Annotated in this window: 195 protein-coding genes, 2 pseudogenes and 1 riboswitch (2 of these 198 cut by a window edge); of the genes and pseudogenes, 71 read left to right on the top strand and 126 right to left on the bottom strand. The window is 63.5% G+C overall.

Annotated features, from left to right (window positions below; all coding sequences use genetic code 11):
• Positions 1-40, bottom strand: partial view of an MFS transporter gene (locus ACMGGG_RS11570; protein ID WP_054890702.1) — the 5' end (the start) only. Its footprint begins 1,283 nt before the window's first position; the window shows 40 of its 1,323 coding nt (coding positions 1-40); it begins with the start codon at positions 38-40; the stop codon falls past the left edge of the window.
• Positions 41-209: 169 nt separating this feature from the next.
• Positions 210-893 carry a FadR/GntR family transcriptional regulator gene (locus ACMGGG_RS11565; protein ID WP_054890701.1) on the bottom strand — a complete coding sequence of 228 codons (684 nt, stop codon included), beginning with the start codon at positions 891-893 and terminating at the stop codon, positions 210-212.
• 278 nt (positions 894-1,171) lie between these two features.
• On the opposite strand from ACMGGG_RS11565, the gene ACMGGG_RS11560 reads away from it, so the two are divergent.
• Genes ACMGGG_RS11560 through ACMGGG_RS11545 form a run of 4 tightly spaced genes read left to right on the top strand, consistent with a single transcriptional unit; the run spans position 1,172 to position 4,011 of the window.
• The gene (locus ACMGGG_RS11560) at positions 1,172-1,954 is read left to right on the top strand and encodes a transporter substrate-binding domain-containing protein (RefSeq protein ID WP_063544998.1); all 783 of its coding nucleotides are present in this window, start codon (positions 1,172-1,174) and stop codon (positions 1,952-1,954) included.
• Positions 1,955-1,976: 22 nt separating this feature from the next.
• Complete coding sequence (locus tag ACMGGG_RS11555; RefSeq protein ID WP_054890699.1) at positions 1,977-2,642, top strand: amino acid ABC transporter permease; 666 nt, start codon at positions 1,977-1,979, stop codon at positions 2,640-2,642.
• On the top strand, positions 2,643-3,290 hold the full coding sequence (locus ACMGGG_RS11550) for an amino acid ABC transporter permease (protein WP_054890698.1): 648 nt from the start codon (positions 2,643-2,645) through the stop codon (positions 3,288-3,290).
• Complete coding sequence (locus ACMGGG_RS11545; RefSeq protein WP_112898343.1) at positions 3,277-4,011, top strand: amino acid ABC transporter ATP-binding protein; 735 nt, start codon at positions 3,277-3,279, stop codon at positions 4,009-4,011. Before ACMGGG_RS11550 ends, ACMGGG_RS11545 begins: the two co-directional genes overlap by 14 nt.
• A gap of 22 nt (positions 4,012-4,033) precedes the next feature.
• On the opposite strand, the gene ACMGGG_RS11540 is transcribed toward ACMGGG_RS11545, so the two are convergent.
• From ACMGGG_RS11540 to ACMGGG_RS11530, 3 genes are all read right to left on the bottom strand, one after another.
• A complete protein-coding gene (locus ACMGGG_RS11540) occupies positions 4,034-4,810 on the bottom strand; it encodes a hypothetical protein (RefSeq protein WP_151924613.1) in 777 nt (258 codons plus the stop codon).
• Positions 4,811-4,984: 174 nt separating this feature from the next.
• Positions 4,985-5,875 (bottom strand): dihydrodipicolinate synthase family protein, encoded by an 891-nt coding sequence (locus ACMGGG_RS11535; protein ID WP_414155518.1) that lies wholly within the window; start codon positions 5,873-5,875, stop codon positions 4,985-4,987.
• Positions 5,876-5,908: 33 nt separating this feature from the next.
• Entirely contained in the window at positions 5,909-6,691 is a 783-nt protein-coding gene (locus ACMGGG_RS11530; protein WP_414155517.1) for an aldolase, read from the bottom strand.
• A gap of 151 nt (positions 6,692-6,842) precedes the next feature.
• On the opposite strand from ACMGGG_RS11530, the gene ACMGGG_RS11525 reads away from it, so the two are divergent.
• Both ACMGGG_RS11525 and ACMGGG_RS11520 read left to right on the top strand, forming a co-directional pair.
• Positions 6,843-7,385 (top strand): helix-turn-helix domain-containing protein, encoded by a 543-nt coding sequence (locus tag ACMGGG_RS11525; protein ID WP_054890693.1) that lies wholly within the window; start codon positions 6,843-6,845, stop codon positions 7,383-7,385.
• A gap of 10 nt (positions 7,386-7,395) precedes the next feature.
• Positions 7,396-8,175 (top strand): AraC family transcriptional regulator, encoded by a 780-nt coding sequence (locus ACMGGG_RS11520; RefSeq protein ID WP_112898341.1) that lies wholly within the window; start codon positions 7,396-7,398, stop codon positions 8,173-8,175.
• A gap of 5 nt (positions 8,176-8,180) precedes the next feature.
• Here the strand turns inward: ACMGGG_RS11520 and ACMGGG_RS11515 are convergent, their stop codons facing one another.
• Complete coding sequence (locus tag ACMGGG_RS11515; protein WP_063544995.1) at positions 8,181-8,765, bottom strand: LysE family translocator; 585 nt, start codon at positions 8,763-8,765, stop codon at positions 8,181-8,183.
• A 262-nt stretch (positions 8,766-9,027) separates the two neighbouring features.
• On the opposite strand from ACMGGG_RS11515, the gene ACMGGG_RS11510 reads away from it, so the two are divergent.
• Positions 9,028-10,599 (top strand): TerC family protein, encoded by a 1,572-nt coding sequence (locus ACMGGG_RS11510; RefSeq protein WP_112898340.1) that lies wholly within the window; start codon positions 9,028-9,030, stop codon positions 10,597-10,599.
• Here the strand turns inward: ACMGGG_RS11510 and rarD are convergent.
• Together rarD and ACMGGG_RS11500 are read right to left on the bottom strand one after the other, a co-directional pair.
• Positions 10,562-11,449 (bottom strand): EamA family transporter RarD, encoded by an 888-nt coding sequence (gene rarD / locus ACMGGG_RS11505; protein ID WP_054890689.1) that lies wholly within the window; start codon positions 11,447-11,449, stop codon positions 10,562-10,564. The two genes, ACMGGG_RS11510 and rarD, sit on opposite strands and share 38 nt — an antisense overlap.
• A 33-nt stretch (positions 11,450-11,482) precedes the next feature.
• Positions 11,483-13,069 (bottom strand): EAL domain-containing protein, encoded by a 1,587-nt coding sequence (locus ACMGGG_RS11500; protein WP_414155516.1) that lies wholly within the window; start codon positions 13,067-13,069, stop codon positions 11,483-11,485.
• 308 nt (positions 13,070-13,377) lie between these two features.
• Here ACMGGG_RS11500 and hppD point away from each other — a divergent pair, with 308 nt between their 5' ends.
• Positions 13,378-14,454 (top strand): 4-hydroxyphenylpyruvate dioxygenase, encoded by a 1,077-nt coding sequence (hppD, locus tag ACMGGG_RS11495; RefSeq protein ID WP_063544992.1) that lies wholly within the window; start codon positions 13,378-13,380, stop codon positions 14,452-14,454.
• Positions 14,455-14,470: 16 nt separating this feature from the next.
• Here the strand turns inward: hppD and ACMGGG_RS11490 are convergent, their stop codons facing one another.
• Positions 14,471-15,277 (bottom strand): CSS-motif domain-containing protein, encoded by an 807-nt coding sequence (locus ACMGGG_RS11490; protein WP_162714401.1) that lies wholly within the window; start codon positions 15,275-15,277, stop codon positions 14,471-14,473.
• A gap of 342 nt (positions 15,278-15,619) precedes the next feature.
• Between ACMGGG_RS11490 and ACMGGG_RS11485 the strand changes: the two genes are divergently transcribed.
• Entirely contained in the window at positions 15,620-17,689 is a 2,070-nt protein-coding gene (locus ACMGGG_RS11485) for a PAS domain-containing sensor histidine kinase (RefSeq protein WP_063544991.1), read from the top strand.
• Between the two features lie 6 nt (positions 17,690-17,695).
• Here the strand turns inward: ACMGGG_RS11485 and ACMGGG_RS11480 are convergent, their stop codons facing one another.
• A complete protein-coding gene (locus ACMGGG_RS11480) occupies positions 17,696-19,288 on the bottom strand; it encodes a response regulator (protein WP_414155515.1) in 1,593 nt (530 codons plus the stop codon).
• A gap of 100 nt (positions 19,289-19,388) precedes the next feature.
• Positions 19,389-20,444 (bottom strand): HEAT repeat domain-containing protein, encoded by a 1,056-nt coding sequence (locus tag ACMGGG_RS11475; protein ID WP_054890683.1) that lies wholly within the window; start codon positions 20,442-20,444, stop codon positions 19,389-19,391.
• Positions 20,445-20,639: 195 nt separating this feature from the next.
• On the opposite strand from ACMGGG_RS11475, the gene ACMGGG_RS11470 reads away from it, so the two are divergent.
• The gene (locus tag ACMGGG_RS11470; RefSeq protein WP_414155514.1) at positions 20,640-21,509 is read left to right on the top strand and encodes a pirin family protein; all 870 of its coding nucleotides are present in this window, start codon (positions 20,640-20,642) and stop codon (positions 21,507-21,509) included.
• Positions 21,510-21,551: 42 nt separating this feature from the next.
• Here ACMGGG_RS11470 and ACMGGG_RS11465 read toward each other — a convergent pair whose 3' ends face one another.
• Positions 21,552-21,779, bottom strand: coding sequence for a DUF6555 family protein (locus ACMGGG_RS11465; RefSeq protein WP_054890681.1), 228 nt, complete (start codon positions 21,777-21,779; stop codon positions 21,552-21,554).
• 322 nt (positions 21,780-22,101) lie between these two features.
• Here ACMGGG_RS11465 and ACMGGG_RS11460 point away from each other — a divergent pair, with 322 nt between their 5' ends.
• Complete coding sequence (locus ACMGGG_RS11460; protein WP_054890680.1) at positions 22,102-22,380, top strand: DUF1652 domain-containing protein; 279 nt, start codon at positions 22,102-22,104, stop codon at positions 22,378-22,380.
• A 24-nt stretch (positions 22,381-22,404) separates the two neighbouring features.
• Here ACMGGG_RS11460 and ACMGGG_RS11455 read toward each other — a convergent pair whose 3' ends face one another.
• The 10 genes from ACMGGG_RS11455 to ACMGGG_RS11410 form a co-directional block, all read right to left on the bottom strand.
• Entirely contained in the window at positions 22,405-22,692 is a 288-nt protein-coding gene (locus tag ACMGGG_RS11455; protein ID WP_063544989.1) for a hypothetical protein, read from the bottom strand.
• Positions 22,693-22,817: 125 nt separating this feature from the next.
• Complete coding sequence (locus tag ACMGGG_RS11450) at positions 22,818-23,654, bottom strand: ABC transporter permease (RefSeq protein WP_414155513.1); 837 nt, start codon at positions 23,652-23,654, stop codon at positions 22,818-22,820.
• A gap of 1 nt (position 23,655) precedes the next feature.
• Positions 23,656-24,441 carry an ABC transporter ATP-binding protein gene (locus tag ACMGGG_RS11445; RefSeq protein ID WP_204360736.1) on the bottom strand — a complete coding sequence of 262 codons (786 nt, stop codon included), beginning with the start codon at positions 24,439-24,441 and terminating at the stop codon, positions 23,656-23,658.
• Positions 24,438-25,448 (bottom strand): ABC transporter substrate-binding protein, encoded by a 1,011-nt coding sequence (locus ACMGGG_RS11440; protein WP_414155512.1) that lies wholly within the window; start codon positions 25,446-25,448, stop codon positions 24,438-24,440. The genes ACMGGG_RS11445 and ACMGGG_RS11440 overlap by 4 nt, the downstream gene beginning before the upstream one ends.
• Positions 25,449-25,559: 111 nt before the next feature.
• The gene (locus ACMGGG_RS11435) at positions 25,560-26,177 is read right to left on the bottom strand and encodes an START domain-containing protein (RefSeq protein ID WP_112898335.1); all 618 of its coding nucleotides are present in this window, start codon (positions 26,175-26,177) and stop codon (positions 25,560-25,562) included.
• 121 nt (positions 26,178-26,298) lie between these two features.
• Positions 26,299-27,135 carry a bifunctional allantoicase/(S)-ureidoglycine aminohydrolase gene (locus tag ACMGGG_RS11430; protein WP_054890674.1) on the bottom strand — a complete coding sequence of 279 codons (837 nt, stop codon included), beginning with the start codon at positions 27,133-27,135 and terminating at the stop codon, positions 26,299-26,301.
• A 159-nt stretch (positions 27,136-27,294) separates the two neighbouring features.
• A complete protein-coding gene (locus tag ACMGGG_RS11425) occupies positions 27,295-27,990 on the bottom strand; it encodes a hypothetical protein (RefSeq protein ID WP_054890886.1) in 696 nt (231 codons plus the stop codon).
• A 158-nt stretch (positions 27,991-28,148) separates the two neighbouring features.
• Positions 28,149-29,240, bottom strand: coding sequence for a hypothetical protein (locus ACMGGG_RS11420; protein WP_063544983.1), 1,092 nt, complete (start codon positions 29,238-29,240; stop codon positions 28,149-28,151).
• 25 nt (positions 29,241-29,265) lie between these two features.
• On the bottom strand, positions 29,266-29,904 hold the full coding sequence (locus tag ACMGGG_RS11415; RefSeq protein WP_112898333.1) for a LysE family translocator: 639 nt from the start codon (positions 29,902-29,904) through the stop codon (positions 29,266-29,268).
• 2 nt (positions 29,905-29,906) lie between these two features.
• Entirely contained in the window at positions 29,907-30,683 is a 777-nt protein-coding gene (locus ACMGGG_RS11410) for a YqcI/YcgG family protein (RefSeq protein WP_063544981.1), read from the bottom strand.
• A 163-nt stretch (positions 30,684-30,846) separates the two neighbouring features.
• On the opposite strand from ACMGGG_RS11410, the gene ACMGGG_RS11405 reads away from it, so the two are divergent.
• Positions 30,847-31,767: a LysR substrate-binding domain-containing protein gene (locus ACMGGG_RS11405; protein WP_063544980.1), complete on the top strand. Its 921-nt coding sequence runs from the start codon at positions 30,847-30,849 to the stop codon at positions 31,765-31,767.
• Between the two features lie 62 nt (positions 31,768-31,829).
• On the opposite strand, the gene ACMGGG_RS11400 is transcribed toward ACMGGG_RS11405, so the two are convergent.
• The 14 genes from ACMGGG_RS11400 to msuE all read right to left on the bottom strand — a co-directional run bounded on the left by ACMGGG_RS11400 (position 31,830) and on the right by msuE (position 48,263).
• Positions 31,830-32,294, bottom strand: coding sequence for a DUF1348 family protein (locus ACMGGG_RS11400; RefSeq protein ID WP_063544979.1), 465 nt, complete (start codon positions 32,292-32,294; stop codon positions 31,830-31,832).
• 273 nt (positions 32,295-32,567) lie between these two features.
• Complete coding sequence (locus tag ACMGGG_RS11395) at positions 32,568-33,299, bottom strand: zeta toxin family protein (protein ID WP_125929967.1); 732 nt, start codon at positions 33,297-33,299, stop codon at positions 32,568-32,570.
• The gene (locus ACMGGG_RS11390; protein ID WP_414155511.1) at positions 33,286-33,564 is read right to left on the bottom strand and encodes a hypothetical protein; all 279 of its coding nucleotides are present in this window, start codon (positions 33,562-33,564) and stop codon (positions 33,286-33,288) included. Before ACMGGG_RS11390 ends, ACMGGG_RS11395 begins: the two co-directional genes overlap by 14 nt.
• A gap of 190 nt (positions 33,565-33,754) precedes the next feature.
• Positions 33,755-34,936, bottom strand: coding sequence for an MFS transporter (locus ACMGGG_RS11385; protein ID WP_112898331.1), 1,182 nt, complete (start codon positions 34,934-34,936; stop codon positions 33,755-33,757).
• A 79-nt stretch (positions 34,937-35,015) separates the two neighbouring features.
• Complete coding sequence (gene dkgB / locus ACMGGG_RS11380; protein ID WP_151924634.1) at positions 35,016-35,819, bottom strand: 2,5-didehydrogluconate reductase DkgB; 804 nt, start codon at positions 35,817-35,819, stop codon at positions 35,016-35,018.
• A gap of 235 nt (positions 35,820-36,054) precedes the next feature.
• Positions 36,055-38,412, bottom strand: coding sequence for a TonB-dependent siderophore receptor (locus tag ACMGGG_RS11375; RefSeq protein ID WP_231100243.1), 2,358 nt, complete (start codon positions 38,410-38,412; stop codon positions 36,055-36,057).
• A 166-nt stretch (positions 38,413-38,578) separates the two neighbouring features.
• Positions 38,579-40,228 carry a cyclic peptide export ABC transporter gene (locus ACMGGG_RS11370; protein WP_054890665.1) on the bottom strand — a complete coding sequence of 550 codons (1,650 nt, stop codon included), beginning with the start codon at positions 40,226-40,228 and terminating at the stop codon, positions 38,579-38,581.
• Positions 40,229-40,244: 16 nt separating this feature from the next.
• Positions 40,245-41,579 (bottom strand): lysine N(6)-hydroxylase/L-ornithine N(5)-oxygenase family protein, encoded by a 1,335-nt coding sequence (locus tag ACMGGG_RS11365; protein ID WP_054890664.1) that lies wholly within the window; start codon positions 41,577-41,579, stop codon positions 40,245-40,247.
• A gap of 115 nt (positions 41,580-41,694) precedes the next feature.
• On the bottom strand, positions 41,695-42,555 hold the full coding sequence (locus tag ACMGGG_RS11360) for a formylglycine-generating enzyme family protein (protein ID WP_112898328.1): 861 nt from the start codon (positions 42,553-42,555) through the stop codon (positions 41,695-41,697).
• Between the two features lie 14 nt (positions 42,556-42,569).
• The gene (locus ACMGGG_RS11355) at positions 42,570-43,847 is read right to left on the bottom strand and encodes an aminotransferase class V-fold PLP-dependent enzyme (protein ID WP_112898327.1); all 1,278 of its coding nucleotides are present in this window, start codon (positions 43,845-43,847) and stop codon (positions 42,570-42,572) included.
• A gap of 15 nt (positions 43,848-43,862) precedes the next feature.
• Complete coding sequence (gene pvdM, locus ACMGGG_RS11350) at positions 43,863-45,215, bottom strand: pyoverdine-tailoring dipeptidase-like protein PvdM (RefSeq protein ID WP_414155510.1); 1,353 nt, start codon at positions 45,213-45,215, stop codon at positions 43,863-43,865.
• A gap of 164 nt (positions 45,216-45,379) precedes the next feature.
• On the bottom strand, positions 45,380-46,495 hold the full coding sequence (locus ACMGGG_RS11345; protein WP_054890660.1) for a sigma-54 interaction domain-containing protein: 1,116 nt from the start codon (positions 46,493-46,495) through the stop codon (positions 45,380-45,382).
• Positions 46,496-46,505: 10 nt separating this feature from the next.
• Positions 46,506-47,693 (bottom strand): acyl-CoA dehydrogenase family protein, encoded by a 1,188-nt coding sequence (locus ACMGGG_RS11340; RefSeq protein ID WP_054890883.1) that lies wholly within the window; start codon positions 47,691-47,693, stop codon positions 46,506-46,508.
• A gap of 9 nt (positions 47,694-47,702) precedes the next feature.
• Positions 47,703-48,263, bottom strand: a complete 561-nt coding sequence (msuE, locus tag ACMGGG_RS11335; protein WP_054890659.1) for an FMN reductase — start codon at positions 48,261-48,263, stop codon at positions 47,703-47,705.
• A gap of 350 nt (positions 48,264-48,613) precedes the next feature.
• Between msuE and ACMGGG_RS11330 the strand changes: the two genes are divergently transcribed.
• The 4 genes from ACMGGG_RS11330 to ACMGGG_RS11315 all read left to right on the top strand — a co-directional run bounded on the left by ACMGGG_RS11330 (position 48,614) and on the right by ACMGGG_RS11315 (position 76,230).
• On the top strand, positions 48,614-61,516 hold the full coding sequence (locus ACMGGG_RS11330) for an amino acid adenylation domain-containing protein (RefSeq protein ID WP_414155508.1): 12,903 nt from the start codon (positions 48,614-48,616) through the stop codon (positions 61,514-61,516).
• A complete protein-coding gene (locus ACMGGG_RS11325) occupies positions 61,513-72,915 on the top strand; it encodes an amino acid adenylation domain-containing protein (protein WP_414155507.1) in 11,403 nt (3,800 codons plus the stop codon). Before ACMGGG_RS11330 ends, ACMGGG_RS11325 begins: the two co-directional genes overlap by 4 nt.
• Before the next feature lie 148 nt (positions 72,916-73,063).
• Positions 73,064-74,221, top strand: coding sequence for a macrolide transporter subunit MacA (gene macA / locus ACMGGG_RS11320; protein WP_063544969.1), 1,158 nt, complete (start codon positions 73,064-73,066; stop codon positions 74,219-74,221).
• 2 nt (positions 74,222-74,223) lie between these two features.
• Entirely contained in the window at positions 74,224-76,230 is a 2,007-nt protein-coding gene (locus ACMGGG_RS11315) for a MacB family efflux pump subunit (RefSeq protein WP_063544968.1), read from the top strand.
• 58 nt (positions 76,231-76,288) lie between these two features.
• On the opposite strand, the gene ACMGGG_RS11310 is transcribed toward ACMGGG_RS11315, so the two are convergent.
• The 3 genes from ACMGGG_RS11310 to ACMGGG_RS11300 all read right to left on the bottom strand — a co-directional run bounded on the left by ACMGGG_RS11310 (position 76,289) and on the right by ACMGGG_RS11300 (position 79,801).
• Entirely contained in the window at positions 76,289-77,590 is a 1,302-nt protein-coding gene (locus tag ACMGGG_RS11310; RefSeq protein ID WP_414155505.1) for a hypothetical protein, read from the bottom strand.
• 88 nt (positions 77,591-77,678) lie between these two features.
• Positions 77,679-79,010 (bottom strand): hypothetical protein, encoded by a 1,332-nt coding sequence (locus tag ACMGGG_RS11305; RefSeq protein ID WP_414155504.1) that lies wholly within the window; start codon positions 79,008-79,010, stop codon positions 77,679-77,681.
• A gap of 131 nt (positions 79,011-79,141) precedes the next feature.
• Positions 79,142-79,801, bottom strand: coding sequence for a helix-turn-helix transcriptional regulator (locus ACMGGG_RS11300; RefSeq protein ID WP_063544965.1), 660 nt, complete (start codon positions 79,799-79,801; stop codon positions 79,142-79,144).
• 206 nt (positions 79,802-80,007) lie between these two features.
• On the opposite strand from ACMGGG_RS11300, the gene hisN reads away from it, so the two are divergent.
• Complete coding sequence (gene hisN, locus ACMGGG_RS11295; RefSeq protein ID WP_054890651.1) at positions 80,008-80,799, top strand: histidinol-phosphatase; 792 nt, start codon at positions 80,008-80,010, stop codon at positions 80,797-80,799.
• 3 nt (positions 80,800-80,802) lie between these two features.
• Here hisN and ACMGGG_RS11290 read toward each other — a convergent pair whose 3' ends face one another.
• The 11 genes from ACMGGG_RS11290 to ACMGGG_RS11240 all read right to left on the bottom strand — a co-directional run bounded on the left by ACMGGG_RS11290 (position 80,803) and on the right by ACMGGG_RS11240 (position 93,901).
• Complete coding sequence (locus tag ACMGGG_RS11290; RefSeq protein ID WP_054890650.1) at positions 80,803-81,078, bottom strand: peptidylprolyl isomerase; 276 nt, start codon at positions 81,076-81,078, stop codon at positions 80,803-80,805.
• Positions 81,079-81,112: 34 nt separating this feature from the next.
• Positions 81,113-83,071 carry an acetoacetate--CoA ligase gene (locus tag ACMGGG_RS11285; RefSeq protein ID WP_414155503.1) on the bottom strand — a complete coding sequence of 653 codons (1,959 nt, stop codon included), beginning with the start codon at positions 83,069-83,071 and terminating at the stop codon, positions 81,113-81,115.
• 92 nt (positions 83,072-83,163) lie between these two features.
• Positions 83,164-83,934 carry a 3-hydroxybutyrate dehydrogenase gene (hbdH, locus tag ACMGGG_RS11280; protein WP_414155502.1) on the bottom strand — a complete coding sequence of 257 codons (771 nt, stop codon included), beginning with the start codon at positions 83,932-83,934 and terminating at the stop codon, positions 83,164-83,166.
• A 66-nt stretch (positions 83,935-84,000) separates the two neighbouring features.
• Positions 84,001-85,017, bottom strand: coding sequence for an ABC transporter permease (locus ACMGGG_RS11275; protein ID WP_063544963.1), 1,017 nt, complete (start codon positions 85,015-85,017; stop codon positions 84,001-84,003).
• A complete protein-coding gene (locus tag ACMGGG_RS11270) occupies positions 85,017-86,075 on the bottom strand; it encodes a microcin C ABC transporter permease YejB (RefSeq protein ID WP_414155501.1) in 1,059 nt (352 codons plus the stop codon). Before ACMGGG_RS11270 ends, ACMGGG_RS11275 begins: the two co-directional genes overlap by 1 nt.
• Positions 86,072-87,988, bottom strand: a complete 1,917-nt coding sequence (locus ACMGGG_RS11265; protein WP_414155500.1) for an extracellular solute-binding protein — start codon at positions 87,986-87,988, stop codon at positions 86,072-86,074. Before ACMGGG_RS11265 ends, ACMGGG_RS11270 begins: the two co-directional genes overlap by 4 nt.
• A gap of 46 nt (positions 87,989-88,034) precedes the next feature.
• Complete coding sequence (locus tag ACMGGG_RS11260; protein WP_054890645.1) at positions 88,035-88,316, bottom strand: peptidylprolyl isomerase; 282 nt, start codon at positions 88,314-88,316, stop codon at positions 88,035-88,037.
• 79 nt (positions 88,317-88,395) lie between these two features.
• Positions 88,396-89,457 (bottom strand): 3-deoxy-7-phosphoheptulonate synthase, encoded by a 1,062-nt coding sequence (locus ACMGGG_RS11255; protein ID WP_112898315.1) that lies wholly within the window; start codon positions 89,455-89,457, stop codon positions 88,396-88,398.
• Positions 89,458-90,021: 564 nt separating this feature from the next.
• The gene (locus ACMGGG_RS11250; RefSeq protein WP_151924650.1) at positions 90,022-91,173 is read right to left on the bottom strand and encodes an acyl-CoA dehydrogenase family protein; all 1,152 of its coding nucleotides are present in this window, start codon (positions 91,171-91,173) and stop codon (positions 90,022-90,024) included.
• A gap of 17 nt (positions 91,174-91,190) precedes the next feature.
• Complete coding sequence (locus tag ACMGGG_RS11245) at positions 91,191-92,261, bottom strand: enoyl-CoA hydratase/isomerase family protein (protein WP_054890642.1); 1,071 nt, start codon at positions 92,259-92,261, stop codon at positions 91,191-91,193.
• Positions 92,262-92,515: 254 nt separating this feature from the next.
• Complete coding sequence (locus ACMGGG_RS11240) at positions 92,516-93,901, bottom strand: aldehyde dehydrogenase family protein (RefSeq protein WP_414155857.1); 1,386 nt, start codon at positions 93,899-93,901, stop codon at positions 92,516-92,518.
• Between the two features lie 118 nt (positions 93,902-94,019).
• Here ACMGGG_RS11240 and ptrR point away from each other — a divergent pair, with 118 nt between their 5' ends.
• A complete protein-coding gene (gene ptrR, locus ACMGGG_RS11235) occupies positions 94,020-94,916 on the top strand; it encodes a putrescine utilization regulator PtrR (protein ID WP_063544959.1) in 897 nt (298 codons plus the stop codon).
• A gap of 195 nt (positions 94,917-95,111) precedes the next feature.
• A complete protein-coding gene (locus ACMGGG_RS11230) occupies positions 95,112-95,633 on the top strand; it encodes an acyloxyacyl hydrolase (protein ID WP_054890639.1) in 522 nt (173 codons plus the stop codon).
• 132 nt (positions 95,634-95,765) lie between these two features.
• On the opposite strand, the gene ACMGGG_RS11225 is transcribed toward ACMGGG_RS11230, so the two are convergent.
• From ACMGGG_RS11225 to paaF, 18 genes and pseudogenes are all read right to left on the bottom strand, one after another.
• The gene (locus tag ACMGGG_RS11225; RefSeq protein WP_414155499.1) at positions 95,766-96,788 is read right to left on the bottom strand and encodes a FecCD family ABC transporter permease; all 1,023 of its coding nucleotides are present in this window, start codon (positions 96,786-96,788) and stop codon (positions 95,766-95,768) included.
• Positions 96,788-97,756: an ABC transporter substrate-binding protein gene (locus tag ACMGGG_RS11220; RefSeq protein ID WP_372822819.1), complete on the bottom strand. Its 969-nt coding sequence runs from the start codon at positions 97,754-97,756 to the stop codon at positions 96,788-96,790. The genes ACMGGG_RS11225 and ACMGGG_RS11220 overlap by 1 nt, the downstream gene beginning before the upstream one ends.
• Positions 97,753-98,529 carry an ABC transporter ATP-binding protein gene (locus ACMGGG_RS11215; RefSeq protein WP_414155498.1) on the bottom strand — a complete coding sequence of 259 codons (777 nt, stop codon included), beginning with the start codon at positions 98,527-98,529 and terminating at the stop codon, positions 97,753-97,755. The genes ACMGGG_RS11220 and ACMGGG_RS11215 overlap by 4 nt, the downstream gene beginning before the upstream one ends.
• 111 nt (positions 98,530-98,640) lie before the next feature.
• Positions 98,641-98,847, bottom strand: a riboswitch (cobalamin riboswitch).
• Between the two features lie 86 nt (positions 98,848-98,933).
• The gene (paaZ, locus tag ACMGGG_RS11210) at positions 98,934-100,985 is read right to left on the bottom strand and encodes a phenylacetic acid degradation bifunctional protein PaaZ (RefSeq protein ID WP_414155497.1); all 2,052 of its coding nucleotides are present in this window, start codon (positions 100,983-100,985) and stop codon (positions 98,934-98,936) included.
• A 24-nt stretch (positions 100,986-101,009) separates the two neighbouring features.
• A complete protein-coding gene (locus tag ACMGGG_RS11205; protein ID WP_414155496.1) occupies positions 101,010-102,242 on the bottom strand; it encodes an OprD family porin in 1,233 nt (410 codons plus the stop codon).
• 33 nt (positions 102,243-102,275) lie between these two features.
• Positions 102,276-103,844, bottom strand: a pseudogene (locus tag ACMGGG_RS11200) (cation acetate symporter); the annotation flags it as partial.
• Entirely contained in the window at positions 103,835-104,143 is a 309-nt protein-coding gene (locus ACMGGG_RS11195) for a DUF485 domain-containing protein (RefSeq protein ID WP_063544952.1), read from the bottom strand. The pseudogene ACMGGG_RS11200 and the gene ACMGGG_RS11195, both read right to left, overlap by 10 nt.
• A gap of 246 nt (positions 104,144-104,389) precedes the next feature.
• Complete coding sequence (gene paaE / locus ACMGGG_RS11190; protein ID WP_414155495.1) at positions 104,390-105,466, bottom strand: 1,2-phenylacetyl-CoA epoxidase subunit PaaE; 1,077 nt, start codon at positions 105,464-105,466, stop codon at positions 104,390-104,392.
• Positions 105,467-105,481: 15 nt separating this feature from the next.
• Entirely contained in the window at positions 105,482-106,015 is a 534-nt protein-coding gene (gene paaD / locus ACMGGG_RS11185) for a 1,2-phenylacetyl-CoA epoxidase subunit PaaD (RefSeq protein WP_054893411.1), read from the bottom strand.
• On the bottom strand, positions 106,002-106,760 hold the full coding sequence (paaC, locus tag ACMGGG_RS11180) for a 1,2-phenylacetyl-CoA epoxidase subunit PaaC (RefSeq protein ID WP_112898307.1): 759 nt from the start codon (positions 106,758-106,760) through the stop codon (positions 106,002-106,004). The genes paaD and paaC overlap by 14 nt, the downstream gene beginning before the upstream one ends.
• 8 nt (positions 106,761-106,768) lie before the next feature.
• A complete protein-coding gene (gene paaB, locus ACMGGG_RS11175) occupies positions 106,769-107,050 on the bottom strand; it encodes a 1,2-phenylacetyl-CoA epoxidase subunit PaaB (RefSeq protein WP_004374528.1) in 282 nt (93 codons plus the stop codon).
• Positions 107,051-107,076: 26 nt separating this feature from the next.
• Positions 107,077-108,066, bottom strand: coding sequence for a 1,2-phenylacetyl-CoA epoxidase subunit PaaA (gene paaA, locus ACMGGG_RS11170; RefSeq protein ID WP_414155494.1), 990 nt, complete (start codon positions 108,064-108,066; stop codon positions 107,077-107,079).
• Between the two features lie 261 nt (positions 108,067-108,327).
• Positions 108,328-109,647 (bottom strand): phenylacetate--CoA ligase PaaK, encoded by a 1,320-nt coding sequence (gene paaK / locus ACMGGG_RS11165; protein ID WP_063544948.1) that lies wholly within the window; start codon positions 109,645-109,647, stop codon positions 108,328-108,330.
• A 111-nt stretch (positions 109,648-109,758) separates the two neighbouring features.
• Positions 109,759-110,979: a 3-oxoadipyl-CoA thiolase gene (gene pcaF, locus ACMGGG_RS11160; RefSeq protein WP_414155493.1), complete on the bottom strand. Its 1,221-nt coding sequence runs from the start codon at positions 110,977-110,979 to the stop codon at positions 109,759-109,761.
• Positions 110,972-111,427 (bottom strand): hydroxyphenylacetyl-CoA thioesterase PaaI, encoded by a 456-nt coding sequence (paaI, locus tag ACMGGG_RS11155; protein ID WP_414155492.1) that lies wholly within the window; start codon positions 111,425-111,427, stop codon positions 110,972-110,974. Before paaI ends, pcaF begins: the two co-directional genes overlap by 8 nt.
• Positions 111,420-112,937, bottom strand: coding sequence for a 3-hydroxyacyl-CoA dehydrogenase PaaH (gene paaH, locus ACMGGG_RS11150; protein ID WP_414155491.1), 1,518 nt, complete (start codon positions 112,935-112,937; stop codon positions 111,420-111,422). Before paaH ends, paaI begins: the two co-directional genes overlap by 8 nt.
• A 1-nt stretch (position 112,938) precedes the next feature.
• A complete protein-coding gene (gene paaG, locus ACMGGG_RS11145) occupies positions 112,939-113,730 on the bottom strand; it encodes a 2-(1,2-epoxy-1,2-dihydrophenyl)acetyl-CoA isomerase PaaG (RefSeq protein WP_414155490.1) in 792 nt (263 codons plus the stop codon).
• A gap of 37 nt (positions 113,731-113,767) precedes the next feature.
• Positions 113,768-114,541: a 2,3-dehydroadipyl-CoA hydratase PaaF gene (gene paaF / locus ACMGGG_RS11140; protein ID WP_112898301.1), complete on the bottom strand. Its 774-nt coding sequence runs from the start codon at positions 114,539-114,541 to the stop codon at positions 113,768-113,770.
• A 304-nt stretch (positions 114,542-114,845) separates the two neighbouring features.
• Between paaF and paaY the strand changes: the two genes are divergently transcribed.
• Positions 114,846-115,445, top strand: coding sequence for a phenylacetic acid degradation protein PaaY (gene paaY, locus ACMGGG_RS11135; RefSeq protein WP_414155489.1), 600 nt, complete (start codon positions 114,846-114,848; stop codon positions 115,443-115,445).
• Between the two features lie 77 nt (positions 115,446-115,522).
• Positions 115,523-116,446, top strand: coding sequence for a phenylacetic acid degradation operon negative regulatory protein PaaX (paaX, locus tag ACMGGG_RS11130; RefSeq protein WP_196759862.1), 924 nt, complete (start codon positions 115,523-115,525; stop codon positions 116,444-116,446).
• Between the two features lie 113 nt (positions 116,447-116,559).
• Here the strand turns inward: paaX and ACMGGG_RS11125 are convergent, their stop codons facing one another.
• On the bottom strand, positions 116,560-117,414 hold the full coding sequence (locus ACMGGG_RS11125) for an NmrA family NAD(P)-binding protein (protein WP_414155488.1): 855 nt from the start codon (positions 117,412-117,414) through the stop codon (positions 116,560-116,562).
• A 119-nt stretch (positions 117,415-117,533) separates the two neighbouring features.
• Between ACMGGG_RS11125 and ACMGGG_RS11120 the strand changes: the two genes are divergently transcribed.
• Positions 117,534-118,445 (top strand): LysR family transcriptional regulator, encoded by a 912-nt coding sequence (locus ACMGGG_RS11120; RefSeq protein WP_414155487.1) that lies wholly within the window; start codon positions 117,534-117,536, stop codon positions 118,443-118,445.
• A 136-nt stretch (positions 118,446-118,581) separates the two neighbouring features.
• On the opposite strand, the gene ACMGGG_RS11115 is transcribed toward ACMGGG_RS11120, so the two are convergent.
• From ACMGGG_RS11115 to ACMGGG_RS11080, 8 genes and pseudogenes are all read right to left on the bottom strand, one after another.
• Positions 118,582-119,196: a class I SAM-dependent methyltransferase gene (locus ACMGGG_RS11115; RefSeq protein ID WP_414155486.1), complete on the bottom strand. Its 615-nt coding sequence runs from the start codon at positions 119,194-119,196 to the stop codon at positions 118,582-118,584.
• A 485-nt stretch (positions 119,197-119,681) separates the two neighbouring features.
• A complete protein-coding gene (locus tag ACMGGG_RS11110) occupies positions 119,682-120,377 on the bottom strand; it encodes an IclR family transcriptional regulator (protein ID WP_414155485.1) in 696 nt (231 codons plus the stop codon).
• A 190-nt stretch (positions 120,378-120,567) separates the two neighbouring features.
• Positions 120,568-120,714, bottom strand: a pseudogene (locus ACMGGG_RS11105) (hypothetical protein); the annotation flags it as partial.
• 51 nt (positions 120,715-120,765) lie between these two features.
• Positions 120,766-121,797 carry an amidohydrolase family protein gene (locus ACMGGG_RS11100; protein WP_414155484.1) on the bottom strand — a complete coding sequence of 344 codons (1,032 nt, stop codon included), beginning with the start codon at positions 121,795-121,797 and terminating at the stop codon, positions 120,766-120,768.
• Positions 121,798-121,817: 20 nt separating this feature from the next.
• Positions 121,818-123,134, bottom strand: a complete 1,317-nt coding sequence (locus ACMGGG_RS11095; protein ID WP_414155483.1) for an OprD family porin — start codon at positions 123,132-123,134, stop codon at positions 121,818-121,820.
• Between the two features lie 64 nt (positions 123,135-123,198).
• Complete coding sequence (locus tag ACMGGG_RS11090) at positions 123,199-124,071, bottom strand: ABC transporter permease (protein WP_112898273.1); 873 nt, start codon at positions 124,069-124,071, stop codon at positions 123,199-123,201.
• The gene (locus ACMGGG_RS11085; protein ID WP_414155482.1) at positions 124,064-124,879 is read right to left on the bottom strand and encodes an ABC transporter ATP-binding protein; all 816 of its coding nucleotides are present in this window, start codon (positions 124,877-124,879) and stop codon (positions 124,064-124,066) included. Before ACMGGG_RS11085 ends, ACMGGG_RS11090 begins: the two co-directional genes overlap by 8 nt.
• Entirely contained in the window at positions 124,879-125,910 is a 1,032-nt protein-coding gene (locus tag ACMGGG_RS11080) for an ABC transporter substrate-binding protein (RefSeq protein WP_414155481.1), read from the bottom strand. The genes ACMGGG_RS11085 and ACMGGG_RS11080 overlap by 1 nt, the downstream gene beginning before the upstream one ends.
• Before the next feature lie 203 nt (positions 125,911-126,113).
• Between ACMGGG_RS11080 and ACMGGG_RS11075 the strand changes: the two genes are divergently transcribed.
• Positions 126,114-127,034 (top strand): SMP-30/gluconolactonase/LRE family protein, encoded by a 921-nt coding sequence (locus tag ACMGGG_RS11075; protein ID WP_414155480.1) that lies wholly within the window; start codon positions 126,114-126,116, stop codon positions 127,032-127,034.
• Positions 127,035-127,079: 45 nt separating this feature from the next.
• Positions 127,080-128,411 carry an MFS transporter gene (locus ACMGGG_RS11070; RefSeq protein WP_414155479.1) on the top strand — a complete coding sequence of 444 codons (1,332 nt, stop codon included), beginning with the start codon at positions 127,080-127,082 and terminating at the stop codon, positions 128,409-128,411.
• Between the two features lie 4 nt (positions 128,412-128,415).
• Here ACMGGG_RS11070 and ACMGGG_RS11065 read toward each other — a convergent pair whose 3' ends face one another.
• Both ACMGGG_RS11065 and ACMGGG_RS11060 read right to left on the bottom strand, forming a co-directional pair.
• Positions 128,416-129,642: an MFS transporter gene (locus ACMGGG_RS11065; protein WP_112898269.1), complete on the bottom strand. Its 1,227-nt coding sequence runs from the start codon at positions 129,640-129,642 to the stop codon at positions 128,416-128,418.
• Positions 129,643-129,724: 82 nt separating this feature from the next.
• Entirely contained in the window at positions 129,725-130,402 is a 678-nt protein-coding gene (locus ACMGGG_RS11060) for an RraA family protein (protein ID WP_112898268.1), read from the bottom strand.
• A gap of 222 nt (positions 130,403-130,624) precedes the next feature.
• On the opposite strand from ACMGGG_RS11060, the gene ACMGGG_RS11055 reads away from it, so the two are divergent.
• The 3 genes from ACMGGG_RS11055 (at position 130,625) to ACMGGG_RS11045 (ending at position 134,015) form a co-directional block, all read left to right on the top strand.
• Entirely contained in the window at positions 130,625-131,602 is a 978-nt protein-coding gene (locus tag ACMGGG_RS11055; protein ID WP_063544921.1) for a hydroxyacid dehydrogenase, read from the top strand.
• A gap of 81 nt (positions 131,603-131,683) precedes the next feature.
• On the top strand, positions 131,684-133,012 hold the full coding sequence (locus ACMGGG_RS11050; protein WP_063544920.1) for an MFS transporter: 1,329 nt from the start codon (positions 131,684-131,686) through the stop codon (positions 133,010-133,012).
• A gap of 85 nt (positions 133,013-133,097) precedes the next feature.
• Positions 133,098-134,015, top strand: coding sequence for an amidohydrolase family protein (locus ACMGGG_RS11045; protein ID WP_414155478.1), 918 nt, complete (start codon positions 133,098-133,100; stop codon positions 134,013-134,015).
• Positions 134,016-134,354: 339 nt separating this feature from the next.
• On the opposite strand, the gene ACMGGG_RS11040 is transcribed toward ACMGGG_RS11045, so the two are convergent.
• The 4 genes from ACMGGG_RS11040 to ACMGGG_RS11025 all read right to left on the bottom strand — a co-directional run bounded on the left by ACMGGG_RS11040 (position 134,355) and on the right by ACMGGG_RS11025 (position 138,383).
• Positions 134,355-135,374, bottom strand: coding sequence for a transketolase family protein (locus ACMGGG_RS11040; RefSeq protein WP_063544918.1), 1,020 nt, complete (start codon positions 135,372-135,374; stop codon positions 134,355-134,357).
• Positions 135,374-136,219 carry a transketolase gene (locus ACMGGG_RS11035; protein WP_063544917.1) on the bottom strand — a complete coding sequence of 282 codons (846 nt, stop codon included), beginning with the start codon at positions 136,217-136,219 and terminating at the stop codon, positions 135,374-135,376. Before ACMGGG_RS11035 ends, ACMGGG_RS11040 begins: the two co-directional genes overlap by 1 nt.
• A 17-nt stretch (positions 136,220-136,236) precedes the next feature.
• Entirely contained in the window at positions 136,237-137,535 is a 1,299-nt protein-coding gene (locus ACMGGG_RS11030) for an MFS transporter (RefSeq protein WP_063544916.1), read from the bottom strand.
• A gap of 98 nt (positions 137,536-137,633) precedes the next feature.
• Positions 137,634-138,383, bottom strand: coding sequence for an SDR family NAD(P)-dependent oxidoreductase (locus ACMGGG_RS11025; RefSeq protein ID WP_414155477.1), 750 nt, complete (start codon positions 138,381-138,383; stop codon positions 137,634-137,636).
• 173 nt (positions 138,384-138,556) lie between these two features.
• Between ACMGGG_RS11025 and ACMGGG_RS11020 the strand changes: the two genes are divergently transcribed.
• The 4 genes from ACMGGG_RS11020 to ACMGGG_RS11005 all read left to right on the top strand — a co-directional run bounded on the left by ACMGGG_RS11020 (position 138,557) and on the right by ACMGGG_RS11005 (position 143,526).
• On the top strand, positions 138,557-139,474 hold the full coding sequence (locus ACMGGG_RS11020) for a LysR substrate-binding domain-containing protein (protein WP_112898264.1): 918 nt from the start codon (positions 138,557-138,559) through the stop codon (positions 139,472-139,474).
• A 331-nt stretch (positions 139,475-139,805) separates the two neighbouring features.
• On the top strand, positions 139,806-140,333 hold the full coding sequence (locus ACMGGG_RS11015) for a (2Fe-2S)-binding protein (RefSeq protein ID WP_414155476.1): 528 nt from the start codon (positions 139,806-139,808) through the stop codon (positions 140,331-140,333).
• Positions 140,330-141,331, top strand: a complete 1,002-nt coding sequence (locus tag ACMGGG_RS11010) for an FAD binding domain-containing protein (RefSeq protein WP_414155475.1) — start codon at positions 140,330-140,332, stop codon at positions 141,329-141,331. The genes ACMGGG_RS11015 and ACMGGG_RS11010 overlap by 4 nt, the downstream gene beginning before the upstream one ends.
• The gene (locus ACMGGG_RS11005) at positions 141,328-143,526 is read left to right on the top strand and encodes a xanthine dehydrogenase family protein molybdopterin-binding subunit (protein ID WP_414155474.1); all 2,199 of its coding nucleotides are present in this window, start codon (positions 141,328-141,330) and stop codon (positions 143,524-143,526) included. The genes ACMGGG_RS11010 and ACMGGG_RS11005 overlap by 4 nt, the downstream gene beginning before the upstream one ends.
• Before the next feature lie 359 nt (positions 143,527-143,885).
• Here ACMGGG_RS11005 and ACMGGG_RS11000 read toward each other — a convergent pair whose 3' ends face one another.
• Positions 143,886-145,169: an MFS transporter gene (locus ACMGGG_RS11000; RefSeq protein WP_414155859.1), complete on the bottom strand. Its 1,284-nt coding sequence runs from the start codon at positions 145,167-145,169 to the stop codon at positions 143,886-143,888.
• A gap of 68 nt (positions 145,170-145,237) precedes the next feature.
• Between ACMGGG_RS11000 and ACMGGG_RS10995 the strand changes: the two genes are divergently transcribed.
• Positions 145,238-145,651, top strand: coding sequence for a helix-turn-helix domain-containing protein (locus ACMGGG_RS10995; RefSeq protein ID WP_054893463.1), 414 nt, complete (start codon positions 145,238-145,240; stop codon positions 145,649-145,651).
• A 13-nt stretch (positions 145,652-145,664) separates the two neighbouring features.
• Here ACMGGG_RS10995 and ACMGGG_RS10990 read toward each other — a convergent pair whose 3' ends face one another.
• Positions 145,665-146,171 (bottom strand): peroxiredoxin, encoded by a 507-nt coding sequence (locus tag ACMGGG_RS10990; RefSeq protein WP_063544909.1) that lies wholly within the window; start codon positions 146,169-146,171, stop codon positions 145,665-145,667.
• A 206-nt stretch (positions 146,172-146,377) separates the two neighbouring features.
• Between ACMGGG_RS10990 and ACMGGG_RS10985 the strand changes: the two genes are divergently transcribed.
• Positions 146,378-147,748: a gluconate:H+ symporter gene (locus ACMGGG_RS10985; RefSeq protein ID WP_054893465.1), complete on the top strand. Its 1,371-nt coding sequence runs from the start codon at positions 146,378-146,380 to the stop codon at positions 147,746-147,748.
• Positions 147,749-147,796: 48 nt separating this feature from the next.
• On the opposite strand, the gene ACMGGG_RS10980 is transcribed toward ACMGGG_RS10985, so the two are convergent.
• The 3 genes from ACMGGG_RS10980 to ACMGGG_RS10970 all read right to left on the bottom strand — a co-directional run bounded on the left by ACMGGG_RS10980 (position 147,797) and on the right by ACMGGG_RS10970 (position 149,602).
• Complete coding sequence (locus tag ACMGGG_RS10980; protein WP_414155472.1) at positions 147,797-148,300, bottom strand: hypothetical protein; 504 nt, start codon at positions 148,298-148,300, stop codon at positions 147,797-147,799.
• Positions 148,301-148,408: 108 nt separating this feature from the next.
• The gene (locus ACMGGG_RS10975) at positions 148,409-148,999 is read right to left on the bottom strand and encodes an HD domain-containing protein (protein WP_112898256.1); all 591 of its coding nucleotides are present in this window, start codon (positions 148,997-148,999) and stop codon (positions 148,409-148,411) included.
• Positions 149,000-149,002: 3 nt separating this feature from the next.
• Positions 149,003-149,602: a TetR/AcrR family transcriptional regulator gene (locus ACMGGG_RS10970; RefSeq protein ID WP_414155471.1), complete on the bottom strand. Its 600-nt coding sequence runs from the start codon at positions 149,600-149,602 to the stop codon at positions 149,003-149,005.
• Positions 149,603-149,845: 243 nt separating this feature from the next.
• Here ACMGGG_RS10970 and efeU point away from each other — a divergent pair, with 243 nt between their 5' ends.
• The 5 genes from efeU to cprA all read left to right on the top strand — a co-directional run bounded on the left by efeU (position 149,846) and on the right by cprA (position 155,668).
• On the top strand, positions 149,846-150,688 hold the full coding sequence (gene efeU, locus ACMGGG_RS10965; RefSeq protein ID WP_414160019.1) for an iron uptake transporter permease EfeU: 843 nt from the start codon (positions 149,846-149,848) through the stop codon (positions 150,686-150,688).
• A gap of 2 nt (positions 150,689-150,690) precedes the next feature.
• Entirely contained in the window at positions 150,691-151,899 is a 1,209-nt protein-coding gene (gene efeO, locus ACMGGG_RS10960; protein ID WP_414155470.1) for an iron uptake system protein EfeO, read from the top strand.
• 17 nt (positions 151,900-151,916) lie between these two features.
• Positions 151,917-153,215, top strand: a complete 1,299-nt coding sequence (gene efeB / locus ACMGGG_RS10955) for an iron uptake transporter deferrochelatase/peroxidase subunit (protein WP_414155469.1) — start codon at positions 151,917-151,919, stop codon at positions 153,213-153,215.
• A 30-nt stretch (positions 153,216-153,245) separates the two neighbouring features.
• Positions 153,246-154,058, top strand: a complete 813-nt coding sequence (efeO, locus tag ACMGGG_RS10950) for an iron uptake system protein EfeO (protein WP_372822782.1) — start codon at positions 153,246-153,248, stop codon at positions 154,056-154,058.
• A 461-nt stretch (positions 154,059-154,519) separates the two neighbouring features.
• Positions 154,520-155,668 (top strand): cationic peptide resistance protein CprA, encoded by a 1,149-nt coding sequence (cprA, locus tag ACMGGG_RS10945; protein WP_414155468.1) that lies wholly within the window; start codon positions 154,520-154,522, stop codon positions 155,666-155,668.
• A 184-nt stretch (positions 155,669-155,852) separates the two neighbouring features.
• Here the strand turns inward: cprA and ACMGGG_RS10940 are convergent, their stop codons facing one another.
• From ACMGGG_RS10940 to ACMGGG_RS10925, 4 genes are all read right to left on the bottom strand, one after another.
• Positions 155,853-156,485: a response regulator gene (locus ACMGGG_RS10940; protein WP_063544901.1), complete on the bottom strand. Its 633-nt coding sequence runs from the start codon at positions 156,483-156,485 to the stop codon at positions 155,853-155,855.
• Positions 156,482-157,837, bottom strand: coding sequence for a cache domain-containing protein (locus tag ACMGGG_RS10935; RefSeq protein ID WP_197889708.1), 1,356 nt, complete (start codon positions 157,835-157,837; stop codon positions 156,482-156,484). The genes ACMGGG_RS10940 and ACMGGG_RS10935 overlap by 4 nt, the downstream gene beginning before the upstream one ends.
• Positions 157,838-157,943: 106 nt before the next feature.
• Complete coding sequence (locus ACMGGG_RS10930) at positions 157,944-158,147, bottom strand: YbdD/YjiX family protein (RefSeq protein ID WP_372822781.1); 204 nt, start codon at positions 158,145-158,147, stop codon at positions 157,944-157,946.
• 11 nt (positions 158,148-158,158) lie between these two features.
• Complete coding sequence (locus ACMGGG_RS10925; protein ID WP_065862908.1) at positions 158,159-160,216, bottom strand: carbon starvation CstA family protein; 2,058 nt, start codon at positions 160,214-160,216, stop codon at positions 158,159-158,161.
• A 396-nt stretch (positions 160,217-160,612) separates the two neighbouring features.
• Between ACMGGG_RS10925 and ACMGGG_RS10920 the strand changes: the two genes are divergently transcribed.
• Genes ACMGGG_RS10920 through ACMGGG_RS10905 form a run of 4 tightly spaced genes read left to right on the top strand, consistent with a single transcriptional unit; the run spans position 160,613 to position 164,503 of the window.
• Positions 160,613-161,443 carry an ABC transporter substrate-binding protein gene (locus ACMGGG_RS10920; RefSeq protein WP_414155467.1) on the top strand — a complete coding sequence of 277 codons (831 nt, stop codon included), beginning with the start codon at positions 160,613-160,615 and terminating at the stop codon, positions 161,441-161,443.
• A 15-nt stretch (positions 161,444-161,458) separates the two neighbouring features.
• Positions 161,459-162,964, top strand: coding sequence for an amino acid ABC transporter permease/ATP-binding protein (locus ACMGGG_RS10915; RefSeq protein WP_414155466.1), 1,506 nt, complete (start codon positions 161,459-161,461; stop codon positions 162,962-162,964).
• Complete coding sequence (locus ACMGGG_RS10910) at positions 162,961-163,638, top strand: GntR family transcriptional regulator (RefSeq protein WP_063544895.1); 678 nt, start codon at positions 162,961-162,963, stop codon at positions 163,636-163,638. The genes ACMGGG_RS10915 and ACMGGG_RS10910 overlap by 4 nt, the downstream gene beginning before the upstream one ends.
• A 16-nt stretch (positions 163,639-163,654) precedes the next feature.
• Positions 163,655-164,503: an urea carboxylase-associated family protein gene (locus ACMGGG_RS10905; protein WP_414155465.1), complete on the top strand. Its 849-nt coding sequence runs from the start codon at positions 163,655-163,657 to the stop codon at positions 164,501-164,503.
• Between the two features lie 176 nt (positions 164,504-164,679).
• Here ACMGGG_RS10905 and ACMGGG_RS10900 read toward each other — a convergent pair whose 3' ends face one another.
• The 5 genes from ACMGGG_RS10900 to ACMGGG_RS10880 form a co-directional block, all read right to left on the bottom strand.
• Complete coding sequence (locus tag ACMGGG_RS10900) at positions 164,680-164,997, bottom strand: putative quinol monooxygenase (RefSeq protein ID WP_414155464.1); 318 nt, start codon at positions 164,995-164,997, stop codon at positions 164,680-164,682.
• A 105-nt stretch (positions 164,998-165,102) separates the two neighbouring features.
• Positions 165,103-165,873 carry an IclR family transcriptional regulator gene (locus ACMGGG_RS10895; RefSeq protein ID WP_414155463.1) on the bottom strand — a complete coding sequence of 257 codons (771 nt, stop codon included), beginning with the start codon at positions 165,871-165,873 and terminating at the stop codon, positions 165,103-165,105.
• Between the two features lie 68 nt (positions 165,874-165,941).
• On the bottom strand, positions 165,942-167,399 hold the full coding sequence (locus ACMGGG_RS10890) for an amidase (protein ID WP_414155462.1): 1,458 nt from the start codon (positions 167,397-167,399) through the stop codon (positions 165,942-165,944).
• The gene (locus ACMGGG_RS10885) at positions 167,396-168,706 is read right to left on the bottom strand and encodes a citrate-proton symporter (RefSeq protein WP_414155461.1); all 1,311 of its coding nucleotides are present in this window, start codon (positions 168,704-168,706) and stop codon (positions 167,396-167,398) included. Before ACMGGG_RS10885 ends, ACMGGG_RS10890 begins: the two co-directional genes overlap by 4 nt.
• A 76-nt stretch (positions 168,707-168,782) precedes the next feature.
• The gene (locus tag ACMGGG_RS10880) at positions 168,783-169,964 is read right to left on the bottom strand and encodes a M20 aminoacylase family protein (protein ID WP_414155460.1); all 1,182 of its coding nucleotides are present in this window, start codon (positions 169,962-169,964) and stop codon (positions 168,783-168,785) included.
• 270 nt (positions 169,965-170,234) lie between these two features.
• Between ACMGGG_RS10880 and ACMGGG_RS10875 the strand changes: the two genes are divergently transcribed.
• Entirely contained in the window at positions 170,235-170,906 is a 672-nt protein-coding gene (locus ACMGGG_RS10875) for a TetR family transcriptional regulator C-terminal domain-containing protein (RefSeq protein ID WP_414155459.1), read from the top strand.
• A gap of 8 nt (positions 170,907-170,914) precedes the next feature.
• On the opposite strand, the gene ACMGGG_RS10870 is transcribed toward ACMGGG_RS10875, so the two are convergent.
• Positions 170,915-172,474 carry a DUF2357 domain-containing protein gene (locus tag ACMGGG_RS10870; RefSeq protein ID WP_414155458.1) on the bottom strand — a complete coding sequence of 520 codons (1,560 nt, stop codon included), beginning with the start codon at positions 172,472-172,474 and terminating at the stop codon, positions 170,915-170,917.
• Positions 172,471-174,744, bottom strand: a complete 2,274-nt coding sequence (locus tag ACMGGG_RS10865) for an McrB family protein (protein ID WP_414155457.1) — start codon at positions 174,742-174,744, stop codon at positions 172,471-172,473. Before ACMGGG_RS10865 ends, ACMGGG_RS10870 begins: the two co-directional genes overlap by 4 nt.
• A 135-nt stretch (positions 174,745-174,879) precedes the next feature.
• On the opposite strand from ACMGGG_RS10865, the gene ahr reads away from it, so the two are divergent.
• The 9 genes from ahr to ACMGGG_RS10820 all read left to right on the top strand — a co-directional run bounded on the left by ahr (position 174,880) and on the right by ACMGGG_RS10820 (position 183,844).
• Complete coding sequence (gene ahr, locus ACMGGG_RS10860; protein ID WP_414155456.1) at positions 174,880-175,911, top strand: NADPH-dependent aldehyde reductase Ahr; 1,032 nt, start codon at positions 174,880-174,882, stop codon at positions 175,909-175,911.
• A 97-nt stretch (positions 175,912-176,008) separates the two neighbouring features.
• The gene (locus ACMGGG_RS10855; RefSeq protein ID WP_063544887.1) at positions 176,009-176,791 is read left to right on the top strand and encodes a hypothetical protein; all 783 of its coding nucleotides are present in this window, start codon (positions 176,009-176,011) and stop codon (positions 176,789-176,791) included.
• 12 nt (positions 176,792-176,803) lie between these two features.
• The gene (locus tag ACMGGG_RS10850) at positions 176,804-177,721 is read left to right on the top strand and encodes a LysR family transcriptional regulator (protein ID WP_054891411.1); all 918 of its coding nucleotides are present in this window, start codon (positions 176,804-176,806) and stop codon (positions 177,719-177,721) included.
• A gap of 118 nt (positions 177,722-177,839) precedes the next feature.
• On the top strand, positions 177,840-179,033 hold the full coding sequence (locus ACMGGG_RS10845) for a CaiB/BaiF CoA transferase family protein (protein WP_112898244.1): 1,194 nt from the start codon (positions 177,840-177,842) through the stop codon (positions 179,031-179,033).
• Entirely contained in the window at positions 179,030-179,968 is a 939-nt protein-coding gene (locus ACMGGG_RS10840; RefSeq protein ID WP_063544885.1) for a hydroxymethylglutaryl-CoA lyase, read from the top strand. The genes ACMGGG_RS10845 and ACMGGG_RS10840 overlap by 4 nt, the downstream gene beginning before the upstream one ends.
• Before the next feature lie 87 nt (positions 179,969-180,055).
• Complete coding sequence (locus tag ACMGGG_RS10835; RefSeq protein ID WP_063544884.1) at positions 180,056-181,387, top strand: MFS transporter; 1,332 nt, start codon at positions 180,056-180,058, stop codon at positions 181,385-181,387.
• A gap of 187 nt (positions 181,388-181,574) precedes the next feature.
• Complete coding sequence (locus ACMGGG_RS10830) at positions 181,575-181,802, top strand: hypothetical protein (protein ID WP_414155455.1); 228 nt, start codon at positions 181,575-181,577, stop codon at positions 181,800-181,802.
• A 322-nt stretch (positions 181,803-182,124) separates the two neighbouring features.
• The gene (locus tag ACMGGG_RS10825; RefSeq protein ID WP_063544883.1) at positions 182,125-183,429 is read left to right on the top strand and encodes an MFS transporter; all 1,305 of its coding nucleotides are present in this window, start codon (positions 182,125-182,127) and stop codon (positions 183,427-183,429) included.
• A 115-nt stretch (positions 183,430-183,544) separates the two neighbouring features.
• A complete protein-coding gene (locus ACMGGG_RS10820; RefSeq protein ID WP_112898242.1) occupies positions 183,545-183,844 on the top strand; it encodes a hypothetical protein in 300 nt (99 codons plus the stop codon).
• Between the two features lie 3 nt (positions 183,845-183,847).
• On the opposite strand, the gene ACMGGG_RS10815 is transcribed toward ACMGGG_RS10820, so the two are convergent.
• A complete protein-coding gene (locus tag ACMGGG_RS10815; RefSeq protein WP_414155454.1) occupies positions 183,848-184,780 on the bottom strand; it encodes a LysR family transcriptional regulator in 933 nt (310 codons plus the stop codon).
• 115 nt (positions 184,781-184,895) lie between these two features.
• On the opposite strand from ACMGGG_RS10815, the gene ACMGGG_RS10810 reads away from it, so the two are divergent.
• Positions 184,896-185,159 (top strand): DUF2790 domain-containing protein, encoded by a 264-nt coding sequence (locus tag ACMGGG_RS10810; protein ID WP_414155453.1) that lies wholly within the window; start codon positions 184,896-184,898, stop codon positions 185,157-185,159.
• 3 nt (positions 185,160-185,162) lie between these two features.
• Here the strand turns inward: ACMGGG_RS10810 and ACMGGG_RS10805 are convergent, their stop codons facing one another.
• A complete protein-coding gene (locus ACMGGG_RS10805; RefSeq protein WP_112898240.1) occupies positions 185,163-185,855 on the bottom strand; it encodes a tRNA (adenine(22)-N(1))-methyltransferase in 693 nt (230 codons plus the stop codon).
• A 128-nt stretch (positions 185,856-185,983) separates the two neighbouring features.
• Here ACMGGG_RS10805 and ACMGGG_RS10800 point away from each other — a divergent pair, with 128 nt between their 5' ends.
• Complete coding sequence (locus ACMGGG_RS10800) at positions 185,984-186,364, top strand: RidA family protein (RefSeq protein ID WP_054891401.1); 381 nt, start codon at positions 185,984-185,986, stop codon at positions 186,362-186,364.
• Between the two features lie 8 nt (positions 186,365-186,372).
• On the opposite strand, the gene ACMGGG_RS10795 is transcribed toward ACMGGG_RS10800, so the two are convergent.
• The 3 genes from ACMGGG_RS10795 to ACMGGG_RS10785 are packed head-to-tail and all read right to left on the bottom strand — an operon-like array spanning position 186,373 to position 189,406.
• Entirely contained in the window at positions 186,373-186,687 is a 315-nt protein-coding gene (locus tag ACMGGG_RS10795; protein ID WP_054891400.1) for a hypothetical protein, read from the bottom strand.
• On the bottom strand, positions 186,684-188,030 hold the full coding sequence (locus ACMGGG_RS10790) for an acyclic terpene utilization AtuA family protein (protein WP_414155452.1): 1,347 nt from the start codon (positions 188,028-188,030) through the stop codon (positions 186,684-186,686). Before ACMGGG_RS10790 ends, ACMGGG_RS10795 begins: the two co-directional genes overlap by 4 nt.
• A gap of 2 nt (positions 188,031-188,032) precedes the next feature.
• Positions 188,033-189,406 carry a CitMHS family transporter gene (locus tag ACMGGG_RS10785; protein WP_112898238.1) on the bottom strand — a complete coding sequence of 458 codons (1,374 nt, stop codon included), beginning with the start codon at positions 189,404-189,406 and terminating at the stop codon, positions 188,033-188,035.
• A 19-nt stretch (positions 189,407-189,425) separates the two neighbouring features.
• On the opposite strand from ACMGGG_RS10785, the gene ACMGGG_RS10780 reads away from it, so the two are divergent.
• From ACMGGG_RS10780 to ACMGGG_RS10765, 4 genes are all read left to right on the top strand, one after another.
• Positions 189,426-190,313 carry a LysR family transcriptional regulator gene (locus ACMGGG_RS10780; RefSeq protein ID WP_112899564.1) on the top strand — a complete coding sequence of 296 codons (888 nt, stop codon included), beginning with the start codon at positions 189,426-189,428 and terminating at the stop codon, positions 190,311-190,313.
• A 124-nt stretch (positions 190,314-190,437) separates the two neighbouring features.
• The gene (locus ACMGGG_RS10775) at positions 190,438-192,336 is read left to right on the top strand and encodes a Hint domain-containing protein (RefSeq protein WP_414155451.1); all 1,899 of its coding nucleotides are present in this window, start codon (positions 190,438-190,440) and stop codon (positions 192,334-192,336) included.
• Positions 192,323-193,753, top strand: a complete 1,431-nt coding sequence (locus tag ACMGGG_RS10770) for a hypothetical protein (RefSeq protein WP_112898236.1) — start codon at positions 192,323-192,325, stop codon at positions 193,751-193,753. The genes ACMGGG_RS10775 and ACMGGG_RS10770 overlap by 14 nt, the downstream gene beginning before the upstream one ends.
• A gap of 143 nt (positions 193,754-193,896) precedes the next feature.
• Positions 193,897-195,897: a peptidase U32 family protein gene (locus ACMGGG_RS10765; protein WP_063544874.1), complete on the top strand. Its 2,001-nt coding sequence runs from the start codon at positions 193,897-193,899 to the stop codon at positions 195,895-195,897.
• Positions 195,898-196,078: 181 nt separating this feature from the next.
• On the opposite strand, the gene ACMGGG_RS10760 is transcribed toward ACMGGG_RS10765, so the two are convergent.
• The 4 genes from ACMGGG_RS10760 to ACMGGG_RS10745 form a co-directional block, all read right to left on the bottom strand.
• A complete protein-coding gene (locus tag ACMGGG_RS10760) occupies positions 196,079-196,243 on the bottom strand; it encodes a general stress protein (protein WP_054891392.1) in 165 nt (54 codons plus the stop codon).
• A gap of 155 nt (positions 196,244-196,398) precedes the next feature.
• Positions 196,399-197,676 (bottom strand): NTP/NDP exchange transporter, encoded by a 1,278-nt coding sequence (locus ACMGGG_RS10755; RefSeq protein ID WP_414155803.1) that lies wholly within the window; start codon positions 197,674-197,676, stop codon positions 196,399-196,401.
• A 4-nt stretch (positions 197,677-197,680) separates the two neighbouring features.
• Positions 197,681-198,589, bottom strand: coding sequence for an aldo/keto reductase (locus tag ACMGGG_RS10750; protein WP_112898234.1), 909 nt, complete (start codon positions 198,587-198,589; stop codon positions 197,681-197,683).
• 83 nt (positions 198,590-198,672) lie between these two features.
• Positions 198,673-199,551 (bottom strand): Dyp-type peroxidase, encoded by an 879-nt coding sequence (locus ACMGGG_RS10745; protein ID WP_063544871.1) that lies wholly within the window; start codon positions 199,549-199,551, stop codon positions 198,673-198,675.
• 185 nt (positions 199,552-199,736) lie between these two features.
• Between ACMGGG_RS10745 and ACMGGG_RS10740 the strand changes: the two genes are divergently transcribed.
• Positions 199,737-200,630, top strand: coding sequence for a bile acid:sodium symporter family protein (locus ACMGGG_RS10740; protein WP_414155450.1), 894 nt, complete (start codon positions 199,737-199,739; stop codon positions 200,628-200,630).
• A 12-nt stretch (positions 200,631-200,642) separates the two neighbouring features.
• On the opposite strand, the gene ACMGGG_RS10735 is transcribed toward ACMGGG_RS10740, so the two are convergent.
• The gene (locus ACMGGG_RS10735) at positions 200,643-201,107 is read right to left on the bottom strand and encodes a sterol desaturase family protein (protein ID WP_054891387.1); all 465 of its coding nucleotides are present in this window, start codon (positions 201,105-201,107) and stop codon (positions 200,643-200,645) included.
• A 424-nt stretch (positions 201,108-201,531) separates the two neighbouring features.
• Here ACMGGG_RS10735 and ACMGGG_RS10730 point away from each other — a divergent pair, with 424 nt between their 5' ends.
• On the top strand, positions 201,532-202,245 hold the full coding sequence (locus ACMGGG_RS10730) for an MgtC/SapB family protein (protein WP_414155449.1): 714 nt from the start codon (positions 201,532-201,534) through the stop codon (positions 202,243-202,245).
• Here ACMGGG_RS10730 and dksA read toward each other — a convergent pair.
• Genes dksA through ACMGGG_RS10715 form a run of 3 tightly spaced genes read right to left on the bottom strand, consistent with a single transcriptional unit; the run spans position 202,242 to position 204,574 of the window.
• A complete protein-coding gene (dksA, locus tag ACMGGG_RS10725; protein WP_054891385.1) occupies positions 202,242-202,649 on the bottom strand; it encodes an RNA polymerase-binding protein DksA in 408 nt (135 codons plus the stop codon). The genes ACMGGG_RS10730 and dksA overlap by 4 nt on opposite strands.
• Positions 202,650-202,673: 24 nt before the next feature.
• Positions 202,674-204,011, bottom strand: a complete 1,338-nt coding sequence (locus tag ACMGGG_RS10720; protein ID WP_414155448.1) for a dihydroorotase — start codon at positions 204,009-204,011, stop codon at positions 202,674-202,676.
• 2 nt (positions 204,012-204,013) lie between these two features.
• A complete protein-coding gene (locus ACMGGG_RS10715; protein WP_054891383.1) occupies positions 204,014-204,574 on the bottom strand; it encodes a carbonate dehydratase in 561 nt (186 codons plus the stop codon).
• Positions 204,575-204,749: 175 nt separating this feature from the next.
• On the opposite strand from ACMGGG_RS10715, the gene ACMGGG_RS10710 reads away from it, so the two are divergent.
• Positions 204,750-205,250: a DUF4142 domain-containing protein gene (locus ACMGGG_RS10710; RefSeq protein WP_063544865.1), complete on the top strand. Its 501-nt coding sequence runs from the start codon at positions 204,750-204,752 to the stop codon at positions 205,248-205,250.
• A 26-nt stretch (positions 205,251-205,276) separates the two neighbouring features.
• Positions 205,277-205,528, top strand: coding sequence for a hypothetical protein (locus ACMGGG_RS10705; protein WP_054891381.1), 252 nt, complete (start codon positions 205,277-205,279; stop codon positions 205,526-205,528).
• A 62-nt stretch (positions 205,529-205,590) separates the two neighbouring features.
• On the opposite strand, the gene ACMGGG_RS10700 is transcribed toward ACMGGG_RS10705, so the two are convergent.
• Together ACMGGG_RS10700 and ACMGGG_RS10695 are read right to left on the bottom strand one after the other, a co-directional pair.
• Positions 205,591-205,761 (bottom strand): DUF6021 family protein, encoded by a 171-nt coding sequence (locus tag ACMGGG_RS10700; protein ID WP_226938307.1) that lies wholly within the window; start codon positions 205,759-205,761, stop codon positions 205,591-205,593.
• Between the two features lie 61 nt (positions 205,762-205,822).
• A complete protein-coding gene (locus tag ACMGGG_RS10695; protein WP_414155447.1) occupies positions 205,823-206,698 on the bottom strand; it encodes a DNA-binding protein in 876 nt (291 codons plus the stop codon).
• A gap of 127 nt (positions 206,699-206,825) precedes the next feature.
• Here ACMGGG_RS10695 and ACMGGG_RS10690 point away from each other — a divergent pair, with 127 nt between their 5' ends.
• Entirely contained in the window at positions 206,826-209,681 is a 2,856-nt protein-coding gene (locus ACMGGG_RS10690; protein ID WP_414155446.1) for an RHS repeat-associated core domain-containing protein, read from the top strand.
• 7 nt (positions 209,682-209,688) lie between these two features.
• Here ACMGGG_RS10690 and ACMGGG_RS10685 read toward each other — a convergent pair whose 3' ends face one another.
• The 4 genes from ACMGGG_RS10685 to ACMGGG_RS10670 all read right to left on the bottom strand — a co-directional run bounded on the left by ACMGGG_RS10685 (position 209,689) and on the right by ACMGGG_RS10670 (position 213,920).
• Positions 209,689-210,510 carry a LuxR C-terminal-related transcriptional regulator gene (locus tag ACMGGG_RS10685; RefSeq protein ID WP_414155445.1) on the bottom strand — a complete coding sequence of 274 codons (822 nt, stop codon included), beginning with the start codon at positions 210,508-210,510 and terminating at the stop codon, positions 209,689-209,691.
• Positions 210,511-210,563: 53 nt separating this feature from the next.
• Complete coding sequence (locus tag ACMGGG_RS10680) at positions 210,564-211,976, bottom strand: aminotransferase (RefSeq protein ID WP_414155444.1); 1,413 nt, start codon at positions 211,974-211,976, stop codon at positions 210,564-210,566.
• Positions 211,977-212,010: 34 nt separating this feature from the next.
• Positions 212,011-213,117, bottom strand: a complete 1,107-nt coding sequence (locus ACMGGG_RS10675; protein WP_063544861.1) for a polyamine ABC transporter substrate-binding protein — start codon at positions 213,115-213,117, stop codon at positions 212,011-212,013.
• A 119-nt stretch (positions 213,118-213,236) separates the two neighbouring features.
• On the bottom strand, positions 213,237-213,920 hold the full coding sequence (locus ACMGGG_RS10670) for a metallophosphoesterase (protein ID WP_414155443.1): 684 nt from the start codon (positions 213,918-213,920) through the stop codon (positions 213,237-213,239).
• 78 nt (positions 213,921-213,998) lie between these two features.
• Between ACMGGG_RS10670 and ACMGGG_RS10665 the strand changes: the two genes are divergently transcribed.
• Together ACMGGG_RS10665 and ACMGGG_RS10660 are read left to right on the top strand one after the other, a co-directional pair.
• Positions 213,999-214,511 carry a DUF3016 domain-containing protein gene (locus ACMGGG_RS10665; RefSeq protein WP_414155442.1) on the top strand — a complete coding sequence of 171 codons (513 nt, stop codon included), beginning with the start codon at positions 213,999-214,001 and terminating at the stop codon, positions 214,509-214,511.
• A gap of 68 nt (positions 214,512-214,579) precedes the next feature.
• Complete coding sequence (locus ACMGGG_RS10660; RefSeq protein ID WP_063544858.1) at positions 214,580-214,822, top strand: hypothetical protein; 243 nt, start codon at positions 214,580-214,582, stop codon at positions 214,820-214,822.
• A 4-nt stretch (positions 214,823-214,826) separates the two neighbouring features.
• Here the strand turns inward: ACMGGG_RS10660 and ACMGGG_RS10655 are convergent, their stop codons facing one another.
• Both ACMGGG_RS10655 and ACMGGG_RS10650 read right to left on the bottom strand, forming a co-directional pair.
• Positions 214,827-215,324, bottom strand: coding sequence for a methylated-DNA--[protein]-cysteine S-methyltransferase (locus tag ACMGGG_RS10655; RefSeq protein WP_200602487.1), 498 nt, complete (start codon positions 215,322-215,324; stop codon positions 214,827-214,829).
• 84 nt (positions 215,325-215,408) lie between these two features.
• Positions 215,409-216,215 (bottom strand): lipopolysaccharide biosynthesis protein, encoded by an 807-nt coding sequence (locus ACMGGG_RS10650; RefSeq protein ID WP_414155441.1) that lies wholly within the window; start codon positions 216,213-216,215, stop codon positions 215,409-215,411.
• Positions 216,216-216,529: 314 nt separating this feature from the next.
• On the opposite strand from ACMGGG_RS10650, the gene ACMGGG_RS10645 reads away from it, so the two are divergent.
• Genes ACMGGG_RS10645 through ACMGGG_RS10630 form a run of 4 tightly spaced genes read left to right on the top strand, consistent with a single transcriptional unit; the run spans position 216,530 to position 220,412 of the window.
• A complete protein-coding gene (locus tag ACMGGG_RS10645; RefSeq protein ID WP_063544855.1) occupies positions 216,530-217,753 on the top strand; it encodes an SfnB family sulfur acquisition oxidoreductase in 1,224 nt (407 codons plus the stop codon).
• A gap of 9 nt (positions 217,754-217,762) precedes the next feature.
• On the top strand, positions 217,763-218,953 hold the full coding sequence (locus ACMGGG_RS10640) for an LLM class flavin-dependent oxidoreductase (protein ID WP_414155440.1): 1,191 nt from the start codon (positions 217,763-217,765) through the stop codon (positions 218,951-218,953).
• Positions 218,950-219,615 carry a methionine ABC transporter permease gene (locus ACMGGG_RS10635; protein WP_414155439.1) on the top strand — a complete coding sequence of 222 codons (666 nt, stop codon included), beginning with the start codon at positions 218,950-218,952 and terminating at the stop codon, positions 219,613-219,615. Before ACMGGG_RS10640 ends, ACMGGG_RS10635 begins: the two co-directional genes overlap by 4 nt.
• A 26-nt stretch (positions 219,616-219,641) precedes the next feature.
• The gene (locus tag ACMGGG_RS10630; RefSeq protein WP_414155438.1) at positions 219,642-220,412 is read left to right on the top strand and encodes a MetQ/NlpA family ABC transporter substrate-binding protein; all 771 of its coding nucleotides are present in this window, start codon (positions 219,642-219,644) and stop codon (positions 220,410-220,412) included.
• Positions 220,413-220,468: 56 nt separating this feature from the next.
• Here the strand turns inward: ACMGGG_RS10630 and ACMGGG_RS10625 are convergent, their stop codons facing one another.
• Positions 220,469-220,966, bottom strand: a complete 498-nt coding sequence (locus ACMGGG_RS10625) for a hypothetical protein (protein WP_112898217.1) — start codon at positions 220,964-220,966, stop codon at positions 220,469-220,471.
• Positions 220,967-221,335: 369 nt separating this feature from the next.
• Here ACMGGG_RS10625 and ACMGGG_RS10620 point away from each other — a divergent pair, with 369 nt between their 5' ends.
• The gene (locus tag ACMGGG_RS10620) at positions 221,336-222,169 is read left to right on the top strand and encodes an oxidoreductase (protein WP_414155437.1); all 834 of its coding nucleotides are present in this window, start codon (positions 221,336-221,338) and stop codon (positions 222,167-222,169) included.
• A gap of 52 nt (positions 222,170-222,221) precedes the next feature.
• Complete coding sequence (locus ACMGGG_RS10615) at positions 222,222-223,130, top strand: AraC family transcriptional regulator N-terminal domain-containing protein (RefSeq protein ID WP_414155802.1); 909 nt, start codon at positions 222,222-222,224, stop codon at positions 223,128-223,130.
• Positions 223,131-223,293: 163 nt separating this feature from the next.
• Here ACMGGG_RS10615 and ACMGGG_RS10610 read toward each other — a convergent pair whose 3' ends face one another.
• From ACMGGG_RS10610 to doeA, 5 genes are all read right to left on the bottom strand, one after another.
• Entirely contained in the window at positions 223,294-224,679 is a 1,386-nt protein-coding gene (locus ACMGGG_RS10610; protein WP_414155436.1) for an aspartate aminotransferase family protein, read from the bottom strand.
• Positions 224,680-224,701: 22 nt separating this feature from the next.
• The gene (locus ACMGGG_RS10605; protein WP_414155435.1) at positions 224,702-226,174 is read right to left on the bottom strand and encodes an NAD-dependent succinate-semialdehyde dehydrogenase; all 1,473 of its coding nucleotides are present in this window, start codon (positions 226,172-226,174) and stop codon (positions 224,702-224,704) included.
• Between the two features lie 189 nt (positions 226,175-226,363).
• Positions 226,364-226,843 carry an Lrp/AsnC family transcriptional regulator gene (locus ACMGGG_RS10600; protein ID WP_414155434.1) on the bottom strand — a complete coding sequence of 160 codons (480 nt, stop codon included), beginning with the start codon at positions 226,841-226,843 and terminating at the stop codon, positions 226,364-226,366.
• Positions 226,844-226,928: 85 nt separating this feature from the next.
• The gene (gene doeB / locus ACMGGG_RS10595; RefSeq protein ID WP_414155433.1) at positions 226,929-227,930 is read right to left on the bottom strand and encodes a N(2)-acetyl-L-2,4-diaminobutanoate deacetylase DoeB; all 1,002 of its coding nucleotides are present in this window, start codon (positions 227,928-227,930) and stop codon (positions 226,929-226,931) included.
• A gap of 4 nt (positions 227,931-227,934) precedes the next feature.
• Positions 227,935-228,383, bottom strand: partial view of an ectoine hydrolase DoeA gene (doeA, locus tag ACMGGG_RS10590; protein WP_414155432.1) — the 3' end only. 742 nt of this gene lie beyond the right edge of the window; the window shows 449 of its 1,191 coding nt (coding positions 743-1,191); its start codon lies beyond the right edge, outside the window — the gene reads right to left on this strand; it ends in the stop codon at positions 227,935-227,937.

Below are 228,383 nucleotides of genomic sequence, written 5' to 3'. Positions count from 1 at the left end.
GACGCAGGGTGGCGGGGGATACTTCATGGGATACAGACATGCGAATGCTCTCCGGTTGTCATAGGCAGCCTGGCGGGGGTGGACACGGTCGAGCCGTGTCGTCTCATTGTCAGGGCCAGTAGAGCGGAGGGCGGGGGTCGGTGCATCCTTGAGGGCGACACCGGGATATCTGTTTCAACCGGTAATCCGTCGCGCACGGCAGTCCTCGCTCAGACGGCGAATACCACCCCGGTACGCGAGGCAGCGTTGCGGATATGCTCCTGCATCGCTCGCTGCGCCCCGGCTTGCGACCTGCGCTCGAGGGCCTTGAGGATCTTGCGATGTTCCTGCCAGGTCTCCATGGCCCGCTCAGGGCGAATGAACGGCAGCTTCTGGCTCTCCAGGAAAATTTCCTGGCTGGTGGTGATCACCTGCAGCATCGCCTGGTTGCCACAGGCCTGCAGCAGCAACTGATGGAACTCGAAATCGAGCCGCGCCGCCTGCTCGAAGCGCCCGTTGCGCAGCTCCTGGCGCATGGCCTCGACGTTGGCCTGGAGCCTGTCGATGTGATCGGCGGTCAGTGCCAGCGCAGCCTGCCCGGCGGCGAAACCCTCCAGCGCATAGCGCAGTTGGAAGGTATCAGCCGCCGACACCTGTTCGGCATAGGGCCAGGAAAATCCGCTGGGTGTCGGGCTCTGCACGAAGACGCCTTTGCCCGGCTGCACGCTCACCAGCCCCAGTGCACTGAGCGACGACAGCGCCTCGCGCAGTGAGGCGCGGCTGACACCAAGCCGTTCGGCCAGGTCGCGTTGCGAGGGCAGGGCATCACCCGGCTGGTAACCGCCTTCATCGATAAGCTTGCGGATGGCCTGCAGTGCCAGTTCCGGGACGGCGCGGGGGAGGGTGTCGAGCATGCTGTTCAGACCAGTCAGAGGGCTATGACGCTGACGTTTTACGGTGAACGGACCGTGCTGGCAAGCGTTGCGCCAACCTGGCGCAGCCCCTCAGGGCCCTGCACGAAAGCGGGGCGCATTGCGGGGCAGAGGATGACCATGCGCTGCAACTGTTCAGACCAGTAAGACCTTGCAGTCACGGGCCTGGCAGCGTTTCGCAACGGGGTTGAGCGCAGACTGGCATGCCCCCTGCAATGGCCAGGTCAGTCCCATCACCCGAGTTCCTGCGAGGCCTACCCATGACGTTCCGCTCCCTGCTCCTGGCAACCCTGTTCTGTGGCACCTCCCTGGCCCTGCCGTTGGCTCAGGCCGACGCGCTGGCCGATATCAGTGCCCGTGGCGTGCTCAAGGTGGCCGTGCCCCAGGACTTCCCGCCGTTCGGTTCGGTCGGCCCGGACATGAAGCCCCGTGGCCTGGATATCGATACCGCGCAACTGCTGGCCGACAAGCTCGGTGTGAAGCTGGCCCTGACCCCGGTCAACAGCACCAACCGCATCCCTTTCCTGACCACGGGCAAGGTCGACCTGGTGATCTCGAGCCTGGGCAAGAACCCTGAGCGTGAGGCCGTGATCGACTTCTCGCAGCCCTACGCGCCGTTCTACCTGGCCGTGTTCGGTCCGGCCGAGACGAAGATCGATGACATCGGCGCGGTGGCCGGCAAGACCATCAGCGTCACCCGCGGCTCGATCGAAGACATGGCCCTGACCGCCGTGGCACCCAAGGATGCGGTGATCAAGCGCTTCGAAGACAACAACTCGACCATCGCCGCCTACCTTTCCGGGCAGGTCCAGTTGATTGCCAGCGGCAGCGTGGTGATGTCGGCCATCGCCGAGAAGAACCCGGCCAAGGTGCCGGTGGTGAAGGTCAAGCTGAAGGACTCGCCGGTTTACGTGGGTGTGGCCAAGAACGAGGCGGCGCTGCTGGAGAAGGTCAATAGCAGCCTGGCCGCAGCGAAGGCCGACGGTAGCCTGAACCGCAATGCCGAGAAATGGCTCAAGCAACCTCTCCCTGCCGATCTTTGAGCGGCTGCGGACACCTCTAGCCATGGCTTATCAATTCGACTTCGCCCCCGTGCTCGCCCAGGGTGACCTGCTGCTCAAGGGGGCCCTGTTCACCCTGCAGCTGACCGCCATCGGCACCGTGCTCGGCCTTGCCATCGGCGTGATCGGCGCCGGTGTGCGGGCCTGGCGCCTGCGCCCGTTCGACCTGCTGTTCGGCCTGTACGTGGAACTGATCCGCAACACGCCGTTCATCGTGCAGCTGTTCTTCATCTTCTTCGGCCTGCCCGCGCTGGGCGTGCGCCTGAGCGAATGGGAGGCGGCAGTGCTGGCGATGGTGATCAACCTGGGGGCCTATTCCACCGAGATCATTCGCGCCGGTATCCAGGCGATTCCCCGGGGGCAACTGGAAGCCGCAGCGGCCCTGGCCATGAGCCGGTTCGAGGCGTTCCGCCACGTGGTCCTGCGGCCTGCGCTGGCCAAGGTCTGGCCGGCGCTGACCAGCCAGATCGTGATCGTCATGCTCGGCTCCGCAGTGTGCTCGCAGATTGCCACCGAGGAACTGTCGTTCGCCGCCAACTTCATCCAGTCGCGCAACTTCCGTGCGTTCGAGACCTACCTGCTGACCACCGTCCTGTACCTGCTGATGGCCATCCTCGTGCGCCAGTTGCTGAGCTGGATCGGGCAGCGCCTGCTGATGGGGAAACGCTGAATGGACTTCACCTTCTGGGACATCCTGCGCAACCTGCTGACGGGCCTTCAATGGACACTGGCCTTGTCGCTGGTGGCATTCGCCTGTGGCGGCCTGGCCGGGTTGCTGGTACTGATCGGGCGCATTTCCGAGCGGGCACTGCCAAGGCGCCTGGCCCGTGGCTACATCGAGCTGTTTCAGGGCACACCGCTATTGATGCAGTTGTTCATGGTGTTCTTTGGCATTGCGCTGTTCGGCATCGACGTCTCGGCATGGATGGCGGCGGCGATCTCCCTGACCTTGTTCACCAGTGCGTTTCTCGCCGAGATCTGGCGGGGTTGCGTGGAGTCGATTCCACGTGGCCAGTGGGAGGCCTCCGGCAGCCTGGCGCTCAGCCGTATGGAGCAGTTGCGCCACGTCATCCTGCCCCAGGCACTGCGCATCGCCATCGCGCCGACCGTGGGCTTTTCGGTGCAGGTGGTCAAGGGCACGGCGGTGACCTCGATCATCGGCTTCACCGAACTGACCAAGACCGGCGGCATGATCGCCAACGCCACCTTCGAACCCTTCATGGTCTATGGCCTGGTCGCGCTGGGCTATTTCATCCTCTGTTATCCGCTCTCGCTGAGCGCCCGTTATCTGGAAAGGAGGCTGCATGCCCCTGCTTAGAGTGTCCGCGCTGCACAAGTACTACGGCGACAATCACGTGCTCAAGGGCGTCGACCTGAGCATCGAAGAGGGCGAAGTGGTCGCGATCATCGGCCGCAGTGGCTCGGGCAAGAGTACCTTCCTGCGCACGCTGAACGGCCTTGAGTCGATCAGCGACGGGGTGATCGAGGTGGACGGTGAATACCTCGACGCCAGCCGTGCCGACTTGCGCGCCTTGCGGCAGAAGGTCGGGATGGTGTTCCAGCAGTTCAATCTGTTCCCGCACCTGACCGTGGGCGAGAACGTGATGCTGGCGCCGCAAGTGGTGAAGAACACCGGCAAGGCGCAGGCGCGTGAGTTGGCCGAGCGCATGCTGGCCAGGGTGGGGCTGGCGGAGAAGTTCGACGCCTACCCGGATCGCCTCTCGGGCGGGCAGCAGCAGCGGGTGGCGATCGCCCGCGCGCTGGCGATGTCGCCCAAGGTCTTGCTGTGCGACGAGATCACCTCGGCGCTGGATCCGGAGCTGGTCAACGAGGTGCTGGGTGTGGTGCGGCAACTGGCCAGCGAAGGCATGACCCTGATCATGGTCACCCACGAGATGCGCTTTGCCCGTGAGGTGGGCGACAAGCTAGTGTTCATGCACCAGGGCAAGGTGCATGAGGTGGGCGATCCCGGCGAGCTGTTCGCCGCTCCGCGTACCGCGGAGCTGGCGAACTTCATTGGCATGACGGTACCGACCTGAAGGCCTCGGAACCAGACACAGCCTAATCACGGCCGACTTTCCAGGGCGCGTACTCGAGCAACCCGTTACCGGCGAAATTGCCATGCGCGTCTGGCGCGAACCCTGGCATCTGCCCCAGGTCGAGGTTCAGGCACTGCCGGTTGAGCCGGGCCTGGAGGGCTCCGTCCATGCGAAACGCGTCCTTGCGCACCGGGTGCGGGGCAAGCTCAACCAGGCAGCCTGTTACCCGGCCTGCGGCATCTGCTTGGTAGCGGATCAGGGCCAGGCCTACGCTGTCGACTGGTTCATCGCGCATCAGCGTCCGCCACAGAAACTGATTATCGGCATGCTGCTGGCGTCGTTGCTGCTCACGTTCCGACACATAGGGCGGCCTGAGCAGGACCAACGGCGCGACCAGTTGCACCTCTCCCTTGTCACCCTGCATCCCGGCGGGCACTTTGGGGTAGACAGTTTTCCAGCACTGGCTCTGGACGGTACTGGCCAAGAGTTTGCGGTCGGTGGCGGTCATGTCTTGAGGGAACTGCACGGCCAGGCTCGCCTTGGCACGATGGGTACTGCAGGCGATCGGGCGGCTGTCGCGATCCAGGGTGACTTCCAGGTTGAGCACTCCAGCCATCTGGCCGCCGGTGGCAGCCAGCATGTCGTGGTGCAGCATGCCCATGGTCTGCTCGATGAAGGCCTGGCGAGCCTTGGGGTCGACAGGTGGCGCAGCGTCGGCCTTGGGCCCGCTCTGGCAGCCACCGAGCAGCAGGATAGTGGCAAGGCCGAGCAATGCAAGGGACAAGCGTGGATCTGGCACGAACACATCCTTGATAGCAGGACGGAACCGTCATGGTCCGTTTTGGAGGGGCAGCATATCGAACGGACGAGCTGAGGCAAAATTCAGGGTTGGCGAAGATTTTTCAGGGTGTTGCGGGCCCTTCCGAGCCCGCAGCCACGAGAGTCATGGCACAACCATCAATCTTTCGGGCTTTCAACGATCCTGCAAGTCGTGCAGCAGATCCTTCAGCACGCCACGACCCTGCTCATCCAGCCCGAACACTGGCCGCCGCGGCTCGCCCACTGCCAGCCCGGTCATGCCCAGGCCGGCCTTGATGGTGGCCGGCAGACCGCCTTTGAGAATGAAGTCAAGCAGCGGCAACTGACGATAGAACAAGGCTTTCGCCTGCTCGAGATCGGCATTGCGCACGGCTTGGTAAAGTTGCTGGTTCAATCCTGGAATCAGGTTGGCCGCAGCGGTGCACCAGCCCTTGGCTCCGGCCACGAAGGCCTCCAGCGCCAGCGGATTGCAGCCGTTGTAGAACGGCACCTGGCCTTCACCGAGCAGTTGCAGCCTGTGCATGCGCTGGATGTCGCCAGTACTCTCCTTGACCATGGTGACGTTGTCCACCTCGCGGACAATGCGCAGGATCAGTTCCACCGGCATATCAGTGCCGCTGGTGGCGGGGTTGTTGTAGAGCATGATCGGCAGGTCGACCGCAGCGCCGATGCTGCGGTAATGCGTGAGGATCTCGGCTGCACTGAGCTTCCAGTAGGCCGACGGCAGCACCATCACCGCATCGGCACCGTGCTGCTGGGCGAAGCGGGCGCGGCGGATCGCGCCAGCGGTGGTCAGGTCGGAGACGCTGACGATGCTGGGCACGCGCTTGGCAATGCGTTCGAGGCTGTATTGGGCGACTTGATGCCATTCGCTGTCGCTCAGGTAGGCGCCTTCACCGGTGCTGCCCAGTGGAGCGATTGCGTGCACGCCGCTGTCGATGAGGCGATCGATGGACTGGCCCAGGGCAGGCAGGTCGAGCTGTTCGCCGTCCTGGCTGAACGGGGTGATGGTGTAGCCGATGATGCCGTGGAATTCTGTGGTCATGATGGGTGGCTCCGCAAGCAAGGCATTCAGGGGTCAGTCAAGGCAGTTGGCGTGTTTGCGCAGGCTCTGCCGGGCGAAGTAGTTGAACGAGGCGCCGTGGCGCTTGGGGCGGTCGATCCAGTCGTGGGCTTCACGACCAAGCTGCGGGTCGATGGGTTTGATGCTGTCGGCGGACATCGCCAGCAACTGAAGGCGCGCGGCGCGTTCGATCAATTGGGCATAGACGCAAGCCTGCTCGATACTGGTGCCGGTGGACAGCTGGCCGTGGTGCGAAAGCAGGATGGCGCGCTTGTCACCCAGGGCCTGGCTGATGATCTCGCCTTCTTCGTTGCCCACCGGTACGCCAGGCCAGGCGCCGAGGAACGCGCAATCGTCGTACAGCGGGCACAGGTCCATGTGCGAGACCTGCAGCGGCACCTCCAGCATCGACAGGGCGGCAACGTGGGTGGGGTGGGTGTGGATGATGCAGTTCACATCTGGCCGGGCGCGGTACACCCAGCTGTGAAAGCGGTTGGCGGGGTTGGGCATGCCTTGGCCTTCGAGCACCTCCAGGTCTTCGTTGACCAGCAGCAGGTTGCTGGCACTGATCTCGTCGAAGCCCAGGCCCAGTTGCTGGGTGTAGAACGTGCCGGGTTGCGGGCCTCGGGCGCTGATCTGCCCGGCCAGGCCCGAGTCATGGCCATGGTCGAAGAGAATTCGACAGGTCAGGGCCAGCTTTTCGCGTACAGTCCACGTATTATCGGCGAGTGAGCCTTGCATCTGTGCCAGCGCTTTGTGCACCAGTTGCTCTTTGCCGAGTGTCAGGGTGTTGGCCATGGGGATATCCTCTGTGGCGTGCTGATGATGCCAGTGCTTGCCCGCCCCGCTGCTTTGATCGGGAGAGGGGCGGTCAATCACATGACACAAAACAATCTACATGACACAAAGTGTCATTAGCAAGGCCGTTCACACGGGAAAACCGCGCCGCATGTCTATCCGCTTGAAACTGCTGAGAAAGAAACTGGGCATTACCCTGGAGGTGCTGGCTGAGAAATCCGGCATGACCAAGAGCTACTTGTCGAAGGTCGAGCGTGGGTTGAACACCCCTTCGATCGCGGCGGCGTTGAAGCTGGCCAGGGCATTGAACGTCAATGTCGAAGAATTGTTTGCCGAAGATCACACTCTCCAGGCGCGCTACAGCCTGGTGCGCAGCGGTGAGCGCCAGGCCCTGGTAGGTGATGGTGCAGGCCCGGGTTATACGGTGCTGACGTCACAGATCGGGCAGCGCAGCCTGTTACCCTTTCTTGTTCAGCCACCCCGAGATTTCAGTGATCCCACGTTCAAGGAGCACCAGGGCGAGGAATTTCTGTTCGTCCATGCGGGCCAGGTCGAGGTCGATTTCATGTCTGAGCGGGTCTTGCTGGAGCAGGGCGATGCCCTGCATTTCAACGCGCAGACACCGCATCGGCTGCGCTCGGTCGGTGAGTGCCAGGCGCAGTTGCTGGTCGTGGTACAAGGCGGTGAGGCATGAGGCGCGGACGATGATCGAAGTGTCGCGGTTCTGGCGCGATCCAGCGTTGCCCTTCGTCGAGGCGCGGCGGGTGGGAGATGGGCGCCAGGTCTGCTATGGCCCGCATTCGCATGAAGGCTTTTCCGTGGGTGTGGTGACGGGCGGGCGCAGCAGCTACCTGTCCGGCGATACCTGGCGCGAGCTTTCGGCCGGCGCCACGGTGTTGATGAACCCCGGTGTGGTACATGCGTGCAATCCGATCGAGGGTGAAGTCTGGTCGTACCTGATGTTGTACGTCGACCTGCCCTGGCTTGAGGCGCAGGGCTTCGTCCTGCCCCAGGCAACCTACAGCGAGTCGCCAGCGCTCTATGCGCGTCTGTTGCAGCTCTTCGCCGGGCTGTTCGATGGCGATACCGACGCCCGTGAAACGATGCTGAAGGCGTTCTTCAAGGCACTGCCGGGATACCTCGAGGCAGCGCCCGGCGCGCATTCGCAGGCACATCCGCGTCTGGAAGCGGCAGCGGCCTTCATTCGTGCCCATCGCCTCGACCCTTTGAGCCTTGACGATATCTGCGCCGCCGCGGGGTTGTCGCGGGCGTATCTGATTCGCGCGTTCCGCCGACGCTTTGGCTTGACGCCCCATGGGTATCTGGTCGACCAGCGGGTACAGCACGCCCGGGCGCAATTGCGTCGCGGACGCGGGATCGCCGAGGTGGCGCTGGAGGCGGGCTTCGCCGATCAGGCGCATCTGCAGCGGGCCTTCAAGCAGCATCTGGCCGCCACGCCAGGGCATTACCGCAGCGGCGGTTGAGCGCGTTAGCCCAGTACCAGGTACACCGCGCTGGCGACCAGCAGTACCGCCAAACCGCGATTGAACAGACGCATGTGACGCGGGTTTCCCAGGTACTGACTGATCACGCTGCCAGCCCACGCCCAGCTGGCCACTGAGACGAAGCAGATGGGTGCATACAGCCAGGTGAACAGCCACAGCAGTTGCTGATCGCCGCCGGTGTAGGCGCCGATTCCGGCCACTGAAGCCAGCCAGGCCTTGGGGTTGAGCCATTGCATCACAGCACCGTGCCAGAACGACGGCGCCTGCGTCTGATGGCTGGCGTTCAGCTGGCCGTTGTCGCTGGACAGCTTCCAGGCCATGTACAACAGGAACAACACCCCACCCCAATGCAGCAGGCGGCCTATCACTGGCCAGCGCAGCAGCACTTCATGCAGCCCCAGGCCGATCAGTACCAGCAGCAGGCAGAACCCCAGGCTGGCGCCTGCAGCATGGCCCAGGCTGGCACGCAGCCCATGACGTGCACCACTGCCGAGGGCGACTATATTCACAGGGCCAGGAGAAATCGAGGCCGCCAAGGCGAAGGCGGCCATGGACAGTGACAGGCTCATGAAGGGCTTCCTTGATGTTGAATGAGGTCACGCATCCTGGCTCACCGTTGAGGCCCTGGTATTGAATGAAAGTGCTCAATTGGAGCTGTTACAGCTTTTGTAATAGTTTCACACTGTCAGGAAAACCTGCTTCGATTGTAGGATCACCTTCCCAAATTTCTATCAAGGTATTTATGAGCACCTTCGCGGAGCCCCCCAGTCTTCGGCCGTCCTGGCCATCCTTTCCGCGTCTTCGTGACGTTTCTCCCGAGAGTACCCGCTAATGGAATGGCTAGCTGACCCCACGGCCTGGCTAGGCCTGTTGACGCTTATCGTCCTCGAGCTGGTACTGGGTATCGACAACCTGGTCTTCATCGCCATCCTCGCCGACAAGTTGCCGCCGCATCAGCGCGACCGTGCCCGGGTGATCGGTTTGACCTTGGCATTGCTGATGCGCCTGGGCCTGTTGGCCTCCATCTCGTGGATGGTGACCCTGACCGCGCCGTTGTTCGAGGTCTGGGGCAAGAGCTTCTCTGGCCGTGACCTGATCATGCTGTTCGGTGGTGTGTTCCTGTTGTTCAAGGCCACCATGGAGTTGCACGAGCGCCTGGAAGGGCATGTGGCCCAGAGCACCGGCGCTGTGCGTCACGCTGCCTTCTGGCCCATCGTCGCGCAGATCGTCGTACTCGATGCGGTGTTCTCGCTGGATGCGGTGATCACGGCCGTTGGCATGGTCGAGCAGCTCTCGGTGATGATGATCGCAGTGATCTTCTCCATCGGTATCATGATCGTTGCCAGCAAGCCGCTGACCCGTTTCGTCAACGCTCACCCGACCGTGATCATGCTGTGCCTGGGCTTCCTGATGATGATCGGTTTCAGCCTGACTGCCGAAGGCCTGGGCTTCCATATCCCTAAAGGCTATCTGTATGCGGCGATCGGTTTCTCGATCCTGATCGAGCTGTTCAACCAGGTGGCTCGGGCCCGCCGCAAACGCAGCCTGCAGCAGCACAAGCCGCTGCGCGAGCGCACGGCGCATGCTGTACTGCGCTTGCTGGGGGGGCGACGTATCGAGGCCGATGAAGTGGGCGAGGAGATCGCCGACCTGGTCGAAGGGGGGGAAGAGCATGTGCTGTTCGACCGCCGCGAGCGGGTGATGATCAGCGGTGTGCTGAACCTGGCCGAGCGACCGATACGCACCGTGATGACTGTGCGTGCCGAGGTGGATGCCATTGATCTGGCGCTGTCGGATGAAGCCATTACGCAGGTCCTGGTCAACTCGCCCTACTCGCGACTGCCGTTGATTCGTGACGGTCGTATCGACGAGCCACTGGGCTTCGTGCACAAGAAGGAGTTGCTCAAGGAGTTGCTCTCGGGCAATCAGCCAGACCTTGAAAGCATGGTGCGTACACCGCTGAACCTGCTGGAGAGTTTCAGTATTCTCAACGCGCTGGAGCAGATGCGTGGTCAGTCCACCCACATTGCCTTCGTGGTCAACGAATTTGGTGACTTCACCGGCGTACTGACCATGACCGACATCCTCGAGTCCATCGCTGGCGAATTGCCGGACGCCAGTGAGGTGGAAGGGCCGGGGATCGTCGAGGAGTCGGGCGGTTTCGTGGTCAGTGGTGCCCTGAACCTGAGCCAGGTTCAGGCGCGTACCGGCTTCGTCGCCCGCGCCACCGAGGATTACCAGACCCTGGCGGGCTTGGTGATGAGCCTGCTGGATCGCCTGCCGGTGGTAGGCGATCGACTGGCCTGGAACGGCTGGACCATGACGGTGGTGGCGGTGGAGGAGAGGCGGGTGCGGCAGGTGCGTCTTACACCGAGCGACGACGCTGACGCAGCAGGTGCTTGATGCCTTCGAGCACCAGCACCAGCACCGCAGCCCAGATCGGCAGGTAGGTCAGCCACTGGTCAGGCGCGATGCTCTCGCCCAGTAGCAGGGCTACGCCGACCAGCAGCACCGGTTCGACGTAGCTGAGCAGGCCGAACAGACCGAACGGCAGCAGGCGACTGGCGAGCACGTAGACGATCAGCGCCGAAGCGCTGATCGCTCCCAGCAGTGGGATCAGGGCGTACAGGCCTGGATGTGCAGCCAGGTCGGCACTCGACAGCGGGCCTTGGATCACGAAGTACAAGGCCCATGGCAGCAACAGGCACATGTCGCACCACAAGCCGCCCAGGTGGTCGGTGCGGCAGCGTCGGCGCAGCACGAAATAGATCGGGTAGCCGATCACAACCACCAGCGTCTCCCAGGCGAAACTGCCATGCTGGTACAGCTCGTGACCAACGCCAAGCGCGGCGCAGCCTACCGCCAGCTTCTGCAAGCGTGACAGGCGCTCGCCATAGGCCACTCTGCCGGTCAGGACCATGGCCAGCGGCAGCAGGAAATATCCCATCGACACCTCAAGGCTCCGCCCGTGCAGCGGCGCCCAGAGGAACAGCCATAGCTGGATACCCAGCAGCCATGACGTGCCGACCATGCCCAGTAACAGGCGAGGGGTCTGGCGAACGCGCGCCAGCAGCTCGCCGACATGCTTCCAGTCCTTGCTAAGCAGCATGAACAGGGTGAGGCACGGGAGGGTCAGCAGGGTGCGCCAGCCGAAGATCTCCTCGCCGTCGAGCGGCGCGAGCATGGAGGTATAGAAGTACATCACGGCGAACAGACAGGATGCCATGACAGACGAGATGATGCCTTTTGACACGAAAGCCTCGGTTGCAGAAAGTAAACGGACGAATCAGCCGGGCATGATCTCAGGGGGGACGCCCTGGGGCAACCGCAAGCTGGCGGGCTGTGCAGCGAGCGCCTGAAGGAATTCTTCAAGCGGCATTGGCCGCGCGTACAGGTAGCCTTGCTGGAAATCCACCTGTTGTCGCGCAAGGTAATCACGCTGAACGTCGGTTTCCACGCCCTCGGCGACAATGCCCAGCTCCAGCTTGGTCGACAGGTCGATGATGGTGTCGAGGATGTGCTGTGACAGTGCATCGCTGCCGATCATGGCGACGAAACTCTGGTCGATCTTCAGGTAGTCGATCTTGAACTGCCGCAGGTAGTTGAGGCTGGACTGGCCGGTGCCGAAGTCGTCCAGGGCAATCATCACGCCCATCTGGTGAAGCTTTTCGAACAGCTCCAGGGTGATCGGCGTCGCTTCGATCAGTTTGCGTTCGGTCAACTCCAGGGTCAGGATCACCCTGCCAGGTGGAAAGTGCTGGAGAAAGGTGCGGCAATCGTCAAGCAGTCCCAGGTCGCGGCAGTGGTCGGCGGTGATGTTGATGCCGATGTGGAAGCCGTCCTCCATCAGCGCCGAATAGGGCGCCAGGCCTTGGGCGGTAAGTAGCATCAGGGCACGGGTCATGGGCACGATCTGCCCACTGTGCTCGGCGTAGGGGATGAACAGGTCGGGGCGCACCAATCCCTCGTGCGGGTGTTGCCAGCGCATCAGTACCTCGGCGCCGGCCCAGCGGTAGTCACCCTTGCGCACCACCGGCTGAAAGTATGGGATGAACTCGTTCGCCTCCAGCGCTCGGTTCAACTCGGCCCTTGACGACGAGGCACGTCGCAGTTGCCAACGACAGGCCAGACCGATCAACGCGCCAATGACCAATAGAAGGCCCAACAGCGCCGGGTACTGGCTGCGCAGCACTTCCATCGGTTTGTCCGGACCATAGCCACCGTGGACGCTGAACGGGTAGCGTGCCGAGTATTGGGAGACGTGTGCGCTGGCGGCTGTCGGAGGGGTGCCGGTATGCACGAGGCCGTCGGCACCCAACCAGTGCCTGCCGATCTGAATCCCCAGCGTTTCGTCATCGGCAATCAAGCGCAGGGCCGTGAGCAGATGGTCGCCATCGACCGTGGCGATGGCTCCGCGGCCCTCCTGACCGGTGCGATACACCAATAGGGGATGGCCGGGCGTGATCGAATTGCCATCCATCAGCCACAGCTGACCTTCGGTGTAGTCGAGGGGGTTGACCGGTTCGTCGTAATCGCCCAACAGCGAGGAGCAATACAGGGTGTCGTGGTTGAACAGGTTGGTGGAGCGTACGAACGCATTGCGCGTCACCTGCTCGCGCAAAGCCAGTGTGACTTCGCTACACGGGCGTCCGGCCAGAGACAACAGCGCTTGCGCCGCCGTGGAGACACCATCCAGGATACGCTCCACGTGGTTGACGACCTGCTGGACGGTGGCCTGGCTGTTGTCTCGCAGATCGCGTTCGATCTGCCAGTGCATGATCGCCAGGCCGCACAGTATTGGCAGTGTGCCGACCGCCCAGGGCAGCAGGCGGCGCCAGCTCCAGCGAGCAGGGCGTTTAACCGTAAGAGGCATGCGGGTCTAGACTTGTATGACTGGTGGTTGCACAAGGATAGCTCGGACCTTCGGCGGAGTACCGAACTAATGCGCGACAAAGGAAATTACGCACTGTAGAATCAGTTTACGAATACAAGAATAAGGTCTTTCCCTTCTGGAAAGCCGACCCAGCCGAGACCAGGTTCATATGGCATACCACGGGTTCAAGCTTCTCTATGGCGATTTCCTCTCCCGCAGCGTGAGGGGTATTCCCTGCTCACCACCTCGTCTGTCCGACATCCCAAGCGTTTGACACCGTTTTTTTTGCTGTAGATGAGGACACGAACATGGCTGATATCTTCGACAACCCGATGGGCCTGATGGGCTTTGAGTTCATCGAGTTCGCTTCGCCCACTCCTGGCGTGCTGGAACCGGTATTCCAGGCATTGGGCTTCACCAAGGTGGCCACTCACCGCTCCAAGGATGTCCACCTTTATCGCCAGGGTGGCATCAACCTGATCCTGAACAACGAGCCCAAGAGCATCGCTTCCTACTTTGCTGCCGAGCATGGTCCGTCCGTTTGCGGTATGGCATTCCGCGTGCGCAATGCGCATGAAGCCTATGCCCGCGCATTGGAGCTGGGGGCTCAGCCGGTGGAAATCGAAACGGGCCCGATGGAGCTGCGGCTGCCAGCGATCAAGGGCATCGGCGGTGCGCCGCTGTACCTGATTGATCGTTTCGAGGAAGGCAGCTCAATCTATGACATCGACTTCAACTTTATCGAAGGCGTTGACCGCAATCCGGCAGGCGCGGGGCTGAAGATCATCGATCACCTCACGCACAATGTCTACCGTGGGCGAATGAGCTATTGGGCAGGCTTTTACGAGAAGTTGTTCAACTTCCGCGAGATCCGCTATTTCGACATCAAGGGCGAGTACACCGGGCTGACCTCGCGCGCCATGACTGCGCCGGACGGCATGATCCGTATTCCGCTGAACGAGGAATCGTCCAAGGGCTCGGGCCAGATCGAAGAGTTCCTGATGCAGTTCAATGGAGAAGGTATTCAGCACGTGGCCTTTCTGACCGACGACCTGCTCAAGACCTGGGATGCTCTCAAGGCCATCGGCACGCGTTTCATGACCCCGCCGCCACAGACCTACTACGAGATGCTCGAAGAGCGTCTGCCGGGGCATGGCGAGCCCGTCGATCAGCTACAGGCTCGGGGTATTCTGCTCGATGGTGCGTCCGCGCCTGGCGACAAGCGCCTGTTGCTGCAGATCTTCTCGGAAACCCTGCTGGGGCCGGTATTCTTCGAGTTCATCCAGCGCAAGGGCGATGATGGCTTTGGCGAAGGTAATTTCAAGGCTCTGTTCGAGTCCATTGAGCGCGACCAGGTTCGGCGCGGCGTGCTTAACGTCGACTAGCCTTGTGAACAGGGTGTTACCGGTCAATGACCGGCAACACCCCTTTGACAGGGTATTGTTTACGCAAGAGGCTCCAAAGTACGAGCACCGAGGTGAACAGGCCGATGAGTACGAGGGAGGGCATGATATTTGTCCTGATATATTGTGACTCGCGCGCCGTAAAACCATCAGGATAACCCGCTCTGACGAGGTAACCGTATTTTTCCGATACGCCGCTCTGCGAGAACTCCGACAGCGAGGGGCGTACTTCGTTACGGCTGTCACCGTTGGCCGAGATGTAAAGGCCGCCAAACTCTAGTTCCAACACGACCCCGTCCTTGAAGCCGCGCAGTTCGTTGCGTAGCTCGAGCCCGTAGGTGCTGGCGATAACTGAATGGTTATTGGCGACCAGACGGTACTCCACGAGAATACCGTTGGGGATGGTCGGTGAATTCATGTTGAGTTGCAGGTATTCGCCCTTTGCGAAGTGAGGCGTGTACAAAGGCTTTGTGCCCAGGCTACTGCAAAATCCGATGTCGTTGCGGGTCAACACCAACGAGTGAATCCGCGGGTTACGCCTGGCCTGGTTCTCGAGTTCTTGTTGAACTTCACTGCATGGCTGGGTACTCAGTGGCTGCGCCTGCAGTGCCGCGCCATGTAGGCTATCGAGTACACGATCGATAGCGAACACGGCTTCTTCGATGGAGACCTTCGATTTTTTCTCAAGTTGTCTGTGCATTTGGTAGTCCATGACCACCAATCCCGAGATCACGGGGGTTGTGCCGATCAATACGGAGAGCATGAGATTGGTCACGCGGTGGTTCAGATACCTGGAAATGCTCATTGACTTCTCCCTATCGTTTTGATGAATGAAGAAGCTTGCTCTTGCGTATCGAGTGACGCTGTAAGTCATGTCGTGAATGGGTGGAGACAAACCACCCCTTGCCTGTGCGATTGATTACGGTTGATGGAGTCGCTAGATCACTTGCTCCTTGACCAGTGCCTTGAAAAAAGCCTGCTGGGCGATACAGGTGCAGGCTGATCAGCGCAATCGTCCTCGGGCTGTTCTCTATAGCGATGTGCTAGCCTTCAGGTATTTCATGATCTTCAGGAGTTGCCATGGATTCGGAAACCCTGCCAGCCAACGTGCTCATGCCACTTGGTGCCTTTGCCGGGAGCATTGTTCGTGGCTGCCGATGAACAGGCGCGAAAGGGCGCCACACAAGTCATACACCTGGTTTCGCCATCACCCTCGGTCGAGGTGCGCGCTGAACATCTTCTCCACTTCGATTGGGGCAGCACTCCGTTGGGCCCATTGTCGCAGTGGCCTCCCTCGCTACGTATCGCGGTGGATATCATGCTTTTGTCGCCCTTTCCCTGCGCACTGGCCTGGGGCAAGGAGCTGACTCTGATTCCCAGCCAGAGCTACCTGGCGTTGCTGGCTGACGACCAGCGCCAGGTAGGGAAAAGTTTTGATCAGCTGTGGCATGTTGAATGGGAGCGAATGGGCCCACGGGTCTTCCAGGCGCTGGAGGGGAGGGCCAGTTTTGTCGACGAGTCGCCCATCCAGGTGCGTTATCGTGAGAGCGGTGAACATGCCTGGTTCGCGTTCGGTTACGCCCCCGTGCGCGATGAGGAAGGTACGGTTGCCGGTTTTTTGCACACCGCGATCGATACCACTGCCAGCTTGGAGCAAATCCGCCAGTGGCGTGAACTGGCGCGGAGCTTCGAGCAGCAGATCGGGTGTCATCTACCCAACAGTGATCCTCTCTGGCGCCTGTCACGGGATGCGATGATCATCGTCAGCCGCGATCTCGAACTGCTGGCCGCGAACGACGCATGGCATCGGGTGCTGGGATGGGAACAGCAGTCACTGAACGCGATTGCGCTCGTCGATCTTGTGCATCCCGCTGATCGTGCGGAGGTTCGCCTGGCGATCAATGATCTGCTGATGGGCAAGGTGATCGAACAGGTGGAGTCGCGGCTCAGGCACAAGGATGGGTACTACCGTTGGATGAGTTGGAGTGCGCGGCCCGAGGGCGACGTGCTGATTGCAGTAGGGCGGGATATTACCGAGGAGCGCACCACGATCTTGCGCGAGGCCCAAAGCCTGCTGCGTGATAGCCAGCGAATGGAAACCGTTGGCCAATTGGCGGGCGGCATGGCGCATGAGATGAACAATCTATTGGCGGGCATTGGCGGTAGCCTCGAGTTGCTCCAGCGTCGCTTGGGCCAGGGACGCTTGGAGCGCATCGACGAGTACGTGCATGTGGCGCGCGAGTCGGTACAGCGTGCGATGGCGCTGACCCATCGGCTGCTGGCATTTTCCAGCAGCCAACCATTGCAACCGCGACTACTCGATGTGAACGGCCTGTTGCAAGATCTTGAGCCATTGATCCATCAGGCTCTCGGGCCAGAATTCGCATTGAACTGGCAACTGGACGTAGCGCCCTGGCCAGTGCAGGTCGATCCTGGGCAGTTGGAGGTTGCGATTCTCAACCTGTGTAGCAATGCCCAGGATGCGATGGTTGAAAGGGGCTGCTTGACTATTCGGACGGCCAACGAACGATTTGTGAACGGGGTGGAGCACGATGAAAGCATCCCTGCCGGGGATTATGTCGCCATTCACGTCCAGGATGATGGGCAGGGCATGCCGGCAGACGCGGTGAGCCGTGCTTTCGAGCCGTTCTTCACCACCAAGCCCAAAGGTCGTGGCGCCGGGCTTGGTCTGCCGATGATCTACGGATTTGCTCGCCAGTCTGGGGGTTATGTGTGGATCGAGTCGACGCCAGGGAAGGGTACTCAGGTCACACTCCTGTTCCCGCGCCACCCAGGCGAGCTGCCGAAAGTCAGTGAAGAGGGAGAGGTGCCTGCGTTGAAGCAGGGCCGGAGTGAGCGAATACTGTTGGTCGACGACGAGGGCAATTTGCGGTCATTGATGAAGGAGGTGTTGGTAGAGCATGGCTTTGACGTCATCGAAGCCAGTGATTCCGGTATGGCGCTGGAGCACTATCGTGAGAGTGGTGTATTCGACCTGGTGATCACCGATATCGGTTTGCCAGGTGGTATGAGCGGACGCCAGGTGGGCAAGACGATTCGCCAGGCCAAACCCCTTCAGAAAATCCTGTTCATTACCGGATATACCGCGCAGCCTCTCGAACGCAGCCTTCTCGACCAGCCAGGCACCGCACTCATGCTCAAGCCGTTCTCGCTGCAAAGCCTCACAGTCCAGGTTCAGCGGATGCTCGAGCCCTGACTGCGATCATGCTTCCCCGAGCATCTGTGCCACGCGCTGGCTCAACTGGTTCAGCTCGAAGGGTTTGCAGATCAGTTGCATGCCAGGGGCGAGGAAGCCTTCGCGGGACATTGCCGTTTCCGCGTAACCGGTAATGAACAGGACAGGCAGGTTCGGTCGTAGTGTGCGAGCAATCTCGGCGAGCTGTCGACCATTCATGCCTGGCAGTCCGACATCGCTGATAAGCAGTGCGATGGGCTGTGGGGAACGCAGAAGGTGCAGCGCCTGCGTAGCGTTGCAGGCGCTTTGGCAGGGGAAGCCGTCATCACACAACGCCTGGCAGAGCAGCTCGCGCACTTCGCGATCGTCCTCGACGATCAACACCTCGCGGCAGTTCCCCGCCGTCGGCGTACTTGCAGCCTCCAAGGCCTGCGGCGGGATGCCCAGGCAGCGCGGCAGGTAGAGATCCACCCGCGTGCCCCGGCCAATCTGGCTGTCCACCGTTACGTGGCCGTGGGACTGTTTGCTGAACCCATAGACCATCGACAAGCCCAGGCCTATGCCTTGGCCAACGGGCTTGGTACTGAAAAAGGGTTCGAAGGCATGTTCCAGGGTGCCTTGCGACATGCCCTGGCCAGTGTCGCTGATGGTCAGTTGCAGGTAGTCGCCGCTGCTCAAGCCAGCGTCCTGGAACTGTGCAGCGTCGATGTGCTGGTTGCTGGCTTCGATAGACAGCCGCCCCCCGCTGGGCATGGCTTCCCGGGCGTTGAGCAGCAGGTTGTTCAACGATTCGCGTAACTGTTTGTCGTCTGCCTCGACTGGCCAGAGTTCATCCGACACGCGCAAGGACAGTTTCACCGAGCTGCCCAATATAGCCTGCAACCGCGCGGGCTGGAGCAGGGCATGCAGGTCCACCGCCTGACTCTGCAGCGATTGACGGGAAGAAAAGGCCAGCAGCCTGTGAGTCAGCGTCGCCCCGCGGGCTACGGCGTCTTGCCCCATGCGCAGGACTTTGTCGAGCCCTTCGGTGCGTCCTTGCTGCAGACGCCTGTCGATCAATTCGAAGCTACCGCCGATGCTGGTCAGCAGATTGTTGAAGTCATGGGCAACGCCGCCGGCCAAATGGCCGATAGCTTCCATCTTGCGAGTCTGGTGTCGGGCCTGGTCGCCAGTCTGTAGGCTTTCCAGGCGCTGGTGCAGCGCGCTCAACGCGTTGCGCGCCATGTACTGTCGACGCCGAGCGCGCAGAGCTTGGTTCGTCGTGCCCAGAAGTTGCTGTTCGTCGAAGGGGTAACTCAGGTACGAAAGATTACCCAACCCTTGCAACATCGACGCATTAACGGTCGTCGCATGGGTGTTGAGCAGCAATACCGGTAGGTCGGACCATTCGGGTTGACTATCGATGAACAGGTGCAGGGGTGACTGCGGGTCGTCGGTCAACGCCTGCGAGTCGACGATTACCACGGCGACACCCTCTGCCAGCCATAGGCCAAAGCGCTGCTTGTCGCTTGTACACAGGCATTCAATACCGCTGCCAGACAACAGTTTGGCGACGGTCGCTGCAACCTGCTCGGGTGCGAGGATCAGGGTGCGTTCGTCCAACGACAGCGAACCGGACAAGACGAATCTCCCAGGGCAGTGGCCTGGCCGGAAATGGCCGTGCGTTCAGCGTGCTACTACTCACTGGACCACCAGCGTTTTGTCGGGGTTCAAACGGGTTCTACAAACCTTGTTGCAAATAGGGATCGTCTGGGTTCTGTCGCTCTAGTTCGGCGAGCAAGACTTGTACATTCTGCAGCTGCCCGGTTTCCTTCCAGTAGCGAATCAGCAGTACCCGAGCTCGACGATTGGCAGGCTGGCGGTCGAGCAGGGTTTCCAGCTGTTTTTGTGCTGCTTCGACCTGTTCAAGGTCATGCAGGGTGACGGCCAACGTGTATCGGTAGTCGGCATTGTCCGGTTCCAGTTCCACGGCACGGGAAAAAGCCAGCAAGGCGTATTCCTGTTGATCATGGCGGGTGAGCCACAGGCCCAGTTCATATTGCAGAAACGCAGAGTCCGGGCGCAGCGCCAGGGCTTTGCCCAGCACCTCGCGGGAGGCGTCGTGCTGGCCTTGGCGCTCCAGCAGGCGTACCCGCGTTGCCAGCGCTTGCAGATCCTGCGGTGCCAGAGCAAGGCTGCGCTGAAGCGCCGCTTCGGCCTGCGGATAATCCTGCTCGTGAAGGTACAGGCGCGCCAGGTGGACTTGTGCCTCGGCATCGTCGGGTCGCTGTTCGAGTGCTTGTTGGTATTGCTCCAGGGCGGCCTGCAGCGGTCGGAAATACAGGCCGATGGCATCGGGGTCCAGACCCAGCAATGCATCCACCACGGCGAACCGTACGTTCTGGTCGTCATCCTCGAGCAGAGGGCCGAGGACCAGACTGCGTTGGGCTGGTGGCAGCAGGCGCCGGATGCTGGTGATCGCCGCACGGCGTACAAGGGGATCGCCGTGGTCGAGGTCCTGCTGGGCCAGTTTCAGCGCCTGGGGGGAGGGGTAGTGAGGGAGTTCGGCGTAGAGCGCAGCGCGCCGGATCGGCGGCAGGTCATTGCGTTGCAACTGTTGGTAGAGCACCCGGGCTGCCCCCGGAAGACCTTCGTGGGCCTGGCGCAGTGCCTTGGCATAGCTCTGCGGCGGCAGGCTGGAGGGCACCGGTTTCGGCGCGCGCCACAAATAACCGATCACCCCTGGGATCGCCAGGATGAGCAGCAGTGCGATCAGGTAGCGGCTACGTTTGGGCATTAGTGGTACCGGGGTCAGGAAGGGCTGAGCTTGGGGCAGCCGGCGGCTAAATGCAACGGGGCCGGGCAAGCCTTCGGATTGGAAGGTGCAAGGAAGGATTGTCCTGCATATGAGACAAATAAAGCTATTTTGCCCGCCTAATCCATCATTGTGTTCATCGGTAGAATACTTGCCAGCCAAGAGAGGAGATATCTCGTGAAAAAGATTCTGGGTATTCACCGTAGCCCTCACGCCCATTGGGTTGGGGATGGTTTCCCCGTGCGCAGCCTGTTCACTTACGATCAACTGGCACGCCATATCAGCCCGTTCCTGATGCTGGACTACGCTGGCCCTCACACGTTCCCGCCGACCAACGCCCGTCGCGGAGTCGGCCAGCATCCGCATCGCGGCTTCGAGACCGTGACCATTGTCTACCAGGGAGAACTCGAACACCGAGACTCCACCGGCGCCGGCGGCTTGATCGGCCCTGGCGACGTGCAGTGGATGACCGCGGCCAATGGCATCATCCATGAAGAATTCCATTCGCCGGCCTTTGCCCGCAGCGGTGGCGTGCTTGAGATGGTGCAGCTGTGGGTCAACTTGCCTGCCCGCGACAAACTGACTCCGGCGGGTTACCAGACGCTACTGGATGCTGAGATTCCCCGGGTAGCGCTAGGCGAGGGTATCGGCAGCCTGCGGATGATAGCAGGCGATTACCGTGGACATCGGGGACCTGCCCGGACGTTCACGTCCATGGATGTGTGGGACGTGCGTTTACAGGCTGGGGCAACGCTGCATTTGCCGCTTGCGCAGGGGCGTAATGCCGCGCTGGTTGCACTGCGTGGGTCGATAAGGGTTAACGACCAGCAGGACGTCAGCCCGGCCAGCCTGGTGTTGCTGGAGCGCGATGGCGAACATGCCAGCGTGACTGCACTGGAAGACGCCACCGTGTTGTTGCTCAGTGGCGAACCGATCGATGAGCCGATCGTTGGTTATGGCCCGTTCGTGATGAACTCCCAGGCTCAAATCGCCGAAGCATTCGACGATTACCACGCAGGGCGTTTTGGGCAGATGGTGAAATCCTGAACGCACGTCATGCGGGGTATCTGGCGCTGCCACAAGCCAATTTCAGCCAGAGGCGCGCCAGCTCACCTCGCTGATGCCATAGCGCTCGGCCATGGGTCTGCTGACTTTCTTGATCTTTTCTCGGCCATAGCGGCCGATTTTGCCGACACCGGCATCGCAACTTGCCCAATGCCAGGCCTCGGCATTATCCATACGTTCGGCGCGAATGATGAACGACTTGTGCTCGCCGTGCAGCGCATAGTCGATCACGAACAGTTTTGCATCAATCATCGCTACCCGATTCCTCAGCGCAACGCGCAATCCGACGGTCCATGGCTTGATGCTGTGAAATCGAGCCGGACGATAAAGTTTGCAACATCTTCGTCGCACACGACGAACGGTACTTTGCTGCCGTTTGTCGCATTGCCGAGGCAACCGATCGAACGAGCCATCGCGCCATGGTTCCACTCACTAGAGTGGATAAGGCTTTTGCGCGTTGGGCATTGCCTGGATGAATGGGCTGCCGCCGGGGACATGAGCACTATCAATTGGCGCTACACCTGCACAGTGTGTAGTCACATCAGAGGCAATCCGTTGAAGAGAGGGTCATGACATGTCGTTGATCGGCGTTTCGATGCTGGAAATGCGTCAGTTGATCGAGCAGGCCTGTCTGCCCGATCGTTGCGAAGTGAGTAGCCCCGATGGCGTCAGCCTGACCATTCGCCTGGGGCGTGGTGAGAGCCTGGAGGATGGCTACACCCTGACAGGCGTACCGCTCGATAGCCTTAACAGTTGTCGTGACCTGGTCGGTTTGGTCGGGCAATTGCGTGGCGCGCAACGAGTGGGGCATGCGCCTGACCTCAAGGTGACTGCCCAGAAGGCTTTCATATAGCCTGGTCCCGGGCGGCCGATCGCTTCACTGCAGCTCAAGCAGTAGATTCAAACCACCGTCGCCGCATTTGCCGCAGTCGCGCACTACCCCCCGATAACGGCGTCCCTGCCAGACGAAGGCAACGCTATGGGCACGTTCAACCTTGTCCGGAAGTGGCGGATGGATGTGCAAACGCAGTGCAGGATGCCCTTGCAAATTAAGCGCGGCCAGTTGGGCATGGCATTCGACACTCTGCGCCACTGGGCCGAACAGTGTGTCGCGAACATAGTCGAGCTGCAGGCAGGAGCTGGGCGCGCGGCCGGGCATCTTCATGGCTGTTGCCAGAACGGCGGGTGATCCCGGTGATCGTGGGTACTCAAGGGCAATGACATGGCTAAGTCTCCGAAGGACGTAGGCATGTTGAGGGCGCCAGCCGGACTATGTTCCATTGGAATTTTCTACCAACGTCGAGGTTCATCATCCGACTGCTGGCGCCAGGCTGACAGACGCCGCTCCAGCCTGGCGAGCAGGGCATCGAAGAGCAGGGCGCAGCAGGTCAGAACGATGATGCCCGCCAGCACGGTGTTGACGTCGAAGGTGGCCTCGGCTTGCAGGATGAGGTAGCCGATTCCGCGTGTCGATCCCAGGTATTCACCGACCACGACCCCGACGAATGCCAGGCCGATGACAGTGTTCAGGCTGGAAAACACCCAACCCAGGGCGGCAGGCAGATAGACGATACGAATGAGTTGCCAGCGGTTGGCGCCAAGCAATCTTACGTTGGCCAACAGCGCAGGACTTACCTCGCGCACGCCCTGGTAGACGTTGAAGAAGACCGCAAAGAATACCAATGTGATGCCCAGCGCGACTTTCGAGGCGATGCCCAGCCCCAGCCACATCACCAACAAGGGCGCCAGCACCACCCTGGGGACCGCATTGGCAGCCTTGATGAACGGCGACAATACCCGCGCCAGCGTGGGCGTGAGCCCTAACCAGAGACCGAATGCCAGGCCTGAGGTGAGCCCTAGCAAAAAGGCCAGGAGCGTTTCGGTCAGTGTGACCAGCAAGTGAGGGTAGAGCGTGCCGGGGAAGTTCAGCGTAGTCAGCAGATGATCCTGCCAATACAGCTCCAGCGAACCGTTGCCCGTGCTCAGCCAGCGCCAGAGTTGCTGCAAGACTGCGTGTGGGTGACCGACAAAGAACGCCAGCTCTTCGTCGGCAGCCAGCCATGACCAGAAGGAGAACAGTGCGAGCAGGAGGGCGGCGCGTAGTAGCCAGAGGGTGGTCCACGACATGTCAGTCTCGGGTGATTGTAGTGGCGGGAGGCAGGTGCCCCAGCGTGTGCCATAGACGCTGGTACAGAGCTGCGGACTCGGGATTCTTGCGTAGTGACATCGTGTCGCGTGGGCGTGGCAGGGGTATTCGAATGTCTTCGATGCACCGGGATGCAGGGCCGGCGTTGAAAACCAGTACGCGGTCGGCGAGGGTGATGGCTTCGTCGAGGTCGTGGGTGACGAACAAGACCGACTTGCGTTGTTCGCCCCACAATTCGAGCAGCAATTGCTGCATGGCTTGACGTGTTTGGGCATCCAGTGCAGCGAAGGGCTCATCCATGAGCAGCAGCGAAGTGTCGTGGATCAGCGCCTGGGCAAGGGCGACACGTTTGCGCATGCCGCCAGACAATTGGTGAGGGTAGCGATCGGGAACGTCGGTCAGCCCGACTCGCCTCAACCAACACACGGCTTGTTGGTTGGCATGTTGCTTGTTCACACCACGCAGTTGCAGGGGAAGGCTGACATTGTCGAGCGCTGTGCGCCACGGCAACAGCGCATCGTGTTGAAACATGTAGGATGCGTGGCGGTTCAACCCGACCAAGGGCTTGCCATGGCAGCGGATCTGCCCGCTGTAGGCCGGTTTGAGGCCTGCGGCGAGGTCGAGCAGGGTCGACTTGCCGCAGCCGGTAGGGCCCAATACGCAGACGAATTCACCTTCACGTACAGTCAGGTCGACCCGTGCCAATGCCAGCAAGCGATCGTGACGCGCTTCCACGTCGAGCATTTCCAGAGCGAGTGTGGAGGTCATGGTTGCGTGGCTTGGTCAACGAACTGATTGGTCCATGTCGCCTGGAGGTTGATCTGGCGTTGGGCCATGACCGGGTCGAAACTCTGCAGCGCCTGCAAAGCGTTGCGCGCCCCCTCTGCAGGGAAGCGACCGTCCACGCTGAGGGATGGTTGGATGTTGCGAAACGCCTGGCGATAAAGCTCTGCGTCACCCATCAGGTAGGGTGTCGGCACTAGGTCGGCGACTTCCGCATCCGTGGCGTCGTGCAGCCAGGTCAGGGCCTTGAGCATGGCATTGGTCAGGGCTTGAACGGTCTGTGGGTTGTTCTGGATGTAGGTGCTTTTGGCATAGAGGGTGTTAGCCGGCATGGGGCCGCCGAACAGCGCCGCGGTGCCGGCGGGAGTGCGCGCATCTGCGATCAGGCGTATCGCCTGTTGTTGCTCCAGCAGGCTGATCAAGGGTTCGGCGTTGACCAGCGCATCGATCTTGCCGCTCAGCATCGCCTGTACTGCTGTCGCACCGGTGCCGACGGTGGCAAAGGCAACGTCCTCGGTGCTTAGCCCTCCCTTTGCCAGCACGCGGTTGGCGAGCATCTGGGTCGAGGAGCCGGGCGCGCTGATGCCGATGGTCTTGCCTCGCAAGTCTGCGATCGACCTGTAGTTCGCCAGGGTTCTGGAGGAGACGCCCATGGCGAGCTGCGGGCTCTCGCTTGCCAGCACGAAGGCCTGAAGTACCTGGCCGCGAGCCTGCAGGCGCAAGGTGTGCTCGTAGGCGCCACTGACCACCTGCACGGCATCGGCCACCAGCGCTTGTGCCGCCTTGCCGCCACCAGTGAAGTCGATGACCTTCACATCGAGACCTTCATCGCGGAAATAGCCCTGTTCCAGTGCGACGGTCAGCGGCAGGTTGTAGATGACGGCCTGGCCACCGACGCCCAGGTGGACAGGGGTCAGATCAGGGGGTTGCTCTTTGGCCGTGGCAGGGGCTGCAACCAGCAGCATGAAGCAACTGAGAACAAACGCGCGCATGGCACCTCCTTGTTGGCAAGGTCCACAGGGTAGGGCATCAAGGGTAGGTGAGGGGCGCAGACGCTCCGAAGTGCGTGTAGGAACGCTCCTAAACCGCTTTGGCCAGGAGCGTCAGGGTTGGCGCTCGGCCACCGCTCTGAGTGTTTTCAGCGTGACCATTGGCGCATCGACCACAAAACGATTGGCCAGCCAGCCCGGTACATCACCGGCAGGATCGGCCTGCAGCCGATAGGTGACCTCGGTATCACGTTCGGCCAGCGGGTGCATGATCCACTCACCTTGCAATTGGCGCACGCGAATGAAGCCGGGGGCCTCCGGCACCTTGTCCGGGTCAGCGCCGAGCCTGCGGATCAGTGAGCCGTCGTCGAGCCGCTCGGTACGTACGCGCAGGACCATGTCCCGGGGTTGCGCCGGCCAGGGCAGCTCGGTGGTGAGGTAGACCCAGGTGCTGTCGCCATCCACTTCCAGCAGGCGCATCTGTGCGCAGGCGTACAACCACTTGCAGGCGACACGCAGGTTTTCCTGAAGATCGCTCAGGGTGCGGACACTGGCCTTGATCCGGACAACGCCGCGAAATTGCTGGTAGGGCGATCCCTGGACGTCGCCAAGATAAATGTCGATGCCGCTTTCCTGGTGCGTGAGGCGCCAGTTGTCGGCAGACAACGCAAGCGTCGGCAGGACAAGTGCGCAGAGCATGGCGAGGCGAATTCGGGACAGGAGCTGCGGCATGTTCAGGCTCCACGCAGAGGGTCACCCTAGTATGCGCGGGAACAGGCAGAACGATCATGAAGATGATGTTGCGCCGATCAGGGCCGTGGCCGACCCCGATCGGTTGATGCAGGTGGGCGCCTCAGCGCTGCGGATTGAGCGTCAGGTGCACGTGACGGTTCACGTCCTTGTACAGCAGGTAGCTGAACGGCCCTGGACCACCCGAGTAGCAGGCTTGTGGGCAGAACGCACGCAGCCACATGAAGTCACCGGCTTCCACTTCCACCCAGTCCTGGTTGAGGCGATATACCGCCTTGCCTTCGAGCACGTACAAGCCGTGTTCCATGACGTGGGTTTCAGCAAACGGAATCACGCCGCCTGGCTGGAAGGTCACGATGTTGACGTGCATGTCGTGACGCATGTCGGCCATGTCGACGAAGCGAGTGGTGACCCAGCGCCCTTCGGTGCCCGGCATCTCGATGACCGTGGCGTTATCGCGGTGCGTGACGAACGATTCGGGAACCGCCAGGCCTTCGACTTTCTGGTAGTGCTTGCGCAGCCAGTGGAAAGTGACGTTGGCCTTGCTGTTGTTGCGCAGGCTCCACTCGGCCCCTGGTGCGAGGAAGGCGTAGCCACCGGGCACCAAGGTGTGGTGCTTGCCTTCGACGGTGATGTCGATCTCGCCTTCGACGACGAACACCACGGCTTCGGCATTCGGGTCCAGCTCAGGGCGTTCGCTGCCGCCTTCAGGGGCGACTTCGACGATGTACTGCGAGAAGGTTTCGGCAAAACCAGTCAGTGGGCGGGCGATGACCCACATGCGCATCTTGTCCCAGAACGGCAAGTGGCTGGTGACGATGTCACGCATCACGCCCTTGGGAATGACGGCATAGGCCTCGGTGAACATGGCACGGTCAGTCAGCAGCTCGGTTTGAGCCGGGTGCCCACCGTGGGGGGCGAAGTAGGAGTGATTCGACATGGACAGTCTCGACTTGTTGTTCTCTCCCCGTGCCGTGAACCGCACCGTCCGGTGCGGCGCAGGGGATGCACGGACAGCATAGGGGCGAGGCCCTGGCATCCACAAATTAAATGTTGGAATACCCGGTATTTGCCGGCTGAATGCTCAGCGGTCGTACGGTCAGCGATTGCTGGTCAGCCGCTGCTGGGCCGCCGCGCAACCGTTGATCTCCACCGCCTTCTGCAGAAAAGCCTGACGCCGTTGCGGGTCGAGCTCGCCGAGCAGGCGGTAGACCTCCGCCTGGTAGTCGCGCTGACGCCCCCATTGAAGTTCCAGGCCTTGCGGGCGACTGCGGTTGCAAGCCAGTCGAGTGGCGGGTTGCGGATAGTAGGCGGCGTAAAGGGTCGCCATGCTCGGAATGGCTTCCAGCGCCTCGCGGTAGGCGGGAGTATGGTTGTAGGACGGGCACCAGTTAGCAATTGCCGTCGCTGGCGGGGCGAAGCCCTGGCGCAGGCTGGCTTCGAGCAATGGGCAGGCAGCGTCGGCAATTTTCCCGGCAGGCAGGTAGGTCATGTAATACAGCGCCAGGCGGTACTGCGCTACGGGATGGCCCAAGGCAACCGACTTTTCCAGCAGCGCTACCGCCGTTGGCAATGTGCGGGCCATGGCCTGGCCCTGGCGGCTGAGCTCAGGATCATTGGTCTCGGCTGTGCGCAGTGGGCTGGGGCTGTCATCCTCGGTGTCGGCCTGCTCGAGCAATGGCAATGCCTGCCGGTAGAGAAGATCGGCATGGGGGTCGATGCGAACGTCGAGGGCCTGGGCGGCAAACGGCGTCAGCGCTGCGAACAAGCCCGAAAGGAAGACGGCTGGACTCACGAGTGGGCCTCGCAGGCTGGCGCCCAAGTGGGACGAACCAGAAGCGTTTGGGCAGCAGGGGTGTTCATGACGAATTCGCGTTTGCCTCGGGCTACCGGGAGCGGTGAAGGGCTATTCTAGCCATCCCGAGGTGCTGTCGAAAGAGGCTTTGACGACTGTCAGACGAGCTTGAACGGCGTGACCTTGCGGTTGGCGTACTTTTCCTGGGCCAACCCCAGCTTTGCGGTGATTACCTTGGCCAGGGCATTGTTGCCCAGGTCGTTGAAATGCAGCCGATCGATGAACAGATGTTCGTTGAACACCGGTGAGCTGCTGAGCATACCGTTCATGTCATAGCAGGGTACGCTCTGCGCCTGACTCTTGATGCGTCGGAAGAAGGTTGAGTGCAGTTCGCTGTCGTAGACACCCTCCAGCAGCCGGTCGAAGTTGCCCGGCTGACGGTCCAGCGCCGAGAGCATGGCCTGCTCGCCGACGGGCAACTGCTCGCGGCACCAGGGCAGCAGTGGCTGCAGGATGAACGTCAGGGAGGTGTGGCTGTCGGCCAGTAATCGCTCCCATTGGCACAGGGTACGGCCGATGCAATCGGCGGCGCGAAGCAGGCGCTTTTCCGGCGCTGACAGCGGCCAGGCCCAGGGCGCTGGCGCCGAACGACGGGGCGCCAGGCTTTGCCCCAGACGCTGCCAGAACGAGGCCCGTCCGGGTTTGGCCAGTTGCACGCCCTCGTTGAAGCTGTTGAGAAAACGCTGGTATGGCCGGGCCCCTTCAGGTTCCTGGTCACCTGAAAGAATTTCGCCAAGCCCTTCCTGGGCCAAGGTGTTGAGGCCGCTGAGTACCACGACATGGCCGATCTGGCCAAGGCGATGCTGGTGGCTGAGGAACATCAGCAGCTCCTGGGTGGCGTTCAGGCCACAGCCGGCCAGGTTCAACCAGATCTCGCCAGTGAGCATCGACAGGTAGGAGGCCACGGTGTGTTCATCGGAGCTGGCGCCGATACCCAGCGCAGTAGAGCCGCCCACCAGCAGGTTGATGCGCGCCGCGCCGCCGCGCTCGGCCAGTGAAAAGCGCTTGCCGGCGCAGTGGCTGTAGCGCAGGCCCAAGGCATCGGTATTGATGGTGTCGGAGCGATAGCCGCGCTCGTGCACGTAAAGGGTATGCGGTGCGCGGCGTCCGCCGAGCAGCAGGAAGCGCTGGTAGTCTTCTCGCAGGGGAATGGCGCTGCCCACGTCCGGGGTGATGTCGATCGGTGTCATGGGCGCTCCTGGGAATCGGGCGGGCTCAGGCGGCCAGCTCCTTGAGGTTGTAGAGCAGGCCGCCCGCGGCGATCAGCAGCAGGGCGACGCCAGAGGCCAGGCTGATCAGGCGGTTGCTGCGCTGCGAAGCGATCTTGCCGATGGCGAAGATGTAGAGGCTCAGCACCGCGAAGTCGATGGCGATCCACAGTAGCGACAGCACCACCATGCTCTTCTCGAAAGATTCGGTGACCTGGATGAACTGCGGGAAGAAGGCGATGAAGAAGATGATGTCCTTGGGGTTGGAAATGCCCACCATGAAACCTTGCAGCAGGCCGCCTCGGCCGGCGCTGCGCGGCGTTTCGACGGTTTCGGCGGTGTGCTTCGGCGGTTGCTGCTGCAGTGCCTCGCGCAACGTGCCCACGGCGATGTAGCCGATGAACAGGCAGCCCAGCAGGCTCATGCCGCTGAGCCAGGCTTTGTCGATCGCGGCGCTGGTCATGATGATCCAGGCGGCAGCACCAATCAGCACCAGTGACGCCCAGTTGGTGCCGACGGCGGTGAACAGGGCCTTGCGCGAACCGGAGGCGGCAGCGGTGTTGACGATCAGCGCCACTACCGGGCCTGGCGTGGCGATCAGCAGCAGGACGGTAAGGGCGTAGGTAGCAGTCAGTGCGGTATTCACATTCAGTTCTCGATCTGGTTTTCAGGCGTTGCAGCGGCATGGAAGGGGCAGCGCGACGGGTTGAGCGAGCCGGCCTCCTGGAGTTGGTACTGCTTCCATTCGAAGTTGTCGTCCTGGCCGAAGAACCCCAGGCTGTCGGGGATGACCCCGTCGTTGTACTGCGCAACCCGCTCACGTATCCGTGCGCGGATGCGCTGGCCACTTTCGGTGCCTGCACTGGCCACTTCGTCGAAGCTCTCCCGTGGGTTGATGACGAAGGCGATGCTGTTGCCCAGGTTGCGGCTTTTCATCTGGCGATGGGCGGGAAAGCTCATGTTGATGAACAGTGGCATGCCGGCGAAGCAGAACGACCACTGTGTGTCATGCGGGTCGCGTGGCACATCCTGTGGCCAAGGCTGAGGGTCGCGGGCGTGGACCTGCTGGAGGATCTTCCAGGCCAGGGCCTGCTGTTCGGCCAGCGTTGCGTCGGTGGTCGTTTCCAGAAACACCAGCAGCGGGTTGCCGATGCGCTGCTTGAGCGGGATCGGCGCGATGGTACTGACGTAGTCGGCGAGACCGCGGGCGATATCATTGGCCGGATCATCGGCGCGGGCGAAAATGATGTGGCAGGTGGCGGCAGCGACCGCCTTGCGTCCGAAGAGACAGGGAAAGCCGGGGTTGCCGAGGATTTCCTTGAAGTGCTCTATGGTCTTGTAGGTCCAATGCTGCCTGTTCCGAACATGTTCATCGGCCAGCTCTAGCGCATCCAGGCGATAGCAGTTTCCATAACCCGTAAACATGGTTTCCCCAGGAAGTTTCTATAAGGTGGTTTTTCTGCCTTATCGCGGCGTGTTGGTTAGCTGCAATTGTTATTTAACGGCATTTTCGAAGAACCTCCCAAGGTTGTAAAACGCCTGGAACTATGACCTACTATTAGTTTCACTCATGCTTTGGACGGCGACGATGTCAGAACGGATTCCAGCCCTGCACGCCTTGCGTGCCTTCGAAGTGGCTTCTCGTTACGGCTCCTTCACCCGCGCAGCGGAAGAACTGGCCCTGACCCAAGGGGCGGTAAGCCACCACATCAAGACCCTCGAAGCCATGTTCGGTTGCGATTTGTTCGAGCGCCGTGGCCCCAAGCTGCGCTTGACCGAGCACGGTCGGTTGCTGGCCCAGGAGCTCAAGGTCGGCTTCAAGATCATCGAGAATGCTTGCGCATTGTTGCGCCAGGACCGTTACGGCCTGCGCCTGAAAGCCGCCTCCACGCTCACCGTGCGCTGGCTGCTCAAGGCACTGGACGGTTTCAAGAAGATCGACGACAGCTGCAGCGTGCAACTGTCGAGCGTGTGGATGGACATCGACACGGTAGATTTCTATTCCGAGCCCTACGATTGCGCCATCCTGCTGGGCAGCGGCAATTTCCCTGCCGATGTGGAGAGCTTGAAGCTGTTCGATGAATGGCTGATTCCGGTCTGCCACCCCGACTACCTCAAGGATCCTGAGCCAGACCTGTCGGTGCTGCGCGACTGTGAATTCCTGCATCCCTCGTCTGACCGCCGTGATTGGCGGCGCTGGCTGGCGCGGGTCGATGCCCTGGACATCAGCATCGATCAAGGGCAGGTGTTCGACACCCTTGACCAAGGGATCTCCGCGGCCCAGCAGGGGCTGGGCATTTCGGTGGTCGATCTGGCACTGGCCAGTGCCGACCTGGCCGCAGGCCGCCTGATCACACCCTTCAAGCAGGCCGTGGCGACTGGCGATGGCTATTACATGACGTGGCTCAAGGCCAGCCCCAAGGCTCGGCAGATGAGCAAGCTGCGCGATTACCTGCTTGGCCAGGTGCCACCGCTGGCGCTCAAGGACATCAACTACCTGTACGGTTGAATACCGTAAAAGCACTTCGCCCAGGCCTGTCACGACAGGCCTGGGCGAATGCGTCTGCAAGATCAGAAACCGAAGCTGCTCAGCCCCGGATGGTCATCCGGACGACGCCCCAGCGGCCAACGGAACTGGCGTTCTTCTTCCGTGATCGGCATTTCATTGATGCTGGCGTGACGGTTCTGCATCAAACCATCGGCGGCGAACTCCCAGTTCTCGTTGCCATAAGCGCGGTACCACTGGCCGCTGTCATCGCGGTACTCATAGGCATAGCGCACGGCGATGCGGTTTTCGGTGAAGGCCCAGAGCTCCTTGATCAGGCGGTATTCGTGCTCACGATTCCACTTGCGGGTCAGGAAGGCCTGTGCCTCGTCGCGGTTGGTGGCGAAGTCGACCCGGTTACGCCAACGAGTGTCTAGGGTGTAGGCGAGGGCAACCTTGGCCGCATCGCGGCTGTTCCAGCCATCCTCGGCCAGGCGGACTTTCTCGATAGCGGTTTCGCGGGTGAACGGGGGCAATGGTGGGCGGGACATCGCGGGACTCCTCATGTGCAGGTCCGGAAGAAGTGGCCTGATGGGTGAAGCGTAGGCTCAAGCGTGTTCGCTGGGAATCAGTGCAGGCGGCAGTTCATAATTGCGGCAACTGGAATAATCATGGACCAGGCTAGGGTCTGTCTGAAATGTGTCTGCGCGAAGGCCAGACAAGGCGAAACGGAGCTCGGAAGCGCAGTGTACTGGAGTACATGAGCATTCCGAGCTCCGTTTCAACGCAGTATGAGCGAGTGCAGATACATTTCAGACAGAGCCTCAGGGTTCGACTTCGTCCACATAGGCCTCAAAGAACCAGTCCGGGATCTCCTCGGTGCGATACTCCAGCTGCGTGCCATCGGTGATCTCTGCGAGCCATAGCGCGCTCTGCTGCGAGTTGTCGAATACATAGGCCCGGTTGCTGGCGGCGATGGCCTCCGGCAACAGGTCGAGCGAACGTCCATAGCGACTGCGCACCAGGTCCGGCCTGACCGGATGCCCGCCCTGGCGGACACGGATGGCCACCCGATCGATGTTGATTTCCGGATTCTCCGTCGAGACGAAGTAGAGGTAGGTGCGGTAGCCACTGGCTTGTGCCTGGCGCATGAACTCGATCTTGCTGCCATGGGACATGACGGTTTCGAAGGTGAAGCTGGCCCGGGCTTCGAGCAGGCGCTGGCGGATGAAGTCGGCGATGACCGAGGCGAAGTAGGCATCCATGCGTACCGCACGGTAGTCGATCCGCTGCTCCTCGAGCCCCAGTCGCCCGACCTGCCCGGCAAGTCGCTTGCTGATGATCAAGGGATGCTCTAGGTGGAACGCCAGCACGTCAGGCAGCGTGGCCTGGATGCCGAAGAGGGAGAGGTCGATGAAGCCGCTGGCCTTGGCCTGGGTTTCCAGCTCGTCGGCATTGACGAAGAGGCGGGTCAGTGCGGCGGGCAGGCTGGCCTTGATGGTGCTCTTGCCGGAGCCGTTCGGACCGGCAAAGACCCGCAGCCTAGGCACGCTCACTGGCGCTGCTGTCGTCGACCTTGCGAACGGTGACAACCTCGCCGAGCTTGACCCTGCGCCGTGGGCCGGCCTTGGCCAGGACGGTCCGGGCGCCATCCGCGTTGACCCTGACCAGTTCGCCGTCGTCAGTGGTCAGCACCCCCTGCTGGCTCATCTGCAGGGCGCGCTGATAGGCGCTGAGTGTCGCCTCACGGGCATGCTCGGGTACTGTCTGCTCAAGGGCGTCGAGCTCAGGTTCGGAGACTTTCCTGGCTTTTGCGGTCATCGTGATGTACCTCCGGTCAGCCACGAAGGGGCTGTGTGCATGAGGAGCATCATAGCGCTGGCCGCGCAGGAAAACATCAGCAGGTGGCATGGCGAAGGTCCTGAAGAGGGGCCATTCGATACTGGCAGAAGACGCGGTTCAGCGTTTCCCCATTACCTGTAGTCCCTCTCCGAAGAGCCCTGTACGGTGCTTACAGCGCTTCGCTGATGGTGCTGTTCGCCACCTTGTTGCGTCCACCCAGCCATACCAGCAGCAGCGCGGCCGCCGACAGCAAACCGCCGGCCATCGGCACCGCGGCGTAGCCCAGGTCCAGGCTGATCACCGCGCCGCCCAGTGCGGCACCGACCGCATTGCCCAGGTTGAATGCACCCACGTTGATCGACGAGGCCAGGCCTGGGGCCTCGGCCGCCGCGATCATCACCCGCATCTGCAGCGGCGGTACCACGGCGAAGGTGAATACCCCCCAGACCAGCAGGGCCAGCGCAGCACCGACATGGCTACCCAGCACCAACGGCATCAGCAGCATGATCACCGCCAGGGTACCGAGGAAGATCCGTGCCGCGCCGTCCAGCGACCAGTCGGCCAGACGACCTCCAAGGCTGTTGCCGAGGGTGAAACCGACACCGATCAGTACCAGGCCCAGTGTGACGAACGCATTGGAGGCACCGGTCAATTCCGCAAGCACCGGGGCCACATAGGTGTACAGCGTGAACATGGCGCCTGCGCCGAGCACCGTGGTGGCCATCGCCAGCAGCACGCTGGGGCGGCCGATCACCGCCAGTTCCTTGCGCACATGCGGCACGCTGCCACGCTCGCCTTTGGGCAGGGCGTACCACAAGGCACTGATGGCGATCAGACCGAGCACGGCGGTGCCGGCGAAGGCCATGCGCCAGCCGATCTGCTGGCCGATCCAGGTGGCGGCCGGTACGCCGCCGATATTGGCGATGGTCAAGCCCATGAACATGGTGGCAATGGCACTGGCCTGCTTGTCCTTGGGTACCACGCTGGCCGCGACTACCGCGCCCAGGCCGAAGAATGCGCCGTGGTTGAGGCTGGTGATCAGGCGCGAGGCCAGCAGGGTGTAGTAGTCCGGCGACAGCGCCGACAGCAGGTTGCCGACGGTGAAGATGCTCATCAGCATCATCAGTGCAGCACGCTTGCCGAAGCGGCTGAACAGCAGGGTCATGATCGGTGCGCCGACCATCACGCCGATGGCGTAGGCGGTGACCAGCATGCCGGCAGTGGGGATGCTGGCGTTGACACCTTCGGCAATGACCGGCAGCAGGCCCATGGGGGCGAATTCGGTGGTGCCGATGCCGAAGGCGCCGATGGCCAGGGCAAACAGAACCCGTTTAGGGGAAAGCGCGCTCATCGGAAACTCCGGGTTATGGCGACTTCAGGAATGTCGGGTGTGGCGTCGACCGCAGTCGACGCCCAAATGCGGCGAGGGATCAGTCCCAGGCCGGCGCCAGGCCGTCCGGGCTGACTTCGCGGCCATTGCGCTCCAGGTCTGCGATCTGCGCCATGTCCTCTTCGTCCAGGTGCAGGTCACGGGCAAGCAGGTTGCTGGCCAGATTCTCGCGCTTGGTAGAGGAGGGGATGACGGCATAGCCCAGTTGCAGCGCCCACGCCAGGGCGACCTGGGCCACCGTGGCCTTGTGCTTGGCAGCGATCTTGGCCAGTACCGGGTCCTTGAGCACCTTGCCGTAGGCCAGGGTCATGTAGGACGTGACGGTGATGCCCTGCTCCTTGAGGAAGGCCGCGAGCTTGCGGTTCTGCAGGTAGGGGCTGAGCTCGATCTGGTTGGTGGCGATCTCGCCCTTGCCAACCACATCGATGGCCTGGCGGGTCAGCTCGATGTTGAAGTTGGAGATGCCGATCTGGCGGGTCAGGCCGAGTTTCTTGGCTTCGGCCAGGGCGCCCATGAACTCGCGCAGCTCGACACCGTTGCCTGGGGCGGGCCAGTGGATCAGGGTCAGGTCGACATGATCGGTGCGCAGCTTGGCCAGGCTCTCGCGCAGGCTGGGGATCAGCTTGTCGGCAGCATAGCTGTCGGTCCAGATCTTGGTGGTGATGAACAGCTCGTCACGAGGCACACCGCTTTCGGCGATGGCCTGGCCCACGTCGGCCTCGTTCTTGTAGATCTGCGCGGTGTCGATGACCCGGTAGCCGAGCTCCAGCGCGGACTTGACCGAGTCGATGACGGCTTGGCCGGTGAGGCGGAAGGTGCCGAGGCCGAAGGATGGAATGCTCATGGATCTGCTCCTGCTATGGGGGAATTCGGGATCGATCGGGAGGCGTTGGCGCCTAGACACATCGACCATTCGAGTGGGGAGCAGTTTGAAGGTTGCAGCGGGGTTGATTAAGAGGGGCGGGGGGCAAGGTCTTTTGACCTGGAGTCATGAATGGCGGTTGATTGCTTCGTGTGGTGGGCGTTTCGATCGCGCCAGAATGGATCGGGCCTGACTGGCAGGCCCGAGGGTGCAGAGGTTACAGCGTCCACCTCATGGTGACGGTGAAGTTGCGTGGATCGCCGAAGATGTTGGCCCCGGCCGGGTTGCTGATGTTCTGGTAGTAACGCTTGTCGAACACGTTGTTCAGGTTGCCTTGCACGGTGAAGTGCTTGTTGATCCGGTAGGCGGTCATCAGGTCGGTCACGCTGTAGCCGCCCTGTTGCACACCGAAGCTGGTATAGGCCCGGCTCTGGGTACGGAAGCCGCCACCGATGCTCCACTGGTTCAGGTCACCCGGCAATTGGTACACGGTGTTGACCTTGAATAGGTTGTAAGGGGTGTCGCTGTCGAAGCGGTCGCCCTTCTGTTGAGTACCGGTTTCCTTGGCGTACTTGGCGGCGGCATAGGTGTAGCCGACCGACGCCTGCCAGCCCTCGGCGAGCATGCCTTGCACTTCCAGCTCGACGCCCTTGGTTTCGACTTCGCCCGCCGCCTCGTAGCAGCCGTCGGAGAGGTCCGGGCAGGACGACTGGGGCAGGGCCTTGGCGAGGTTTTCCTGGTTCAACTGGAAGTAGGCCAGGCTCACGTTCAGGGCGCCGCCGAAGTATTCGCCCTTGATCCCGGTCTCGTAGTTGGTGCCGGTGACCGGGTCGAGGATGGAACCGGTGGCCGAGCGGGATTCCTGCGGCTTGAAGATACGCGTCCAGCTGGCGTACACCGAGTAGGTGTCGTTCAGGTCGTAGACCACGCCGGCATAGGGCGTGAACTCGCGGGTGGCCTTGGAGCTGCCGCCAAAGGCGAAGTCGCCGGACTGGGTCTGCTGTTCGTATTCATACCAGTCCAGACGCGAGCCGAGGGTCAGCTTGAGGTCGTCCTGGATGTTGAAGCGAACGGTGGCGTAGGTGCTGGACTGCTCGACCTTGCCCTTGCGCGACCAGTTGAAGTCGATCTCGGGCTTGGGCACCGAGCCGAAATCGAACGACAGCGGATCGACCGGGTAATCGAAGGTGCCCAGCGGGCCGCCGCCAGGGCCGTCGTCGGTGCGGTCGTGGCGGTAGCTGCCACCGAGCACCAGTTCATGGGTGCGACCGAACAGGCTGAACGGGCCACTGACATAGCCATCGACGCTCTTCTGGGTGTGCTCGTAGGTGTAGCGGCCTACGTTGAGCTGCAGGGTGTCGGCCGCCTGGTCGAGGCGATAGAAACTGGTACCGAGCATGTCCATCTCACCGCGCAGCCAGGTGGTGTTCAGGCGCAGCTTCCAGTCATTGTCGAAGCGGTGCTCGATCTCGGCGAAGACGCTCTTGTTCTTCTTGTCCCAGTAGGTCCAGGACGGGCTCATGCGGTGCGAGCGAGAGATCGGCAGGAAGTTGCCGTTGGCGTAGGTCGGCAGCCCGGACCAATCGGCGCCAGGGTTGTCCTCGCGGTTGTAGTAGCCGCCCAGGGTGAGGGTGGTGTCCTCGGTCAGGTCGAATTCGGTGATGCCGTACATCAACTGGCGTTTGTTGCTGTAGTCGTCGACGAAGCTGTCCTTGTCCTGCAGCGCGACGACGGCGCGACCCCGTACGCTGCCGCTGTCGTTGAGCTTGCTGCTGGCGTCGAGTTCGGTACGAAAGTTGTTCCACGAGCCTGCGCTGGTGGTGATCGACATCTGCGGCTCGATGGTTGGTCGCTTGCGGATCAGGTTCAACGTCCCCGAGGGGTTGCCGGCACCGACCATCAGGCCGGAGGCGCCGCGCACCACTTCCACGCGATCGAACATCGACAGCATCGAGGTGCCGAGGGTGTCGGTATCGTAGGCCACCGGCAGGCCGTCGATCATGATGTTGTCGACCGAGGTGCCGCGCGAATAGAAGGTCGGACGTTCACCGCCGGTCTTGCGCAGGGTGAGGCCAGGGGTGTACAGCGAGACGTCTTCGAGGGTCTGCATGTTCTGGTCGTTCATGCGCTGGCGGGTCAGCACCGTGACCGACTGCGGCGTGTGGCGCAGCGACGTCGGCAACTTGGTCGCCGTGCTCATGGAGCCTGTGGTGTATGAGCCTGTGCCTTCGGTGGTCTCGCCCAGCACGCCAGCGTTGACGTTGGTCGCCCCCAGTTCCACCGCGCCGCCTTCCCTACGGCCGCTGATGGTCACTGTGGTGCCGTTGACGCTGTAGCCCAGGCCCGTGCCGCCGAGCAATTGGCGCAACGCGGCATCGGGCTCCAGCGAACCCTTGACCGCGGTGCTGCGCAGGCCGCTGATCTGGTCGGGAGAGTACAGCAGTTGCCACTGGCTCTGCTGCCCGAAGGCAATCAACGCGCTACCAAGCGCCTGCTGGGGAATGTTGAAGGCCACTTGCTGGGCCTGGGCAACCATCGGCGCTGCCAGCATCATGCCGACAGCGGTGGCGGGCAAGCCGGACGCCATGAGGCGCCGGACAAGCATGGCCTTTGACAACGGGCGAAGGTTAGGGAAGACGTGCATTGGCAGACTCTATGATGGTGTTGTAGATAATGATTTGCATTACATCTAGTGAGACGCACACACACAGCAGAACCGGAAAAATCCGGTTCTGTTTTTTTCAGGCGGGTGTCAGCTCCTCGACGACTTTGCCGGCTTCCAGCCTCACGAGCTGGTCGGCCATGTCGAAGTAGCGGTCATCGTGGGAGATCACGATGATGGTCTTGCCCAGGCGCTTGAGGTCCGGGAGCAGCTCGGTATAGAAGATGCGACGGAAGGTCGGATCCTGGTCGGCGGCCCATTCATCGAAGACCAGCACCGGGCGTTGTTCGATCCAGGCATTGACCAGCGCCAGGCGCTTGCGTTGCCCGGTGGACAGGTCGGTGGTGCTGAACTGGCCATCGCTGACCTTGACCTTGTGGGCGATTTCCAGGCGCTCCAGGTACTGGTTGGCATCCTCGGGAATCGCCTGGTCGCCCTGAACCAGGTCGTCGAACAGGTAGTAGTCGGCGAAGACCGTGGTGAAAAGCTGGCGGTAATCGTCGCGCGATTCGGCATCCACGGCCTTGCCATTGACCTTGATCTGGCCCTGCTGAGGGGCATAGAGCCCCAGCAGCAGCTTGATCAGAGTGGTCTTGCCGCAGCCGTTCTCGCCGACGATGAACACGATGTCGCCTTGGGCGATCTTCAGGTTGACCGGCCCGAGGGTGAAGGGGCGGGCATCGCCGACCGGCGGGAAGGCAAAGCCGACATCGCTCAGTTCCAGGCTGTGCACCTGTGGTGCGGCTTGACCGGAGTCGGCCAGCAACAGGTGAGGCTCCGGGGTGGCGAAACGCTCCGACAGCTCGGCAATGCGCTGGAAGGCAATGCGCGCCCGGCCAATGATCGGCAGGGTGCTGATCAGGTGCTCCAGCGGCCCTTTCATGTACAGCAGCACCAGCACGAAACCGCTCATGACGCTGGCATCGGCACTGGGCCAGAGCGATTGCAGTACCAGGGCCAGGCCGATGACCACGAAGAACAGCATCGAGCCCAGGCTCTTGGCGACCACGAAGGTGTTGATCGAGCGTGTCTGCAGATCGCGGATCCGTTCGGCCGTGTCGCTGATGCCATGCTGGAACATGCGCTGGCGGCGCGGACGGTGGATCCGCAGCTCCTTGGCACCGGCGGCGATTGCACTGTAGTGCTTCTGCAACTGGTCTTCGGCATCGCGCGCTGCCATGAACCCACGAATACCGCGGGACTGCGCCACCGACTGGATGGCGATGCCAATGGCCAGCGCAGCCAGCATCATCAGGAACATCGGCCAGGACAGCATCGCCAGGTAGCCCAGGCAGCCCAGGGTGACGGTCAGCGAAATCGCCAGTGGCGCGAAGGCGAAAGCGAAGTCGCTGATGGTGTCCACATCATGGGTCAGGACCGGGATCAGGCGGTGGCTGCGAAAGCGCTCGATCTGTTCGATCGGTGCCGCCAGCACCTTCTCGCCCAGCTCCTTGCGCAGCTTGGCGATGATGTGCTGGCCCACCTGGTTGGTGCCGATGTCGGAGAGGATGCTGCTGACCAACGCCAGGGCGCACAGCCCGACGAAGCCCAGCACCAGCCCCTGGCTCAGCCCGCCTTCGGTGTGCAGCCCGGTGTTGATGGTGGCCAACAGGGCGGTGACGCTCAGGCCACCGACCATGCCCAGGGCAATCGACAGGGCGACCACCGGCCAGAAGGGCCGCAGCAGCGTCAGCAGCTCACGCACGGCCCCACGGGGTTGTTTGCTCATCGGAAGGTTCCTGTCTTCAGGCGCTGGTCATGCGCAGCGCGGCCGGGGCGTTGCTGGCGTGCTTGCCCAGGTGCTGGTAAAGCGACTGACCGATTTCTGCGGCACGTGCCGGCAGCACCGACAGCAGGGTGTCGCTGAGCCCGTGCGAGGCTTCGCAGAAGCCTTGCAGGTAGACGCTGGCGCCGAACTCGGGGCTCGCCAGGGCGCGGTAGTCGCGGTCGACCTCGAAGTCTTTCAGGTGCTGCTGCAGCGGAGCCAGCAGGTCGCGGTGGGAGCGACGCTCGTAGCCGGTGGCGAGGATCACCGCGTCGTAGCGGTGGGTCTGGCGAACGTCGGTGGCCAGGTCGCGCAGGGTCAGCTCGATACCTTCGGCGGTGTCGACCACCGTTTCGATGGTGCGCCGGCACAGCACGGCATGGCGATACTGGTGGGCGACCTTCTGGCGGTACAGGATGCCGTAGATGCGTTCGAGCAGGTCGACGTCGACCACCGAGTAGTTGGTGTTGTGGTACTCGCCGATCAGTTTCTCGCGTTCGGCGTGCGGCTGGTTGAACACCAGGTCGGTGTACTCGGGGGCGAAGATTTCATTGACGAACGGGCTGTCGTCGGCAGGCTTGAGTGCCGAGGCGCGCAGGATCATGTCGACCTTGACCGACGGGTAGCTGTCGTTGAGGTCGATGAATGCCTCGGCAGCGCTCTGGCCCGACCCGATCACGGCGATGCGCATGGGCTTGCCGCTGTTGCACGGCAGCTGCTGCAGGGCGCTCAGGTACTGGGAGTGGTGGAACACGCGCGGGTCGTTCTTGAACGGGCGGAAGGCATCGGGAACCTTGGGCGTGCCGCCGCTGCCGACCACCACCGAGCGGGCCCGGCGCTGGTGCTCCTGGCCGTGCTGGTCACGCGAGACCAGGCGCAGGTGATCGACCCGGCCATCACGCAGTTCCGGTTCGATGCGCAGCACTTCCTCGCCATACACCGCCTGGGTGGCGAAATGTTCGGCGGCCCAGCGCAGGTAGTCGTTGTACTCCAGGCGGCAAGGGTAGAAGGTGCCCAGGTTGATGAAGTCGGCCAGGCGCTGCTTCTGGTGCAGGTAATTGACGAAGCTGTAGGGGCTGGTGGGGTTGCGCAGCGAGACCAGGTCCTTGAGGAAGGAGATCTGCAGCTCGCTCTGGGTAGCCAGGGTATTGCCGTGCCAGCGGTAGTCGCTCTGCTTGTCGATGAACAGCGCGTCGAGGGCGTGGCCGTTGGTTTCGGCGAGCTCTTCCAGGGCAATGGCCAGTGCCAGGTTGGAAGGGCCGAAGCCGACGCCGATAAGGTCGTGGATTTTGTCGGGCGAAGAGGTCTGGCTCATGGTTGCGGTTCCTTGGATGGTCGAGTGGGGGCGCCGCGTGGGGCGCCCCGAGTCCTGCGCAAGTACACCGATAGGAACGAGCCGAGGGTGGGAGAATTTACCGCCGCGTAGCGCCTCAGAGCTCGCGGACTACCCGAAAACCGAGCCAGTCGCCACGGTCGTCGCGAACCGTGGTGTTGCGGTTGCCCGAACGCGAGAAGATCGGCGCTTCACCCCAGTCGTTGCCACGGATGGAGATCTGCGTGCAGCCCGCCTCGGTGCGCGCGCTGCCATCGGCGGGGGCGCCGACATAGCTGTCGTGGTAGCAGTCGGCGACCCATTCGTAGACATTGCCGTGCATGTCGTAGACGCCGAAGGCGTTGGCCGGGAAGCTGCCGACCGGCGAGCTGAAGCTGTAGCCATCCTTGGGGCCGTAGACGTTGGCGTTCTTGCTGATCTCGAGGTTGGCGTCCGGCTCGAACGGGAACATGCCGGTGCTGCCGCCGCGTGCGGCGTATTCGCGCTGGGCTTCGCTGACCATGGCGTAGTGCTTGCCGGTCTTCTTCGACAGCCAGGCCACATAGTGCTCGATGTCGCCGTAGCTCATGCACACCGCCGGCTGGCGAGGGCCTTGCGGGTAGCTGGGCTTGCTATTGGTGCAGCGCCGTCCGGGGCGGTCGTCGCCGTCGGCGATGACGACGCCGGTGGCCTTCTGGTAGTCGGCCCATTCACCGGCGGTGATCTGGAAGCGGCTGATGGCGAATGGCTTGGCGAAGGTCACAGGGTGCTGCGGACCCTCGTCGTCCTGGCGGCCCATCTCGTCGGGCGGAGTGCCCATGGTGAAGGTGCCGGCAGGCAGTACGACCATTTCCGGGCAGGTCCTGGCGCAGTCGCGGAACACTGTGCCGGGCTTGTCCGACGGCTGCGCGGCCAGGGCCGGCAGGCTGCAGGCGGCCAGCACGGCGGCCAGGGTGAGGCGGTGCAGAGGTGTGCTCATGGGAGATGCCTTGTTCAAAGTTGCTGGGTAATCAGGTGCATGACCCGGTCGATCTGCTGTTCGTCGTTGAGCAATCCTGGCGCCAGGCGGATGACGGGGCCAACGTCGCGCTCCACGGCATCGCACATCACCTTGCCCGCGATCAGCTTGGCGGCGAAGGCATCCGGGTCCTTGCCGGGCACGCGGAAGAAGGTGAAGCCTGCCGAGAACTGCGCGCTGCGCGGCGTCACCAGTTCGATGCGGCGGTCTTCGAGCAGGCGCTCCTTGAGCAGGGCATTGAGCTGGTGGATGCGCGCCTGCACATCGGCCTTGCCCAGTTGCAGGTGCAGTTTGAACGCCTCGCCCAGTGACCAGCGGTGTTCGAAGGCGTGGTAGCCGCCGGGGGTCATGATGGTGGCGAAGTCTTCATCGCGGGAGAAGGTCGCCACGCTGGGCGTGAGGTGATCCATGCCGGTCGAGGCGGCGCAGATGATGCCGGTGCCGCGCGGGCCGAACATCCACTTGTGGGTGCCGGCGATGAAGTAGTCGCAGTTGAAGTCGGCGAAGCGCTGGTTCTCCACGCCGAAGCCGTGCACGCCGTCGACCACATAGAGGATGCGCTCGGCTTCACTGCGGTCGCGGTTGTGGCGGCGCACCAGTTCGCCGATCTCGCCGACCGGCAGCTTGACGCCGCTGCTCGAGTGCACCCAGGTCATGCCCAGCACGCGGGTCTCGGGGCGGATATTGCGCTCCACGGTGGTCAGCACCTGGTCGGTGGACACGTCCCATGGGTTGTCGAACAGGCGGATCTTGCGCACCTGCGTACCCTCGCGCTGGGTGCGGAAGGCCAGGGTCTTGTGGGTGGAGTAATGCTCGTGCTCGGTGGTCAGGATCTCCTGCTTCGCGCCGACCTGCAGGCCGCCATAGATCATGGCCAGGCCTTCGGTGGTGCTGCCGGTCAGTGCGATCTGCCGCGGACCGACCTCCAGATAGCGTGCGGCCCAGTCACGCACTTCGTCCTCGCGCTGCCATTCGTACTGGCTTTCCCAGTCCATCAGGGCGGCGGGGTTGCGGTCGAGGTCGGCGCGGTGGCGGTCGATCGCTTCCTGCACCGGCCGCGGGTGGGCGGTGACCAGGAAGTTGGCGAAGTGGGCGATGTCCGGATCCAGCGGGAACAGCGTGCGCAGGTTGCGCCATTTGTCCGTGCCGGTGAGCGTTGCTGGCGACGAGGTTGCAGCCAGCGCGCCAGGCAGCAGCGGCAGGCTCGCGGCGACCAGGCCGGCCTGCTTGAGAAAGGTACGACGGTTGCTCATGCGGGCAGGCCTTGATCAGTGTTGGGTGGACGCGACAGGTTGACCGGCTTTTTGCACCTGGTCCCAGACCCGCAGGAAGTTGCCGGCCCAGAGCTTGGCGATATCGGTTTCGCTGTAGCCACGGCTGAGCAGCTCGGCGGTGACGTTGCGGATCTCGCTGACGTCCTTCCAGCCATCGAGGCCGCCGCCGTCGTTGAAGTCCGAGCTGAGGCCGACGTGGTCGATACCCACCTTCTTCACCGTGTAGTCGATGGCGTCCGCGTACTGCTTGAGGGTCGCCTTGGGTTCTTCTTCAAGAATCCCGTACAGGCTGCTGGCGTACTCGCCGAAACGCGATTCAGGCCAGATGGCGATCACCGCATCGCCCGGCATCAGGGCATTGGCCAGGCCCTGCAGGGGCTGCAGGTCGAAGCGCGCACGCAGCGCCTCGAGTTTTTCCAACACCGGCTTGCCCAGGGGCTTGAGGTATTGGCCAAAGCCCACCACCTGGATCACGCCGCCGCTGTCCTTGATCAGCTGCATTTCCTTGTCGGAGAGGTTGCGCGGAATGTCCACCAGCGCCCGCAGCGCCGAATGCGAGGCCACGATCGGCGCGCGGCTCAGGCGCACGACGTCTTCCAGGGCCAGGGTCGACATCTGCGAGACATCGATGATCACGCCCAGGTCGTTGAGGCGCTTGACCGCCTGCTCACCCAAGGGCGACAGGCCGCCCAGGGCGTCGGCGGTGTCGTTGAAGAACGGCAGCGGGCGCGAGGAATCGGCCCAGTCGTTGTTGCCGGTGTAGCTGAAGCCGAACATGCGCATGCCGCGTGCTGCCCACAGGTCGAGCTGCGACAGGTCATGGCCCAGCGGGTAAGCGTTGAGCATGCTGATGAAGATAGCGAACTTGCCTTCGCCGTTCAGGCGCCGGAAGTCGTCGGGGGTATAGGCGATACCGACCTGGTTGGGGAAGTCGCGGACCATGCCGCTGATGATCTTGTAGCGCACTTCCTGCTGCTGGCGCGCCTCGTCGACGAAGCCTGGGGTAGGGCGGTGCGGGGCGTTGGGGCCGTTCCAGATTTCCGGCCAACCGAAGATGGTCAGGGCCGCACCGGAAAGACGACCGCGGTTGGCCTTGACCAGGTCGAACTGCCCCGGGCCGTCCTTGTCGATCTCGTTGCCGGTGCTGCCCAGGTCCAGCGGCACCGTGATGTGACTATCGAACGAGAGCATGTGCTCATGCAGGGCGTTGGCCTGTTCGACGATCTTGTGCGGGTAGCCGGCATCCTGGCGTTGCCAGTAGAAATAGCCGGCGGCACTGCCCAGGGCGGCCACCAGGGCCAGAGGCAGGCCTATATACAGGGCTGTGCGGGAACGGGTCTTGGTCATTGCCATCTCGTTGCAGGGCTGATCGCAACCGCCTGGCGGGCAAAGGAGCCGCCGGGCAGGGTTCGGGTATCAGGTGGACGAATGGCATGGGGCGAGATTTACGTGCAGCAGCGGCTTTGCCCGCGAAAAGCGCGCCTGGGTGGGTGACACAGGCCATGACGCGCTCAGATCGACAGGCGCACCATCCGGTTGTCCAACGGCTGCTCCGGTGCGCGGCGCTTGTTCACCACCAGCTCGCCGATGGCGATCAGTCGCGTGCGCGTGACGTTGCGCGACAGCCCCAGCAATTGCGCAGTATGCACCTGGTTGTAATGGCAGAAGTGATAGGCCGAGCGCAGCAACGCATTCTCCACCTTCTCGTACAGGTCTCCCGGCTGCTCCTCGTACAGCCGGCTGAACGCCTGTTGCAGCAGTTCATCGATGCCGCCGTCCTTGCTGGCAGAGGCCGGCGAAGGCAGATCGTCCTGACGTTCCAGGCGCAGGTTCGACAGGCGCAAGTCGCGGGCATGGATCAAGCCGTCGCCGCAGGTCAGCAGACTGTGATGAATCACGTTCTCCAGCTCGCGGATGTTGCCCGGCCAGCTGTAGGCCACCAGCTTGGCCTGGGCGTCGGCTGCCAGTTCCACCGGGCCGTAGCCCAGGCGCTCGCTGTAGCTGCGGATGAAGTGGCGCGCCAGCGGCAGGATATCGCCCGGCCGCTCGCGCAGCGGGTGCAGCGAGAGGGTGACGACGTTCAGGCGGTAGTACAGGTCTTCGCGAAAGTGCCCGGCGTTGATGGCCTTTTCAAGTTGCACGTTGGTGGCGGCCAGCACGCGCACATTGATCGGGATGCTCTTGCGTGACCCCAGGCGTACCACTTCGCGTTCCTGCAGCACACGCAGCAGCTTGACCTGGATGGGCAGCGGCAGGTCGCCGATTTCATCGAGGAACAACGTGCCGCCGTTCGCCTCCTCGAACCAGCCGGCCTTGGACGCAAGGGCGCCGGTGAAGGCGCCTTTCTCATGGCCGAACAGTTCGGCCTCGACCAGCGACTCGGAAAACGCGCCGCAGTTGACCGCAACGAACGGGCCGTCGCGGCGGGCACTGAGGTTGTGGATGTGGCGTGCGACCAACTCCTTGCCCGTGCCGGTCTCGCCAATGATCAGGACGCTGGCCTCGCTGGGAGCGACCTGTTGCAGGTGGGCGAGCAGCGCCTGCGACCTGGGGTCTTCGAAGACCTGTGCGGTCGCCCTGATCGAGGTAGCCAATGACGGTGAAGGGGGGAGGGTCAGCAATTGCATGGACGTGCCTTTAGGAATAGAAGGACGGGGCAGGGCGTTTGTCGTTCAGCGCCCACTCGCCCAGTTCATGGATGCGATAGTCCACCGGGTCGTGCAGGGTCTGGGTCCTGAGGTTGCGCCAGTGCCGGTCGAAGCGCAGTGAGGCATGGGTGGCGCGGGCGCCGGTGACTTCGAACAGACGGTTGCAGATGTCCAGCCCATGGCGCGTTGCGGCAACCTTGGCGGTGCCGATGGCCAGGGCCAGGTCGCCACGCGCCTCGGCGCTCAGGTTGTGCTCAAGGGCCCAGGCCGCATCGAGCTGGTCGCAGGCGCGGCGGATCAGCAGGCGCACGCTTTCCAGGCCAACCCAGAACTCACCATAGTGGCGCAGCACATAGGGGTCTTCGCGGCTCTCACTGGCGCTGGAGCGGAACCAGGGGCGACTTTCCTTCAGCGTGTACTGGCGCGCTTCGTCGAAGGCGCCTTCGGCGATACCCAGGAACAGGTTGGCGAAGTGCAGTTGCGCGATCAGCGGACGCAAGGCGGCGAACGGCGTGCTCAGCGGGCCGGGATCGAGCAGCAGTTCGTTGTGCTCGACCCGCACCCGTTCGAAGGTGGCGCTGCCGCTGTCGGTCTGGCGTTGACCGATGTTGTCCCAGTCACCGTGCAGGCTGATGCCGGTACGACCACTGGGGATTGCGGCGATCAGCAATTTGCCGCCGGCGCGTTCGTCCACCGCCGAGGCGATGAGCATTTCCGAGTCGCTGGCGCCGGAGCAGAAGCTCTTCTTGCCGGAAAACTCGCACCACCCCTCGAAGTGCTTGACCTGGGTGCGCGTGTCCAGCGGGTTGAGGGCATTGCCCCAGAACCAATGCTTGCGCGCAGTCTGTTCGAACCAGGGTTGCCATTGGTCAGGGCGTGAGAACAGGCGCACGGTGGCCAGCATCAGGTGGTGGAAACCGAACACGTGAGCAATGGAGCTGTCGACCCGGGCGAACTCACGCACCACATCGAAGGTTTCACGCCAGGTCGCCCCTTGGCCACCGAAGGCCGTGGGGATGGCCAGTGACAGCAGGCCGCTGTCGCGCAGGGCATCACGCTCGGCCTTGGGGGTGCCGCCGCGTTCGTCGCGTTCGACAGCGGTGAGGGCGAATTGGGCGGCCAGGTCGTGGGCAATGGCCAGTGCCGGGCGCGTGGAGGGTGTCACGGGTGCATTCATGGTGGTCACTCAGGCACTCTTGCGCAGCTGATGGTGAGGGGCGAACAGCGGTACGGCACGTTCGGCGGCCAGACCGATGCGCGCAGCCAGGGCATCACTGGAAACGCGATAGTCCTGCAGCTCGGCCTGGCTGGCATAGACGCCGATGGGCAGGGTCAGTGCCTGCAGGAAACTGAACAACGGGCGCAACTGATGATCCAGCACCAGCGCATGGCGCTCGCTGCCGCCGGTGGCTGCCAGCAATACCGGGGTGTCCACCAGGGCGTCCTGGCCGATCAGGTCGAACAGGTGCTTGAAGTGCCCCGGGAAGCTGCCCCGGTAGACCGGAGTGGTCACCACCAGCAGGTCGGCCTGTTCGATGTGCTGCAGTTGCTGCTCGACGGTGTCGGGCAGTTCGCTACGCCACAGTGCAGCACCCAGTGGGCGGGCAATATCGCCCAGCTCGATGAGGTGCGGCCGGATGTGCAGGTGCTGGCCAAGCTCGGCGAGGATGGCTTCGGTCAATGCCAGGGTGCGCGAAGGGCGGGAAGTACCACCGGAGAGGGCAACGACGTTCAAGGGGGTGCTCATGGCGAGTCTCCTGTTCGGGTGAGCGGGGGACTTTGCTTGAGCAATCGTCGTGCCGAAGTTTCGAATCCTTTTGAATCAACGGGTTGCCGCGATTTCTGCGACAACGGCCGTGTTGCCAGAGCAGCGGGGTGTTGATCGGGTGTTGCACTGCAAACAGTTGGCCGGTGTTGGCTGCTGTACAGTTCGAAACGTTATAGAGGAAGTTCTAAACGCGTAAAAGAAATAAGAATTCATATTCTTATTCCTGTTTTGGCAGTCCGTGCTTTGTCCCCCCTTACCCTGTCACCCCTCGCACCCCCGATCCTTTAGCGTGGCGCCATTTCCGACTGGCAAAAGCAGGATGCTTACCCATGCGCTTCAGCGAACTGATGGCTGTGCTCTCCACCCGTGCGATCCGACTTCAGCGTGACGATCAGGACCTCGTCGTCCATGGTGACGACGATGCCCTGGATGACGCCCTGTGGGACGCATTGGCCGCACACAAGCCGGCGTTGCTGGAGATGCTCGCCCGGCAGCACGACGACTGGCTGAGCCCGGCGTTCAAAATTACCCCGCAGATGCTGCCGCTGGTGGACCTGGACCAGCAGGCCATCGACCGCATTGTCGCCAGCATTCCCGGCGGCGCTGCCAACGTACAGGACATCTATCCCCTGGCGCCGCTGCAGGAGGGCATGCTCTACCACCACCTGTCCGCCGATGCGGGCGACCCCTATCTCTTGCAGGCACAACTGCGCTTTGCCGACCAGGCACACCTGGATGCCTTCGCCGATGCGCTGGACTGGGTGATCCAGCGCCACGACATCCTGCGCACCTCGATGTACTGGGAGCGCCTGGACGAGCCGGTGCAAGTGGTCTGGCGCGAAGCACCGCTGGTGCGCGAAGCACTGCAACTGCCTGGCCAGGACGAGCCGCTGGCGCAATTGCGCCGGTTGCACGACACCCGCCACTATCGCCTCGACCTGCGCCAGGCACCGCTGCTGCGTCTGGTGCATGCCCGGGGCACAGGCGAGGAGGTCGTCGCCCTGTTACTGTTCCACCACACGGTGATGGACCACACCGCACTCGACATCGTGCGCCGCGAGATCGGCGCCTGGCTGGCTGGCAATGCCGAGCAGGTTGGGCCGGCGGTGCCGTTTCGCAACCTCCTTGCGCAGGCGCGCCAGGCGCTGGACGTGCCGGCGCATGAAGCGTTCTTCACCGCGATGCTGGCCGATATCGACGAACCTACCCTGGCCTTCGGCGTGGCCGACGTCGAGGATCAGGCCGTGGAGGAAGCCCGCCTGACCCTCGAGCGCGGGCTGAGCCTGCGCCTGCGCGCCCAGGCACGCCGCTTGGGTGTGAGCCCTGCGGCCATCGCTCACCTGGGCCTGGCCCGGGTCCTGGGCCAGTTGTCCGGGCGCGAAGCGGTGGTGTTCGGCACCGTGCTGCTCGGGCGCATGGAGGTCGGCGAGGGCGGCGAACAGGCGCTGGGCATGTTCATCAACACCTTGCCGCTGCGCATTGACGTTGGCGAGCACAGCGTGCGCCAAGGGCTGCAGGCGACTCACACGCGCCTGACCGGCGTGCTCGGCCATGAACAGGCGCCGCTGGCACTGGCCCAGCGCTGCAGTGCGGTGGCGGCGCCTGCGCCGCTGTTCAACACCGTCCTCAACTATCGCCATAGCGATGCCGCCGACGCTGCCGAAGTCATCGACATCGCCCCTGGTATCCAGGTGCTGGGCGCCGAAGAGCGCACCAACTACCCGCTGACGATCAATATCGACGACCTTGGCGAAGACCTGCGCATCACCGCCCTGGTCGCTGGCGGGCTAGGCGCCCAGCGTATCGCGGGTTACCTGGCGCGGGCGCTCGAGCAGATCGTCGAGGCCCTGGACAGCGATCCAGACGCGCCGCTGAACGGCATCGATATCCTGCCCGCCGACGAGCGCGAGCAACTGATCCATGGCCAGAACCGCCCCTTGCTCGAATTCGCCCTGACGCCGTTGCTGCACCAGCGTTTCGAGGCCCACGCCCAGGCGCGTCCGCAGGATACGGCGCTGATCTTCGAGCAGCAGAGCCTGAGCTACGGCGAGCTCAACCAGCGTGCCAACCAGCTCGCTCACCGCCTGATCGAACTGGGCATCGGCCCGGATGACCGCGTGGCGATCTGCGTCGAGCGTGGCCTGGGCATGCTGGTCGGCCTGTTGGGCGTGCTCAAGGCCGGTGCGGGCTATGTGCCGATCGACCCGGCCTATCCTGCCGAGCGTATTGCCTTCACCTTGAGCGACAGCGCCCCGCGGGCCATCCTCACCCAAGCGGACAGCCTGGCGCTGTTGGGTGAGGTGACGGCGCCGGTGATCGACCTGGACGACCCGTCGCTGCAGTTACAGCCCACCGGCAATCCGATGCTCGCCGGGCTGCTGCCTTCGCACCTGGCCTATGTGATCTACACCTCCGGCTCCACCGGCCTGCCCAAGGGCGTGATGGTCGAGCATGGCAATGTCTCGCGCCTGTTCTCGGCGACCCACGACTGGTTCGCCTTCAACCGCCAGGACACCTGGGCGCTGTTCCACTCCTTCGCCTTCGATTTCTCGGTCTGGGAAATCTGGGGAGCGCTGGCCTTCGGTGGCCAGTTGCTGATCGTGCCGCAACGCATCAGTCGCTCGCCGGACGAGTGCTACGCCTTGCTTTGCCGCACCGGCGTCAGCGTCCTCAACCAGACTCCCAGCGCCTTCCGCCAACTGATCGCGGCGCAGGAACGCAGCGAACTGCAGCATTCCCTGCGCCAGGTGATCTTCGGCGGTGAGGCGTTGGAGCCCGGGCTGCTCAAGCCCTGGTATGCACGCATCGGCAATGCCGGCACGCGCTTGGTGAACATGTACGGCATTACTGAAACCACCGTGCACGTCACCTACCGCCCGCTGCAGGCGGCGGATGCGCAACTGGTGGGGGTAAGCCCCATCGGTTCACGTATTCCCGACTTGCAACTGTATGTGCTCGACGCCTGCCGTCAGCCTGTGCCGACCGGTGTCACCGGCGAGCTGTACGTGGGGGGTGCCGGTGTCGCCCGCGGCTATCTGAATCGTGAGGCGCTCAGTGCCGAGCGCTTTATCGCCGACCCGTTCAACCCAGGCGGGCGTCTGTACAAGACCGGCGACCTGGCGCGCTGGGCCGCCGATGGCAGCCTGGATTACCTGGGCCGCAACGACGACCAGGTGAAGATCCGCGGTTTTCGCATCGAGCTGGGCGAGATCGAGGCACGCCTGGCGGCCTGTGAAGGTGTGCGCGAGGCCGTGGTCATGGCGCGCCGCGACAGCGCCGGCGAGCAGCGCCTGGTCGCCTACTGGCTGGCCGCCGCAGGTGCCGAGCCCGATGCGGCGGCGCTGCGTGACAGCCTGCTGTGCCACTTGGCCGAGTACATGGTACCGGCGGCCTTCGTGCGCCTGGAGAGCTTCCCGCTGACCGCCAATGGCAAGCTCGACCGCAAGGCCTTGCCCGAGCCCGATGGCGAGGCCTTTGCCCGTCGCGCCTTCGAAGCGCCGCACGGCGAGGTGGAGCAACGCATCGCGGCCATCTGGCAACAGTTGCTGGGCCTTGAGCAGGTCGGTCGGCACGACAACTTCTTCGAGCTGGGCGGCCACTCGCTGCTGGCGGTCAAGCTGGTGGAGCGCATGCGCCAGCAGGAACTGGCGGCCGATGTGCGCGTGCTGTTCGGCCAACCCACCTTGTCGGCACTGGCGGCTGCGGTGAGCGCCGATCTACCGGCGCAGGTGCCGATCAATCGCATTCCGGCGAACTGCCGGCGCATCGAACCGCAGATGCTGCCACTGGCCAACCTCAGCCAGGACGAGATCGACGCATTGACCGCCGGTATCCCGGGCGGTACTGCCAATGTCCAGGACATCTACGGCCTGGCACCACTGCAGCAGGGCATCCTCTACCACCACCTGGCCAGTTCCGGGGCCGACCCTTACGTGCTGCGGGCACGCTTCGCCTTTGCCGGTGAAGTGGAGCTGCAAGGCTTCGTCAAGGCGCTGGATGCGGTGATCGCCCGCCACGATATCCTGCGCACCAGCCTGCACTGGGAGGGGCTGCAGGAAGCGGTGCAGGTGGTGCATCGCCACGCGCAGCTGCGCGTGACAGAGCACGCCGACCTGCAGCGCCTGGACCTCACGAGCGCGCCGTTGCTGCAACTGGTGCGCCATGCCCAGGGTGAGCGCCTGGAGGCGACCTTGTTGCTGCACCATATCCTGCTCGACCATACCGCCGTCGAACGGCTGGTGGCCGAGGTGGGTGCTGCACTGCAGGGCCAGCCAGTGCACATCGACAGCGTGCCGTACCGCAACTATGTGGCGCGTGCGCGACTGGATGCCGATCCTGCGGCCGATGAAGCGATGTTCCGCGAGATGCTGGCAGATATCGACGAGCCGACCGAGGTCTTCGGCCTGCGCGATGTGCAGGGCAATGGCGTGGAGGTGATCGACCGCCACCAGGCGCTGGACGCCACACTGGCCGGGCGCCTGCGCGTGCAGGCCCGAGCGCTGGGAGTGAGCGTCGCCAGCCTGGTGCACCAGGCCTGGGGGCAGGTACTGGCGCAACTGAGCGGGCGCAGCGAGGTGGTGTTCGGTACTGTGCTGCTGGGACGCCTGCAGGGTGGCGCCGGGGCAGATCGGGCGCTGGGCATGTTCATCAACACCTTGCCGCTGCGGGTCAGTGTCGATGCCGTTGGCGTCGCCGAGGGTGTGCGTCGTACCCATCAGCGCCTGGCACGCCTGCTCGGTCACGAGCAGGCATCGCTGGCGCAGGCCCAGCGTTGCAGCGCTGTTCCGGCGTCCCAGGCGCTGTTCACCAGTTTGCTCAACTTCCGCCACAGCAGCGCCAAAGGCGCAGGGGACGGCCTGGGTTGGTCGGGCATCGAACTGTTGGCCTCGCGTGAGCGCAGCAACTATCCGCTGGTGGTCAACGTCGACGATCTGGGGCAGGGCCTGGAACTGACCGTGCAGGCTGTGCCGCAGGTCGATGGCGCTCAGGTCTGCACCTTGCTCGGCAGCGCCCTGGCGAACTTGGCCGATGCCCTGGAGACTGTCCCGGAAACACCCCTGCACGCGGTGTCCTGCCTGTCGCCCGAGGCGCGCGAGCAGGTGCTGCACGGATTCAACGCCACCGGCCGCACCTACCCACGCGAACACGCGGTGCAGAGTTTGTTCGAGGCGCACGCCGCCCAGACCCCGGACGCGGTTGCCGTGGTGCACGGTCAGCGCCAGTGGCGTTACGGCGAGCTCGATCAGCACGCCAACCGGCTGGCTCGTCACCTGCTGGAACTGGGCGTGCGCCCGGGGCACCGTGTGGCGCTGCTGCTGCCGCGCTCCTTCGACCTGCTGGCCAGCCAGTTGGCCGTGATCAAGTGCGGCGCGGTCTATGTGCCACTGGATGCCAATGCGCCCGCCGAGCGTCAGGCGTTCATGCTCGAAGACAGCCGCGCCACGCTGTTGCTGACCCAGGCCGATCAGCCGCAGGTCGGCGCCACGCGCCGGGTAGAGCTGGATACGCTGGAGCTCGCAGCCTATCCCGCCCATGGCCTGGACATTGCCGTGGATGCGCGGGCTGCGGCCTACATCATGTACACCTCCGGCTCTACCGGCCTGCCCAAGGGTGTGCTGGTGGCCCATCGCTCGATCGTGCGGCTGGTCATCAACAACGGCTTCGCCGACCTGCAAGGCGATGACCGCGTAGCCTTTGCTTCCAACCCGGCATTCGACGCCAGCACCCTGGAGGTCTGGGCGCCGCTGCTCAACGGCGGGCGCGTGGTGGTGATCGATCAGCATCAGGTGCTGTCGCACGAGGCCCTGGGCCAGGCATTGCTGGAACACGAAGTCACAGTGCTGTGGTTGACCGCCGGGTTGTTCCATCAGTACGCCGCGCACCTGCTGCCGGTGTTCCGGTCGCTGCGCTACCTGATGGTCGGCGGGGATGTGCTCGATCCCCAGGTGATTGCCCGTGTACTGCGCGAAGGCGCCCCGGCGCACCTGCTCAACGGTTATGGCCCGACCGAAGCCACGACCTTCAGTACCACCCATGAAATCCTCGCAGTGGGCGAGGGAGGGATCCCGATTGGCCGGCCGATCGGCAACAGCCTTTGCTATGTGCTCGATGCCCGGCGCCAGCCAGTGCCGATCGGTGCCGTCGGTGAGCTGTATATCGGCGGAGATGGGGTTGCCCTGGGTTACCTGAATCAGCCGGCGTTGACCGCCGAGCGCTTCTTCGAAGACCCATTCAGCGAGACGCCAGGCGCGCGCCTGTACCGCAGCGGCGACCTGGTCAGTTGGCAGGCTGATGGCTCCTTGCGTTACCTGGGTCGTAACGACCAACAGGTCAAGCTGCGCGGCTACCGTATCGAGCTGGGTGAAATCGAAGCGCGTCTCGCAGCGTGCGCCGGGGTACAGGAAGCCGTGGTACTGGTGCGTGAAGAAGCCCCGGGCGACAAGCGCCTGGTGGCCTGGTTCAGCACTGAAGGCCGCGTCCCGCCGATCACCGAGCTGCATGCGCAGTTGCAAGGCCAGTTGCCCGACTACATGCTGCCGTCGGCCTATGTCCATGTTGGCCAGTGGCCATTGACCGCCAACGGCAAGCTCGATCGCCAGGCGTTGCCGCAACCAAGTCAGGCCGCGGTGGTGAGTCGTGCCTTCGCCGCGCCTGAGGGCGAGGTGGAGATCGCGCTGGCGGCGATCTGGGCCGATGTGCTCAAGGTCGAGCGTGTTGGCCGGCACGATCACTTCTTCGAGCTGGGTGGCCATTCGCTACTGGCCGTCAGCCTGATCGAGCGCATGCGCAAGGTCGGCCTGGCCGCCGATGTGCGCGTGCTGTTCGCCCAGCCGACCCTCGCCGCACTGGCCGCTGCGGTGGGCAGCGGGCGCGAGGTGCAGGTGCCGGATAACCGCGTACCGGCCGGCGCCTCGCAGATCACCCCCGAGATGCTCAGCTTGGTCGAGCTGGACCAGGCCACCATCGAGCGCATCGTCGCCACGGTACCGGGCGGGGCTGCCAATGTGCAGGAAATCTACCCCCTTGCCCCGTTGCAGGAAGGCATTCTCTACCACCACCTGAGTGCCGGCCAGGGCGATCCCTACCTGCTGCAGTCACGCCTGGCCTTCGACACCCTCGAGCGCTTGCAGACCTGGGCTGATGCCTTGCAGCAGGTCATTGACCGGCACGACATCCTGCGCACCTCGCTGATCTGGGAAGGCCTGGCGCAGCCGGTGCAGGTGGTGTGGCGCCAGGCGAAGCTGGCCGTGGTGCCGGTCGAGCTGGAGGGCGAAGGCGAGGTCATCGACCAATTGCAGGCGCGCTTCGACGCCCGTCAGCATCGGATCGACCTGTCCCAGGCACCGTTGATGCGCCTGGTCTACAGCCAGGACCTGCGCAACGGCCAGGTCGTGGCAATCCTGTTGTTCCACCACCTGGCCCTCGACCACACCGCGATGGACGTGGTTGGCGCCGAAATGCACACCCTGCTGTTCGGCGATGTGGCCAAGTTGAATGCGCCGGTGCCGTACCGCAACTACGTGGCCCAGGCGCGCCTGGGCAGCGATGCGGCGGGCGCCGAGGCGTTCTTCCGCGACATGCTCGGTGATATCGACGAGCCGACCCTGCCATTTGCCCAGCAGGATGTACAGGGCGAAGGGCACGGCATCGCCGAGGCGCACCAGGCCCTCGATGGCGCGCTGGCCCGACGCCTGCGCGACCAGGCGCGTACCCTGGGCGTAAGCGCCGCGTGCCTGATGCACCTGGCCTGGGCGCGTCTGCTCGGCGTGCTGGCCAATCGTAGCGAGGTGGTGTTCGGCACAGTGCTGATGGGCCGCCTGCAAGGCGGCGAGGGTGCCGACCGGGCACTGGGCGTGTTCATCAACACCTTGCCGCTGCGGGTCGACACCCAGGTGGCGGTGGCCGAAGCGGTGCGTGCCACCCATGCCCGTTTGTCTGCACTGCTGGGCCATGAGCATGCGTCGTTGGCCATGGCCCAGCGTTGCAGTGGCGTACCGGCCGGGCAACCGCTGTTCAGCGCCTTGCTCAACTATCGCCACAGCGCCGCCGATGCCCCACGCGATGGCGAGGGTATCTGGCAGGGCGTACGCCTTCTGGGGGGCGAGGAGCGCAGCAACTATCCGCTGACCTTGAGCGTCGATGACCTGGGCGAGGGATTCACCCTGAGCGTGCTGGCCGTCGCGGACATCGGCGCCGAGCGTGTCGCGCAGTGGATGGCCAACAGCATCGCGCAACTGGTCGAGGCGCTGGAGCAGGCGCCGAGTACACGGCTGGATGACCTGTCGGTGCTGGGCGCCGATGAACGTCGCCGCCTGCTGGTCGATTTCAACCCTCGTGCCCGTGAGTATCCGCAGGGCCAGACCGTGCATGCGCTGGTCGAGGCCTGCGCGGCCCGCTCACCCCAGGCTCAAGCGGTGGTGCAAGGCGAAGAAGGGCTCAGCTATGGCGAACTCAATCGTGCCGCCAACCGCCTGGCCCACCACCTGATCGGCCTGGGCGTTCGGCCTGGCGCCCGGGTTGCCTTGTGCCTGCCGCGCACGCCGCAGCGCCTGGTGGCACTGCTGGCGGTGCTCAAGGCCGGCGCCGCCTATGTGCCGGTCGATCCTGGTTACCCTGCCGACCGTATTGCCTATCTGCTCGAGGACAGCACCCCGGCACTGGTGCTCGCCGACACGCACCAGCACAGCTTGCCGCCGCACGCCGCACGCCTGGACCTGGACCGGGGCGACTGGCAGTCCGCTGCCGAGCATGACCCGCAGGTGCCGGGCCTTGCCGCCGATGCGCTTGCCTATGTGGTCTACACCTCCGGCTCTACCGGCCAGCCCAAGGGCGTGATGGTCGAGCACCGTACCCTGGCCAACCTGGTGCACTGGCACTGCGAGGCCTTTGCCCTGCGCGCCGGTAGCCACACCTCCAGCGTCGCCGGCTTCGGTTTCGACGCCATGGCCTGGGAAGTCTGGCCGGCCTTGTGCGCCGGCGCCGTGGTGCACCTACCGCCCGCAACCCTTGCCAACGAACAGGTCGATGCCTTGCTCGACTGGTGGTTGCAGCAACCGCTGCAGGTCAGCTTCCTGCCAACCCCGGTAGCCGAGCAGGCCCTGCGCCGCGAGCGTCAGCACGCCAGCCTGCGGACGCTGCTGATCGGCGGTGACCGTCTGCGCCAGTTCGAGCGTGATCCAGGCTTTGCCGTGATCAATAACTACGGTCCGACCGAAACGACCGTGGTCGCCACCTCGGGTCAGGTGCAGGTCGGTGGCGCACTGCACATCGGCAGCGCCATCGCCAATACCCAGGTCTATGTGCTCGACGAACGCCGCCAGCCGGTGCCGGTCGGCGCGGCGGGCGAGCTGTACATCGGAGGCGACGGGGTTGCCCGCGGCTACCTGAACCGGCCCGAACTGACCGAGCAACGTTTCGTCGCCGATCCGTTCAGCTCAAGGGCTGGAGCGCGGATGTACCGCAGTGGCGACCTAGTGCGCTGGAACGCCGATGGCACCCTCGACTACCTCGGGCGTAACGACGACCAGGTAAAGATACGTGGTGTGCGCGTAGAACTTGGCGAGATCGAAGCGGCCGTGGCCGCCCAGCCTGGCGTACGTGACGCCGTGGTACTGGTGCGCGGCGAGCGGCTGCTGGCCTGGTACACCGCGAACGCGCCGGTCGATGGCCTGCGCCAGGCCTTGCAGGCCAGCCTGCCGAGCCACCTGGTGCCGTTGGCGTTCATCCGCTTGGAGGCCTTGCCGCTGACCAGTCATGGCAAGCTCGACCGCAGGGCGCTGCCAGACCCGGATCCAGCCGATCTGCCGGTGGCGGCCTATGCAGCCCCGCAGGGCGAGACCGAGCAGATCATGGCGCAGGTCTGGGCCGAGCTGCTGGGCCTGGAGCGGGTAGGGCGGCATGACAACTTCTTCGAACTGGGTGGGCATTCGCTGCTCGCGGTCAGCCTGATCGAGCGCCTGCGCCAGCAGGGCCTGGAGGCCGATGTGCGCTTGCTGTTCAGCCAACCGAGCGTGGCGGCGCTGGCCGCAGCGCTTGGCCAGGTCTGTCAGGTACAGGTGCCGGTCAATCGCATTGCACCCGGCTGTACCCGTATCACACCCGACCTGCTCAGCCTGATCGAACTGGACCAGGCCGCCATCGACCGTGTGGTGGCAAGCGTACCCGGCGGCGCGGCCAATGTGCAGGACATCTACCCCCTCGCGCCGCTACAGGAAGGCATTCTCTACCATCACCTGAGCGCCGCCGGAGCCGACCCGTACCTGCTGCAATCGCAGCTGGTATTCGACAGCCCGGCGCGACTGCAGGCGTTTGCCGGCGCACTGGAAAGCGTCATCGCCCGTCACGATATCCTGCGCACCGCAGTGCTGTGGGAAGGACTGGCGCAGCCGTTGCAGGTGGTCTGGCGCCATGCCCAACTGCCGGTGATCGACATCGCCAACGAGCCTGCGCAGCGTTTCGACACCCTGGCGCTGAACCAGGCGCCGCTGGTGCGCCTGCTCTATCGCCGTGCAGGGGAGCGCATCGAGGCGACCTTGCAGTTCCATCACCTGGTGCTCGACCACACGGCGCTTGAGGTGGTGCGCGCAGAGATGCTCGGTTACCTCCGCGGGCTACCCGCGCCGAGCGAGCCCGCCGTGCCGTACCGCAACTACGTGGCCCAGGCGCGCCTCGGTATCAGCGAGGCCGAGCACGAGGCGTTCTTCCGCGAACAACTGGCCGATATCGACGAGCCAACCCTGCCGTTCGGCCTGCGTGACACACAGGGTGACGTGCGCCGTATCGAGCAGGCCCAGGTGCATCTGGACCCTGACCTGAACCAGCGCCTGCGCAGCCAGGCACGCCAGCTCGGCGTGAGCACTGCCAGCCTGCTGCACCTGGCGTGGGCACGTCTGTTGGGCAGTGCCAGTGGTCGCGACAACGTGGTGTTCGGCACGGTACTGCTGGGGCGCATGCAAGGTGGTGCAGGCAGCGGGCACGGCCTGGGCATGTTCATCAACACCTTGCCACTGCGCGTTGACCTGGCGGGGCTCGGCGTACGTGAAGGCGTGCGTGCCACCCACGCACGGCTGAGCGCGCTGCTGACCCACGAGCATGCCTCGCTGGCCCTGGCCCAGCGTTGCAGTGGTGTGGTCGCACCCATGCCGCTGTTCAGCGCCATGCTCAACTACCGGCACAGCGCCAGCGCTGCCGAGACCGAAATCCAGCGTCAGGCCTGGCAGGGTATAGAGACACTGGCCAGCGAAGAACGCACCAACTACCCCTTGAGCCTGAACGTGGATGACCTGGGCGATGGCCTGCGCCTGACCGTGCAGGTACTGCCTGCGGTAGGGGCCGAGCGGGTCTGCGGGCAACTGCAGCAGGTGCTGACGGGCCTGGTGGATGCCCTCGAGCGTCAGCCCGACCTGGCGCTGAACCAACTGCCGGTGCTGGAACACGAAGAGCGCCAGCGCCTGCTGGTTGGCTTCAACGACACCGCCGTAGGCTACGACCTGGAGCAGACGGTGCACGGGATGATCGAGGCCCAGGTCGAGCGCACGCCTGAGCGCATCGCCCTGATCGCCGAGCAACGCCAACTGAGCTACCGCACGTTGAACGCCGAGGCCAACCGTCTGGCCCATCACCTGATTGCACTCGGGGTGCAGCCGGATGATCGCGTGGCGATCTGCGTCGAGCGCAGCCCGGCGATGGTCATCGGCTTGCTGGCGATCCTCAAGGCGGGCGGCGCCTACGTGCCGGTCGATCCGGATTATCCGGCCGATCGTATCCATCATATGCTCACCGACAGCGCGCCAGTTGCGGTGTTGGGGCATGCGGCGACTCGCGAGATGCTGGCGGCGTTCGAGGTGCCGCAAGTCGATCTGGATGTACCGGTGTGGCAATCCCTTTCCAGCGATAACCCCCAGGTTGCGGGCCTTACACCGCAACACCTGGCCTACGTGATCTACACCTCCGGCTCCACCGGCCTGCCGAAAGGCGTGATGAACGAGCACGCCGGGATGGTCAACCGCCTGCTCTGGACCCAGGACGCCTATGGCCTGGGCGCTGATGACGTAGTGCTGCAGAAAACCCCGTTCAGCTTCGACGTATCGGTGTGGGAGTTCTTCTGGCCGCTGCAGACCGGCGCACAACTGGTGATGGCGTGCCCGGGCGGTCATCGCGATCCGCAGTACCTGGCCGACGTCATCGCCGAGCGTGGCATCACGACCCTGCACTTCGTGCCGTCGATGCTCGATGTCTTCCTCGCCCACGGCGACCTGCAGGCCGCACGCCTCAAGCGCGTGCTGTGCAGTGGTGAAGCGTTGCCCGGCAGCCTGGTGCGGCGCTTCAAGGCGCAGTTGCCCAGCGTCGAGCTGCACAACTTGTACGGCCCGACCGAAGCGGCAGTGGACGTCAGTGCCTGGCACTGCGCCGAGCCACTGGAACAGACCCCGGACAACACCCCGATCGGCAAACCGATCGCCAACACCACGCTGTACGTGCTCGACGCCCAGGGCCAGCCAGTGCCGCAGGGCGTTGCTGGTGAGCTGTACATCGGCGGCGTACAGGTTGCCCGTGGTTATCTGAACCGCGAGCAACTGAGCGCCGAGCGCTTCCTCGAAGACCCGTTCAGCACCCGCCCCGGCGCACGCCTGTATCGCACCGGGGACCTGGCCCGGCATCTGGCCGACGGCACCCTGGAGTACCTGGGGCGTAACGACGACCAAGTGAAGATCCGTGGCCTGCGCATCGAACTGGGCGAGATCCAGGCCTGCCTGACCCGCATTGCGGGGATCAAGGAAGCGGTGGTGCTGGCGGTGGATCAGCGCCTGGTCGCCTATTACACCGGTGCCGTGCAGCCCGTCGAAGCCATGCGCCAGCAGCTGTCGGCGCAACTGCCGGAATTCATGGTTCCGGCGCTGTTCATGCACCTGGACGCCTTGCCGCTGAGCCCCAACGGCAAGCTCGACCGCAAGGCGCTGCCGGCCGCCGCCGTGGCCGATGCGCGTCCCTACGAGGCGCCACAGGGCGATACCGAGCAGTTGCTGGCCGCGCTCTGGGGTGAGCTATTGGGTGTGGAGCGAGTAGGGCGGCACGACAACTTCTTCGAACTGGGTGGCCACTCGCTGCTGGCGGTGACCCTGACCGCCCGCCTGCGCCAGGAGGGCCTGGAGGCCGATGTGCGCGCGCTGTTCGAACAACCGACCTTGGCAGGCTATGCCGCCATCACAGACAGAATGGAGATCGTCCTGTGAGCATCAACGACCTACTGGCGACATTGTCAGCCAACGATATCCAGCTGGCGCTCAAGGATGGCCAGCTGGTGGTCCAGGGCAACCGCCAGGCGCTGACCGATGCGAGCCTGGTGGCGCGCCTGCGTGAACACAAACCGGCGCTGATCGCGCTGCTCGAGCGCGGTGAGTACGTGGCCAGGGCCGGCAATGTCGGCGCTCCGGCCAACGCCATCCCGGCCGACTGCACGCGGATCACCCCGGCACTGCTCAACCTGGTCGAGCTCGACCAGGCGGCCATCGATGCGCTGGTCGGGCAGATTCCCGGCGGCCATGCCAACGTGCAGGACATCTACCCGCTGGCGCCATTGCAGCAGGGCATTCTCTATCATCACGCCAGCGCAGAGGGCAGCGACCCTTACGTGATGCAGTCGCGCTTCGCCTTTGCCAGCCAGGCCCATCTGCAGGCGTTCGTCGAGGCGCTGCAGGCGGTGATCGACCGCCACGATATCCTGCGCACCTCGGTGCACTGGCTGGGGCTGGAGGCGCCGCTGCAGGTGGTTTGGCGCGAGGCCCGGCTGCAGGTGTCCCGCGGCCTGCCCCTGGACGAGCGTATCGACCTCGGCCAGGCACCGCTGATCCGTCTGCACTGCGAGCCTGCGGCCAGCGATGGTCGTGTGCAGGCCACGCTGCAGTTCCACCATATCGCCATGGACCACAGCGCCCTCGAGGTGGTGCGTCACGAAATGCAGGCCGTGTTGCGCGGCGATGGCCACCTGTTGGGCGCGGCAGTACCGTTTCGCAATTACGTAGGCCAGGCCCTGCTCGGCGTCAGCCAGGCGCAGCACGAGGCGTTTTTCCGCGAGCAACTGGGGGATATCGTCGAGCCGACGCTGGCCTACGGCCTGCAGGACGTGCAGGGTGACGGCAGCGCGCCGCACGAAGAAAGCCTGAGCCTGGCGCCGGCCCTGTGCGACGGCCTGCGCAGCCAGGCACGGGCGCTGGGCGTGAGCCTGGCAAGCCTGTTCCACCTGGCCTGGGCGCGGGTGCTGGGTGGCCTGACCGGGCGCGAGCAGGTGGTGTTCGGCACGGTTTTGATGGGCCGCCTGATGGGCGCGGAGGCCAACGACCGTGCCCTGGGCATTTTCATCAATACCTTGCCACTGCGGGTGGACCTGGCTGGCCTGGACCTGATCACGGCAGTCAAGGCCACTCACCAGCGCCTGACCACCCTGATGCGCCACGAGCACGCGCCGCTGGCCCTGGCCCAGCGTTGCAGCGGCGTGGCCGCGCCGACGCCATTGTTCAACGCCTTGCTCAACTACCGGCACAGTGCGCCCGTTGCCGATGGCCAGGCCCGTGCGGCGTGGGAGGGCATCGACGTACTGACCAGCGAAGAGCGCACCAACTATCCGCTGACCCTGAGTGTCGACGACCTGGGCGATGCCCTGCGCCTGACCTTGCTGGCAACGGCCGAAGTGCCGAAGCAGCGGGTTTGTGCCTATCTCGAGAAAACCCTCGAAAGCCTGGTACAGGCCCTGGCACAGAACCCAGGGCTGAATGTCGATCGGCTGGACATGCTGCCCGCTGTCGAGCGCGAGCGAGTGCTCGAGACCTTCAACGAACGCCCGGGGGACACCGAAACCGTGCTCACGGTGCACCAGCGCATCCAGCTCCAGGCCCGCCAGCAGCCCGATGCCGTGGCCGCCACCTGCGCAGGCATCGCGCTGAGCTACGGTGAGCTGGAACTGCGTGCCAATGCACTGGCTCAACGCCTGGTCATGCTCGGTGTGCAGCCTGAAGACCGCGTGGCGATACTGGCCCGGCGAGGTCTGGACACCCTGGTCGGCCTGGTGGCGATCCTCAAGGCCGGCGCGGGTTACGTGCCGATCGACCCCGCGCATCCCGACGAACGCATCGCCTACCTGCTCGATGACAGCGCCCCGAGCGTGGTGCTGGCCCAGCACGATCTGCGCGCGCGCCTGGGCCAATGCCCGGTACCGGTGCTCGAACTCGACCGGGCGGACTGGCCGTCGAGCGAGCACGCTCCGCAGGTCGATGGCCTGGCTGTCGGCAACCTTGCCTACGTGATCTACACCTCCGGTTCCACCGGCCTGCCCAAGGGCGTGATGGTCGAACATCGGACCCTCAACAACCTGATCGACTGGCATTGCCGCGCCTTCGACCTGTGCCAGGGCCGTCACACCTCGAGCCTGGCCGGCTTCGGCTTCGATGCCATGGCCTGGGAAGTCTGGCCGGCCCTGTGCGCCGGGGCGACCCTGCATATCGCGCCGCCAAGCGAACAGGGCGAGGACATCGACGCTTTGCTCGCCTGGTGGCGCGGCTGCCCGCTGGATGTCAGTTTCCTGCCGACGCCGGTGGCCGAATACGCCTTCAGCCACCAGATCGATCACCCGACCCTGCGCACCCTGCTGATCGGTGGTGACCGCCTGCGGCAGTTCACCCGTCACCCCGGATTTGCCGTGATCAACAATTACGGGCCCACCGAAGCCACGGTGGTCGCAAGCTCCGGGGCGATGGTGCCTGGCGACGTGCTGCACATCGGCGCACCGGTCGATAACGCCCGGCTCTACGTGCTCGATGCGCACCACCAGCCGGTGGCGCAGGGGGTGGCCGGCGAGCTGTACATTGGTGGCGCCGGGGTTGCCCGTGGTTACCTGAACCGTGCACAGATGACGGCCGAGCGTTTTCTCGATGACCCGTTCAGCCCGCAGCCGGGCGCCCGCATGTACCGTACTGGCGACCTGGTGCGCTGGCTGGATGACGGCACCCTCGACTACCTCGGGCGCAACGACGACCAGGTGAAGATCCGTGGCGTGCGTATCGAACTGGGTGAGATCGAAAGCCGCCTGGCAGCCCTGCCAGGCATCAACGAAGCCGTGGTGCTGGCCCGTGAGGACCAGCCGGGGCAGCCGCGCCTGGTGGCCTACTTCACTGGCCAGGACAGCGTCGAGGTGGCCGCGCCTGCACAACTGCGTACACAGCTGCAGGCGCACTTGCCCGATTACATGGTGCCGGTGGCCTTCGTGCGGCTCGAGTCGCTGCCGCTAACGGCCAACGGCAAGCTCGATCGCCGGGCGCTGCCGGCACCCACCCGCGCCGACCTGTTCGAGCGTCGCTTCGAAGCACCCCAGGGCGAGCTGGAGCAGACCCTGGCGCAGATCTGGCAGGGGTTGCTGCAGGTCGAGCGGGTCGGGCGGCATGATCACTTCTTCGAGCTGGGCGGTCACTCGTTGCTGGCCATGCGCCTGGTTGCCCAGGTTCGTCAGCGACTCGGCGTTGAGCTGACGCTGGGGACGCTGTTCGCCCAGGCCGAACTGGCGGCGATGGCCGAGGTGGTGGCGGGGGCTGCGCGCAGTGAGCTGCCGCCGGTGCTCGCGGTGGCACGCGAGCAGGCGCTGCCGTTGTCGTTCGCCCAGCAGCGCCTGTGGTTCCTGGCACAGATGAACGGAGCCAGCCAGGCCTACAACATTCCCCTGGCGCTGGAGCTGTGCGGCGAGCTGGATGCCGACGCCTTGGCGCAGGCCCTGGTGGCACTGGTCGAGCGTCACGAGGCGCTGCGCAGCGAGTTCTTCGAGGTCGATGGCGAGCCGCGGGTGCGGCTGTCGGCGCAGCGCCTGGTGGTGCAGCGCGAGCAGGTGCCTGGGGCCGATGAACAGCGCCTGCGTGCGCTGGTGCGTGAAGAAGCTGCACGGCCGTTCGCGCTCGGCGAGGCATTGCCGCTTCGCGCTCGCCTGCTGCAGGTGGCGCCACAGCATCATGTACTGCTGCTGACACTGCACCATATCGTCGCCGATGGCTGGTCGATGGGCGTGCTGACCCGTGAGCTGAGCGCGCTGTACCAGGCCTTGCGTGAAGGCCGCGAGGCGCGGCTTGCGCCGTTGCCGATCCAGTATGGCGATTACGCGATGTGGCAGCACCGTTGGCTGCAGGGCGAGGCGTTGCAGCGCCAAGGCGAGTTCTGGCGCAACAACCTGGCCGGTGCACCTGCGCTGCTGAGCCTGCCGACCGACCGACCGCGTCCGGTGCGCCAGGATTACGCAGGCGACAGCGTGCGTATACGCCTGGACGCGCGCCTGGCAGACGATCTCAAGGCCCTGTGCAAGCGCCACCAGGTCACGCCGTTCATGCTGTTCATGGGCGCCTGGTCGGTGCTGCTGGCTCGTTTGTCGGGGCAGGGCGAGGTGGTGATCGGTACGCCGGTGGCCGGACGTCGGCAGGCTGAGGTCGAAGGGGTGATCGGGCTGTTCGTGAACTCCCTGGCCATCCGCCTGGACCTGGCGGATGCGCCGGATGTCGGCACCTTGCTGGCGCGGGTCAAGGCCCAGGTACTGCTCGCACAGGAGCATCAGGACCTGCCGTTCGAGCAGGTGGTGGACCTGATCAAACCATCGCGCAGCCTGGCCCACACGCCGCTGTACCAGGTGTCGCTGGAGTGGGAGGGCGGTCATGATTTCGCCGCCGGGCTGGACGGCTTGAGCCTGCGCAACCTCGGCCAAGGGCAGGGCTTTGCCAAGTTCGACCTGAGCCTGAGCCTGGGCGAAACCGCAGATGGCTTCGGCGGCGCATTGAACTATGCCACCGCGTTGTTCGACCGGGCCACGGTAGAGCGCTACTGCGGGTATCTGGAGCAACTGCTGTGGGCCATGGCCGGCAGCGACGGCGCGGTGCTGGCAAGCGTTGCCCTGCCGGATGCGCAGGAGCGTCGTCGACTGTTGGTCGACTACAACGACACCGCCGTAGGCTACGACCTGGAGCAGACGGTGCACGGGATGATCGAGGCCCAGGTCGAACGCACGCCCGAACGCATCGCCCTGCGTGCCGAAACCGGACAGTTGACCTACCGTGCACTGAACGCCGAGGCCAACCGTCTGGCCCATTACCTGATTGCACTCGGGGTGCAGCCGGACGATCGCGTGGCGATCTGCGTAGAGCGTAGCGCTTCGATGGTCATCGGCTTGCTGGCGATCCTCAAGGCCGGCGGCGCTTATGTGCCGGTCGACCCGGATTACCCGCCTGATCGTATCCGCCATATGCTCACCGACAGCGCGCCGGTGGCGGTGTTGGGGCATGCGGCCACCCGCGAGGTGCTGGCGGCGTTCGATGTGCCGCAAGTCGATCTGGATGACCCGGTGTGGCAAGCGCTTTCCAGCGACAACCCCCAGGTTGCGGGCCTTACACCGCAACACCTGGCCTACGTGATCTACACCTCCGGCTCCACCGGCCTGCCCAAGGGCGTGATGAACGAGCACGCCGGGGTGGTCAACCGCCTGCTCTGGACCCAGGACGCCTATGGCTTGGGCGCTGATGACGTAGTGCTGCAGAAAACCCCGTTCAGCTTCGATGTGTCGGTGTGGGAGTTCTTCTGGCCTTTGCAGACCGGCGCACAACTGGTGATGGCACGCCCAGGCGGGCACCGTGACCCGGGTTACCTGCGCCAGGTGATCGCAGCCGAATCGGTAACGACCCTGCATTTCGTCCCTTCGATGCTCGATGTGTTCCTCGCCTATGGTGATGCCGAGCCTGCAGCGCTACGCCGGGTGCTGTGCAGCGGCGAAGCGTTGCCCGGCAGCCTGGTGCGGCGCTTCAAGGCGCAGTTGCCGAGCGTCGAGCTGCACAACTTGTATGGCCCGACCGAAGCGGCAGTGGACGTCAGTGCCTGGCATTGCGCCGAGCCACTGGAACAGACCCCGGACAACACCCCGATCGGCAAACCGATCGCCAACACCACGCTGTACGTGCTCGACGCCCAGGGCCAGCCAGTGCCGCAGGGCGTTGCCGGTGAGCTGTACATCGGCGGTGTACAGGTTGCCCGCGGCTACCTGAACCGCGAGCAGCTGAGTGCCGAGCGCTTCCTCGAAGACCCCTTCAGCACCCGCCCCGGCGCACGTTTGTACCGCACCGGGGATCTGGCCCGGCACCTGGCCGACGGCACCCTGGAGTACCTGGGGCGCAACGACGACCAGGTGAAGATCCGCGGCCTGCGCATCGAACTGGGCGAGATCCAGGCCTGCCTGACCCGCATAGAAGGCATCAAGGAGGCCGCTGTACTGGCCCTGGACTTGCCGCCCGCCGGCAAGCGCCTGGTGGCGTACTACACCGGAGCTGTGCACACGGCAGACACATTGAAGGGGCAGTTGCAGGCTCAACTACCCGAGTTCATGGTGCCTGCACAGTTCGTGCATCTGCCTGCACTGCCGCTGAGCCCCAACGGCAAGCTGGACCGCAAGGCCCTGCCGATTCCCGCCGTCGAAGCCTTGCAAGGCCAGGCCTACCAGGCCCCCGAAGGTGATAACGAGCGCCTGCTCGCCGAGTTGTGGGGCGAGTTGCTGGGTGTGGAGCGGGTAGGGCGACACGACAACTTCTTCGAATTGAGCGGCCATTCGCTGCTGGCCGTGACACTGGTCGCTCGCCTGCGCGCCCGCGGGTTGGCCTTGGATATCCAGGGGCTGTTCACCGAGCCGAACCTGGCGGCCCTGGCTGCGACGGTCGAGACCCTCGACCAGGTGCAGGTGCCTGCCAACCGCATCACCGCCGACTGCCCGCACATCACGCCTGAGCGGCTGCCGCTGGTGACGCTGACGCAAGAGGCGATCGATCGTATCGTCGGCCAGGTGGCTGGCGGTACCGCCAATGTCCAGGACATCTATCCGCTCGGGCCGCTGCAGGCGGGCATGCTCTATCACCATCTGGCCGGTGAAGGTGAGGCGGCCTACGTGCTGGAGGTGCGTTTCCTGCTCGCCGATCGGGGTCGTTTGCAGGCGCTGCACCGCGCCTTGGACCAGGTGATCGCGCGCAACGATATCCTGCGCAGCGCCTTCCACTGGGACGGCCTGGCTGAGCCTGTGCAGGTGGTCTGGCGCCGTGCTCCGCTGGATGTCGTGCAGGAGGGCGATGCCATCGAGCCTCGTCGCTTCGACCTGGCCCGCGCACCGCTGTTGCGCCTGGTACACCGTACCGAGCCGAGCACCGGCCGAATCAGCGCCACGCTGCTGTTCCACCATCTGGTCATGGATCACGTGGCGCTCGAGGTGTTGCGCAGCGAACTGCAAGCCTGCCTGCTAGAGCAGGCTCATGCCCTGCCAGCGGCGGTGCCTTACCGTAACTACATCGCCCAACTGCAGCGTGGGGCGGGCGAGGCGGCCCATGAAGCCTTCTTCCGCGAGCAACTGGCCGACATCGACGAACCGACCCTGCCTTACGGCGGTTATGCAACGCCACACCAGGACGCCTTGGCGCAGCACCATCAGCGCCTCGACCATGCGCTGAACCTGCGGATCCGCGAACAGGCGCGACGCCATAACGTCAGCGCTGCAAGTCTGATGCACTTGGCCTGGGCACAGGTGCTCGGGCAACTGAGCGGGCGCGACAGCGTGGTATTCGGCACCGTGCTGCTCGGTCGGCTGCAGGGTGGCGAGGGCGCCGAGCGCGCGTTGGGCGTCTACATCAATACCTTGCCACTGCGCCTGGACCTTGCCGGACAGCCCGTGTTGGCAGCCTTGCAGCAAGCCCACCAACGCCTGACCGGCCTGCTGGCCCATGAGCACGCTCGCCTGGCGCTAGCCCAGCGCTGCAGTGGCTTGCCTACGGGTGCCGCGTTGTTCAATGCATTGCTCAACTATCGCCATGGCTCGCTGGCCGGGCAGGGCGAGGCGGCGCGCCAGGCCTGGGAGGGCATCGACCTGGTCGAGGCGCACGAGCGCAGCAACTACCCGTTGGCGTTGAGCGTCGATGACCTGGGCCTGGCGTTCGAGCTGACCGCGCAAACCGCGCAGGGCATCGACGCCCGGCGGATCTGCAGCTACGTGGAGCATGCCCTGCACCTGCTGCTGCAGGCGCTTGAGACCAGCGCCTGCGAAGGGCTCGAGCGCCTGAGCGTGGTGCCGCTGGCCGAGGCCCGGCAGTTGCGCGAGGCCTTCAACGCGACCACGCGCGACTACCCGCGCGACTTGCCAGTGCATCGTCTGTTCGAACAACAGGTAGCACGGCATCCATTGTCCATCGCCGCCCGTGACGGGGCGCATAGCCTGACCTACGGCGAGCTCAACGAGCAGGCCAACCGCCTGGCTCATCACCTGATCGAGCAAGGCGTGGCGCCGGGCGATCATGTGGCGATCCTGCTGCCGCGTTCGTTGGCATTGCTCCAGGCCCAGCTGGCCGTCGCCAAGTGCGGTGCGGCCTACGTGCCGCTGGACATCCATGCGCCGGCCGAGCGACAGGGCTTCATGGTGCAGGACTGCCAGGCGGTGGCGCTGATCTGCGACAGCTCGGCGGCCCTGAGCTACCGCGCGCGCCGCATCGACCTCGATCGCCTGGACCTGAACCGTCAGCCCGGTCATAACCCCGGGCTGGCCCAGGGTGGGGATACGGTCGCCTACGTCATGTACACCTCCGGCTCCACCGGCACGCCCAAGGGCGTGCGCGTGCCCCATCGTGGCATCGCTCGCCTGGTGCTCAACGATGGCTACGCCGACTTCAGCGCCCAGGACCGTATCGCTTTCGCCTCCAACCCCGCGTTCGACGCCAGCACCATGGATGTCTGGGGTGCGCTGCTCAATGGCGGCCAGGTGTTGGTGATCGACCATGACACCTTGCTCGACCCCGTGCGTCTGGGCGTGGCCCTGCGTGAAGGGGGCGCGACAGTGCTGTTCGTCACCACGGCGTTGTTCAACCAGTACGTGCAGATGATCCCTGACGTGCTGGCAGGGTTGCGCGTGCTGCTGTGCGGTGGCGAGCGAGCCGATCCGGCAGCGTTCCGCAGCCTGTTGGCGCAGGCACCGGACCTGCGCCTGGTGCACTGCTATGGGCCGACCGAAACCACCACCTATGCCACCGCCGGGCAGGTTCGCCATGTGCCGGCCGACGCCGAGCTGGTGCCGATCGGGGGACCGGTCGGCAGTACCCAGGTGCATGTGCTGGACGCGCACCTGCGTCCGCTGCCGCTGGGGGCGGTAGGTGAGTTGTACATCGGTGGCGACGGCGTGGCGCTGGGCTACCTCAATCGCCCGGAACTCACCGCCGAGCGCTTTATCGACGACCCGTTCAGCCCGCAGCCTGGCGCTCGCCTGTACCGTACCGGGGATCTGGGCCGCTGGCGCGACGACGGCCAGCTGGAGTGCCTGGGGCGCAACGACGACCAGGTGAAGATCCGCGGCTTCCGTATCGAGCTGGGCGAAGTCGAGCAGCACCTGGCGCTGTGCCCGGGCATCGGCGAAGTGGTGGTCATGGCCCTGACCCTGACGCAGGGGCCGGCTCGGCTGGTGGCCTGGTTTACCCGCACAGACCCGAACCTCGATGCCGCCGCTGTGCGGGGTTGGCTACAGGGACGGTTGCCACCGTACATGGTGCCGTCGGCCTGCATCGTGCTCGATGCGCTGCCGTTGACCAACAATGGCAAGATCGACCGCAAGGCGCTGCCGCGTCCGGCGATGCAGGACCTTGCCGAGAGCCGTTACGAGGCACCAGCCACCGCGCTGGAACAACAGCTCGCGGCGCTCTGGGCGCAGGTGCTGGAGATCGGGCAGGTGGGGCGGCATGACAGCTTTTTCGCCCTGGGCGGTCATTCGCTATTGGCCATCCGCCTGGTGGGCCTGTTGCGCGAACAGGGGCTGCAGGTATCGCTCGCCGAGCTGTTCCAGCATGCCAGCGTGGCGGCATTGGCCGAGCATCTGCAGGTGGCGACACCGCAGACGGACCTGGTGTGCGTGCGCGCCGAGGGCGACGCACCGGCACTGTTCCTGATCCACGAATTCAGCGGCATGGACTTCTACTTCCCGGTACTGGGCCAGCAACTGGAGGGGGACTTCCCGATCTATGGCGTGCCGGGCCTGGCCCTGGGCGAGGCGCAGCCGGACACCCTGGAGGCCCTGGCCCGGGCGCAACTGGAGCGCATCCGCCGGGTTCAGCCTCACGGGCCATACCGGCTTGCCGGCTGGTCGTTCGGCGGCGTGCTGGCGTATGAAATCGCCGCACAATTGCTGGGCGTCGACGAGCAGGTCGAGTTCCTCGGCCTGATCGACACCTGGCAGCCGCGTCTGGTCGACCAGGGCAAGGCACGCTGGCAAGGCGCGCGCCTGTTACAACAGCAACTGCTGCTGCACTGCGCCGGACACTGGCAGGGGCTCGGCACGGCAGGCGCGCAGCAACTGGCCAGGGTCAATACCTTGGACGATGGCCAGGCCGACTTCACCACCTTGCTCGCCGCCTGCCGTGAACAGGGATTGCTGTATGCGGAACTTGCCGCTGCAAGCGATGACGAGCTCAAGCTGTTCTTCGAACGCGAAATTGCCCACGGCCATGCCATGGCCCATTACCGTCCCGAACCGCTGGGCATCGCCATCCACTTGTTGCGCGCCGAACAAGGCGCGCAGCGTCACGGTGATCAGCCATTGCTTGGTTGGGAGCGCACGGTGCCCGCCGGTCTGGTGCAGTGCATCGAGGTGCCGGGCGATCACTTGAGCATGATGCAGGCGCCGCACGTGCAGGTGCTGGGCCGCGCGCTCGGCACGGCGCTGCAGGCGGCCCGCGCGGGTATCGGCGAGAAACCGCCGACGGCGTATCAGCCGCTGGTGGCGATTCAGAGCGGGCAGGGCGGTCACGCGCCGCTGTTCTGCGTGCCGGGGGCCGGCGATAGCGTGACCAGCTTCATCGGCCTGGCCGAGGCCCTGGGCGCCGACTGGCCGGTGTACGGCCTACAAGCGCGTGGCCTGGATGGCACCGCCACACCGCACAGCAGCATCGACGCCGCGGCGGCCTGCCATGTCCAGGCCATCGAAGCGCTGTACCCGCAGGGGCCGTTGAACCTGGTCGGGCATTCCTTTGGCGGCTGGGTAGCGCATGCCATGGCGGTGCGTTTGCAGGCACAGGGGCGGGAGGTGCGCTCACTGACCTTGATCGACAGCGAGTCACCCGGTGGCAACAGCGTCTGCGGTCGGCCCTACACCGCAGGAGCAGCTTTGGACCGGCTGATCGAATCGTTGCAGCTGGCCAGTGGGCGCTCGCTGGAAATCGACCGCCAGGCCTTTGCCGCACTGGACGATGAGCAGCAACTCGAGCGCTTGCACCAGGCCATGGTTCGCGGCGGGCTGATGCCGGCGCGTTCTTCTGTCAGGGCGTTGTATGGAATCACCCGCACCTTCTCCAGCGCGCTGCGTACGCCGTACCCGGCGCAGGCCGGCTACAGCGGCCCGGCAAGCCTGGTGCTGGTGGCCGATGCGACTCTGGATGCGGCCGGCAACCAGCGCGAACAGGCGGCGATGCTTGCCGGTTGGCAGCGCCTGCTGCCGCAACTGGCGGTGTGGCATGGGCCTGGCAACCACTTCAGCATCCTCAAGGCCCCGGATGTGTTCAGCCTTGCGGCCTGGTGGCACGACGGGCAGGCGCTGCAGCGGGTCACTCATTGATTTGGCGCGAATCTTGTGGGTGCGGGCTGGGCCCGCGATTGCAGCACCGCAGTATCTGGCACCGGCTTGCCCGGTGATTGCGAGGCCAGCCCGCCCCCACAAGGGGCGGTGTGGCACGCAGGCCTTTGGAACGGATGAACGAGCATTTATGGACAAGAGCAGATTTCGCAAGATAAGCCTGGGCTGTGCCCTGGCACTGGTGGCCGGGATCACGTTGTACGCGGTGCAGGCCCCGGCCACGCCGCCACGCTACATCACTGCCACGGTCGAGCGTGGTGACATCGAGAACGCGGTGCTGGCCACCGGCGTGCTCGAGGGTATCCGCCAGGTCGATGTCGGTGCTCAGGTTTCCGGCCAGTTGCGCTCGCTGAAGGTCAAGCTGGGCGACAAGGTGACCAAGGGCCAGTGGCTCGCCGAGATCGATCCACTGGTGCTGCGCAACACGCTGCGCCAGGCCCAGGTCGATGAAGAAAAGCTGCAGGCCGAGCGGCGCTCGACCCTGGCCCGGGTCAATCAGACCCGCCGGGTCTACGAGCGCTACAGTGCGTTGCAGGACGACGAGTCGATCTCGCGCCAGGACTTCGAGAACGCCGAGTCCGAGTACCAGGTGCAGCAGGCGACCCTGCACTCGCTGGACGCGCAGATCAAGAGCGCCCAGGTGCAGATCGACACGGCCAAGGTCAACCTCGACTACACGCGCATCAGTGCACCCATCGACGGCGATGTGGTGGGTATCGTCACCCAGGAAGGGCAAACCGTGATCGCCCAGCAACTGGCGCCGGTGATCCTCAAGCTCGCCGACCTGGATACCATGACGGTCAAGGCGCAGGTCTCCGAAGCCGACGTGATCCATATCAGCCCCGGCCAGCAGGTGTACTTCACCATCCTAGGTGAAGACAAACGCTACTACGCGACCTTGCGCGGCACGGAGCCTGCGCCGCAGAACTACCTGGAGAGCACCGACAAGAGCGGCGCTGCTGCGCCAAAGCAGAACACCGCGGTGTTCTACAACGCCTTGTTCGAGGTGCCCAACCCAGACCACCGCCTGCGCATTTCCATGACCGCTCAGGTCCGCATCGTGCTGGCCACCGCCGAGGCGGTGCTCAGTGTGCCGGTGGCGGCGCTCGGGCCGCGCAGTGGCGACGGCAGCTTCCCGGTGCGGGTAGTCGACGCCAAGGGCTTTGCCCAGGTGCGCCAGGTGCAGGCCGGGATCAACAACAATGTCAGGGTCGAGATCAGGCAGGGGCTGGACGAGGGCGACCGGGTAGTGATCGGTGAGCCCATCGGCGATGCGGCGGGGGCATGAGCATGAACATGAACGTCGAACTGGCCTCGCAGCGCACCACCGCCGTCGAAGCCGGCCAGCCGCTGCTGCGCCTGGAGGGCGTGAGCCGCAGTTTCATGGCGGGAGACCGCGAGTTTCTCGCCCTGCGCCATATCGATCTGGAAATCGACGCGGGCGAGTTGGTGGCGATCATTGGCGCGTCGGGCTCGGGCAAATCGACGCTGATGAACATCCTTGGCTGCCTGGACCACGCCAGCGCCGGTTCCTATCAGGTGGGAGGCCAGGAAACCCGCGACATGGACGATGAGGCGCTGGCCGCGCTGCGCCGTGACCATTTCGGCTTCATCTTCCAGCGCTATCACCTGCTGCCGCACCTGGACGCCCTGCGCAATGTCGAGATCCCGGCGGTGTATGCGGGCACGCCCCAGGCCCAGCGCCACGAGCGGGCCCAGGAACTGCTCAAGCGCCTCGGCCTGGCCGGGCATCTGACGCATCGCCCCAGCCAACTGTCGGGCGGCCAGCAGCAGCGGGTGAGTATCTGCCGAGCCTTGATGAACGGCGGCGAGGTGATCCTCGCGGACGAGCCTACCGGCGCCCTCGACACGGCCAGCGGCAAGGAAGTGATGGCCATCCTGCTGGAGCTGCACGCCGCCGGGCACACCGTGATCCTGGTGACCCACGACCCCAAGGTCGCAGCCCATGCCGAGCGCATCATCGAAGTCAGCGACGGGCAGATCGTCAGTGATCAGCGCAACACGCGGCAGACTGCGCCCGATGCGGCCATCCCCGAGCCGCAACGCAAGGCCCGTCCGCCTCGGCGACTGGTGGCCAGCCTGGGGTTGTTCCGTGAAGCGTTCAACATGGCCTGGATCGCGTTGATCTCGCACCGAATGCGCACGTTGCTGACCATGCTCGGCATCGTCATCGGCATCACCTCGGTGGTGTCGATCTCGGCGATCGGCGAGGGCGCCAAAGGCTATGTGCTCAAGGATATTCAGGCGATCGGCAGCAACACCATCGACATCTATTCGGGCAGCAACTTTGGTGACAGCAGGGCCAAGGCCATCGAGACCCTGGTGCTGGCCGACGTCACAGCGCTCAACCAGCTGTATTACGTCGACAGTGCAACGCCGGTAATCGGCCGCAGCATGCTGGTGCGCTACCGCAACCTGGACCTGGACGTACAGCTCAATGGCGTCAGCGAACGCTACTTCCAGGTACGCAACATCAACCTGGCCGCCGGCATCGCCTTCAGCGAAAGCGATGCCCGGCGCCAGGCACAAGTGGTGGTGATCGACCACAACACGCGCTTGCGGCTGTTCGGCGAGGGGGTAGACCCGCTCGGGCAGGTGATCCTGATCGGCAATCTGCCGTGCACGGTGATCGGCGTGACCACCGAGAACAAGAACCTGTTCGCTGCCAGCAACGCGCTGAACGTCTGGGTGCCCTACGAAACCGCTGCCGGGCGCCTGCTGGGGCAGCGCCACCTGGACAGCATCAGCGTGCGGATCAAGGACGGCATGCCAAGCAAGCGGGTGGAGCAAGAGGTCAACACCTTGATGCTGCAGCGCCACGGCACCAAGGACTTCTTCACCAACAACCTCGACAGCATCATGCAGACGGTGCAGAAGACCAGTCGTTCGCTGACCCTGCTGCTGTCGTTGATCGCGGTGATTTCATTGGTGGTGGGGGGGATCGGGGTGATGAACATCATGCTGGTGTCGGTCACCGAGCGTACCCGTGAGATCGGCATCCGCATGGCCGTCGGTGCCCGGCAGTCGGACATTCGCCAGCAGTTCCTGGTGGAGGCGGTGATGGTCTGCCTGTTCGGCGGGCTGGTGGGGATCGCGTTGTCGTATGGGATCGGCTATCTGTTCACGCTGTTCGTCAAACAGTGGGAGATGGTGTTCTCGCCGGCCTCGATTGCCACCGCGTTCGCCTGTTCGACGTTGATCGGCATCGTGTTCGGCTTCGTGCCCGCACGAAACGCCGCACGACTGGACCCGATCGAAGCCTTGGCGCGGGATTGAACTGAACGGCAGTCGCTGACGCCCGGGGTGTGAGTCAGCGGCGCGTTCAATGGAGGACTTAATCGAGGACTTTGAACATTAGAGGCAATTGGGTCGAAAAATCTTTGCCTGCGCCACGGATCTCATTGCCGTTCAAAAACATGTGTTTGAATTGCACCACATTATAATGTACGAACCTGCCGGCGTCGCCAAACGACAGGTCCGCGTTGCCCGCCCAGTTGAAGCGATAGATCATAACGGCAAAGGGCGTAGGGGACGAATTGAAGTTCATACTACTGGTGAAGCCGACGAGAATACGGTTCGTCGCATCGACGGCGATATGTGGTGAGGTAATAATCACCGAGTCTGTTACCACCTCGCTTTTACGCTGGAATGTACTGTCAGGTTGTCCTGACAAGAGGTAGGCATCCAACGTCAATAGCGGCGCAGCTTGTATTGCCGGCTCTACGGAGGCGATCAGGATTCGGTCTTGATGCACGTACATGCAACTATTGTCATAAGCAAGATCCGGCATTTCAACGTAGCCCGAATTGTTGAATGTCTTGTCGAGCATCCCGGTGTCGGTAAACTTCGTCAGGAAGGCTTGTTGTTCTATGTAGGCCAACATGATGAATCCACCTTCCTTGAGGAAATGGACATCCACCGGCTCCCATGTCGTGCCCCCAAGGGGCTGCAGCGGGTAAATCGACAGCAACTCCCCTGTGTCTGGAGCAAATCTGGAAATCCAGCTTTTGAACGGTGGATCTTCAAATTCGTGATAGCTGCTGGAGACTGACCACAGAGCGCCATTGATGAGTTGGGCCTCTCCACTGTTCACGTTGTAGGCTCGCGTTGCTGGTGTCTCGGCATGGTCGGCGGCGAACGCTTCACGCTTGGGCGTCGCGCGGCGATTGGCGCTGTTCTTGCCCAAGTCTGCAGGTGTAATTGTCGCAATGCCATTTTCGCCAAACCCTGGCTGCGGTTGTAGATCCGTCAGGAAACAACCAACGGCTGAAGTGTGGATGATGGGATCTTCTACATTTTCGGATGGCCAACGTACGCCCGGCAAGTAACAGGCTACCCGGTCAAGCTGGCTGTATTTGAGTCGGAAGAAATAGTGGGTGTTCGGCTGGATTTTATCGGGCAAGATGACCTGTTTCCGATGGATCAGTTCGCCGCCGTGATCAAAGCTGACCAGGTAGTTCTCTCCCTCGTCGTATGTCCGGATAACATGCACGCTCCCGCCATCTTGCAGGCCCGCAGAGTCGATGATTTCAAAACCGCGATCCTCATCGAATGGACGCAACTCTACGAGGCCCCCAACTCCGAAATCCGGGTCCAGTTTCCCTGCGTTATCACCGGTATTAGCTGTCGCTTTCATGAGACTTACTCTCGTGGGTTGGTAAGCGGTAGGAACTATTCACGGTACTGGCAAGAGTCTGCGGTACGCAGGGTGCTGCAGAAGCCGGTCAGTCGTGCAGCTTGAGCACCCTTTCCAGGAAGTAGGGGCCGCTGGTAGCGAACAGCGTCAGGATGTGTATGCCGTGCCCACTGGCAAACACCTTGTTCGCCGTTCTGAAGTCAGGGCCGCCGTCAAAGAGGCCCCGGTTGCCGAAGGCGCTGTCGAACTCTCCGGACCGTGTCAGGCGATACACATGCAAACGGCCGACGTTGATGGCGGTTAGCAGGGCGCCACCGAGCAAAATGCGATCCTGATCATCGATGTGAAGCTCGCCCAGCGCCAGGCCATGGCTGTCGCTGCCGAGCGTCAAAGGTTGGCCGCGATTGAAGGTCGTGTCGTTCGTACCGGACTCGGTCAGTACGAACACTGTCGTGGGTTGTTGGAGCTGGAATTCCACACCCCGGGAAACAGCGATCCGACCGTTCCTTGCGAACATGCCGAGGCGCATGCTTCCTTCAAAGGCGAACAGTTCCCGCTGGCCCTGGTCATCATTGAAGCGTTCATCGGCGATGGCGTGTCGGTCGTAACGCCTCACGATGACTCGCTGGCTGGCGTTTTCTGCCAGCACCAGGAAACTACCGTCGGCGAAGAAGTGCGCACGCAAGACCCGCAACGAAAAACCGGCTTTGTCGGTGAGTGGCAACATGCCGAGATCACGCGCCTCGCCGAGCTCAGGTGCCAGCTCGCCAGTCACGGGGTTGAAGACCGCCAACCAGCTTTCAGTGCGCTCGTCGTTCCCGTCGCCGAGGGTGTAGGGGAAGATGGCTCGCAACAAGCCGTTCGCGAATACCAGTGGGCGCTCCTCGGACGACAGAAGCGCTTTGGTCGAGTTCTTCACCCGATGCTTTCTGGTGTCGCCCACGTCACCCTTCTGCCAACCTTCGCCCGGGTCTGGTAAAGCATGACCGTTTTCGCCAAAGGACGTTACCGGTTGGAAGCTTTCATCAAAACGGCTGATACCGACGAAGTTCAGATACCGTTCGAAGTCGGCATCGAAATAGGTGGGCACGCCAACGGCGAAATAGGTGTGCTGGCCATTGATCGTGGCGCCGACAAGCCCTTTGAAGTCCAGTGCCTCATCGGGCAGATTCGCAGCGTCTACGACCACATGGCCGGTGCTTTCGTCCCACTGGCCATCGGCGTTGAGCCGGGTGAGCAATCCTGGGCTGGAGTCTGTGGGGTTACGGCCGAATACCACCAGCCGCCCTTTGGCGTCGAGGGTTGATGGCCCGACTTGGAGAGAGGCCACGTCCGGGTTATAGGGAGGTTCGGCCGGAATATTGGCCACTCCTTGCGTGCCGTAGGCATGGTCAGGCGTGCCGGAAGATTGCACGGACATGGTGGTGAGCTCCATCGTGTCAGGATGGCGTCGAAACTAGCGCAGTCGATGTGCTGCTCCAACTGGCAAAAATGATAGGCGGCACTGCGCCACATCGACAGCGGGGGTTGAATGCCCCGGTAGCGGGGCGCTCAGGGGTGTATCGAGGAATGGGCGCCATACATCCAGCGCATCAACGAATGCCGCCCGCTGATCCCCAGCTTGATCGCCGCGCGACGCAGGTAGCTTTCCACCGTATTGACCTTCAACTGCAGCAGTTCGGCCTGTTGCGGTGCGGTATGACCGGCCAGCAGGCCCAGGCAGACCTGCATTTCCCGTTCTGAAAGGGCAAGGCCGGTCTGGCTCAGGCGCTCGCGGAAACGCTCCTGCAGGCTATCGCCTGTCGGGCGTTCGCTGATGCTGGGCTGCAAGGCATCCAGGTGCTTTTGCAGCATGGGCAGCAACAGCGGCGAGATGTCCTGCAGGCAGTCGCGCTCGCGCGGCGAGAAACTTGCGCGATCAGCGCGCAGGATGTGCAGTTCGTAGTGATAATCGGCAGTGCGGCGCACCAGATGCAGACGGGCCGGGTCCAGAAGCTCGTCGCAGGCGGGTTCTCTGGCGCTGAACACGGTTTCACTGAGCAGGGTGGTGCTGCCGTGCAAACCGGGGGAGGCCAGGCGCACCTGGCGGATATGCGTGGCATCGATGCTCAGGTGGGTCTGGATCAGGTCATGCAGCAGGCGCGGGAATTGGCGGCTGCCGGTGCTGGCAATGACTTTGCCGATCTGCGGAAAGAGCAGGTGCGAATTCATCGTATCGTCCATGAGTAGCGGTCATCCGAAAGTCGCGATATGGCTTTTGGCCAGTATATGGGCGCGACTGCTTGCTATCCTAGTACAACGATTCAGCTACCGTCTGATGAAATGGTTATAACCCCATGCCCGAAAGTGAGGTGCCTGTGCGCCTGCGACGCCGTGCTGGGGTATCATGGCCGCCTTTTCCCTACGAGGCCGGTCCCATGTCCCTGAACGCTGAGCAGATCGCAGAGTTTCGTGCTTTTGCCGAGCAACTGGCCGACGCCGCTGCGCTGGCGATCCAGCCGTATTTTCGCGCGAGCCTGGAGGTCGAGGACAAGGGCGGGCGCCTCTACGATCCGGTGACCGTGGCGGACAAAGCCGCCGAAGACGCCATGCGTGCGTTGATCCAGGCGCGATATCCGACGCATGGCATCCTGGGCGAGGAGCAGGGCGTGGCACAGGGCAGCAGCCCGCTGACCTGGGTGCTGGACCCGATCGATGGCACCCGGGCCTTCATCACCGGCCTGCCGCTGTGGGGCACGCTGATTGCGCTGAACGATGGCCAGCAGCCAGTGGTGGGGGTGATGAATCAACCCTTTACCGGCGAGCGTTTCGTCGGTACGCCCGAAGGCGCCTGGCGTAGCGGTGCGCCGCTGAAGACCCGTGCCTGCGGGTCGCTCGAGACCGCCACGCTGATGTGCACCACACCGGACATGTTCGACACCCCGGCGCGCAAGGCGGCCTTCGAGCACGTGGCCGGGCGGGCGCGGCTGATGCGTTATGGCGGCGACTGCTACGCCTATTGCATGCTGGCGTCGGGATTTGTCGATGTGATCGTCGAGGCGAGCCTTCAGCCCTACGACGTGCAGGCACTGATGCCGATCATCGAAGGGGCGGGCGGTGTGATCACCGCGTGGGATGGCAGCTCGGCGCAGAACGGCGGGTGCATCGTGGCCTGCGGTGACCCGGCGCTTCATGCCCAGGTCGTGGAGATGTTGCGCGCAGCGATGTAACGCTCAGTCGCGGTAGAACACCTGCACCAGGTGATAACCGAACTTGGTCTTGATCGGCCCATGCACCACGCGCAGGGCCTTCTTGAAGATCACCTGGTCGATGGCACCGACCAACTGGCCAGGACGCACCTCGCCCAGGTCACCACCGCGCTTGCCTGACGGGCAGGTCGAGAACTTCTTCGCCAGCACGTCGAACGCCTCGCCCTTGGCCAGGCGTTGCTTGAGTTGTTCGGCCTCATCGGCGGTCTTGACCAGGATATGGCGCGCTTGTGCTTTCATGTGACACCTGTGCTTCGGGCAAAAAAGGGCGCCATTATGCCTGATCGCGCAGCTCGGCGCGGTCACGGAAATGCGCCAGCGCCTCGGGGTTGGCCAGGGCGTCGGTGTTCTTCACCGCCAGCCCGTGCACCACGTTGCGCACCGCCAGCTCCACCAGTTTGCCGCTGACGGTGCGTGGGATGTCTGGCACCTGGGCAATCACCGCTGGCACATGGCGCGGCGTGGTGTATTGGCGGATCACCTGGCGGATGCGCCGACACAGGGCGTCGTCCAGTTGCAGGCCCTCGCGCAGGCGCACGAACAGCACCACACGCACGTCGCCTTGCCAGTCCTGGCCGATGGCGATGCTCTCGACCACCTCCTCGACCTTCTCCACCTGACGATAGATCTCCGCCGTACCGATGCGCACCCCGCCGGGGTTGAGCACCGCGTCGGAGCGTCCGTGGATCACCAGCCCGCCGCTGGCGGTCTCTTCGGCGTAGTCACCCTGTGCCCAGACGCCGGGGAACAGGCTGAAGTAAGCCTCGTGATAGCGGCTGCCGTCGGTGTCACCCCAGAAGCCCAACGGCATCGACGGGAAGTGGCGGGTGCAGACCAGCTCACCTTTCTCGCCCACCACCGCCTCGCGTCGTTCGTTCCACACCTGCACGGCCATGCCCAGGCCCCGGCATTGCATTTCACCGCGCCGTATTGGCAGGGTCGGGTTACCCAGCACGAAGCATGAGACGATGTCGGTACCGCCGGACATCGAGACCAGGCGCACATCACGCTTGATCTGGTGGTAGACGTAGTCGTAGCTGTGCGGCGACAGCGGCGAACCGGTGGAAAGCAACAGGCGCAGGCTGTCGAGACGATGGCTGCGCATCGGCACCAGGCCTTGCTGTTCCAGGGTGGCCAGGTACTTGGCGCTGGTGCCGAATACCTGGATGCCTTCGGCGTCGATCAGATCGAGCAGGCGTTCGGGGCCGGGGTGCAGCGGCGAGCCGTCGTACAGCACCAGGGTGGCACCGACCGCCAGGCCGCTGGCCAACCAGTTCCACATCATCCAGCCACAGGTGGTGTAGTAGAACATCACGTCATCGGCCTTCAGATCGTTGTGCAGGCCATGTTCTTTCAGATGCTGCAGCAGTACGCCTCCTGCACCGTGGACGATGCACTTGGGTACGCCTGTGGTGCCGCTGGAGTAGAGGATGTACAGCGGGTGGTCGAAAGGCAGGGCGGTGAACTCAGGTTCGCCGCCGGCCTGATAGACGTCCTGCCAGAGGCTGACCTTGAGGCCGACGAACTCATCGGTGCGCGTCTGCTCGCGGGTGTAGGGCACGACCAGCAGGTGCTCCAGCGCCGGCAACTGGGCGCAGACCTGGTTGATCTTCTCGACCTGGTCGATCACCTTGCCGGCATAGTGATAACCGGCACAGGCGATCAGCAGCTTGGGCGCGATCTGGCCAAAACGATCGATGATGCCGTGCAGCCCGAACTCGGGGGAGGCGTTGGACCAGACCGCCCCCAGGCTAGCGCTGGCAAGCATGGCCACCAGCGTTTGCCAGGTGTTGGGCATGATCGCGGCGATACGATCGCCTGGCTGGATGCCGAGGGCCTTGAAGGCGCGTTGCACGCCGGCGACCTCGGCGGCCAGTTGACGGTGGCTGAGTACCTCGCGTGTGCCGTCCTCACGCACGGCGATCAGCGCCGGATGCGTGTCGCGCCGGCGCAACAGGTGTTCTGCATAGTTGAGTGTGCCACCTGCGAACCAGCGCGCGTCCGGCATCTGCGCGCCTTCGCTGAGCACCTGCGAGGGCAGACTGTGCCAGCGCACTTCGAAGAACGCGCAGAGACTCTGCCAGAACGCTTCGCGCTGCTCGATGCTCCAGCGGTGCAGGTCTGCGTAGTTGGCGAGCTGCAGCCCAAGGTCCTGGTTCACCTGGCGGCGGAAGTGGTCCATTCGGCTGGCCTGGACCTGCGCGGGGCTGGGGCGCCACAGTACGTCGCTCATGCGAACCTCCTCGGTCGGTGGGGCATCGACACGGCCTGCCAGGCGCCGTCTTGAAGGTACATTCAAGACGGTCCCTGATTGAACTCTAGACCTTACTGCGCCAACCAGCCGCCATCCACGTTCCAGGCGGCGCCACGCACCTGGCTGCCGGCCTCGCTGCACAGGAAAAGCGCCAGCTCGCCCAGGTGCTCGGGGGTGACGAAGGCCAGCGAGGGCTGTTTTTCGGCCAGCAGGTCATGCTGGGCCTGCCGAGAGTCGCCGCCTGCCGCTGCGCGGTCGTCGATCTGCTTCTGCACCAGCGGGGTCAGCACCCAGCCGGGGCAGATGGCATTGCAGGTCACGCTGCTGGTCGCGGTTTCCAGCGCCACCACCTTGGTCAAGCCGATCACTCCGTGTTTTGCCGCCACGTAGGCGGCCTTGCCGGTGGAACCCACCAGGCCGTGCACCGAGGCAATGTTGATGATGCGCCCCCAGCCGCGTTCGCGCATGCCCGGCAGGGCCAGGCGGGTGCCGTGGAACACGGCCGAGAGGTTCAAGGCGATGATCTTGTCCCAGCTCTGCACCGGGAAGGCTTCCACCGGCGCGACGTGCTGGATGCCGGCGTTGTTGACGAGGATGTCGACGCCGCCGAACTCGCGCTCGGCCAGGGCGAACAGGGCCTCGATCTGCGTCACCTCGGACAGGTCGGCCGGATGGTGCGCGACCTTCACGCCGTGGCGGGCGATCTCGGCGAGCGCCGGTTGTGGATCGCCGAAACCGTTGAGCAGGATGTTGGCACCTGCCCGGGCCAGTACCTGGGCGATGCCCAGGCCGATACCGCTGGTGGATCCGGTGATGAGTGCCGTCTTGCCGTCTAGAGTCATGTGCCGCTCCTTACACGATGCCGATAGCGTTGAAACGATCAGGGTGTCTTTCAGTCGAGGGCCGGATCAGCGCCGCGGGTCGAACGCCTCGCGCAGCGCATCGCCGATGAATACCAGCAGCGACAGGATCACCGCCAGCGCGAAGAATGCGGTGAAGCCCAGCCAGGGGGCTTGCAGGTGCTGCTTGCCCTGGGTGACCAGCTCACCCAGCGACGCGGTGCCGGCCGGCATGCCGAAGCCGAGGAAGTCCAGTGCTGTCAGGGTGGTGATGGCACCGGTCAGCATGAACGGAATGTAGGTCAGTGTGGCGTTCATGGCATTGGGCAGGATATGCCGCAGCATCACCTGGGTGTCAGGCAGGCCCAGTGCACGGGCGGCCTTGACGTACTCCAGGTTACGCCCGCGCAGGAACTCGGCGCGTACCACGTCGACCAGGGTCAGCCAGGAGAACAGCGCCATGATCCCCAGCAACCACCAGAAATTCGGTTCGACGAAGCCGGACAGGATGATCAGCAGATACAGCACCGGCAACCCCGACCAAACCTCCAGCAGGCGCTGGCCGAGCAGGTCGACCCAGCCGCCGTGGTAGCCCTGCAGCGCGCCGGCGGCGACGCCGATCAGCACGCTGACCAGGGTCAGGGCGAAGGCGAACAGCAAGGAAATACGTGTGCCATACAGCACCCGCGCGAGCACGTCGCGGCCCTGATCGTCGGTGCCCAGCCAATTGCTTGCGCTGGGCGGGCTGGGGGTGGGCACCTGCAGGTCGTAGTTGGGCGTGTCGGCACTGAAGGGAATGGGGGCGAACAGCATCCAGCCGCCCTGGCCTTCGATCAATTGGCGCACATACGCGCTGCGGTAGTCGGGCTGGAAGGGCAGCTCACCGCCGAACTGCTGCTCGGTGTAGCGCTTGAGTGCGGGGGTGTACAGCTCGCCCTTGTACGAAAGCAGCAGCGGCTTGTCGTTGGCCACCAGCTCTGCACCCAGGCTCAGCAGCAGGAGGGCGGCGAACAGCCACAGCGAAACCCAGCCCAGGCGATTATGGCGAAAACGCTGCAGGCGGCGCCGGGCGACAGGCGAGAGCATCAGTGCGTCCTCGTGTCGAAGTCGATGCGCGGGTCGAGCAAGGTGTACGACAGGTCGCCTACCAGACGAATCAGCAAGCCTGCCAGGGTGAAGATGAACAGGGTGCCGAACACCACCGGGTAGTCCCGCGAGACGGCCGCCTCGTAGCTCATGCGCCCTAGGCCGTCGAGCGAGAAGATCACTTCGATCAGCAATGAACCAGCGAAGAACACCGTGATCAACGCCTGCGGCACCCCGGCCACCACCAGCAGCATGGCATTGCGCAGCACATGGCCGTACAGCACCCGGCGTTGGCTCAAGCCCTTGGCCCGGGCGGTGACCACATACTGGCGCGAGATCTCGTCGAGGAAGGCGTTCTTGGTCAGCAGGGTGAGGGTGGCGAACCCACCGATCACCAAGGCCCCGACCGGCAGAACCAGGTGCCAGAAGTAATCGGCGACCTTGCCCAGCAGGCTCAGTTGGTCGAAGTCTTCCGAAACCAGCCCGCGCACCGGGAACCAGTTCAACGACGTGCCGCCGGCGAACAGTACGATCAGCAGCAGGGCGAAGAGGAACGAGGGCAGTGCGTAGCCAACCACGATCAGCGCGCTGCTCCAGGCATCGAAACGGCTGCCGTGGCGCACAGCCTTGCGGATGCCCAAGGGGATCGAGACCAGGTAGGTGATCAGCGTCGCCCAGAAGCCCAGCGACAGGGTGACGGGCAACTTGTCGAGAATCAGGTCGGTGACCTTGGCGCCACGGAAGAAACTCTGGCCAAAATCGAGCCGGGCATACTGGCCGAGCATCAGCCACAGGCGCTCCGGGGCGCTCTTGTCGAAGCCGTACTGGCGCTTGATCTCCTCGATCAGCTTGGGGTCCAGCCCACGACTGGCGCGAGACTCGCCCTGTATCACCTCGACCCGCGCGCCGGGGGCGCCGCCGCCAATGCCTTGCAGGCGCGCCACGGCCTGCTCCACAGGGCCGCCGGGAGCCGCCTGGACGATGGCGAAGTTCACCAGCAGGATCGCCAGCAGGGTCGGAATGATCAGCAGCAGACGCCGCAGGATATAGGCGGTCATGGCGCAACCTTCGTACGTTCAGCCATCTGCTGATTGGTCAGCGCCGTGGGGCTGAGCTCCCACCAGGTATCCAGGCCTTCGTCGTAGGCGGCCTGCACCTTGGGCAGGCCGAAGCGGTTCCACCAGACGGTCGAGCTGCCGGGCGGGTAATAGTTTGGAATCCAGTAGTAGTTCCACTGCAGCACCCGGTCCAGGGCGTGGGCATGGCGCAGCATGTCGGCCTGGGTCGAGGCGCGTACCAGGCCATCGAGCAGGTGGTCGACCGCCGGGTCCTTGAGCACCATGAGGTTGTTCGAACCAGGGTCATTGGCGGCGGCGGAGCCAAAGTAGTTGTATTGTTCCGAGCCGGGTGACAGCGTCACCGGGTAGCCGGTCACGACCATGTCGTAGTCGCGCGCCATCAGCCGGTTGATGTACTGCGCCGAGTCGACGTTGCGGATATTCAGCTCGATGCCGATTTGCGCCAGATTGCGCTTCCAGGGCAAGAGCAAGCGCTCGAGGCCCGATTGCCCGTTGAGGAAGGTGAAGCTCAGCGCGGTGCCATCGGCGTTTACCAGGCGATCGCCTTCGGGGCGCCAGCCCGCAGCCTGGAGCAGCTCGAGTGCCTGCAACTGCTGTTTGCGGACGATGCCCGTGCCATCGGTCACCGGTGCCGTGAACACTTGGCTGAAGACCTCGTCGGGGATCTGGCCGCGTAGCGGTTCGAGCAGTTTGAGTTCCTCGGCGTCGGGCAGCTCGCGTGCTGCGAGCGGGGTGTTGGAGTACAGGCTTTGCTGGCGGATGTAGAGGTTGCGCATCATCTGCCGGTTGCTCCACTCGAAGTCCCAGAGCATGGCCAGCGCCTGGCGTACACGGCGGTCGCGAAACACCGGCTTGTCGAGGTTGAATACGAACCCCTGGGCGTTCTGTGGCTTGGCAGGGCCCAGATGGGCGCGCTGCAGGCGGCCATCGTCGAGCTGGGCGCCGTTGTAGCCCAGGGTGTAGGCGGTGGCGGAGAACTCGCGGTTGTAATCGTAGCCGCCGCCCTTGAGTACCTGGCGGGCCACCTCGGTGTCGCCGAAGTACTCGACGCGCAAGCGCTGGAAGTTGTAGCGCCCGCGGTTGACCGGCAGGTCCCTGGCCCACCAGTCGGCGTCACGCTCGAAGGTGATGCTGCGGCCGTTGTCGATCCGGCTGATGCGGTAGGGGCCACTGCCTACCGGTTTCTCGAACCCGGCGCCATTGGCAAAGTCGCGTGCCTGCCAGTCGTGTTCCGGCAGTACCGGCAGGCTTGCCAGGTCCAGCGGCAGGGTGCGGCCATGGGGTTGCTTGAAGTCGAAACGAACGCTGCGCGGGCCTTCCACGGTGACCCCGGCAACCTCGGCGAACTGCGTGCGGTATTTGAGGCTGCCCTTGCTCATCAGCAGCTCGAAGGTGAAACGCACGTCCTCGGCGCGCACTGGTGTGCCGTCGGCAAAGGTGGCACGCGGGTCGATTTCGAAACGCAACCAGGCGTCGTCCGGACCACGCTCCATCCGGCGGGCGATCAAGCCATAGACCGTGTACGGCTCATCGAACGAGCGGACTGCCAGCGGTGCATACAGCCAGCCATCGACCTCGCTGACGCCGGTGCCCTTGTCGATATACGGCAGGATATGGTCGAACTGGCCAATCTCGATGGCCGAGCGCCGCAAGCTGCCGCCCTTGGGGGCGTGCGGGTCGACGTAGTCGAAGTGCGAGAAGTTGGCGGGGTAGCGCGGCGCTTCACCGTAGACGGTGAGGGCGTGGGAGGGCGCGGCCTGGGTGGTCAATGCCAGGCATGACAGCAAGCATCCGACCAACAGACGGCTCAGCCCCCGGCAGGAGCGGGCTTGCCCCGCGATCGGCAGCTGCGAGACGCAGGAGGTGACGGTACTGGCCCTGTCGCGGGACAAGCCCGCTCCTACAAGGGCGCTGCAGGGGCGGGCGAACAAGACCGAATCAGTCCTGGCGGCTGGTCACTTCCAGCAGGTGGTAGCCGAACTGGGTCTTGACCGGGCCCTGCACGGTGTTGACTGGCGCGCTGAACACCACGGTGTCGAATTCCTTGACCATCTGGCCTGGGCCGAAGGAGCCCAGGTCACCGCCCTGGCGGCTGGACGGGCAGGTGGAGTTGGCCTTGGCGATTTCGCCGAAGTCGGCACCGGCTTCGATCTGAGCCTTGAGTTCGTTGCACTTCTCTTCGCTGCTGACGAGGATGTGGCGGGCGGTGGCACGTGCCATGGGAACTGCTCCTTGATGTGAAACGGCAAGCCTAGCGCAATTGGCGGCGAAATGTCTCGCAAGGCTTGCCGTAAGCCTCCTACAACTGACCTGCCGCCCGGCGCAGCAAGGCGTCGGTCGAATCCCAGCCCAGGCAGCCATCGGTGATCGACACGCCGTATTTCAACGCGCCCTTGCCCAGCGCCTGGCAGCCATCGAACAGGTGCCCCTCGAGCATCACGCCGACGATCGAGGTGTCACCGGCCAGGCGCTGGTTCAGCACATCCTCGAATACCGCGGGCTGACGCGCCGGATCCTTGCCGCTGTTGGCGTGGCTGCAATCGACCATGATCCGCGCCGCAAGCCCGGCCTTGGCCAGCCCCTGGCGGGCCAGGGCGATGCTGTCGGCATCATAGTTCGGGCCCTTGTGGCCGCCGCGCAGCACCAGGTGGGTATCCGGGTTGCCGAAGGTCTCGATGATCGCCGGGTAGCCTTGCGCATCCATGCCGAAGTGGCGGTGCGGCGCCGCGGCGCTGCGCATGGCGTCGGTAGCGATGGCAACCCCACCGTCGGTGCCGTTCTTGAAGCCGACCGGCAGCTCCAGGCCGCTGACCATCTCACGGTGAATCTGTGATTCAGTCGTGCGCGCGCCGATGGCCGCCCAGCTCAGCAGGTCATCGAAATAGCCCGCGGCCATCGGTTGGAGCAGTTCGGTGGCGATCGGCAAGCCGCGTTCGAGCATGCCCAGCATCAGGCCTCGGGACAGGGCGATACCGGCATGCATGTCGTCGCTGCCGTCCAGGTGCGGGTCGTAGGCCAGGCCTTTCCAGCCGACGGTGGTGCGCGGTTTTTCCACGTAGGCACGCATCACCAGCAGCAGCTTGTCATCGACTTCGCGGCTCAGGGCCGCCAGGCGGTCGGCGTATTCCAGGGCCGAGCGTGGATCGTGGATCGAGCAGGGGCCGACGATCACCAGCAACCGTGGGTCGCGGCCTTCGAGAATGGCGCGCACGGCCTGGCGATGGGCGTGGACTTGTTGGGCGAGTTCGCTGGAAAGCGGCATCTGCTGCTTGAGCAGATGGGGGCTGGGCAGGCGCTGGCTGACGGAGGCGTTGGCAGCGGCAGGTTGGGTCAGGGGCAGAGCGAGATTCGAAGCTTGCATGGCGTTGTTTCCCTGGGCGGACGGCGGGTGCTTCCCGCGCGGTCGGCCCTATCGAGGTGTTCGACAGGTATTCGGATGATTACTGTGTGCAGCGTCGCCACCAGTGATGGACCGTACGGAGGCGGCAGGCTGGCCCGAACGGGATTGGCTAAATCGCCAGGCGTAGGTGTCTGCGTAGGGGTAGCTGGTGTAGTTCATGAATCTGTCCTCGGAACGAATGAATGTTTTTCAGGGCCTGGAAACGCAAAACCCCCGGTCGGGGAGCCGACCGGGGGTTTGAGTATTCTCATGTTCGGCGGCCCCTCGAAGGTGGGCGCCGTGTGGGTATCGGCGCCTAGTGGCTAAACCAATACCCAAAATAGGAGCAGGCGACGGTACGACCGGCAACGGCCAGCACAGGGCGCGAGATGCGACCGGTGGTGTTGGCGTGATTGCAGGTATGTTTCGACATGTTGCTCTCCAGTGAGTGGGGTCGAGCTTACTGCACCTGTAACGCTGTGTTCAATGGATAAATGCTATCGCGGTGATAATCCGGGGCAGCGACGCGGCCCCGGCGGGGTGCGATCACAGCGGGTAGTGCTTGAGTTCTCGCGCAATCAGCATCCGTTGAATCTCGCTCGAGCCCTCGTAGATCTGCGTGATGCGCGCATCGCGGTAGTACTTCTCCACCGGATAGTCCTCAAGATACCCATAGCCGCCATGCACCTGGATGGCCATGGAGCACACCCGTTCGGCCATTTCCGAGGCGAACAGCTTGGCCTGCGAGGCTTCCGACAGGCATGGCTTGCCGGCCGTGCGCAGGCGCGCGGCGTGGAGGATCAGCAGGCGTGCGGCGTTGACCTGCACCTGCATGTCGGCCAGCAGGTTGGCGATGCTTTGGTGCTCGCTGATCGGTTTGCCGAACTGGATACGCTCGCGCGAATAGGTCAGCGCGGCCTCGAACGCGGCACGGGCAATGCCCAGGGCCTGGGCGGCGATGCCGATGCGTCCGCCTTCGAGGTTGGACAGGGCAATGGCCAGGCCCTTGCCGCGCTCACCCAGCAGATTGGCGGCCGGGATGCGGCAGTTGTCGAGGGTGACTGCGCAGGTGTCAGAGGCGCGGATGCCCATCTTGTGTTCGCTGCGATCGACCTTGAAGCCTGGGTTGTCGGTCTCTACCAGGAACGCCGACAGGCCTTTCTTGCCCAGCTCCGGATCGGTGACGGCAAAGACGATGGCCAGCCCCGCACGGCGGGCGTTGCTGACGAACTGCTTGGCGCCGCTGATGACCCAGTGGCCGTCCACCAGCTCGGCGCGTGTGCGCAGGTTATGGGCTTCGGAGCCGGCCTGCGGCTCGGTCAGGCAGAAGCAGCCAATCACTTCGCCACTGGCCAGGCGCGGCAGCCATTGCTGCTGTTGCTCAGCGCTGCCATAAGCCAGCAGAGGGCCGCAGCCGACCGAGTTGTGGATGCTCATCATCGCACCGGTCGCGCCGTCGCCAGCCGAGATTTCTTCTACCGCCAGGGCATAGGCGACGTAGTCGGTGTAGCTGCCGCCGAAGGTGTCGGGCACGACCATGCCCAGCAGGCCCAGCTCGCCCATGGCGCGGACCACGTCATCGTCGATCCAGCCAGCCTTCTCCCAGGCCTGGGCATGGGGCGCGATCTCGCCACGGGCAAAGTCCCGGGCCATGTCGCGGATCATGATCTGTTCTTCGCTCAGTTCCAGGTCTTGCATGCTGTGTACTCCCGGGCTCACAGGCCTTCGAAGAATTGATCGACCCGCTGGCGCGACAGCGCGGCGAGTGTGGGCGGGTTCCAGCGGGGCTGCTTGTCCTTGTCGACGATCAGCGCACGCACGCCCTCGATGATGTCGCCATGGGCGAACCACTGGCGGTCCAGGTGCAGCTCCATGGCGAAGCATTCTTCCAGGCTCAGGCGGCGACCGCGACGCAACATCTCCAGGGTAACCGCCATCGCCAGTGGTGAACGGGTTTCCAGCTGATCGGCGGTGGCCAGCGCCCAGGGGCGGCTGTCGCCGATGCTCACGGCGCGCAGTTGCTCGATGATGCTGGTCAGGTCGGGCAGGGCGAAGAAGTGATCGATGGCCGGGCGCAGTTTGGCCAGGGGCGCGTCTTCCAATATCTGCGAGCCAAGTTTGGCGAGCAGACCTTGCAGATCCTTGAGTGGCTGGTCGCCGAAGTTCAGATGGTCCAGGCCTTCGTCCAGCGCGGCCAGCTTTGCGCTGTCCACATACCAGTCCGCCAGCCCGCAGTACAGCGCATCGGCGGCCTGGATCTGCGCGCCGCTGACACCCAGGTAGATCCCTAGCTCGCCAGGGATGCGCGAAAGGAAGTAGCTGCCGCCGACATCGGGGAAGTAGCCGATACCGACTTCGGGCATCCCTAGACGACTGCGTTCGGTGACGATGCGCAGGTCCGCGCCCTGGGCCAGGCCCATGCCGCCACCGAGGGTGAAGCCGTCCATCAGTACCAGGATGGGTTTGCGGTAATGATGGATGCACAGGTCGAGGGCATATTCCTCGACGAAGAAGCGTTCATGCAGGTCGCTGCCGGACTTGAAGCTGTCGTGCAGCGAGCGGATGTCACCCCCAGCGCAGAAGCCCTTGGGGCCTTCGCCGCGCAGCACCACGGCCTTGACTTGCGGATCTTGCGCCCAGGCGTCGAGGTGATGCTGCAGGCTGCGCACCATGTCGAGGGTCAGGGCGTTGAGGCCGGAGGGACGGTTGAGTGTCAGGTGGCCGATGTGATTGCGGGTGTCGGCCAGAACATGATCCGTGGCCGTTGGTTGAGCGTGCGCGGTCATCGCGGTCTCCCTGCTTTGTTATTGATTTTCCAAGTCAAGTCTGGAAATACGCTGGAGGATCAACGGATCCTGCCATGCGTATTTGCCTGACACAATTGGTAAATCTGCAGGGGAAGGGTGCATTTTTGTGGCAGATGATCAGGCATCTGCCGTGTGGGTGCTGGCCCTTTCGCGGGCAAGCCCGCTCCCACAAGCTCTGGTGTGATCCTTGGTGGGAGCGGGCTTGCCCGCGAAAAGAGCGACGCGCACTCGCCTCAGTTACGATCCAGCCACACCGTCTGCACGTTACAGAACTCGCGCACACCAAAGTGCGACAGCTCACGCCCGAAACCGCTCTTCTTGACGCCGCCGAACGCTACGCGGGGGTCGGAGGCACAGTAGCCGTTGATGAACACACCGCCGGTGTCCAGCGCCGAGGTCATGCGCTCTGCCTTTGCCAGGTCGGCGGTGTAGATCGTCGCCGCCAGGCCGAACTCGCTGTCGTTGGCCAGTTCCACCGCGTGCTCGGCGTCACGGGCGCTGATGATCGCCGCCACCGGGCCGAACAGCTCCTGCTTGAAGGCAGTCATGTCGCGGGTCACGTTGGCGAACACGGTCGGCTCGTAGAAGTTGACGCTGCCTTCAACCTTCTTGCCGCCCAGCAGCAACGTGGCGCCTTCGGCGAGGGTTGCCTGAACCTGGCCATCGAGCTCGTCGCGCAGGTCGAAGCGGGCCATCGGGCCGATGTACGTGTCGTCCTGCAGTGGGTTGCCGATTTTCAGGGCGCGGGTCGCTTCCACGAACTTCTGCGTGAAGGCATCGACGATGCTGTCTTCCACGATGAAGCGTTTGGCCGCGGCGCAGACCTGGCCGGTGTTCTGGTAGCGGCCGATCACTGCAGCCTTGACGGCGGCATCGAGGTCGGCATCCGCCAGCACGATGAACGGATCGGAGCCGCCCAGTTCGAGCACGCACTTCTTCAGTGCTGCGCCCGCTTGGGCACCGATGGCCATGCCGGCACGCACGCTGCCGGTGAGGGTAATGGCGGCGATGCGCGGGTCATTGATCGCGCGGGTGACGCCATCCGGAGTGACGTTGATCACTTCGAACACGCCTTGCGGCAGGCCAGCCTGCTTGAACAGCTCGGCCAGCAGGTAGGCGCTGCCCATCACGTTCGGCGCGTGCTTGAGCACATAGGTGTTGCCGGCCAGCAGGGCGGGGACGGCGCCACGCAGCACTTGCCAGATCGGGAAGTTCCACGGCATCACCGCGAGGATAGGGCCGAGCGGGCGGTATTCGATACGCGCTTTCTCGACCTGGGTGGCCTCGGGGGCGAGCATGGCCGGGCCGTGTTCGGCGTACCACTGGCACAGGCCGATGCACTTGGTCACTTCGCCACGGGCCTGGGCGATCGGCTTGCCGATTTCGCGGGTGATCATCACCGCGAAGGCCTCGTGGTTGGCCTGCAGTGCGTTGGCCAGAGCGATCAGGTATTCGCTGCGCTGACCCAGCGACACCTGGCGCCACTGGGCGTAGCCGGCCTTGGCGCGTTGCAGGGCTGCGTCCAGTGCGGCATCGGTGTCGTAGGGGTAGGCGCCAATCTGTTCGCCGCTGTACGGGTCGACGGAAATGGCATGGGTCAGGCTGCTGATCTCGCTCATGGCGGGTCCTCTTGTTGTCTTGGCGATGTCGTATTCGACTGAAGGCCAGACTAATGGCGTGCGCCTTTACTTAAAACTGAATAATAATGAGCGAAACATTCACGAATGGAGAAAGCCTGTGGACCTGGTGCAACTGGAGATGTTCAAGGCCGTGGCCGAACACGGCAGCATCAGCGCTGCCGCCCAACACATCCATCGGGTGCCGTCGAACCTGACCACCCGTATCAAGCAGCTCGAAGAAGACCTGGGGGTGGAGCTGTTCATCCGCGAGAAGAGTCGCCTGCGCCTGTCTCCGGCGGGCTGGAACTTCCTGGAGTACACCCGGCGCATCCTGGAGCTGGTGCAGGAGGCGCGCTCGACCGTGGCCGGCGAAGACCCGCAAGGCACCTTTGCCCTCGGCTCGCTGGAGAGCACCGCAGCGGTGCGCATTCCTACGGTGCTGGCGGCCTATAACCAGCGTTATCCGAAGGTCGATCTGGACCTCTCCACTGGCCCGTCGGGGACCATGCTCGAAGGGGTGCTGTCCGGGCGGCTGGTGGCAGCCTTCGTCGACGGCCCGGTGCTGCATCCAACCCTTGAGGGCATGCCGGTGTTCGAGGAGGAGATGATGGTCATCGCACCCTTGAACCACGCCCCGGTCAGCCGCGCCCAGGATGTCAACGGCGAAAGCATCTACGCCTTCCGTGCCAACTGCTCGTACCGGCATCATTTCGAGAGCTGGTTCGTCAAGGACAAGGCCGTCCCGGGCAAGATCCACGAGATGGAGTCGTACCACGGCATGCTCGCCTGTGTCAGCGCCGGTGCAGGCCTGGCACTGATGCCCCGCAGCATGCTCGACAGCATGCCCGGCGCCAGTACGGTCAGCGCCTGGCCGTTGTCCGAGGATTTCCGTTACCTCAAGACCTGGCTGGTGTGGCGTCGCGGTACGGTGTCACGCAGCCTGAGCATGTTCATTCGCCTGCTGGAGGAGCAGGCCGGGGAAGGGATGCAGGGCGACAAAACAGACACTTTCTGACTTTTTCTTAGGCAATAGTGGCAAATGACTTTCATCTTTTATCGCGGCTGATGATAATCAGAAAAGTATTACTACTTGTGACCCCAGGTGGGATGGCCTGGGGCGCAAGTGAAGAACGAGAGGCCAAGCCTCCACTTGCTGCAGGCACGACCCACCAGGGCACCTGCCCGTGAAGACCTTCTGGAGTAGTCATTGATGAAAACCCGTCTTGCCACCTCGCTGGCCGCCGCAGTACTGGCTCTGGCCGGTGCCAACCTGGCCCAGGCCGCGCAAATCTCCGGTGCCGTGGGCGCCACCAGCCAGGGCGACATGACCTATCGCATCGGCCTGTCGTTCGACTGGGACAAGAAATGGCTGCAGAGCAGCACCGGTCACCTGACCGGTTATTGGGATGGCGCCTACACCTACTGGGAGGGTGGCGACTACAGCGGCGCGCACTCCCTGTCGTTCAGCCCGGTATTCGTCTATGAGTTCGGCGATTCGGGCTACGTCCCGTTCATCGAGGCCGGTATCGGCCTGGCCGCCTTCTCCAAGACCGACGTCGGTGATCAGAAGCTGGGCTCGTCGGTCAACTTCGAAGACCGCATCGGCTTCGGCCTGAAGCTGCCGGGTCAGCAGAAGATCGGCATTCGCGCCACGCATTACTCCAACGCCGGCATCAAGCAGCCGAACGACGGCATCGAGTCGTACGCGCTGTTCTACAGCGCCGGCTTCTAAGCGCTGCCTGTGCACCGTCGGTATCGGTCCGACGGTGCATCACGCCGCGCCGTGCTAGCCCTGGCCAAAGGCGTGCTTGACGAGCCCTCTGCCAGGTCAGGGCCGGCGAGCAGTACGCAGGTCTCGTTCATCTCAGGCCTTGCGCCGTAGCAAGAGGATGAAGAACAGCCCGCCGATGGCTGCCGTGGCGATGCCGATCGGCAGATCCTGCGGGGCGATCAGCGTGCGTGCGCCAACATCGACCCAGATCATGAACAGCGCCCCGAGCAAGGCACAGGCCGGCAGCAGCCGGCGATGCTCGGCACCCACCAGGCGGCGAGCGACGTGGGGCAGCATCAGGCCGACGAAACCGATGGCGCCCGACAGCGACACCAGCACACCGGTCAGCAACGCCGTGCCGACGAACACCTTGGCCCGCACACGCCGGGTGTCGAAGCCCAGGCTGACAGCGGTCTGCTCGCCACTCATCAGCGCGTTCAGCGCCCGCGCCAGGCTCATCAACAGCACGAAGCCCGCCAGCACGCAAACGGTCGGCAGCCACAGCAGCGACCACTGTGCCAAGCCCAGGCCGCCAAGCATCCAGAACATCACCGAGGCGGCGGCATGCGGGTCGCCGGTGTAGAGCAGCAGGTTGGCGGCGGCCATCACCACGAACGACACCGCCACCCCGGCCAGCAGCAGGCGATCGCTTTCCAGGCGCCCACCACGACTGGCCACGCCGAGCACCAGCAGCATGCTGCCCAACGCGCCGATGAACGCGGCCAGGGGCAGGCTGAAGGCACCGGCGAACGGGCCGAGAAACAGCACCACCAGCACTGCGCCGAACACCGCCCCGGAGCTGACACCCAGCAGGTGCGGGTCGGCCAGAGGGTTGCGGGTCACTGCCTGCAGGGCGCCGCCGACCAGTGCCAACCCTGCACCGACCAGCGCTCCCAGCAGCACGCGCGGCGCGCGGATCTGCCAGATGATCTGCGCCTGGCCGCGGCTCCAGTCGCCGCCTTGCTCCAGCCCCACCTGCTGCAAAACAATGCCGACGACCTTGCCCAGTTCGACCTGCGCCGAGCCGAACCCCAGTGACAGCAGGCACGACAGCAGCAAGGCCAGCAGCAGCGAAACGATCAGCAGGCGATAGCCCGCAGGGCTGCGAATCGGCATCAGCGGCGGGCCTCGGCGAACGGCTGCGGATGCAAGGCCGTGGCCAGGGTCTCGATGGCCTGGGCGTTCTCCACCGACGGTGTCACCTCCAGGTACGACAGCACCACGAAACGCTGCTTGCGGATCGCCTCGACACTGCCCAGTGCCGGGTGCTGTAGAAGGAAGTCGCGTTTCTGCTGCCAACTGGTGGGCCCGTAGTCGACGATGACGATCACCTGCGGATCGCGTTCCACCACGCTTTCCCAGTTCACCTGGGTCCAGCTGGCGGCGACATCGCTCATGACGTTATCGCCCCCCGCAGCGCTGATCAGCGCCTGCGGCATCCCGAGGCGCCCGGAGGTAGTGGGGCGGTCTTCGCCGCTGTCATAGAGGAATACGCGCGGCCGTTGCCTGACCTCGGCCATCTGCGCAGCGACGCGCTCGACGCGTTGGCGCAACTGGTTGACCAGCGCGGTAGCGCGCTCGCGCACATCGAAGATGCGGCCAAGGTTGTCGAGGTCGCGGTAGAGGTCGTCGAGGCTGGCCTGGCGTTGCGGCATGATCCAGGAACACGACTCGCTCAGTTCGTACACCGGGATATCGAAGGGCGCGAGGGTCTGTGGGGTGACCGGCCCGCCGATTCGCATGCCGTAGCTCCAGCCGGCGAGGAAGAAGTCGGCGTTGGCATCGAGCAGGTTTTCTACCGACACGTAGCGCGGCGCCAGCTCTGGCAGCCCGTCGAGTGCTTCGCGCAGGCTTGGGTCGAGGGTTTTCCAGCCGCTGATACCGCTGTAGCCGGCCATGTGATCGCGCAGGCCGAGGGCGAGGAGCATACCGGTGAGATTGATATCGTGGCTGACGGCATGCTGCGGCGCATGGGTGAAGGTGACGTCGCGTTCGCAACTGCGCACGGTCAGTGGATAGTTGTCGGCCTCGGCGGCCAGCGGCAGGGCGGCCAGCAGGGCCAGGCTGGTGAGCAGCGATTTCATGCGGGGCTGATCCAGGTAATGCGTGGATGGGAGGCCAGCGGGTGACGGTCGACCAGGGCCTGCACGCCGAACACCTCCGCCAGGCACTGCTCGGTGAGCACCTGCCCTGGCGTGCCGTGGGCGACGATGCGCCCGGCATCGATCACGTACAGCCGATCGCAGAAGGCGGCGGCCAGGTTCAGATCGTGGAAGCTGGCCAGCAGGCTCAGGCCGGTGTTGCGCAGTTGCTGCAGCAGCGCCAGCTGAAAGCGTGGGTCGAGGTGATTGGTCGGTTCGTCGAGGATCAGCAGCCGAGGTTGCTGGACCAGCGCTCGGGCCAGCAGCACGCGCTGTTTTTCTCCGCCCGACAGGCAGATGAAGGCATCGAGGGCGCGCGGCAGCAGGTCGAGCCTGGCCAGGGTGTCGTCGATCAGACTCGCGTCGCCATCACCGTCGAACCAGCCCAGGTGCGGGGTACGGCCCATGGCAACGACGTCACGCACGCTCAAGCCGAAGTCTTCAGGGAACTCCTGCAGCATCACCGCGATGCGCTGGGCGACCCAGCGTGGGTTGCGCTGCCAGATATCCTCGCCATCGAGGTGCACCTGCCCGGCGATGGGGCGATTGAAACGGTAGGCGCAGCGCAGCAGGCTGGTCTTGCCGCTGCCGTTGGGGCCGATCAGGCCGACGAATTCACCGGCGCCGATCTGCAGGTCGATGCCTTCCAGCAGCGGCTGCCCCCCGCTGTGCGGTGACCAGTGCAGGCCTTGGATATGCAGGGTAGGGCATGACATGGATGAACCAACCGTCGCAGGGTGAGTGATACCCGTACGGTGGAGGTGCGCGCAGCTGTCGCGGGCGTGCGGCAGCCGCGAGAACCGGCCTGCGCCCGCCCACCGCGGGAGTTGCCAACTGCTGTGACAGGCCGGTCTCCGGGCTTGCGAGGGGCATGAGGCATTCACCTTCCCATGCCGTTGGCACAGTGGTGTATCGAATGCATCGCTCGCTTACCGTTGCGGGGGCAGCGCCGGACTGCTCGCATGGGCGAGGCACCGGCTTCCCGTTTAATCCCCGGCTCGGCGGCAGGGGACACCTGAAACAAGGGGCGCATCTGAGCATTTATGGGGTGGGGAGTCAACCGGCCCTGTCGCGGGGGGGGGCGCCCGCGCCAGGGCCGACACGTTCAGGCCGGCAATGATCAGCTGCGCTTGAGCACCAGCGTCAGGATGTCGTAACTGGCCACCAGTTCACCGAGCTGGTTGGTCACCTCCACATCCCAGGCCACCACCCCTTGCGGCTGCCCCAACGGGCTGGTCTTGCCCTGGTCGATCTTGCGCTTGCAGGTCAGGCGCGCCTGGATCGTGTCACCGATCCCCACCGGGTTGATGAAGCGCAGGGTGTCCAGCCCGTAGTTGGCCAGTACCGGCCCTTCACCTGGCGACACGAACAGCCCGGCCGCCGCTGACAGCACGAAGTAGCCATGGGCGATGCGCTTGCCGAACTGCGACTGCTTGGCGGCGATTTCGTCGAAATGCATGTAGAAGTGGTCGCCCGACAGGCAGCCGAAGTTCACCAGGTCCGCCTCGGTGACGGTACGTCGGTGAGTCAGCAGCGATTCGCCGATGCGCAGTTCATCGAAGTAGCGACGGAACGGGTGCACCTCGGTCTCGATCACTTCGGCGCCGCGCACGTGCTCGCCGGTCACCGCTGCCAGCATGCTTGGCGAGCCCTGGATCGCGGCGCGCTGCAGATAGTGCTTGACCGCCCGCAGGCCGCCGAGCTCTTCGCCGCCCCCCGCACGCCCAGGGCCGCCGTGCTTGAGTTGTGGCAGCGGCGAGCCGTGCCCGGTGGACTCTAGCGCCGCCTCGCGATCGAGCACCAGCAGGCGTCCGTGCCAGGCGGCGGCCGCGGGAATGGCCTTGGCGGCGATGGCGCGGTCGCGGGTCACCAGGGTCGCCACCAGGCTGCCCTTGCCACGCGCGGCCAGGGCCAGGGCTTCGTCCAGGTCGTCGTAGGCCATCAGGGTGCTGACCGGGCCGAACGCCTCGATATCGTGAGCGCCGCCTTCGGCGTGTGGGTCGCGCGCTTGCAACAGGGTCGGGGCAAAGAACGCACCTTCGGCCACACCTTCGCCCACCGGCGAGAAGCCGTCGTCGGCGCCGAACAGCTGGTCGCAGCTTTGCAGCAGGCTGCGCACGCGCTCACCGACGTCACGCTGCTGGTCATGGGAGGCCAGCGCGCCCATGCGCACGCCTTCGACCGACGGATCGCCCACCACCACCTTGGCCAGGCGCTCGCGCAGGCGGGTGGCGACGGCATCCAGGTGCCTGGCCGGCACGATGGCGCGGCGAATGGCGGTGCATTTCTGGCCCGCCTTGGTGGTCATCTCGCGTACCACTTCCTTGACGTACAGGTCGAACTCCTCGTCGTCGGGGGTTACGTCCGGCCCGAGGATGGCGCAGTTCAGCGAGTCGGCCTCAGCGGTGAAGGGCACCGAGTTGCGCACCAGGTTCGGTGTCATGCGCAGCTTGGCTGCGGTGTCGGCGGAGCCGGTGAAGGTCACCAGGTCCTGGCCCTGCAGGCGCTCGAGCAGATCGCCGGTGCTGCCGATCACCAGTTGCAGGCTGCCGGGCGGCAGCAGGCCTGATTCGTCGATCAGGCGCACCACGGCTTCGGTCAGGTAGCTGGTGGAGGTCGCGGGCTTGACGATGCACGGCATGCCGGCGAGGAAAGTCGGTGCGAACTTTTCCAGCATGCCCCAGATCGGGAAGTTGAAGGCGTTGATGTGCACTGCCACACCTGCCCGTGGCACCAGGATATGGCTGCCGGCGAAGCGCCCTTGCTTGCCCAGCGGGATCGCCGGGCCTTCGTGCAGCAGGTTGCCCGAGGGCAACTCGCGGGTGCCGATGCCGGAGTAGGAAAACAGCGTGGCATTGCCGCCTTCGATGTCGATCCAGCTGTCGGCACGGGTCGCGCCGCTGTGGTGGGAGAGGGCGTAGAGCTGTTCCTTGCGCTCGGCCAGGTACAGCGCCAGGGCCTTCAGGCGGGCGGCGCGCTGTTGAAAGTCCAGGGCCATGAGCCCGGCGAGGCCCTGGCGGCGGCCGAAATCCAGCGCTTCGGCGAAGTTCGGGCGTTCCTCATGGCTATAGGCCAGGACCTGCCCATCGAGGGCGCTGCGCAGGGCCTGGGCGCCGTGCTGGCCAATCCAGCGACCGGCGATGAAGCTCTGCAGGGTGTGGGCTTCAGACATGCTGTTCTCCTGTGAGGGGCGCGGTTACCACAGCGCCAGGGTGTAGCCGATGATCAGGCGGTTCTCGTCCACGGCGTTGGTCAGGCCATTGCCGGAACGGAAGGTGACGTTGCGCCAGCGCAGGCTGACGTCCTTGAACGGGCCGCTCTGGATGACGTAGGTGATGTCGGTGTCGCGCTCGCGTTCGCGGCCATTGCTGAGGGTCGCGGTTTCGGCGTGGCGACCGTCGGTATAGCGAGTCATGAAGCTCAGGCCCGGAATGCCCATCGCGACGAAGTCGTAGTCATAGCGCACTTGCCAGGAGTCGAGACCTGCGCGGGTGAAGGTGTTGTAGGTGACCAGGTTGACCGTGTAGGGGTCGCCACCGTTGAGAAACGGAAACGCGCTGTCGCCGGACATCTGCTGCCAGGTGGCGGTGAACTTGTGGGCCTTCACGCCCAGGGTGAACATGGCGTTGAAGTTGCGGTTGTCGATGCGGCCTGCGCGTTCGGCGCCGTCGCCGCGGCTGTCGAAGTAGCGCAAGTCGCTGCGCAGGCTCATCCCTTCGCCCAGCGGCTGGGTGTGCAACAGCCCCAGGTATTGCTGGCGATAGATCTCGTCGAGCTTGGCGTAGTAGTAGCTGACGCTGGTCTGCGGGGTGATCGCGTAACTGCCGCCGCCGAAGTCGAAGTGGTCGCTGCTGGCCGCGCCGTAGCCGATGTCGTCGCGCCCGGATGAGTCGCGCAGGTTGGCCTTGGTCAGCCGTCCGGCGTTGACGGTCAGGCCCTCGATCTCCTGGCTGGTCAGCAGGCCACCCTGGAAGGTCGATGACAGCAGGCGGGTGTCGTTGTACACCACCACCGGCAGAATTGGCTGCAGGGTGCCCAGGCGCAGGGTGCTCTTCGATACGCGCAGCTTGCCGGTCAGCCCCAGCTCGCTGTAGTCGTCCACCGGCTCCAGGCTGTGCGGGCCGAAGGGCAGCAGGCCGGTGTTGCGCCGGTCGCGGCTGGAGTCGAGCTTGATCCCCAGTTGCCCCATGGCGTCCATGCCCAGGCCTATGGGGCCTTCGCTGAAGCCCGATTCGAAGCGCGCGGTGAAACCCTGGGCCCATTCCTCGGCCTTGGCTTGCGGCGCGTTGGACTGGCGGAAGTCGCGGTTGATGTAGTGGTTGCGCAGCTCGACGCGGGCGTGGCTGTCAGCGATGAAATCCGCCATGGCCGGCAAGGGCAGGGCGAGGGTGGCCAGCCAGGCGGCCGACTTGAGACGAGTGTGGTTCATTGTTGTTATATCCGACATTCGAGGTTCAAGGGTTCAGTGCTTGCTGGCGCCGGCAGCGCCGATCCCGGTCATGGAGCGAATGAACTGGCCCAGGTAGCGACCACGCTCTTCGCTGGCCCGTTGCGAGCTGTCGGTGACCGAGAAGGCCCAGGCACCGAGGAAGGCCAGGCTCATGGAGAACAGCGCCGGGTTGCTGTAGGGGAACAGCGCGCGCTCGTTGTGCAGCACGTTGACCCACACCGCCGGGCCCAGCACCACCAGCACGATGGCCGAGACCAGCCCAGCCATGCTGCCGGCTACCGCGCCGCGGGTGGTCAGGCCTTTCCAGAACATCGAGAGCAGCAGCACCGGGAAGTTGACCGAGGCGGCAATGGCCAGCACCAGGCCCGAGAGGAAGGCGATGTTCTGCGATTCGAACAGCAACCCCAACAGCACCGCGAGCAGGCCGATCAGCAGGGTGGCGATACGCGACATGCGCATTTCTTCCTGCTCGCTGGCCTGGCCCTTGCGCACGACGCAGGCATAGAGGTCGTGGGAGATCGCCGAGGCACCGGACAGCGCCAGGCCTGCGACCACGGCAAGAATCGTGGCGAAGGCCACTGCCGAGATGAAGCCCAGGAACAGGTTGCCGCCCACGGCCTGGGCCAGGTGCACGGCAACCATGTTGCCGCCGCCGATGATCGCGCCGCTGGCGTCGCGGTAGGCCGGCTCGGTCCCCACCATGACGATGGCGCCGAAACCGATGACGATCAGCAGCAGGTAGAAGTAGCCGATGAAACCCGTGGCGTAGAACACGCTCTTGCGGGCTTCCTTGGCGTCACTGACAGTGAAGAACCGCATGAGGATGTGCGGCAGCCCGGCGGTGCCGAACATCATGCCCAGCCCTAACGAGATGGCGTCGATGGGATTGGACAGCAGTGCGCCGGGGGCCATGATCGCCTGGCCCTTGGCATGCACCGCTACGGCGCTGGCGAACATCGCCTCGGTGCTGAAGCCGAAATGCTTGAGCACCATGAACGCCATGAAGGTGGTGCCCGACAACAGCATCACCGCCTTGATGATCTGCACCCAGGTGGTGGCGAGCATGCCGCCGAAGGTCACGTACAGCACCATCAGTACGCCCACCAGGGTGACGGCGTAGAGGTAGCTGATACCGAACAGCAACTCGATCAGCTTGCCGGCGCCGACCATCTGCGCCACCAGGTACAACAGCGCGACGGTCAGCGTGCCGAACGCGGCGCTCAGGCGTACCGGGGCCTGTGCCAGGCGGTAGGAAACCACGTCGGCGAAGGTGTACTTGCCCAGGTTGCGCAGGCGCTCGGCAATCAGGAACAGGATGATCGGCCAGCCGGCGAGTACGCCCAGGGCATAGAGCAGGCCGTCGTAGCCGTTCATGAACATCATCGCCGAGATGCCGAGGAAGGACGCAGCGCTGATCATGTCCCCGGCGATCGCCAGGCCATTCTGCATCCCGGTCAGGCCACCGCCTGCGGTGTAGAAGTCACTGGTCGAGCGGGTGCGGGCCGCGGCCCAGCGGGTCACCAGCAGGGTGAAGCAGACGAACACCATGAACATCGAGATGGCAGTCCAGTTCATTGCGCGCACTCCTGGCGAACCTTGTCGTTGAGTGGATCGATGACGCGGTTGGCGCGGTGCATGTAGATGCCGGTCAGGGCGAACGACAGCAGCACCATCAGCACACCCACCAGCATGCCGACGCTGGTGACGCCGCCATTGAGCGACTGGCCGAGCAGGCCGGGGGCGAAGGCCACCAGCAGCACGAAGCCGTAGTAGGCGGCAAGCATGGTCAGGGTGAGGCTGCCGTTGAGGCGGCGCTTGCGGCGGATCAGTTGCTGGAAGTCGGGGTGCTTGCTGATGGAGTCGATGTGCTCGGGTGTCATGGGAAGCGGTCCTCTGTCTTGTAATTGTTTTTTCAGGTCACGCAGGGTGTTGCGGGGTTGCTGGCGGCCTCATCGCGGGACGAGCCCGCTCCCACAGGTACAGCAGTGACCATGGGTCTTGTGGGAGCAACGGTCTTGCTCAAAATTTGAAGTCCAGCCCAATCCCTGCGGGAGCAGGCTTGTCCCTTTTAAGTCCAGCCAATCCCTGTGGGAGCGGGCTTGTCCCGCGATGAGGGCGCCGCGGTCTCAAAGTTGATCGAAATCCAGCACCACGCGGTCGCTCAGCGGATACGTCTGGCACGACAGCACATACCCCGCCGCCACCTCGTAATCCTCCAGCGCATGGTTGCTGTCCATTTCCACCTCGCCCTCGATCACCCGGCACTTGCAGGTCGAGCACACGCCGGCCTTGCACGAATAGGGCAGCTCGGCGCCAATGGCGTTGCCGGCATCGAGAATGTTCTGGCTGTTGCGCGGCAGGTCGAAGGCCAGGGCACGGCCATCGCTGATCACGGTGATATGGCTCAGCGCCGAGTCCAGCTGGCGCTGAGCCTCGCGGGCTTCGCGCCTAGCCTCGTTGCCAGCGGCGGCAAACAGCTCGAAATGGATGCGTTCGCGCGGCATGCCGTTGTCTTCTAGGCTGGCCCGCACGGTTTCGGTCATCGCCTGCGGCCCGCAGATAAAGGCGGCATCGAGGGCCTGCACGTCGAGCCAGCGAGAGAACAACTGGCCGCACTTGTCAGCATCGATTCGGCCGTTGTACAGGTCGACATCCTGCTGTTCGCGGCTGAACACGAAAATCAGGTTCAGGCGGTCCAGGTAACGGTTCTTCAGGTCTTCCAGGCGATCGCGAAACAGTGCGCTGTTGCTGGCGCGGTTGCCGTACAGCAGGGTGAAGCGGCTGTTGGGCTCGCAGGCCAGGGTGGTGGCGATGATCGACAGGATCGGTGTGATACCGCTGCCGGCGGCGACCCCCAGGTAATGGCCATGGCGCTGGGCCTGCAGTGGAACGAAGAAGCTGCCGCTGGGCGGCATCACGTCCAGTTGCTGGCCGACCGCGAGCACATCGTTGGCGAATGCCGAGAAGCGCCCGCCCGGCACGCGCTTGACCGCCACGCGCAGCTCGCCGTCCTGCACGGCACTGCAAATCGAATAGGAGCGGCGCACTTCCTCATCGTCGAGAAAGGTGCGCATCACCAGGTACTGGCCCTGGGTGAAGCGGAACGCGTCCTGCAGATGGGCGGGCACGTCGAAGGCGATGGACACGGCGTCGCGTGTCTCGTGACGCACTTGCTTGATGGTCAGGCTGTGAAACTGGCTCATGGTCGTCTCCACGGCTCAAATGCATTTGAAATAGTCGAACGGCTCCAGGCACTCGCGGCAGCGATAAAGCGCCTTGCAGGCCGTGGAGCCGAACTGGCTGAGCAGTTCGGTGTGGGCGCTGCCGCATTGCGGACAGCACACCTGGGGGGCTTCGCCGAGCAGGCTGCGCTTGCTGGCACTGCCCTGTGGCGGGGCGATGCCATAGACCCGCAAGCGTTCGCGGCCTTGATCGCTGATCCAGTCGGTGCTCCAGGCCGGGGTCAAGCGGCGTTCCAGCGCTGGCTGGGCAAAACCGGCCTGTTCCAGGGCCTGGCGGATATCCCCCTCGATCACCTCGGTGGCCGGGCAGCCGGAGTAGGTAGGGGTCACCACCAGGTGCAGATGGCCGGCGCGCCAGTCCAGGTCGCGCACGATTCCCAGGTCTACCACGCTGACCACCGGCACTTCCGGGTCCATGACCTGCTCCAGCACCGCCCAGGCCCGCGCCAGGTCGCCCTCGCGCAGGCTGCGGGCGCCACGGTCGCCAGCGATCAGCTCACCAGATCGCATCGGGGTAGGCCCGTGGCAGGAACTGCATCTCGGCCAGCAGCAGGCCCAGGTGTTCGGTGTGCAAGCCCTTGCGACCGCTCAGGTAGAAATGACTGGCGGGCGTGGGTTGCGGGAGCTCGACCGAGGCGAAGATGGCACTGACCTGGGCGAGCCAGGCTTGCCCTACTTGCGTCGGGTCAGCGGCAATACCCGCGGCGGCCAGGCGCGTCTCGCTTTCACTGCCCTGGCTCAGCTCCACGGTGAAACGCCACAGTGCCGGGATTGCCGCGACCATGCGGCGACGGCTTTCGTCGGTGCCGCCGCCCAGGCGCTGCACCCACTCACCGGAGCGGCGCAGGTGATAGGTGACCTCCTTGAGCGCTTTGGCCGCGATGCCGGCGATGCGCGGATCGCTGGAGGCGCACAGGCCTTGGAGCATCGCCAGGTGCCAGGCGTCGTAGAGGAACTGCTTGGTCATGGTCACGGCAAAGTCGCCGTTGGGTTGCTCGACCAGCAGCAGGTTGTGGAAGGCCCGTTCGTCGCGGCAAAACGCCAGGGCGTCGGCATCGCGGCCGTCGTCGAGCAGTTCGGCGGCGTACTCCAGCCAGTTGCGCGCTTGGCCGACCAGGTCGAGGCCGACATTCATCAGGGCCAGCTCTTCTTCCAGTGCCGGGGCGTGGCCACACCATTGGCACAGGCGCTGGCCCTGGACCAGGGCGCTGTCGCCGAGCAGCAAGAGGTAGGGGATCAGATCGTCGTTGTGCATGGCGGGCCTCACATGTGTCCGACTTCGTCAGGCAGCTCGTAGAAGCTGGCATGGCGGTAGACCTTGTCGTCCGAAGGGGCGAACAGCGGGTCTTTTTCATCAGGCGAGGAGGCGGTGATCAGCGCCGAAGGCACCACCCACAGGCTCACGCCTTCGCTGCGCCGGGTGTACAGCTCACGGGCGTTCTCGATGGCCATGGCCGCGTCGGCGGCATGCACGCTGCCCACGTGCTTGTGGTTCAGGCCGTGCTTGCTGCGCACGAATACTTCGTAGAGGGTCCAGACAGACATGTTCGATCTCCGCATCGGTCGCCGCTTCAGGCGGCGTTCTTGTTCTGTTGCTTGCGCGCATAGGCCACGGCGGCCTCGCGTACCCAGGCCCCGTCTTCGATGGCCTGGCGACGGGTGGCGACCCGCTCCTGGTTGCAGGGGCCGTTGCCCTTGATCACTTCGTAGAATTCGTCCCACTGGATTTCACCGAAGTCGTAGTGACCGCGGTCGGCGTTCCACTTCAGTTCCGGGTCCGGGGCGGTGCAACCGAGCAGCTCGAGCTGCGGCACGGTCTGGTCGATGAAGCGCTGGCGGAGTTCGTCGTTGGTCTGGCGCTTGATCTTCCAGGCCATCGACTGGGCGCTGTTGGGGGAGTGTTCGTCGCTGGGGCCGAACATCATCAGCGACGGCCACCACAGGCGATTGATTGCATCCTGGACCATGTCCTTCTGCGCCTGGGTGCCGTGGCGCATCATGGTCAGCAGCAGCTCGTAGCCCTGGCGCTGATGGAAGCTTTCTTCCTTGCAGATACGGATCATCGCGCGCGCGTAGGGGCCGTAGGAGGTGCGTTGCAGTACCACCTGGTTGACGATCGCCGCGCCGTCGACCAGCCAGCCCACCGCGCCCATGTCGGCCCAGCTCAGGGTCGGGTAGTTGAAGATGCTCGAGTACTTGGCCTTGCCGCTGTGCAGCTTGGCGATCTCTTCGTCGCGGTCGGCGCCGAGGGTTTCCATGGCGCTGTACAGGTACAGGCCATGGCCGGCTTCGTCCTGGATCTTGGCCATCAACTGCAGCTTGCGCTTGAGGCTCGGCGCGCGGGTGACCCAGTTGCCCTCGGGAAGCATGCCGACGATTTCCGAATGGGCGTGCTGGGAGATCTGCCGGATCAGGGTCTGGCGATAGGCCTCTGGCATCCAGTTTTTCGGTTCGATCTTGATCTCGGCGTCGATCTTCTCCTGGAAGTGGCGCTCTTCGGGCGACATCTCTTCCAGTGACTTGACACGTTTGACGCCGGTTTCGACTAGCTGTGCGTACATGTTCGGACTCCCGCCGCAGGGGTGGTTGGGGCATGGAGTCTTTTATAAGCGATACGTGATCTAACATCAAACATAAAATCATGTATCAGATAAAATTGTGTATCACGTTGCGGCCCTATCGCGGGACGAGCCCGCTCCCACAGGCGCCTCGCTGATCGTGGGATCAGTGGGAGCGGGCTCGTCCCGCGATAGGGCCGGCAAATCCGGCGCAAAAAAAGCCCCGGACCAGGCCGGGGCAGAAAAAGGCAGCCGAATCGAAAGTCAGCTGGCCAACCGTTTGTCGTAGACGTGGCAAGCCTTGCCCTCTGAGCGCTTCAGCGTTCCGCAGGGCTGCAGGCGAATCTGCGTGCTGATGCCGATGTAGGTCTTGATCTGCTTGCTCAGCTCACCCACAAGCGCCTTGCGCGTAGCGTCGTCCAGGTACTGGCTGTCGGCGCGCAACTCCACGTGCACTTCCACGCTGTCGAGATTGCCATTGCGATACAGATGGATCTCGTAAAGCTCGGAAAGCTGTTTTATTTTCAGCACCTGCTCTTCGATCTGCGTAGGGAACACGTTGACCCCGCGGATGATCAGCATGTCGTCGCTGCGCCCGGTGATCTTGCCAATGCGCCGCATCGGCCGTGCCGTGCCGGGCAGCAGACGGGTCAGGTCGCGGGTGCGGTAGCGCACCATCGGCAGCGCCTCCTTGCTCAGCGAGGTGAACACCAGCTCGCCCAGCTGCCCGTCCGGCAGGACCTCGCCTGACACCGGGTCGATGATCTCGGGGTAGAAATGGTCTTCCCAGATGGTCGGTCCGTCCTTGGTCTCGATGCACTCCATGGCCACGCCTGGCCCCATGATTTCCGACAGGCCATAGATGTCCAGGGCGTTGATGCCCAGGCGTTGCTCGATGGAGCGGCGCAGCTCGTCGGTCCAGGGCTCGGCACCGAAGATGCCCAGGCGCAGCTTGAGGTCGTTGGGGTCGATGCCCTGGCGCTCGATCTCATCGGCCAGGTTGAGCATGTACGAGGGCGTGACCATGATGATGTCGGGCTGGAAGTCGCGGATCAGTTGCACCTGCTTCTCGGTCTGACCGCCGGACATGGGGATCACCGTGCAGCCCAGACGCTCGGCGCCATAGTGAGCGCCCAGGCCACCGGTGAAGAGGCCGTAGCCATAGGAAACATGCACCTTGTCGCCCTTGCGTCCACCTGCGGCGCGGATCGAGCGGGCGACCACGTTGGCCCAGGTGTTGATGTCGTTCTGGGTATACCCGACCACCGTTGGCTTGCCCGTGGTGCCGCTGGAGGCGTGCAGGCGCACCACTTCTTCCTGGGGGACGGCAAACATGCCGTACGGGTAGTTGTCGCGCAGGTCGCTCTTGCCGGTGAAGGGGAAGCGCGACAGGTCCTCGAGCGACTTCAGGTCGTCCGGGTGGGCGCCGCAGGCGTCGAAGCGCTGACGGTACAGCGCCACCTTGTCATAGGCATGGCGCAGGCTCCAACGCAGGCGTTCGAGCTGGTGCTGGCGCAGCGCATCGACACTGGCAGTTTCCATGGGGTCAAGCAGGGCGCGTTCGGCATCGTGGTACATGTTCATGGCTTCACTCGAGTTGTTCTTGTACGCCGGCCCGTCGAGGGGCCGTGAGTGTCATGGTGGGCAGCATACTGCCCGTTGCAGCGTGGGTCGCGGTCCGTTGGTCGAAGTGCCTCAAAGGCGCTCGATCACCATGGCGATGCCCTGGCCGACGCCGATGCACATGGTGCACAGCGCGTAGCGGCCGCCGGTCAGCTCCAGCTCGTGCAGCGCGGTGGTGACCAGCCGCGCGCCGCTCATGCCCAGCGGATGCCCCAGGGCGATGGCGCCACCGTTGGGGTTGACCCGTGGATCGTCGTCGGCAACACCCAGCTCGCGCAGCACTGCCAGCCCTTGGGCCGCGAAAGCTTCGTTGAGCTCGATCACGTCCATGTCGGCCAGGGCAAGACCGGTCAGCTCCAGCACCTTGCGCGTCGCAGGCACCGGGCCGATGCCCATGATGCGCGGCGCGACACCTGCTGCGGCCATGCCGACGATTCGCCCGCGGGCCTGCAGGCCGTGGCGGCGGGCTGCGCTGCTGCTGGCCAGCAACAGTGCGCACGCACCGTCGTTGACCCCCGACGCGTTGCCGGCAGTGACGCTGCCACCTTCGCGAAACGGCGTGCCAAGGCGCGCCAGCTGCTCCAGGGTGGTGTCGCCACGCGGGTGTTCGTCCTGCTCGACCAGTTTGGGCGGGCCCTTGCGCTGGGCGATCTCGACCGGGACGATTTCCCGCGCCAGGCGGCCATTGGCCTGGGCGGCAGCGGCCTTGTGCTGGCTGCGCAAGGCAAAGGCATCCTGGTCGGCGCGCGAGATGCCGAACTGCTCGGCGACGTTCTCGGCGGTCTCGGGCATCGAGTCGATGCCGTATTGGGCTTTCATCAGGGGATTGACGAAGCGCCAGCCGATGGTGGTGTCGAACAGTTCCGCACTGCGGCCGAAGGCCTGTTCGGCCTTGCCGATGACGAACGGCGCGCGGGACATGGATTCGACGCCGCCGGCCAGCATCAGCCCGGCCTCGCCACAGCGCAGGGCGCGGGCGGCGTTGCCGATGGCGTCCAGGCCGGAGCCGCACAGGCGGTTGAGGGTGGTGCCTGGCACCTCGACAGGCAGCCCGGCCAGCAGCGTGGCCATATGCGCAACGTTGCGATTGTCTTCGCCGGCCTGGTTGGCGCAGCCGAGGATCACATCGTCGATGGCCTGCCAGTCCAGTGTCGGGTGGCGGGCGATCAAGGCCTTGATCGGGATCGCCGCCAGGTCGTCGGCACGCACGCTGCTCAGGGCGCCGCCGTAGCGGCCGATGGGCGTGCGCACGGCGTCGATGATCAGGGCGTCGTTGAGGGTCGGTTCAGTCATCTTGCGTCTCCTGCGTCAGCACGCTGCCGCGCAACTTGTAGGACTTGCCATGGAACAGCGCCACCAGCTCGCCACGCTGGTTTTCCAGGCGAACGTCGTAGAGGCCAGTGCGGCCCTTGCGCACCAGCTCGTGGGCGGTGGCGGTCAACTGATCGCCGAGCAGCGCCGGGGCCACATAATCGATGCTGCAGCCTAGGGCCACAGTGGCCTCGTCGTGGCCGTTGCAGGCAAAGGCGAACGCCGAATCGGCCAGGGCGAAGAGAAAGCCGCCGTGGCAGGTGCCGTGGCCTTGGATCATGTCGGCGCGTACGGTCATGCGCACGGCAGCGCTGCCGGGGCCGGCCTCGAGCAGTTCGATGCCCATGCCTTGAGTGGCCCGGTCACGGGCGTACATGGCGTCGGCACAGGCGCGGGCCAGCGCTTCGGGCGTGCGAGGTGTGTCAGTCATGCAGGCGGCCTCCTTCGGCATGGGTGCGGCGCAGCAGCAGGGAAGGGCGATAGCGTTCTTCGCCGTAGGCCTGCTGCAGGTGTTCGAGGGTGTGCAACGTGTGGGCAAGGCCGATGCGTTCGGCCCAGGCCAGCGGCCCCAACGGATAATTGACCCCGGCGCACATGGCCAGATCGATGTCGGCCGCCGACGCGACACCTTGCAGCACGGCATCGGCGGCTTCGTTGGCGAGCATGGCCACCGTGCGCAGCACGGCCAGGCCCGGCAGGTCGGCCAGGGCGCTGACGTTGAAACCGGCACGCTGGAGCAGCGCGACAGCCTGATCGCGGGCTTCGATCGTGGTGTTCCTGGTCCAGGTAATCGCGATGCGTGTCGCGCTGCTGTAATCCAGGGCAAGGTCGATCAGGACCAGGTTCTGCAGGCCGTCGTCGCGGGCGCGCTGGCTGGCCAGGCGACCGTCGGACAGGGCCAGGGTGGCATCGCCAATGCGCAACAAGCCCTGGCCGGCGCGTTGGGTCAGTTCGACGCCGCTGGCGCTCAGGCGCTGCAGCAGCGGCTGCATGACACCGAGGTCGCCCTCGACCACGCAGCGTGTAACTTCGGCAGAGCTGCGCAATTCGGCAGGCTGCGGGCGTTCGGCGCCTTCGCGGTAGTCATAGAAACCTTGGCCGCTCTTGCGCCCCAGGCGCCCGGCGGCCACCAGTTCCTTTTGTACCTGCGAGGGCTGGAAGCGCAAATCCCCGTAATAGGCGTCGAACACCGAACAGGTGACGGCGTAGTTGACGTCATGGCCGATCAGATCGGTGAGTTCGAACGCGCCCATGCGGAACCCGCCAGCCTCGCGCAACAGCGCATCGAGGCTGGCGCAATCGGCGGCACCTTCCTGCAGCAGGCGCAGGCTCTCGGCATAGAACGGACGGGCCACGCGGTTGACGATGAAACCGGGGGTGGAGCGTGCATGCACGGGCTGCTTGCCCCAGGCCTTGGCGGTGTCGTACAGCGTATCGGCCACCGCCGGTTCGGTCGCAAGCCCCGACACGACCTCGACCAACGCCATCAAGGGGGCAGGATTGAAGAAATGCATGCCGATCACGCGCTCGGGTCGGGCCAGCCCCGCTGCCAGGCGGGTAATCGACAACGACGACGTATTGCTGGCGAGGATACAGGTTTCAGCGCAGAGGGCTTCAAGCTGGCGCAGCAGTTGCTGCTTGATATCGAGGTCTTCCACGATCGCCTCGATCACCAGCGCCGCATCGGCCAGGGCCTCGAGCGACTCGGCAGGCTGCAGGCGGGCTATGGTCGACTCGCGCTCGCAGGCGTTCAGCTTGCCTTTGTCCACCAGGCGCGCCAATTGCCGAGCAATGCCGTCGATGGCCTGCGCTGCAGCGCCCGGGCGATTGTCATAAAGCCGGACCGCATGCCCGGCCTGGGCTGCAACCTGGGCAATGCCGGCCCCCATGGCGCCAGCGCCGATCACCGCAACCTGAGCTTCAATGTGCAGGGCACTCATCTCAGCACCCCTTGAACACGGGCGTACGCTTTGCCATGAACGCGCTGACGCCTTCGCGGTAGTCGTCGCTGCGCCCGGCCAGGCGTTGCAGGTCGCGCTCGAGCGTCAGTTGCTGGTCGAAACTGTTGTCGAAGCTTGCGTTGAGACTGCGCTTGATCAGCGCCAGGCCATAGGTGGGCTGAGCGGCCAGGTGCCGGGCCAGGCGCAGTGCTTCGTCGCGCAACTCGGCGTCGTCGACCACGCGGTGAATCAGCCCCCATTGCTCGGCCTGTTCGGCGCTCAGGCGCTCGCCCAGCATCGCCAGGGCCTTCGCGCGGGCCATGCCGACCAGGCGTGGCAGCAGCCAGGTGCCGCCAGAGTCCGGGATCAGCCCGATGCGGCAGAACGCCTGGATGAAGCTGGCCGAGCGGGCGGCCAGCACCAGGTCGCAGGCCAGGGGAATATTGGCCCCGGCGCCGGCAGCCACGCCGTTGACCGCACAGATCACCGGCATCGGCAAGTCGCGCAGGCTACGGATCAGCGGGTTGTAGAACTGCTCGATCGAAAGGCCCAGGTCGGGCCGCTCGGCACCGGGCGCAACGTTGCGGTCGGAGAGGTCCTGGCCGGCGCAGAAACCGCGGCCTTCGCCGGTCAGCAGCAGGACCCGCACCTGTTCGCTCTGGCGTACCTGCTTGAGAGCCTCGCGCACCTCCTGGTGCATGGCGGTGTTGAAGCTGTTGAGTTGCTCGGGGCGGTTGAGCGAGAGGAGGGCGATGCCGTCCTCGATGGAAAACAGGATGTGCTGGAAGCTCATGGCAAGCGCGCTCCGTCAGTCGGTGGAATCGGGTGGGTCAGCGGCCGATGAAGCTGGCCGGGCGTTTTTCCTGGAAAGCGCGGATGCCCTCGTCGCGGTCGGCCGTGCCGGCCAGCAGGGTGAAGGCATGTCGCTCGAAGCGCAGGCCGCTGGCCAGGTCGGTATCCTGGGCCTTCAGCAGCGCCTCTTTGGCCAGGCGCACGGCCAGGGGCGCCTTTTGCGCGATGCTGCGCGCCACCTGCAGGGCGCGTTCAACGGTCAATTCGGGCTGGGTCATTTCGCTGATCAGCCCGGCCTGCAGGGCATGGCGGGCATCGAGGGTTTCGCCGGTGAGCACCAGCTGCATCGCCAGTGGCTTGCCGACTGCGCGAAGCAGGCGCTGGGTGCCACCGGCGCCGGGAATGATGCCGAGGTTGATCTCTGGCTGGCCGAAGCGTGCGTCGGACCCGGCGATAACGATATCGGCGCACATCACCAACTCGCAGCCGCCGCCGAGGGCGAAGCCGTTGACGGCGGCGATCAGAGGCTTGGGAAAGGCCGCGATGCGCTGCCAGTGGGCGACACGGGGATCGTTGAGGATGCCGACCAGGTCGCGCTCGGCCATCTCGTTGATGTCCGCGCCTGCAGCAAAGGCCTTGCGATTGCCGGTGATGACCACCGCACGGGTGTGCTCGTCATGGGCGGCAGCGTCGAGTTCGTCGGCGAGCTCTGCCAGAAGCTCGGTATTCAGGGCGTTGAGGGCTTGCGGGCGGTGCAGGGTGATCAGGCGGACACCGTCCGCCTGGGCCTGCACAACGAGGTTGCTTGGCATGGTGGTACCTCAGGCTGCACGTTTGGCGCCGGTCAGTGCCGGCCAGTTCTTGGAGTCGGTTGCAGTGGTGGCGCAAGTATAGGCGCAAAGCGATACGAAATATCAACATCAAAATTAACATGATGTATCTAAATCTTGACTACTGATCGACGGGATCGCTGAAACCCCTTGTGCACATAGGTTCCGAGCAACCAGTCGATGAGAGGGACGATTCAAGAAAGCGATACAGCAATTTCAAAATTGACTGATCTATTTGAAGTGATACATGATCCGTGAACATCATGAATCACATTGAGTCACTCCCATGCCCTGCTATCGCCTCGACGGCTTGACCCCAGTGGTCCATCCCACCGCCTACGTCCACCCCAGTGCCGTGCTGATCGGCGATGTGATCGTCGGCCCCGGCTGTTATGTTGGGCCTCTCGCTGCGTTGCGGGGCGACTTTGGGCGCATCGTCCTGGAGGAGGGCGCCAATCTGCAGGACACCTGCGTGATGCATGGCTTTCCGGGCGGTGACACGGTCATCGAGCGCAACGGTCATGTTGGGCATGGCGCGGTGCTGCACGGGTGCCGAGTAGGGGCGGATGCGCTTGTGGGCATGAATGCGGTGGTGATGGATGGTGCGCACATCGCGCCACGCTGCATCGTGGCGGCCACGGCATTCGTCAAGGCGGGGTTCACCTGCGAGGCGCAGAGCCTGGTGGTGGGCTCGCCGGCCCAGGCCAAGCGTACGCTGAGCGATGAGGAAGTCGCCTGGAAGCAGCGCGGCACGCAGGAGTACCAGGCGCTCGCCAGACGCTGCATGGCGTCGATGGTGGAGTGTTCACCGCTGAGTGCGGTCGATCCCGCACGCCCGCGCATGGGCGATACCGGCCTGCGGCCGAAGACGGGGCATGGCGCATGAGCATTGCCGTGTCGCGCCATGGCCAGGCGGGGCGGGGTAAAGGTATAGTCGGGGCTTTCTCCGCGCCCAGTTCCCCCATGAGCAGCCTCGCACCCCTGAACCACCTGATCACCCGCTTCCAGGAGCAGACGCCAATCCGCGCCAGCTCGCTGATCATCACGCTGTATGGCGATGCCGTCGAGCCCCACGGTGGCACGGTGTGGCTGGGTAGCCTGATCGGTTTGCTGGAGCCCTTCGGCATCAACGAGCGACTGATTCGCACGTCGATCTTCCGCCTGACCAAAGAAGGCTGGCTGACCGCTGAAAAGGTCGGTCGCCGTAGCTACTACAGCCTGACCGGCACCGGCCGACGGCGTTTCGAGAAGGCATTCAAACGGGTCTACAGTGCCATCCTGCCAGCCTGGGACGGCGCCTGGACGCTGGTGCTGCTCTCGCAGTTGGACGTTGCCAAGCGCAAGTCGGTACGTGAAGAGCTGGAGTGGCAAGGCTTCGGAGCCATCGCCCCTAACGTGATGGGTTGCCCGCGTGCTGATCGTGCGGATCTGGCGGCGACCCTGCGCGAGCTGGAGGCCGAGGAAGACAGTATCGTCTTCGAGACCCATGCCCAGGAAATTCTCGCCTCCAAGGCCATGCGCGCGCAGGTCAGGGAGAGCTGGGGGATCGACGAGCTGGGCCAGCATTACAGCGAGTTCATTCGCCTGTTCCGTCCGCTGTGGCAGGCACTGCGCGAGCAGGAAACGCTGGAAGCGCAGGATTGCTTCCTGGCGCGCACCTTGCTGATCCACGAATACCGGCGTTTGCTGCTGCGCGATCCGCAGTTGCCCGATGAACTGCTGCCCGGCGACTGGGAGGGCCGTGCAGCGCGCCAGTTGTGCCGCAACCTCTATCGCCTGGTGTCGCCCAAGGCTGAAGCCTGGCTCAATGACATGCTGGAGACGGCGGACGGACCGCTGCCGGATGCCAGCGAGAGTTTCTACCGTCGATTTGGTGGTTTGAGCTGAAACATACGTGGTACGTATCACGGCATGTTATGGCGATTGAGGTTGACCATACTTCTGTGGCCACCCCTGAAAGCTGAAGCGCCCTGCAGGGCGCGCCAGCCAGAGAGACGTGCTCAACTCCGCTCGACCAACCCCGCCAATACCGCCTGTAGATCGGTGCGCGCCTGGCGCGGCGTCCCTTCAAAGTCGATCCAGCCTGCATTGAAGCCATCGAGCATTTGCATGCGCGGTAGCGGGTTCTGCATCCCTTGCTCAAGGAACAATGCCTCCCAGCTATCGCGCGGGACTGCTTGCGCCTTCACTTCACGCCCGAGCACCTGGCCAAGCGTGGCAGCGAGCTGCAGCGGGGAGATCGCTTGCGGGCCGGTCAGCTCCACCACCCGCACGCCCTCCCAAGGCTCCTGCAGCAACTGCGCCGCAACGCGCCCGACATCGGCCGTGGCGACCATGTGCACCGGCTTGTCCAGCGGTTGCAGGAAGCTGTACAGGACGCCATGTTCCCGTGCGGGGGCGATGTCCCACAGGCTGTTCTCCATGAACCAGGCAGCACGCAGGAACGTTACCGGCATGGGCAACTGCCCCAGCACATGTTCCATTTCACCCAGCTGCGACAGCAGGTTAGGGTGGCTGGCCTGTGCGCCAACGGTGGAGAGGCACACCACGCGTTCCGGTTGGCTGGCCAGCAGTGCCACGTGCAGGTTGGCGAGTATCGCGCGGGTTTCGGGGAAATCAGGGCGAGGGTCGAAGTTCGGCGGCAGCAGCACGAACACAGCGGTGGCGCCTTGGAACGCCCGGGTCAGGGCGACACGGTCCTGCATGTCGGCTACCGCGACGCTGCACCCCTGGGCCTGCCAGGTTTCGCCCTTGGCGGCATCGCGCACCACAGCGCGCACCTCCTTGCCTGCGGCCAACAGGTTGCGCGCCAGGGCGCTGGCGACTTGGCCGGTGATGCCAGTGATAACGTACATGGTATGTAACTCCTGAGTGGGAGGCGGCACAGCGCCGCGTTCGGGAGCCAGTCTGTGGTGCGTCGATTGATTAATCGATAACATGAAGCTCATTTCAATAATGACTGATTGGCATCAATATGAGTTTCGATGAGCGCAGCCTCAGTGGCATGAGTGTGTTCGTTGCCATCGTCGACAGTGGCAGCTTTGCCGCTGCAGGCGAGGTGATGGACATGTCCCAGCCGGGTGTCAGCCGGGCGTTGGCGCGCCTGGAGAAACGCCTGGGAATTCGCCTGTTTGACCGCACCACACGCTCGGTCACTCTGACCGACGAGGGGCGCCGCCTGTACGAACAGGTGGTGCCGTTGCTGGCAGCGCTGGACGAGGCGGCCAGCTCGGTGACCGAGGGGGCAGTGGTGGTCAGGGGGCGGCTGCGGGTCAATGTCGATCCGTTTTTCGCTCGCCTGATACTTGGGCCGCGCCTGGGCGGGTTTCTCGAGGCGCACCCACAACTGAACCTGGAACTGATCACTCGCGATCGCCTGGGCGACATGGTCGCCGAAGGTTTCGACTTGGCCGTGCGTTTCGGCGAGCCCCGCACGTCAAGCCTGGTGGCGCGCAAGCTGCTGGACACTCGTATCCTGACCGTGGCGGCACCGGCCTACCTCAAGCGTTTTGGCTGCCCGGCACAGCCGCAGGCCCTCAGCGAACATCGCTGCATCCAGTTCCGCGATCCGCAGAGTGGTCAGCCTTTTGCCTGGGAGTTTCACCGAGGTGCCGAGCGCCTGACCGTGGACACGCGCGGGCAATTGCTGGTCAACGATGTGGGCAGCCTGCACAGCACCTGCCTTGCCGGCTACGGAGTTGCGCAGGTGATGGCTTTGGGTAGCGAGCTGCTACTGGCCGAGGGCCGCCTGGTCGAGCTGTTCGACGACTGGCCGGACGAGCGTTTTCCGCTGTATGCACTGTACCCTTCGCGGCATCACCCGCCGGCCAAGGTTCGCGCATTTCTCGACTTCGTCCTGGAGTTGCTCAATGCATCTCAGGTGTGAGGGCAGGGCGTAGCTACGTGCGCCTGAGCTTGTCGGCTTGCGTGCTGTCGGCGAGGGATCTGGGGGGAAGGCATAATGCGCCGCAAGCATAACTCAACTAAATAACTATTTAGCGTAGCTATAATTTAGATGCCTATTAATCAGACAGGCGACGCCCAAGCCAAACCGTCTGGCCACCGCATTCCGCGTCCTCTGCGATGTGCTCAAGCAACTCAAAATCGTGGCTGGCGAGCAGTGCCGTATATTCCTGAGGGTCGAGGCTCGCATGGTACAGCGTTTCACCCTCGAAAACGCCCAAGGCTTCGCCATGAGAAGGCCCACTGGTGAACATCAGCAACGCTCCAGGTGCGGCATGACGCTGAAATACCGGGAACATCTTGCGCTGATCGTCGGGCTTGAGATGAAAAAAGCTGTTCCAGGCCAGAATGGCCGCGAACTGGCGATCGAGCGCCAATGTGCGCATGTCTGCGTGAATCCATTCCTGCGCGGGAAATTGCGCGCTGCACAGTGCGAGCATCTGCTCAGACGAATCTACACCGATGACAGACGCGCCGGCGTCGATCAGATAACGTGCCACGGGTTGGCCGGAGCCGCAGCCCAGATCCAGAACGGTCGCAGACGGCGGTAGCAATGAACGGAAGCGTTCGATCCATTTGCGGTCGATGAAATGGTTGACGCGCAGATCGTTCCACGTAGCGGCGTGGCGGTCGTAGAGACTGATGATCTGATCTGCGGATGGATGGTGAGACATGAACTGGAGCATCCTTGATCGGCTTTGAAGGGTGAAGGCTCATGAGGGGCTTGCTGAGAGTCGAATGTACCTTGGGTGTGGCTCGTATGGGAAATACAGAAATACGCATAATGTATATTATGTTAAATTGAGTATTGTGGGAGTTGATCTCGATCAGTGTCCAATCCCAAGCGCTCAGAACTAAACATGCGAAAAGCTAAAAACTGATGGTGCAAAATCAGACGCGCCGGATATTTGGGGATTTAGTTCGTGCCAGCGTGTTGGTTGGGTCTTGCGTATGGGCACTACGTGTGCCGCCATGCTGAGCTGCCAGCGACACTGGGCTATTTATTGTGTGTCGTGAGCATGCTTGCTCCGAGACTTGTTGGCGATGAGCCTCCCCTCGATGGACGTTCAACCAGAACCTGCGCTGGCAAACGTTCCGACTAGATGGGCAACTGGTTTCCAACGCCAAGACGGCCGCCGACACAGGACCAGGTCCGGCGTCAGCCTGCGGCCTTGCAGCCAAGGCTGCGCATGAGGTCGCGCGCTGTTTCGAAGAACATCTGCTTGAGGTTGTGCGCACTTTCTTCGGTCAAGCGACTGGCGGGCCCGGAAATGACCAGCGCCCCCATGGTCTCGCCTTGAGCGCCATAGATCGGCAGAGCCATGGAGGCGGCGTGGGGATCCGTGGCCCCTCGGGAATAGAAAGGGTTTTGCAGCGCAATGCCCACCTCATACGGCGCGCGCAGAGCTTGCGCACCCGCAGCCTCGTCCATCGGGCGCATATCGCCAGGCTGCATGATGAGCCGCAGCCGATGAGAAGAATTCACCCGATACTGGCACATGCGGTAGGCGCCGTGGCGCACATAGAAGGAGGCGGTCTCCCCCGACTGTTCGGCCAGGTGATGCAACCGTGGCATGACATGTCGTTCCAGATCGAGCGCTTCCTGATACACAGCGTTCAAGCGCATCACCTCGCTCGCCAACTGATAGCGGCCGTCGGCCATGCGCGTGATGAAGCCATGATTTTCGAGCGAAACCATCAAGCGCATGATCGTGCTCTTGATAAGCCCGGTGCGTTCCACCAACTCGACCAGGCTCAGCGCTGAATCGCCGATCTGAAACGCTGTGAGCACGGTCAGGACTCGGTCTGCCGAAGCCACGCCATTTACCGCTGGACGCGGTCGCGCTTTCACCATTTGCAAAACCTCACATGAAGAGTGCCCTGAATGTACGCACGGGCAGAAAGCGCCCATTATCAGACAATGGCTTGGCTGTGGCCAACTGCAGATGCGCCTCGCAGACGCTAAAATGCCAGCAGGCCGATGATTGCGCCTGCTGGCAACGGGTAGAACGGCTGTTACGGACCGGAGCTGCGCCGCGCTGCGATTACACCGCCAGGGCGCGGGCGTGTAGCTCGGTGTTGAGAATACGGTCGTTCTCGCTGTAGTCAACCGGGCAGTCGATCACATGCACACCCGGGTTGGAGATGCAGTGATCCAGCAGCGGCAGCAACGCATCGGCGCTCTCGACACGAATGCTACCCGTCGGACGGCCGGCATCGTTTTGCCGCTCCTGAGTGCGCGGTCAGGCCCTCCCCTCTGCAATCTTGTAAGTTGCCCGAGCAGTGCCGCTGAACAGCCAGTCTTTCTCGGCGTCGGTAAAGTCCGCGACCACACGCTTGAATGCGTTCCATAGCACGCCGTAGCCGAACATGCCCTTGTCGACGGGAAAGTTGCTTTCGAACAGGCAGCGCTCTACACCGAAGCAGTCTATGGCCAGAAGCAGGTATGGCCGCCACAACGCAGCCAGCAGGGCCGACCCCGGCGGCTGTGGGGCGATGTGGTGATCGAAACCTGACACTTTCATTCCCAGTCCTCCCAGCTTCAACCGCACGTTGGCACATTGCGCCAACTGCCGAAGGTCAGCCGACCAGCGCGCGAACACTTGCTCACGCTGGCCTGCATAAGGCCCGGCACCCAGCGGCCCGCCCAGATGGTCAACAACGATGACCAGTTCCGGGAATGACCGGGCCACCTCAAGTACCTCGCCGAGCTGGGTATGGTAGGCCCAGATATCCAGCACCAACTCACGCTGCTGAAGCTGGGCAAGCCCTTGCTGGAAGGCTGGCTCCAGCAGAATGCCTGCAGGCGGTGGTTTGGGGTTGGACACCAGCCTTGGGTCTGCATGCCAGGCCGTTGTATTGCGGATACCGCGCAGGCGCGGGCCGGCACGCTGGAGCATTTCGTCGAGCACCGGCGCCACGGCATCGCCCAGCAACAGGTTGGCGCCACCCACGATGGCCTGGCACAGCCGTACGTCACCTAACACTCCGCTGGCACTGTACGCCGCCACACCGTTGGCGTACTCGACCTCCCCCACCGCCTGGAACGGCTCCGGACGGTCCACGGCCAGCATCGAACGGCACTGGATATACACCGAGGCCACCAGCCGATGTCCGCAGGCCATGTCGGCCAGATAATCCTCCATCATGTAGCGCTGACCGGGCCGATCCCACAGATGGTGGTGGGCGTCAATGATGGCCCTTTCGGGGTCCAAGGCTGCTTCACTTACCTGGGCAAGCCACTCCGGTCGAACCGGGGCATGGGGGGAATGCATGGTCAGCTCCTGCTACTGGCTCAGAACAATGCCACGGTATAGTTGACGATCAGGCGATTCTGGTCAGCATTACGGGCCGCTTCGCTGTGGGACTTGCCGTTGCGCCAGGCCACTCCCAGGCCCTTGAAGGTGCCACTCTGGATCACATAGTCGAGGGAAAAATCCCGCTCCCATTCCGACTGCTCGGCGCCACCTGCGGTCTGTATATGCTCCCCTTTGAGGTACATCACCGAAGCCTTGAGCCCAGGCACGCCCAGCGCAGTGAAGTCATAGCCGTATTGCGCGAAGCCGGTACGCTCGCCGGCACGGGTGAAGCTCAGAAGCATCTTGTCGGTCCACAGATACAAGCTGCTGCCACCGGCGCCCTTGTCGATCGACCCTTGGTTGATCTGCACGAAGTTGCTGTTATCGGAAACACTCTGGTAACCCAGCATCAACGAATGGCCACCCAGGCGGTAGGTAAATGCCGCACTCCACAGGTCGCTGTCGATTTCGCCGTCGCCATTGGCGGTATAGCCGCCGACCGTATAGCCTCGCGCCCGTCCCGACGCACTGCCGTTGGCACCGTCCGAGCGGGTGCGGAAGTAGCGCAGGTCGGAGGTCAGCGAGCTATCGTCAGCGAGCGCCAGTGTGTGATTGAGGCCGGCGAAATGCTGCTGGTAATAATCCTGCAACTCACCGACGTAGTACTGCAGCATCAGGGCATCGCTAGCACGATAGTCCGCGCCGGCAAAATAAAACCGGTCGCTTTCCTGCGTACCGCCACTCACGGCCATGCCCGTCAGGTCAGTGGACGCCCGGCCTCTGGCGCGGTTGAGTGCACCCCCTACCAGGGTCAGGTTTTCGAACTCCTTTGACTGCAACTGCGCGCCTTGGAAGGTTTGCGGTAGCACCCGGCCATCAGAGGCTACCAGCACGGGGATCTTCGGCATCAATTGCCCCACTCGCAGCTCGCTCTTGCTCGCCTTGAGCTTCAGGGTCGCACCCGCACTGCCCCACTGGTCCGCTGCATGTTCACCAGCAGAAGGGATCATCGTGCTGCCCGCGTGCCGACCACGCCCGCTGTCCAGGGTGATACCCAGCATGGCGGTCGCATCCACGCCAACACCGATTGTCCCCTCGGTGAATCCGGAGCGCACGTCGAGCAGAAAGCCCTGCGCCCACTCTTCGGTCTTCGACGGCTGGGCGGTGCCATCTCGATTATCGCTGTTGAAGTAAAAATTGCGCATCGCCAGGTTGGCATGGCTATCCGTAAGAAAATCCGCTTGCGCAGGCAGCGTCAGGAGGCCACCACCGGCCACAAGTGCAAAACCACAGAAAGAACGTGAGGATTTCAAGACAAAGGCTCCCTGGGCACCCGAGTACGGGTGCCTGTTTCTTGTTATTGGAATTGACGCAGACTTAGCCCTGCATGCCCCACCGGCGTACTGTGAGCAATTCGATGCTGCGGAACACCAGGCCTTCGACGACCAGGCCGATGACGATGACCATCAGCAGGCCGGCAAATACATGTGGCGTTTCCAGCGCATTGCGATGCTGGAACACATACCAACCCAGGCCGCCGGAATTACCGGAAACGCCGAATACCAGTTCGGCGGCAATCAAGGTACGCCAGGCAAACGCCCATCCAATCTTCAGGCCTGCCAGGATCGATGGCACCGCAGCTGGAATAAGGATGCGCGTGACCAGGCGCAAGCCGCGCAAGCCGTAATTGCGCCCAGCCATGCGCTGGGTCTGGCTGACTGACTGGAAACCCGAATAGGTATTGAGCGATACCGCCCACAACACCGAATGCACGATCACCAGCATCAGGCTCTGGATGCCCAAGCCAAACCACAGCATGGCCAGCGGCAGAATGGCGATGGCTGGCAGTGGGTTGAACATCGCCGTCAAGGTGGCCAGCACATCGGTACCGAGCCGGGTCGAAACCGCCAGTGAGGTGAGTACCGCCGCCAGGGCGATGGCCAGTGCGTAACTCATCAACAGCACTTTGAGCGAGCTGACTACCGCCAGCGGCAGGACACCATTGAACACGTCCTGGGTCATGGCCTGCACCGTCTCGCTGAAAGTCGGGAACATCAGCGGGTTGTCCAGGTAACGGGCGTAGGCCTCCCAGAGCACGGCCAACACCACGAGCACCAGCGCCCGGCGTACCCCGGTATGTGCGAACAGCCGCTCGAACATGCCCAGTCGCCTGGCGACATCGCCCACTTGACCGGGTGGAACCGGTGCGTATTCGAAATCGGCACGTGGCAGGATGACAGGCTTATTCATGGGCAGTCTCACTGTGACCAAAGAGCATGTGGCTGATGCGCTGGTGCAGATGGCCAAAGGCCTTGCTGCCCTGGTCGGCGAAGCCGAAAGCGCTGGCGTCGAGTTCGGCGCGAACCTGCCCCGGGTGCGGGGTCAGCACGAGAACTCGGGTACCCAGCACGATCGCCTCGTCGATCGAGTGGGTGACGAACATCAAGGTGAACGGGGCCTGATTCCACAACTCCAGCAATTCCTCCTGCATACGCCGGCGGGTCAGCGCATCCAGCGCGGCGAACGGCTCGTCCATCAGCAACATGGCCGGCTCCATCGCCAAGGCGCGGGCAATGGCTACCCGTTGCTTCATCCCGCCCGACAACTGGTGCGGGTAGGCGTCCCTGAACTTCTCCAGGCCAACCTTGGCGGCTGCGCGCGCCGCCCGCTCGGCAATTTCATTGCGCGGGAAGCGCCCGGTGACCTGCATGGGGAACATGATGTTGGCAATGACCGTTTTCCAGGGCATCAGTTGGTCGAATTCCTGAAATACCATCATGCGATCAGGGCCAGGTTCGCGGACCACCTGCCCATCAAGGCAGATCTGGCCAGCCACCGGCTCGACAAACCCGGCGACGCTCTTGAGCAGGCTCGACTTGCCGCAGCCTGAAGGGCCCAGCAAGACGAAGCGATCGTTGCGCTGCACGTCAAACGAAACGTGATGGGTCGCGGTGATCAACTGATCACGTGTTTTGTACTGCAAGGTGACGTTGTCCACATTCAGCAGCGCGCGTGCGCTGGCTTGCGCGGGCAAGGCGGTCGGGGACACCAGGCTCATCAGCTACCCTCCCCGTCGGCAACAGGGGCGAAGAACACCGCACGCCAATCGTCGGGGGCCTTTTTCAATGCACCGGACCGCACCATAAAATCGGCCAGGGCCATGACCCCGGTCGGCTGCACCGACCACTCACCACTGACCTGTCGCAACATAGCCTCGACCTGATCGAGCGACAGGCTTGACGGCTCGCTGGCCAAAAACAGTTCCGCTGCCTTGCGCGGCTCCCTGCGAATGTAGGCATTGGCCTCATCGATGGCCGCCACCACAGCAGCGCTTAACTGCGGGTTGTTCTCGACGAAGCGCCCGGTACTGGTCAGTACGCCGCTTGTCATGCGCATATCGAGCGCCGAAGAGAAGTCGAACAGCTTGCTGACCCTGGGATCCTGGGCCAGCTGATAGCTGTATGGGTTGGGGCCGATGTAGCCCTTGATGCCGGCTTTGTTCACCAGGCTGGAAGTCGCGTCAGGGTGAGGAAGACTGACCATCAAGCGGTCCAGCTTGTGGATCTGCTCGGGGCCGAACTGACGCTCGGCGGCCATCTGCAGCAGCAGGGCCTGTTGTCCGCTGGGCGAGCTAACGGCGATCTTGTCATCGGCCTTGAAGTCGGCCAGTGACTTGATCGCCGGGTCATTCACGAACAGGCCGTTGTCCCCGGCCACCAGCGCGCAAAGAGCCCTGACATCCAGCGAGCGACGCGTCTTCTCCCAGGCAATCAACGTCCCGGACAAACCATAGCCGCCAATATCGACATTGCCGCTGATGAGCGCGTCATTGATTGCCGGGGCACCACTGATGCGCTTGATCTCGAAGTCCGCGTTCGGGTGCCCATGGGCCTTGGCTTGCTGACGGAACATACCCAGCTTGTCGGCGACCGTGACCGGCAAGTAGGCATAACCGTACTGGATGGCAAGGGTAACGCGGTCTTGCTCAGCTTGCGCCGTCGCGCAGACTGCAGCCAGACCAAGGGCAATCGAGAGGCTTCTCAGGGGCAAACGAGGATGGCACAGCCTGCGCCATGGGCTTAGGTACATAGCAAACTCCACTTGTTATTATTTTAGAACGCCATTTCTTTTACAGAAGGTCATAAACATGCACCGTTCGTCAATAGCCAGTTTAAACGGGCAAAATCAATCGCATTTCCTATCGTCATGGTTTATTTTGCAACGGCATTGCAGTAAAAAAGAAAAGAAAAACAATTCGGACGCGCGTGCGTCCCTCCCCGCCAGGAGCGCCCATGAGCTTTTTCGCTGCCCCGCCGACCGTTGAAACCCGTGTTTTCACCCGCTTGCCCGAGCGCTTTCGCGACCCGCGCCCGACAAGCTGGGCCAATGCCAATCGTCAAGGCCGTGCCATCGACTCGTTCCTTGAGGGGCCCTCCTTCGACCGCCAAGGTCGCCTGTACGTGACCGATATCCCCAATGGACGGATCTTCCGCATTTCGCCACAAGGCGAATGGGAGCTGGTGTGTCAATACGATGGCTGGCCCAATGGCCTGAAGATCCACCAGGACGGCCGCATCTTCATCACCGACTACAAGCGCGGCATCATGCTGCTCGACCCGCAGACCGGTGCTATCGAGGCACTGCTCGACTCGGCAGGCTCCGAAGGCTTCAAGGGCGTCAACGATCTGGTGTTCGCGCCCAACGGCGACATGTATTTCACCGACCAAGGGCAGACCGGCCTGCAGGATGCCACTGGCCGCGTGTACAAGCTCGATTCCAAAGGCAACCTGACTTGCCTGCTGGGCACCATTCCAAGCCCCAACGGCATCGTCTACGACCCTCATCTGAATCATCTGCTAGTAGCTGTGACCCGCGCGCAACAGATCTGGCGCATCCCTCTGGGGAATGGGTCGATCGTCGGCAAGGTCGGGGTGTTCGCCCAATTGCATGGCGGCTTGGGCGGGCCTGATGGCCTGGCGCTGGATGCGCAAAGCAACCTGTACATCGCGCACACCGGCTTCGGCTCGGTGTGGAAGCTGTCGAAAGTCGCCGAGCCACTGCAACGCATCGTTTCCTGCGCAGGGATCAGCAATACCAACCTGGCTTTTGGCGGTGAAGACGGCCAGACCTTGTTCATTACCGAATCCGAGACCGGCAGCATCCTCCAGGTCCGCACCACCACCCCTGGGCTGGCCATGTACTCCCACAGCTGAACCCGCGCCTGTCAGCGCACACAACAACTACAAGAGAGTGACGACATGACCCACGAAACCACTACCCAGGCGCCGCTTAGCGACGCCGAGGGCGAACGTCTCATGCGCCGCGTCCTGTGGCGCCTGGTGCCGTTCATCTTCATCTGCTACGTGATCAGCTATCTGGACCGCACCAACGTTGGCTTTGCCGCCATCAGCATGAACCAGGACCTGGGCCTGACCGCAACGATGTTCGGTTGGGCGGCAGGGCTGTTCTTCTTCGGCTACTTCATGTTCGAGATCCCCAGCAATCTGCTGATGCAACGCTTTGGCGCACGTGTCTGGATTGCACGGATCATGATCACCTGGGGGCTGATCTCCATGGCCACGGCGTTCGCCACCGGGCCTGTCAGCTTCAGTATTGCGCGCTTCCTACTGGGCCTGGCCGAGGCGGGCTTCACGCCGGGTGTGTACCTGTATTTCACCTACTGGTTCCCGGGCAAATGGCGGGCAAAAGCTACCGCGGCGTTTCTGCTGGGGATTCCGGTGGCCAATATCGTCGGTTCGCCGTTGTCCGGCTGGCTGATGGAACAGCACGGCGTCTGGGGCCTGAAGAACTGGCAGTTGCTGCTGGTCACCGAGTCGATGCCGGCGGTATTGCTGGGTATCGCCTGCCTGTTCGTGCTGGTCGACAGCCCGGCCAAGGCCAAATGGTTGAAGCCACGTGAAAAAGCCTGGCTGAGCCAGCGTCTGGCCGAGGAACAGCAGGCGATCGGTGCCTCGCATGGCAATACCTTGCGCGCCGCGCTGACCAACCCAAAGGTGTTTACCCTGGCAGCCATCAACTTCTGCTGCATCGTCGGCTCCATCGGTATCGGCCTGTGGCTGCCGCAGATCATCAAAAGCCTGGGGATCGCCAGCGGAGTGGTCGGCTTCGTGGTGGCACTGCCCTACCTGCTCGGCGCCCTGGCCATGACGCTATGGGCACGCCTGGCGAACCGCAGCCAGCATCGCCTGCCCTACGTGGTCGGCGCACTGGCCACAGCCGCTGTAGCCCTGGTAGCTGCCGCGCTGATCGACCAGCCGCTATTGAAGATCGCCAGTCTGTGCATAGCGGTGGCGAGTATCCTGTCCTTCCAGGCCACGTTCTGGGCAATACCGTCCACCTTCCTCACCGGTCGCGCCGCGGCTGGCGGCTTGGCGATGATCGTATCGATCGGCAACCTGGGCGGTTTTACCGGGCCGTTTCTGATCGGCCTGATCAAGGATGCCACGCACAGCTTCACCTTACCGTTCTTCGCCGTGGCCTCGATCCTGATGATTGGTACCTGCCTTATGCTCTGGCTGGGCGACCCTGCCAAGCGTCAGACGTCGCACGGCCACGGCCAAGTCGCCTGAACCCTCATTTGCGGCGATGCAGGCCGAACTGGGCCAGCAGCCCCGCCGCCAATACCGCGCCGGCGATCGCCAAGGTCACCGGCGCGCCCCAGCGGGCGGCGATCAGACCAGCAGCCAAGCCACCGAGCGCCTCGAAACCAAAGCGCATTGCAATGTAGAAAGCGATGACCCGGCCGCGCAAGTGGCTGGGCGCGCCGCTTTGTAGCTGCATGTTGGTGCTGACGTTACTCAGGGTGATGCCAAAGCCCAACACGGCCAGCGCCAGCAGTGCCAGCGGCAGATTCCCTGCCAACCACAAACCGACCAGCGCCACCGCGGATGACAGCGCCCCGGCATCGGTGAACTGGCGCAACCGCGGCAAGGCGCCGCCTATCGCCAGCACCAGTGTCGCTACGAAGGCACCGGCACCCGCCGCGCCCCACAACCAGCCCAGTACGCGTGCATCGCCGGCGTACACCGACCTGGCCAGGATCGGCAAGAGCGCCGCGTAGCAGGATGCCAGCAGGTTGACCATGATGACGTTGATCAGCAATTGGCGCACGCTTTGGGTCTGCCACATATAGAGCATGCCTTCGCAAAACACCTCTGCGGTTGAGCCGCTGGCCTTGGGGCCTGCAGTGCCCCGCACTTTCAGCAAGCCCCCCAACAGCGCCATGAACGCCATCGCTGTGAGCGCAAAACAGGCCGCCTCCCCAGCGAAGGCAATCAGCGCGCCAGCGAGCGGAGGGCCCACGAACCGCGCCGCGTTGATCAACATGGCGTTGAGCACAAGAGCATTGGGCAGATCGGCCGGGTCGTCGACGAAACTGCCGATCAGCGCCTGGCGCAGCGGCGTTTCCAGGGCGTTGAGCAGGCCCAGCAGCAGAGCCATGCTAGCGATGAAAGCCCCGTCGACCCAAGCCTGCCAAGTCGCCACAGCCAGCACCAGCGACTGCAGGATCAGAATCAGCTGTACGATGATCAACAGGCGGCGCTTGTCGTGGCGGTCGATCCACGCACCGGCCAAGGGTCCGATCAACAATTGTGGCGCCAGCGAAAGAAAGGTTATCAGACCCAGCAGCACGGCCGAGCCCGTCAGGTGATAGGCCAGCCAAGCCAATGCTACCTGCTGCACCCACTTGCCGAGCGTGGACACACCCTGGCCGGCGAAATAGATCTGGAAATTACGGTGGGCGAGCGCCCTGACGGCCTTAGGCCAGTTCGATCGATGTGGCGACGATAAATCGGACAAGTCTGCGAATCCTCATAGGCCCGCACCCGGTACCGATCCATCGTCACGGTGCCCTCCATCGCAAGGGCACCGTCGGGCAGGATCAGCCTGGCAGCAGGCAGCCTTTTTTCTTCAAGGACTCCAAGACCCAGGTGCGGTCATTGGTGCCTTGGGCAATTTTTTCCATCTGGTCAGTTTCGGCAGCGTGCTTGGCAGTAGCCCCCGCATAAACCTCTGCTACATGGTCGTAAGGCACGCACAGCAAGCCATCGTCATCACCGATTACCAGATCACCCGGCTCGATCACCATACCATCAATGGCGATCGGCACGTTGATCTCGCCCGGGCCGTCCTTGTATGGACCACGGTGCGAAACACCCGCAGCGAACAACGGGAAGTCGCCAGCACCAATATTGGCCGCATCACGGATTGCACCGTTGATGACGATACCCGCCACACCGCGCTTGACCGCGTAGGCCACCATCATTTCGCCGATCAGGGCATTGGTCAGGTCACCCCCTGCGTCGACCACGATCACGTCGCCAGGCTGCGCAATGTCGATCGCGTAATGCAGCATCAGGTTGTCCCCTGGGCGCGCCTTGACTGTCAGGGCCGGGCCACATAGCACGCCTTCTCGGTGCATTGGACGCAGGCGGGCACCACCTGCGGTCATGCGATTCATCGAATCGCTGACGTTGGCAACCGGAACCTCGCGGTATCGCCGAACCCATTCCTCGCCGACTTTGCGTGCGCGCTCAAGCACTTGGAAGCCAATGCTCATGTGACCTACCTCTCTTGGTTTTATTCGATGTCATCGACTGTTGCCGAATCTGTTTTTAGAATTGCATTTCATTCTACCCAGCGCAATTTATTTTTTATCGCCATTCAAAGGGTGATATAGGATGCATGACTAAATTTCTTGCAACATCATTTCATTATGCTAGGGTTTCGTCATCGCCGCCAAGTGGCAGCGCACTGCCCTGATAAGAACAAGGTATCCATGATGTCCCATACCATTCTGCTGACCGGCCCTGCCCTTGCGGCCGAAGCCATGAACCTTGCCGCCCAGCACGGCGTCAAGATCGTCCCCACTACGCCCTACCTGCCCGAAGACGAGCTGGAAGCCATCATTCGCGCGGAGCAACCCGATGCCATCGTGGTGCGTCAGGGCAAACTGACTCGCGCCATGATCGAGGCATCGCCAAAACTCAAACTGATCGCCAAGCACGGGGTCGGCTACAACACCATCGATATCCAGGCAGCTGCCGAGCACGGCATTCCGGTATCGATCGCAGTGGGCGCCAACGCCCAGTCGGTGGCCGAGCACGCCTTTGCCCTGATGTTCAGCGTCGCCAGGCAGACTGCCCTGCTGGATGCGCGCATGCGCGACGGGCACTGGGACAAGGCGTCGGCCAACGGCATCGAGCTTTCGGGCAAGACCTTGGGTCTGGTTGGCCTGGGTTCCATCGGCAGTATCCTGATGGAGCTGGTCGCACCGCTGCGCATGAAGGTCAAGGTGTTTGACCCTTACCTGAAGGAATTGCCGGCACGCCTGCACGTCGAGCGGGAAGAGGATTTCGATCGCCTGCTGGCTGAAAGCGATATCATCAGCCTGCATTGCCCGCTGACCGAGACCAACCACAACCTGATCGGCGCTGCCCAGCTTGAGCGCATGCGGCCAGGCGCCATCTTGATCAACACCGCCCGCGGCGAGCTGATCGACACCAACGCCCTGGTGAAAGCGCTCAGCGAACGCCGCATCGCCGGTGCCGGCCTGGACACCTTCAATCCCGAGCCGCCACCTGCCGATAGCCCGCTGTGGGGCTTGCCTACCCTGGTCGCTACTCCGCACGTCGGTGCCAACACCTCAGAGGCACGTGACCGTGTAGGCCTGGTCTGTGTGAGGCAGGTACTCGAAGTCCTGGCGGGCAATGCTCTGGATCCGCGTTGCGTGGTCAACCGCCACCTGATCGACAGCTGATTGCAATCCACTCGCGCCGCTTCGCGAGAGGGGGCGCTTTTACCCCGCGTCACTCCAGAAAAAAAACAATTGGAGAGCATCATGATTTCAGCTACATCCACAGTGGATGACCTCGAACGCAGCACCATGCGCCGTGTTGCATGGCGCCTGCTGCCCTTTCTGATCGTCTGCTACCTCATCGCGATCATCGATCGCGGCAACATCGGCATGGCGTCCTTGCAGATGAACCAGGATCTGCAACTCACGGCCAAGGTCTTCGGTTTCGCCAGCAGCCTGTTCTTCTTTGCCTACTTCCTGGTCGAAGTGCCCAGCAACCTGGCCATGCAGCGGTATGGCGCGCGGATCTGGATTGCCCGGATCATGATCACCTGGGGCCTGATTTCCGCAGGTACGGCATTCGTCCAGGGTGCCAACTCGCTGTACGTCATGCGCTTCCTGCTCGGCGCGGCCGAGGCCGGCTTCTTCCCTGGCGTGCTGCTCTACCTCACCTACTGGTTGCCGTCTGCCTACCGCGCACGCATGGTGGCGCTGTTCATGGTGGCGATCCCGGCCGCCAACTTCATTGGCTCGCCGCTGTCCGGCCTGCTGCTGAGCCTGGATGGCTGGATGGGCTTGCGCGGCTGGCACTGGCTGTTCATTCTCGAAGGCATTCCGGCAGTGCTGCTGGGCATCGCCTGCCTGTTCGTGCTGACTGACCGCCCTGAACAGGCCAAGTGGCTGAGCGACGAGCAACGCGGCTGGCTGACCAACCGCTTGGCTGAAGAAGCTTCGAAGAAAACTGCCATTGGCCATATCTCGCTGTGGAAACTGCTGCGTCACAAGGATATCTGGGTGCTTGCGCTCATCTATTCGGGGGCTTCCGCGGCAGGTAGCACGATGAGCGTGTGGGCACCGCAGTTGCTTAAAACCTTTGGCCTCAGCGCCATGCAGATCGGCCTGGTCAATGCCATCCCGTACGGCATTGCCTCGGTGGTGATGATCATCTGGGGACGCAGCTCCGACCGCACCGGCGAGCGCCGCTGGCATACCGCGATGACCATGTTGCTGATCGCTGCCGGCCTGCTGATGACCCTGTTCACCTCATCGCTGGCGGCCACCGTCGTCATGCTGACCATGGTGCTGGTGGGTGCTTATTCGATGAAAGGCCCGTTCTGGGCACTGGTCTCGGGCTGGTTGTCTTCGTCTACCGCCGCTGCCGGATTGGCGGCTGTTGGCGCCATGGCCAACCTCATCGGTGGCGGCCTGATGGTGAATGCCTATGGCGCCATCCACGACGCCACCGGCAGCTATGCGCTTGCGCTGATGCCGCTGGCGGCGCTGTGCACGCTGGCTGGTGTCGCGGTGTTGGTGATCGGCCGCAAGCGCCAACGCGAGCAGGTTGAAGTGGCCACTGCAGTCAGCGCCAAGTAAGCCACCACCGCCGCACCCGATGCCCACCTTCCCTCGCGAACGTGGGCATCGTTCATTGACAAGAACAAAAAACCGAGGAATACCGATGACCTTGTCTCGACGCCAATTCTTGCAGGTGGGGGGCGCGCTGGGCGCCGCCGTTTCAATGGGTGCGCTGGCCAGTGTGCCGTTCAGCCAGGGTGAAGCGAAGCCACGCCTGACGCCACCCCCAGGCAGTGTCGACTGCCACATGCATTTGTACGACAGCCGCATCCCCGCTGCCCCTGGCGCCAGCCTGCTACCGCCGGATGCCTCCCTAGAGGACTACCGCCAACTGCAGCAGCGCTTGGGCATCCGGCGCATGGTGATCGTCACGCCCTCGACCTACGGCACTGACAACCGCGTCATGCTCGACGGTTTGTTGCGCAGTCGAGGGGATGCCCGGGGCGTTGCCGTAGTGGCCACTTCGGTTACTGACAAGGAGCTCACCACACTGCATGCAGCCGGCGTGCGGGGCATCCGCTTCAACCTCAGCGTAGGCAGCCAGGCTCTCGACGGCCTCGAGCAACTGGCTGCACGGGTCAATGAGTTAGGGTGGAACGTACAGATAGCAGCGGGCCCGTTGCTGCCCGAAGTGGCGCCACGGCTACTGGCCCTGTCCGCCAAGGTGGTCATCGATCACATGGGGCATGTGCCTCAACCCGAGGGAGTGAAATCCGAGGCCTACGCCTCGCTGGTACGGTTACTGGACACTGACAGAGCCTGGGTCAAGCTCTCGGCACCCTACCTGCGATCGAAAGCCGGTGCCCCCCTTTACGCAGATGTCGGGCGCGTGGCCAGTGCGCTTATCAGCCACCGCCCGGACCGAATGCTGTGGGGCAGCGACTGGCCTCATCCTACGCTGGCCAGCAACAGCAAGCCCGACGATGGCATGATCCTCGACCGTTTGATGGATTGGGCGCCAAAGGTAGAGACCCGAGCTTCCATACTGCGCGACAACCCCATCCAGCTGTACGGCTTCTGACCGCTTCCTACGCACGCAAACAATCACCCGCAACGTGCAGGTGATTTCGGCGTGTGGCGCGGCCCGGGTGGGTGCCGTCAGTGACTGATCATCCACGGGCGGCCCGCCGCCCTGGATTTCGAGCCGTTTAGGTTTGCGCGGGTGGGTTTGGCCGGTTTGCTCGGGCCACAGCAACCGCATCCACTCGGATGCCGCCGGCTCTCTTTGTACGCATCGACACTCATCGGCGCATGCGCACGGGTCTCGTTGCGCGCCATGGCCACGCGGGTACTGCCCGGCAAGCATCCAGCGCCCTTCCCTCCATCGCTGCCAGGGCTTCCATGCCCTGTCCAGCGATTATCAGAGCCAGGCTTTGATCTGCGCACACACGGCTTCGGTCGAGATACCGTAACGGTCATGAAGCGTCGGCAAGGCACCGGCATCGAGAAACGCATCGGGCAGCGCGATCTGGCGGAACGTCGGCGTAACGCCGTTGCGCATCAACAATCCGGCAACCGCCTCGCCCAAACCGCCGATGATGCTGCTGTTTTCGGCGGTGACCACCAGCCGTCCGGACTGCTTCGCTTCGGCCAGGATGGTGTGTTCATCCAGAGGCTTGATGGTCGGCACGTGCAACACAGCAACGTCGACACCATCGGCCTGGAGCTTGTTGGCCGCTTCGAGCGAGCGCATCGTCATCAGCCCGGTGGAGATGATGAGCACGTCCCTGCCGGTGCGCAGGGTCTTGGCCTTGCCGATTTCGAATTTGTACCCGTATTCGTCAAGCACTACCGGTACGTTGCCGCGCAGCAGGCGCATGTAGACCGGCCCCTGGTGAGCAGCGATTGCCGGCACTGCCTGTTCGATCTCCACGGCGTCGCAGGGATCGACGATCATCAGGTTTGGCATCGCTCGGAAGATGGCGAGATCGTCAGTCGCCTGGTGGCTTGGGCCATAACCGGTAGTGAGCCCGGGCAGCCCACAGACGATCTTCACGTTCAAGTTCTCCTCGGCGATTGCCATACAGATAAAATCGTAGGCGCGCCGCGAGGCAAACACGGCATAGGTGGTGGCGAAGGGTACGAACCCCTCCCTTGCCATGCCCGCAGCCGCGCTCATCAACAGTTGCTCGGCCATGCCCATCTGGTAGAAGCGGTCCGGGTGCGCCTTGGCAAAAATATGCAGGTCGGTGTATTTGGACAGGTCTGCGGACAGCCCGACAATTTCAGGGCGCTGCTCAGCCAGCGCAGCCAGGGCATGGCCAAAGGGCGCCGAGCGGGTCGCTTGGCCCTCAGCGGCGATCGAGGCGATCATGGCCGAAGTGGTCAGGCGCTTCTTGGTTGGCTCGGCAGTCGAAGTAGAACTATTCGGCTTGCTCATCACTGTTTTCCTTCTTCGAGATTGTTGAGCGCCAACGCCCATTCATGTTCTTCCACGCGTATGAAGTGGGTCTTTTCCCGCGTTTCGAGGAACGGTACCCCCTTGCCCATCTTCGTATCGCAAATGATCACGCGCGGTTGCGCGCCTGTGTGATTGCGCGCCGCATCGAACGCTGCGACCAGGGCTTCGATGTCATTGCCATCGACTCGCTGGGTGAACCACCCAAACGCCTGCCAACGATCGACGATTGGTTCAAAAGAAAGAATTTCGCTGGAATAACCATCGGCCTGCTGGTTGTTCACATCGACGATGGCGATGAGGTTGTCGAGCTTCCAGTGAGAGGCCGACATGACGGCCTCCCAAGTGGAGCCTTCATTGAGCTCACCATCTGACAAGAGGTTGTAAACGAAAGAAGTCGATTGCTTGCGTTTGAGGCCCAGGCAAGCACCAACCGCAATACCCAACCCCTGCCCCAACGACCCGCCGGTGATTTCCATGCCCGGCGTATAAGCAGCCATGCCGGACATGGGCAGGCGGCTGTCGTCCGAACCATAGGTTTCCAACTCATCGAGCGGGACGATTCGGGCCTCGATCAAGGCGGCATACAGCGCAATGGCATAATGACCGATGGACAGATAGAAGCGGTCGCGCGGTTCCCAGTCAGGATCATCGGACCGATAGCTCAGTGCATGGAAGTAAGAGACTGCCAGCAGGTCCGCAGCGCCCAGGGCCTGCCCCACATAACCTTGACCTTGCACCTGCCCCATGCGCAACGCGTGGCGACGGATGTTGTGCGCGCGCTCGGCCAGGCTCAAGGCGGGCTTCAGCATAGTGTTCGTATTCATTACGTAGCTCCGTTAACTCAACGATTGACCGCTGCAGCGGGGATGCGCAGGACCAACGAGGCCCCCGCAAGCAGGACGGCTGTAATCAGATACATGCCGATGGCGCTGGACCCGGTCTGGGTAGTGATCCACCCAATCAGGTAGGGCGAGCAGAAGCCGGCCAGGTTGGCAAAGCTGTTGACGGCGGCGATGCCTGCGGCAGCGGACACACCGCCCAGAAGCGTGGTGGGCAGCATCCAGAACAGCGAGGTGGCCGAGAGGATTCCCGACGCAGCCAGGCACAAGCTGAGGATCGACAGTGTCACGTTGCCGCCCATCAAAGCGGCCAGGCTGAGCCCCATGGCGCCGACAATCATCGGTATGATCAGATGCCAGCGGCGCTCGCGGTGCTTGTCGCCGCTGCGACCGACCAACAGCATCGCGGCAATGGCGCACAGGTAAGGCAGGCTGGACAGCATGCCGATGTGCAGCGGGTCAGATACACCGGCATTGCGCACCAAGGTCGGTAGCCAGAAGGTAATGGCGTACTGGCCCATGACCACACAGAAGTAGATGCCAGCCAGCAACCACAACCGACGGTCGCGGATGAATTCCCCCACCGAACCATGGCTGACTTTCTGTTGGTTGTCCTCGGCCAGTTCGCGGGTAACCAGGGCCTTTTCTTCGTCGTTCAGCCACGTGGCCTGGTGCACGCCGTCCTTGAGGTAAGCCAGTACCAGCAGGCCAACCAGCACCGTCGGCACCGCTTCGAGCACAAACATCCACTGCCAACCGGCCCAACCGTGCACGCCGGCAAACTGGTTCATGATCCAACCGGAGAGAGGCCCGCCAACCATGCCTGACAGTGGGATGGCGATGAACCACAACACCGTCATGCGTGCCCGGCGATAGGAAGGGAACCAGTAGGTAAGGTACAGCAGCAGCCCTGGCGCAAGGCCTGCCTCGGCGATACCAAGGAGGAATCGAAGGACGTAGAATTGCCACGCTGTTTCGACGAATGCGAACAGCGCGGAAATGATCCCCCAGGTGATCATGATGCGCGCGATCCATACCCGTGCGCCCACTTTGTGAAGGATGATGTTGCTAGGAACTTCGCAGAGAAAATAGCCTATGAAGAACATGCCCGCACCCAGGCCGTAGACTGTCTCGCTCAAGGCGAGATCGTTCATCATCTGCAGCTTGGCGAAACCGACATTGACCCGATCCAGATAGGCGCAGAGGTAGCACAGCATCAGGAACGGCATCAGGCGCCAGGCGGTCTTGCGGTAGGCGGAGGTACGCACGGTCGAAACCGCTTCGAGCGATAAGGTAGTCATGCTGGTCTGATCTCTTGTTGTTATTGGCAGCCAGGCCTGAAACTTGGCTGTCATTGATCCAGAACCGCGCGGGCCGGGGCCGGCCCGCCCACGTGTACTCAGTGAATCAGCATCCCGCCGTTGACATCCAGGGTAATGCCGGTCAGGTAGGTAGAGAGGTCGCTGGCGAGGAACAGTGCAGCGTTGGCGACATCCTGGGCCTGGCCAAGGCGGCCCAGGGGGATGCCTTCGATGATCGCGTGGCGGCGTTCATCCTGCATCAGCCCACCGGTGATGTCTGTGTGGATCAAACCCGGTGCGATGGAGTTGACCCGCACGTTGTCCGGCCCCAGTTCACGCGCCATCGCCTTGGCAAGGCCCAGCACGCCGGCCTTCGCGGCACTGTAGTGCGGGCCGCCAAAAATGCCCCCGCCGCGCTGTGCAGAAACCGAGGACATGCATACGATGCTGCCGCTGCCTTGCTCACGCATTTGCGGGATCACCGCCTGCGACATCAGCAGCGTGCCCCGCAGGCTGACATCCAGCACCTTGTCATAATCAGCACCACGGATATCCAAGATCTTCAGCGGCTGGGTAATGCCGGCGTTATTGATCAACACGTCGATGCGGCCGAAATGTTCAACAACCGTGGCAACAGCGCGGTGAACCTGGGCCTCGTCAGCGACGTTCGCCGCCAGGCCCAGATGGCTTTCGCCCAGTGAGGCGGCAGCATCGCGGGCAGCAGATTCGTCCAGATCGAGGATTACCACGCGGGCACCTTGCTGAGCGAACGTTGCGGCCGTGGCACGGCCAATGCCACGTGCGGACGCTGCGCCGGTGATGATTGCGACTTTACCTTGGAGAAGCATGTGTGAACCCTCTGTTTGTTGTTATGGGCCGATTCAGGAATCGTGGGTTCAGCTTGTGGCCCGCGAGCTACGTGAGCAATAACGTGAAAATCATCCGGTGCTGAAAAAAATTCAGCCCTTCTGCGCTATCGTACGGGTTTCCCCGAATAAAAATAACGCTTTGGAGAATCTGTATGCGCTCGGTAAACGACGCGGCATCGCCACTGCCACCGCTCAAGACCATCCAGGCTTTCGAGCAGGCCGCCCGGTTCGGCAACGTTGCTCGAGCTGCCGAGGTGCTGGACTTGACCCCCTCGGCGGTCAGTCATCAGCTTGCCAAACTCGAGGCCATGATCGGCAGACAGCTGTTCGTGCGTGGCGCACGTGGCGTAGCCCTTACCTCAGTTGGCCAGCAGTACTTGAAAGACGTCTCGGGTATCCTGCACAGCCTTGCCATCGCCACCGAACGTGCCAGCAGCGATGTCAGCCTTGACTGCCTGCGCCTGCACTCTTCACCGAGTTTCGGCCTGCTCTGGCTGATGCCGCGTCTCGAGGCGTTTCGCGAGGAGTTCCCGTCCATTCAGATCAATTTGTCATGCTCCTACGAGGCGCTGCATTTCAGCCGTGACAAGATCGACGTGGACATTCGTCATGGCGATCCGAACTGGCCCAGTTACGAAGTCCGCACGGTAAGTAACGAGACCTTCGAGGTGCTGGCGGCACCCAAGCTCCTCTCCCGCCATCCGGTGCATGATGCCAGCGACCTGCTCGATTGCGACCTGATCCTGTCCGAGGCGACCTTGTTGAGGTGGCCGGCGTGGTTTGCCCAGCACGGGCTGGCACGGCCCGAAAAACCCTATGCGCTGAGCTTCGACCGTTCCTACATGAGCCTGGAGGCCGCCAGCCACGGCCTGGGCTTCGCTTTGGAAAGTGGCTTGCTGGCGCAGAAATACCTGGAAGCCGGGACCTTGGTGAAAGTGGCGCCCGAGGCCCTGGGTGCACCGGTCGCTGCGCACCATCTGGTGTTTCCCAAGGCCCACGCAGCCTTTCCCAGGGTGCGGTGTTTTCTGCACTGGGTAGAGAAGGAACTGGGGCACCAGTTCGTTTTCTGACGCTTAACTATCCAAGTTTGAACGACACGCCGTCAGGCCATGGGGCACAGCGCACACTGATGCCCCCTACCCCTACCCCTACCCCTGCTCCGCCAGCTGCGCTTGATACTGCTGCGGACTGACCCCGTGATATCGAGGCGTGGCCACCTCTGGCCCAGGCGCCTTGCACCTGCTCACCGGCCTGTACGATGCCCGCATGGACCAGCAGCCGGGGCTACCTGGCAAGAAGTGACCGCCCCCTCGGCGACCCGGCTGAACGTTTAGTCAGCCGGGCCTGTCGCACGACAGAGACGCAGCACACTGCGCGTACCCTGACCGTGAGGACCTCACCATGAGCGCGATTTCTTCCAATGGGGCTGAAACGCACCCCATCTGTCTGACCCTCAATGGTCAGTCCCGAACACTGCAGGTGCATCCTTGGGTCACCTTGCTCGACCTGCTACGTGACCAATTGGACCTGGTCGGTACCAAGAAAGGTTGCGACCATGGCCAGTGCGGCGCCTGCACGGTGCTGCGCGATGGCAAGCGCGTCAATGCCTGCCTGACCTTGGCCATCATGTGCGACGGGGCCGACCTTGTAACCATCGAAGGGCTGGCCAGCGGCGACGTCCTGCACCCCATGCAGCGCGCCTTCATTACCCACGATGCGTTCCAGTGTGGTTACTGCACCCCGGGGCAGATCTGCTCGGCAGTCGGATTGGCTCACGAGGGCCGTGCCGACAACCGGGAGACCATTCGCGAGCAGATGAGCGGCAATCTTTGCCGCTGTGGTGCCTACGGCAACATCGTCGCGGCGGTGGAAGAAGCCCTGCCGTTGATGAGGGATGGGATCGAGCCACAACGAGGGCAGAATCCATGACACCTTTCAGCTACCACAAGCCCAACTCGGTCAGCGAAGCGGTAAACCTGGCTGATGCCTGCTCGCACTTCATCGCGGGTGGTACCAACCTCGTCGACCTGATGAAGGAAAACGTGGTTCGCCCCACGCGTCTGATCGACATCTCCGGACTCGGGCTGAACGGTATCCACCCCACTCCCGGCGGCGGCGTGCTGATCGGTGCACGGGTGAGCAATGCCGACCTGGCCTGGCACCCGATGATCGAGCAGCATTATCCATTGCTGTCAGACGCGATCCTGGCTGGGGCATCGCCGCAGTTGAGGAATATGGCGAGTACCGGTGGCAACTTGCTGCAACGTACCCGCTGCTACTACTTCTACGACACCGGCACCCCCTGCAACAAGCGCGAACCGGGCAGCGGATGCCCTGCGCGTACGGGCATGAACCGCATCCATGCCATTCTCGGCGCCAGCGATGCCTGTGTCGCGACCCATCCCTCGGACATGTGCGTGGCATTGGCAGCGCTCGAAGCCGTGGTGCACGTACAAGGGCCGTCCGGTGAACGGCAGATACCCTTCGCGGATTTCCATCGCCTGCCCGAGGACACCCCCGAGCGCGACAATCAACTGGCATTCGATGAACTGGTGACCGGCATCGAGCTGCCGCCCCCAATGTTCGAACACCATTACCGTTACCTGAAAATACGCGACCGCGCCTCCTACGCGTTCGCGCTGGTATCAGTCGCTGCAGCCCTGAGCTTCGATGGCGAAGTGATCCAACAGGCGCGCCTGGCGTTGGGCGGCGTTGCCCACAAGCCCTGGCGGGACCTGGCTGTCGAGCGCATGTTGGTCGGCCAGGTGCCTTCAGAAGCACTTTTCACCCGGACCGCGCAAACGTTGCTGCAAGGTGCACAACCCCTGAGCCACAACGGTTTCAAGGTAACGCTCGCTCAGCGAGCAATCGTGCGTGCATTGGATGACGCGGCGCGCGGCGCCGCTAACGGGGGAGCACGACCATGATCAAAAGCACACCAGTAGTCGGCACGCCAATGGACCGGGTGGACGGCGTGGCAAAGGTCACCGGGCAGGCCCGCTATGCGGGCGAATACCCCGAGGCAGACCTGCTACACGGCAGCGTAGTGTCCAGTACCATCGCCCGCGGTCGGATACTCGACATCGACAGCACGCAGGCCTTGCGCGTACCCGGGGTAATCGCCGTGCTCGACCACGGCCATCGTCCGCATATATCGAGTTATGACGACGACTATAGCGATGCCGACTCTGCCGAGGGCTCGCCGTTTCGACCCTTGTTCAATGATCGAGTGCTCTACAGCGGGCAACCGGTAGCGCTGGTGGTCGCTCAAACCCTCGAACTGGCCCGGTATGCAGGCTCGCTGCTCAAGATCGACTATGCCGAGGAGGCTCACCAGACAGACCTGGGCGCATGCCAGCAGTCGCATCCGGCACCCGCCGAAACGCCGGCGCCACGTGGCGACTTCCCCGGGCAGTTTGCCGGTGCGCCGGTGCAGGTGGATGCGACCTACCTGACGGCCAACGAGCACCACAACCCGATGGAGCCCCATGCGTCGACCGTGCACTACAAGGCCGACGGCGCTCTGGAAATCCACGACAAGACCCAAGGCACGCAGAACTGCCAGGACTACCTGCACAAGGTGTTCGGCCTGCCCAAGGCCAATATTCGTGTACGCGCGGCGTTCGTCGGCGGAGCCTTCGGCTCGGGCTTGCGCCCGCAGTACCAGTTGCCGCTGGCAGTGATGGCGGCGTTGCACCTGAAGCGCTCGGTGCGCGTGACCCTGACCCGCCAGCAGATGTTCACCTTTGGCTACCGGCCCCGCACCGAGCAACGCTTGCGCCTGGGGGCAGACGCAAACGGGCGCTTGCTGGCAATCGCTCACGATGCGCTTGGCCAGACCTCCCGCTTCGAGGACTTCACCGAGCACCTGGTGGAATGGAGCGGCATGCTTTACCAGTGCGACAACGTCGCGCTCAGCTATCGCTTGGCCTCGCTCGATGTGTACACCCCGCTGGACATGCGGGCACCTGGGGCCGGGTCCGGGATGATTGCACTGGAATGCGCCATGGATGAGCTCGCTTGTGCAGCGAAGATCGACCCGGTAGAGCTGCGCCGGCGCAATTTCGCCGCCAACAATGGCAACGAGGGCAAGCCATACTCCAGCAAGGAGTTGCTGGCCTGCTACCAGCAAGGCGCCGAACGTTTTGGCTGGCACGAGCGCACCCCCCAACCGCGCAGCATGCGCAATGGCAACCAATTGATCGGCTGGGGGATGGCCGGTGGCGTCTGGGAAGCCATGCAGATGAAGGCCAGCGCCAAGGCGCGCATCGATGCCAATGGCCACCTCACCGTCAGCAGTGCCACCACCGATATCGGGACCGGCACCTATACCGTCATGACACAGATCGCGGCCGATGCTGCCGGCACCAGGGTGCAGGACGTCACCTTCGTGCTGGGGGACTCTTCACTACCCACCGCACCGCTTCAGGGCGGATCGTTCACGGTGTCGTCAGTGGGCTCGGCCGTGCGCCAGGCCTGCCAGGTTCTGCGCACCAAGGTGCTGGAGCATGCGCGGAACATATATCCCCAGGTGGCCAGCACCCCCTCGGAGCAGATCGTTTTCGCCAATGGCTACTTGCACGCTGGCAGCCAGCGTTGGGCCTTGGCGGACATCGTGGCGAGCGCCCCCGACGGTGAGTTCGAAGTGCAGATCGACGCCGAGCCCGGCGCCCGGCGCCAACCGTTCTCCACCGCCACGCATTCGGCGGTATTCGTGGAAGTCCACGTCGACGAAGACCTTGGCACGATCAAGGTGGTACGTGTGGTCAGCGCCGTGGCGGCTGGGCGCGTGGTCAACCCGAAAACCGCGCGCAGTCAGATCCTGGGAGGCGTGGTGTGGGGGGTTGGCATGGCCCTGCATGAAGCAGCGCTGACCGACCATCAGTTGGGCCGCATCGTCAATCACAACCTGGCGGAGTACCACATCCCGGTGAACGCAGACATCGAGGATATCGACGTGATCTTCGTTGAAGAGCACGACGAGATTGTCAATGAGCTCGGGTCCAAGGGGGTGGGCGAAATTGGAGTGGTCGGGGTGGCCGCTGCGGTGGCCAACGCGGTCTACCATGCCACGGGCAAGCGTGTGAGGGAGTTTCCCATCACGCTCGATAAAGTGCTCTGATCGGGTGGGGCCAAGTCCCCATCCGCCTTGCGCTATCGGCAGCGCCTCGATGTGCTCGTGCAAAACCGGTCGACACCGCCATTGCCGCCGAATATGAGAACGGCCCCTATGCCGATGTGCCGGGCAAGGCGCTAGACGGGTTGAAGCATCTGGAGCCTGACGACGCCGACCCTGCCGAAGTGGCGCGCGAAATCGTGCGGGTGGTGGGCCTGCCTTTGGGCAAGCGCCCGTTCCGTGTGCACGTCGAGCCGTCCCAGGATGGCGCAGAAGTGGTCAACGCCGTGGCTGACCGGGCTCGCCGCGAGATGGACTACGCCATCGATCTGCAGGATCTGCTGTCGCCGGCAGTGATTGGCGAGTTACCCGTTGTGATTGCCCGTTTGCGCGACAGAAGACGCATAGGGGCCGCGCTTGCGCTGATCCAGCAGCGCAAGCGCGACGGCAAACACACACAGGCCCGCTGCCGACAGGAAGGTGATGGAGAAGGCTGTACCAATGACCTGCGCCGAACTGTCGGCCAGGCCATGACCTCCGAGCAGGCAGGCAAACAACAGCGGCAGCGCGGCGGCGCCGGTCATCAAGCCCAGGTTGCGCGACAGACCGAGCAGCCCTGACAGCAGGCCCCGGTATTCCTCCGTGGCATTGGCCATCACGGCGGTGTTGTTGGCTGCGAGGAACAGTTGGAATCCCGGTGTGACCAACACCAAAGCCAGTACATAACCTGCGACGCCGATAAGCCTGGGCAGCACGGCGAAACACACCAGCCCTGCGCTGGCGACCAGCAGGCCGCCGAGCAGGGTTCGACGGGTTCCGAACCGGTCAACCACGCGCCCGGCGGGAACACCTGAGACTGCCGCGCCGATCGGCCCGGCAGCCATCACCATCCCCATCTGCGCATCGCTAAGCCCCAAGCCGAACGAAAGGAAAAACGGGCCCACCACCAGCGTGGACATCATCACCGCGCCTGCCAGAATGTTCATTGCCAGCGACGTGGCCAACCCCGGCCTGCGTACTACGGCCAGCGGTATCAACGGGCGGGCTGAGGACCGCGTAATGCGTGCACTGGGGATCTTGGTCCGGGGTATGCCGGTCAATGTCAGTACCAGCATGCTGGCGCCGCACAGCAACAACAGAACGAATGCAGCACGCCAACCGAAGGCGCCAATCAACACGCCGCCCAGGGAGGGGCCCAGCGCTGTGCCGATGGCTGACATCGTTCCGAGCAGGCCCATTGCCGTACCCAGGCGCTCCTTGGCCACCAGGTCCTTGGCGATGGACAGCGGCAGCGCCATCAGCACCGCCGCGCCCAGCCCCTGGACCGCCCGCGCAACAATCAGCCAATCCAGCCCTGGGGCCAGGGCACAGGCACCGGAGGCCACGGTGAACACCGCCAGGCCGATGAGCAGTACGCGGCGACTGCCATACAGATCGCCCATCCGCCCCGCCACGACGATGGCTGCCGTCAAAGCCAGCAAGTAGGCCAGCACGACCCATTGCACCTGCTGCACGCTGACCGAAAACACCCGCGCCAGGCTCGCGAGCGTTACCGTGGCGATGCTGACCCCGAGCGAGGCCAGCAGGATCGAGCCTGCCAGCGCGGCCAGGGCAGGCTTGTTCATCTTTGTAACTGCTTCATCGTTCATGGTGTGACTTCTTGTTGATCGAAAGGCGATGGCCTACGATGCAACTTCAAGTCAACTTGAAGTCAAGCATGAAAATCGTCGATATCGGTGAGCTGGCGAAAAGCAGCGGTGTGACGACCTCTGCCCTGCGCTATTACGAGGAAGTCGGGCTGATCCAGTCCGTTGGCCGCAGTGGGCTGCGTCGCCAGTACAGCGAAGACACCCTGCTGCAACTTGCCCTGATTTCGCTGGGCAAGGCCGCCGGCTTTTCGCTGGAGGAGATCAAGGGCATGTTCGGCAAGGACCGCAAGCCGGACCTGCCCCGCCCGGCTCTGCACCAGCGCGCCGATGAGCTCGACCGCCAGGTCCGCAGGATGACAGCGCTCAGCAGCTTGCTGCGACACGTCGCCGAATGCCCGGCGCCGTCGCACCTGGTCTGCCCGAAGTTTCGCAAGTTGCTGCGTATGGCCTGCCCTGAGGGCCTGCCATATGAAAAAGGCTGAACGCTACCTGGCCCTATAACTGTTGAACCCACTTCAACATGCTCTGCGCATCGCTGACCTCGAACTTGCCGGGCGCCTCGACCGCGAGGTGCCTGACCACGCCATCTTCGACCAGCATCGCGTAACGCTGGGAACGATGGCCCATGCCGCGAGCCGACAGATCCTGGCTCAAGCCCAGTGCTTTGGCGAATTCGCCATTGCCGTCGCCAATCATCTTCACCGCATCACCCACCTGCAGGCTGCTGCCCCAGGCATTCATGACGAAGGCATCGTTGACGGAAACGCAGAGGATTTCGTCGATACCCGCCGCGGAAAACGCTTCGGCCGCAGCGACATAGCCGGGGACGTGACGTTCGGAACAGGTAGGTGTGAAGGCGCCAGGCAAGGCGAAAATCACCAGTTTGCGCTGCTGGCAGCGCTCGCGGATGGAAAACGCGTTCGGGCCGATCGCGCAGGCGCCCTCCCCGTTGCTGTAGGCGTACAGCGTGATATCAGGCAGTGAATCGCCGGTCTTGATCATGACTCTCTCCTAGGGTGGGTGGGCTGCGCGTGGCGCGAGGCGGCCAGTTTTAGCAGGTTTGCGAGGACGATGCAGGGTTACGCGGTTTCTGAAAAAACTTTCATGTCTTGCAACCCTGAAAAACGGGATCAGCTAGTCGTCTATATGAATCCATCCGGTATATTCCTTCAAGAGACGTAACAAGACATTACAAGAAGGGGTTTCCGTTGGATATTTCACATGCCGCGTGGCTTGCCCACGACACCCGCCTGGTGCTCTGTTGCCTGGCGGCCATCACCACCATCATCGTGCTGATCAGCGTCACCAAGTTGCCGCCCTTCCTGTCGATCCTGATCGGTACCTTCGTGGCGGGCCTGGGCGCGGCCCTGCCGCCAGAGGAGGTGGCCAAGGCGTTCGGCAAGGGCGCTGGCAGTCTGCTGGGCGAGGCCGGGATCATCATTGCCCTGGGCGCGATGCTCGGCGCGCTGATGGCCGAGTCCGGGGCCGCTGATCGTATTGCCTCTACCTTGTTACGCCATGCCCGCGGCAAGGCGCTGCCCTGGGTGATGGCGCTGGTGGCGATGGTCATTGGCTTGCCGCTGTTCTTCGAAGTCGGCCTGGTGCTGATGGTGCCGGTGATCTTCGTCATCGCTCGCCAGTCTGGGCAGCCGCTGCTCAAGGTGGCGATCCCGGCGCTCGCCGGGATGACCACCCTGCACGCGTTGATGCCTCCCCACCCTGGGCCGCTGATCGCAGTCAGCGCCCTGCATGCAGACCTGGGAATGACCATGTTGCTGGGTCTGTGCATCGCCGTGCCGGCGGTGATCCTCGCCGGCCCGCTTTATGGTATCTGGCTGTCGAAACGCCTGGATGTGCAGGAACCCGCGGAACTGGGTGCGCTGTTCACCGCCAAGGTCGAGACCCGGCGCAAGCCAAGCTTTGCCGTATCGCTGCTGATCATCCTGCTGCCAGTGCTGCTGATGCTGGGCAGTACGTTGGCCAAGGTCGCCATGGCGCCGCAAAGCACCCTGGCGCTGACCCTCAAGTTTCTCGGTGAGCCGCTGATTGCCCTTGGGCTGGCGGTGATCGCTGCGGTGATCTGCCTGGGCTGGTCGATCGGTATGGCCCGTGACCAGGTCGGCAGCGTACTGCGCAAGAGCCTGGCGCCGATCGCCGTGCTGTTGTTGACCATCGGGGCCGGTGGTGGCCTGAAACAGACCCTGCTCGAAGCCGGGATCAGCGACACGATCAGCAAGGTGGCCAGTGGCGCGCACCTGTCGTACGTGCTGTTGGCCTGGCTGATCGCGGTGGCGCTGCGCCAGGCGACAGGCTCGGCCACCGTTGCGACCACCACCACTGCCGGTATTCTCGCGCCATTGATGGCGGGCCTGGCGACCACCCAGAGTTCGCTGGTGGCACTGGCCATCGGTGCCGGCTCGGTGTTCTTCTGCCATGTCAACGATGCCGGGTTCTGGATGGTCCGCGAGTACTTCGGGCTGCAACTCAAGCAGACGATCTGGGTGTGGTCGGTGCTGCAGACCATCGTCTCGGTGGTTGGGCTGGTCGGCACCCTGCTGCTGTGGCAATGGTTCCAGTAAGCGGCTAGTGACAGCGCAGCTACAGTGGCTGCGCTGTCGCCTCGGCGATCAGAGCGCTGCTGCCCTGCGGCGCTGCAACCTGATCCAGCAGGCCTGTACCGCTGCGCCTACCACGAAAATCCCCAACCATCCGGCCAACGCAGCGCGCACCAGCGGCGACTCGGGGCCGTCCGCCAATGGCTGGCCGCTTGGCAGTCGCGTCAGGGTTTCGTTGATCCCCGGTACCAGCAACAGGAAGAAGCTGAATGCGAACGCCAACTGCGCCAGGTAAGGCCGCGCACGCCCCAGCAGCCTAAGCTTGGGGATGACCAGCGCCGCTCCGACCACCAGCAGCGCGAGGATGCCGAGCGCATGCCCGACGTTGAATCCGCCGGTACTGGAAAGGCCGAACGCGGTCAGTACCGACACCAGCATCCCGTACAGGTAGCCGCGTGCAACTGGCGCCCGGGGCTCGATCTGATGATGACGCGCATAGCTGTAAAGCCCGGCGACGAAGGTCGCCACGCTGACGGCGGTATGGATGGCGCCGAGGGTGGATACAGGGTGTGGCATGGTTGTGACTCCGTCTTTATGAATGGCCTGCTACCGACTAGTAGGTAGGCGTGTGACTGCAAAAAAAAAACCGCTGCGCCCGCACAGCGGCTTTTCACCGTGAAAACCTCAGGGTTGTCCATCACCCGCGAAATGCCGCGCGATCCAGCGCTCGCAGAGCGCCCAGAGCTCGGGTGCGCCACGCTGGATGACCGGCCCGTAGCGCTCGATGACCTGCTGGCGCGATACACCGCTTTCGGACCAGGTGCCACCGCCGGTGAAGATGTTGATCAGCAGTGGCTGAAAACGGTCGAGCGCCTTGGCGAAACACGCATCTGCAGTCTCGGCCTGCTCGAACTCCTGCCACAGTTCCAGCATCTGCGTGCCCTGTGGTTGCGGCAGCAGGCCAAACAGCCGCTGGGCGGCCTCGGCTTCCTGCTCGGCCTGCAACTGGCTGGACGAGCCTCCATGAATGGGGTAGTCACCGACGTCGATCTCCACGATATCGTGCAACAGCAGCATGCGGATGACCCGGTCGCTGTTCACTGCCCCGCTGGCATGCTCATTGAGGATCAACGCATACATGGCCAGGTGCCAGGAGTGTTCGGCGGAGTTTTCCTTGCGGCTCTGGTCCAGCAGCGGTGATTGGCGACGCACGCTTTTCAACTGGTCGATCTGGCGCAGAAATTCCAATTGCTGTTCCAGAGGGCTTGGCAGCATGGCTCAGGCTCCGGGGGGCGGAATCGGTGTGACAAGCCTGTCGATCAGCGGCTGCGTGATAAGCCCGAACACGCCAGGCTCGCCATAGGCGCGGGCAGACAACATCGCGCCATGCACGGCAGCCATGAAACGCTCTGCCTCAGCCTGAGGGGTATCGGAGAGGGTCAGGCTGCCCGCCTGCGCGCCGCGCTCGAGCACTGTGGTAATCCAGGCCGAGAGGCTGCGGAAATGCGCCCTCACCTCAGTGGCGACTTCGGCAGGCAATACCGGTATCTGAGTGGCGAGCAAGGCACACACGCAATAGCCCTTGCTGGCCTCGCCGACGCATTCCAGCCAATAGCCTACATAGGCCTTGAGCTGGTCGACGGGCGCGGGAAAGTAACGCTCCAGGGCAGCCATGCCGGCCTTGGCTTCTTCGCGGTATTGCGCGACCAGAACGCGCACCAGGTCCGCCTTGGTGGGGAAATGGTGATGGATGCTGGCTTTGCGTATCCCGACGCTCTCGGCGATGTCGGCGTAGCTGAAGCTGTTGTACCCGCCCGTGATGATCAGGGTGCGGGCGCACTGGAGAATGTCGGAGTAGGTCGTGGATTGAGTGCTCATGAACGGCACCCTACCTCCTGGTAGGGACATGGTCAACCGCCGTGAGCGTTCTTTCATTCAGCCCGGTAATCCCAGAAGAGCACATTTGTACTCCGCCGTTGCAAAGCCCATTTTTCCGGGACTGGCCAGGGTGGAAATGGCAGAAGTTAAAATAATATTCACATGCGCTAATGATTCTCATTGAAGTAGATTTCCCGGCGACCTCGCCCTGGGGTCGATGCCTTCAGCCATCCCGGGAGAATCATGCTAGTTCCCTTCCTCATCATGCTCCGCGAGGGCATCGAAGCCGCGCTGATTGTCGGCATCATCGCCAGCTACCTGCGCCAGACCGGCCGTGGCCAGTCGATGCCGGCCGTGTGGATCGGCGTGTTTCTCGCCGCAGCCCTTTCCCTCTTCGTCGGCGCCGGCCTTGAGCTGATGAGCAGCGAGTTCCCGCAGAAACAGCAGGAACTCTTCGAAGCGCTGGTCGGGCTGGTCGCGGTGGTGATCCTCAGCTCCATGGTGCTGTGGATGCGCAAAGTGGCGCGTTCGATCAAGCATGAGTTGCACGTTTCGCTCGATGCCGCGCTCGCGGGTTCGAAGCACCAGGCCTGGGCGCTGATCGCCATGGTGTTCTTCGCAGTCGCTCGCGAGGGCCTGGAGACGGTGTTCTTCCTGTTGGCGGTGTTCCAGCAGAGCGAGGGCCCGGCAGCACCGCTGGGCGCCCTGCTTGGGCTGGTGGTGGCGATCCTGGTCGGGTTGGCGCTGTACTCCGGCAGCCTGCGCCTGAACCTGGCGCAGTTCTTCCGCTGGACAGGCCTGTTCATCCTCGTGGTGGCGGCGGGCATCCTCGCCAACTCGGTGCAGGCGCTGCACGAGGCCGGGGTCTGGAATGCGCTGCAGGGGGTGGTCTTCGATATCAGCCACAGCCTGCCAATGGATGGCCCGACCGGATCGGTACTGGCGGGGATGTTCGGTTACCAGGACACCCCGACCGTGAGCACCCTCGGGGCCTACCTGCTCTATCTGGTCGGTGCGCTGGTGCTGTTCTTCTGGCCGGCACCGGCCAAGCCTTCCTCTTCCCACGCTGCACAGAAACAAGGGTAAGCATGACCAGTCACGAGACCGGCGCCGCCGGCAAGCCCCCCTCCCCCCGTGTACTGCGCCTGGCGGTTGCCGGCAGTGCCCTGTTGATGGTCGGTGCGGGCCTGGTGTTCTTCTATGCCTCGCACCAGGCCCAGGCCAGGCGTGCGGCCAACGCCGGACATGAAACGCTGATCACCATCCGCGATCACGCCTGCGAGCCGAACGACCTGAGCGTCCCGGCCGGGCCGAACAGTTTCCGCATCGTCAACCAGTCCCAACGCGCCGTCGAGTGGGAGATTCTCGATGGTGTGCTGGTGATCGAGGAGCGCGAGAACATCGCGCCGGGCTTGTCACAGGTGATCAACGCCACACTGCAGCCGGGTCGCTACGCGATCACCTGCGGCTTGCTCAGCAACCCCCGTGGCAGCTTGACCGTCACCCCGACCGCCGCCTCCGAAGCGGCCGCCAAGGCGCGCCCCGCGCTGACCGCCTTTATCGGGCCACTGTCCGAATACCGCGTCTACCTGGCCAGCCAGGGCAGCGCCCTGGTGCGGGCAGGCCAAGCGCTCAAGGACGCGATCCAGGCCGGCGACCTGCAGCAGGCGCAAGCTGCCTATGGCGCAGCGCGGGTGATCTACCAGCGCATCGCCCCGGCCAGCCAGCGTCTGGCTGAACTGGACAACCGGATCAATGCTCGCGCCGATTACTTCGAACAGCGTGAGCAGGACCCGGCGTTCACGGGCTTGCATCGCATCGAGTACGGCCTGTTCCAACAGCGCAACACCGCAGGGTTGGCGCCGGTGGCAGAGACGCTGCTGCTCGACCTGGGCGAACTCAAGACGCAACTGCTTGCCCAGTCCATCGCGCCGCAGCAATTCACCGAGGCGGCCGTGCGCAGCCTGCACAACCTTGCGCAGATCCGCAGCAGTGGCGAAGAGGAACGCTACAGCCACCTCGACCTGCCGGGTTTTGCCGCCAACCTCGAAGGTGTGCGCAAAGTGATCGATCTGTTGCGCCCCTTGCTGGCCAGGAACAGCTCTGAGCCGTTGGCGACAATCGATAGCGCCATGACTCGCTTCGAGCAGCACCTGCAAGCCCTGCACGGCGCCGAGGGCTATCTGTCCTACGACCAGGTGCCGCAGGCGCAGAAACAGCAGATCGCAGCCGATGCCGACGCACTGGCCAACGCGATCGCGGCCATCGATCAGGCCCTGGGCCTGGCCGACCAGTAAAGACAAGCGAGCCTCAGATGACAGACCGCGATACCCGTAACGCCCCGCAATCCCAAGAGCGTCGCCGCCTGCTGGCAGGCCTTGGTGTCGCAGGCGTCGCCATGGCCACCGGCAACGCGCTGGCAGCCCCCTCACCGGCCAAGGTCACCGAAGCCCCGCACAGCGACCGCACGCAAGAGCGCAACGCCTGGATCGGCGAACATCAACCCGGGGTGGTGACACCGCGTCCTACCGCCGGGATGTTCGTCTCCTTCGATGTCCTGGCGCAGGACAAGCAGGATCTCGAGCGCCTGTTCCGCACGCTGGACCAGCGCATTCGCTTCCTGATGGCCGGCGGCCCGGTCCCCCAGGTCGACCCGAAGCTTCCGCCAGCGGACTCGGGCATCCTTGGCCCGGTCGTCACGCCGGACAACCTGACCATCACGGTGTCGGTCGGCGAGTCGCTGTTCGACGAGCGATTCGGCCTCACCGGCGCCAAGCCCAAGCGCCTGAGCCGCATGCTCGGCTTCCCCAACGACGCGCTGGAGGCCGAGCGCTGCCATGGCGACCTGGGGTTGCAGTTCTGCTCCAACGCGCCGGACACCAACATCCACGCTCTGCGCGACATCATCAAGAACCTGCCTGACCTGCTCTACGTACGCTGGAAACAGGAAGGCTCGGTGCCGCCGCAGGCACCGCGCAAGGCGGCGGAGCCCGAGCAGAGTGCGCGCAACTTCCTCGGTTTTCGTGACGGCTCGGCCAACCCCGACTCCAGCGACGCGGCACTGATGAACCTGCTGGTCTGGGTACAGCATGGCGACGAACCTGCCTGGGCGGTCGATGGCACCTACCAGGTGGTGCGGATCATCCGCAATCTGGTCGAGCGCTGGGACCGCACGCCATTGCAGGAGCAGGAGTCGATCTTCGGCCGCAAGAAAGCCAGCGGCGCGCCCATGGACGGCCAGCGCGAAACCGACGTACCTGATTACACCAAGGACCCGGAAGGCAAGCTGACCCGTCTGGACGCCCATATTCGCCTGGCCAATCCGCGCACTGCGGCCAGCCAGCCCAACCTGATCCTGCGCCGGCCTTTCAACTACTCCAGCGGCGTGAACAAGAACGGGCAACTGGATATGGGGCTGCTGTTCATCTGCTATCAGGCCGACCTGGAAAAGGGCTTCATCACCGTCCAGAACCGCCTCAACGGCGAGCCGCTGGAGGAATACATCAAGCCGGTCGGGGGCGGGTACTTCTTCGCCCTCCCCGGCGTAAAGAACGATCACGACTTCATCGGTCGTTCGCTGCTCGACGCTGCCACCCCCACAAAAACCGCATGACACGACACAGAAACGGATCAGGACATCGCCATGAACAAGACCCGCCTCGCCCTGTTGCTCACGCTTGCCCCGCTGTTCGCCAATGCTGCGGTTGACCCGCTGACCCTGGTGCAGCCGGTGTCGGACTACAAGATCTATGTCACCGAGAAGGTCGATCAGCTGGTGAGCGACACCGAGCAGTTCACCCATGCAGTGAAGAAGGGAGACCTGGCCAAGGCCAAGGCGCTGTATGCCACGACCCGGGTCAACTATGAAGCCGTCGAGCCGATCGCCGAGCTGTTCAGCGACCTGGACGCGGCCATCGACTCGCGGGTGGACGATCACGAAAAAGGTGTCGAGGCCGATGACTTCACCGGCTTCCATCGCCTGGAGTACGCACTGTTCGACAAGAACACCACCGACGGCCAAGGCCCGATTGCCGACAAGCTGATCGCTGACGTGAAAGACCTGCAGGGCCGTATTGCCACCCTGACCTTCCCGCCAGAAAAAGTCGTCGGCGGTGCGGCAGCGTTGCTCGAAGAAGTGGCCGCGACCAAGGTTTCGGGTGAGGAGGATCGCTACAGTCACACCGACCTGTACGACTTCCAGGGCAACATCGACGGGGCACAGAAGATCTTCGAGCTGTTCCGCACCCACCTGGAATCCCAGGACAAGGCGTTCGTCGCCAAGGTCGACAAGAACTTCGCTACCGTCAACAAGCTGCTGGCCAAGTACAAGACCCAGGACGGCGGGTTCCAGTCCTACGACAAGGTGGCAGAGCGTGATCGCAAGGCCATGGTCGGGCCGGTCAACACCCTGGCTGAAGACTTGTCGACCTTGCGCGGGAAGTTGGGTTTGAACTGATCTTCAATAACAGTGTTGTTCTGTTCGCAGGCACGCCCGCGAACAGAACAACACCCTCACCTCCACCCTAACTACCGCGCGAATGAAATATATTTAAAGCTCCCCACGGCCAGCCCCTTTTCTAAACTTTGTTTCATCGAAAACCCGGCCAATCTCCCCTTCTATTCATCGTCCCCCAGGCATAAAGCGTGGAGAATGGCGCGCCGCTCGCCAGGCCCGCTACCGGACCTGCGCCGCTACGAGTGGCGGCCGGCGCTGCGCTGCATGGCTGCGCCACTTTCAGCTTTGAACGGATAGGCGCTGCGCTAAACAGAGATTGTCTATCCGGGCAAGTTCTCAAGGCGAATAAGTCAGTCCCAACGAATGTCGCGAACCTACTGATGACTTTAAGTTCATTTCAACGTTTCGATGTCGCCACTTAACATTGAACTGCGGATGACCTACCCGTCTTGAGGAAATGTATGAACACGCACGCACCGATTATCTTTACCGCTACCCCCGAACGCATCCTGATTACCGGCGCCACGGGCTTCCTCGGCGGGTCGGTCGTCGCCCAGCTGATCACCAACGGCCAGGGCCCGCAACTGGTGTTTCTGGTCCGCGCCGAAAACGCCGGGCAAGGGCTGGAGCGCCTGCGCGACAACCTGCAACAGCATGGCGTCAGCCATGCCGAATGCCTGGCGCTGAACGCAGAGCAGATCATTTGCGGCGACTTCCTCGACACCTCCTGGCTGGCGCGCGAAACGCCGCGCCTGCTGGACGTCGATCGGGTCATCAACTGCGCTGCCGTGGCGTCGTTCTCGAAGAACCCGACCATCTGGCCAGTCAACGTCGAGGGCACCTTCGCCTTCGCCGAGGTGATGAGCCGCTCCAAACGCCTCAAGCGTTTCCTCCATGTGGGCACAGCCATGTGCTGCGGCCCTGAGCGTGAATCGCCGATCAGCGAGTCCTGGGAGTTCCCGGACGCCGAACAGCAACTGGTGGACTACACCGCTTCCAAGGCCGAGATCGAACGACGCATGCGCGAGGAACTGCCGGCCCTGCCGCTGGTGGTGGCACGCCCCTCGATCGTGGTCGGTCACCGCAGCCTGGGTTGCCAGGCCTCTGGCAGCATCTTCTGGGTGTTCCGCATGGGCTTCGCCCTGGAAAGCTTCACCTGTGGCCTCGACGAACAGATCGACGTGATTCCGGTGGACTACTGCGCCGAGGCGCTGATCGGCCTGACCCTCAAGCCGCGCCTGAGCCACGACCTCTACCACATCTCCGCCGGGCATGATTCGGCGTGTACCTTCGCCGAGATCGACAAGGCGTTCGCCCTGGCCAATGGTGCCGCGCCGGTGGGCGAGCGCTACCGCAAGATCGATGTCGACAACCTCAAGGAGCTGGCCGCCAGCTTCGAGTCGCGCATCGGCCCGGCCAACCCGCGCCTGGTTCTGCGGGCCCTGCGCCTGTACAGCGGTTTTGCCGACCTGAACTACCTGTTCGACAACCGCCGCCTGCTCGATGAGGGCATTGCCGTGCCGCCGCGCTTCACCGACTACCTGGATGTGTGCGTACGCTCTTCCAGCGGCGTGAGCATCGCGACCCAGATGCAGTGGGACTTCAAGTAAGCAGGCGCTTCGCGGGTGAGCCCTTCGCGGGCAAGCCCGCTCCCACGATCGAGCGGGAAAGCCAGTCGCTGCCCGCAAAACCTGAGCGGTGCAGTTCTGTAGGAGCGGGCTTGCCCGCGAAAAGCACACTGCGGTGGATGGCATCGGCTTTGCCGCAGAGCCATAGTCCTGGGGCAGCGCTGCCTCAGAGCGTCACCAACCCATGCTCCAGCGCGTACTTCACCAGAGCCGCCGGAGTATCGATATTCAGCTTGCGCCGGATGCTCAGCCTGAAGGTCTCCACCGTGCGCACGCTGATGCCCAGCTCCCGGGCCATCTCCTTGTTGTTGCTACCCCTGGCGATCATCGCCAGCACCTGTAGCTCACGCGGGGTCAGGTCGTTCTCGTCGCGCCCGCTGCTGACCAGCTTGCGGGCGATTTCCGGGCTGTAGAAACTGCCACCGGCAGCAATTGCCTCGATCGCGGCTATCAGCTCGGTGGAGGGTGCGTTCTTCAGCACATAGCCCCTCGCCCCCGCCGTGATCGAGGTGCGCACATACTCCTGGTTGTCGTACATGCTCAGCATCAGCACCCGGATGCCGGGGTACAAACCACACAGGCGGCGGGTCAGCTCCAGGCCGTTCATGTCCTGCAGGCCAACATCCACCAGCAGGATGTCCAGCTCCAGCGACGCCACCAGCTCAAGCGCCTGGGCGCCGGATTCGGCCTGGCCGACCACCTGGAAATGGGCAATTGCGCCCAGCAGTGCCTTGACGCCGTCGCGTACCAGCACATGGTCGTCGACCAGGGCAATGCGGATCGGTGTGGTCTCGCTCATGCAAGCCTCGGATTGTTCATGGGTATCTGGACCTGCAGCTCGGTGCGCCCGGCAGACGACGCAATGCTGAAACTGCCCCGGTGATGTTCGACCCGCTCGCGCAGGTTGCGCAGGCCAATGCCGTGGCTTTCGTACGCCGCACTCGGGTCGAAGCCCATGCCGTTGTCTTCCACGCGCAGTACCAGCAACCCGTCGTGGGCAGAGATGGAAATGATCGCGACACTGGCCTTGGCGTGGCGGTCAACATTGGCCAGCGCCTCCTGGATGATACGGAACAACGTCAGCGAAAGCTCGGCATCCACCTCGATGTCCGTCAGCCCGCACTCGTACTGGGTACGAATGCCAGTGCGCTGCTCGAAGTCGCGCACATGCTGGTCGATGGCCGGCGAAAGGCCCAGGGTGTCGAGCAGCGAGGGGCGCAGGTCATGGGAGATCCGACGCACCTCACCGATCGCCGAAGCCAGGCGAGTGGTGCCGTTGCGCAGGTTGTCCAGCCCGCCGGCGCGGCCGTTGTCCAGCTCCATCGCGGCGAGCTCGAACTGGAACTTGATCGACACCAGTTCCTGGCTGATGCCGTCGTGCAGTTCGCGCGCCACCCGCGAACGCTCCTCCTCCTGCAGATCGACGATACGCTGGTTGAGCGCCGACAGCTTGCGGTCGGCCAGGCGGTGCTCGCTGACATTGAGCATCAACCCGCCGGCAAAGATGACCAGTACCGCCAGTAACGAGAAGGACGCGATCGCCAGCACCGTGGTCAGCACGCCGGAGGCCACCTCCTGACGCGACTTGAGCGTGGCCACCTCGACATCGTCGATGTAGATACCGGTGCCGAGCATCCAGCCCCAGCGCTCGAGCATCACCACATAGGCCAGTTTGCCGGTGGACTGCCCGGTGGAGGGCTTCTGCCAGTCATAAAGCTGGTAGCCGTCACCGCGTTCGGCGCTCTTGAGCAGCGCCTGGATCACCAGCAGGCCCTTGTTGTCGGTCATGCCGATGAGGTCCTTGCCCACCAGTTCGGCCTGGCGCGGGTGCATCAGGCTCTTGCCGTGGCGATCGTAGACGAAGAAGTAGCCGTCCAGGCCGAAACTGGCCCGCGACAGGATCTGCAAGGCACGCTGGCGGGTATCGTCATCGTCGGCGCCGCTGTCGTACAACGGCGCGATCAAGCTCATGGCCAGGCCCAGGTAGTTCTTCAACTCGGCCTTCTTCGCCGCCATGATGCTGCTTTCGACCAGGCGCGCCTGGTCCTCCTCGAGCTTGCGGCTCTGGGCGAACACCAGGATGCAGATGAACAGCACCGACACGATCAGCGGCAAGACACTGAGCGTGACGATCTTGTGCTTGAGTTGCATGGTCACTCCGGTTGCGGGGGCGGCGCGGCATCAGCTTCGCCGGTGGCCCCGACAAATGACAAGGGCGCCACGACAAGCGTGGCGCCCCTTTTACACGGCAATCAACTCAGCAGCAACGCGTCGGACGTCCGCTGGCACCGTTGTAGCGTGCGTCCTGGCGCTCGCGGAAGAACGCCTTGCGGCTCATCACCGGCTCGCCGGGGTGATGGGCCTGCATATGCTCGAGGTAGGTGTCGTAGTCGGGCATGCCGACCAGCATGCGCGCGGCCTGCCCCATGCATTTGCCCATCTTGCTCAGTTTGTTGAACATCGCAGCTTTCCTCAGGCGTCGGGGATCGGCTGGAACGGCGACTCCTTGTCGCTGCGCTCAGGCTTGACCCAGGCTCGCCGGCCGACCTTCACGGCAAAGCACAGGATGCTCAGCACCACGAACAGGAACAACCCGGTCAGCACGGCGTTGGTGTAGGCGTTGAAGATCACATGCTGCATCTGCGCCAGGTCTTTGGCAGGTGCCAGCACCTGCCCGGCTGCAGCGGCATCGCTGTACTTGCGCGCCAGCGCCAGGAAGCCCATGCCTGGGTTGGGGTCGAACAGCTTGATCAGGCCCGCGGTGGTGGTGCAGATCAGCAGCCATACGGCCGGCAGCAAGGTGACCCAGACATACTGCTGGCGCTTCATGCGGATCAGCACCACCGAGGCGAGCATCAGGGCGATGCCGGCCAGCATCTGGTTGGAGATGCCGAACAGCGGCCACAGGGTGTTGATGCCGCCCAGTGGATCGATCACCCCCTGGTACAGCAACCAGCCCCACATCGCCACGCAGCCAGCGGTGGCCACCACGTTGGCGGTCCAGGAGTCGGTCTTTTTCAAGGCAGGCACGAAGTTGCCCAGCAGGTCCTGCAGCATGAAGCGCCCGGCACGCGTACCGGCATCCACGGCGGTCAGGATGAACAGCGCCTCGAAGAGGATCGCGAAGTGGTACCAGAAGGCCATGGTGTTCTCACCCGGCAGCGCCTGGTGCAGGATCTGCGCGATCCCCACCGCCAGCGTCGGCGCACCACCGGCACGGGCCAGGATCGAGTGCTCGCCGATGTCGGTCGCGGTCTGCTGGAGGATTTCCGGAGTGATGGTGAAACCCCAGTTGCTGACCGTCTGCGCCACGGTGACCACATCGCCACCGACCACGGCAGCCGGGCTGTTCATGGCGAAGTACACACCTGGCTCGATCACCGAGGCGGCGACCATGGCCATGATCGCCACGAACGATTCCATCAGCATGGCGCCGTAGCCGATGTAGCGGGCATGGCTTTCGTTGGCCAGCAGTTTGGGCGTGGTGCCGGAGCTGATCAGCGCATGGAAGCCCGACACCGCGCCGCAGGCGATGGTGATGAACAGGAACGGGAACAGCGCGCCCTTCCACACGGGGCCTGTGCCGTCGACGAACTGGGTGATGGCCGGCATCTTCAGCTCAGGCGCGATCACCAGGATGCCGATGGCCAGCGCGACGATGGTGCCGATCTTGAGGAAGGTCGAGAGGTAGTCGCGTGGTGCCAGGATCAGCCAGATCGGCAGCACGGCGGCGACGAAACCATAGCCGATCAGCATCCAGGTGATCTGCACACCGGTGAAGGTGAACGCAGGGCCCCACACCGGATCTGCGGCAACCAGACCGCCGCCCCAGATCGATGCAAGCATCAGCAGCACGCCGATCACCGAGATCTCGCCGATGCGCCCTGGGCGCAGGTAGCGCAGGTACACCCCCATGAACATGGCGATCGGGATGGTCGCCATCACCGTGAACATGCCCCACGGGCTCTCGGCCAGGGCCTTGACCACGATCAGCGACAGCACCGCAAGGATGATGATCATGATCAGGAAAGTGCCGAACAGCGCGATGGTTCCGGGGATCGAGCCCATTTCCTCGCGTACCAGGTCGCCCAGGGAGCGGCCATTGCGGCGGGTGGAGATGAACAGGACCATGAAGTCCTGCACGGCCCCTGCCAGTACCACACCGGCAATCAGCCAGAGCGTGCCGGGCAAGTAGCCCATCTGCGCGGCGAGCACCGGGCCGACCAGCGGGCCGGCGCCAGCGATAGCGGCGAAGTGGTGGCCGAAGAGGATGTGCTTGTTGGTCGGTACGTAGTCCAGCCCGTCGTTGTGCAGCACGGCCGGGGTGGCGCGAGTGGAATCCAGTTGCATCACCTTGTTGGCGATGAACAGGCTGTAGTAGCGGTAGGCAACGAGGTAGATGGCGACTGCTGCGGTGACGATCCACAGGGCGCTGATGGCTTCGCCCCTGCGCAACGCCACGGTGCCCAGCGCGAATGCGCCCAGCAAGGCAATGGCGAACCAGGCAATTCGGGTAGCCAGTTTGGTCATCGGGATTTCTCCTGTCGCGACGGGTGTGCCGGCGACGGTTTTTGTTTTTGTGGGTGCCCGGGTAGGGACGACGACACTCTCGGCGTACTGGGTCCACAAGAACATTCGCAGTACTACGCGTAAGTACTACGTAGAACTACGTAGATGGGCTGTCAGTGAGGGTTGCGGCGCGCTTTTCGCGGGCAAGCCCGCTCCTACAGGGAGCGAGGTGGGGCATTGCCTTGTGGACGATACGGTACTTTTGTAGGAGCGGCGGTTCGCCGCTGCGACTTGCCCGCGAAGCAGGCGCTGCAGTTATTCGCGGGCAGTCCCCAATCCCCCAAGGCCATCATTGGCACGAGTATTGATAAATGATTCCACAACGATTGTTGAACAATCATAAGTGGAGCGTCCTTCATGTCTCGAGCAACAGCCCTCACCCTCGCCCTGACCCTCAGTGCCGCCGCACAAGCCGCCGACAGCACCTTGCAGTCCGATCGCCTGTCCATCGGCTCGGACCTCACCTACCCGCCCTACACCTACCTCGACCAAGGCAAGCCTGCCGGCTTCGACCCTGAGTTCATGACCCTGCTCGGCCAGCACCTCAAGCTCGCTCCCCAGTTTCAGGACACCCGCTTTGCCAACCTGGTGATGGGCGTCAACGCTCGACGCTTCGATGTGGTCGCCTCGGCCCTTTACGTCACCCCGGAGCGCGCAGCGCAGGTCGATTTCCTGCCCTACCTCAAAAGCGGTGCCTCGCTGATGGTGCGTGCCGATGACAGTTTCCGCCCGCAATCGCCCCAGGACCTGTGCGGCAAGCGCATTGGCTCGATCAAGGGTGGGTCGTGGATTCCCAAGCTAATGGCGCTATCCAAAAGCCACTGCGAGGCCAACGGCCAGGCGCCGATCGACTCGCGTGAATTCCCCACTTCCCCGGAGGCAGCCCAGGCCCTGCTGGCCAAGGCGGTCGACGTACAGTTCGAAGACGCCGCGGTGGCGGCCATCACCGCCGACAAGCTCAAGGGTCGGGTGTTGATCAGTTCCCACGAGCTGATCTACCCCGTAGTCATCGGCCTGGCCGTGCGCAAGGGCAACGATGCGCTGCTCGCTGAACTGCGCCAGGGCTTCGAGGCCATGAAGCACAGTGGCGAATACCAGACGCTGTTGAGCCGCTACAACCTTGGCGAGCCCAGCCCAGCCGAAGTGGCCCAGGCCCTGGGCCAGAATCCTCAAGCGCCAGCGCAGTAAGCAGGAGCGTCGAGCATGCAATTCGATTGGGATTATGCCGCCGGCCTGCTGGTCAACGGCGACTTCTGGACGGCGGTCGGCACCGTGGTGGAGTTGAGCGTCGAGACCTGGCTGCTGGGCATCGTCTTCGGCTTTGTCCTGGCGCTGGCGCGGCAGTCGAGCAACCGCGCCCTGAACCGCGGCGCGGCACTGTACATCTGGTTCTTCCGCAGCCTGCCGCTGCTGGTGCTGCTGATCTTCGTCTACAACCTGCCGCAGGTATTCCCGGGGACCAGCGTGCTGCTCTCCAACCCCTATGCCGCCGGCCTGATCGCCCTGGTGCTGAGCGAATCGGCCTATATCGCCGAGATTCATCGCGGCGGCCTGCTCGCCGTGGCCAAGGGGCAACTCGAGGCCGGCAAGGCGTTGGGTATCCGCTACACCGGTGTGCAGCGCCTGATCGTGATTCCACAAGCGTTGCGGGTGGCATTGCCGACCCTGGCCAACGAGTACATCACCATCGTCAAACTGACCTCGCTGGTGTCGGTGATCTCACTGTCGGAGATCCTGCTGGTCGGCCAGCAGCTGTACACGCAGAACTTCCTGGTGATGGAGACCATGCTCGCGGTCGCCTTTTACTATGTGCTGATCGTCACGGTGTTCAGTTACCTGTTGCGTCGGCTGGAGCAGCACCTTGACGTCACCCGGCGTCAGCCCAAGGCCATCGCCGATGGCCCGGCGCAACCGACGCCTGTCCGGCGCGAGGCCGCCCCCAGGCAAGGCGACTTCGCCCTGCGGGTGCTCGGCGCACGCAAGCACTATGGCCAGCTGGAAGTGCTCAAGGGCATCGACCTGGATATCCGCTTCGGCGAAGTGGTGTCGATCATCGGGCCTTCGGGGTCGGGCAAGACTACGTTGATCCGTACCCTCAATGGCCTGGAGGCCCTGGATCGTGGCCAGGTCGAACTGTGTGGCGCCCCCTTCCTGCGCGGGCGTGACGAAGACGGCGGCAGCCTTGGCAGTCGCGTGCACATGGAGGGCATCGTCCAGGTGGGGATGGTCTTCCAGGGCTTCAACCTGTTCCCGCACAAGACCGTGCTGGAGAACGTGATGCTCGCCCCGCGTCACCACGGCCATGCCAGCGACTCCGAGCTACGCGCCTTTGGCTTGGCGCTGCTGAGCAAGGTCGGCCTGCGCGAGCACGCCGGCAAGTACCCGCACCAGCTCTCCGGCGGGCAACAGCAAAGGGTGGCGATTGCCCGGGCACTGGCGATGCGCCCGCAGGTAATGCTGTTCGACGAGCCGACCTCGGCGCTTGATCCGGAACTGGTCGGTGATGTGCTCAAGGTAATCGAGGACCTCGCGCGCGAGGGCATGACCATGGTCATCGTCACCCATGAAATGAAATTCGCCTTCCAGGTCTCCGACCGCGTGGTGTTCATGGAACGCGGGGAGATCATCCAGGCCGGTGCGCCGCGCGAGTTGCTCGACAACCGCAGCGAGCGCATGGGCCGCTTCCTCAAGGACGTGCAACTGGCATGAGCAGCAAATCCCCGGAAAAAGCCGGCGAAAGCCTGCCCCTGGCCGACCAGGTAGCCCTCGAACTGCGCGAGGACATCATCGGCGGCCGCCTGGTCTCAGGCATGCCGCTGGTCGAGGCCGAGCTCACCGGCCGCTACAACGCTTCGCGCAACACCGTACGCGAGGCCCTGCACCAGTTGGGCCATGAAGGCCTGACCACCTATGTGCGCAACAAGGGCGTGATGGTGCGCAGGCTGGGTATCGCCGAGGTGCGCGATATCTTCCTGGTGCGCCGCACACTCGAGGTGCAGGCGATCCATGGCAGCAAGCCGCTGCGCGAATACCAGTCCGACCGCATGCTCGACGCCATCGAGGCCGCCGAACTTGCCCGTGATCGCGAAGACTGGCAGGCCTTCGGCACCCACAGCCTGCGCTTTCACCAGCACATCGTCGGCTTGCTGCGCAGCCCGCTGCTGGACGCCTTCTTCACCAATATCGCTGCGCAGATGCGTCTGGTGTTCGCCGTTGCGCCCGATGAAAAGAACTTCCAGAGCCCCTGGCTGGAGCGCGACCGGGAGATCCACGACCTGCTCGCCGATGGCTTGCGCCACGACGCCGCCGAAGCCATGACCCGTTACCTGGACGACTCCGAGCACGCCCTGCTCGATCTGTTCAGCCATCCACCCCGTTCCTGAACCCGGAGACCTACCCATGTACAAGGATTACCCCGCCGCCTACCAAGTCAGCAAAGGCGCTGCCCTGCAGGTCGACAAGCCTTTCTATGACCGCGTGCGCGAGCGCAAGGACGCCCGCACCCTGATCGAGACATTCGAAGTGCCGATCCGCACCGGCCGCGCCTGGAAGGTGCCGGCCGGCCATGTGTTCCGCGTCACCACCCCGGTCGGCCCGCAGGTCGGCGACTTCAACATCTGGAACGCCAACGACCCGCGTGAGCGCCTGTGGGCGGCGCGCACTCGCCAGTTGCAGGGTGCCCACGTCACCACCTACGACCGACTGTGGTCGAATCTGCCGTTCCTGCGCCCGCTGGTGACCATCACCGACGACAGCCTGGCCGACTATGGCATCGACGAGCACGGCGGGCGCCTGCATGACCTGCTCGGCACCCGTTGCGACCCCTACGTGAACAAGATGCTCACGGGTGAGGACTTCCATCACCACTGCCACTCCAACCTCACCCGCGCCGTGCTGCCCCATGGGCTGACCGAGTTCGACGTGCACGATGTGCTGAACATCTTCCAGTGCACCGGCTTGAACCATGACGACATGTATTTCATGAAGGCTTGCCCGGCCAAGCAGGGTGATTACCTGGAGTTCTTCGCCGAAATCGATGTGCTGTGCGCGCTGTCGACCTGCCCGGGCGGCGACCTGTCTCTGCCGATGTGGGGGCCTGAGGCACAGGACCCGCTGTCGGTCTGCCGGCCGCTGGGGGTGGAAATCTACAAGCTCGACGACAGCCTGCTGGATGGCTGGACGCAGCCCAAGCGCGCCAGCTACAACGGCATGCACGGGCTGGCGATCGGCAAGGCCGAGTGGGAATGATCGGCTGAAGGCCAGTCCAATCCCTGTAGGAGCGGGCTTGCCCGCGAACACGGGCGCAGCCCGTGCCAGGCAGCGCGGTGTCTGTTTCGCGGGCAAGCCCGCTCCCACAGGACAAAAAAACAACACACCTGTGGGAGCCAACTGTCTTTTACCGCCCCCCTACCACCGATCAACGATCAGCGATCAGAAACCTGCTCCAGAAAGATCAAGCGCAGCGGCTCACCCAACAGCGTTTCGCTCTGCGCCGCAAACCGCTGGAAATACGGCGCGGCGAAATGCGCATCGAGCGCAGCCTGATCGACGAACGCCTCGCGCATGTAGAACGTCCCCGGCTCATCCTTGCCCTCGAACAGCACATAGTCCAGGTTACCCGGCTCCGCGCGGGTCGGTTCGATCAGTTCCAGCAACGCCTGCTTCAATGCCAGCGCCCTGCCCTCGCGGGCCTTGAGCACCGCAATCGAGACCAGCGGGTTGTTCGTTACCTGCGCATCCATCGTCACATCTCCAACACGTTTGAGTTGCGCAGAGTGTTACCGAGGCGATGGCCGGTAAACAGCCGCATAGCCCGATAACACTTTCAGCACGATGCGGAAAATCGCTCAGGCCAGCGCTTGCTGTATCTGGCCAACGGTGGTCGTCAGGCTGCCCAGGTGCAACCCCAGCACCCGCTCCACCGGTGCCTGGTCCAACGGCCAGTGCAGGGCAATGCTCCCGACCAGTCGCCCTTGCGTGTGAACCGGCAGGGCGATGGCGCGGATCAGGAACGGCAGGCGCACCGGATATTCCCAATGACCCTCGGTGCGCCGGGCAAAGCCGCGCTGGGTTTCGTCCTCGATGGCCCGCAACATCGCGTCATCACCAACATGCGCATGCTCGGCCAGGCGCTGCACTTCATGGGGGGCCAGTTCGCCCAGGCAGGCGCGGCCCATCGCCGAGTGAAACAGGCTGGCGTGGTGGCCGACGATCTGGCAGTTGTTCGGATAGCGCTTGCGCAGCACCTGGGGAATCGCGCTTTCCATCACTTCCAGGCGCTGGCCGTCGAAGCATGACAAGTCGGCGACCAGCCCGGTGCGCTCGCTGAGCTCCAGCAACAGGGGCGCTGCGCTTTCGACCATCTGCCGCTTGAAGCGCAACTGGCCGTCGCCGAACAGGCGCCGGGCGCACAGGCGGTAGCGCCGATCGCTGAGGCCGCGGTAGGTCCAGCCCTGTTCCTGCAGGGTGGCGAGCATGCGCGACACCGTGGCCTTGGGTAACGCCGTCAGGTAGTGCAGCTCTTCCAGCCCCAGGGCCTGGTGCTCACCCAGCAATTCGATGATCGTCAATGCCCGCTCGACCGATCGCACGCCACCGCCGTCCCCGTTGCCGCTCATGTTCGTTCGCCTCCGTGTCTGCACCAGGTTCGTCACATTGCCCAGCAAGATACGCGCCTGCAAGGGCTTCAGCGCGCCAGCAGGCTCGGTGGCGGACAGCGCTCGACCCAGCGGGTCAGTTGCTCGTGGGCATAGGCCAGGCGCAACACTTCGCGGTCCGCCTGGGCCGGGCCGATGATCTGCAATCCCATCGGCAGGCCCTGGGCATTGAAGCCGACCGGTACGCTGATGCTCGGCAGCCCGGCGAGAGTCGGGCCGATCACCACCTCCATCCAGCGGTGATAGGTGTCCATCGTCCGCCCACCAACGACCTGCGGCCAGGGTTGTTGTGCATCGAAAGGAAACACCTGGGCCGAGGGCAGCAGCAGGAAGTCGTAACGCTCGAACAACCCTGCCATCGCCCGGTACCAGTCGCTGCGCGCCAGCGATGCCTCATAGAGCGCAGCGGCGCTCAAACGCAGGCCGCCCTCGACTTCCCATTGCGCCTCGGGCTTGAGTAGTGCGCGCCGATGTGGGTCGGCGTAGGCGGCTGCGAGGTTACCGTGCACCAGGAAGTGGCGATGGGTCAGCCAGCATTGCCACAGGCGCTCCAGCGGATAGTCCGGCTGACAGGTCTCGACCTTGCACCCCAGGCTCTCGAATTCGCTCAGTGCCGTTTCGCACAGGCTCAGCACGCCATCGTCCATGGGCAGGTAACCGTTGTAGTCACCCAGCCAGCCGATCCGCACATCGTTGAAGTCCTGCTGCAAATCGGCGGCGAAGTCCTGAGCACCTTCGTTGATCGACAACGGTGCCCGCGCGTCGTAACCCGCCTGTACCGCCAGCAATCGCGCGAGGTCGGCAACGCTGCGCCCCATCGGGCCTTCGGTGGCAAGTTGCTGGACGAACACCTCAGGCGCCGGGCCATGGGGCACGCGGCCCTGGGACGGGCGCAAGCCGAACACATTGTTGAACGCCGCCGGGTTGCGCAACGAGCCCATCATGTCGCTGCCGTCAGCCACTGGCAGCAAGCGCATGGCCAATGCGGCCGCCGCCCCGCCGCTGCTGCCGCCGGCCACCCGGCTGGGGTCGTAGGCGTTGGTGGTGGTGCCGAACAGCGTGTTGTAGGTCTGCGAACCGAGGCCGAACTCCGGCACGTTGCTCTTGCCGAGGATGATCGCGCCGCTGCGCCGAACCCGCTCCACGCTGATGGCGTCCTGCTGCGGCACCTGCTCGGCGAACAGCGGCGAGCCCAAGGTGGTGCGCAGGCCAGCCGTGGCGGCCAGGTCCTTGATCGCCTGGGGCATGCCATGCATCCATCCACGGGACTGGCCACGGTCGAGCTCGCGGTCGCGCGCGTCGGCCTCCTCGAGCAGTTGCTGTGCCGGCCGCAGTGAAACCAGGGCGTTGACCTGCGGATTGAACCGCTCGATGTGCGCAAGGTAGGCCTGCATCACCTCACGGCAGGAAACCTGACGAGCATGGATCGCCCGGGACAGCTCGCTGGCATCCAGCGCGACGACAGGGTCGAGATCTAGCGGTTTCACGGTTTTACTCCAAGTTCAATGACGGCCGGTGCGCGTGGCCGCACGGCTTCTTTCAGACAATAGGTGCCCAGCAGTGTCAGCACGCAGGCGAACAGTACGTAGAACGACGGCGCCACAGGCGTGCTCAAGACTTTGGTCAGCCAGGTGACGATCAGCGGCGCGAAACCGCCGAACAGCATTACTGCCACGTTATACGCCACCGACACTCCCGTTGAGCGGACGGCGACGGGGAACTGCTCGGCCAGCGCCGTGGGTGCCGGCCCGTAGAAACCGCCGATCATGCTGCACAGGGCCAGTTGCATCACCAGCAGGCGCTCTACCGAAGGTGCCGCGGCGACCCACAGGTGCAGCGGGTAGACCATCAGGAAAAAGCCCAGGGTGAAGGCCATCAGCACCGGTCGGCGGCCAATACGGTCGGACAGCGCGCCGGAGAACGGAATCACCACCGTCATCAGGCCCACCGCGAGCATCTGCACCAACAGCACCTGGTCCAATGGCAACCCCAGGCTCTTGTGGGCGAAAGTCGGCATGTTCACCAGCACCACATAGAAGGAAACGGTCGCGCCACTGGCCAGGCCCATGGACACCCACAGCGCCCGGCGATGCGTGCGTAGCACCTGCCACAGGCTCGGGGCCTGGTCCTTGGCTTGCTTGCGCGCCTCGAGAAACTCCTCGGGCTCCTGCATGTGCTTGCGAATCCACAACCCCACCGGGCCGATCAGCAAGCCGAACACGAAGGGAATTCGCCAGCCCCAGGCGTCCAGCGCCTCGGGTGAACACAAATGGGTGACCAGCGCGACCATCGACGCCCCGGAGAACACCGCCAGGCATTGCCCGACCAGTTGCCAGGAGCCATAGAGCCCCTTGCGGTGCGCCGGCGCGCTCTCCACCAGAAATGCCGTGGCGCTGGCGTATTCGCCCCCCGTGGCAAAGCCCTGCAGCATACGCGCGACCACGATGAGCATAGGAGCGCCCATGCCGATGGCCAGGTAGTTGGGGGCGAAGGCGATCATCGCAATGGACAGAGTCATCAGGCGAATGATCAGTTGCATGGCGGCCTTGCGCCCTTTGCGGTCGGCATACATGCCCAGCAACACGCCACCCACCGGGCGCATGAAGAAACCGACGCCGAAGGTCGCCAGGGCCATCAGCAGCGAGGCGTAGTCATCGTCGGAGGGAAAGAACTGACGGGCGACGATGCTGGCCAGAAAGCCGTACACGATGAAGTCATACCATTCCAGCGCATTGCCGATGACGGCCGCGACCACTTGCCGGGTGCGCGATGCGCCTGCGTTCGTAGCGTGCATGGGAAGTTCTCCAGAAACCAGATGTGAGGAACGCCCGCAGGGATGCGGGCTCCAGCGGCAGTCAATGAAGAAGCGCTCAGGCCGGGGCGAGCCAGCGCTCGGTGAGCGCGCTCCAGTAGGCGGCCCCGGTCAGCAGGATGTCGTCGTTGAAGTCGTAGGCGGGGTTGTGCACCATCGGCCGATCCACGCCGTTGCCGATGAACAGGTAGGCACCGGGGCAGCGTTGCAGCATCCAGGCAAAGTCTTCGCTGCCCATTAGCTTGCGGGTATTGCCATCGACGGCGGCTTCTCCGAGCAGCTCGATACCGACCTGGCGGGCGAAGGCGTTTTCCGCGGCATGGTTGATCAGCACCGGGTAGGCAGGCCGGTGTTCGATGCTCACGCGGCAGCCGAAGCTCTTGGCCTGGGCGTGGATGATCGCCTGTACGCGCTCCAGGGTCAGGCGCCTGACCTCGCCATCGAGCGCACGCAGGCTCAGGCGCAACAAGGCCTGCTGCGGAATGACGTTGGCCGCCTCGCCAGCCTGCAGCGCACCGACGGTAACCACTGCCGCCTCCTGGGCATCGATGTTGCGCGCCACCACGGTCTGCAGCGCCATCACCACACTGGCGGCCGCAACCAGTGGGTCGACGGTCAGGTGCGGCATCGAACCATGACCACCGACGCCCTCCAGGATGACGGTCAGCAGGTCCTGGGAAGCCATCATCGCTCCTTCGCGAAACCCCAGGTGCCCGGCGGCCAGCCCCGGCATGTTGTGCATGCCGAACAGCGCATCGCAGGGGAAACGCTCGAGCAGGCCATCGGCGAGCATCGCCTCGGCGCCGCCCTGGCCCTCCTCGGCCGGCTGAAAGATCAGTGTCAGGGTGCCGTCGAAACGCCGGGTCGCCGCCAGGTAGCGAGCAGCACCGAGCAGCATCACGGTATGACCGTCGTGTCCGCAGGCATGCATGCAACCCGTGTGTCGGCTGCTGTAGGCCGCGCCCGTGGCCTCGACGATCGGCAACGCATCCATGTCGGCGCGCAGCCCCAGGCGGCGCGTGCTGCTGCCGTTGCGCAGCACGCCGACCACGCCGGTGCGGCCAATCCCGGTGTGGACCTCGTAGCCCCAATCGCGCAGGGCCTGGGCGACCAGCGACGAAGTGCGATTCTCCTCGAAGCCCAGTTCAGGGTGGGCATGGATATCCTGGCGCAGTGCCTGAAGCTCGCCGGCAACGTCGGCGAGCCAGGCCAGGATGTGCGGGTGTTTGGATGTGGTCATCGGGCATCTCCTCGCGCGGGTTGCAGTCCCGCTTTTGTTATTCGCTCGGGGATTGCGGCACGAGAGGCAGGCCGCAGGTGCTGCCAGATAAACCTGACGGCGCGGCGGCGACAATCGAATGTGGTTCCGCTGTGTGGAACCTGGGTGAAAGCGGAGTTGTCTCTCTGTCATCACTTCGCTATATACTTTTGTAAATAACGATAGTGATTTCAGGGTTGTGTCCTGCCATGGCAAGCGTTCAGTGCCGGTTCTCCCGCTCGGTGGCCATCGATGGCTAGCATCCGCGAGCGCAATATTCAGTCGATCGTCGCGGCAGCCAGTCGTGAATTCGCGCAAAGCGGCTTCGAGGCGGCGCGCATCGAGGAGATCGCCGCACAGGCGGGCGTGCCCAAGGCCAATGTGCATTATTACTTCGAGACCAAGCGCAAGCTTTACCTCGCGGTGCTGGAAAAAGTCATGGCACCGCTGTCCAGGGCATTCCAGGCCTTGGACCCGCAGGCATCGCCCGAATCTGCCCTGCGCCGCTACATTCGCGCCAAGTTGGAGGTCTGCAGGCACCAGCCGCACGCCGTACGCGTGATGCTGAGTGAGTTGCTGCATGGCGCCCACCATCTGCCAGGTGCGCGCAGTGAAGAGGTCCGCGGGCTGGCACAAAAGGCCGTGGGGTGCCTGCAGGGCTGGATGGATAAAGGGCTGATTGAACGCACCGCACCGGAGCACCTACTGCTGTTCATCTGGTCGACGACCATGGCTCACGTGCGCTTTGCCACCGTACCGCAGCCTGGGCAAGTAAACTGGCCGGTGGAGGATGCCAAGGGGCAGGCACTGGTGCAGATGCTCACGCGCATGGTGCTCGGAAGCATTTGCCAGCCTGCCGAAACAGAAGCGCCTCTGAACACGAAGGCGCCACTATGGCAACCCGCAGCCGGCGAATCGCTATAACCAATAATCTATAGCGAATCACCCTGCAGTACGTTCATCAACCGCTCCGCCAGCTCGTCCGCCTGCGATTCCTCGGCCAGTGCCTGCACCCCTACCCCGTGCCTGGATAAAAACGCCTGTTGTGCCAGTACCGGCACTTGCTGCGCATGGGGAACCAGCAACCAGGCAGCCGAGGGCCCGATATCATCGCAGCGCAGGCTGTCGTGATAGATGTGCGCCGAACTCATTGCGTCGAGTATCACGTCGCGACTGGTGCTGTATTTCGCATCCAGCACCACGAACCGGGTTCGGCCTGGCCTACGCAGGATCACCGTGATATCCGGACGGCGCTCTTTCGACAGGCTCGAACGCCCGGCGCTTGGCGTTTGGTCGACAGCCGGAAAGCGGGCCTGAAGCCGGATCTCGAGCGTTGTTTGCAGGCCTTCGCCATGCCAACAAATACGATCTCTGGCAGTGCTGCTCCTGCTCCATTTCAATTGGGGATGGCGAGCCCTTAGCCGCTCCACCAGTACCAGATAGCACCAGCGCTCATAGATCTCCCAGGTAGGACTGACCCACAGCGACTCATCCCTTGCCCCCGTAACGCCTGGGCGCAGTGCCTGCCAGGTGAGGCGATAAGCGCGGGCATAGGCCGGATGCGCACTGATTGCATTCAGTCCGGCGGCGCAGAGGCGGCGTTGGCTGAGATTGGCGAACAGAGGAAGACGCGCTGTGCGCTCAAGCCTTGCGCGCAGACCATCGAGATAACCGATTCGACGCTGTATCCGCGGTGCGAGCACTGAACGAGTACTGCTCTCGCGCTCCGACAGGGCCGCCCGCTGCAGTTCGCCGCGCACCTGGACACAGCGGCGAAGCAACTTGTGGAGCATCAAGGCCAAGGCCTGGTTGGCCGGATTGTCATAGCTGTCGTAAGGCGTTCTGACCTCCAGCCCGATGCGGCTAGGCGGCGGGCGCTCAAGGCTGTCGGGGTGCAGCAGCGCACGACCATTCGGACTCATCAGGGCCTTGCGTAGCGCGACGCTATCGACACGCTTGACCCGATGTGCCGGCACCACATCGTGCGTTCTGTGCAGCCGTGACAGTGGCCGATCACTGACCAGCCTGAACGCTGCGAGGACGCCGTCGGCATGGCGACGCAGCCGTGCATAGCGCAGGTGCGGATCGGTCCAGGCCATCTGCTCGCCGATGCGCGTCTGCCCCGCCTCATTGCCCAGCAGCAACCCGGGGTCGGCATCGAACAGGTGATCGAGCATCGCCTTGAATTGTTCGCTGCCCAGCTTTTCCGGATGGGCACTGACATCGAGGCGGTAGCGTCCCAGCAAGCCGCCGTCTTCGGCCATCAGTTCGACGTTTACCTGGCCGGCATAAAACCCCGGAGACCATTGCCAACTGGTATGAGCGCTCTGGATCGAAGCTGCCAGCGGCATGTCATCGACGTACAGAAAGCACCCCGACGGTGCAGTGAAGGTGTAGGCGCCACGCTCGACGAAGCCCTGTGCCACGACATCGGGCTCGACCGCAAAGGTTTCGCCACCTTCAACAGTGCACTGCAGCATGATCTTGGTCATCGCCAGAACCGGGCCGAGCCGCTATGGCTCAGGTCATCCAGCATGTCGCCGACCTTGGCGGCGCACAGTGGCAATCGGGCGGCCAGCAGAGCGCGTTGCAGTTTGTCGAACACCTCCGTCAGTCGCGGACTGTCCTCACCGCGCAGTTTGGGCAGAATCCGCGAGTAGATGGCCTGGTCCAGCGCCTGGTCGAATGTCAGGAGCTTGCCGCGCTCGGTCTGCTCCAGGTAACCGATAATCGCTTGCAAGGTTCTCCAGCCAAAGTGCAGGCGCACCGGTCGCAACAGTTGCGCCAGCTCGGTGACCACCGTTCGCACTCGGCTCAGTTGCTCGCTGCCAAGTCGGCTCTGGTCCCAGCCTGCATAGGCCTGGACATCGATGTCCCAGAATTCGATGACAGCCGCTCGGTCGAGAACCTTGTCGCTCAGCCCATGGGTGGTCTCATCCATGTTCACCGTACCGATCAATAGCAGATTGCTCGGGTACGGCAACCTGTCCGGCACACCGCCCAATTCGTCGGGCTCGTTGTGCAACACGATTGCATCGCCGGTTTCCATGGCCGAAAGCAAGGCAGCCATGTACTGCTCTGGATGCGCCAGGTTCATTTCGTCCAGGACCAGGGTATAGGGGCGCGAAGGGTCGCTGGCCGCCTGCAGCAGAAACTCCAGCGCAGGGGTACTTACGTAATGGTCGGTATCCAGCGGATTGACATAACCCAGCAAGCTGGAGTCGTCGTGCCAGCCGGGTTGCACGGGCACTACCAGGGTGCCCTGTTTCGCTGCTTGCTTATCGCTCCACAGGCTCAGCCCGTAGTTGCGCGCAAGCTGCGTCTTGCCGGCACCGCTCAGCCCGGTCAGTACCGCAAAGTGCCGGCGCGGGTGCGACCACAGCCCTGCATCGAGCTGGGCAATGAGGGGCGCGGGGAAGCTCAGCTGTGGATCGAAGCGCTCGATGATCTGCGCGAGGCTCGGGCGCTCCTCGGCGACATCCTCCACCTCGTCCTCATCGTCCATGAATTCGGTCAGATCGACAGGGTCTGCGTCACTCGGCAGCGCAAGTGGTATCCAGTTCACCAGTTCCTGCCATTGCCGGCCTCGTTCGCTCAACTGCATTTTCTTGCCGGTGAAGTCCACCAGTTGCAGCTTTGGCATCCAGGAAATCAGCGCGCTGGGACGCCCGTCCGAGGTCCAGGCGCGATTGAGGGTTTTCAGGGCATCGATTGCCTGGCGCCTGGACATGGATGTTTTAGCCAGTTTGCAGAGCAGGAAGTCGAAGCCCAGGATGCGCGTGAGCATCCAGTCCTGCACCTCGTCCGGATCGCCGGACTCCAGCAGCGCCTCTCCTCGCGCGGTGAGTTCCAGGCCCCCGGGAACCGCCTTGATCACGTCCCACTCTGCGATCAACGCATAGATGAGCCCGCGCGGAGCATCGGGTTTTGCCTTGGGGTTGAGCGTCTGCAAGTGCACGGTGAAGTCTTCCCGGCTGCAGCCATCACCGACGAACTCGATCATCGAGCGGATCGCCCCAAGGCCGCCGGCGATAGGCAGCATCCCTCGGCGGCGCCGTTCCGGTGCAAGTGGGTTGAGCTGCAGTACGCCCAAGGCCGAGCGCACTTGCGTCGCTTCGCTGTCGGCGCTGCGCAACTCCTCTACCAGCAACCAAGGCAGGGTCAGACGCTTGACGCCTTCTTCGCTGCGAGGCTCGGCGATGGGTCCCAGAACCTCGGCCAGGCGCTCAAGTACATCTTCCTGAAGATGTACGAGCGAGGCGTTGTGGTGCTTGATGCCCAGCGCCTTGGCCAGTTCACTCAGGCTGTGATACGCCGCGACGGTGCTGAATGCGCCTGGGCACAGCAAGGTGAAGATTCGACTGAGTTTCAACCGCGGCGCACGCCCGGTATGTTCGGTGGCCCGACGGAGGATTTCGTTCCAGCTCTCGTGCAGCTTGGCGCTACGCTGATGGCTGTCTTCAGCGAGCGATGCCTGATAGTCGCAGCGCAACGCCCAGAGCAACGTGGCGATCTCTGGATCATCGGCGGCCGCTGCAATCTTCACGCTGCCCGACCCAGTCGTAGTGACCGCCTCGCTCTCCCACAGGCTGAGCTGAAACGCAGGCTCGATGAATGCCTCGCGGCTCATGTTCGCGATGTCGTTCATCTTGCTGAGCACGTTGTCGACCCATTTCTGATTGCCTTGTGTAGCGGCGACGTTTGTCAGCAGATCCTCGCAGATCCGTTTCAGTTGCTCGTTGTCTGTCAGGTCCCGTGACATGGCTACTCTCCTGGGCGGGGCATGGGGCAAGAAGGCGATGGGGCCGAATAGTAGCTCATAGCCACCCTCGCGGCATCAGGGGCGGTCTACACTTCCCAGGCTTCGAAACACTCGCCAAGCCTCTGGAGGTGTCCCATGAGCAACCCCACCCAAACCACGTCATTCAGCGGCTGGGCCGCCACCGCGCCGGGAGCGCCGCTGCAGCGGCACAGCTATGATCCGGGCGCGCTGGCCGCTGACGAGGTGCAGGTCGTGGTCGAGTACTGCGGTGTCTGCCACTCCGACCAGTCGATGATCGACAACGAATGGGGGCTGACCCGGTACCCGTTCATTCCTGGCCACGAGGTAGTCGGGCGCATCGAACAGGTTGGTGATCGAGTGAAGGGGCTGCAAGTTGGACAGCGGGTCGGGATCGGTTGGTACAAAGGCAGTTGCATGCACTGCGCGCCGTGCATGGAAGGCTCGCACAACCTGTGTGGTTCGGCCCGGCCGACGATCATCGGCAGCAACGGCGGTTTCGCCGACCGCCTGCGAGCGCACTGGGCCTGGGCCATCCCACTGCCGGACGGCCTCGACCCTGCCCTTGTCGGCCCCTTGTTCTGTGCCGGTTCGACGGTGTTCAACCCGCTGCTGTCATTCGGTGTCAAACCCACCGATCGCGTCGGGGTGGTCGGCATCGGCGGGCTGGGGCACCTGGCGCTGAAGTTTCTCAATGCCTGGGGCTGCGAAGTGACCGCGTTCACCTCATCCTTGAACAAGCAGGATGAAGCGAGGCGCCTGGGCGCACACAAGGTGGTGGCCTCCACCGACAGCCGGGCGCTCAAGGGTATCGCCGGCACCCTCGACTTCCTCCTGGTGACGGCCAATGCCGACCTGGACTGGACCGCCATGATCGGCACCCTCGGTACCCGCGGTCGGGTGAACTTCGTCGGTGTGGTGCCCGGGGCGATCCCGGTGCATGTGTTCAACCTCATGCTCCAGCAGAAAAGCCTGTCCGCCTCGCCGGTCGGCTCCCCGGCGGTGATGGCGAAAATGCTTGAGTTCTGCGCCCGCCACCAGATCGTTCCCCAGGTCGAGCAGTTTGCGATGAGCCAGGTCAACGCGGCGATCGACCACCTGCGCAGCGGCAAGGCGCGCTACCGGGTAGTGCTCGACGCCAGTCGCTGAAACAAAGCGGTGTCATTGGCGCAGAGGATGATCGACAATGTCGCGGCCGCAGGCTCAGCCCTGCGGCCAGACAAGAACAACCGGACCGCCTGCCGTCATGACGCTCTTCTACCTCAAGCTCGTTGTCACTCCCCTTCTGATGTGGGCCGTCTCCCTCGCCTCGCGGCGCTGGGGAGGATTGCTCGGCGGCTTGCTCTCTGGCATGCCGATCACCTCGGCGCTGGTCATGATCTTCCTGTGCCTGGAACAAGGCACCGCCTTCTCTCTGAATGCCATACCGGGCGCACTCGGCGGGCTGGCGGCGGTCCAGGCCAGCTATGCCTGCTACCTCTTCGCCAGCCGCAGGCTTGGCGTGGCCCTCACGGCAGTGGTGTCGCTCGCGCTGTACGGCGTGGCAGCCTATGTACTGACCCATTGGGGCAATCTGCCGATATCGATCGTTGTCGCCTTGTGCCTGGTGGTGGTGCTGGTCTGGGCCACGGCCCGCGAGCCGCGCCCGGCGCAGCTTGCGCAGATCAAGGCGCGCTGGTGGGAAATCCCCATGCGCATGGTCGCCGCCACCGGCCTGCTGATGCTCACCACAGGTGCGGCAAGCTGGCTGGGACCTGCGGTCAGCGGCATGCTCGCGCCGATTCCGGTGATCGCCTGGCCGCTGGTGGTGTTCTCCCATGTCCAGGGCGGGCGCTTCTCCATGGCCGGGATGATCCGGGGCAACGCCATCGGCGCCGTCGGGGTGATTGCCTTCTACCTGAGCCTTGGCGCGCTGCTGCCGCACCTGGGTATCGCCCTGACCTTCCTGCTCGCCGTGGGGCTGGCGGTGGTGCTGACCGTGGGGCTGGCGACGCTGCTGCGCTCGCGCACGGCTTCAACGGGCAAGTAAGGGCGCTTGACCATGCAACTGAACAACCTCATCCGTCGTCTTGACCTGGTGACCTTGCAGTTGTTCGTCGCCATCCACGAGGAAGGTAGCCTGACCCGTGCCGCCGCGCGCGAAGCGATCGCATTGTCGGCGGCAAGCAAGCGCCTCAACGAGCTGGAGGCAGCGCTCGGCTCGCCGCTGTTCGCCCGCCAGGCCCGTGGCATGAGCCTGACCCCGGCCGGGGAAACCCTGCTGCACCACGCCCGGCGCATGCTGTTCAACCTCGAGAAGATCGGCCTGGAACTGGGCGAGCACTTGCAGGGAGTGCGCGGCTACGTGCGGATGCTCGCCAACCTGTCGGCGATCATCCAGTTTCTGCCCGAGGACCTGGCGCTGTTCGCCGCAGAACACGAACGGATCAAGGTGGACCTGGAGGAGCGGCCCAGCAATGGCGTGATCCAGGGGTTGCTCGATGGCGTGGCGGACCTGGGTATCTGCTCCAGCGACAGCGACACCCGCGACCTGCTCAAGGTGCGCTACAGACGCGACCAGTTGGTGCTGGTGGTGCGTGAAGGGCATCCATTGGCAGACCAGGCGCAGGTGGACTTCGCCGAAACCCTGGACAACGACTTTGTCGGCCTGCACTCGGCGAGCTCCATCAACATGCGTACCCACGAGGCCGCTCGCCGCGCCGGGCGGGTTTTGCGCCTGCGTATTCATGTCCCCAGTTTCGATGCAGTGTGCCGCATGGTGCAGGCTGACATGGGCGTGGGGATCCTGCCGCGCAAGGCCTTCGAGTTGTTTGGCGGTGCGCTGGGGTTGCGTGCGGTGGCGCTGAGCGACGACTGGGCCGAGCGTGAGTTGCTGCTGGTGGCGCGGGACCTTGAGTCGCTGTCACCGGTGAGCCGCTTGCTGTTCGAGCATTTGCGCGCGGCTGAGCCTGGCGGCTGAGGGGTGTCGCCCCTACCCTTCGCATTTGGCGAACGGTTGTTGCCGACACAGGATTGGTGCGTTCCCGGCGCCAGTCGTAGCCTCTACCTCAAAGTCCAAGAACAAAGAGGTACGCACCATGCCTGCCCCGCTACAAGGCATCAGGGTCCTGGAAATAGGCACGCTGATCGCCGCCCCCTTCGCCGCTCGCCTGCTCGGTGAGTTCGGCGCCGAAGTCATCAAGATCGAGGCCCTGGGCCAGGGCGACCCGCTTCGCAAGTGGCGAAAGCTGCACGACGGCACCTCGCTTTGGTGGTACCTGCAGTCACGCAACAAGAAGTCGCTGGCCCTCGACCTGAAGGCCGCTGAAGGCCTTGCCATCGTCAAGCGCCTGCTGGCCGACACCGACGTGCTGATCGAGAACCTGCGCCCCGGTGCGCTGGAAAAGCTCGGCCTGGGCTGGGACGTACTGCACGCGCTCAATCCACGCCTGACCCTGGTGCGTATCTCCGGCTATGGCCAGAGCGGCCCGTATCGCGACCGGCCTGGCTTCGGTGCGATCGGCGAGGCCATGGGCGGTATTCGCTACACCACCGGCGAACAGGGTTCGGCACCGGCGCGGGCAGGCGTCAGCCTGGGCGACTCGCTGGCCTCGCTGCATGCGGTGATGGGTGCCCTGCTCTCGCTGTTCAATGTGCGTGCCAATGGCGGTGTCGGTCAGGTGGTCGATGTATCGCTGGTGGAAAGCGTGTTCAACCTGATGGAAAGCCTGGTGCCGGAGTACGACCTGCTGGGGCATGTCCGCGAACGCAGCGGTGGCGCCCTGCCCGGCATCGCGCCGTCGAACACCTACCGCACCGCCGACGGCGCGTTCGTGGTGATCGCCGGCAACAGCGACCCGATCTTCCGGCGCCTGATGCAGGCCATCGGCCGAGCAGACCTGGGCGAGGCCGAGGCCTTTGCCCATAACGATGGTCGCGCCGCGCAATCGGCACAGCTCGACGACGCGATCGAGGCCTGGACTCGCCGCCACCCGATCGACCAGGTACTGGCCACGCTGGAAGCCGCCGAGGTCCCGGCCGGGCGCATCTATTCGGTTGCCGACATCGTCAACGACCCGCACTACCAGGCCCGCGACATGCTGCTGGACAGCCAACTGCCCGACGGTACCCCGGTGCGCATGCCGGGCATCGTGCCGAAGCTTTCGGATACGCCCGGTCGCGTCGACTGGCAAGGCCCGGCGCTGGGCGAACACACCGACGCACTGTTGGCTGGGCTGGGCTTGGGCCCCGATGAGATCATCGGCCTGCGGGCCAAGGGGGTGGTGCAATGATCGACAACAACGCAGACCTGCTGGTGGTGCAGGAGGTTGCCCCGCGTGACGGCCTGCAGATCGAACCGACCTGGGTGCCGACCGAAGACAAGGTCCGCCTGATCGATGGCTTGTCGAAGCTGGGTTTCAGCCGCATCGAAGCGGGCTCGTTCGTTTCGCCCAAGGCCATTCCGGCACTGCGCGATGGTGATGAAGTCTTCCGTGGCATCCAGCGTCAGCCGGGTGTGATCTACGTCGCCCTGATCCCCAACCTCAAAGGCGCCGAGCGCGCACTGGCTGCCGGCGCCGACGAGCTGAACCTGGTGCTGTCGGCCAGCCAGTCGCACAACCTGGCCAACATGCGCATGCGCCGCGAACAGTCGCTGGCAGGCTTTGGCGATATCGTCCAGGCCGTGCAAGGTCGGGCGGTGAGTCTCAACGCCAGTGTCGCCACTGCGTTCGGTTGCCCGTTCGAAGGCGCCGTCGAGGAAGACCTGGTGCTGCGCCTGCTCGACGCCTACCTGGAGCTGGGTGTGCAGGGTGTCACCCTGGCCGATACCACCGGCATGGCCAATCCGCGTCAGGTCGCGCGCCTGGTGCGGCGCAGCCTGGAGCGCCTGCCGGCATCGATGCTCACGTTGCACTTTCACAACACCCGTGGGCTGGGCCTGTGCAATGTGCTGGCCGCCTACGAAGCCGGTGCGCGGCGCTTCGATGCCGCGCTCGGCGGGCTGGGCGGCTGCCCGTTCGCGCCGGGAGCATCGGGCAACATCTGCAGCGAGGACCTGGTCAACCTGTGCATCGAGACGGGCATCCCTACCAGCATCGACCTCGACGGCCTGCTGAAGATGTCGCGCAGCCTGCCTGCGCTGCTCGGCCACGAGGTGCCGGGGCAACTGGTCAAGGCCGGACGCAATTGCGACCTGCACCCGCTGCCGGCCGGTTTGCCCGCCTGATTCTTCGCTACACCCAAGGGGCCGTGGCCCCGCCAGACAACAAGAACAACAAGGCCGCCCACAGGGCGGCCCGACTGGAGAACATCAATGACCCTTTCCGCCCTGCCGCTGGGTGCCACCGATGGCGCCGACAGCGAAAAAGCCCTGGTTCGCAAGGTCGCCTGGCGCCTCATGCCGTTGATCATGGTGTGTTATCTGTTCGCCTTCTTCGACCGCATCAACATCAGTTTCGCCAAGTTCCAGTTGCAGACCGACCTCGGTTTCAGCGACACCGCCTACGGCCTGGGGGCGAGCCTGTTCGTGGTGGGCTATGTATTGTTCGAGGTGCCGAGTAACCTGATGCTGTACAAGGTCGGTGCCCGCCGCTGGATCGCGCGGATCATGATTTCGTGGGGCCTGGCCACCGCCGCCATGGTGTTCGTCACCAGCGAATGGCAGTTCTATGCCCTGCGCTTCATCATCGGCGCCATGGAAGCCGGTTTCGCGCCCGGCGTGCTGTACTACCTGACGCTGTGGTTCCCGCAGCATTTCCGTGGCCGCATCACCTCGCTGCTGTTCCTCGCTTCGGCCTTCGCCGGGCTGTTCGGCGCGCCGTTCTCGGGCCTGGTGCTCGGTCATCTTGACGGCGTCATGCAGATGCGCGGCTGGCACTGGCTGTTTCTGCTGGGCGGCCTGCCCTGCGTAGCGCTTGGCTTGCTGGTGCTGACCCAGCTCAAGGACCGCATCGAGGACGCCGGCTGGCTCAGCGACAAGGAAAAACAGTTGCTGCGCTCGCGCATCGAGCCGGCACAGGCGGCTCATGGAAAAGGTTCGCTGCTGCAGGCAATCCGCATCCCCGGTTTCCTGATGCTCGGGTTGATCTACTTCCTGATTCAGATCGCCTCCTACGGCTTGAATTTCTGGGCACCTCAGCTGATTCGCAGCGCAGGGACGGAGAACCCGTCGATGATTGGCCTGCTGACGGCTGTGCCCTATGTCTGCGGGGCAATCACCATGGTGGTGTGTGGCAGGTGGTCGGATGCGACCGGCGAGCGGCGCTGGTTTACCGCCGGGTTGATCAGCCTCGGTGCCCTGGGCTTCCTGTGCGCCGGGCTGTTCGATGACCACACGCCGTTGTTGATCGTCTCCCTCGGTTTGCTGGGTGCCGGTGTGGTAGCGGCCATTCCGAGCTTCTGGGCGCTGCCGCCGAAGTTGCTGGCCGGCGCAGGCGCCGGGGCTGCCGGTGGCATCGCGCTGATCAATACGCTCGGGCAGTTGGGCGGGATCGTCAGCCCGGTACTGGTAGGGCGTATTCGCGATCTGTCGGGCAGCACCACGCCTGCGCTGTATCTGATCGCTGCCACGAGCCTGGTGACAGCGGTGCTGTTGTTGTTCGCCTTGCCGGAAAAACTGCGCACGCGGGACTTGCCGAAACACTGAGGCCATTCGGTTGCCAGGTCCGCTGCAATCGCTTGCCTGGCAACCGAAGAAACCGCAAAACCAAGGCGACCAACGGTCGAACATCTGATTGTTGTTAATCCTGAGAAAATCCTGGCGCTCCATCCTCTCTCCATCGGCCGCTCCTGCAAGGCCCTTGAAGAATCAAACTACGATGGAGAGTCAAACCATGAAATCCCTGCGCTATGCCCTGGCCCTGCTGGCCGCCACCGCCGTAACCTCCGCCTTCGCCGAAGGCGGCGCCGATCGCCTGCAGGAACACCATGCTCGCTGGGCCCTGCAACAGCAGCAGAGCAAAGACATGGTGGCCAAGCGCGAAGCCGCCAAGGCCGCCCAGCAAGACGCCCAGGTCAACAGCGACAGCGGCCAGGACACAGCGGCGAAACCTTCGTCCTGATCCAGCAGAGGGTGCGGCCTCCTGTCGCACCTCAAGGGCTTTGGCAAGTGATGGGGCGCGGGCGTAGAATGCCGCGCCTTTTCGCCCAGTCGCCTCGTACGGTGGCTACCGGCAGCAATGACAACGTCCGTGCCTCAGCCACATCGCGCATGTGCAACAGGCTCAACCGACCCCGCCCGATCTCGTGCTCCGAGTCTGCGGTTGAGTCTTGCCCTGGTCGCATCTCCGCCCTGGCACTTACGTGCAGCCCCACTCCTTCGAGGTCCGGTCAGACACGTGTGGTCGAAGAGGTTCATTCGCTGATCGATCACTTGAGGTACGTATGTCTCCGCGTTTGCTGGCGATGGCGCTGGCACCCCTGCTCGGGCTGTTCATCATTGCCCTGGGCAATGGCCTGCTGTATTCCCTGACCACCCTGCGCCTCGGCGAAGCCGGCGAATCGGCGACGATGATCGGTATCGTCTCGTCGGGCTTCTTCATCGGGCTCACCCTCGGCGCCATCTTCAACGACCGGCTGATCCTGCGCATTGGCCACATCCGTGCCTACAGCAGTTTCGCTTCGCTGATTGCCGCAACCATTCTGTTGCAGGGTCTGTTCGTCGACACCTGGGGCTGGTTCGCCCTGCGCCTGCTCAACGGCTGGGCCACGGTCGGCGTGTTCCTGGTGATCGAAAGCTGGCTGCTGCTGGCCGGTGACGCGAAGATTCGTGGACGCCTGCTGGCCCTGTACATGATTGCGCTGTACGGCGCGGGCGTGCTGGGCCAGGCGATGCTCGGCGAGCTGGTGAGCCTGGGCGCCAGTGCGCCGTTCACCGTTGCGGGCATGCTGGCGGCGCTGTCGGTACTGCCGATCGTGATCCTGCCGCGGGTATCGCCGTTGCTGGAGCAGGTCGAGCCGCTCAAGCCGCGGCAACTGCTGGGGGTGACGCCGAGCGGCCTGGTCGGCTGCTTTGGTTCGGGCGTGGCGATTGCTGCGGTATATGCGCTGCTGCCGCTGTACCTGCAGCGTATTGGCCTGGATGTCGGTGAAGTCGGGCGCATGATGGCCTGGGTGATCCTGGGCGCCATGCTGCTGCAGTACCCGGTCGGGCGCTGGTCCGACCGCAAGGATCGCCAGGATGTGTTGATCGCCCTGGGTACGCTGTGCGTCGTGCTGTCGCTGGTCATCCTGCTGTTGCCCTCCACCTCGGCGTGGCTGCCAGCGGTATTGTTCCTGCTGGGTGGTGGTGTGTTCGCGGTGTATCCGGTGGCGGTCAGCCATGCCGCCGACCGCGCGCCGATGGATGCGCTGGTGCCGATGATCCAGGGCCTGCTGCTGATCAACTCGCTGGGTTCGGCGATGAGCCCGCTGGCGATCTCGCCAGTGATGACCTCCTATGGCGAGGCCGGGCTGTTCTGGGCCTTCGCCGTGATCAACCTGGCAATGGTCAGCTTCTTCGTCTGGCGGCGTGGCAAGCGCCCGGCGCCCGAGCATCCGGCCCCCTTCGCGCCTACCGCGACCTTCTCGCCAACCGGCGCCGAGTTGCGCATGACCGAGGAACTGATCCACGCCGCGCAGGATCATCCGCCGATCGTCGATGCCGTTACGGGTGAAAGCGCCCCGCTCGCGCGCTCCGAGCCTGCCTGATCGAAGTGCGCACGTGGGGCTGCATGGCATCCCCACGACCGCCCGTCGCTCGACGGGCACCCTGCCCTCTGCGCGCAGCCGAACGAAGGACGATCATCCTCGTAGGAGATTCACCATGGCTCACATGCGCCCGCTGTTTTTCTTCCTCGCCTTTGGGCTGGCTTCCAGTGCCAGCTTCGCCGCAACCGACACCAATCACTCCGACCACAAGGCCCCCGCCACACAGGGCGAGACCGCCGGCGACGGCAGCAGCGTCAACAGCCCTGGCGGCAGCAAGGGTAACGACAGCAGTGATACCGGCAGCAACGCCGACGCGGCCGACGGCAGCACCGGTGGCTCGAGCAGCACTGGCGAGGCTACCGGCAGCGGCGCAGGGGCAACCGGTGGCAATGCCGAGGATCAGGACAGCCGGTGAGCCCTAGCGCCAGTAGCGTGGGTCATCGACCAGCCGCTCATGCGCCTGGAACAGCACCGGCAACTGCTCCTTGAGAAAGTCCAGCCAGGTACGCACCTTGGCATCGAGATAGTGCCGCGACGGGTAGATCGCATAGATCTCCCGTTGCCGCAACCGATGCGGGGCTAGCAGTCGGCAAAGGCGCCCGTCCTCCAGTGCCTGGCTGGCCGAGTAATAGGGCAACAGGCCAATGCCCATGCCGAGCTCGGTCGCCTTGACCATCGCATCGGCCACATTGGTGAGAAAGGTGTCCTGGGGGGAAATCACGCAGCTGTCCGGCGCGTCACCGAAGGGCCAGTCCTCCTCGAACAGCGGATCGACCGTGCGCAGGCAGACATGCTCGTGCAGGTCCTCAGGACGCTTGGGGACGCCGTGGCGAGCCAGGTAGTCGGGGGAAGCACACAGCACGCTGTAGATGCTGCCCAGCGGGATGGCGATCAGTTGCGAGTCAGGCAGGCCCTGGCCGATGGCAATGACCACGTCATGCCCTTCGGCGAGCAGGTCGGGGTTGCGCTGGGACAGGGTAAGCTCCATCACCACTTCACGGCACGAGGCGTTGTAGCGTGCCACCAACGGCATCATCAGCAGACCCAGACCATGACTGCAATGCACGCGCAGGCGTCCGCGGGGCGTGAGGTGGGCGCCGCGTGCTTCGTCAAAGGCCTCTTCGGTCAACAGCATGATCTGGCGCGAGCGTTCGAGAAAGCGCTCCCCCGCCTCGCTCATGCGCAGCCGCCGGGTGGTGCGATGCAGCAGGCGAGTCTGCAACTGGTTTTCCAGTTCGGCGACGATCCGCGACACCTGCGCCGCCGAAATGTCCAGCGCATTGGCGGCTGCGGCGAAGCTGCCGCACTCCACGACTCGGGCGAAAGTGCGCATTGCGTGCAGCATGTCCATGAAGTGACGCTCCAGCGTGATTCATACCTTGAAGGCAGGAATCTATCACGGTCCAGCCCATTTATTGTGAAACACCAATGAATGGATCATGAGGGAAACCTCATCTGGAGTCATCATGAAACGCTCGATCGCCGCACTTGCGCTGTTTAGCGCCCTCCTGCCCATCGCCGCCTTCGCCGAGCAGCCTCGCACGCCGTCTGCCGAGGGGCAGGTTTACGAATACGGTATGCCGCTGGATGTCGCCAAGGTGGTGTCGATCACCCCGGCCAGTAACGCTGCCGATTGCCAGGTCGGCACGGCGCACATGGTCTACGTTGACTACCAGGGCCAGACCCACAAGATCGCCTACCGCGAAATGGGCAACTGCTCGCAGCAATGAGCCTCAAGCCAGCAACTGGTCGATCCAGTCGATGTGCATCGCAAAAGCCCGGGCCTTGTCCTGAGGCACTTCCCTGGCCCGTTCGAAGTTGGCCAATGCCTGTTGACGCTGGCGCCGCATGCGCTGCCACTTGTTGACGAACGCCGCGCTTTTCTCGCGCATGAGCAAGGGGCCGAACAATAGCTCCTGCGGGCTGTAGCGCACCGAGTCGGCCTGTTCGGCGACGATGATCTCGTAGTCGAAGCGGTTCTCCCGCAACACCTCTTCGCTGACAATCCGATAGCCGTTGTCCATCAACCACTGGCGCAGCGGTTGCTCGCCACCATTGGGTTGCAGCACCAGGCGCTGTCCATCCTGCAACCTCGCCTTGCCTGCCTCGAGGATCTCGACGATGGTTTCCCCGCCCATGCCCGAGAGGCTGATGGTGTCGATGCGATCATCGCTTTCGATGGCGGCCAGACCGTTGGCCAGGCGCACGCTGATGCGCGCGTCCAGCCCGTTGCGGCGCACATTGCGCCGGGCTGACTCGCAAGGCCCTGCCGCCGCCTCGCCCGCCACTGCGGCCTCGATGGCGCCACGCAATACCAGGACCACCGGCAGGAAGCCGTGGTCGGAACCGATATCGGCCAGGCGCGCCCCTGGCGGGATGTGAGCCGCCACGCGTTCCAGCCGCTGCGACAATGTCTGTTCGTTCAACGCCAACCCCTTGCATGAGAATCGGCGCGATTCTGAAGGCCGGGGCGCGTCATTTCAATGCATTTGCGACCGGGGCCGCGGCTCGCGTAGGCTTGCGCTTTCACTTCCAAAGCAAGGCAGAGTCGTTCATGGCCCAGACTGGTATCACCTTCACCCCCGATGCGGACGCCGCGTCCATCTCCTCCGATGTCGCCGAATACAACGGTATCCTGGTCACCACCCAGGTCCCGGTGCGCGCCGATGGCGAGCTTGAGCTGGGCGATATCGTCACCCAGAGCGAATGCACCCTGCAGGCACTCAAGGACGCGCTGGAGCGTGCGGGCAGCTCGATGGACCGCGTGCTGCACCTGACCATCTACCTGACCGACATGGCCGATCGTGCGGCATTCAACGAGGTGTACCAGCGCTTCTTCGCCAAGCCATGGCCAGTGCGTGCGGCGGTGGGCGTGGCCTCGCTGGCGTTCGAAGGGATGAAGGTCGAAGTGACGGCGATGGCGGCCAAGGGCTGATAGCAGAGCTAGACCTCCATCGCCAACAACGCCGCCCCCAGGCACTTGCCATGGGCATCCAGCGCCAACGAGCGGGTCACGCCACCACGCAATAAACCCGGCAGCACGAAGTTCAGGGCCTTGAGTTGCGGCAAGTCATAGCGACGTACAGGCCCCGCGCTTTCATCGCGAAGATGGGCGAACCACGCTGCCACCCGTTCCGCTGTCAGCTCCCGTTCAAGCAGCGGGTAGTCCTCGTCCCGATACGCGATCAGCGAGATGTTCGAGGTGTCGCCCTTGTCCCCGGTACGGGTGTGGGCAAGTTCGTGCAGTCGGCGGGTCATGGACATTGCTCCAGGTGGACTTGAGGTTGCGCGAGTTCACGCGGCAGGTAGAGGCTGGCGACGGCCAATACTTCGCGGACCTGGCGAGTGGCCCCGCCACCGCCAGCCGGGCCATTGGTGTAGAGGGTCTCGACCTCGTTGGCGACCGCCTGCGCCGCTTCACGGCTCGGGCAGCGCGCCGCAACCCGCAGGCGTACCTCCCAGGGTTCGCCGCCCATGCCGAAGTGGCTGGCGTGCAGCGAATCAACCCCCATCAGCTCGCAGCGCAATTCTTCGACGGCGACGCCCGTCAACGCCAGGCGTTCCTCGACGATCCGCCCGGCCAAACGCGCCCGCGCCACGGCGTTCGGGCCACCGTAGGACATCTGCCCTTCGCCGATCCAGCCATCCCGATAGCCCACAGTAACCTTGAGGTGCTGCGGGCGAGCCGTGCCTTCGCCACCACTGACGCGCACCTGATCCTTGCCGCAGGCCTGCAAGTGCACGCCTGAAAAGTCGGCCGTGACATCCGGCGTCAGATACCGACGTGGATCGTGTACCTCGTAAAGCAGTTGCTCGGTGCACGTCGCGACATCGATGCGACCGCCACTGCCGGCCACCTTGCCGAGCGTGGCCAGGCCTTCGCTGTCGATATCGGCGAAGGGGAAACCCAGCCGTGCCAGGTCGGCCACATCCTTCATGCCGGGGTCGGCAAAGTAGCCGCCACTGACCTGCCCCGCGCATTCGAGCAGGTGCCCGGTCAGCGTCCCTCGGCCACGGCGGCGCCAATCGTCGGCAGGCCAGCCAAAGTGATGCACTTGGGGGGCAAGGAACAGCGACGGATCGGCGACACGACCGGTAATCACCACATCGGCGTCCAGGGCCAGCGCCTGAACGATCCCTTCGACCCCCAGATAGGCATTGGCCGAGACCAGCCGCTCACCCAACCCGGCCACCGTCAGGCCATTGTCCAGTGTCCATTCCGGGTGCTGGCGCAGCACGTCGAGTACATCGTCACCTTCCACGGCCGCGACCTTCAGCCCCTGCACCCCGAGTTCAGCCGCGATGACCGACACTTGTCGCGCGGCGCCACGCGGGTTGGCTGCGCCCATGTTGGTGATGATCCGCAGTCGCTGCTCGCCGCGGCGTACGTAGGGCAGCACCGCCCGCATGCGCTCGGCCAGCAACGGATCGAAGCCGGCACGAGGGTCAGCCAGTCGGGCTTGCTGGGCCAGGGCAATGGTGCGTTCGGCCAGGCACTCGAAGACCAGGTAGTCCAGTTGCCCATCCCGGGCCAGTTCCACCGCAGGCTCCAGGCGATCGCCGGAATAACCGGCACCGGCGCCGATTCGCAAAGTGTTCATGTTCAGAAGACTCCAAGTGCCAGCGCGGTCAGGGTCATCAGCACCGACGCGGCGAACAGAAATGGCAGGGTGAAACGCTGGTGATCGGCAAGGTCAAGCTTGCACAGCCCCACCAGCAGGAAAGTCGCCGGGGTCAGCGGACTGACCGGGAAGCCGGTGGTATGGACCCCGAGCAGCGACGCCTGGGCCACCTGCACCGGGTCCACGCCCAGCGAGCGGCCGACTTCGGCAATCACCGGCATGACACCGAAGTAGAACGAGTCCGGGTCGAACAGCAAGCTGAGCGGCATCGACACGAAGCCCACCAGAGCAGGAATCAGTCGCCCGTGCCCCGGCGGAATCTGTTGCACCGCCACCTCGGCCATGGCCTTGAGCATGCCTGTGCCCTGCATGATCCCGGTGAACACCCCCGCGGCAAGCAGGATGCTGGCCATGGTCAGGGCAGTCTTGGCATGCGCGTCGATGCGTTCGCGCTGCTGGTCGACACGCGGGTAGTTCAGGCAAAGCGCCGCGACAGTGCCGAGCATGAACATCACCACGGGGTCGACCCAGCCGGCGATCATCACCGCCATCACCAGCACGGTGAGCAGCAGGTTCGGCCAGAACATGTGGGTCCGGCGCAGGGCCTGTTCATCGGCGCTCAAGATGCGCTGCGGTGCCGCGCCGGCATCGGCGCCGGCCATGAGCCCCAGGCGCTTCTCTTCACGTCGGCCCAGCCAGTAGGCACAGCCGAAGACGAACAACAGCCCCACCACCTGCACCGGGATCAGCGGCTGGAACAGCTCGGCCACCGGCACGTGCAGCGCGGCGGATGAACGCAGCACCGGGCCGGTCCAGGGCAGGAAGTTCACCCCCGCGGCCATCGCCGCAACGCAAGCCAGGACCCGCCGGTCGATGCCCAGGCGCGTATACAGCGGCAGCATCGCTGGCACCGTGACGAGGAACGTCACCGCACCCGAGCCGTCCAGGTGCACCAGCAACGCCAGCAGCGCGGTGCCGCAGACGATACGGGTCGGGCGGGTGCCGACGGCGCGCAGGATGCGGTCGATGATCGGGTCGAGCATGCCGGCATCGGTCATCACCCCGAAGAACAGGATGGCGAAGATGAACATGCCGACCACCGGGGCGACATTCTTGATACCCGTGAGAATGAAGCCGCTGGTCTGCAGGCCGAAGCCCGCGAGCAAGGCAGCCACGACGGGAAAGGCGATCAGCGCGACCAGGGGCGAGATGCGCTTGCTCATCACCGCGATCAGCAAGGACAGAATGGTAATGACGCCATAGAGGGCGAGCATGGGGGTACTCCGGCTTGTTTTTGTTGTTGCCCCGAGTATCAGGAGAGGTCCGGTAGCGTGTAAATTGCAATTTAAAGCCATGCACATTCGAAAAAACAAAATGAAGAACGCTCTGCAACATATTCGTGCCTTCATCACCGTTGCCCAACGTGGCAACTTCGCCCGCGCCGCCGACGACCTGCACCTGTCGCCCTCGGCCCTGACTGTACAGATCCGCCAACTCGAAACCTGGCTGGGCGTCGCCCTGCTCGAACGCAGCCCTCGGCACGTCACCCTCACGGGTGCAGGGCGCGAGGCACTGCCGGCAATGGAGAAGCTGCTGCTCGATCTTTCCAACATCGTCACCGCCAGCCAGGGCTTGGCAGCGGTGCGCCGCGGGGTGGTCACCGTGGCTGCCCTGCCCTCGCTGTGCGCCGGAGCGCTGGCCGAGCGGCTGGCGGTGTTCCGCCAGTGGCATCCAGGTGTCGAAGTGCGTCTGCGCGACCTGGTTGCCGAGCGCATCGTCGAGCGCGTGCGCGAAGGCGATGTGGATTTTGGGGTGGGTGTGCGCAGCCAGTTCGGCCATGGGCTGGACTTCACGCCGCTGTTGCGCGATCGACTGTGCCTGTTTGTGCCCGCCGGGCACCCGCTGGCCACCGGCCCTGTCAGTCTGCAAGCCCTGGATGGCCTGCCGATGATTCTCACGGGGCGCGACAGCAGCGTGCGGGCGCAGATCGAACAGGTGTTCCGCGCACACGGGCTGGTGTTGCAAGCGGCCATGGAAGCCAACTACATGTCGACGGTATTGGCGCTGGTGCGCAATGGGTTGGGCGTCACGCTGCTGCCGGAGTCGGCGGACGACGGTACACACAGGTTGCTGCGCAGGCCCTTGGAAGCGCGAGGTCTGGAGCGTGAAATCGGCATCATCACCCGCACAGAGTGCAGCCTTTCGCCAGCAGCTTCGGCCTTGATCGATTGCCTTGGTGATCTGTCTGGCACAGACGAGTGACCTATCATTTTTGCCAGTTGTCCACGAGCGCGGAACCTCAGTAGGTTAGATCTCAACAATGTTGTCCGAAACGGCGATGTCGTGTGTTGCTGTTCAAAGGATCTGACCCGAGGGAGCAAAGACCATGGCGAGTAAAGCACCGACCTCAATTAGTCTATTGGCCGCATTATTTTTATCGTGTTCTGCACTTTCCTCCGCCTGGGCAGCCGAGGTTACCGCTGATGAAGTAAACGAAGAAAATGCCTTGGCGACAGTTGAAACATTGGGGGAGGAATTGACCAAGGCTCTCACCCCTGGCGTCCTGTATCAGTTGGATTGGGGCAACCCCAAGCATTATGCGTTCTACAAGGCTCAACAACTCCAGGCAGGGAATACAAAAGCACATGCGCCCGAACTGTTCAGGCGCATGGAAGCTGCGCATGAACAGCGGGTGAAAGCGCTAGCGGTTTCCGGCACAAAGGCCAATCCCGTAAAACCGGTTGACTTCCCCGAGACGTCCATTAATGCAGACGCCCCATTGGAAGATCTTCAGTTCATCTCGGAGCTTTCGCGCTCGACCGCGGCGGTAAATAGTTCAGCGATCACCTACCAGTCTGAAGCCATTTCCTCACTTGTGAACGGCAGTGACGCGAACACGATCACACTCGTTATGTATAACGACTTCACGGGGGATTTTGTTGCCTCGCAGACCGCGACTGACCTGACAAGTCTTCCTGACTTCCGCGTTAGCATGAGTGCCACGGTGGAGTCGGCAATTCCCGTTCGCGCTGTCGCTGTCTTCAGCGTGATCCCCAAAGACCCTGACGCTGAACTTCCACCGCCTGTCATGATAAAGGCGGTCAGTTCAACGGGGCTCGTTGATGCGTGTATGACAGAGCCCAGGCCCTGCGAAAGAGGCGCCAATGGCCAATGTGTCGCTGCTTCTGCATCGACTGAAGCCTGCAGCAATAAACTCGCTGACAAAGATAAACCCATCTTGATGTGCTGGAACCGCCTCAGCCGCGAAGAGTGCGATTATTGGGCAAGCCAGAACAAGCCTGTCAACTATGTAATTCCCGTCTCTGGCTACGCCGTCACCGAGGAAAAGACCGGATCCACGCTCACTGGCGCTACGACGATCTATTTACAAAGTCTGGCCGGAGGGGGATGCCGGGTGTACTCCAAAACGGGGGAAAATTTGGACGATTGGACATCTGACGGTAACGGAAAGATGAGTTTCCAGTACGCTGCCGAAACGTTCAAACGTAACCCGTCCTGCTTGACCAACAACAAGGACTCAATCGTCAACTTCTGGATGACCAACAACGTCATCCTTCCAGGAACACCAGACGACCCCTCGCCACGAAACGTAACGCTTGTATTTACCAGCGATACCAGATCCGCTGGGCAACCCGGCAGGGAGATCATCCCTCAACTCCGCATCATGGAAGGTTGTGTCGCAGGGGGCACCTTGATCACCCTGGCGTCGGGCAAGACCAAGAAGATTGAAGATATCGTTTCGGGAGACCAGGTGAAGACACCTGCTGGCGTGCGCACCGTCAGTGAAAGAACCACGGGTACAGAAAATGAATTCATGCTTGAGATACGCACTACCGGCCAGACCCTCCATGTCACACCCACCCATCCCATCATGCGAGCGATTCAAGTCGGGAGCGCCGTGAGAAACGTAGAGGTACAGGCACGGGAAATCCATCCAGGCGACAAGTTGGCCGTTGAGGGTTCTCCGGTTACGGTGACGGGCGTCGACTATGTCGAGGCTCACGCCACCCCTGTATACAACTTGCAGTTCAAAGGTGGCGTCGAGGGCAGTTATTATGCCAACGGCATTTTGTCGGGTAACCTCGCGACGCAAAATATGCTGGCAGATCTCAAAAACAGAGCGCCACTTCTCAGCCCAGCGCAACAGCGAGCAAAAGTCCATCCGGCGTTCTTGACCGATTACGATAACCAGCAAAAACAAAAGGCGCAGCGTTCCTCTGACAAAAGCGGTGCTTCACAGGAGGTCGACAATGCTGCGCGATAACGATGCTCTCAGGCCCACCATCGTCCGGGCGGTTTACGAGGCAGACTGCCTGAGCGTGGCATGGAACCCTCTTGAGTGGGTCAAGCCCGCGGGTTGGGTGATCACCTTGTGCCATCAGGACGCAAGTGGCTGGACGTCATTGAAACATCAGTTCATTCCAGACGGCGCTGCCACCGCCGGCATATTGGCTGTGGCCGAACCCCTGAGCGCGATGCGTGAATATCGCGTCATCCTGATGGCGCTGCTGGAGCAGGGGGAATCAAGGAGCAGTGCCCCACTGCCCCTGGCAACCCTCCAGCCGGTCCTGCACTCGGCGATATACGATGGCGAGGCCCTGCACATTGATTGGCAGCCCTCCAGCCAGGCTCTCCTGGGCTATGAGATCGTCGTGTCATCAACGGTCAGCGGCACGACATTCGTCATTCCAGTCAGCGGAACAGACAGCGCCTGTGCTGTCGTGAGCAATTCGCAACTGGACGGGGGGCTAGGCAATAACCAAGGCTGGACAGTCGGCGTGGAGGCTGTGGCTTGCGAGCGTACCCGCGCCCGATCGCAGCTGATTCATTTCCCGCCATCCATGAACCCGCCGAATCTGGAGCAGAGCCCGCTTTATCGCGGTGGAAACCGCATAGCAGTAGCATGGTTTACGCTGGATCCCACAGAGATCGTGCGATACCAACTGAAGCTGCACAGTACGCTTACCGGCAAGCATTACGAAATGAGCCTGCCCATGGAATACGAGTTCGCCGACTTTCCACTGTCGTCGCCACTGCCGGAATTCGATGAGCTCACCTTCACCCTCACGGCCCTGACCGCAAAAGGTGCAGGCATCAGGACCACGCCTTTGCGCATTGTGGCAGCCAGGCCCGAAATCACTTCAGTGGTGTTGGACAACGAGGGCGTCGATGTGGCCTGGAACATGTCGAGCAGTCTGCAGTTCACTCACTACATCGTGCAGGTGTTTTCGCCAGAGACCGGCACGGTCGCCGCCTCTGCGAGCGTCGATGCCCCTCGGACCCAGGCGCGCTTGTCGTTGAAAGCGCCGCTCAGGACCGACAAGAAGTGGGTGTGTCAGGTCATTGCATATCCTGGGTCCGGGATCGGTACAGAAGGCGATTGGGTGCCGATGATCACGGGGGCTCCACGGCTTGCCCTGCTCCGGCCGAGAGTGGGCGTCGTGGATGTCACTTGGTCGCCTCCGGAGTCGGTGGTGTCGCCTGAAGGCACATGGGTATCGATTATTCGCGCAGGGAATGTCATCAGTCAGGACCGGGTCGCTGGCTGCAGTGCCCGGATGATGATTCCAGTGCTTGATGCGAACCTGGATCAATTGCTGAGCGTACAGCTGACGCCCATCTGTGGGAAAGCCTCCAGCAGGACGCAATGGCAAACCGAGCAAACTGCCCCGGCTCGCTGAAAGGTGTGGGCGCAGACGGGCCTGCTTCGAGGGACGCGGGCCCGTCGCTGCAAGTACGCCCATCTGGAACGTCACGGGTGCCTGCGCGGCAATTCATCGCTACAATGCCGCCCTAAACCGTGACAGCCCGAACCTATAACGACATGTCCCTTCCAAAGAATCACCTGGAACTGCTCAGCCCTGCCCGCGATGTGGCCATCGCCCGCGAGGCCATCCTGCATGGCGCCGACGCCATCTACATCGGCGGCCCAAGCTTCGGCGCGCGGCACAACGCGTGCAACGAGGTCGGCGATATCGCCGAGTTGGTGGAGTTCGCCCGGCGCTATCACGCGCGGGTCTTCACCACGATCAATACCATTCTCCATGACAACGAGCTGGAGCCTGCACGCAAGCTGATCCACCAGCTGTACGACGCCGGTGTCGATGCATTGATCGTCCAGGACCTGGGGGTGATGGAGCTGGACATCCCGCCAATCGAGCTGCATGCCAGCACTCAGACCGACATCCGTACGCTCGAGCGGGCCCGGTTTCTCGACCAGGCCGGTTTCTCCCAACTAGTGCTGGCGCGTGAACTGAACCTGCAGCAGATCCGCGCCATCGCCGCCGAGACCGATGCTGCCATCGAGTTCTTCATCCACGGCGCGTTGTGCGTGGCCTTCTCCGGCCAATGCAACATCTCCCACGCCCAGACCGGCCGCAGCGCCAACCGCGGCGATTGCTCACAGGCCTGTCGCCTGCCCTACACCCTCAAGGACGACCAGGGCCGGGTGGTCGCTTTCGAAAAGCACCTGCTGTCGATGAAGGACAACAACCAGACCGCCAACCTGCGTGACCTGGTCGACGCCGGCGTGCGCTCGTTCAAGATCGAAGGGCGCTACAAGGACATGGGTTATGTGAAGAACATTACCGCCCACTACCGCAAGGAGCTGGATGCGATTCTCGAAGATCGCCCGGACCTGGCCCGCGCGTCGAGCGGTCGTACCCAGCACTTCTTCGTACCCGATCCAGACAAGACCTTCCATCGCGGCAGCACCGACTACTTCGTCAGCGACCGCAAGATCGACATCGGTGCCTTCGATTCGCCCACCTTCACTGGTTTGCCGGTAGGTGTGGTGGAAAAGGTCGGCAAGCGTGACCTGATGGTGGTGACCGAGGTGCCGCTGACCAACGGCGACGGTTTGAACGTGTTGGTCAAGCGCGAAGTGGTGGGCTTCCGGGCCAACATCGCCGAGCCGCGTGGCGAGTTCGAGGAAGACGGCCAGACACGCTACCGTTATCGCGTCGAGCCCAACGAGATGCCCGAAGGCTTGCACAAACTGCGACCGAACCATCCCCTGTCGCGCAACCTCGACCATAACTGGCAGCAGGCGCTGCAACGCACCTCCTCCGAGCGTCGCGTCGCGGTTCAGTGGCAGGCCGTGCTGACCGAGCAACGCCTGGCGCTGAGCGTCACCAGCGAGGAAGGCATCACCGCGCAGGTTGCCCTGGACGGCCCGTTCGGCGCAGCCAACAAGCCGCAGCAGGCGCTGGATCAGTTGCACGACCTGCTGGGCCAACTGGGTACCACCCAGTACCACGCCGAGGCCATTGAGCTCGATGCCCCGCAGGCGTATTTCATTCCCAACTCGCAGCTCAAGGCCCTGCGCCGCGAGGCTATCGAGGCGCTCACCGAGGCGCGGGTCAAGGCGCACCCTCGCGGCAGCCGCAAGGCCGAGACCAGTCCGCCACCGGTCTATCCCGAGGCGCACCTGTCGTTCCTGGCCAATGTCTACAACCAGAAAGCCCGTGACTTCTATCATCGCCATGGGGTGAAGCTGATCGATGCTGCGTTCGAGGCCCATGAGGAACACGGCGACGTGCCGGTGATGATCACCAAGCACTGCCTGCGCTTCTCGTTCAACCTGTGCCCCAAGCAGGCCAAGGGCGTTACCGGTGTACGAACCAAGGTCGCGCCAATGCAGCTGATTCATGGCGACGAAGTGCTGACCCTGAAGTTCGACTGCAAGCCGTGCGAAATGCACGTGGTCGGTCGAATGAAAGGCCACATCATCGACCTGCCCTCCCCCGGCAGTGCGGTGGGCCAGGTGGTTGGGCACATCAGCCCGGAAGACCTGCTCAAGACCATCGTGCGCGCGCCGCACTGAGGCCGAGCACGACCGCTGCCCCCGGCTCCCGGTGAAGTATCGAGGCAGGCAAGGATTGCCTGCCTGCGGCGCTCGAGCGCGAATTGATGCGGAAGATGACTACGGGTAGAAACCCGAAATTCGTGCCTTACCCTACTGCACTGTTGCGGTGCCGAGCTGCCCCGGCACCGCGCAGCATCGCTTACGAGCGACCGCCCTTGCGGCCCATGTCGTCGCTCTGCTTGTTGCCACCGGACTGCTGGCCACCTTTGCGACCGGCTTCAGACGCTTTTTCCCGGTCGTTGGCGAAGTTGCCAGGATTTTTGCTACCACCCTGACTGCCAGTCTTGTTCTGGTTATTGGCCATGGTCTTGCACCTCTTGTGGCTGTGGGATATGCACGGGCGTTTGCCGTACATAAGTTCGGAGCTCAGCGGCAACAGGGGATTCGGTTTATTACCGAGCCGCCAGACCGGCGGCGCTAAAGGTGCATGGCGGTGTATTTGGCGCGAGGTGCATTGCGCTACGGAGCATTCTCGAGGCGACGCTGGCGACGGCCCAACCAGGCGCCGGTAACCCCCCAGCCAAGCGCGAGGATGGCGCCGATCGACATCGCCAACTGCGGATGCTCGCCCAGCAGGTCCAGGCCACGCTTGACCCAACCGCTCAAGGCATCGCCACCCCGGTAGACCACGGTGTCGATGAAGTTCTTGGCTTTGTATTTCTCTTCGGCGGGCAACACGGTAAAGAGCATCTCCCGCCCTGGGCGAACCAGGGCGTACTCACCCGCACGACGCATGACCATCACGAAGACGAACACTGCAAATACCGGCGCCAGCGCCAGCCATAGGAAACCGACCGCCATCACCAGGGGCACGCCGACCAGTAGTACGCCGACACCCAGGCGCCGGGCCAGGCGTCCGGTGAGAAAGACCTGGGTGAGTATCGCCAGGGTTTGCACGACCGTGTCGATCAGGCCGAAGACCTGTGTCTGACGTGTCCGGTCGCTGAACGTCTCGCTGACGATACGGGCCTGCTCGAAATACAGGAACGTGCTGACGCTGGCCAGCAGTACGACGAACAACGCGATACCCAACAGGTAGCGCGACCGCAGCACGGCGGTGGCGCCGGAAAATGGATTGCCGCCCAGCGGCCGCGAGGCCGGATGCGCGGTGCTGGTCGGCAGCGGATTCAGCTCACGCCAGTGTTGCAGGTACAGCGCAGCGCCTATGCTGCCAAGCAGGCAGACGCCCGCCAGCACCAATAAACCCGCATGCCCGAGGGGAGAAACCAGCAGAGTGCCAAGAATCGGCCCGCTCAGGCCGCCAAGGCTTGCACCCGCCGCGAGCAGGCCGAACAGGCGCTTGCCCTGCTCGCTGGAAAACAGGTCTGCCAGTACGCTCCAGGCCAGGGAGATGGCCAGCAGGTTGAAAACCGACAGCCAGATATAAAAAGCCCGCGCATTCCAGAGGTCGTCCGGGTCGCGGGCAAAGAGCACAGCAAACAACAGCAGGTTGCTGGTGAAGAAGGCATAGGTCCACGGCAGGATGCGTCGCCTCTTCACCCGTGAAGCAAGCCATCCGAATAGCGGCAGGCAGGCCAGGGTGGCAATGAAGGTACCGGTGAACAGCCATTGCAGATTGTCCACCCCACCGGCCACGCCCATGGTTTCACGGACCGGGCGCAGCATGAAATAACCGGTGAACAGCAGGTAGAACAGCGCAAGACCTGCAACCACCGCCGGGCCTTCGCCGGGCTGGATGTTGAGGCTCTGGTCCAGGCGCCGCCGCCAGCCGTTCATGGCGTCAGGCAAATTGCTTGATCAGCGCCTGGCGCTGGGCTTCGCTCAGCAGCGGCCCGCTGCCCGCCTTGAGCTGGTCAAGCTGACGGTCCGGTCGGCCGGTCGCAGGAATTACCGTGGTCACCGCCGGATGACTGATGGCGAACTTCAGGAACATCTGCGCCCAGCTGCCGATACCCGCCTCGGCCGCCCACCCCGGCAATGCCTGACCTTTGACCCGGGCGAACAGCCGGCCATCGTCGAAAGCACGGTTGACCAGCACCGCGACGCCTTTGTCCTGGCACAGCGGCAGCAGATCGCGCGCGGCATCCGGGGCGTTCACCGAGTAGTTGATCTGGATGAAATCCAGCGGCTCGTTGCGCACGATGCGCGCCACCTCATCCTGGCCACTGTTGAGATAGTGAGTGATGCCCACATAGCGCGTCTTGCCTTGCTGCTTCAACTCCCGGGCATAGGGGAGCTGAGTCTGCCAGTCGCGCAGGTTGTGGATCTGCAGCAAGTCGACCTTGTCGGTACGCAGGCTGGACAGGCTTTGCGCCCATTGCCGTTCGGCGGCGTCGCGGCTGTCGGCGGCGATCTTGGTGGCGATGAAGCACTGACGGTGCCAGCCACCCTCCTCCAGCAACTGGCCGAGAATGGCGTCGGCACCGCCGTAGTTGGGCGAGGTGTCGATGACCTTGCCGCCGCCTTTGAAGAACGCCTCGAGCACAGCCTTGAGCTGTTGGTACTGGGCAGAGCCGGCCTGGACCTCGAAACTGCCGGAAGTGCCGGCACCGATGACCGGCAAGGCCTCACCGGTGGAGGGGATCTTGCGGGTCAGCAGGCCGCTGGCGGACTCGGCGCGCAGCCAAGGGCTCAGGGCCAGCGCGCCAAGCGCGGCGCTGGCCCGCAGGACATCGCGACGTGCGTACATGAAGGAGGCTCCCGGTTACAGGGGGAAACCTTCAAGGCTAGTCGCTCTACCCCGCGATGCGCAGCGATTCTGTATCGGGATATTTAACCGAGCAACAGGCGCAGGTCCAGGCCTTCAGCCCCCATTGGCGGGCACCAGTAGTAGCCGCCGGTCAGTGGTCGGCTGAAGCGGTACAAGGCATCGACCACGCCATCTTCCAGGCCACTCATGCGCCGCAGCTGGATTTCGAAGGCATCGAACGAACGGCCCAGAGCAACGAAAGCCAGCCCTGCGCCCCGGTTGTCGGCCCAGGCCACCGAACGGCGCACCATGAAGGCCGCGGGGTCATAGCTTTCCTGCGCGGTACGCTTGACGTGGGCCGACTCCGGCGCGTCTTCCAGTTCCTCGTTGTCGCTCAGGCGACGGCCAATGATGTCGTCCTGCTCTGGCTGAGGCAGCGACTTGAAATAGTTGAGGTCGTGTTTCCACAGCTGGAACGCAGCGAAACTGGAACCTGCCAGGCCCGCTTGCTCGCCCGCCACGATGGCTGCGTCGACAGCATCGTTGTCCCGCGGGTTTTCGGTGCCGTCTTCATAGCCGGTCAGGTCGTGTCCGCCGTGGTGCAGAAAACCATCGACACTGTCGACCAATGTGAAAGCCGGCGCCAGGGCCTGCTCCAGGGCTTGGGCACGCAGGAACAGATCACCACGCGCGTCATCACGCAACCAGAGCCACAGTGCATGCTGGGTGGCCGGGTTTTCGACCGCCGCGTCCAGCTGCGGGAAGCTGCGCAAGCCTGGGACATCGCGCCCCAGTGCCTTGGCCAGCGGCGCGCCGACGGCCAGGATCAGGCTGTGGCCGTCGACTTGCTGCAACAAGGCATCCAGAACGGCAGGCAGCGCCTCCCCCGTATGCAGGGCAAAGAACAGGTGACGGGCGTGGGCCGGCACCGGAGTGGCGAGCAGACCTTGCTGGAACGACATGACGAGCTAATCCTTCGGCAAAAGCGCGAATCCTACTGTGCTCGACGGCCCATCGCAACGCGTCAGGTCGCGGCGAGGTGCGGCTCATCCGGAAATAATCAGTTACCAAAGGCTGGCACTTTGCGATTAGCTGATCGACGGAGCCTGCCTACACTCTCCGGAATCCCTCGCCCACGAGCATGCCGATGACCGCCTCCCCCTTGCTGACTGCCTTCCTGCCCATCGCCCTGGGTATCATCATGCTGGGCCTGGGGTTGTCGCTGACCCTCGCCGACTTCGCCCGAGTGGTGAAGTATCCCAAGCCCGTACTGGTCGGCCTGGCCTGTCAGATTCTGTTGCTGCCGTTCATCTGCTTCCTGATCGCCAACGGGTTTGGCCTGGAGGCCGCGCTGGCAGTGGGCCTGATGCTCTTGGCCGCATCGCCGGGCGGGACTACCGCGAACCTGTTCAGCCACCTGGCACATGGCGACGTGGCACTGAACATCACGCTGACGGCGGTCAACTCGCTGATCGCCATCCTCACCATGCCACTGCTGGTCAACCTGTCGCTGATCTACTTCATGGAGTCGGACCAGGCCATCCCGCTGCAATTCGCCAAGGTCATGCAGGTCTTCGCCATCGTCTTGCTGCCTGTGGGCCTGGGCATGCTGATCCGCCGCTACGCACCGAGCTTTGCCGCGCGGATGGAGAAGCCGATGAAGCTGGTGGCGGCGTTGTTCCTGGCCTTCACCATCGTCCTGGCACTGGCCAAGGACTGGCAGACGGTGGTGGAGTACGCGCCGGTGGTGGGGGGCGCCGCGCTGCTGTTCAACCTGATCAGCCTGGGGCTGGGGTATTGGGTGCCGCGCCTGTTGCGCATCCCGAAACGCCAGGCAATTGCCATCGGCATGGAGATCGGCATTCACAATGGCACCTTGGCCATCGCGCTGGCGCTGAGCCCCAGCCTGCTGAACAACGCCACCATGGCCGTGCCGGCAGCGATCTACAGCCTGATCATGTTCTTCACGGCCGCCGCCTTTGGTTGGTGGGTGAATCGGGGACACAAAGAGGCCATTGCCGCGCAGGAAACCGCGAATTGAATCCTGCGCGACTCAATCACCTCGGCGCGCGCGCAACTGGCGCTTGAGCTCGCGCAGCGGTGGCGCGTAGAAAAAGCCGAACGACACGCTACCCTCGCGCCCTTTCACCGCGTGATGAAGCCGGTGCGCCCGGTACAGGCGTTTGAGGTAGCGCTGCATGGGTTTGGGTTTACGCGGCCAGTGCCGGTGGAAGAAGCCGTCGTGGGCCAGCACGTATAGCACTCCATAGCCCGCCACACCTGCGCCGACCCACTGCAGGGGCGCGTAGCCGGCCTTGCCCAGCGCTATCAGGCCAGCAGCGATCAGGGCCAGCGCCACCAGGTAGAGGTCATTGGTCTCGAGCACACCCAGGTGCGGCTCATGGTGCGAGCGATGCAGCCACCAGCCCCAGCCGTGCATGACGTACTTGTGGGCCAGCGTGCCGACACCCTCCATGGCCACCAACGTGGCGAGCAGCACGGCGATGTTGAACAGCATGGGACAGTCCGGCGTAGATAATTACAGGCGCCAAGATTACCACCGCTGACGAACGCATCGGAAACGGTAGGAGGTTTCGGCAATGAAGCAATTGTCATGAATTCGGCCTTGATTCTGCGCAACTGCAGGCGTAAGGTCCGCGTCGCACTTATGCATCCCTACAGGAGTCCTGCATTGGACAGTAGCCCCAGTCGATTGCGACAGGTCCACACGGCAAGCTAGTCCGGCAGCATTCCTGCCGCTGTCTTGCCGAATACGGTAGACGGCGGTCCATCTCGCCTGCAAAGGCAGATCTCCCCTCTTCTTTCTCGCTCAGCCAGCTCACGCCGGCGAGTGTCGTGGTCCTGCGCGCTCATTCATTTCATCGGCGTCACGCTTGCCAGTGGCGCATGCGCGGGCCATTGCCCGTGGAAAGAGGTTTGCTATGGATTGGAAAGTATTTCTGCTGCGCGTCAGCGTGGCCCTTGTACTCGGCGCCCTGATCGGCGCCGAACGTCAACTGCGCCAGCGCCTGACCGGCCTTCGCACCAATGCGCTGGTCAGCACCGGTGCCTGCCTGTTCGTGCTGATGACCCAGGCGGTACCCGGCATGGAACCCAGCGACGCCTCGCGCATCGCCGCGTATGTCGTGTCCGGGATCGGCTTTCTCGGCGGTGGCGTGATCATGCGTGATGGTTTCAACGTGCGCGGCCTGAACACGGCCGCCACGCTCTGGTGCACCGCGGCCATTGGTGTGCTGTGCAGCCTGGGGCTGTTGCTGGAGGCCACCCTGGGCAGCCTGGTGGTGCTGTGTGCCAACATCCTGTTACGCGAGATCGCCCAGCGCCTGGACCGTCAGGACGTGGTGCCCGCCAGTGAAGTCGAGCAACGCTTCGAGGTGCGCATCGTCTGCCGGGCCGAAGACGAGATCCAGGTACGCAGCCTGATGCTGCACAGCCTCAGTGACCCAGGCCTGCGCCTGCAGTCGCTGCACAGCGAAGACCTTCACGACCCGCTGCGCCTGGAAGTACGCGCCGAACTGCTGGGTACCCCACAGGCGCCCGCACAACTCGAGCGTCTGGTCAGCCGAGTGAGCCTGGAGAAAGGCGTCAGCTCGGTGCGCTGGCAACTCCATGCCCAAGCGGTAGAAGTCGATTAAGCATCGTCGCGCAAATGCCGCTCTCTGAGTTCCTGCCGCTCCTTGGCCTCAATGCACAGGGTCGCGGTCGGACGCAGCAGCAGGCGGCGCAGACCGATCGGCTCGCCGGTCTCTTCGCACCAGCCATAATCCCCCTTGGCCAGGCGCTCGAGCGCCTGGTCGATCTTGTCCAGCAGGCGCTTTTCCCGCTCAAGGGTGCGCAACTGCCAATGCCGCTCCTCCTCGGCACTGCCCAGGTCGGCCGGATCGCTGTGCACTTCCTGCTCGCGCAGCGCCTGGAAATCCTGCTCTATACGCTCCTGCAACTCCACCCGCTGCCCCAGCAACAGGTTACGAAAGTACTGGCGCTGGGGTTCGTTCATGTAGGCCTCGGCCGGCTGGCCGAGCAAGTCTTCTTCAGTCATGGGGCACACTCGTGCAATAAAGGGTTATCGATCGAACATCAGCGGCAGGCCCTGGCAGCGTGGCTGCACCTGGCCCTGATGCCAGGCGAGCTGGCCGGATACCACGGTGGTGCGCACCACATACCGCAGGTGTCGATGCTGAAAGGGTGTCCAGCCACAGCGGGACAGGATCGGGTCGTCGGCGACCGGGCGCGGTTGCGCCAGGCGCTCGACCAGCGCCAGGTCGGCCCAGTAGCCTTCGCGCAGAAAGCCGCGCTCGCGGATGGCGAACAGGCGGGCCACGGCGTGGCTGGTCTTGTCGACGACCTGGGTCAGGCTCAGCACGCCCTCGCCGACCAGCTCCAGCGCGGCTGGCAAAGCATGCTGCACCAGTGGCAGGCCCGAGGGCGCGCGACCATAGACTCGGCGTTTTTCCTCGAGCGTGTGCGGAGCATGATCGGTGCCAATCACGTCGATCACGTCGCCAGCCAGCGCCTGGCGCAGTGCATCGCGGTCGGCACGGGTCTTGATGGCCGGGTTGCATTTGATCAGATGGCCGAGTTGCGCATAGTCGCTGTCATCGAACAGCAGGTGATGCACGCAGACCTCGGCGGTAATGTGCTTGTCGTGTACGGGACCTGGGGCGAACAGTGCCAGCTCGCGCGCGGTGGTCAGATGCAGCACATGCAGGCGCGTGCCGTAACGCCTGGCCATGTCCACGGCCAGTGACGAGGAGCGATAACAGGCATCGGCATCGCGAATCAGCGGGTGAGCGGCCGCAGGAATGAATTCGCCATGGCGCTCCCGCCACAATGCCTCGTTGGCCAGGATGCTCGGGGTGTGCTCGCAGTGGGCCAGCAGGATGGTCGGGCAATAGATGAACAGCCGCTCGAGCACCTGCGGGTCGTCCACCAGCATGTTGCCGGTGGACGCGCCCATGAACACCTTGACCCCGGCGACTTCACGCGGGTCGAGCGCGGCGATGGTGTCCAGGTTGTCGCGACTGACGCCGAAGTGAAAGCCGTAGTTGGCCTGCGAGCTGGCCGCCGCGCGACGTTTCTTGTCGGCCAGCGCCGCAGTGGTGAGGGTCGGCGGGTCGGTGTTGGGCATGTCCATGAAACTGGTGATGCCGCCCGCCACCGCAGCCCGCGACTCACTGGCAATGTTCCCCTTGTGCTCTGCCCCGGGTTCACGAAAGTGCACCTGGTCATCGATCATTCCCGGCAGCAACCACTGCCCTTGCGCATCGATCTCGACTTTAGCGCGCACGCCTTCGATGCTCGAGGCGATCTTATCGATGCGCCCGCGGGCGACCAGCAGGTCAGCCTCGAACTCGCGCCCTTCGTTGACCAGTCGTGCGTTGCGTATCAGCAAGTCGGCCATGTTCAGAACTCGTTCTGCAGGGCCTTGTAGCCCTGGACCAGGTCGATGTTGGTGCGGGCGACATCCTCGGAAAACTCCGAGGCTGACACGCTGACCGGTGGGTAACGGTCAAGATCGGTGTGTGGGCCGATATGTTCGGTGGGCGGTACGTAAAAGCGCTCCGGCAGGTCGCGACCATCGACCACCGAGTTGTGACGCACGACGCTGCCATCACCCACGCGGCAATTGAACAGCACGCTGTTGAAACCGATGAACACCCGATCACCGACCACGCAGGGGCCATGCACGATGGAGCGGTGGGCGATGGAGGTGTATTCACCGATACTCACCGCCGCGCCGGATTTGGAGTGGATGACCACGCCATCCTGGATGTTGGAGTTGGCGCCAATGACGATCGGCTCCATGTCCCCGGTGGCGTCCACCTCGTCGGCGCGAATGACCGCGTAGGGGCCGACGAACACATTGTCCTTGATGATGACCTTGCCGCAGATGATCGCGGTCTTGTCGATGTAGGCCGATTCGGCGATTTGCGGGAGGTGGCCGGAAGGGTTTCTGCGGATCACGGTGCGTTTCCTGAGGCAAACTGATTCACGCAAATGTTACGTTATAACAATTTACTTGCAACCCCCTTCCCCTCCCGCCGAGCATGACGCCGGTGAGAAATTTCAAACTTTCGCCGCTTACCGACGCTCAACCGTCTGCGACACCGATGTCGCGACCACGGACAAGGAGAGACACATGAATACTCTGTTCCTCAAGCGAGCCGGTCTGTGCATGGCCATGGGCCTTGCCTCGATGCAGGTGATGGCCGCTTCCTCCGACGATTTCGTCGAGGCCGCGACCGAAGCCGGTATCGCTGAAGTCGTAACCGGCAACCTGGCGCTGGAAAAGAGCAAGGACGCCGAGATCAAGACCTTCGCCCAGCAGATGGTCACCGATCACACCCAGGCCAACCAGAAACTCGGTGATATCGCCCGCAAGCTGGATATCAGCGTGCCTGACGAGGCTGCGCTCACCGACAAGGTCAAGAAGATGATCCTGGAATGGCGCGACGAGTCGTTCGACAAGTCCTATGTCAACAATCAGGTCGATGCCCACGAGAAAGCCGTGGAGCTGTTCAAGAAGGAAGCCGCATCGTCCGACAAGCCGGAGCTCAAGGCCTTCGCCAGCGAAACCCTGCCCACCCTCGAGAAGCACCTGGAGCATGCCAAACAGCTTCAGGCCAAGCACGGCAAGTGATCCACAGGTAATCAGAGAGGCTTGATATGAGTAATGATGCTCTGCGCGCCGAAGTACTGACTCGGCTACTGCATGCCCACCCTGAAGGTCTGGGTAAGGAAGTACTGGACAACTACCGCGGCGAAAAGGCCGTGGCCGGCATGCTCAAGACGCTTCAGGAGGCCGGCTTGATCCATGATGGCAGCGTCAATGTCGATGCCGATCACCAGATCAGCGTGCGTTATCCAATCAAGTTGTCCAGTGCCGGCGTAGACGCGGCGCGTCAGCTCGACAGCTGAGCCCTCGGGCTGCGGGCGCGGCACTTGCTGCCGCGTGCGCACGCCCGGGGATCATGAATCGATTACTTATCTTTCTTCTCGTGATCGCGAGGTGGCTTTGCCGGACCTTGCGGGTCGACTTGCGGATCCTCCAGGTCAGGAGAGTCCGGATCAAAACCCAGGTCCTGCTTGCTGGACGCCTTGTCGGATGAGTGAGGCCCTTGCGCGGGGTGTGGACGTTTCTGTTCGCTCATGGTGCGTTCTCCGTAACGGTGTCTACAGAAGAAAGCGCGGGTCTGGCGAAGTTTGATTTATCTACGCGCCCTTTGCCTGGAAGGTCTCGAGCTGCGCACAGCGCGCCTCGCTCCGTGTCAGGCGATCCTGCAGACGCTCGATCAGGCGCATCTGTTCGGCGCAGATGTCACGCTGAACCACCAGCGCCTGGCGCTCGCTGTCCAACTGCCGACGCACCTCCTCGCTCGCCCCCTGCGCCTGGGCCAGGATCGAGCGCAGCCCTTGAACCTGGGCATCGCGCTGCTCCAATTGTTCGTCGAGTTGTTTGTACTGGGCGCTGGCCTGTCGGTTTTCGGTGAGCAGGCGCTCATTCTCACGGTGCAGGTGTGTCAGCTCTTCCTGGCGGGCCATCGCATCCTGCTGCAACTGACGCAATTCCCCTTGCGACTGCTGCAACTGCTCGTCCTTGTCGGTCAGCCTGAGCCGCAGTTCGCCCAGGGATTGGTTGAGGCTGGCGCTGCGCAGTTGCTCGGCCTGCAGAGTGCTCAGCGCTGTCTCGAGCTTTTCCGACTCCGCCGCAAGGGCGCTGGCCTGAATCTGTTGTTGCTGGTGAGCAGCCGCGAGTGCTTGCTGGGCAAGCTGCAACTGCGCCTGCAATTGGCCGCGCTGTTCATCGAACACCGCCTGCGCGTCGCGAATACGGGCCTCTGCTTCCTCGCGCAACTGCTCGGCCAGTTGGCCTACGAAACGCCCCAGCGTGTCGCTGAGGGCCGGTGAACGCTTGTCAGCCAGCGGTTGCAGCGCTTCGAGCTCGCGCATGTAGCGATGAATGGTGGTTTTCGAACCGGTGTTACCCAATTCGATACGTACTGCATCAATACTCGGATGCTCGCCCCGGGCGATCAGCGCCTGCCGTGCCTGCTGTACTGCCGCCTTGTCGATGCCGCCACGGGCCATGTTCGCTCCTCGTTTTCGTACCGTGGTATGTAGTCCGTAACAGTACCAATTGCCGAGCATAGCCGCCAGCCTGCTCTATAGTTCTCTTCATCATTCATTTGGCTGTCTCAGGGAATGGAGAACACCGATGAACCCTTTGCCTTCGCTATTCGACGGCACCCCAAGTGTCATAGCCCTCGACAACCGGGGACTTCCAGTGCGCGACATCGCCTACCACCGCCACCCCGACACCCCAGATATCAAGCACCAGCGTCTTACCCGCCATCGGTACGCCCCTCAAGGCTCTCTGATGAGCAGTACCGATCCTCGCCTGCACGACGTCGGGCTGTTCAACTTCCTCTACCTCAGGCACCTGAACGGTGGGCTCCTGTACACACAAGGTGCGGATAACGGCACCACCCTTAACCTGAGCGACACGGCTGGACGCCCACTCGTCACGGTCAGTAACCTCTGCACCGACACCGGCGGTACGCAGGACAACAGTCAGTCGGTGACACGCACTTGGCAGTATGAGGGCCATACCCGCCCAGGGCGGCCACTGAGCCTGACAGAACAGGTCAGCGGCGAAGCTGCCTGTATCACTGAACGTTTTGTCCATGGCAGTAATTCGCAGGCGCGGAAAGGCCTGAACCTGGCCGGACGATGCATCAGTCACTACGATACTGCGGGGCTGGTGCAGACCGACAAGATGGCACTCACCGGCATCGCGCTGTCCCTAACCCGCCGCCTGCTGAAGGAGTCGGGTGAGGCGCAGATGCCCCCCAACTGGAAAGGGCAAGCATCCTGCAACTGGAATGACCTGCTCGCCGCAGAGGGAGAACGCCATACCACCTTGACCACTGCGGACGCCTGCGCAGCTGTATTGGCCACTACGGATGCAAAAGGGAATGTGCAGCGAGTGGCGTACGATGTGGCGGGCTTGCTCGCAGGTAGCTGGCTGACAATGAAAGACGGCACCGAGCAGGTCATAGTGAAAGCACTGGCTTACTCGGCTGCGGGACAGAAGCGGCGCGAGGAGCACGGTAACGGCGTGGTGACCGCTTATTCCCATGAACCCTATAAGCAGCGTCTCAGCGAGATCAGAACGGAGCGCCCGAAAGGACATGTGCTAGGGGCGAAGATGCTGCAGGACCTGCGCTATGTGTACGATCCGGTGGGTAACGTCCTGAAAGTCAGCGACAACGTCGGACAGACGCGCTTCTGGCGCAACCAGAAAGTGCAGCCGCAGAATAGTTACCGCTATGACAGCCTGTACCAACTGGTCAGCGCCACTGGACGTGAAATGGCCAACGCCGGCCAGCAGGGCTGCACTCTCCCACCCGCTACTATGCCGCCCTCCCCCGACGACTCTGCCTATACCGGTTATCTACGCACCTATACTTACGACATCGCTGGCAACTTGACGCGGATACGCCACGACCCAGCCACAGGCAGCGGTTACACGACGAAAATCACCACAAGCAACCGCAGTAACCGAGCCGTATTGAGCACCTTGGCCGACAAGGCCGCAGACGTGGATGCGCTGTTCAAGACCGGTGGCCAACAGACTCAGCTTCAGCCAGGTCAGAGCCTCACCTGGACACCACGTAACGAACTGCTGAAGGTGACGCCTGTGGTACGCGCGGGCGGCGCTGATGACAGTGAGCACTACCGCTATGACTCGAATAGCCAGCGCATCCTTAAAGTCAGCGTACAAAAAACAAACAGCAATCTACAGATAGATCGCACACTGTACCTTTCGGGACTGGAACTGAAGGTTCGTGCGTCTGGCGATACGCAAATGCAGAGTTTGCAGGTGATCACAATAGGCGAGGCTGGCCGTTCACAAGTTCGGGTGCTGCACTGGGAGATCGGTAAACCGACCGACATCGGCAACGACCAGATACGTTACAGCTACGACAACCTCACGGGCAGTAGCGGGTTGGAATTAGATGGCAGCGGCAACCTCATCAGTCGAGAGGAATACTATCCGTATGGCGGCACATCCGTGCTGACAACACGAAGTCAGACCGAGGCGAAATACAAAACCCTCCGTTATTCGGGCAAGGAGCGGGATGCGACGGGGCTGTATTACTACGGTTATCGGTACTGTCAGCCTTGGGTTGGACGCTGGCTGAGTGCAGACCCGGCAGGCACGGCGGATGGGCTAAATCTATTCCGTATGCTCAGGAATAATCCGTGCTCGGGCATGGATCGTGATGGACGGATATGGGAGTGGCCGGAAGAAGCCCACATAGAAACCCTTGCCGAAAAACTGCGGGACATCGACCGCAATGTTGTATTGGCGATATTGGAGCTCGACCAGGAAACGAATCCAGACCCGAGAAACCTCGCGGCATATATCATCAGCGGGATTAATAATGACTTCGGGCCTGCCAAAGATGCCATGACATACGTGAAATCACTAAAACCTCCGGCACCGACACCCCCCGCCGAGATCGCAGCGACAACATCGGTGCCCGCCCCCAGCAACACCCAACAGAGCTGGACCTCTTCACTGGACATCGATCCTGCCATGCAAAAACGAATGAACTGGATCAAAGGCAATGCGCAGGTTCGCCAATCCGGAAATTTCATCTCCACAAACATTGAGGGCGATATATTTCAAAGCGACTATTTCCCCAGGGCATGGATAGTTTATGCAATCTTTAAAGACCCGCGCCACAAGCATTACTTTGCCAGCGATGTTGCTAAACTGCAGTATGACGCAGTCTCAGAGCGAGAAAAATTTGACCGATATCCAAACATAATCATCCATGACACTGTCATCAATCGAGAAACGCTCAAGGTCATGAATGAAGCCGCCCAGTCTGGAACGCCCTTACGACAACCATTTCTTTGGAATACGCCAAATGGGAAAAGCGCCAGGAGGCTCATGGATGTTTTTAATCTAGAAGCTAGAAAAGTCACCCGGGCGGGCGATAGCTTCATCATCCATGTCAAACCCAAACCCTCAAAACTGTGGCGCCCTTGGCAAAGTTGAAGCATGTTCAAGCTTGGCGTAACCAATCGATGAACCGAGCGAAAAGTTCCGACTGCGAGTTGATGCCAAGCTTCAGATAAAGATTCTTGCGGTGCATGCGCACGGTTTCAGGCGAGATACCCAGCTCCAACGCAGTGGATTTGACCGAATGGCCACGCAGGATCATGTGTGCGACTTCACGCTCGCGATCGGTCAGCACCTCGCAACCGAAGCTGTCGAATGCAGCCTGCAGGCTGCCGTGCTCCAGTGACACTTTGCCCGGCTCGAGGTTGTGCCGCGCATAGCGGCCCAGCAGTTCGCGCACCACCGGCTCGACCGCGCGAAGCAGGTCGATCTGCTGCGGGCTGAGGTGCGTGCCACTACGCCCCTGGAACAAGCTCAAGGAAAGCTTGCGGCCATCGCACAGGTCGGCGATGTAGTAGCTGTCTTCGCTGCAGCCGGTGCCCAGGTAATAGGTCTTGTAGTAGTCGCTGTCGAAGAAGTTGTCCGGAGCGATGTCCTGCAAATGGTAAAACCCCTCGGCCAGGCCACCCTGCAGTGCCAGGCAAAAGGGATCCAGCAGGTAGCCTGCGGCAAAGTAACGACCCAGCACGGCATCGCGATGAACCAGGGGAATCCCTTGCTGGTACAGCAGTTGCGGCGCCTGGCCCTGGCTCTCCAGGCTGATCATCATCGATTCGACCGCAACCAGATGACCAAGCGCTGCCGCCAGATGCTGCAGGGCGTCGGGCGATTCGCTGTGAACCAATGCGTATTGCAGCGCCGCATGCCATTGCTGCAATGCACCGAGGGTCAAGGTGAGCGGTGTGTCGGGGGAGGCCTGGGTCATGCCCGGCAGTCTAGCCTGCCGGGCACGCCCACGCACAGCCCGTTGCAGGCTGCTCATCGCCCCTGGTACAGCCCTTGCGCCGCGAGCTCGCGCGCGGTTTCGAGGATGCACTGACGCAGGGTCTCGACGATCTCGTCGACCTGGGCGCGGGTGACGATCAGCGGCGGCGACATCACGTTCAGGTGCATGATCGGCCGCACCAGCAAACCCCTGGCCTGGGCTTTGCTGTGGATGCGCTCACCAATATTGATCGCATCGTCGAACAGTGCCTTGCTCGCCTTGTCGGCGACGAATTCGACGCAGGCCATCAGCTTCATGCAGCGCACATCGCCTACCAGCGGCAGCTCGCGCAGGCTCTGCAGGCGTTGTTCCAGGTAGCTGCCAACATCCTTGACGTGTTCCAGCAACCTCTCCCGCTCGATGATCTCGATGTTCTTCAGCGCCGCGGTACAGCACACCGGATGGCCGCTGTAGGTGAACCCGTGGGTGAAGCAACGCCCCTTGCCCGGCTCGGCGATCACCTGCCAGATACGCTCGGAGAAGATGCACGCACCCAGCGGCAGGTAGGCGGACGTCAGGCCCTTGGCCGTGGTGATGATATCCGGGGTGACACCGAACAGCTCTTCGCTGGCGAAGAAGGTACCCAGGCGTCCGAACGAGGTCACTACTTCGTCGGCGACGAACAGGATGTCGTAGGTCTGGCACAGCTGCCACATGCGCGCGAAGTACCCCTTGGGCGGGATGATCACCCCGCCCGAGCCCATGATAGGTTCGGCGAAGAAGGCTGCGACGTTGTCGGCCCCCAGGGAGAGAATCTTGTCTTCGAACTCGGCGACCAGAAAGTCGAGGAATTCGGCTTCGTCCATGTTGTCCGGGGCGCGGTACGGGTTGGGGTTGGAGATGTGGTGGATCAGGTCGTGGGCATAGTCGAATTCAGGTACCCGGTCGGCAGCCTTGTTGCCGATCTGCATGGTCAGGGTGGTCGAGCCGTGGTAGGCGTTATAGCGGGCGATGATGTGTTTCTTGCCCGGCTTGCCGCGGCAGTTCTGGTAGTACTGGATCAGTCGGTAGGCGGTGTCCACGGCAGTCGAGCCGCCAGTGGTGAGGAAGACATGGTCCAGGTCGCCCGGTGCCAGTTGCGCAAGCTTGCGGCAGAGCTCGATGGCCACGTCGTTGGCCATGTCCGAGAACGGGTTCGAATAGGCAAGCTTGCGCACCTGGTCGGCAATGGCCAAGGCCATTTCCTCGCGCCCCAGGCCAATGTTGGTGCACCACATGCCGCCAACGGCATCGAGGAAGCGGTTGCCTTGGGTATCGCGGATATAGGCGCCTTCGCCTTCGGTGATGTTCAGCGCGCCCTGTTCGCGATGCTCGTCGAACATATGGTAACCGTGCATGTAATGGGCCTTGTCGGCTTCCACCAATGGATCGTGGGCGATAGCGAATGCGTTGCTTGAGGTGGCCATGGGCAGCTCCTTGGCAAGGATCGTTCGAAAGTGTTCAGAAACCGGTCTTGACCGTGCTCCAGACCCGCGTGATCGCACGCATGTCCTTGGGTGTCTGGGTCTTTTGCGCGAACAGCCGTTCGCGGGTCTGGGCGTCCGGGTAGATCGCCGGGTCCTGGCGGATATCGGCCTTTACCAGGGCGGTGGCCGCGGCATTGCTGTTGGCGTAGTGGATGAAGTTGGTCACCTTGGCCATGGTCTGTGGCTGCAGCAGGAACTCGATGAAGCGATGGGCGTTGCTGGCGTGCGGCGCGTCCTTGGGGATGTAGAGGTTGTCGAACCAGATCAGCGAGCCTTCCTTGGGAATGAAGAACGCCAGCTTGATAGCCTTCTTCGCCTCCACCGCACGCGCCTGGGCGGTGGCGTAGTCGCCCGACCAGGTCAAGGCCAGGCACACGTCGCCGTTGGGCAGGCTGGTCAGGTAGTTGACCGAGTCGAACTTGCGGATATAGGGGCGGATGCCCAGCAGTAGCTGCTCGGCGGCCTTGAGATCTGCCGGTGCGGCGCTGCGCGGATCCTTGCCCAGGTACTGCAGGGCCAGTGGAATCACTTCGGTGGGGGCGTCCATCAAAGTCACCCCGCAATCGGCGAAGCGCGAAACGATGGCCGGGTCGAACAACATGGCCAGCGAGCCGATCGGTGCGTCGGGCATGCGCGCCTTGATCTTGTCGACGTTGTAGGTAACGCCGGAGCTGCCCCAGGTGTAGGGCGCCGAGTACTTCAGGCCAGGGTCGTAACCTTGCAGGTTGCTGACCACCTGCTCGTCGAGGTTGTGCCAACTGGGCAGTTGCTGTTTGTCCAGGGCCTGGAACACACCGGCCTGGATCAGCGGCGGTACCAGCGACGCATTGAGCATGACCAGGTCGTAGCCGGAGCGGCCGGTGAGCAGTTTGGTCTGGACCGTTTCATAGCCATCGAAGGTGTCGTAAACCACTTTGATGCCGGTGGCCTTTTCGAAGTCGGCCAAGGTGGTTTCACCGATGTAGTCAGTCCAGTTGTACAGCCTGAGCGTGTTGCTGCTGTCCCCCTCTGCCGCTGCCTGCACCAGTGCCGTCGAGGACACCAGCAGCAGACCGCCAATCACCTTCAGTGCCTTGCGCATAGCAACTCCATCGTGTGACTGCTCCGGATTGAGCCGATGGGGTCACTATGGGAGGTCTGGCTGGCTGCAGACATACCCCGAATGTGTGGGTGGTCGTTTTTGGGAAGGTCGCAGATGTGTCACTCGTTGATCAGCGTCAGCGTGCCGATATCCAGCAGGCTGAAAAAACCGCTGCTCCAGCCACCGGTATCCACGTGCCACACGTTGCCCAATACCTTGTGCGTGAGCACCGGGGTGTGGCCGACCAGCAGCGCACGCAGCCCCTGGATGGGTTGGCTATCGCCGCTCTTCAGGCGCCGGCGCGACCATTGGCAGACCTCGCGCACGGCAGGGTCGTCCCTCGTCTGCAGGCAGGCGCGCAGCTCAGCCCAGTCGGCGAACGGACTGTCTGCATGCAGCATGCCGACCAACCCGTGTGCAGTCTGTACTTCGAGCGCGACCGGCAGACGCTCGAACTGCTCGACGAAGCGCGCCTGCTCAGCCTTGGGCAAGTCGAGAAACCAGCCCCCGCCAGCCGCACGGTACATGTCCAGATCAACACGGCCACCGCGATAGTGGCTGATGGCCAATGCTTCGTGATTGCCCTGCACGGCATGAAACCAGGGTTGCGCCAGCCAGCTCAGGGCCTCTTCGCTGGCCGGGCCCCGGTCGACCAGGTCACCGACACTGAACAGCCGATCGACCTCGGGATCGAATGCCGCCTGCTCGAGCGCGGCCTGCAGGCGTTGGAAGTGCCCGTGGATATCGCCGACCGCCAAGTCGCGCCCTTTGTCGTTGGCAGCTAGCTGCCGAAAACGCGCCATTACATCATTCCTCTGCTGTGTCGCCGGCACCAGGCGTAGAATGGCGCGACAACGACGATCCTAACGCGGAGATGCATCATGCGCTCTACCCTCGCCTGCGCTGCACTGCTGGTGCTGGCATACGACAGCATGGCACAAGGCATCCCGCCCGCGCAGGTCCAGGTCAGCTTCGAGCACCCGGAAAAATTCCGCGATGCCAGCCTGAACAGCCCCGGCTATGAGCGCGGCGCCGACCCAGAAGTGATGAAGGCACTCACCCGGCACCTGGAAAAACTTGGCCAGCGCTACCTTCAGCCTGGTCAGCGAGTACACATCGACATCCGCGACATCGATCTGGCCGGCCGCTACGAACCCTGGAATAGTCAGGCCTACAACGTACGTTTCATGCGCGAAATCACCTGGCCGACCATCGACCTCAGCTACACCCTCGTTCAACCCGGCCAGCCCGAGCGCAAGGCCGAGGAACGCGTCAGCGACAAGATGTACCTGAGCCGCCCGGGCCGCGTGGGCAGCAGCGATCGCCTGTATGCCGAGAAGGCCATGCTCGATGACTGGTTCCGCCAGCGTTTCGCTGCACGGCCGGCGTCCTGAGTTTTGCTGGTTAACGGCGAGCGGCTGAGGGTATCCTCTCCCTTTGTATCACCCAAGGAAGGATCCCCGTGAAGTACCTGCTGCTGGCATTCGCCAGCTATGCCTCCTGCTACTACCTGGTTGGCTTGCTGATTCGCGGCAGGCTGGCAGACATCGCCGAAGGGTTGCGCCATCGCCCGGATGCACCGACACCCGGCCAATACCTGCGTGAGGTCGAACGCCATGCCCGACGGGCGCAGCGGCACTACAGCCTGTTCGCAGGCTCGGTACTCGCGCTGGTGCTGTGCGCATTGGCGTGGTGGCTGAGCTGAGCGCTCAGAACAGCGACAGGCTCTGCCTGCCCTCAAGCGCCAGCAGATACTGCTTTGCCGGCAACCCGCCAGCAAAGCCTGTCAGGCTGCCCGAGGCACCGATCACCCGATGGCAGGGTGCGATGATCGAGATCGGGTTGCGCCCATTGGCTGCCCCTACCGCACGCACTGCCGTGGGGTTGCCGATCTGTCGGGCGATATCGCTGTAGCTGCGAGTCTGGCCGAAAGGAATGGTCAGCAGCGCCGCCCAGACCTGGCGCTGGAATTCCGTGCCATCGAAGTCCAGCGGCAGCTCGAAGCGCTGGCGCTGACCGGCGAAATACTCGCCTAACTGACGGGCAGCCTCCCGCAGTACGGGCGCCTGGTCATCACGGTGCAGTTCGCCAAGGCGCACCCGGTTGGCACGCTCCTCTTCCCATAGCACGGCGGCCAGGCACTCGCCACGGGCGACCAGTGTCAGGGTGCCGACTGGCGATGACATGAGGGTGAAAGCGCTGGACATGGGCAGATCCTGATGCTGGCTGACGACCCCGGCACTCTACCGATCGCGTGCTAGCGCTGCATCCGCTTTCTTGACGTGCAATGCTCACGCCGCGGCCGTCGCACGCGCCGCGAGGGTGCGGGCCTGCTGCAGGTCGATCCTGGGGATCAATGCCGGGGGGATGCGTGAGCGGGTCGAGAGGTTATGAACGCGGAAACGCTCACCCACCACTTGATGCGCCATCAGGGTCAGTGACGGGAGGATACGGCTTTCCCAATGCTGGTCGAGACCGCAGGGCGAGCGCTTGCCGCCGTTGGTCTCATAAAAGCGCCCTGCCGACTGGTTCAGATCCACGCCGACCAGTAGCACGTCATCGAAACCCAGGTGGTAGGCCAGTTGCAGGGCCACAAAAGCCACAGTCCGGGCATCGAAGAACCCGTACGACAGGTTCCTGCTGAAACCGATCGAACGCGCCCGCTTGCTCCACAGCGTGCGGTTTCGCGCATAGCGTCCATCGCCGAGCCCCAGCCATTCGCTGAACGTCGGGTCCAGGGCCTTGAGCAGCGGGTAGCGCTCGGTGTCCTCAGGCAGGTCGAACAGATCGAACTGCTCCGGCCACAGCGCCAGCCGCGGACTGCTGTGCAATGCCGTGGCAAAAAGCTCGGGTTGCTGGTTGCAGAAATCCTTGTCGGTGCAAATGTAGAAGAACGGACGCACATCCGTGCCCACCAGCATCGAAATGGAGCCATTCATGGCGATGATCGGGACGCTGGCAAAATCTTCGAGCGGAAAATCTTTCGCTGACGCACCTGACGCCAGGATCACCACAGGGCCTTTCTGGGTATTGCGACACGCCTCAAAGCTGGAGAACGCCCCGCGTGCAGCCTCTGACTGCGACGGAAGTTGGTTCATGGGTCTGGCCAATGGTGTAGGTCGTTTCAGAATACAGTTGTTCACAATTCTTAAACGGTTTTTTACATAACCCTTACACAGACCCGAGGGAATGGATGTTGTAGGCAAGCGAGGCTGCAACGCGGGTCGGCATGTACGGCGACATGTTTCCCTGGCAACTGTCTGACCAGCAACACCTGGCCAACAGTTGATTGCCCAAAGGGCGACACCTTCTGTAAAAAACAAATTCAAGCCACTGATTTTATTGAAATAAAACCACTGGCACGGTTTCTGCTCCGGTGAGCTGTGTACACGCACAGTTTCCCGAGGAACCCATGTCCACGCCTGCCGTCTCAGCCTCCTACGACATCCGTCAGCCGGATGCCCATGTCATCCGCGACGATGCCGAAGCCATCGCCGTTGCCCACCAGATCGCCGTGCTGCTGCGCGAAGGCGCTGCCGAGCGTGACCGACGCCGAGAAGTCCCTGCCGATGTGGTCGATGCCTATTCCAACAGCGGTCTGTGGGGCATCACCGTGCCACGTGCCTACGGAGGTGCCGAAGTGTCCTTCGCCACCCTGGCGCAGGTGATCGCCATCGTCTCGGCCGCCGACCCTTCGCTTGGCCAGATTCCACAAAACCACTACTGCCTGCTCGAAGACATCCGCCTGCAAGGCACCGAAGAGCAGCGGCGCTTCTTCTTCGACTTGGTGCTCAAAGGCCATCGTTTTGCCAATGCACTGTCGGAAACCGGTGGCAAGACCGTCCAGGATATCCGGACCCGCCTGGTTGCCGAAGCCGACGGCTACCGCATCGACGGCCGCAAGGGCTACTGCACCGGCTCGCTCTATGCTCACTGGATCGGCGTCCTGGCCCTGGACGAACTGGACCGGGCGCAATTGGCCTTTGTGCCACGTGGCACTCCTGGGCTGGTGGTCGTCGACGACTGGAACAGCATGGGCCAGCGCACCACCTCCAGCGGCACCGTGCTGCTGGACGGATTGCGCGTGCCCGCATTCAACCTGTTTCCCAGCTACCGCTCCTACGAGCACCCTACCCTCGCCGGGCCCTTCGCCCAACTGACCACTGCGGCGATTGACGCCGGTATCGGCCGCGCGGCGCTGGACGACACCATTGCCTTCGTACGCGACCATGCCCGTCCGTGGATCGATGCCGGTGTTGAAAAGGCCAGCGAGGATCCGCTCACCATCATTCAGATCGGCTCCCTGGAGATCCGCCAGGAGGCCGCCGAGGCCCTGCTCGAACGCGCCGGCAAGGTGCTGGATGCCGCCAAGCCTGCGCCGAACGAAGACAACGTCGCCGCTGCCTCGGTGGCGGTGGCCAAGGCCAAGGTGCTGACCACGGAGGTGTCGATCGAGGCCAGCAATCGCCTGTTCGAACTGGGCGGGACCCGCTCCTCGTTGCTGCAGCACAACTTTGACCGGCACTGGCGCAATGCCCGGGTGCATACCCTGCACGATCCCGTGCGCTGGAAGTACCACTTGGTCGGCAACTGGGCCCTGAACGGTATCCGTCCCACGCGCCACGACTGGAACTGAGGCCGCGCCATGACCAAGCAGATCCGTCTCAATGCCTTCGCCATGAACACGGTCGGGCATCTGTCGCCCGGGCTGTGGCGCCATCCGCGCGACCAGGCGACGCGTCACACCGATATCCACTACTGGATCGAACTGGCCCAGACCCTCGAGCGCGGCTGTATCGACGGCCTGTTCCTCGCCGATGTGCTGGGTGTCTATGACGTCTACGGCGGCAATGCCGACGAAGCGCTGCGCAGCGGCGCCCAGGTACCGTTGAACGACCCGCTGCAATTGGTACCGGCGATGGCCGCAGCCACGCGCCACCTGGGGTTTGGCGTCACCGCCTCGGTGTCGTTCGAGCATCCCTTTCCCTTCGCCCGGCGCATGAGCACCCTCGATCACCTGACCCAGGGCCGTGCCGGCTGGAATATCGTGACCTCCTACCTGTCCAGCGGGGCACGCAACCTTGGCCAGCCCGAACAACTGAGCCATGACCAGCGCTACGCGCTGGCCGAGGAATACCTGCAGGTCTGCTACAAGCTTTGGGAAACCAGCTGGGAAGAGGATGCCGTGCGCGCCGATCGTACCAGCGGTGTCTACACCGACCCGAGCAGAGTCCACGGCATCGAGCATGACGGCACCTACTTCAAGGTTCCGGGTTTCCACCTCAGCGCCCCGTCGCCACAGCGCACACCGGTGCTCTACCAGGCAGGGGCATCCAGCCGAGGACGGGCCTTTGCCGCAGCCAACGCCGAATGCGTGTTCGTTGCCGCACCGAGCAAGACCGTGCTGAAGAAGCAGGTGAGCGATCTACGTGCCGCCGCGGTCGCCGCCGGGCGCAAGGGCTCCGACATCCTGATCCTCGAACAGCTCACGGTGATCGTCGCTGAAACCGACGAGGCCGCGCAGGCCCGTCTGCGCGAGTACCGCGAGTACGCCAGTGCCAGCGGCTCGCTCTCGCTGATGTCGGGCTGGACCGTCGCCGATCAGTTGCAGGCCTGGGTCGAAGACACCGACGTGGATGGCTTCAACCTGTCCAGCGTGGTCGTGCCGGAAACCTTCGTTGCCGTGGTCGATCTGTTGGTTCCGGAACTGCAGGCTCGCGGCCTGTTCAAGCGCGAGTACGCCGAAGGCAGCCTGCGCAACAAGCTGTTCGGCCAAGGTGATCGCCTGCGTGCGCCCCATCCGGTGGCTGCGTTGCGCCAGGAGCGTGGGCGATGAATGCACTGTTGGCCAACCTGGACTGGAGTGAAATCGGCCTCGCCTGCCTCGAGACCCTGAGCATGCTCGGCGCCGCGCTGGGCTTCACCGTAGCGCTGGGGCTGCCGTTGGGGGTGCTGCTGTTTCTCACCGGACAACGCCAGCTGCTGGCCAATGCGCCGGCCTATCGGGCCATGTCGGCCGTGGTCAACGTGCTGCGCTCGCTGCCGTTCATCATTCTGCTGATCGTGCTGATACCCCTGACCACCTTGGTTGTCGGCACCTCACTCGGTGTGCGCGGCACCATTCCACCACTGGTGATGGGCTGTACGCCGTTCTTCGCGCGCCTGGTGGAGACCGCCCTGCGCGAAGTCGACCGTGGCGTGGTCGAGGCCACCCAGGCCATGGGTGGCAGCACCTGGCAGATCATCCGCCACACCCTGCTGCCCGAAGCCCGTACCGGGCTGATCGCTGCCGTCACCGTCACCGCCATCGTGCTGGTCGACTACACGGCAATGGCCGGTGTGATCGGTGGCGGCGGCCTGGGCGACCTGGCCATCCGTTTTGGTTACCAACGCTTCCAGACCGATGTGATGGTCGTCACCGTACTGCTGTTGATCCTGCTGGTGCAGGCGTTGCAGATGAGTGGCGATCGCCTCGTCAGACATTTCACCCGACGCTGATTCCCGACCTTTTTCGGAGCATTCTCATGAAAAAAATCCTCGCCATCCTGGCTGCGGTCATCGCCCTCAACGTGCAGGCCAACGAGCACCTGGTCGTCGGTGCCACCCCCGTTCCCCACGCCGAGATCCTCGAGTTCGTAAAACCGGTACTGGCCAAGGAAGGTGTCGACCTGGACATCAAGGTGTTCAATGACTTCATCCAGCCCAACCTGCAGCTTGCGCAGAAGAACCTGGACGCCAACTACTACCAGTACCGTCCCTTCCTCGACGACTTCAACAAGACTCGACACACCGACCTGGTTCCGGTGGTCGGTGTGCACATCGAGCCGTTCGGTGCTTATTCGGCCAAGTACAAGAGCCTCGCGGAGCTGCCGGACGGTGCCAGCGTGGCCATTCCCAATGACCCGGTGAACACCGGTCGTGCCCTGGTACTGCTGGCCGAGGCCGGGCTGATTGAACTCAAGGACCCCAGCAACCCACAGTCGACCCAGCGCGACATCGTCGCCAACCCGCACAAGTTGAAGATCCGTGAGCTGGAAGGGGCAATGCTGGCGCGCTCGGTGAAACAGGTGGACCTGGCGTTCGTGTTCGCCAACTACGCGCTGGAGGCAGGTATCGATACCAGCAGCGCGCTGATCGTCGAAAAAGGTAAGGATCTGTACGTGGAATACCTCGTGGCGCGTCCGGACAATCTGCAGGATCCCGGCATCCAGAAACTGGCCAAGGCGCTGAACTCCCCTGAAGTGCGTCAATTCATCCTGACCCGCTACAAAGGGCAGATCGCGCCTGGCTTCTGACAGCGCAACGTGGGTGCAGGGCATGCGACCTTCCCTGCACCCCGCCCAATCTCCCCTTATTGAAGGGCAACAAGCTCGGCGCGTTGCGCGGGATCAAGGTCATTGATCGAGACGATCCGAAGCGCGCCCTGCATCGCCTCCGCCACCGGCTGCCCAAGGTCAGCTGAGACCTCGTCCGGCAACTTGTACATCGCACCGGTCAGCGGATCGACGATCAGCATGCCGATAACACCGCCAAACAAGATGTTCGCCCAGTACCAACCGTCCACACTCGAGTCGAGTTCGACCTGTCGATCTGGGTACCCCTCCCTCATGAAACGCAACGTGTAGGTTTGGCCGCGAAAATATCCCTCCCCCGACATCAGTGTCACGACCCCAGGGGTGCTGCCGCGATGAACGACCACCCCTGATTTGTTGATGACCTCGAAATTCGCACCCGCCGGGCTGCTCGTGACAGTCACCGGATACTTGGAGTCACTGATGATGCTGGCGCAACCCTGCAGCGCCAGGAGCGCCAGAAGCGCCCCGATAGTTCTGGTTTTGTGAAAGCACACGGAATCGTTCCTCTAGACGCTGATCGACATTGACCGAGAAAGGATTCTCCAGGGACGCTTTAGCGATGCATGCCATCCAAATAGCCATTGGCAGTAGGGGCTTTCCCAAAACTGGTTTTCTGCCCGTCGTACGCATTTTTTGACACCCCGTTCACGACATTTTCACGTCGCGGCTGGCACAGTCACCCTACATCCGTGAAATACTTCGCCCGCCCTCCCCAGCGGGCTTTTCTTTGCCTGCAGCATCCCTCACGGGATGACCACGCTCGCTTCTGATAGAAATGGGCAAGGTTTCAAGAGCCCCCGGCATAGGGACGATCAGCCAATCCACCTAGCATGCTCGCGTACTCCACACACAGGATCGCGATCATGAGTGACAGCAAGACTCTCTTTATTACCGGCGTCAGCAGTGGTTTTGGCAGTGCCCTGGCCCAGGCCGCGCTTGCTGCAGGCCATCGCGTCATCGGCACCGTGCGCAACGACGGCGCACTGACGGCATTTCAGACCCTGGACAGCGAACGCGCCCACGCGGTGATCCTCGATGTCACCGACTTCGCCCGCATAGACGCGGTGGTTGCACAGGTGCAGGCGCTTCACGGCCCCATCGATGTGTTGGTGAACAACGCAGGCTACGGCCACGAAGGCATCTTCGAGGAATCGCCACTGGAGGAGATGCGCCGCCAGTTCGAGGTCAACGTGTTTGGCGCCGTGGCCATCACCAAGGCCTTCGTGCCGTATTTTCGAGAGCGCCGGGCCGGGCACATCATCAACATCACCTCCATGGGCGGCACCATCACGATGCCGGGCATCGCCTACTATTGCTCCAGCAAGTTCGCACTGGAAGGCATTTCCGATACCCTGAGTCAGGAACTTCGCCCGTTTGGCATCGCCGTTACCGCAGTGGCGCCGGGCTCGTTCCGTACCGACTGGGCCGGTCGCTCCATGCAGCGTTCGCCGCGCAGCATCGCCGACTACGACCAGAGCTTCGACCCGATTCGCAAGGCGCGCCAGGACAAGAGCGGCAAGCAGCTGGGCGATCCGCGCAAGGCCGCCCAGGCGATCCTGCAGGTCATCGCCAGCCCCAGCCCGCCCGACCACCTGTTGCTGGGCAGCGACGCACTGGGCCTGGTGCGCGCCAAGCTGCAGCGCATGAGCAAGGAGATCGATCAATGGCAAGACCTGACCTGCTCGACCGATGGTTGAGCGCCAGGCAGAGGACCGGGCAGTGACACACACCGACACCCGCAGCGCGCGCATGGTGCAGTTGCTCACGCAGCTCGCGCCGGTGGAAGGCTATAACCTCAGCGCGCTGCAAGACGTGCGCTTCCTGCGCTCGAACCGGCCGCTGAGCCATGTGCCGGTGCTCTACGAGCCCGGCATCGTCATCCTCTGCCAAGGCTGCAAGCGCGGCTACCTGGGTGACCAGGTATATGTGTACGACGCTCGGCACTACCTGGTGGTGTCTGTTCCCGTGCCCTTCACCATGGAAACCGATGCCAGCGAACGCGAGCCGATGCTGGCCATCTACATACGCCTGGACCTGCAGCTGGCCAGCGAGCTGACCCTGCAAGTGGATGAACTGCTGGGCAGCAGCAGCGAACCGCCGCAGGGCATGTACGCCTCTCCCATGGACGATGCGCTGCAGGTCACCACACTGCGCTTTCTTGAAGCCATGACCGTCGCCAGCGACGCACAGATCCTCGGCCCGGCGCTGGTGCGTGAAATCTACTACCGCATCCTCTCTGGCGCGCAGGGCGGCTCGCTGCGGGCGGCGTTGGGTCGGCACGGCCATTTCGCCAAGGTGACCCGCGCCCTGCGCACCATTCACAGCCGCTACCGGGAGCATCTGGACGTAGAGTCGTTGGCCCGCGAGGCCAGCATGAGCGTGCCCAGTTTCCATCGGCACTTTCGTAGCGTGACCAACACTTCGCCCATGCAGTACCTGAAGTCGGCCCGCCTGCACCAGGCACGCCTGCTGATGTTGCACGATGCCTTGAGCGCATCGGCAGCCGCCTTCAGCGTCGGCTACGAGAGCCCCTCGCAGTTCAGCCGCGAGTTCAAGCGCTTCTTCGGCCGTACGCCCCAGGCCGAGATCGACTGGATGAAGGCAACCTATGCACTGCCCGCCCCCACTGGCTCACCGGTGTATGTTTCGTCCCATTGAGCAAGACGCTACTAAAAGCAGGTCCTTCCAGCAGGAAGCGCACAAAATTGTGAATCTCGTCGAAACCTATAGCACCCACATCATCTCCCCGCCCCCTTATCTCGACGCGCGAAAAAAACCCGCCCATCACTGAATGGGCGGGTTTGTATGTTCACCCTAGGATTCAGCCCAACAGCTCATCGGCCACTTGATCAACGGCACCCTTGGTAATGTTCACAATCAAGTCCGCCTCAGCCTCGGTGAGAATCAATGGCGGGGCGAAGCCGAGGATGTCGCCATGGGGCATAGCCCGGGCGATCATGCCGTGCTCAAGGCAGGCTGCCGAGACTTTCGGGCCGACCTTCAAGGCCGCATCGAAGGGCGTGCGCTGTTCACGGTCGGCCATGAATTCGACGGCCACGAGCATGCCGTCGCCGCGCACTTCACCCACCAACGGATGACCTTCCAGGGTTTCGCGCATCCGGCGGTTGAGATAGGCACCCACCTTGTCGGCGTTGGCCGTGAGGTTTTCCCGCTCCAGGATGTCGAGGTTGGCCAGGGCCGCCGCCGCACAAATCGGATGCCCGGAGTAGGTCCAGCCATGCCCCATCGGGCCGTGGGACTCGGAGGCTTTCTCGATCACATCCCAGACTTTTTCGCCGACGATCACCGCCGAAAGCGGCGCATAGGCGCTGGTCAGGCCTTTGGCCGTGGTGATCAGGTCCGGACGCATGCCATAACGCTGGCTGCCCATCTTCGCCCCCAGGCGACCGAAGGCGCAGACCACTTCGTCGGCGATCAGCAGCACGTCGTATTTGTTCAGCACCGCCTGAATCGCCGCCCAGTAGCCTGCCGGAGGAACGATGATGCCACCGGTGCCCATCAATGGCTCGCCGATGAACGCGGCCACGGTGTCCGGGCCTTCGGCCAGAATCATCTTTTCCAACTCGTCGGCGCAGTAACGCACAAAGGCCGTTTCATCCATGCCGGTGGGTGCCTTGCGGTACCAGTGTGGGCACACGGTGTGCTTGATGCCCTCGGCCGGCAGGTCGAAATGCTGATGGAAGCTCGGCAGGCCGGTCAGGCTGCCGGTCATGATGCCCGAGCCATGATAACCACGGTCACGAGAGATGATTTTCTTCTTCTGCGGCCGACCTCGCACGTTGTTGTAGTAACGCACCAGTTTGATCTGGGTTTCGTTGGCGTCGGAACCGGAGAGGCCGTAATAGACCTTTTTCATCCCTTCCGGCGCCCAGTCGATGATGCGGCTCGACAGTTCGATGATCGCCTCGGTCGAGTGGCCGACATAGGTGTGGTAGTACGCCAACTCCTTGGCCTGCTTGTAGATGGCGTCCGCCACTTCGGTGCGGCCGTAGCCGATGTTGACGCAATACAGGCCGGCAAAGGCGTCGATCAATTCGCGACCTTCGTGGTCGCGGATGCGGATGCCCGAAGCGCCCGTGATGATGCGCCCCTTGAGCGCACCGCTGGCATGGTCGTGGGCGTGGGTAGAGGGGTGCATGAAGTGGGCACGGTCTTGTTCGAACAGCGGGTCGAATTCTTGGTTCATGGCGATCTCCTGGGAACGGGCCTTAGAACTGGCCTTGATGGTGCAAGCAAAAGTATTTGGTTTCGACAAAGGCTTCGAAGCCCTCGGTGCCGCCTTCACGGCCCAGCCCCGAGGCTTTCATGCCACCGAACGGGATCGGATGGCCGGTGAACTTGACGCCGTTGACCGCGACCATGGCGTGGTCGAGTCGACGGATCAGCGGGTAGATCAGATCCAGGCGATTCGAGCAAACGTAGGCCGCCAGACCGTACTCGGTGTCGTTGGCCATCTCGATGGCCTGGTCGAGGGTGTCGAACGGCATCACCCCGGCAATCGGCGCGAAGTTCTCTTCACGGTAAATGCGCATTTGCGGCGTGACGTCGGCCAGCACCGTGGGCTGGTAGAACAAGCCGCCGAGGGCATGGGCTTCGCCGCCCACCAGCCGTTGCGCACCCTGTTGCAACGCATCGGCCACGCGCTCGGCAGTCACATCGAAGGCGGCCTGGTGCATCAACGGACCCACCTCCACCTGTTGTTCCCGCTCGCCGATCATCGCCGGACCGACCCGTAGCTCACGCACGGCCTCGGCAAAGCGCTCGAGAAACGCCGGATAGACCGAACGCTCGACCATGATCCGGTTGGCGGCGCAGCAATCCTGGCCGGAAGTCTGGAACTTGGCGGCCACCGCGACTTTCGCCGCCCGTTGCAGATCGGCATCGGCGCAGACAATGAATGGCGCGTTGCCCCCCAGTTCCAGCGAGACTTTCTTCACGTCATGAGCAGCCGCTTGCAGGACCAACTTGCCGACGCGGGTGGAACCGGTGAAGCTCACCGAGCGCACGCGCGTGTCCTGCACCAGGGTTTGCATGGCCATCTGTGGTTCACCCAGCACCACGTTGAAGACCCCGGCAGGGAACCCGGCCTCTTCCGCGAGTTGCGCCAGGGCGAATGCCGAGTACGGGGTTTCGTGGGCCGGCTTGACGACCACGGTGCAACCGGCGGCCAATGCAGCCGCGGCTTTGCGGGTGATCATCGCCGAGGGGAAATTCCACGGTGTCAGCAGTGCACAAACGCCGACCGGTTCCTTGACCGTACCCAGGTGAGCGCCGGGAATGTGGCTGGGAACGTTCTGTCCATAGAGGCGCCGGGCTTCTTCGGCGAACCACGGAATGAAGCTCGCGGCGTAGGCGATTTCACCCCGGGATTCGGCCAGGGACTTGCCCTGCTCCAGGCTGAGAATCCGCGCCAGGTCTTCCTGATGTTCCAGGATCAACGCCGCCCAGCGCCGAAGAATCGTCCCGCGAGTCTCCAGGCTCTGCTCACGCCAATCGGCAAATGCCCGGTGCGCGGCATCCACGGCGGCGACGATCTGCGGTTGATCGAGCATCGGCACATGGCCGATCAGTTTCTGATCAGCCGGGTTGTGCACGGCGATGCTGTTGCCACTGTCGCTGTGCAACCAATGGCCATCGACGTAGCAGAGGGCTTTGAACAGCAGGGGATGTTTGTAGGTCATGGCATTCACTCCGAACCGTGTGCGTGGAGTTCATGCTAGGGCAGCGAGGCGTCGGGGAATTGCGGTTTGCAGGGGGGTATGCAGGTGGTTTTTTCTGATTGAGCGGGGTCATTCGGAAGTTTTTGCGGCGAGGCTACCCCCCCACCCTGCAGGCTCGCTCGCACAGTTTGATCGGGGGTGTTGCAGGTTTCAGTAGTCCTGAGACAACTCCGCAGGCAAGGCGCCGGCCGTCTTGATGGTCTTGGTGACGATGTAGGTGAAGTACCGCTCGATCCCCAGGTCGTCGAGCAGCAACTGATCGATGAATCGCTGGTAGTGATCAATGTCAGGCGCCTGGATCATCGCCATGTAATCCACCCCGCCACCGGTGGCGTAACAGAACGCCACCTCCGGCGCGTCGTTCATCCGCTGTTCGAAGCGCCGCATGTCCTGCGCGGTGTGTCGGGCCAGGGTGATTTCCACCAGCACTTGCTGGCTCTTGAACACCTTGCCCCAATCGATCTGCGCGCGGTAACCCTTGATCAGGCCCAGGGTTTCGAGCTTGCGCACGCGCTCCCAGGCCGGGGTAACCGACAGGTTGATCGCCTCGGCCAGGCTCGACTTGGTGATACGCCCGTCGCCAGCGAGGATCCGCAGGATTTTCAGGTCATAGCGATCGAGTTTGTGCATGTGCCAAGAAGCTCCTGAGTGAATGGCAACCCCTGAAGAAATCAACCCAGTGGCAGCGAGGCTGCCACTGGGCGGGGACAGTGTATTACTCCAGTATGTCCGCGATCACGGCAAGGGTATCGCCACACTGCACCAACCCCGGAAAATGCCGCGCCGCCAGCAGGCCGCCGCGTGCAGCACGATACTCCACCGGGGCCACGCCGCTGCGGGTGGCGTCGTGGACCCGGGCGATGACTTCGCCCTTGTCCACGCTGTCGCCCAGGTCGCGACACATTTCCAGCAGGCCGTCATGTTCGCTGGCGATGAAGCAATCACCGTCCGGCATGTCGAGCATGACCGACGGCCCCCTCTGCACCTCGCCCTGAAGAATCCCCGCATGCACCAGCACGTTACGCACGCCGCGCTCGGCAATCGCCACACTGCGCGCGGTGGAGGAACCGCCACCGCCCAGTTCCGTGGTGACGAAGACCTTGCCCTGAGACTCGGCAGCCGTGTCGTACATCGCCCCTGCATCCAGCTCCAGCATCCGCATGCTGTATGGCGCATTGAACGCGCGCATGCCCGCCTCACATCGCGCCTGCTGGTGTTTGTCCGGCAGCACATGGCAGGCGGCGAATGGCAGGAAATCCAGGGTGCGCCCGCCGGAGTGAATGTCCAGCACGAAGTCCGCCAGAGGCAGCAAAGTGCGGGTGAAATAGTCGGCGATCTTCTCGGTCACCGTGCCGTCCGGCCTGCCGGGAAAACTGCGGTTGAGGTTGCCCCTGTCGATGGGCGACGTGCGTCGCCCGGCACGGAACGCCGGGGTGTTCATGAACGGAATGATGATGACCCGCCCGCTGACCTCGGCGGCCGCCAGGCCCTGAGCCAGCTTGCTCAGGGCCACCGGACCTTCGTATTCGTCACCGTGGTTGCCACCGGTGAGCAGGGCCGTCGGCCCCTCCCCCCGCGCGATCACCGTGATCGGAATCATGACCGCGCCCCAGGCAGAATCATCCCGCGAATACGGCAACTTGAGAAACCCGTGCTGCACGCCTTCACGGCACAAATCCACCGTGGCGCTGATCGGGTTGGCAGGCAGATCGCTCATTGGCTCAATCCTTCACGAACAGTTGGCGTGGCACGTTGCACAGGGTTTCGACCCCCGTGTCGGTGATCAGAATACTTTCGGTGATTTCCAGGCCCCAATCGTCCAACCACAGGCCCGGCATGAAGTGGAAGGTCATGCCCGGTTGCAACACGCTGGTGTCGCCAGGACGCAGGCTCATGGTGCGCTCGCCCCAATCCGGCGGATAACTGATACCGATCGGGTAGCCACAACGGCTGTCCTTGTGGATGCCGAATTTCTCCAGCACCTTGAAGAACGCTACGGCGATGTCACCGGTGGTGTTGCCCGGCTTGGCCGCTTCCAGGCCGGCGGCGATGCCTTCGACCACGGCTTTCTCGCCCTCGAGGAAATGCTGCGGCGGCTTGCCCAGGAATACCGTGCGCGACAGCGGGCAGTGGTAACGCTTGTAGCAACCGGCAATCTCGAAGAAGGTCC

The organism is Pseudomonas sp. BNK-44-b, from assembly GCF_047456245.1.
Lineage (GTDB): Bacteria > Pseudomonadota > Gammaproteobacteria > Pseudomonadales > Pseudomonadaceae > Aquipseudomonas > Aquipseudomonas machongensis.
This window is presented reverse-complemented; position numbering and strand designations above follow the sequence as displayed.

What these genes read in the sequence shown, in the direction of transcription:
- ACMGGG_RS11565 (WP_054890701.1), bottom strand. Translation starts at nt 893, where the DNA reads ATGCTCGACACCCTCCCCCGCGCCGTCCCGGAACTGGCACTGCAGGCC.
- ACMGGG_RS11560 (WP_063544998.1), top strand. Translation starts at nt 1,172, where the DNA reads ATGACGTTCCGCTCCCTGCTCCTGGCAACCCTGTTCTGTGGCACCTCC.
- ACMGGG_RS11555 (WP_054890699.1), top strand. Translation starts at nt 1,977, where the DNA reads ATGGCTTATCAATTCGACTTCGCCCCCGTGCTCGCCCAGGGTGACCTG.
- ACMGGG_RS11550 (WP_054890698.1), top strand. Translation starts at nt 2,643, where the DNA reads ATGGACTTCACCTTCTGGGACATCCTGCGCAACCTGCTGACGGGCCTT.
- ACMGGG_RS11545 (WP_112898343.1), top strand. Translation starts at nt 3,277, where the DNA reads ATGCCCCTGCTTAGAGTGTCCGCGCTGCACAAGTACTACGGCGACAAT.
- ACMGGG_RS11535 (WP_414155518.1), bottom strand. Translation starts at nt 5,875, where the DNA reads ATGACCACAGAATTCCACGGCATCATCGGCTACACCATCACCCCGTTC.
- ACMGGG_RS11530 (WP_414155517.1), bottom strand. Translation starts at nt 6,691, where the DNA reads ATGGCCAACACCCTGACACTCGGCAAAGAGCAACTGGTGCACAAAGCG.
- ACMGGG_RS11525 (WP_054890693.1), top strand. Translation starts at nt 6,843, where the DNA reads ATGTCTATCCGCTTGAAACTGCTGAGAAAGAAACTGGGCATTACCCTG.
- ACMGGG_RS11520 (WP_112898341.1), top strand. Translation starts at nt 7,396, where the DNA reads ATGATCGAAGTGTCGCGGTTCTGGCGCGATCCAGCGTTGCCCTTCGTC.
- ACMGGG_RS11515 (WP_063544995.1), bottom strand. Translation starts at nt 8,765, where the DNA reads ATGAGCCTGTCACTGTCCATGGCCGCCTTCGCCTTGGCGGCCTCGATT.
- ACMGGG_RS11510 (WP_112898340.1), top strand. Translation starts at nt 9,028, where the DNA reads ATGGAATGGCTAGCTGACCCCACGGCCTGGCTAGGCCTGTTGACGCTT.
- ACMGGG_RS11500 (WP_414155516.1), bottom strand. Translation starts at nt 13,069, where the DNA reads ATGCCTCTTACGGTTAAACGCCCTGCTCGCTGGAGCTGGCGCCGCCTG.
- hppD (WP_063544992.1), top strand. Translation starts at nt 13,378, where the DNA reads ATGGCTGATATCTTCGACAACCCGATGGGCCTGATGGGCTTTGAGTTC.
- ACMGGG_RS11490 (WP_162714401.1), bottom strand. Translation starts at nt 15,277, where the DNA reads ATGAGCATTTCCAGGTATCTGAACCACCGCGTGACCAATCTCATGCTC.
- ACMGGG_RS11475 (WP_054890683.1), bottom strand. Translation starts at nt 20,444, where the DNA reads ATGCCCAAACGTAGCCGCTACCTGATCGCACTGCTGCTCATCCTGGCG.
- ACMGGG_RS11465 (WP_054890681.1), bottom strand. Translation starts at nt 21,779, where the DNA reads ATGATTGATGCAAAACTGTTCGTGATCGACTATGCGCTGCACGGCGAG.
- ACMGGG_RS11460 (WP_054890680.1), top strand. Translation starts at nt 22,102, where the DNA reads ATGTCGTTGATCGGCGTTTCGATGCTGGAAATGCGTCAGTTGATCGAG.
- ACMGGG_RS11455 (WP_063544989.1), bottom strand. Translation starts at nt 22,692, where the DNA reads ATGAAGATGCCCGGCCGCGCGCCCAGCTCCTGCCTGCAGCTCGACTAT.
- ACMGGG_RS11450 (WP_414155513.1), bottom strand. Translation starts at nt 23,654, where the DNA reads ATGTCGTGGACCACCCTCTGGCTACTACGCGCCGCCCTCCTGCTCGCA.
- ACMGGG_RS11445 (WP_204360736.1), bottom strand. Translation starts at nt 24,441, where the DNA reads ATGACCTCCACACTCGCTCTGGAAATGCTCGACGTGGAAGCGCGTCAC.
- ACMGGG_RS11440 (WP_414155512.1), bottom strand. Translation starts at nt 25,448, where the DNA reads ATGCGCGCGTTTGTTCTCAGTTGCTTCATGCTGCTGGTTGCAGCCCCT.
- ACMGGG_RS11435 (WP_112898335.1), bottom strand. Translation starts at nt 26,177, where the DNA reads ATGCCGCAGCTCCTGTCCCGAATTCGCCTCGCCATGCTCTGCGCACTT.
- ACMGGG_RS11430 (WP_054890674.1), bottom strand. Translation starts at nt 27,135, where the DNA reads ATGTCGAATCACTCCTACTTCGCCCCCCACGGTGGGCACCCGGCTCAA.
- ACMGGG_RS11420 (WP_063544983.1), bottom strand. Translation starts at nt 29,240, where the DNA reads ATGACACCGATCGACATCACCCCGGACGTGGGCAGCGCCATTCCCCTG.
- ACMGGG_RS11410 (WP_063544981.1), bottom strand. Translation starts at nt 30,683, where the DNA reads ATGTTTACGGGTTATGGAAACTGCTATCGCCTGGATGCGCTAGAGCTG.
- ACMGGG_RS11405 (WP_063544980.1), top strand. Translation starts at nt 30,847, where the DNA reads ATGTCAGAACGGATTCCAGCCCTGCACGCCTTGCGTGCCTTCGAAGTG.
- ACMGGG_RS11400 (WP_063544979.1), bottom strand. Translation starts at nt 32,294, where the DNA reads ATGTCCCGCCCACCATTGCCCCCGTTCACCCGCGAAACCGCTATCGAG.
- ACMGGG_RS11390 (WP_414155511.1), bottom strand. Translation starts at nt 33,564, where the DNA reads ATGACCGCAAAAGCCAGGAAAGTCTCCGAACCTGAGCTCGACGCCCTT.
- ACMGGG_RS11385 (WP_112898331.1), bottom strand. Translation starts at nt 34,936, where the DNA reads ATGAGCGCGCTTTCCCCTAAACGGGTTCTGTTTGCCCTGGCCATCGGC.
- dkgB (WP_151924634.1), bottom strand. Translation starts at nt 35,819, where the DNA reads ATGAGCATTCCATCCTTCGGCCTCGGCACCTTCCGCCTCACCGGCCAA.
- ACMGGG_RS11370 (WP_054890665.1), bottom strand. Translation starts at nt 40,228, where the DNA reads ATGAGCAAACAACCCCGTGGGGCCGTGCGTGAGCTGCTGACGCTGCTG.
- ACMGGG_RS11365 (WP_054890664.1), bottom strand. Translation starts at nt 41,579, where the DNA reads ATGAGCCAGACCTCTTCGCCCGACAAAATCCACGACCTTATCGGCGTC.
- ACMGGG_RS11360 (WP_112898328.1), bottom strand. Translation starts at nt 42,555, where the DNA reads ATGAGCACACCTCTGCACCGCCTCACCCTGGCCGCCGTGCTGGCCGCC.
- ACMGGG_RS11355 (WP_112898327.1), bottom strand. Translation starts at nt 43,847, where the DNA reads ATGAGCAACCGTCGTACCTTTCTCAAGCAGGCCGGCCTGGTCGCCGCG.
- pvdM (WP_414155510.1), bottom strand. Translation starts at nt 45,215, where the DNA reads ATGACCAAGACCCGTTCCCGCACAGCCCTGTATATAGGCCTGCCTCTG.
- ACMGGG_RS11345 (WP_054890660.1), bottom strand. Translation starts at nt 46,495, where the DNA reads ATGCAATTGCTGACCCTCCCCCCTTCACCGTCATTGGCTACCTCGATC.
- ACMGGG_RS11340 (WP_054890883.1), bottom strand. Translation starts at nt 47,693, where the DNA reads ATGAATGCACCCGTGACACCCTCCACGCGCCCGGCACTGGCCATTGCC.
- msuE (WP_054890659.1), bottom strand. Translation starts at nt 48,263, where the DNA reads ATGAGCACCCCCTTGAACGTCGTTGCCCTCTCCGGTGGTACTTCCCGC.
- ACMGGG_RS11330 (WP_414155508.1), top strand. Translation starts at nt 48,614, where the DNA reads ATGCGCTTCAGCGAACTGATGGCTGTGCTCTCCACCCGTGCGATCCGA.
- macA (WP_063544969.1), top strand. Translation starts at nt 73,064, where the DNA reads ATGGACAAGAGCAGATTTCGCAAGATAAGCCTGGGCTGTGCCCTGGCA.
- ACMGGG_RS11315 (WP_063544968.1), top strand. Translation starts at nt 74,224, where the DNA reads ATGAACATGAACGTCGAACTGGCCTCGCAGCGCACCACCGCCGTCGAA.
- ACMGGG_RS11310 (WP_414155505.1), bottom strand. Translation starts at nt 77,590, where the DNA reads ATGAAAGCGACAGCTAATACCGGTGATAACGCAGGGAAACTGGACCCG.
- ACMGGG_RS11305 (WP_414155504.1), bottom strand. Translation starts at nt 79,010, where the DNA reads ATGTCCGTGCAATCTTCCGGCACGCCTGACCATGCCTACGGCACGCAA.
- ACMGGG_RS11300 (WP_063544965.1), bottom strand. Translation starts at nt 79,801, where the DNA reads ATGAATTCGCACCTGCTCTTTCCGCAGATCGGCAAAGTCATTGCCAGC.
- hisN (WP_054890651.1), top strand. Translation starts at nt 80,008, where the DNA reads ATGTCCCTGAACGCTGAGCAGATCGCAGAGTTTCGTGCTTTTGCCGAG.
- ACMGGG_RS11290 (WP_054890650.1), bottom strand. Translation starts at nt 81,078, where the DNA reads ATGAAAGCACAAGCGCGCCATATCCTGGTCAAGACCGCCGATGAGGCC.
- ACMGGG_RS11285 (WP_414155503.1), bottom strand. Translation starts at nt 83,071, where the DNA reads ATGAGCGACGTACTGTGGCGCCCCAGCCCCGCGCAGGTCCAGGCCAGC.
- hbdH (WP_414155502.1), bottom strand. Translation starts at nt 83,934, where the DNA reads ATGACTCTAGACGGCAAGACGGCACTCATCACCGGATCCACCAGCGGT.
- ACMGGG_RS11275 (WP_063544963.1), bottom strand. Translation starts at nt 85,017, where the DNA reads ATGCTCTCGCCTGTCGCCCGGCGCCGCCTGCAGCGTTTTCGCCATAAT.
- ACMGGG_RS11270 (WP_414155501.1), bottom strand. Translation starts at nt 86,075, where the DNA reads ATGACCGCCTATATCCTGCGGCGTCTGCTGCTGATCATTCCGACCCTG.
- ACMGGG_RS11260 (WP_054890645.1), bottom strand. Translation starts at nt 88,316, where the DNA reads ATGGCACGTGCCACCGCCCGCCACATCCTCGTCAGCAGCGAAGAGAAG.
- ACMGGG_RS11255 (WP_112898315.1), bottom strand. Translation starts at nt 89,457, where the DNA reads ATGCAAGCTTCGAATCTCGCTCTGCCCCTGACCCAACCTGCCGCTGCC.
- ACMGGG_RS11250 (WP_151924650.1), bottom strand. Translation starts at nt 91,173, where the DNA reads ATGCAAGACCTGGAACTGAGCGAAGAACAGATCATGATCCGCGACATG.
- ACMGGG_RS11245 (WP_054890642.1), bottom strand. Translation starts at nt 92,261, where the DNA reads ATGACCGCGCACGCTCAACCAACGGCCACGGATCATGTTCTGGCCGAC.
- ACMGGG_RS11240 (WP_414155857.1), bottom strand. Translation starts at nt 93,901, where the DNA reads ATGAGCGAGATCAGCAGCCTGACCCATGCCATTTCCGTCGACCCGTAC.
- ACMGGG_RS11230 (WP_054890639.1), top strand. Translation starts at nt 95,112, where the DNA reads ATGAAAACCCGTCTTGCCACCTCGCTGGCCGCCGCAGTACTGGCTCTG.
- ACMGGG_RS11225 (WP_414155499.1), bottom strand. Translation starts at nt 96,788, where the DNA reads ATGCCGATTCGCAGCCCTGCGGGCTATCGCCTGCTGATCGTTTCGCTG.
- ACMGGG_RS11220 (WP_372822819.1), bottom strand. Translation starts at nt 97,756, where the DNA reads ATGAAATCGCTGCTCACCAGCCTGGCCCTGCTGGCCGCCCTGCCGCTG.
- ACMGGG_RS11215 (WP_414155498.1), bottom strand. Translation starts at nt 98,529, where the DNA reads ATGTCATGCCCTACCCTGCATATCCAAGGCCTGCACTGGTCACCGCAC.
- paaZ (WP_414155497.1), bottom strand. Translation starts at nt 100,985, where the DNA reads ATGTCTGAAGCCCACACCCTGCAGAGCTTCATCGCCGGTCGCTGGATT.
- ACMGGG_RS11205 (WP_414155496.1), bottom strand. Translation starts at nt 102,242, where the DNA reads ATGAACCACACTCGTCTCAAGTCGGCCGCCTGGCTGGCCACCCTCGCC.
- ACMGGG_RS11195 (WP_063544952.1), bottom strand. Translation starts at nt 104,143, where the DNA reads ATGACACCCGAGCACATCGACTCCATCAGCAAGCACCCCGACTTCCAG.
- paaE (WP_414155495.1), bottom strand. Translation starts at nt 105,466, where the DNA reads ATGAGCCAGTTTCACAGCCTGACCATCAAGCAAGTGCGTCACGAGACA.
- paaD (WP_054893411.1), bottom strand. Translation starts at nt 106,015, where the DNA reads ATGCGATCTGGTGAGCTGATCGCTGGCGACCGTGGCGCCCGCAGCCTG.
- paaC (WP_112898307.1), bottom strand. Translation starts at nt 106,760, where the DNA reads ATGCACAACGACGATCTGATCCCCTACCTCTTGCTGCTCGGCGACAGC.
- paaB (WP_004374528.1), bottom strand. Translation starts at nt 107,050, where the DNA reads ATGTCTGTCTGGACCCTCTACGAAGTATTCGTGCGCAGCAAGCACGGC.
- paaA (WP_414155494.1), bottom strand. Translation starts at nt 108,066, where the DNA reads ATGTACGCACAGCTAGTCGAAACCGGCGTCAAACGTGTCAAGTCACTG.
- paaK (WP_063544948.1), bottom strand. Translation starts at nt 109,647, where the DNA reads ATGAACATGTACCACGATGCCGAACGCGCCCTGCTTGACCCCATGGAA.
- pcaF (WP_414155493.1), bottom strand. Translation starts at nt 110,979, where the DNA reads ATGACTGAACCGACCCTCAACGACGCCCTGATCATCGACGCCGTGCGC.
- paaI (WP_414155492.1), bottom strand. Translation starts at nt 111,427, where the DNA reads ATGACTGACACACCTCGCACGCCCGAAGCGCTGGCCCGCGCCTGTGCC.
- paaH (WP_414155491.1), bottom strand. Translation starts at nt 112,937, where the DNA reads ATGAGTGCCCTGCACATTGAAGCTCAGGTTGCGGTGATCGGCGCTGGC.
- paaG (WP_414155490.1), bottom strand. Translation starts at nt 113,730, where the DNA reads ATGAGCTTCCAGCACATCCTGTTTTCCATCGAGGACGGCATCGCCCTC.
- paaF (WP_112898301.1), bottom strand. Translation starts at nt 114,541, where the DNA reads ATGCCAAGCAACCTCGTTGTGCAGGCCCAGGCGGACGGTGTCCGCCTG.
- paaY (WP_414155489.1), top strand. Translation starts at nt 114,846, where the DNA reads ATGCCCTGCTATCGCCTCGACGGCTTGACCCCAGTGGTCCATCCCACC.
- paaX (WP_196759862.1), top strand. Translation starts at nt 115,523, where the DNA reads ATGAGCAGCCTCGCACCCCTGAACCACCTGATCACCCGCTTCCAGGAG.
- ACMGGG_RS11125 (WP_414155488.1), bottom strand. Translation starts at nt 117,414, where the DNA reads ATGTACGTTATCACTGGCATCACCGGCCAAGTCGCCAGCGCCCTGGCG.
- ACMGGG_RS11120 (WP_414155487.1), top strand. Translation starts at nt 117,534, where the DNA reads ATGAGTTTCGATGAGCGCAGCCTCAGTGGCATGAGTGTGTTCGTTGCC.
- ACMGGG_RS11115 (WP_414155486.1), bottom strand. Translation starts at nt 119,196, where the DNA reads ATGTCTCACCATCCATCCGCAGATCAGATCATCAGTCTCTACGACCGC.
- ACMGGG_RS11110 (WP_414155485.1), bottom strand. Translation starts at nt 120,377, where the DNA reads ATGGTGAAAGCGCGACCGCGTCCAGCGGTAAATGGCGTGGCTTCGGCA.
- ACMGGG_RS11100 (WP_414155484.1), bottom strand. Translation starts at nt 121,797, where the DNA reads ATGCATTCCCCCCATGCCCCGGTTCGACCGGAGTGGCTTGCCCAGGTA.
- ACMGGG_RS11090 (WP_112898273.1), bottom strand. Translation starts at nt 124,071, where the DNA reads ATGAATAAGCCTGTCATCCTGCCACGTGCCGATTTCGAATACGCACCG.
- ACMGGG_RS11085 (WP_414155482.1), bottom strand. Translation starts at nt 124,879, where the DNA reads ATGAGCCTGGTGTCCCCGACCGCCTTGCCCGCGCAAGCCAGCGCACGC.
- ACMGGG_RS11080 (WP_414155481.1), bottom strand. Translation starts at nt 125,910, where the DNA reads ATGTACCTAAGCCCATGGCGCAGGCTGTGCCATCCTCGTTTGCCCCTG.
- ACMGGG_RS11075 (WP_414155480.1), top strand. Translation starts at nt 126,114, where the DNA reads ATGAGCTTTTTCGCTGCCCCGCCGACCGTTGAAACCCGTGTTTTCACC.
- ACMGGG_RS11070 (WP_414155479.1), top strand. Translation starts at nt 127,080, where the DNA reads ATGACCCACGAAACCACTACCCAGGCGCCGCTTAGCGACGCCGAGGGC.
- ACMGGG_RS11060 (WP_112898268.1), bottom strand. Translation starts at nt 130,402, where the DNA reads ATGAGCATTGGCTTCCAAGTGCTTGAGCGCGCACGCAAAGTCGGCGAG.
- ACMGGG_RS11055 (WP_063544921.1), top strand. Translation starts at nt 130,625, where the DNA reads ATGTCCCATACCATTCTGCTGACCGGCCCTGCCCTTGCGGCCGAAGCC.
- ACMGGG_RS11050 (WP_063544920.1), top strand. Translation starts at nt 131,684, where the DNA reads ATGATTTCAGCTACATCCACAGTGGATGACCTCGAACGCAGCACCATG.
- ACMGGG_RS11045 (WP_414155478.1), top strand. Translation starts at nt 133,098, where the DNA reads ATGACCTTGTCTCGACGCCAATTCTTGCAGGTGGGGGGCGCGCTGGGC.
- ACMGGG_RS11040 (WP_063544918.1), bottom strand. Translation starts at nt 135,374, where the DNA reads ATGAGCAAGCCGAATAGTTCTACTTCGACTGCCGAGCCAACCAAGAAG.
- ACMGGG_RS11035 (WP_063544917.1), bottom strand. Translation starts at nt 136,219, where the DNA reads ATGAATACGAACACTATGCTGAAGCCCGCCTTGAGCCTGGCCGAGCGC.
- ACMGGG_RS11030 (WP_063544916.1), bottom strand. Translation starts at nt 137,535, where the DNA reads ATGACTACCTTATCGCTCGAAGCGGTTTCGACCGTGCGTACCTCCGCC.
- ACMGGG_RS11025 (WP_414155477.1), bottom strand. Translation starts at nt 138,383, where the DNA reads ATGCTTCTCCAAGGTAAAGTCGCAATCATCACCGGCGCAGCGTCCGCA.
- ACMGGG_RS11020 (WP_112898264.1), top strand. Translation starts at nt 138,557, where the DNA reads ATGCGCTCGGTAAACGACGCGGCATCGCCACTGCCACCGCTCAAGACC.
- ACMGGG_RS11015 (WP_414155476.1), top strand. Translation starts at nt 139,806, where the DNA reads ATGAGCGCGATTTCTTCCAATGGGGCTGAAACGCACCCCATCTGTCTG.
- ACMGGG_RS11010 (WP_414155475.1), top strand. Translation starts at nt 140,330, where the DNA reads ATGACACCTTTCAGCTACCACAAGCCCAACTCGGTCAGCGAAGCGGTA.
- ACMGGG_RS11005 (WP_414155474.1), top strand. Translation starts at nt 141,328, where the DNA reads ATGATCAAAAGCACACCAGTAGTCGGCACGCCAATGGACCGGGTGGAC.
- ACMGGG_RS11000 (WP_414155859.1), bottom strand. Translation starts at nt 145,169, where the DNA reads ATGAACGATGAAGCAGTTACAAAGATGAACAAGCCTGCCCTGGCCGCG.
- ACMGGG_RS10995 (WP_054893463.1), top strand. Translation starts at nt 145,238, where the DNA reads ATGAAAATCGTCGATATCGGTGAGCTGGCGAAAAGCAGCGGTGTGACG.
- ACMGGG_RS10990 (WP_063544909.1), bottom strand. Translation starts at nt 146,171, where the DNA reads ATGATCAAGACCGGCGATTCACTGCCTGATATCACGCTGTACGCCTAC.
- ACMGGG_RS10980 (WP_414155472.1), bottom strand. Translation starts at nt 148,300, where the DNA reads ATGCCACACCCTGTATCCACCCTCGGCGCCATCCATACCGCCGTCAGC.
- ACMGGG_RS10975 (WP_112898256.1), bottom strand. Translation starts at nt 148,999, where the DNA reads ATGCTGCCAAGCCCTCTGGAACAGCAATTGGAATTTCTGCGCCAGATC.
- ACMGGG_RS10970 (WP_414155471.1), bottom strand. Translation starts at nt 149,602, where the DNA reads ATGAGCACTCAATCCACGACCTACTCCGACATTCTCCAGTGCGCCCGC.
- efeU (WP_414160019.1), top strand. Translation starts at nt 149,846, where the DNA reads ATGCTAGTTCCCTTCCTCATCATGCTCCGCGAGGGCATCGAAGCCGCG.
- efeO (WP_414155470.1), top strand. Translation starts at nt 150,691, where the DNA reads ATGACCAGTCACGAGACCGGCGCCGCCGGCAAGCCCCCCTCCCCCCGT.
- efeB (WP_414155469.1), top strand. Translation starts at nt 151,917, where the DNA reads ATGACAGACCGCGATACCCGTAACGCCCCGCAATCCCAAGAGCGTCGC.
- efeO (WP_372822782.1), top strand. Translation starts at nt 153,246, where the DNA reads ATGAACAAGACCCGCCTCGCCCTGTTGCTCACGCTTGCCCCGCTGTTC.
- cprA (WP_414155468.1), top strand. Translation starts at nt 154,520, where the DNA reads ATGAACACGCACGCACCGATTATCTTTACCGCTACCCCCGAACGCATC.
- ACMGGG_RS10940 (WP_063544901.1), bottom strand. Translation starts at nt 156,485, where the DNA reads ATGAGCGAGACCACACCGATCCGCATTGCCCTGGTCGACGACCATGTG.
- ACMGGG_RS10935 (WP_197889708.1), bottom strand. Translation starts at nt 157,837, where the DNA reads ATGCAACTCAAGCACAAGATCGTCACGCTCAGTGTCTTGCCGCTGATC.
- ACMGGG_RS10930 (WP_372822781.1), bottom strand. Translation starts at nt 158,147, where the DNA reads ATGTTCAACAAACTGAGCAAGATGGGCAAATGCATGGGGCAGGCCGCG.
- ACMGGG_RS10925 (WP_065862908.1), bottom strand. Translation starts at nt 160,216, where the DNA reads ATGACCAAACTGGCTACCCGAATTGCCTGGTTCGCCATTGCCTTGCTG.
- ACMGGG_RS10920 (WP_414155467.1), top strand. Translation starts at nt 160,613, where the DNA reads ATGTCTCGAGCAACAGCCCTCACCCTCGCCCTGACCCTCAGTGCCGCC.
- ACMGGG_RS10915 (WP_414155466.1), top strand. Translation starts at nt 161,459, where the DNA reads ATGCAATTCGATTGGGATTATGCCGCCGGCCTGCTGGTCAACGGCGAC.
- ACMGGG_RS10910 (WP_063544895.1), top strand. Translation starts at nt 162,961, where the DNA reads ATGAGCAGCAAATCCCCGGAAAAAGCCGGCGAAAGCCTGCCCCTGGCC.
- ACMGGG_RS10905 (WP_414155465.1), top strand. Translation starts at nt 163,655, where the DNA reads ATGTACAAGGATTACCCCGCCGCCTACCAAGTCAGCAAAGGCGCTGCC.
- ACMGGG_RS10900 (WP_414155464.1), bottom strand. Translation starts at nt 164,997, where the DNA reads ATGGATGCGCAGGTAACGAACAACCCGCTGGTCTCGATTGCGGTGCTC.
- ACMGGG_RS10895 (WP_414155463.1), bottom strand. Translation starts at nt 165,873, where the DNA reads ATGAGCGGCAACGGGGACGGCGGTGGCGTGCGATCGGTCGAGCGGGCA.
- ACMGGG_RS10885 (WP_414155461.1), bottom strand. Translation starts at nt 168,706, where the DNA reads ATGCACGCTACGAACGCAGGCGCATCGCGCACCCGGCAAGTGGTCGCG.
- ACMGGG_RS10880 (WP_414155460.1), bottom strand. Translation starts at nt 169,964, where the DNA reads ATGACCACATCCAAACACCCGCACATCCTGGCCTGGCTCGCCGACGTT.
- ACMGGG_RS10875 (WP_414155459.1), top strand. Translation starts at nt 170,235, where the DNA reads ATGGCTAGCATCCGCGAGCGCAATATTCAGTCGATCGTCGCGGCAGCC.
- ACMGGG_RS10870 (WP_414155458.1), bottom strand. Translation starts at nt 172,474, where the DNA reads ATGACCAAGATCATGCTGCAGTGCACTGTTGAAGGTGGCGAAACCTTT.
- ACMGGG_RS10865 (WP_414155457.1), bottom strand. Translation starts at nt 174,744, where the DNA reads ATGTCACGGGACCTGACAGACAACGAGCAACTGAAACGGATCTGCGAG.
- ahr (WP_414155456.1), top strand. Translation starts at nt 174,880, where the DNA reads ATGAGCAACCCCACCCAAACCACGTCATTCAGCGGCTGGGCCGCCACC.
- ACMGGG_RS10855 (WP_063544887.1), top strand. Translation starts at nt 176,009, where the DNA reads ATGACGCTCTTCTACCTCAAGCTCGTTGTCACTCCCCTTCTGATGTGG.
- ACMGGG_RS10850 (WP_054891411.1), top strand. Translation starts at nt 176,804, where the DNA reads ATGCAACTGAACAACCTCATCCGTCGTCTTGACCTGGTGACCTTGCAG.
- ACMGGG_RS10845 (WP_112898244.1), top strand. Translation starts at nt 177,840, where the DNA reads ATGCCTGCCCCGCTACAAGGCATCAGGGTCCTGGAAATAGGCACGCTG.
- ACMGGG_RS10840 (WP_063544885.1), top strand. Translation starts at nt 179,030, where the DNA reads ATGATCGACAACAACGCAGACCTGCTGGTGGTGCAGGAGGTTGCCCCG.
- ACMGGG_RS10835 (WP_063544884.1), top strand. Translation starts at nt 180,056, where the DNA reads ATGACCCTTTCCGCCCTGCCGCTGGGTGCCACCGATGGCGCCGACAGC.
- ACMGGG_RS10830 (WP_414155455.1), top strand. Translation starts at nt 181,575, where the DNA reads ATGAAATCCCTGCGCTATGCCCTGGCCCTGCTGGCCGCCACCGCCGTA.
- ACMGGG_RS10825 (WP_063544883.1), top strand. Translation starts at nt 182,125, where the DNA reads ATGTCTCCGCGTTTGCTGGCGATGGCGCTGGCACCCCTGCTCGGGCTG.
- ACMGGG_RS10820 (WP_112898242.1), top strand. Translation starts at nt 183,545, where the DNA reads ATGGCTCACATGCGCCCGCTGTTTTTCTTCCTCGCCTTTGGGCTGGCT.
- ACMGGG_RS10815 (WP_414155454.1), bottom strand. Translation starts at nt 184,780, where the DNA reads ATGGACATGCTGCACGCAATGCGCACTTTCGCCCGAGTCGTGGAGTGC.
- ACMGGG_RS10810 (WP_414155453.1), top strand. Translation starts at nt 184,896, where the DNA reads ATGAAACGCTCGATCGCCGCACTTGCGCTGTTTAGCGCCCTCCTGCCC.
- ACMGGG_RS10800 (WP_054891401.1), top strand. Translation starts at nt 185,984, where the DNA reads ATGGCCCAGACTGGTATCACCTTCACCCCCGATGCGGACGCCGCGTCC.
- ACMGGG_RS10795 (WP_054891400.1), bottom strand. Translation starts at nt 186,687, where the DNA reads ATGACCCGCCGACTGCACGAACTTGCCCACACCCGTACCGGGGACAAG.
- ACMGGG_RS10790 (WP_414155452.1), bottom strand. Translation starts at nt 188,030, where the DNA reads ATGAACACTTTGCGAATCGGCGCCGGTGCCGGTTATTCCGGCGATCGC.
- ACMGGG_RS10785 (WP_112898238.1), bottom strand. Translation starts at nt 189,406, where the DNA reads ATGGCTTTAAATTGCAATTTACACGCTACCGGACCTCTCCTGATACTC.
- ACMGGG_RS10780 (WP_112899564.1), top strand. Translation starts at nt 189,426, where the DNA reads ATGAAGAACGCTCTGCAACATATTCGTGCCTTCATCACCGTTGCCCAA.
- ACMGGG_RS10775 (WP_414155451.1), top strand. Translation starts at nt 190,438, where the DNA reads ATGGCGAGTAAAGCACCGACCTCAATTAGTCTATTGGCCGCATTATTT.
- ACMGGG_RS10770 (WP_112898236.1), top strand. Translation starts at nt 192,323, where the DNA reads ATGCTGCGCGATAACGATGCTCTCAGGCCCACCATCGTCCGGGCGGTT.
- ACMGGG_RS10765 (WP_063544874.1), top strand. Translation starts at nt 193,897, where the DNA reads ATGTCCCTTCCAAAGAATCACCTGGAACTGCTCAGCCCTGCCCGCGAT.
- ACMGGG_RS10760 (WP_054891392.1), bottom strand. Translation starts at nt 196,243, where the DNA reads ATGGCCAATAACCAGAACAAGACTGGCAGTCAGGGTGGTAGCAAAAAT.
- ACMGGG_RS10755 (WP_414155803.1), bottom strand. Translation starts at nt 197,676, where the DNA reads ATGAACGGCTGGCGGCGGCGCCTGGACCAGAGCCTCAACATCCAGCCC.
- ACMGGG_RS10750 (WP_112898234.1), bottom strand. Translation starts at nt 198,589, where the DNA reads ATGTACGCACGTCGCGATGTCCTGCGGGCCAGCGCCGCGCTTGGCGCG.
- ACMGGG_RS10745 (WP_063544871.1), bottom strand. Translation starts at nt 199,551, where the DNA reads ATGTCGTTCCAGCAAGGTCTGCTCGCCACTCCGGTGCCGGCCCACGCC.
- ACMGGG_RS10740 (WP_414155450.1), top strand. Translation starts at nt 199,737, where the DNA reads ATGACCGCCTCCCCCTTGCTGACTGCCTTCCTGCCCATCGCCCTGGGT.
- ACMGGG_RS10735 (WP_054891387.1), bottom strand. Translation starts at nt 201,107, where the DNA reads ATGCTGTTCAACATCGCCGTGCTGCTCGCCACGTTGGTGGCCATGGAG.
- ACMGGG_RS10730 (WP_414155449.1), top strand. Translation starts at nt 201,532, where the DNA reads ATGGATTGGAAAGTATTTCTGCTGCGCGTCAGCGTGGCCCTTGTACTC.
- dksA (WP_054891385.1), bottom strand. Translation starts at nt 202,649, where the DNA reads ATGACTGAAGAAGACTTGCTCGGCCAGCCGGCCGAGGCCTACATGAAC.
- ACMGGG_RS10720 (WP_414155448.1), bottom strand. Translation starts at nt 204,011, where the DNA reads ATGGCCGACTTGCTGATACGCAACGCACGACTGGTCAACGAAGGGCGC.
- ACMGGG_RS10710 (WP_063544865.1), top strand. Translation starts at nt 204,750, where the DNA reads ATGAATACTCTGTTCCTCAAGCGAGCCGGTCTGTGCATGGCCATGGGC.
- ACMGGG_RS10705 (WP_054891381.1), top strand. Translation starts at nt 205,277, where the DNA reads ATGAGTAATGATGCTCTGCGCGCCGAAGTACTGACTCGGCTACTGCAT.
- ACMGGG_RS10700 (WP_226938307.1), bottom strand. Translation starts at nt 205,761, where the DNA reads ATGAGCGAACAGAAACGTCCACACCCCGCGCAAGGGCCTCACTCATCC.
- ACMGGG_RS10695 (WP_414155447.1), bottom strand. Translation starts at nt 206,698, where the DNA reads ATGGCCCGTGGCGGCATCGACAAGGCGGCAGTACAGCAGGCACGGCAG.
- ACMGGG_RS10690 (WP_414155446.1), top strand. Translation starts at nt 206,826, where the DNA reads ATGAACCCTTTGCCTTCGCTATTCGACGGCACCCCAAGTGTCATAGCC.
- ACMGGG_RS10685 (WP_414155445.1), bottom strand. Translation starts at nt 210,510, where the DNA reads ATGACCCAGGCCTCCCCCGACACACCGCTCACCTTGACCCTCGGTGCA.
- ACMGGG_RS10680 (WP_414155444.1), bottom strand. Translation starts at nt 211,976, where the DNA reads ATGGCCACCTCAAGCAACGCATTCGCTATCGCCCACGATCCATTGGTG.
- ACMGGG_RS10675 (WP_063544861.1), bottom strand. Translation starts at nt 213,117, where the DNA reads ATGCGCAAGGCACTGAAGGTGATTGGCGGTCTGCTGCTGGTGTCCTCG.
- ACMGGG_RS10670 (WP_414155443.1), bottom strand. Translation starts at nt 213,920, where the DNA reads ATGGCGCGTTTTCGGCAGCTAGCTGCCAACGACAAAGGGCGCGACTTG.
- ACMGGG_RS10665 (WP_414155442.1), top strand. Translation starts at nt 213,999, where the DNA reads ATGCGCTCTACCCTCGCCTGCGCTGCACTGCTGGTGCTGGCATACGAC.
- ACMGGG_RS10655 (WP_200602487.1), bottom strand. Translation starts at nt 215,324, where the DNA reads ATGTCCAGCGCTTTCACCCTCATGTCATCGCCAGTCGGCACCCTGACA.
- ACMGGG_RS10650 (WP_414155441.1), bottom strand. Translation starts at nt 216,215, where the DNA reads ATGAACCAACTTCCGTCGCAGTCAGAGGCTGCACGCGGGGCGTTCTCC.
- ACMGGG_RS10645 (WP_063544855.1), top strand. Translation starts at nt 216,530, where the DNA reads ATGTCCACGCCTGCCGTCTCAGCCTCCTACGACATCCGTCAGCCGGAT.
- ACMGGG_RS10640 (WP_414155440.1), top strand. Translation starts at nt 217,763, where the DNA reads ATGACCAAGCAGATCCGTCTCAATGCCTTCGCCATGAACACGGTCGGG.
- ACMGGG_RS10635 (WP_414155439.1), top strand. Translation starts at nt 218,950, where the DNA reads ATGAATGCACTGTTGGCCAACCTGGACTGGAGTGAAATCGGCCTCGCC.
- ACMGGG_RS10630 (WP_414155438.1), top strand. Translation starts at nt 219,642, where the DNA reads ATGAAAAAAATCCTCGCCATCCTGGCTGCGGTCATCGCCCTCAACGTG.
- ACMGGG_RS10620 (WP_414155437.1), top strand. Translation starts at nt 221,336, where the DNA reads ATGAGTGACAGCAAGACTCTCTTTATTACCGGCGTCAGCAGTGGTTTT.
- ACMGGG_RS10615 (WP_414155802.1), top strand. Translation starts at nt 222,222, where the DNA reads ATGGTGCAGTTGCTCACGCAGCTCGCGCCGGTGGAAGGCTATAACCTC.
- ACMGGG_RS10610 (WP_414155436.1), bottom strand. Translation starts at nt 224,679, where the DNA reads ATGAACCAAGAATTCGACCCGCTGTTCGAACAAGACCGTGCCCACTTC.
- ACMGGG_RS10605 (WP_414155435.1), bottom strand. Translation starts at nt 226,174, where the DNA reads ATGACCTACAAACATCCCCTGCTGTTCAAAGCCCTCTGCTACGTCGAT.
- ACMGGG_RS10600 (WP_414155434.1), bottom strand. Translation starts at nt 226,843, where the DNA reads ATGCACAAACTCGATCGCTATGACCTGAAAATCCTGCGGATCCTCGCT.
- doeB (WP_414155433.1), bottom strand. Translation starts at nt 227,930, where the DNA reads ATGAGCGATCTGCCTGCCAACCCGATCAGCGCCACGGTGGATTTGTGC.